Genomic DNA, 224,751 nt, shown 5'->3' with positions numbered 1-224,751 from the left:
TACCGTGAGCAGTTAGGCGCGCTGAAGCGTGGTGCCCAAGTGGTAGTGGGCACGCCGGGCCGCGTGATTGACCACCTGGATCGTGGCAGCCTGAAGTTAGATGGCCTATCTGCGCTGGTGCTGGACGAAGCCGACGAAATGCTGCGCATGGGCTTTATCGATGACGTAAAACGCGTGGTTGCCGATACCCCGAAAGATGCTCAGCGTGTGTTTTTCTCGGCGACCCTGCCGACGGAAATCGAGCGCATCGTCAACCGTTATTTGGTCAACCCGGTGAAGGTGGCGATCGAGTCGCGCACCACCACAGGTGAAAACATCGAGCAGCGCCTCGTGCGTGTCGACGGTGGTGCCAAGCTGGAAGCGCTGTCGCGTATTCTCGAAGTCGAGCCGGTCGACGCGGCGATCGTTTTCGTGCGCACCCGTGCTGCCTGTACCACGCTGGTCGAGCAGTTGACTGCTCGTGGCGTCAACGCCGCTGGCCTATCGGGTGATCTAGATCAGAGCCTGCGTGAGCGCACGATTACCCGCTTGAAGCGTGGCAAAGTGGACGTGCTGATTGCGACTGACGTTGCTGCCCGTGGTCTTGACGTTCCGCGTATTACGCACGTCATCAACTACGACCTGCCGCAAGATGCTGAAGCCTACACCCACCGTATCGGTCGTACTGGCCGTGCGGGCCGCAGCGGTATCGCGATCACCTTCGCGGGCTTCCGTGAAGGCCGCAAGGTAGGCTGGATGGAGCAGGCAACGGGTCAGAAAATGACCGAAATGCCGCTGCCTGACGAAGCCGCTATCCGTGCGCACCGTGATGAAGTATTCCACCATCGCGTCGTGGCAGCCCTGACCAAGGGTGCCGAAGAGCAGCGTGCGCTGGTCGAGCGTCTGGTGGAAGAAGGTCACGACGCCGTCGAGCTGGCCTGTGCCTTTGCTGCCATGGCACGCGCCGACGAAGCGCCGATTGGTCGTCTTCAGGCACCGCGCAAAGAGCGTGCCCCGCGCGATGGCGCACCGGGCAAGCCGGGTGGTGCCCGCCGCGATCGCTCCAGCGCGCCCAGCGAAGGCATGACCCGCTACCGTGTTTCCGTTGGCCATAAAGATGGTGTGAAGCCGGGTCAACTGGTCGGCGCGCTGGCGAACGAAGGTGGCATTGAAGGCGCGCGTATCGGTCGTATCGATATTCGCAACGCTTTCTCGGTGGTCGAGCTGCCCAGCGGCCTGCCGTCTACCATTCTGGCCAAGATGGCACGTGCCCGTGTGGCCGGTCGCCCGCTGGAAATCAGCGAAGACCGTGCGCCCGAGCGTGCACCGCGCCGTCGTCGTGACGATGGCGATGCGCCGGTTCGCCGTCGCGAACGTGCGTAAACGCCTGCCGGGCGACTGATGTCGCCCTGGCTACCATCCCCCCATGCCCTTGGCATGGGGGGATTTTTTTTTGGCTATCCTGAAAGTCGTCCTGGTGGCTCAGCGTCTGCTGGGCGCCAACCTCGAACCACCCGCAAGGAGGCCGCATGGGCGCCGCATTACACGATTGGAACCTGACTCCCCAGCAGGCCATCGCACTCCAGTCCCAGCTTGCCAAGCAATTGGAAGCCGACGACCGTATCGACCCTGTGACGCACATCGCGGGGGTCGATATCGGTTTCGAAGAAGAAGGAAGCATTACCCGGGCGGCGGTGGTCGTGCTGGCGTGGTCGCCGGAGCAGGCGCCGCAGCTGACGCCGCCACTGACTGTGGTTGAGCAGGTGATTCACCGGGAACCCACGCGCATGCCCTACATCCCGGGCCTGCTGTCGTTTCGGGAAATTCCGGCGGCGCTGGGAGCCTTTGCCAAATTGAAAACACGCCCGCAGCTGGTCATGGTGGATGGGCAGGGCATCGCTCACCCTCGGCGGCTGGGCGTGGCAGCGCATTTGGGGCTGTGGCTGGACCTGCCGACCATCGGGATTGCCAAGTCGCGCCTCACTGGGTGCCATGCCGACGTGGGGGAGGCCCGAGGCGATTGGGTGCCGCTCATGGCCGGGCAGGAAGTGATCGGTGCCGTGCTGCGCTCCCGTGCTCAGGTCAAGCCAGTGTTCGTGTCGCCGGGGCATCGGCTGTCGCTGGCGACCTCACTGGACTGGGTCATGCGCTGCTTGGGCAAGACCAAGCTGCCAGAGCCAACCCGCCTGGCCGACCGACTGGCATCGCGGCGCGATCAAAAGCGCACGACAGCATCGCAAACGCGCACTACAGCATCGCAATGAACCGGGTCAGCAGGCGCGTGGCGTCGGGGGTCTCCGCGACGCCTTGCAGCAGTTGATCCGGGTCTTCACCCTGGTCGCGCAAGGCCGCTCGCTGGCGTTCGATATAAGCGCGCATCACCGGCGGTGAAAACTCGGGATGGAACTGAACGCTCCACTGGCGTGGCCCATAGCGCAGCGCCTGGTGGGCATCGTGGCAATTGTGCGCCAGGATGCTGGTGTCGGGGGGAAGCTGCATGACCGCCTGGGCATGGGTCAAGTGAGCCACGAAACACTCCGGGAGTTGCCCGAACAGCGGGTCCTGGCGACCTGCCTGGGTCAGGCGCACGCTGCGCGTGCCGGATTCACGCCCCGCCGGGTGGTAATCACTCACACCGCCAAAAGCCGCGGCCATCAGCTGGTGGCCGTAGCATACGCCCAGCAGCGGCAGGTCGTCCGCAAGCGCCTGCTGTAACCAGGGCTTCAGCGCCTCGCTCCAGGGGAGCTGCTCACTGACCATGCTGTGGGAGCCGGTAATGATGGCTGCCACGATATCTTTCGGCGGCTGGCTGGTGAGGCGTGCATCCCATACGTCGAGGGTCAGGTGGTCGGGCAGGGCGTCCTGCACCTGGTCGATGAACAGCTGTTCGAAATCCCCGTGCTGATCCATCACTTCGGGGAAGGCATCGCCGGTTTTGATAATGACTACAGAGGCCATGGTGTTCTCGCTAGCGTGTCGCGATGGATGAGGGATAGCCGAATCAGGGAGTTCCACGGTAAGCTGGTCCACTGATCGTCATTCCCCTTTTACCATACATTAGGAGCTTGATATGCAACAGATTACTCGTGCAGGGCAGCCGATAGATGTAGCAGGTACTCTACCTGTCGTTGGGCAAACTGCCCCAGCGATGACGCTGACCAACAGCGACCTGGAAGATGTCACGCTGGACACCTACCAAGGCAAACGTAAAGTGTTGAACATTATACCCAGTGTGGACACGCCCACCTGTGCGATGTCTACCCGGCGGTTTAATGAGCTGGCCTCCAGCCTGCAAGATACCGTTGTACTGGTAGTCTCGGCTGACCTGCCGTTCGCCGCCAAGCGCTTCTGCGGAGCCGAAGGGCTGGATAACGTTGAGATGCTCTCCACCTTCCGCCATCGGGAATTCCAGGAAGCCTGGGGCGTGGCGCTGTGTAACAACAGCATGGAAGGGCTGTGTGCCCGCGCGGTCGTTGTACTGGATGCGGACAACCGCGTGCTGCACAGCGAGCTGGTCAGCGAGTTGAAGAACGAGCCTGATTACGACGCGGCATTGGCTGCACTGAAAGGCTAGCGGGGCGCCGTGGCCGCCTTCACCAGCGCACGTATCAAGCGCTGCTGGGGGCGGTTGAAGATTAGCCATTCGGGATGCCACTGCACGCCAATCAGAAAGTCGTGGGCTTCGGACTCAATCCCCTGCACTAGCCCATCTCTGTCTCTCGCGACGATTTTAATGCCTTTTCCCGCCTGGTTAACGGCCTGGTGATGCAGGCTGTTCACCCGACACCAAGTGACGCCCAGCAGTTGATACAGTTGGCTGCCGCCGACGATATCGACCGTTTTACGGGGCAGCACGGTACGACGCCGCTTCAAGCCTTCATGGGTGGTATAGATATCGGGATCCAGCGTGCCGCCCAGATGCACGTTGATCAGCTGCGCACCTCGGCAGATGCCCAGTACTGGCGTATGGCGAGGTATGAAGCGCTTCAGCAGGTCGAGTTCCAGCTCGTCACGAGCCGGGTCCAAGCGCACGTCCAGCTGCACTTCGCCGCCGTACAGGTGGGCTTGAATGTCGTCCCCGCCGCCAATGATCAGGCCGTCCAGATGCTCTGGCAAGGGGCGGGAAGGGGAAAGCCGCAGCGGCCTGCCGCCGTGACGCCAGACGGCAAACCAGTCGAAGCACCAGGCAAGCTGGCTTTTGTAATCCGAGGTCGTGATGCCGATCAGGGGTCTAGACATGGCCAAACAGTCTGCGCTTGAGGCGCTGCCACCAGGGCTGGCGCTGTTCGGCCATGTACTCCTGGCAGCGGGCGTGAAGGTTGTCCTGATCGTGGGCCAGCTTCTCTACCTCCACCCAGCGGTTCCACTCCATCACGCTGCCCCAGCCCGGCTGCGACAGCTGCGCATTGGGCAACCGATAATGGAAGGTGGGCCGTGGCTTGGTCAACTGGCCGTGCAGTAGCGGATGAGGGTGTTCCGGGCGCAGGTGGGCAAACAGCGGCAGCAGGTCCAGCTCGCGGTTACGGGTAGGGTTATCGGCCAGGTAGTCGTCGATGAAGGTGTCGAGGTCTGGCTGGTAACGCAGATCCAGCACCTTGCGGGCGTACTCCTTGGGAAACGGGTTGGCGTGCGGCAGCATCTCTCGGGTGATATCCACCTTGATTTCCTGGCGTAGCCAACTGGCCAGCAGCAAATAGGCGCGTAGCATGGCGAGCAGGTAATCGACCTCGCCGCGCTCGATCTCAGGGTTCAGGTGCAGGCCGAAGCCGTACAGCAGGCTGGCATCGGTGCCTTTGGCGCCTTTTTCCCGCAAGGTGTCGAACAGAGTGTCCAGCGCTTCGAGCTCTTCCCAGGGGATGGGAGGGCAGACGATTTCGGTGGGCACCAGGCCGGTCACCATGTCACCGATCAGTTCACGGGTCTTTTGGTGAAATTCCAGCCGTCGCTGATGCTGTTGGCGAGCCCACTCGCTGTCACTGTCCTGCTGTGCGTCCAACAACGTCTGGTCTGGATGGGCGTATTGAGTATCCAGTTCGATCTCGAACGCTCCCCAGCGTGTGTCGGCCACCTGTAGCCGATGGGGGCTGACCACGTTAAGCTCACCACCAAACAGTGCCTGCACCACCTCGGCCGTCTCGCGAGGGGGGAGCCCGGCAAACTCGATTTCGACGCCTACGCGTCGGGTCTGGCCGTCCGGGTTCAAGCGTTGGGGAGGAGCCTGCAGCGTCATCTCGATGTCCTGGAGGTGAACGTTTGTACGTTTAGCCTATCATAATCACACGCTTAGGCTGAGCAAGAGAAGAGAAGAGACACGATTCAACAGTCACTTTCCACGGGAGTCACGCGTGCGACAGCACTGGATAACCAGCATCGTTCTAGGGGCGCTACTCAGCCTGATGATCAGCGTCACCGCAAACGCCCAGAGCGTCTCGCTTCCCACGCTGGGGGGCAGTAGTGACAGCGAAGAGCAGCCGGACGTCACCAGCGAAAATTTCCAGCGCTCCCTGAGCGACGTCATTGGCATGCTCGAAAGCGAGGATCAGCGCCGTGCGCTGCTGGACTCGCTGCGCGAGCTGCAGCTGAGTACCGAGGCCGTGGAAGACGAAGGCGTGGTGCGCCAGGGGTTGCTGGGCGCCCTGGCCGATACGCTTTCCGACATCGGTGAGCATGCCCAAGCCGGAGATTCGCCCATCGACGAGTGGTCACGGCAGCTGGTCCAGGGCGTCGAGGATCTGCGCGCCCTGAATGCCGGGGCTGACCAGGGCGACGCCATCCGGGCCGTGGCGGAAGGGGCCTTGCTGGCCGTGATCTGGAGCGGCCTGCTGGTCACGATGATTGCCTTTGGGCGGGTGGTGGCCACCCGCCGCGATTGGCCGCTGGACCTGCCTCGGGACCCCAAGGCCTGGCTGCTGGCGGTTCACTTCTTGCGGCGCATGCTTCCCTGGATACTGGCCTTCGTCATTACCTTGGGCGTTGGCCAACTGCTGCCCTACAGTCCTGGCCGTGCCCTGGTGCTGGTGGTGGCCTATATCTGCCTGTGTGGCCGAGCGTTGTCGGTGGTGTTCGAAACGGTGGTGGCGTTCTTTAGTCGCGGGCACCGTTTTACCGCCGTGCAAGTATTACAGCACAAGGCGTTGCGGGGACTGTTCGTCATCGGCGCGCTGATTGCCTTGGGAGATGCCGTCAACTCTACCCGCCTGATGGAGCTGCTGGGGACCGAGCTGTCGGGGCTGGTGTCGGTGCTGGCCAACATGCTGGCGGCGCTGCTGTCGGCGCGTTTCATCTTCAAATTCCAGCGCCCCATTCGTCATCTCATCTGTAACCGGCCTTACAAGCAGCGCCGCGATGCCAGTACGGCCGTGGAAATGATCCGTGCGCTGGGTGGGCTATGGCACATTCCTGCCCTGCTGATGGTGGGCGGCTCGCTGCTGGCCATTTTCATTACCGTCGGGGATGTGGGCACGGCGCTGGCTCGCTCGATCATTTCCGCCAGTCTGCTGGTGCTGACCCTGGTGATTACCGGGCTGCTGCGTCGCCAGGAAGAGCGCTTGGGCAAGCGGCGCCATCGCCGCCGCTTTAGCCAATATCGCAAGCGACTCGAGCGGTTCGGCTTCGTACTGGCGCACCTGAGCGCCTGGATGATTTTTGCCGAGCTTTCCATGCAGGTATGGGGAGGCTCGCTGTTTGGGCTTGGCCAGCAGGCCGTGGCCAGTGCGCGTATTGGCCAGGCGTTGGTCAGCCTGGGGGCCACCGTGCTGTTGGCATGGCTGGTGTGGATTTTTGCCGATACCGCCATTCAACGGGCGCTGACTTCCTCCGCGCGTTCACGGGGGCGGCGCGTCAACCAGGCTCGCGCACAAACCATCACGCCGATGATCCGTAACGTGATTTTCGTCACCATCCTGATCATTGCGGTGATTGCTGGCTTGGCCAACCTTGGGGTCAACGTCACGCCGCTGCTGGCCGGTGCCGGTGTGATCGGCCTGGCGGTGGGGTTTGGCGCGCAAACCTTGGTGCAGGATTTGATCACCGGCATCTTCATCCTCATCGAGGACTCCTTGGCGGTGGATGACTTCGTCACCATCAATACGCACATGGGTACCGTCGAAGGGCTGACGTTGCGGACGGTCAGGCTGCGTGACCTGGACGGCGTGCTGCACATCATCACCTTCAGTCGTATCGAATCGATCCACAACATGTCGCGCCAGTTCGGTATTGCCTTGATGCGGATTCGCATTCCTTATGACATGAAAATCGATGACGCCATCACGCTGATGCAGGAAACGGCTCAGGAATTGCGCAAGGACCCGATGATGCGTCACTACATCTGGTCGCCGCTGGAGATGCAGGGGGTACAGGCCTTCGAAGATGGCTGCCCGATATTACGGATGCGCTTCCGCACCGCTCCTGAAATGCAGTGGGACGTGTCACGCGCCTTCAATCTGCTGCTGAAGCAGCGCATGGAAGCCCAGGAAATCGACTTGGGTGTACCGCGGCTCAGCGTGCGCATGGAGGCTCGCTCCGAGGCCCGTGGTGACGAGCCCCATGGTACCGACATGACGCTGCAGCACCGCCAGCAGGGCGACCTGGATGCGCCGCAGCATACCCCTGAGCCCCCTAAACCAGCGCCCAGGCCCACCGAGGCCGAAATCCGCCGTGACGAGCGGCAGCGCCCTGAAGGCTCAACGACTGCGCCGCCGCTATCTCGATCCCAGCCCAAGCCCCAGACTTAGGGCAATGCCAATGGCCAGCCCCAGGCCTGTGCCCAGCGCAAATAGCGTGACCAGCAGCCAGGGGCCACGCAGCCCTCGCCAACGGTTATATAGCGAGACGGCGTGGCTGACTCGGTCGACCAGTTCGTCATGGCGTGAAATGGCGTGGTCAGGGGGCAGCGAGAAATCATTGGCCACGTCACCTTGCCAGTGTGCTCCGTGGGTCAATCCAAGGCGCGCGCGCAGGCGGCCGATGTCGCTCAAGGTGCCGTGCAGCGCATCGTAGGTTTCACGGTGCGGGGTCACCGTCAGCACCGAGGTGGCGTCCTGGCGCAGGGCGCTGTTGGGGCAGCGCGCCACGGCGGTGTCGATCTGCTGCTCATTGGCATTGGGGGGCAGGCTCAGGCGTTGATAAAGGTCGCGCATAATCCGGCGTCGGTCTCGTCACAATGGACACAGTGGAAGGTCGTGGTTTCAGCATGGCGGGCAGCATACGTCGCTGCCCCGTGACGCTTAGTAAGTTTGCATCAGATAATCATACGCGTTTTTGATGCGCTGAAAACGTGCCGAGGCCAGCGCCACCTGATGTTCGCTTTCCGAATAGAACCGGTCGGGGTGATGCAGTTGCGCCATGCGCCGGTAGGCCTTGCGCACTTCTGTCTTGCTGGCGCCTGGCATCAGCCCCAGCACGGCCAGCGCTCGGGTGGTGCGGTCGGGCGGTGGCGGAGGATTGGTCGCGCGCTGGTAACGCTCGCGGCGTGCCTGTTCTGCCCGGGCCTGCTCCTGCTGTCGGCGGGCGTGCTCACGACGCGCCTGTTCGGCGCGAGCCTGCTCCTGGCGCTGCTGCTCTGCACGTGCGTGCTCCTGGGCTTGCTCGGCACGCTGCTTGGCCTGACGCGCCTCCTCCTTGCGCTGCTGTTTTTGCTGTTGGCGCTGGGCGCGCGCGTGCTGCTTGTCGGCCTTGGCACGCTGCTGCTGTTCTGCCTGCGCCTGGGCGGCCTGTTCTCGCTCGGCGGCTTGGGCCTCCTGCTCGGCCTTGTGGGTGTAATACGCCGGGTCGTGCACCTGCCAGTAGGCATCGCGGCTGGGGTCTTCCGGGGCTCGCAGCGGCTTGCCGGTCAGTTCCTGAAACAGGGTGTTCAAGGTGGCGGGCACCACGTTCAGCAGGTCGGCCAGAAAGCGCAGGATATAGTGATTGGCCAGCGACAGCTCGCCATCGTCGGTGGCCACCGTGATGGCTTGATGCATCACGCTGAGGCTGCGCTCCCTGGAGCACTCCTTGCGCACGACTTCGGCGGCCAGTTGAATGGCGTGAAGGTCCTGGCTATGGGCAATGCTCATGACCGGGCCCAGCTCGTGCCCATGGCGAAACTGCGCGCTGACCTGGGCCAGCCGGCGTCGGCGTTGCCCCTCGGAAACGTGCTGGCGATGCACGAGCACCCAGCCAAGCAGCAATAGCGTGGCCGTATCCACTTGGCTACGGCTTTTTAGCAGCAGCAGCTCAAAGGGTGAAAAACGGGCGATGGGCATCCCTGGGCTCCAAGGCGAAGAAGTAAAGCGCTGATCCATGCCATGCGCTTCATGGCGCGGTCTTCACGGCACAGTCCTCATGGTACAGTCCTCATGGCGCAGTCTTGATGGTATGGCTCTGTGGTATCAAGGTGCGCTGGCAGACGACGCTCTGCCAGCCGTACTCGCGAGCTCACCATGGTATATCATCGAGTCTGGCATGAAAGCAGGAGATAAGTGAGGGTGATCAACGTTGAACGTAAAAATAGCTTCCAACTGCGCCTGTCTCGACGGCTGAAGGAAGAGACCTCACATACGCTGGATGTGTACTTGTTCGTGCCTCAGGAGCTGGGGCTGAGTACGCACATCATCTCCGAAGAAGCATTTTATCACGCTGCCATCAACGTCTCGCGCACTTACTACAGCGACGAGTACCATCTGCCGCTGGTGCATAGCCGCCTGGCCAGCCGTAACCAGCTGGGCAGCGACTCCTACCGCTTGAGCCTCAGTCTCTACGCCTACCAGTACGTAGTGGCCCTGGAGCGAACCACCCAGGGCATGCTCTCCACGGCCCGTAAACTGCGTCGCCTGCAGGGTGAGGAGAAGAGCAGCACCCACGACAAGGCGAGCGAGCTTTACGATCAGCTGGTCGAGATGAGCGACCTGAGTGACGGCATTCTCAAGCGCTTGCGGCGTAACCCGCCCACCGATGAACGGCTCTATAAATACTTTGCCAACATCGACAACTATCTTTCCTGGTTCACCGAGCAGCAGCTGTTGGCGCTGGTGGCCCACATGCCCAAGGGTGGGGAGTTCAGCGAGGTCAAACGACGCCTGGTGACCATCTGCCACCGCGAAGGCGAGTACCGTGAGCAGCAGGAGTACAACGCCGAGCGCGTACGCGATGACCCCACCCGCATGTCCAACAAGATGCGCCTGCTGCGTCGGCTGATCGAGTACCCGATCACGCTGAAGCAGCGTGCGCTGGAGCTGGGTAGCGGCGAACAGAAAGCCGTCAAGGCCCTGGCCACCGCGGTGGTCATGGCCTTCGTGTCGCTGGGGGTACTGCACCTGCGCGACGTGATTGGCGACATCACCGCACTGTTCGTGCTGGCCATGGCGCTGCTCTACGCCATGCGCGAAGTGTTCAAGGACGACCTGCGCAATACCCTATGGCGATGGCTGAGAAGAGGCCGGCCCAAGTGGCGGCGACAATACATCGACCCTACCCGCAATGCGCTGGTCGGACGGCAGCTCGAATGGTTCGACTACAAGCGCTATACCGCCCTCGACCAGGACATACAGCAGATGCGACGGCGCACGGTGGCCCAGCGTGAAGAGGTGGTCATGCACTATCGCTCCAGCTCGCGCATGTCCCCCACACGCTTCTTGAGTGGTTATGAGCATACCCGCGAAACCCTGAGCATTGACCTCTCCATGCTGACCCGCCTGATGAGCAAGGATAAGCACCATATCTATCGCCTGAAAGAGGGGCAGGCGGTGCGGGAAAGCGTCGAGCGCCGCCACCTGTTCAACCTGGTGGTGCGCGAAACGGGCAGCGAAGATGCCCCTTACCTGGCGCGCTGGAAAGTCGTGGTCAGCCGCTCGGGCATCGTGGATGTCGAGCGCGTCGCCGAGAATCGCCCCGACGAAGCCCCGGTCTGAACAGCAATAGAACCTGACGCCAGCGCGTAGGTGGTGTTCGACTAAAATCCAATAAGTAAACGTTTACTCTTTTTAAGTAAACGTTTACTTTTTTCCTCAGCGCTCACACCCGTGAGCAAGTACCTCTCAACGCTGAGGAGAACCACATGACACTCCGAGTCACCGTGTGGGGCGAAAACGTCCACGAACAAACCAACGACGTAGTAGCGCGTATTTACCCTACCGGCATGCACCAGTGCATCGCCGATGGGTTGAATGAAGCGGAAGCGCTAACGGCCACGGCGGTCACGCTGCAAGACCCGGCGCAGGGGCTTGACGAAGAGACGCTGGAGAATACCGACGTGCTGCTGTGGTGGAGCCACGCCGCCCACGGCGACGTGCTGGAAGAGACCGTCGACCGCGTGCAAAAGCGCGTGCTGCAGGGAATGGGCTTGATCGTGCTGCACTCCGGCCACTACTCGAAAATCTTCAAACGCTTGATGGGCACTACCTGCTCACTGAAATGGCGGGAAGCCGGTGAGCGTGAGCGGCTCTGGGTAGTGAATCCTGGCCACCCCATCGTGCAAGGGCTCGGCGATTACATCGAACTGCCCCATACCGAAATGTACGGCGAACCCTTTGCGGTACCCAACCCGGACGAAGTGATTTTCATCAGTGCCTTTGAAGGCGGCGAAGTGTTCCGCTCCGGCCTGACCTACAAGCGTGGCAACGGCAAGATTTTCTACTTCCGCCCCGGCCACGAAACCTACCCGATCTACTACGACGAGCAGGTAAGGCGGGTGCTCAAGAACGCCGTGGTCTGGGCGCAGCCGGAAGGCTCCCGGTGGATCGATAGCTGCCCCAACGTCCCCGCCGACCAGGCGCCCAACCCGGTCGAGATCAAGGGCGAAAGCCTGCACAAACCCGGTGAGGAGGGCTTCAAATGATCCGTATCGCGATTATTGGCGCGGGCAGCATGGCGGGGGAGCACGCCAAGCACTATGGCCGACTCGAAGGCGTCGAAGTGGTTGCCGTATGCGACCGCGATTACCCCAAGGCGCAGGCCTTCGCCGAGCGCCATGGCATTGCCGATGTCTACCAGTCGCTGGACGACATGCTGGCCCGGGACGATATCCACGCGGTGAGCAATGTCACTCCGGATGGCGTGCACAAGGCCACGTCGCTGGCGGCCATCGCGGCGGGTAAACACATCCTGTGTGAAAAGCCCTTGGCCACCAATGCCGAGGATGCCCATGAGATGGCCGCCGCCGCCCAGGCCGCCAACGTCATCAACATGGTCAACTTGAGCTACCGGGACACCCCTGCCATTCAGCACGCCCGCGCGCTGATTACCGGCGGCGCGATTGGCACCGTGCGCCATGTGGACGCCAGCTACCGCCAAAGCTGGCTGGTTAGCAACGCCTGGGGCCGCTGGGACCAGGATAGCCAGTGGCTATGGCGGCTCTCTGAAGCCCACGGCAGCAAAGGCGTGCTGGGCGATGTGGGCGTGCATATCGTCGATTTCGCCAGCTTCCCGGTGGGCGATATCACTCGCGTCAACTGCGAACTCACCTGCTTCGACAAAGCCCCGGACAACCGCATTGGCGACTACGTGCTGGATGCCAACGACACGGCGCTGATGCGCGTGCGCTTTGCCAACGGCGCCATGGGAACGATTCAGGCGACCCGCTGGGCCACCGGCCACCACAACTCGCTGACGCTGAGCGTTCACGGCGACAAGGGTGCGATTCGTGTGGATCTGGATGTCTCTAAAGACGACGTACAGGTATGCCTGAACGATGACGTGCATCCTGCCCGCTGGAGCACCGTTAAAGCGCCGCCCACGCCCAGCATTTACCAACGCTTTATCGAGAGCATTCGCACGGGCGAGAACGACCAGCCCGACTTTGCCCGCGGTGCGGCCATTCAAACCGTGCTGGACGCCTGTTTCGTTTCCAGCCTGGAGGACCGCAGCCTGGCAATTGCCAGTTGATCAGCAGATTTCATCGAGCATCTCTGACCGCAAGACACCCAATAACAAGATGAGGATTCCACGATGCGCTCAACATTGAAAACACCGTTGCTGCTGATGACGTTACTGCCTGTGGCACTGCCTGCTCTGGCCGCCGAGATCACCGTGGCCTGTGGCGATGGCGGGGCGGCGGATTTCTGCCCGGCGCTTGCCCAGCGCTGGGCAGAAGCCAACGGCCATCAGGTCAATATCGTCACCACGCCAGCCTCACCTACGGAAAAGCTTTCGCTGTATCAACAGCTGCTGGGCAGCCAATCCCAAGATGTCGACGTGCTGATGGTGGATATCGTCTGGCCGGGCCTGCTGGCAGAGCACTTGGTGGATTTGCACGATTACCTGCCGGAAGGCGCAGCAGCAGGATTTATTCCCTCGCTGATGGAGAACAACACCGTGCAGGAAAAACTGGTCGCGCTGCCCTGGTTTACCGATGCCGGGCTGCTCTACTACCGCCACGACCTGCTGGAGCAGTACGGTGAAGAGGTGCCGCAGACGTGGCAAGCGCTGACCGACACCGCCCGACGCATTCAAAACGCCGAACGGGAAGCGGGCAACGAGCGCATGCATGGTTTCGTCTTTCAAGGGCGCGCTTACGAAGGGCTGACCACTAACGCGCTGGAGTGGGTGGCCAGCTACGGCGGTGGTACGTTCGTGGATGCCGAGGGGCAGGTGACGGTTAACAACCCCCAGGCGGTGGAAGCCCTGGCGCTAGCGGCCTCTTGGGTGGGGGATATCAGTCCAGAAGGTGTGCGTAACTACATGGAGGAGCAGGCTCGCGGCGTTTTCCAGGCGGGCAACGCGGTGTTTATGCGCAACTGGCCCTACGTGTGGTCACTGGGGCAAGCGGACGGCACGCCGATCCAGAACAAGTTTAGCGTAGCGCCGCTGCCCAGCGGGCCAGAAGGGCAGTCGGTGGCAACGCTGGGCGGTTGGAACTGGGCGGTGTCCCGTTACTCGGATGAGCCGCAGGCGGCCGCTGATCTGGTGGCTTATCTCACCGCCGAAGCCCAGCAAAAAGCCCACGCCATTGAGTTTGGCCGTAACCCCACGCGCCCAGCGCTCTATGAGGACGAAGACGTGCTGGCCGCGCAGCCGTTTATCGGCGAGCTATATGAGACGGTGATGAACGGCGTGCCGCGCCCGGCCAGCATTACCGGCGATGCCTATCCGCGGGTCTCCAACGCGATCTTCAACCGCGTGCACGATGCGCTGTCCGGCAGTATCACGCCGGAGCAGGCGGTGCAGCAGTTGGATAGCGAGCTGGCGCGACTGGGGCGGCGTGGCTGGTAGCGCTGATTGCTCGGCAGCCTGTGTATTCAGCGCTTTTCGGCCCCGCTTTTTGTACAATCAGGGCCCGACTGGCTGAGGCATGGCATGAAACAGAACAAACCGAGCGCGCAAACCGCCACCATTCGTGAAATTGCCCGGCGTGCCGAGGTCTCGATTGCCTCGGTAAGCCGGGCGCTGAACGGCAAGCCGGGGATCAGCGACGCGCTGCGCGACAAGATTCTCACCATCAGCCGCGAAGTGGCCTATCAGCCCAGCGCAGCGGCCCGGCAGCTCATCAGCGGCAAAGCCGCCGTCGTAGGAATCTCCCTTGGGCGGCAAGATATCGAGCTGCGCCCTTACTATATTCTGCTCTACCAGCACCTGACCGTCGCGCTGCACCAGCAGGGCATGGTGCCGATCTTTTTCCACCACGACCAAACCCATGAGCTGCCAGAACGGGCGGGCGCGGCGATTTTGCTAGGGGAAACGGGTGAAGACGAGCGCCCAGGCGTACTGCGCGCGGCGGGCATACCGTTTGTACGCATTGGGCGTGCGGGGGAAGGCTTTTCGGTGGCTCCGGACGATGTCTCCGGGCTATACCAGATCACTCAGCATCTGATTCAACAAGGGCGAACGCGGATTGCCTTTGTGGGCGGAGAGTTGGACGTACCGCGCCCCCACAGCCGCCTTTCCGGTTACCAGCAAGCGATGGCAGAAGCAGCGCTTAGCGAGCAGCTACTCAGCCTGCCCTATCGGTTTACGTCCGACTCGCTCACTAGCTACCGCTACCTTAACCGTATTCTCAACCATGACGACCCACTATCGTTCGATGCGCTGGTCTGCGCTACCGACGAGCTGGCGCTCGGCTGTGTCGCCGCGCTGGAAGATCGCGATATTCGTGTGCCCGAAGACGTGGCCGTTACCGGCTTTGACGACCTGCCTACCTTAGCTACAGGCTTAACCACCGTGCGCCAGGATATTGCGGCCATTGCGGCGATGAGTGTCGAGCTATTGAGCGAAGCACTGGCGGGAAAAGCGCCCCGGCACGTGTCGCTGCCGGTGGCGCTGGTGCTGCGAGAAACGAGCTAAGAAGACCCCGATTTACTATTACGCTTGTCCATACTGCGTTGAAATTAACCTCAAAATGCTCATTTACTATCTGTAAACTCCGCTTTTTCGGTTAATTTCGCCTTGTCTGGCCTGCGCTCATAACGTAAATCATGGCCTTCTAACGCCCCGGCAGCTGCTCCGGCCCAAAGGCATCGGGCAGCAGGCTGTCCATGGTGTAGGTTTTCAACACCTCACCCTGCTTGGAGAGCACCATGATCTGCGTGCTGGGGGTGGCGAACTCGCGAATGCGCTGGCGGCAGTCGCCGCAGGGCGTGCAGAGATGCTCGCCGGGGCCCATGACGTATACCTTGGCTAGCTTGCGCTGACCAGCGGTGACCATCGCGGAAATGGCCGAGGCTTCGGCGCATAGCCCTTTGTAGTGGGCCACTTCCACGTTACTACCGGCGAACTGCTGGCCGTCTGGGCACTCCATCACCGCCGCAACCGGGTGGTTGGAGTAGGGCGCGTAGGCGTTGCCCAGGGTGGTCAGCAGCGTGTCGACCAAGGCCGGATCCGCTCGATTCATGCTGTTATCCTCTCAGTGGGCGCTTGATTCCAAGCGATTAAGCGTTGGCAGCGTCGTCGCGTAAAACGGTGTCGAGCGCAATCACCATCATGTCGTTGAAGGTGGTTTGACGGTCGGCGCTGGAGAGCGAGTCGCCTTTCAGAATGTGGTCAGACACGGTGCAGATGGTCAGTGCGCGGGCACCGAACTCAGCTGCCACGCCGTACAGGCCTGCGGCTTCCATCTCGACGCCGAGGATGCCGTAGCGCTTCATCAGCTCGGCCATGTCGGTTTGCGGGTTGTAGAACAGGTCCGCCGAGAAGATGTTGCCGACTTTCACGGCGACGTTCTGCGCTTTGGCGGCCGCCACGGCGTGGCTGGCCAGCTCGAAGTCGGCAATGGCGGCCAGGTCGTGGTCATTGAAGCGCATGCGGTTCACTTTGGAGTCGGTGCTGGCACCCAGCCCGATCACCACGTCGCGCACGTTGACATCGTCACGTACCGCGCCGCAGGAGCCCACGCGGATGATCGACTTCACGCCGTAATCGGTAATCAGCTCTTTGGCATAGATCGACACGGAAGGAATACCCATGCCGTGGCCCATGACGGAAATCTCGCGGCCTTTGTAGGTGCCGGTGTAGCCGAACATATTGCGCACGTCATTCACCTGGCGCACGTTCTCCAGGTAAGTATCCGCGATGTACTTGGCGCGCAGCGGGTCGCCGGGCATCAGGACGGTATCGGCGAAATCGCCCATTTCGGCGTTGATATGCGGGGTAGCCATGAAACTCTCCTCTCTGAACAGGGAGCCTGAACCCCGCCCTGCGGGGTTCAGGCCGTGCACGTTGACGTGCCAGTGATGCGTTATCGGCGCTTAGGCCGCGTCAGGTAAAAAGCTCTCGCCATCGGCCATGGCGTCTACGGCGAAGAACGCCGCAAGGGTTTGGCCAATGTCGGCGAAGGTGCCGCGCTCGCCCAGCGGGCCGGGGGCGAAACCTGCGCCGCGTACCATGATCGGCACGTATTCGCGGGTGTGCTCGGTGCCTTCCCAGCTGGGGTCGCAGCCGTGGTCGGCGGTGAGTAGCAGCAGGTCGTCGTCGTTGAGGGCGGCGAGCAGCTCCGGCAGGCGGGAGTCAAAGTGCTCAAGGGCCGCAGCGTAGCCCGGCACATCCCGGCGGTGGCCATAGACCGAATCGAAATCCACGAAGTTGGTCATGATCATGGTCGGGCGGTCGCTGGTCTCTTTAGCGGTGCGTGCTACTTCGGCCAGGGTGGCTTCCATTAGCGCGTCGTGGCCGCTGGCTTTGACCTTGTGGGTAATGCCGCAGTGGGCGTAGATGTCGGCGATCTTGCCAATCGACACCACTTCGCCACCGGCGTCGGCAAGCTTTTGCAGCACGGTGGGGCTGGGCGGCTCAACGCTGTAGTCGCGGCGATTGCCGGTGCGGGCAAAGCTTTCACGGTCCTCGCCGATAAACGGGCGGGCGATTACACGGCCAATGTTGTAGGGCTCCAGCAGCTCGCGCACGGTTTCGCACAGGGCATAGAGACGCTCTAGGCCAAAGTGCTCTTCGTGGGCGGCAATCTGGAACACGGAGTCCGCAGAGGTATACACAATCGGTTTGCCGGTGGCGATATGCTCTTCGCCCAGGCGGGCAATAATCTCGGTGCCTGAGGCGTGGCAGTTGCCGATCACGCCCGTTAAATCCGCCTCTTGAACGATGGCATCCAGCAGCTCCAGGGGGAAACTGTTGGTTTTGTCGAGAAAGTAGCCCCAGTCAAAGCGCACCGGCACACCGGCAATTTCCCAGTGGCCGGAAGGGGTGTCTTTCCCGCTGGAGATCTCTTTGGCGTGGGCGTAAGCGCCGTTCAACTGCTCGGGCAGGCTGACGCCTTCCGCGACGTTGCCGGTGGCATCCCGGTGGGCGTGGAACAGGCCGAGCGCGGCCATGTTAGGCAGCTTCAACGGGCCGGAGCGCTCGGCGGTATCCGCTTCGCCACGGGCGCAAGCAGCGGCGATGTGGCCCAGGGTGTCGGCACCTTGGTCGCCAAAGGTAGCGGCGTCCGGCGCGCTACCGATTCCAAAAGAGTCCAGAACTAAGACAACGGCACGACGCATTAGGCTTCTCCTCGGAAGGTCTCTTGCAGCAGGGTGTCGGCGGTGGCTTCAGCGTCACCGATGGTGACCGCCGCACGTAGCTGGGCGGCGGCGCGGGCGGCGGCCTCTTCGGTGCGGGCGTGGACGACAGCCAGCGGGCGCTGGCTATCCACACGGTCGCCGATTTCGACGATATCGCTAAAGCCGACGCTGTGATCGATGCTGGCGTCGTTACGCAGGCGACCGCCGCCCAGTTCCACCACGCTCATGCCCACGGCGCGGGTATCGAAGCGCTGGACGATGCCGCTCTGCTCGGGATACACCGCTTGAGTCACCGGGGCGGTGGCCAGGTAGCTGTCCGAGCGCTCCATAAAGTCGGCAGGGCCGCCCAGCTCGCACACCATGCGGGCGAAGATTTCTGCGGCCGCGCCGGAGGTGAGCGCTTTGTCCAGCTTGGTAAGGGCTTCTTCGCGGTTAGCCACCAGTTTGCCCGCCATCAGCATCTCAACGGCCAGTTCGCGGGTGACCTGCATCACGCGGCTGTTGGCGCGCTCGCCGCGCAGCAGCGCCAGGGTTTCGACGATTTCTACCGCGTTACCGGCACATGGAGCCAGTGGCTGGCTCATATCGGTGAGCAGGGCGGTGGTGGGTGTGCCTGCCTGGGTGGCCACGTTGGCGATACTTTTCGCCAGCTCGCGGGATTTTTCCGGGGTGGGCATAAACGCGCCGCTGCCGACTTTGACGTCCATCACCAGGGCATCCAGGCCAGAGGCCAGCTTCTTGCCCAAAATAGACGCGGTGATCAGCGGAATAGATTCCACGGTGGCGGTCACGTCGCGCACGCCGTAGATGCGCTTATCCGCCGGGGCGAGGTTGCCGGTTTGGCCGATAATCGCCACACCGGTGGATTTTACGACATCGCTGAAGCGCTCGGGCGCGGGGTAGGGGTCGTAGCCGGGGATTGATTCCAGCTTATCCAGCGTGCCGCCGGTGTGGCCCAGGCCACGGCCAGAAATCATCGGCACGAACGCGCCGCAGGCAGCGACCCAGGGGCCGAGCACCAGCGATACCAGGTCACCCACGCCGCCGGTGGAGTGCTTGTCCACAATGGGGCCGGGCAGGTTGAGGGAATCCCACTGCATGACGTGGCCAGAATCGCGCGTCGCGGTGGTCAATGCCACGACTTCTTCGCGGCTCATGCCATTCAGAAAGACCGACATGGTGAAGGCGCCGATCTGCGCATCGCTGATGCGGTCATCGGCGATGCCTTGCACGAACGCCTTGATCTCTTCAGCGGGCAGCGGCTGGCCGTCGCGCTTCAAGCGAATCAGTTCTTGGGGAAGCAGGGCGTGGTGAGATGCGTTTGACGACATTTAGTAGCCTCCATTGGTCGCGGCATCGGCATTGCCGTTGAGCGTGTTCAGTAGGTTCTTCAGTAGGCTGGACGCACCGAACCGGAAGTGCTCGGGCGTCACCCACTGCGGGCCCATGATGTCGGCAGCCAGCGCCAGATACTGGGCCGCTTCTTCGGCGGTGCGAACGCCTCCAGCGGCTTTAAAACCGACATTTTTACCGCTGGCCTTGATGGCTTTGAGCATGATCTCGGCGGCTTCCAGCGTGGCATTGACCGGCACTTTTCCGGTCGAGGTCTTGATGAAATCTGCGCCGCCTTCGATGGCCAGCTCACTGGCACGTTGAATCAGCGCAGGCTCTTTGAGTTCGCCGGATTCGATGATGACTTTCAGCAATGCCTGGCCACCACAGGCGGCCTTGCACATTTCCACCAGCTCGCGGCCAGTCTCTTCATCGCCTGCCATCAAGGCGCGGTAGGGAAACACCACGTCGACTTCGTGAGCACCAGACGCCACGGCTTCGCGGGTTTCACGGGCAGCGCCCATGATGTCGTCGCTTCCATGGGGGAAGTTGGTGACCGTGGCGATCTTGACCTGATCATCCAGCTTGTGGGCGCCCAGCGCGCGGGCTGCCGTGACGATGAACGAGGGGTAAACGCACACCGCTGCCGGGTGGCCGTAGGGGGTCTTGACCTGCTGACACAGCGCTTCGATCACGCTGTCGGTGTCGCTGTCGTTCAGGCTGGTGAGGTCCATTAACGTCAGGGCGTGACGGGCGGCCTGGATAAGCTGGGGGGGAGCGGTGGCAGTCATGAAGTTCTCATCAATCGGTAAAAGACAAAACGGGCACTGCGTACTAAAGCAGCGCCCGTTGCGTTATCGCGTACTCGCTGCGTCAGGCGGTGAGGCTGCTCAACGCCAGGAAGAAACCGGCAATCGAGGCAGACATCAGGTTGGAGAGCGTGCCTGCCAGCACGGCTTTCACACCAAACCGGGCAATCTCCTTGCGGCGGGTCGGGGCAATGCTGCCCAGGCCACCGAGCAGAATGGCAATCGACGACAGGTTGGCAAAACCACACAAGGCAAATGACAGGATGGCCATGGTGTGAGGCGTCATCAATTGACCCGTGGCAGCCACCACCTGTTCCCCTTCAATGTAGGGAGCCAGGTTGATAAAGGCCACGAATTCGTTGACCACCAGCTTCTGGCCGATGAACGAGCCCGCCAGGGTGGCTTCTTCCCAGGGCACGCCCAGCAGGAAGGCCAGCGGGGCAAACAGCCAACCCAGAATCAGCTCCAGGCTCAATGCCTCGAAACCGAACCAGCCGCCCACGCCGCCCAGAATACCGTTGACCAGCGCGATCAAGCCGATGAAGGCCAGCAGCATGGCACCCACGTTGGCTGCCAGCATCAGGCCGGAAGTCGCGCCAGAAGCCGCTGCATCCAGCACGTTGGCGGGCTTGTCGTCCTGCTCTTTCAGCTCTTCATCGACCTTGGAAACGCTGTCGCTATCTTCCACGTTCTGGGTTTCCGGCATGATCAGCTTGGCGAACAGCAGGCCGCCAGGCGCCGCCATGAACGAGGCCGCCACCAGATACTCCATGGGAATGCCCAGCGCTGCGTAGCCCGCCAGAACGGAACCGGCTACCGATGCTAAGCCGCCACACATCACCGCAAATAGCTGCGAAGGGGTCATGCGGGCAATGAACGGACGTACCACCAGCGGTGCCTCGGTCTGGCCCACGAAGATGTTGGCCGTGGCCGAAAGCGACTCGGTGCGCGAGGTGCCCAGTGCTTTCTGCAATGCGCCACCCAGAATTCGGATGACCCACTGCATGATGCCGACATAGTAGAGCACGGCAATCAGCGAGGAGAAAAAGATGATGACCGGCAGGACTTTGATGGCGAAGACGAAGCCGACATTGTCCACGTCAGCCAGCCCGCCAAACAAAAAGCCGATACCGTCATTGGCGTAGACCAGCACCTGGCTGACGCCTGCCGAAATGGCCTGCAGAACGGCCTGGCCAAACGGTACGTAGAGCACGAACGCACCGATACCCGCCTGGATCGCGAAGGCACCCAGCACGGTACGCAGCCGAATCGCCTTGCGGTCATAGGAGAAAACAAGCGCAATGGCCACCAGAGTGACCATGCCAACCAGGCTCATGATGAGGGTCATGGGAGTACCTTCGGAGCGTGAGAAGTGGGAGCGATTACAGCAAGTTTAGCTTGACTGAGTAAATCATCGCGTTCTGATAGGCGTCGGGTGTACCCAGCTTGTTCTCTGAGTAGCGATACTGCACGCCGGTGGTGATCAAGTCAGACGGGTGCCACCAAAGGCTCAATGCGCCGTTGGTCCCCACGCTCCCTGCGGTACCGTTGACGTAGTTCTGGGAAAGGTAGTCGCTGTCGCGACCGAAGGTCTGCTCGTGCCAGTTGGTCACACTGAAGTTCTGGTCCAGCGCGGTGAAGTCATAGCCCGCGACCCAGCCAGCCATGTAGCCGTTCATGCCCGTGTAGCCATCACTCTGAACCCTGGCGGCACCGATGAAGGGCTTGAACCACAGGCCGTTGGCGAACGTCGTGCGGTAGCCCAGGCCGAGAATCTGGTCCTGCTCGCGGCCATTGAAGCCGTAGTCGCGGAAATCGTACAGGTGGGCGTAAATCGACAGCGGGCTGTCGCCCAGGTAGATGTGCGACGTCACTTTACCGGCGGTGCGGAAATTGTCTTTACCACCGCTGGCTTGGTCGAACTGGTCGTTGGTGGGGTTCTCGAAATCGAAGAAGCCGTAGAACTCGCCCCAACTAAAGCCGACGCCGCCTTCGATTTCAACAAACGTGAAGTCGCTTTTCGCGGCATTGCTAGCCGTGCGCGCTTCGGTGCCGTTGGACCAGTCCAGGTAGTTCAGGGAAACGTTGGCAAATGACCAGTGCGGGGTCATTGGGCCACTCGCTGCGTCATTGGCAACGGCCGGGGCTGCGGCCAGCGCACCAGCCAGGAAAACGCCAGCGCCAAGCGTGACGAGCGAAGAAACGTAAGAGGGGGATAAAGCGGTCATGAAAGCCTCAACAAAGGTTATTACGGTGCCACGAGAGGTGGCATACCGACGTTGTGGGTCGTGCGGGCTGGCGTTGATGTTAAAATTATAACATCGAGTGTTATTTTTTTAACGTTGATTTGCAAGTATTGTCACATCAACGCTGCCAGGGTGTTTCATGCGCCTCATGGCGGCACACAGAGTGTCGGGGGAGTGGAAATTCGCGGGGCGCTGGCTCAGCATAAGCGTTACCTGAGCGCTGAAACCCGATAACAAGATGAATCACAAGGAGATGCCTGTGAATGACCGGAGTGCCCAGCGCCTGGCCATGCTGCAAGAAGCCCTGGCAAGCGGGGGAACCTTGCACCTGCGCGATGCCGCCGAGCTGTGCGGAGTGTCGGAAATGACCATTCGCCGAGACCTCGCCACGCAGCCATCTCCCTTGAGCCTGCTGGGGGGACGGCTGGTGATGGCCAGCTACCCCGGCGTGACGCCGGTCTACGACCTCACCGAGCAGCAGGCCAGCCACTACCATGTCAAACATCGCCTGTGCCAGCGTGCCGCCAGTTTCATCGACGAAGGCGACACGCTGTTCATCGACTGTGGCTCCACGCTGATTCCCCTGCTGAGCCAGCTCAGCCACTTCCGCGAGCTGACCGTGGTGACCTACGCGCTGAACGTGGCCAACACGGTCGCCGCGTTGCCCAACGTGCGGCTGGTGCTGCTGGGGGGGCTGTTTCACGCCTCGTCGCAATCCTTCGGCAGCGACGGCATGCGGGACGCCATCGAACGCCTGGGCATCAACAAGGCGCTGATTTCAGCGGCAGGGGTAGACTGCGAACGTGGAGTGAGCTGTTTTCACTTCCATGAAGTAGCCCCGAAGCAAGCGGCGATTGCTACCGCCATGCAGCGGTTGCTGGTGGTCGATGCCAGCAAGTTCGGCATCGTGCGGCCCGCCTATTTTGCCTCGCTGGCCGATTTCGACGTGGTGATCACCGACGACGAACGCGCCCCTGGCCTGCTGGAAAACCATCCCGCCAGCTCCCTCAGCATCAGCGTTGCCTAACACATTTGGCCGCACCTGGGGTGCGGCAAAGCGCCTCTTTCTGATTGACGGAGATCAATAGAAAATACTTTAGTCTTAATTTATACACGCAACGTGTGGTTAAGACTCGCTACCTACCCCTCCCGGTAGCGCATACCTTTCCCGGAGCATGTCAACCCTCGACGGTTTTGGGAAATGTATGGGGTAATAGTTAGCTTGCTACTTAGCTGGCTAGTTAGCCAGCCAGCAGCAGGCTGTATCAGCCACTCTCTCACGAGACTACACCCATGCAATTACCTACCCTTTGGCGCAGACGAGGCATTCTTGTGCTCGTTGTGCTGTGCCTGCTGTTGGCGGGCTGCAGTTCTGCATTGCTGGACCCAAAGGGGCAGATTGGCGTCGAGCAGCGCTCGCTGATTCTGACCTCCTTTGGGCTGATGCTGATTGTGGTGATCCCGGTGATCGTCATGACGCTGCTGTTTGGCTGGCGTTACCGGCGCAGCAACAGCGTTGCCAAGTACCTGCCTGACTGGGCCCACTCCAATGCCATCGAGGCAGCGGTGTGGAGCGTGCCTTGCGTGATCATCGCCGTTCTCGCCTTTCTTACCTGGAAAACCTCGCACTCCCTTGACCCCCATAAACCCATCGAAAGCAGCGTAGCGCCCATGGAAATACAGGCGGTGGCGCTGGACTGGAAATGGCTGTTCATCTACCCCGAGCAGGGCATTGCCAGTGTCAATGAAGTGGCTTTCCCGGTGGATACGCCGGTGCGCTTCAGGGTCAGCTCTGGTTCGGTGATGAATGCGTTCTTCATTCCCCACCTGGGTAGCCAGATTTACGCCATGGCGGGCATGGACAACGACGTGCACCTGATCGCCGATGAAGTGGGCGTCTACCCAGGCCGTTCCACCAATTACAGCGGAGCCGGTTTCTCCGGCATGACCTTCGACGCCCACGTGACCTCGCCAGCCGACTTCGATGCCTGGGTGGCCAACGTGCGTGAAGCAGGTCAGACCCTGACCTACCCCGAGGGCTACAACGCCCTGGCGGCCCCCAGTGAATACCACCCGGTCGAACACTACTCGGCAGTGGCACCCGCCCTGTACGAAACGATTCTGACCAGCTTCCACGGGGGTGGTGAAGGCCACGGCGGCCATGGTGGCCACAGTGACCATGCGGCACATAGCGACGCCGTAGGTGAAGCCCACGACAGCCATGGCGAAAGCGGTGAACTCGAGAGTGCCCAGGTGGCCTCCCATCACGCTGCCTATGGCCACGTTACCAATCAGCACGCTAGCGATGAGCACGCCATGGGCGGCCATCCTGACAGCGTAGAAGCCGGGGGTTGAACATGTTTGGAAAATTGACGCTCGACGCCATTCCGTATCACGAACCGATCATCATGGTCGTGGCGGCGTTCATGGCGATTGGCGGTGCGGCGCTGCTTGGCGCGCTCACCTATTACCGCAAGTGGGGCTGGCTGTGGAACGAGTGGTTTACCTCCGTCGACCACAAGAAGCTCGGTATCATGTATTTTGTGGTGGCCCTGGTCATGCTGCTGCGTGGCTTTGCCGATGCCATCATGATGCGTACCCAACTGGCCATGGCGGCCGGGGGTGCCGCAGGTTATCTCCCTCCTGAACATTACGATCAGATCTTTACCGCCCACGGCGTGATCATGATCTTCTTCGTTGCGATGCCCATGGTCATCGGCCTGATGAACCTGGTGGTGCCACTCCAGATCGGCGCCCGCGACGTGGCTTTTCCGTTTCTCAACAACTTGAGCTTCTGGCTGTTTGCGGTCTCTGCGGTGCTGGTGAACATCTCACTGGTGGTGGGGGAGTTCGCCAAGACCGGCTGGCTCGCGTATGCGCCTTTATCGGGGATAGAGTTCAGCCCTGGGGTGGGGGTCGATTACTGGATATGGGCCTTGCAGATATCAGGGATAGGCACGACGCTCACCGGTATCAACTTCTTCGTCACGATCCTGAAAATGCGCACCAAAGGCATGACGCTGTTCCGCATGCCGATCTTCACCTGGACATCTCTGTGCGCCAATATCCTGATCATTGCCTCGTTTCCCATTTTGACCGCGACCATTGCCCTGCTGACGCTGGATCGCTACTTCGGCATGCACTTCTTCACCAATGACTTTGGCGGCAACATGATGATGTACGTCAACCTCATCTGGGCCTGGGGCCACCCGGAAGTGTACATTCTGATCCTGCCCGCCTTTGGCGTGTTCTCGGAAGTCATCGCGACCTTCGCCCGTAAGCGCCTGTTCGGTTACAAGACCATGGTGTGGGCCACCGTGGCCATCACGCTGCTGTCGTTCATCGTCTGGTTGCACCACTTCTTCACCATGGGTGCCGGAGCCAACGTCAACGCCTTCTTCGGCATCATGACCATGGTCATCGCCATCCCCACCGGGGTGAAAGTGTTCAACTGGCTGTTCACCATCTTCCGTGGCAGCCTGGAGCTGACCTCGCCGGTGCTATGGACCCTGGGGTTCATCATCACCTTTACCCTGGGCGGCATGACCGGCGTGATGCTGGCGCTGCCAGCAGCCAACTTCGTCCTGCACAACAGCCTGTTCGTGATTGCTCACTTCCACAACGTCATCATCGGCGGCGTGGTGTTCGGCATGATGGCAGGCCTGACCTACTGGTTCCCCAAAGCGTTCGGCTTCACGCTGAGCGAAAAGTGGGGCAAGCGTTCGTTCTGGTGCTGGTTCATCGGTTTCTACGTCGCCTTCATGCCGCTTTACGTGCTGAGCTTCTTCGGTGCCGTGCGTCGCATGCAGTCCTACGCCAACCCCGAATGGCAGCCCTGGATGATTCTGGCCTGGGTGGGTGCCGTGATCATCATGATGGGCATTGCCTGTACCGTGATTCAGTTCTGGGTCAGCGTGCGCGACCGCAAGCTCAATGCCGACCTGACCGGCGACCCCTGGGATGGCCGTACGCTGGAGTGGTCCACGTCTTCCCCCGCGCCGTTCTACAACTTTGCCCGTTTGCCGGAAGTGGGCGACATCGACAGCTTCTGGTCGCAAAAACAGCGCAGTAACGAACAGCTCGAAGACGCGCCCTACACCGATATCCACATGCCCCGTAATACCGTGGCCGGTCCGGTGATCAGCCTCTTCGCACTGGTGCTGGGTTTTGCGCTGGTGTGGCACATCTGGTGGCTGGCGGGCGTCGGTGCGCTGGGCGTGGTGGTGAGTTTCCTCGCCCGTGTGTTCAACGATGACATCGACTACTACGTGCCCGCTGCCGAAGTGGAGCGTATCGAGCGTGAACATCAGCGCCGCAAAACCTCGGCACCCAGCAGCGCTGTCGATAGCGAACAAACCAACTATGTGGAGGCGCGAGCGTAATGGCCACGGATACCTTGCATCACGGGGCCACTGCAGAGCCCCACGAACACCACGATGCCGCAGGCACCAAGGTCTTCGGCTTCTGGGTCTACCTGATGAGCGATCTGGTGATCTTCGGGTCACTGTTTGCCACTTATGCCGTGCTCATGAAGGGCACGGCGGCGGGGCCTACGGCTGCCGATATTTTCGAGCTGCCGTTCGTGCTGGTCGAAACCTTTCTGCTGCTGTTCAGCAGTTTCACTTTTGGCATGGGCGTTTTGGCCATGAATGCCGAGCGGGTGGGGCAGGTCAAGGCGTGGCTGGCGGTCACCTTTGCCCTGGGGGCTGCCTTCGTCGGCATGGAAGTGTATGAGTTTCATCACCTGATTCATCAAGGGTATGGGCCAGACCAGAGCGCGTTTCTGTCGTCTTTCTTTACCCTGGTGGGCACCCATGGCCTGCACGTCACGGTGGGGCTGGTATGGATTCTGGTGATGCTGGTGCAGCTTTCCACCAAGGGCCTGACGCCCATGACGCGCCCGCGTATCCTGTGTCTCAGCCTGTTCTGGCACTTCCTGGATATCGTGTGGATCTGTGTGTTCTCGTTCGTCTACCTGATGGGGGTGCTTTGACATGAGCCAATCGTCATCACATTCAGCAGCGCATTCAACGACTTCCCATGGAAGCGTTAAATCGTATGTTGTCGGGCTTCTGCTATCTTTAGTGCTAACCGTGATTCCGTTTGCGGTTGTCATGAGCGGTGCGCTAAGCACCGCCGCGACGGTGGTGGTCATCGCTGTAACAGCCGTGCTGCAGATTCTGGTCCAGCTGGTCATGTTTATGCATATGAATACCAAAGCCGACGAGGGGTGGAATCTGATGTCCTTCGTTTTCACACTGACGATACTCGTCCTGGTGGTAGGGGGCTCTTTATGGATCATGCAGCATCTGCATCTCAGCATGATGATCGGCTGAACGTGGCACCGAGCCGCTGGCGAGACCTGCTGGCGCTCACCAAGCCGGGCATCATTGGTGGTAACTTGATCGCCACGCTGGGGGGCTATTTTCTGGCCGCCCACGGCACCTTCGATGTCGTCACGTTTGCCTCGGTGATGCTGGGCATTGCGCTGGTGATTGCCTCGGGCTGTGCCTGCAACAACGTCATCGACCGGGATATCGATGCACTGATGGCGCGTACGCGCCATCGCCCGCTCGCCAAGGGGCGTATCTCGATTACTCAGGCACTGGGTATTTCGGCGCTGCTGGGCGTGGCGGGGGTCGTGTGCCTGGCATTGGGCACCAATGGCTTGACGGTGGCGCTGGCGGTGATTGGCTGGGGCGTGTATGTCGGGGTCTACAGCCTCTACATGAAGCGCCACTCCGAGTACGGCACGCTGGTGGGCAGCCTTTCCGGGGCCATGCCCCCGGTGGTGGGCTACTGTGCCGTCACGGGGCAGTTCGATAGCGGTGCGCTGATGCTACTGGTGATTTTCTGCCTGTGGCAGATGCCGCACTCCTATGCCATTGCGATTTTCCGCTATGCGGATTATCAGCGGGCATCAATCCCGGTACTGCCGGTGGTGCACGGAATCAAAATGGCCAAGCATCACATCCTGGGTTACATCGTGGCGTTCATTCCCGCCTCGCTGGCGCTGGTCCTGGCCAGTCAGGCGGGGATGGGGTATCTGTGTGTGGCGCTGGTCATGGGCGGCTACTGGCTCTACCTGGCACTACGCGGCTATCGGTTAGATGACGATGTTCGCTGGGCCAGGAAAGTGTTTGGGGTCTCCATTCTGACGATCACCGCGATGAGTTTGGTGATGGTGCTGGAAGCCATGGTGCCCATGTGGGTGTAATGCCTCCCAACGATTGAACCTGACGCAAAACCTGAAACGCCCCGAACAGTGAACTGTTCGGGGCGTTCTTTTTAGTGTGGCTTTCAGCGGATACGTATACAGGGCTCGGCGAGTGCCTAGCTTTCCCGCTGGCTGGCCTGGATTGCGGTGAGGGCGATGGTGTAGACGATGTCATCCACCAGGGCACCGCGGGACAGGTCGTTCACCGGCTTGTTCAAACCTTGCAGCATCGGGCCAACGCTGACTACCCGGGCGCTACGCTGAACGGCCTTGTAGGTCGTGTTGCCGGTATTGAGGTCGGGGAACACGAACACGGTGGCCTTGCCCGCCACGGGGGAGTCGGGGGCTTTCTGTTTGCCCACGCTTTCGATGGCGGCGGCGTCGTACTGCAGCGGGCCGTCGATGGCCAGGTGCGGTGCGCGCTCCTTGGCGATGCGGGTCGCTTCGCGGACTTTATCCACGTCGGCGCCGGTGCCGGAGTCGCCGGTGGAGTAGCTGATCATCGCCACCCGGGGCTCGATACCGAAGGCCTCGGCAGAGCGCGCGCTCTGCAGGGCGATTTCCGCCAGGGTTTCGGCATCCGGGTCCGGGTTCACCGCGCAGTCGCCGTACACCACCACCTGCTCGGGCAGCAGCATGAAGAAGATCGACGAGACCTGATTGTACTCCGGGGCCGTCTTGATCAGCTGAAACGCCGGGCGAACCGTGTTGGCTGTGGTATGTACTGCGCCCGACACCAGGCCGTCCACCTCATCCAGCTGCAGCATCATGGTGCCCAGCACCACGTTGTCCTGAAGCTGCGCTTCGGCGGTCAGCTCGTTGAGCTTGCCTCGGCGGCGTTCGACCATGGGGTCGATGTAGCTGGCGCGGGTGCTTTCCGGGTCGATGATGGTCAGCGTATCCGGCAGCGTCAGGCCACGGTGATGGGCCACGCTTTCGATATCTTCCCGCTTGCCCAGCAGGACGCAGTCGGCAATGCCACGGCGCTGGCAGATGATGGCGGCTTCGATGGTGCGCGGCTCGTCGCCTTCCGGCAGCACGATGCGCTTTTTGGCCTGTTGGGCCAGCTTCACCAACTGATGGCGGAACGCCGACGGCGAGAGGCGTCGGGTATAGCCACGGCTCAGCTTGGCTTTCAGCCACTCCAGGTCCATGTGTGCCGCTACGTAGCGTGCCACCTGCTCGGCGCGCTCGAAGTCGTCCATGGGAATTTCGCTGCTGAGCTGGCTGAGGTTCTGGGCCGTGGTCAGGCTGTCGGTTTCCACCGCCAGCACCGGCAGGCCGGTCTTCAGCGCCGGGCGGCACATCTCGATCATGCCGTCGTTGGGAATGAACCCGTTGGTGAGCAGCACGCCCGCCAGCTGGGTGCCGTTCATGGTGGCCAGTGCCGAGGCCAGCACCACGTCGTCACGGTCGCCGGAGGCCACCACCAGGCTGCCGGGCGTGAAAATATGCAGCGCGTTGGCGGCGCTGCGGGCACACAGGCTGGTCGACAGCACGCGGCGCTGTGCGGCGTCCCCTTCGTTGAGCACCTTGGCGTTCAGTGCCCGCGCGACGTCCAGCGTGCGCGGGGCGCTCAGGGTCTTGCTGTAGGGCACCACGCCAATCAGGTGGAAGCTGTCGGTGGCCAGCGCCGGGGAGTAGCGGCGCAGCTCGTTGAGTACCGGCTCTTCCAACTGCGGCTTGATGGTGCCGGGGGCGGCGGAAAGGTCGTCCTCCTGCCCATAGGGCAGGTTTTTCATGCGCATCAGAATGCCGCCCAGGGTGCGGCTGGAGCTGACGCCGCCAAAGCTGCGGGCGTGCATGTCCAGCTCTTCCGCCAGGTGTTGGGGCTCGTTCAAGTCGCCGGTGCCCACCAGGATGATGCGGGCGTTCAGGGCATGCGCCAACTGCGCGTTGGTCTGGGTCGCGTAGGTAGTGTGCTGAGTCGGCACGACGCCTTCCACCACCACCAGGTCCAGAGCGCTGCCGTCACGGTACGCCTGCTGGGTGACCTGCTCGTAAAGCTCGACGACGTTTTCCATCAGCTCGTCGGTCTGGTCGTCGCGTAGCAGCCGCTCCAGGCGTGCCTGGGAAATAGGCGAGGGCGGGCGCTGGTTCAGCGTCCGCGAGACCAGCGCCGTCGAGCGGTCAAGGCCAGGGCCGTTCAGCTCGTTCTGCATGAACGGCTTCAGAAAGCCGGCTTTCAGGCCAATGGTGTCCAGCGCCTGAATCAGGCCCAGACAGGCCGAGGTCAAGCCTGCCCCCATGCTGGTGGGGACAAGCAGAATGGCTTGGGGTTGCTCGGAAGAGCTGTTCATTCAAGGGGTCTCCACGCAGTAGCGGGTTTCCATGGCAATGCGGCCCTCTTCATCGGTGGGGATCACCCACACTTCAGGGCCGTTATGGCTCGCGGTGTCCAATTTGCCTTCCTTGCCGCGAATGGTCGCTTCGTTGGCGGCTTCGTCCATGCTGAAACCGAAGTGGGGCAGCAGCGCCAGCACTTCACGACGTACGATAGGCGAGTTTTCGCCAATACCGCCAGTGAAGATCACGCCGTCTAACTTAGGTAATGCACAGGACAGCGCCGCCAGCGACTTGGCGATGCGGTAGCAGAACACGTCCAGCGCCAGCTTGGCACCGGGGTGGCCAGCCACGGCCTGGTCTTCCACTTCACGCATGTCGTTGGTCAGGCCGGAAAGGCCCAGCAGGCCGCTTTGCTTGTTCAGGACGTTATCGATCTCTTCCACCGACCAGCCCAGTTGGCGATGCAGGTGGGCATGCAGGCCGGGGTCGACGTCACCGCTGCGGGTGCCCATCACCAGGCCTTCCAGCGGGGTAAGGCCCATGCTGGTATCCAGGCTCTGGTTGTTCCACACGGCGCTGGTGGAGCAGCCGTTGCCCAGGTGGGCGGTCAGCCAGCCGCCTGCACCACGGCTGCTCAGTTCCCCGGCGCGCTGGCTGACGAACGCATGGCTGGTGCCGTGAAAGCCGTAGCGGCGAATGCCATGTTCGGTGTACAGCGCTTCCGGCAGCGCGTAGCGGTAAGCACGGGGCGGCAGTGTCTGATGGAAGGCGGTGTCGAAGACGGCCACCTGGGGCAGCTCGGGAAACACCTTGCGCGTGGCGGCAATACCCGCCAGATTGGCAGGGTTGTGCAACGGGGCCAGGGCTGCGGTGGTTTCGATGGCGGCAATCACGCTGTCGTCGATCAGCGCCGCCTGGGTGAAGTGCTCTCCTCCATGCACGATACGGTGGCCCACGGCACCGGGAACGCGGCCTTCCAGGCGCTCCAGAATGGCGTTTAGCGCTTCGGCGTGGTCGGCGCCGGGCAACGGCTGGGTGAAGCTCTCACCGGCGCTGTTCTTGCCTTTCAGGCGAGCGTCGCTGCTGCCCAGGCGTTCTGCCAAACCGGCTAGACGCGGTGCCTGAGGGTCTGAATCAATCAAAGCGTATTTAATGGAAGAAGAGCCACAGTTGATAACCAGCACCGGTGCGTTCATAACAACCTTTGTAAAGTAGTCAGGAGGAAAGGGGGATAGACTTTAGTTTAACATGCGGAGACTGAGAAAATCAGCGAAGAATTTAGTTAGCCTTCTATGTAAAATGTCGTCATCCTGTTCCTTATATAACCTAACGTGAGCCGTTTTGTTCCTATGTCGTCGATTTCCAGCCCCGCGCTTTTGCCCCGTCATCTCGCCATTCTGCTGATGATGTGTGTGGCCACCATGTTCGCCGCCAACCACGTGTCGGCGCGGCTGGCCTTCGATAACGGTACGGGGCTGCTGCTGGCGGTATTGATGCGTTCAGGGGTGGCCTGCGTCATCCTGCTGAGCCTGTTCGTGCTGCAGAAAAAGCGCTTCTGGCTGCCGCCCGGTGCCTGGCGCTGGCAGCTGGTGGTGGGGCTGTTGATCACCCTGCAAAGCGTCAGCCTCTATTCCGCCGTGGCTCGCCTGCCGGTGGTCATTGCCCTGCTGCTGGTCAACACCTTTCCCATTCAACTGGCGCTGCTTAGCTGGGCGCTGGGTGGCCCCAGGCCTTCGCTGCGCAGCTGCCTGATCATGGGCACCATACTGATTGGACTGCTGGTGGTGCTGGATATTCCCAGCTGGTTGGCCAACGCCGATGCCATGGGCCCCGAGTGGTTGGCAGGCATTGGCTTTGGGCTGCTGGCGGCGTTTGCGTTTGCCTGTGCGCTGTGGATCACTGAGCACCGCCTGGCAGGCGTAGGCAGTACCCTGCGTAGCCTGCTCACCATGCAGACCGTATTCGTGGCCATGATTCTTGGCGGGCTACTGGGGGCAGTGCCTGGCGGCATGAGCCTGCCCGACAACAGTAGTGGCTGGGCAGGGCTCATCATGCTGGCACTGCTTTACGGCAGTGCGTTTTCGGTGCTGTTCATCTTCGTGCCCCGCCTGGACATGGCGCGCAACGCCCCCGTGATGAACTTCGAGCCGGTGGCTTCGCTGCTGATCGGTTACCTGGTGCTGGGACAAATGCTCAGCCCCAGCCAGCTGCTGGGCGGCGCGGTGGTGGTGGGGGGCATCGTGGTGCTCAGCCTGTCGAAAGGCCGCTAGCCCACGCCACCGGGCGCCGAAAAAAGGAAATTATATGCAAAGCGTGGGGCGGCATTTGCGTTCTCTCGGGGGTTGAGCCACACTTGCTCAGCGTAAGGAAACGCTGTTTCTTAACTGAGGTGAACCCCATGAAAACGTCCGTTCTTTCCCTTGCCTCTGCGGCACTGCTGGTAGGCGCCGGTACTTTTGCGGCATCAGCTCAGGCCCAACAATCTTTCCAATACCCACAAGGATACGTGGGTGGCGATGCCATGTTCTGGAGCCTGGACCCCGACCGCGGCTCATCCCGCGACGACGTGGGCCTGCGCCTGCGCGGTGGTGCTCAGTTCAACGAGTTTTTCGCCCTGGAAGGCCACCTGGGCACAGGCGGCTCTGATGGCAACGTAGAGCTCGATTACCTGGCCGGTGTTTACGCCAAGGGTATCCTGCCCGTCTCGCCGGATGTACGCCTCTACGGCCTGGCCGGTGTCACCGAGGTCGATTTCGACCGTGACCGTGAAAGCGGCTTCTCCTATGGCGCTGGCGCGGAAGTGGACATTGCCGACAACCTGGCACTGGGCGCCGACTACATGCGCTACCTGGACAAATCCGCGTATGACTTCGATGCCGCCAGCATCGGCCTACGCTATCGTTTCTGACGCTACGGCTGCTGGCATCACCATGTACAGGTAACGACCCGACAAACTCGTATCAAGGGAACCCCGCCCCGCTGATCTGCCGACACAGGCAGACAGCGGGGCTTTTTATTGGTGGGTAGGCACTTTGCTGAGTATGGGCACAGTTTTTCAGAGTTTCGGCCAAATGCTGCACCTGCGTAAATGATAAGGTCAAAATAAAGACAACAACGAAAATGGCCAGCGAACAAACCCATAACGCTCCATTGCAGAGGAAAAATCATGAATAAAATCAGTAAATTGGCTTTGGTCGTAGGCCTTAACGCAGGGTTGGTGATGACGGCCGGAGCGGCCGAGATGAACTGGCGAATGGCGACCCCATGGAGTGGTGGCCCTTGGCTCGAACGCGACGCCCAGATGTTTGCAGATCGCGTCAGTGAGCTTTCCAACGGCGAGATCGCCATCGAAGTGTATCCTGGCGGTACCCTGGGAAGCGCCTTGCGCGTCACCAATACGGTCAAGTCCGGCGTGGCTCAAATTAGCCATAACTACATCAACTATGACTACGGCACTGACCCCACGACGGCGCTGTTGGCCGGACACTCCAGTGGCCTGACGCCGGAAGAGTTCATGCTGTGGATGTATGAAGGGGGCGGGGTAGAGCTTTACGAAGAGTACCGTAGAGACGTGTTCGATGTAGTGGCCTTCCCCTGCGCCATCCTGGGTACCGAAATTTTCCTTCACTCGAACAAGCCTGTGCGTACCCTCGAAGATTTCCAGGGCCTACGCCTGAGAACCTCTGGCGCCTGGGCCGAGATCGCCTCCAGGCTGGGGGCTTCCACGGTGGTCATGGCCGGTAGCGATATCTACAGCTCCCTGGAGCGTGGCGTGATCGATGCTGCCGAGTGGGGGAGCCCGGAGATGAACCGGCCGACGGGTTTCCAGGAAGTTGCCCAGTACGTGGTCATTCCTGGCGTTCATCAGTCGGGAGGCTTCCTGGAGTGCCAGGTAAACAGCAATACCTGGGAAAGCTTGAGCGAGCAGCAGCAACAGATGCTGCGGCTGGCGGGCAAGATGTCCGTGTTCGAAACATGGTTGGCCAGCTCTTTTGCTGACCTGGATGCCTACCAGGAACTGGTCGATGGGCCGAACGAAATCATCGAGCTGGATCAATCGTTCATCGATGCCATCTATGCCGAAACAGAGCTTTGGGAAGATGAATACGCCGCCGCAAACGAATGGTTTGCCCGTGTTCTCGAATCCCAGCGCGACTTCAAGAATGACATGAACAACTGGTCCCAGTATCGCCTGCCAATTGGTGTGATGGGCCGCTGATCCCTTGGCACATGCATGAAACAAGGAGGCCTGACCAGGCCTCCCTTTTCGTTTGGCTGCCTATACGCTGAGAGTTGGTCATGAAACTGATTAAAGCAATCGAAGCGCTGACCCGCCTGTCGGGATGGTTGGGCGCATTACTGGTGTTTCCTCTTATCGGTGCCCTGATCGTGGAAGTGTTCAGCCGATATGTGGCCGGCAGGCCCACGCTCTGGGCATTCGAGGTTAGTTACATGGTCATGGGGGCCATGTTCATGCTGGGCATGGCCAATGCCCTGAGAATTGGCCAACACGTCAGTGTCGATATCATGGCACTGAAGCTGAGCCCCAAGGCCAATGCGGCAATACGTGCGGTTGGCTACGTCATGTTCTTGCCCGTGCTGGTGTGGCTGGTATGGGAGCTATCGAAATACGCGCTGGGTGCGTTTGAAAGCAACGAGCGCTCAGGCCGTTCGGCCTGGAACCCGGTGGTATGGCCAATCTTCACCGTCTGGTTCATTGGCTTTGCCATCCTGGCCCTGCAAGTGGTTGCCGAGTTTCTGAAATCCGTCTGCTTGATCAGTGGCAAGGCACCCGTGGAGGGCGGCAACCATGAGTAGTTATCTCGCGCTGCTAATGTTTCCGGCGCTGATGGCGCTGATTATCTCGGGTTTTCCCATTGCCTTTTCCATGATTCTGGTAGCCACCGGGTTCGGGATCGTTCAGTTTGGTGATGTGGCGGCCTACCAGCTGTTGACCAAAATCGAAGATACCGCCTCGAACTCCATTCTGGCGGCGGTGCCTCTGTTCATCTTCATGGGCGCCATGCTGGAAAGGTCGGGAATCGCCGAGCGGCTGTTCGAAGCCATTCACATGTGGACCCGGCGGCTGCCCGGCGGGCTGGGCGTCGGTGCCATCATCATGGGCACCCTGTTTGCCGCATCGAGCGGTGTGGTCGGCGCCACGGAAGCCGTCATCGGCATGCTGGCCATTCCCGTCATGCTCAAGCATCACTACAGTAAAAGCCTCATATCGGGCACCATTTGTGCCAGTGGCTCCCTGGGAACGGCGATTCCGCCATCCATCACCGTGGTCGTGCTGGGCCCCGTGGCAGGCGTATCGGTGGGGTCGCTGTTCAGTGGCCTGTTGATTCCCGGCTTCTTGATGGCGGTGATGTTCCTGGTCTACATCGTCGGGGTGGCCTATCTGAAGCCTGACATGGCCCCCAGGGTGCAAGAGCAGGAGCCTGACGTGGCTTGGGGGGAAAAGATCAAGGTCACCCTGGTGGCGTTGGTGCCGACCATGCTGCTGATCTTCATCGTGCTGGGCACCATCCTGATGGGGCTGGCAACGCCCACGGAAGCCGCTGCATGCGGGGCGCTGGGGTCCATCGTGCTGGCGGCGGCGTATCGCAACCTGACGCTGGAAGTGCTGTGGAACTCCGCAATCAAGACGGTCAATATCTCGGCCATGATTCTCCTGATCGTTCTGGGGGGAAGCATGTTCGCAGGCGTGTTCTTCGCTTCTGGGGGGATGGCGACCGTACAAGCCTTGCTGATGGACACGGGACTCAGCCCATGGATGATTTTGGGCCTGATTCTGCTTATCGCGTTCATCGCCGGTTTCGTTCTCGACCTGATTTCCGTGGTGCTCATCATCATTCCCGTGGCCATGCCGATCGTGCGGATGCTTGGGTTCGATGAAATATGGTTCTGCGTTGCGTTCCTGGTCGTGTTGCAGACCAGCTACCTGACGCCACCGCTGGCGCCTGCCATCTTTTACTTGAGAGCCATTACGCCGCCGGAGGTCACCCTCAGGCACATGTACATAGGGGTCGTGCCATTCATTCTGGCGCAACTGGTCGTGTTGGCGCTGGTGTTGGCCTTCCCGCAGCTGGCGCTATGGCTGCCGGATGTCATGGGTGGACCCTCCTGGCGCTGAACGTTTGGCGCTGACCAAGCCACCTGCCATTGACTGCCGCCGTAAGGCGGCAGTGTCGTTGTGGGGCACCTGTATTCTGCCCGCATAGCTGTGTTGTTAGCCTGCTAATTATTTTGTTAGACTAAAGTATTCCTTCTGATGCTTTCCTTGGGGCTTCCCGAGGGGCAGTGAGTGAGTACGCCAATGACTCCTGATCAACGTTTCAGCCGCTGGGTACGTATTGCGCTGGCGGCGTTTGCGGTGCTGTTCGTCTATTTTCTGGTGGCTGACAGCTTCATGCCGATGACCCCAGAGGCACGGGTAATGCGGCCGGTGACCCAGATAGCCCCGGAACTGGGGGCGCCCGTGGAGGCGGTGCTGGTGAACGACCACCAGCGGGTAGCCGCAGGGGACGTGCTGTTCCGGCTGGAGCCCGCGCCGTTCGAGCTGGCCCGGCAGCAGGCCTTGCTGAACCGCGAGCAGGCCGAGCAAGAGAACGCGCGGCTGCGGGCAGAGCTGGCGGCGGCCAGGGCATCGCTGGTGTCTGCCCAGGCGACTCTGGAGGAGCGTAGCGGTGAGCGTCGCCGCGCCGAGGCGCTGCTGGGGCGGCAGGGCATCTCCCGCCAGCAGTACGACCAGCAGGTGGCCGCCGAGCATACCGCCCAGGCGGCCGTGACCTCTGCCCAAGCACAAATCGATAGCCTGGAGGTGCAGTTGGGAGAGGTGGGCGAGGCCAATCTTCGCCTGCGCCAGGCCAACAATGCGCTGGCCCGCGCCGAGCTGGATCTGGAAAGAACCCAGGTACGCGCCCGCGAGGCGGGCGTGGTGGCCAACCTGCAGCTTCAGCCGGGAGATTATGTGCCAGCGGGGCAGCCGGTGATTGCGCTGGTGGCCGACCGAGCAGAGATCGTCGCGGACTTTCGTGAAAAGAGCCTGCGCCATGTGAACGTGGGCGACGAGGCCCAGGTCGTGTTCGATGCCTTGCCAGGGCACATTGCCAAGGGCCGCGTTACCGCCCTGGAGGCGGGCGTGCGCGAAGGGCAGCTGGCAGCCGATGGTCAGTTGACCAGCATTCCTACCTCCGACCGCTGGGTAAGAGACGCCCAGCGCATGCGCCTGCACATCGCGCTGGACGATCCCTTGACCACTGCCCTGGCCTCACTACCCCCCAGCGGAGCACGGGCCACGGTGCAGCTATGGCCGGGCCAGCATGCCCTGGCGGCGCCCTTCGCCTGGCTGCAAGCGCACCTGGTGAGCTGGCTGCACTATGTCTACTGATATGTCTACTGACATGTCTACTGATACGCCTAGGGGCAGGTCTATGGATCGGTTTACCAAACGGCTGACTCACCGATTCAAACAGCGTTTCCGTCATCCGCCCAAGGCGCGGCCCGCGAGCCGCCTGGACCAGAACGGCTTGCGCCAGTGCGTGCGCGTGGCTGGGGGCGGGCTGCTGGGGTTCGTGGTCAGCCAGTTGATGGGCTGGAACTACGGGGTGTTTTTCACCGTGTTCCCGATGTTCCTGCTGGGCATGGTGCCTGTATTGAATGCTGGCATCATCCGTCAGTTTCTGGCCAATGGCAGCCTCAACGCGCTGGAGGTCAGTGTGGTGGTGGGGCTGTTGAAGCACATGCCGGTGGTGATGACGCTGGTGGTGCTGGGGCTGTTTCTGCTGCGCTTCTCCTTGATGGCCAGAGGGCCGCTGTTTCTGTTCGGTGCCAACGGCGTCTTGACGCTGAGCATACTGCTGCACTTTGCCAGCTACCCCAGCGTAGACCTGGGCGATTTGCTGGCCAGCAACCTGATGGCCAGCGTGCTGGCCGTGTTCATCGCCATGCTGATGCATACCCTGTTCCCCGATACCGAGCCCCGCCAGCCGCCGCCCAGGGTGGCCAAGCCGCTTGCCCAGGTGCGCCATGAAACCCTGCTGGGCGGGATCACGGCCACGCTCTCGTTCGTGGTGTTCCAGGTGTTCGACTTGCAGGGGTCGCTGTCGGCGCAAATGGCCACCATCCTGATTCTGTTCACGCTGGGGTATCAGGGCGCTCGGGTGTCGGCGGCCAAGCGCGCCGTGGGCACCTTGCTGGGATGCAACCTGGCGCTGGCCATGCAGCTCGTCCTCTATACCCAAAGCCACCATTTCCTGCTGGTGGTACTGCTCTATTGGCTGGGCCTGATGCTGTTCGCCCGCGAGCACATTCTGGAAGGCGGCGGCTCTGGCATCGGGTTTGGCGGCTTGACCACGCTGGGCATTCTGTTCGGGCAGTCGCTGGGGCCTCAGCAGGACCTGGTGTACAGCGCGCTGTACCGCTTCTCTTCCATGAGCGTGGCGCTGGTGGCAACGCTGGTGGTGATGGCGTGCGTGCAGCGGGTGCTGAACCGCTTTGCGGCCACTCGGCTTGCTTGAAGGCCGCTTGAACAGGCACCAGGCCTTTGCAAAAAAGAAAATGGGCAACTTTGGCAATACCCGCTACGCTGATAACAGGCCGCACGGTCAGGTAGACCCGCAGTACAGCGGCCGCTTCCCTACTAACGGATTAGAGGTGTTCGTCATGGCAGGTACTTCAGATAAAGCAAAAGGCACAGCCAACAAGGCAGCAGGCAAAGTGAAAGAGGCGGCTGGCAAGGCGACGGGTAGCACCAAAACCGAAGCCAAAGGCAAAGCGCAGCAGGCCAAGGGCGAACTGCAAAAAGGCAAGGGAGAAGCCAAGGACAAGCTCAAGAAGTAATACGACAGCCACCGAGTATGTATTCGTTGCCGGATGGCTAGCCCCAGGGCCAACCGTTCAGGTTATCGATCCGGCGGCCAATACTCTTTCAAAAACAACACCGGAGCCCTTGGGCTCCGGTGTTGTTTTGTGCGAGCCGTCAAAGGGGCCAGCAGGCTTAGGCTTTGTACGAAAACTGCCTACGCTCGCCCATACGGCGTTAAAAATCGGCTCAAAGTACTCATTTACACCTTGTAAACTCCGTCTTTTCGCCGATTTTTGCCTTGTCTGGCCATCGCTCGCCGACCTTTCGTACAAAGCCTAGTGCCCGTGAGAGACGCCGGTGCCGCCCACCGCGACGATATTGAACGGCTTGCCTTCCAGGGCCATCTCATCGACCTTTTCGAAGGTTTCCGCACTGACGAAGTGCAGCGTTTCGGTAGCAGGGTCGGTGACCACGATATGCTCACCCGCCACGGCAATGCGTGGGCGCGGGTCGTTCCAGTGGCCATCCATGGAGTAGGGCTCGGTCAGGCGCAGCGATTGGGTCAGCTCGCCGTTCAGCACATCCAGTTGATGCAGCTGGCCATCTTCGGTGAACACATAGGCGTAGCGGGCGCGAATCGGGTCCACCGCAAAGTGCACGCGACGGGTAGGCAGTTGCACCAGCTGGAAGCCTTCTTCACCTTCGGTGGGGTCGACCAGCAGCACGCGGTCTGGCCCGTAGTTACCCAGGAAGTACTGTAGCCCGGTGCCGCCCAGCAGGGTGGAAGCACTGCCTTCCGGCAGGGAACTCGGGTAGGGCAGATGGGTGATCTGGGGCGTGCCGTCTTCCGTGGCGATCAGCAGCAGGCCGGTGTGGCAAGCCAACGCATAGAGGCTGCCAGAGCCCGCCGAGCCGTGCAGCCCAGGGCAGGCCACTTCGTCGCCGACCAGGTGGCCATCGCTATCCAGCACCTTCGCACCGACCGGGCGTTGAGACGCATCTTCCGGGTTGACCACCGTCACCACCGCATGCTGGTGGAAAGGCACGGCCACTCCGTGGTGCGCCGCCTCCACCGGCACCGTACGGACCTCTGGGGAGTCTGCCAACAGGCTGCTTTCGGTGAACAGACGGGCTTCGTCTTCACCATCGAACCACTGGGCAATGTAGCCCTGGCGCTCGACGAAGTGGGCGGGGCGCTCTCCTTCCAGAACCGTGCTCAGCAGCGCCGGGTCGGCCACCTCGATATCGGCGTGGTCGCCGTGGTCATGGAAAGCGATGCCGGTATTGATCACCGACACCGTGTTTGCCGCTCCTTGTACGGCAAATACCGCCTCGCCGCTACGGGTGCGATGCAGCGCCGCCGGGCCTTCCAGCTCGAAGGTGTCCAGCAACGACTTCTCCGTGGCGTCGATGACGTGGACCACGGCATCCTGCTGGTCGGCGACCACCAGCCGCCAGGCCGTGACGTTTTCATCGTCGCCATGGCTGTGGCTATGGCTATGGGAGTGGTCGTGGGCCTGCACGGCGGCACTGCCTACCGCGAAAGCGAGCGCGGTCAACGCTTTGCCTACAAACATCGGGGTCATCGTTTCTCTCTCCTTGAGCCCAGAAGGGGCGTGGTTAATCACCTGGGTGGCTACTGCAGTGCCGTGACCAGGGTGTCGACGTTATGGCGCATCATGTCGAGGTAGCTGGCCGCCGGGCCATCCTCCCGCGACAGCGCGTCCGAGTAGAGGGTGCCGCTGAGCGACAGGCCGGCCTCCTGAGCGATTTGCTCGACCAGCCGAGGGTTGGAAATGTTTTCGGCAAATACCGCCACGGCGCTCTGCTGCTCGATGGCATCGATCAGCTTCGCCACATGGGCGGCGGTGGCTTCGGATTCGGTGGAGACCCCCTGCGGGGCCAGAAAGCGCACGCCGTAGGCCTCTTCGAAGTAGCGAAAGGCATGGTGAGCCACCACCACGGTACGCCGGGATTCGGGAATCGTGGCGATGCGCGCGTGGATTTCCTGCTCCAGCGCTTCCAGGTCCTGTTCGTAGCGCTGCTGGTTGGTGCGGTAGGTATCGCAGCCTTCCGGGTCCGCCTCGCAGAAGGCGTCGGCAATGCGCGCGACATATGCCTTGGCATTGGGCACCGACTGCCACGCGTGGGGGTCATAGGGCGCTTCATGGAACACCGCCCGGTCGCCATAAAAGTGGTAGTGCCTGCCCATGGGGTCTTCGAGATGCACCGCGTGCTCCGAGACGGTGACCACGCTGGCTTCGGTACCACTGGCCTCGATCAGACGGGTAAGAAAGCCCTCGAACATTAGGCCATTGATGAGCACCACGTCTGCCTGCGCCACCTGGCGAACGTCGGCGGGGGTGGGCTCGTAAACGTGGGCGTCGTCGTTGGCGCCCACGATGCTGGTCAGCGCGATGCGTTCACCACCGACCTGGCGGGCCAGGTCTTCGATGATCGAGAACGAGGCCACCACGTTCAGGGCGGGCTCATCGGCCATGGCGTTCAGGCTGCCCAGCGCCATCATGCCCGCCGCCAGCAGAGAAGGTACGCGTTTCAACAGACCCACGGTGAGGCTCCTTGATTGAATGTATATGTTATAACATAACAACAAAGGGGCCGAACATGAAAGAGGTCGAACATCCAGTGGGTTGCTCCCCCCGCCCGCAGGCGGGGGGAGAGCGGTCACACCTCCTGGTACAGCTCGCTGCCTTCCCGGCGGAATTTCTCCGCCTGCTCCTGCATGCCGCGCTTCACCGCCTCGGCGTCGCTTTCGCTGGCGTTTTCCGGGGTGCGGTCGCGGTAGGTGTCGCGCACTTCCTGGCTGATCTTCATCGAGCAGAACTTCGGCCCGCACATGGAGCAGAAGTGGGCCACCTTGGCGGAATCCTTCGGCAGGGTTTCATCGTGGAATTCCCGGGCGGTGTCCGGGTCCAGGCCCAGGTTGAACTGGTCTTCCCAGCGGAACTCGAAGCGCGCCTTGGAGAGCGCGTTATCGCGCCGCTGCGCCGCCGGGTGGCCCTTGGCCAAATCCGCCGCGTGGGCGGCAATCTTGTAGGTGATGATGCCGGTTTTCACGTCATCCTTGTTGGGCAGGCCCAGGTGCTCTTTCGGCGTTACGTAGCAGAGCATGGCGCAGCCAAACCAGCCAATCATCGCCGCCCCAATGCCAGAGGTAATGTGGTCGTAGCCGGGGGCGATATCCGTCACCAGCGGGCCGAGGGTATAGAAGGGCGCTTCGTCGCAGTACTCCAGCTGCTTGTCCATGTTCTCCTTCACCAGGTGCATGGGCACGTGGCCGGGGCCTTCGATCATCACCTGCACGTCGTGTTTCCAGGCAATGTGGGTGAGTTCGCCCAGGGTTTTCAGCTCCGCCATTTGCGCTTCGTCGTTGGCATCGGCAATGGAGCCGGGGCGCAGGCCGTCGCCCAGCGAGAACGCCACATCGTACTGCTTGCAGATCTCGCAGATCTCCTCGAAATGGGTGTACAGGAAGCTCTCCTGATGGTGATACAAGCACCACTTCGCCATGATGGAACCGCCACGGCTGACGATGCCGGTGACGCGGTTGGCGGTGAGCGGCACGTAGCGCAGCAGTACCCCGGCGTGGATAGTGAAGTAATCCACCCCCTGTTCCGCCTGCTCGATCAGCGTATCGCGGAAGATCTCCCAGGTGAGGTTCTCGGCAATGCCGTTGACCTTCTCCAGCGCCTGATAGATGGGCACCGTGCCAATCGGCACCGGCGAGTTGCGGATGATCCACTCGCGGGTTTCATGGATGTTCTGGCCGGTGGAGAGATCCATGATGGTATCCGCGCCCCAGCGGATGCCCCAGGTCATCTTGTCCACTTCCTCTTCGATGGAAGAGGTGACCGCCGAGTTGCCCAGGTTGCCGTTGATCTTCACCAGGAAGTTGCGGCCAATGATCATCGGCTCGCTTTCCGGGTGGTTGATGTTGTTGGGAATGATCGCCCGGCCACGGGCCACCTCATCGCGCACGAACTCCGGCGTGATCTCCTTGGGCAAGCTGGCGCCGAAGCTCTGGCCCGCATGCTGATGGCCCAGAATGCGCTCTACTTCTGCCGTTCCCAACGCCTGGCGGCGCTGGTTTTCCCGCAGGGCGATAAATTCCATTTCCGGCGTGATGATGCCCTGGCGGGCGTAGTGCAGCTGGGTCACGTTCTTGCCCGCTTTCGCCCGGCGGGGTGTGCGGGTCAAATCAAAGCGCAGCTGGGCAAGGGTAGGGTCGTTGGCGCGGCGCTGGCCATACTGGCTGGTGGGGCCATCCAAAAACTCGGTGTCATTGCGCTCTTCGATCCAGGCCCGGCGCAGCTCCGGCAGGCCCTGGCGCAAATCGATGCAGGCGTTGGGGTCGGTGTAGGGGCCGGAAGTGTCGTACACCAGCAGCGGCGGGTTCTGCTCATCCACGCCGCTGGTTTTGGTGGGCGAGAGGGTAATTTCCCGAAACGGCACGCGAATATCCGGCCGTGAGCCTTCCACGTACACCTTGCGCGAGCCGGGCAGTGGGGCCACGGCGGCGGCATCGACCTGGGCGGTTTCGGCTAAAAAGTGCGCGGTTCTGCTTTTGACGGTCTTGGTCATGACGGTTGCTCTGTGTTGTAGGAGGTTATTCAGAAAGGTCTAAACCCATCTGCCAGAAGTCGATTTCCAGGCGGGTGGCATCGCGGAAGATCTTGCTCAGCTCAGCAAAACGGGCAGGGGTGACATCCGCCAGGCGGGCATCGAGCCACGCAAGCTCGGCCTGCATGGCGGCCTGGAACTCCTCGCCTTCGTACATGGCGATCCAGGCATCGAAAGGATTCTGCTCGCCGCGCAGCGTAGAGGGCTGCGCGTTCAGCCAGTTGGCGATTTCGCCGTAGCCCACCAGGCACGGGGCCAGCGCCACGTGCAAATCGAGCAGGTCGCCGCGGTTGCCGGTGTCCAGCACATAGCGGGTGTAGGCCAGCGTAGCGCGGGCTTCGGGAAGTTCGGCAAGCTCCTGCTCGCTGATGCCCCACTCCTGGCAAAAGCCCACGTGCAGGCCCAGCTCCACATCCACGATGGCTTTCAGGCCCTCGTGGGCTTGGCGCAAATCCGCCAAGGTAGGGCTTTTGTAAGTGGCCAGCGCGTAGGCGCGGGCGAAGTGGATCAAGAACAGGTAATCCTGCTTCAGGTAGTGGCGAAACGACGCCTCAGGCAGCGTGGCGTTGCCCAGCTGACGCACGAAATCGTGCTCGATGTAAGCGCGCCAATCGTTCTGGCAAGCGGTGGTGAGATCGGTAAAGCGGTAGCCCATATTGAATGCCTCCGGTGGTACAGCGAACCGGCGCACGGGCGAAAGGAGAGTGAGTTGGGGCAAGGTATCAGGTGAACACGGCGCACCCCAACCACCGCTTGATTCCTACGCCGGTACTAGCCGGATCAGGTTCAACGGGCCCCGCCGTGACGACTTGCTGTAGCAGCCAGCCGTATAGCGATCTCAGCCGGTTCCACCGGCACCCCGTCAAGCAGTATTCAGCGCAGTGTAGGAGGCGGGTGGGGGAGATGCAAGGGGGCGTATTTTATTGGGCGCACAGAGGTGGTCTGCCGTGAGAGCAATAAACGACAAGAAAAAGGCGATGGCGTTGAGTGCTTGACCCCCATGGTTACCTTGACGCGTTCCATCAGTTTCATGAGGAAATGGCTCCATATTGCTGTTTATAAAAACAGTAATATTGAGGTGAGTAAAACGCGCAAGCCCGAGAATTTTGGCTACATCGCCAAAATTCTCTTTGCACGCTGTAGAATCAATGAGGTAGATTCAATTTGGTGGCTATGAAACCTCAGTCATTGTGATGTCACGTTCATTGAGGTTTCATGGCAGGACGTATAATCACTGTTAGGTGCGCGAGTATCAAAGTATGAGATGTTGTAGCAGAGAACTCAAAAATCCAGACATCGTTGACGGAACTGCATACTTTGTTTGCCCTGAATGCGGTGGTGTTCGAGAAGTTGAAAACTATCGAGTTTACACGCACGAAGAAGCTCTTAGTTACTTCAAGGAAAAATATGGATTCACACTACCTAAAGAGTATGTGAAATTCTCCGAATCAGAAGAAACTAAGGTAGTTAAACTCCCGTCTTGTGAAAACGAAACTCTACAATACTATTTTGGTGAAGGCTTTTACGAAATTGGCACGTTTGCAAGCGTAGATCCTAATTCGGAATACTCAATATATAGCTCCATAAGCTCTGGCAGAGAGTGGGGCCTTCCGGAAACATATGTGCCGCTAGAAGGTGATGGCCATACATGGTTGGCCCTAGACTATGGAGATTCTTTTACTGAACCCAAGGTTATTGTCACAGAGACGGATGAAGGCAATAGTCTAGTTGTGGCAAATACTTTTAATGAGTTTGTATCAAATCTCCTTCAATATGAAGAGGTTTATGATTTAAATGGTAATGTAATCTACAGTGAATAAAGCACCTAACAAGTCAAAGCACGCGGACTTGGTAAAGCTGTCACCTTTTTCGCTTGCGCAAAAAAGCCGCCAACTTCACTAATCCGGTGTTTGAGGCGTTAGCACTACAACCCAAAGGAGAGAGAATGGACACTTTTAAAGCATCAGTACAATACAATGACATGAAAGGTAGCGCAGCTGCCGACCGCGCGGATAAAGAGAATGCAGCAAAGTGGCTCAAAGACAATGACTTGATCAGCGACGAAGAGTTTGTTGTAGGCGTCAAAATGTGGGCTGGAGAGAATCATGGCACCCATAAGGATCCAGTTTACGTTACGTTCTTCGTGACCGACCTGAAGGGGCACCCTGATCTTCCTTCTTTGCTTGCTGCTAGTGGTGATGTAATAGAAGCAAGGCGCGTACGCGTGGATATGAACCTCGTTGACTTCTTCGGTCTGTTCAAACGACTGGAAATTACTTTGTCGAATGGCGGCATGCTAGAAGGAAAGTCTTATCCGTATGAATAGGCAGTGTGCTAACAAACGCGTTAAAGGCGACGCTCGTACCTCGCGCGCTTTACGCGGGCGTTAACACTCAAGGAGAGACTGTGCCTCTATACAAGTATTTGACACCTGAGAATACGTTGAGGGTTTTGGATGGGAGTGTCAGATTTACTCAACCTGGGGCTTTCAATGACCCGTTTGAAATGGTTCCAGAATTACATGTTCCGGAGGATTTCGAACCCAAAGATATCTCTATCAGCTTTGACGTACTTGCACCAAGAAGGCAGCCAAGTGTTGGAGAATTACCAATTGACTTTGAGTCTGACCATTGCAATGACATCAACTCCAGAAAGATTTTAAGCTCTCTGAATCAGTCCGTTGGTATTCTATGTTTATCTAAAAATGAGTCATCTCTGCTAATGTGGTCACATTATGCAGATGAGTACTCAGGAGCTGTTATTGAGTTTGACGAAGAACATGAATTTTTTACGGGCCTATTTAATATAGAGTATCGAGAGCAAAGACCTAAAAAGGACATTAGTGCTTATTTAAGTGGTGAATCTCCAATTCCTATAGCCGAGCTTTGTGTAAAGCCCAAAGATTGGGAATATGAGCAAGAATATAGAATTGTTAGAAATCTCTCTGATTGCAAGAAGGTTGGTGATTATAAGGGCTTTCCAGTTTATGTAATGAATGTCCCAATGGATGCGATAAAGTCCATCACTCTTGGTGAAAGAATGCCTCTAGAGCGCCAAAGAGAGATTTGGAACAAAATCAAGAATACAAAGATTGCATTGAATCTGGCTGCTATCGCCAACTGGGGTTACGAGTTTAGAAAAGAATCAATTAAGTATAATCTTCCTGCTTCTGAAATGAACCCTTTGATAAGTCCGAGAACAGCCCATGTATTTTCTGAACTTGAAAATGAGTTTGGTGAAATAGCTCGATGGATGATAAAAGAGCATAAGTTGAGCGATGTTGCTAACCATACATTGTAAAGTGTTAACAAACGCAAGCAGTCGGAAAATTTACTCGCTAGCGCTCCTAAATTTCCGCTGTTGCGGGCGTTAAATACCAAGGAGAGTGTAGGTGTACGAGTCAAATTTTTTAGATGCGCTGGAACGAACAACACGCTTTGGCCTGAACGCTCCGGGCGTTGAATTAAGTGATACCCGTTTTCTGACCCAAGAGGCCTTAAGCTGCCTTCCAATTGCGATACGAGACATTATGGGCGAGTTGAGCGAAGAGGATGTCGTGGCTCAGTGTCTCTCGCTTCATATGAGGCTAAAACCGGTTATCGAAAAAATTCTGCGTTGTGACGCCTACTACACCATCGGTTGGGTGAGCCTTGAAAAAAGCGAAATGTTCAAGCAGACAGAGGAAAGCTTGTCCGAGATGCTCAAGCGCGGTATCAACGGCCCTAGTATAAATATCCATGCGTGGCTGACCCTTCCCTCACTGGAGATATTGGACTTCTCTCTTCCAACGACTTACGCAAAGATTCATGGTCTTGAGGACGGCAAAGGTGCGGTAGTCTCAAAACATCCATCAGAGCTCACCGGTGGCATGATGTATCAGCCGATGTTAGTTGGTGAGGAGTTCCTATCGAAATCGGGCGCCATGAGGTTCTTCGCCACGTATAGTATTTAACAAGCGCATGTTGCCGGACTGGTTTTTCGCTGCGCTCCAAAGCAGCCGCAAATGCGAACGTTATGCCTCAGGAGACTAATCACCGATGGATCAAGATTGGATTCTTCAAAAGAAGAAGACCCGTCGTACATTTTCTAAATCGACTTGGGTACCTTTGCGAGCTTCTGTAGAGAACGAGAACGGCAACGTTAAAAACATAGGTTATAGCAACGAGTTCTTTGGATGTGGGTCCGTTGCGTTCTCGCCAGAAAACCGTGAAATAGCTGAGAAATTAAGCTGGGGGGACATCGGGCTTAGCAGAACGATTGCCCCTTATGCATACGAGGATGGCTTCTACTCGACTATTTATGAGTATCAATATAACGACAAAGAACCGATAGGCGTTCACTTAGTCCTGGAGTTACCTTTACCAGTTGTAGGAGGAAGGCAATGGATATTAAACCCGGACCTTGTTGCAGCCCTTCGCCTCATTAAAGAAGGGGATAATTGGGTTCGGCCTGAAGAGAATTTTGTGGTTGTCGCTCGTGAGACTCTCGACGAGAACGGTGAGCAGCGCCTCATAGAAATCAAGAGAGAATACTTACTTGATTACTTGGCCGCTAGGAACTTAGCGTTACGGCTCTCTTACTACCGTCAAAGAGTTGAAAATGTATCCTCTCTTGAAACTAGCGACTACGCAGGCATAGAAGGCCATCAAGAAGAGCGAGATGGCGGTCGATATGAGCTACTGGTTCGCGACATCAACGACGTTTTTGGCGGAAGCTGGGCAATGTTTCGCACTTGGCGAACTGACGTAGATGAAGAAGATGATGCACCCGTGATGGGACCAGAAACCAACGAAAACACTGATTATGAAAGCTCCCAAGGACAAAAAGGTGGCTATAAAGGTGTTCGAGTGGAGGGGGAGTTCTGGCGGGACGAATGGATAGATCACCAAGGGACTAGCACTCGCGTAAGAGGGGACGCAGATAACAACCTACCTCAGTTCATAGTGGAAACTGATGGTACTCGTTTGCCGTCTGCCGAATTAAATAGTGAAGACATTGGAAGATGGCTTTGGTTTCGTACCAGTATTATTAATGAGCTTCTTGAGCTGCGTGGATTTTCGCTCGGGTGGTATACAGCAGAAACTGGCGGAATCAAATCAACTTCCGGGTATTCGATTCACTTTGGGATAAACTCTTCAGATTTAATCACCGTCTACGCTGATGACATTGCTCGCCTTCCTGCATGGGAGCAGCATATCTGGGCGGCACATAATGTCGTTCCAGATGGGAAGGTATCAAGTGAGTTGTTGGAATCCCAAGTGAAGGCTCAACCGGCATCTACGCATGCCGTGGAGGATCTTTTCTTTGAGGTAATGGCTATGCTTGAAAACGGATTTCGTCACACCTTCGGCGTTCCGCTCTTCACACATGACATTAACCGCTCAGAAGTTTTGAAGCACATATCTCGTTTTGCCAGCAAGGATCAGGCATCTCTTCTTCGGCTCGCAAAAGAACTTGTTCGTGTATTTTCTGACAGATTGGATGTGTGTGAGCTTCGTAAACTTTCAACACATTCAAATAAAGACAAATTGGGTTCAAATAAACTACTAGAGGATGTGCTGGCTCAAAAAGTAGGGCCTGAAAAAGCTCGTAAAATATTTGGCCCAATCGCAGGGGCATACGATATGCGAGTAGGTGATGCTCATCCTACCAGTTCGAAGATCGGGGATGCGTTAAAGCTCGCGGGGATTGACGACAGCAGCTCATATTTGCGACAAGGAGAGCAGTTAATATCCAATTTTGGCCAATCAATTTGGTGGATTGGAAAGTTACTATTCGGAAAACCATAAAGTGAAATACGCGGGACATTGGCATAACAAGGCGCTGCTGCCGGACAAATTTTACGCTGCGCTCCAAATTTGCCGCAGAGCGCGGCGTTAGGCTCTATCATGGAACTCGTACAAGCATCTACACATCTACTTGATAGCAGCCCTCTAAAAGGAATTTCTAGGGGGCTAATTTATTACGTTCATACGGGAAGGAATGCTTGGCATAGTACATGGGTAACTCAGTATGCAAACGGCTGCATGCACACTACTTTCGAATCCGCTAAAGAATACGCAGAGAAGAGAAGAACTAGAGGAACTGTATTTTATATCAAGCAATTACCCTGCTTAATATTTCGTAGTCAAAACACCTGTGTATTGGTAACTGAAATCAACAACAGAAATCCTCTGTCCGGTTATTCTCCTGATGCAACAACCGATGACGTAGCCTACGGCCTTAATAAAATAGAGGGAGCGCTTAATAACTATTTGAAAATTGGTGCCCCAATCAATGGTGTAGTAATGTCGTTTCTTCCAAATAGTCGGTTTTGGAATGTGAGACCAAGCCCAAGAGATTCAGTAATTATTCTAGCGTCCAATAACCCAGCTATGCCAGTAGAAAAAGTTCCCAGTGATAGCTTATTGGCATATAAATCATACTCAATTGGCGGTAATTATTATCTTGGCTGGTCTGGCATAGAATCAGAAATAAAGAGGCTGGCAGTATTGCAGCTATATCGAAAAGCTAAGCCTAAAAAATCAAGTAAGAAGGACGCGCAAAAAACGCGCGCCTCTTCTTGAGGCTTTGTTAAATTTTTTGCCTACCCTCGCAGACTATGCTGTAATACATTGTAGTCACCCAGTATGAGGGGCATAATCATGAGCGTCACCACGGTTCGCCTTCAGGCAGAAGTTGAACAGCGTTTGGAAGCAATCGCCAGCAGGCTGCACCGTAGCAAAAGCTGGGTGATCAACCAGGCATTGTCGGAATACATAGAAAAGCAGCAGCTTGAGCAAGAGCGTTGGAAACAAACGCTAGATGCAATGGAGTCTGCTGCCCAAGGCAAGGTCGTTGATGCCAGCGAGGTTCACAATTGGCTTAATAGCTGGGGAACCGAAAACGAGCAGGATGCGCCGAGGTCAGGTAAGTGAAGCTGGTTTACACGGATGAAGCCATTGATGATTTGAAACGCCTCAGGGAGTTCGTTGCTGTGCACAACCCGTCGGCGGCAGCCAGGATTGCTACCGAGCTGGTTGGCAAAATCGAATTACTTCCCGACTTCCCCAGAATGGGCACACCAGTTGAAATGGCACCGGTGCCTGACTCTGTTCGAGATATGGTTTTCGGAAAATACGTTGTTCGATATTCAGTTCATGCCAGTGCCATCATTATTCTCCGGGTGTGGCATGGCCTTGAGGGCGAACGATAGCAATTTAACCAAACGCGGCACTTGGACGCCCTTGTCTCCGCTTCGCTACGTCCTGGTCACGGGGGCACTTTGGGGTTAGCCCATCACATTGAGGGTTGTGTTCACGTGATATTGCGCATCGCTGTTGGTTTCTTGATCCTGTTCTCGGCATCTGGCTTGGCGAGCGAGCCGCATGCCCCGGCGCAGCCCAGTGAACCGGATGTTCGTTTGGAAACCGCCACCGGCACCCTTTTTGGTTCTTTGCTCCTGCCGCCCTCTACCGGGCCACATCCGCTTGTGTTGCTGCATGCCGGTTCCGGTCCCACGGATCGCAATGGCAACAGTGCTATTTTACCGGGGGCAAACGATAGCCTGAAGCTGCTTGCCGAGGCGCTTGCTGTGCGGGGGATCGCCTCGGTCCGCTATGACAAGCGGGGAGTGGCGGCCAGTGCAGCCGCTGCACCTTTGGAGGATGAGCTACGCTTCGACACCTACGTAGAGGATGCCGCCGCATGGGTTCGTCAGCTTCGGACGGATTCTCGCTTTGGCACGATCACCATGCTCGGGCACAGTGAGGGGGCACTGATCGGTATGCTCGCAGCAAGGCAAGCGCGTGCAGATGCCTTCATTTCGGTTGCTGCACCGGCACGTTCCGCGCCAGAGATTATCCGCGATCAGTTGCGCCCGCAGCTTTCGGATGAGCTGTGGCAGGACAGTGAGCGCATTCTCTCCGAGCTGGAGCAAGGTCGCACGACAGAGGGCGTGCCGCCAGCGTTGGCCTCGTTGTTCCGTTCTAGCGTGCAACCTTACCTGATCTCTTGGTTTCGGTACGTGCCGACCCAGAAAATCCAGCATGCCCCCGGCGAGGTGCTGATCATCCACGGCACCACGGACGTACAGGTCAGTCCGAGCGAAGCGGAGGCGCTCAAGCAAGTGCGTCCAGATGCAGAACTGTTGCTCGTGGAGGGAATGAACCACGTGCTCAAGATGGTTTCGACCAATCCGGCGCAGCAAAGCGCTTCGTACTCAGACGCATCGCTGCCTGTAGCCCCACTGTTGGTGGAGCGCATCGTCGAATTCACCGACCGTGTGCAGCGTCTACCTTAGAAGCCCAACCAGCCTTATCGCCATTAAGGCGCTCCTGCCCTGGGCCGCTGGGGGCTGATATGTTAGGCCTTAAGTGGCTTATCCTAACAGCATCTGTTTGAAAAACTGGTTGGTGATCTTGCGAGGGCCTATCCACATTGAGGGAAAGCTCAGCGTTAAATCAGTAGTGATACCGCAGTTGGGCAATAAGCAAAGCGTCGTCCGTGACCTTGTAAACGATGCGGTGTTCTTCGTTGATTCGCCGAGACCAGTAACCCGCGAGGCTGTGTTTAAGGGGTTCTGGCTTGCCGACTCCTTCAAATGGCTCTCGCTTGATTTCTTTGATTAGCTTGTTGATTCGGTTGAGAATCTTTTTGTCAGTTTTCTGCCAGTACAAATAGTCTTCCCAGGCGTTCTCGGAAAAGATGAGCTTCATTCAAGAAGCTCCTTTTCCTGACCGCCCCCTTGCTCCAACTCGGCAACGGATTCCAGTAAACGGCGGGCGTTTTTGGGCGCGCGCAGGAGGTAGGCTGTCTCTTGCAGTGCTTCATAGTCTTCGAGAGAGATCATGACCACGGATTGCGCCTTATTGCGGGTGATGATCACAGGAGAGTGGTCTTCACAGACCTGCTCCATGGTTTTTGCTAGGTTGGTTCTAGCGGCGGTGTAGCTGATGGCATCCATAAAGGGTACTCCTGTACGCGATCTTGTTAATGTACAGAATAGCGTACAGGGTTGGGTTTGCCAATTGGCTTCGCCGCGTTCGGTTTTCTCCACTTTAAAACAGCGGTTGAGCCGGTGATACCCACGAATCGTATCCCACGCTAAGCCGTTGATAGGCGATTGCTCACACCATCATTAAGCTCTGCTTGCGTGTTGGCGGCGGATAGGCGGCATCCAGCTGTGCCAGGTCCTCGTCATCGAGCCGGACCTTATCTGCATCAGCGTTCTGTTTGAGGTGGTCCAGGCTCACGGCTTTCGGAATCGCGATCACGCCGGGGTGGCGCAGTGCCCAGGCAAGCGCGATTTGCGCAGAGGTGGCGCTGTGTTTGTCGGCGATGCGTTGCAGGGTGCCGTCTCGAAGTAGCGCGCCGCCTTGCCCAATGGGGCAGTAGGCCATAAGCGGCATGTTTTGCTGGGCTTGCCAGGGCAGCAGGTCGTATTCGATGCCCCGTGCTTCGGGGTTGTAGAGGACTTGGTTAGTGGCGCACGCGGGCGCTTTTAGCTCTTCCAGGTCGTCAACGTCGAAGTTCGATACGCCCCAGCGCAGGATCTTGCCTTGCTCGCGTAGCCGCTCAAACGCTTCCACGGTTTCGCTCAGCGGGTATTGGCCGCGCCAGTGCAGCAGGTAGAGATCAATCGTATCGGTGCCCAATCGGCGCAGGCTGCGTTCGCAGGCGGCTTGAACACCTTCGGTGCTGGCATTGTGGGGATAAACCTTGCTGACCAGATACGCCTGCTCGCGCCGCCCACGAATGGCTTCACCCACGATTTCTTCAGCGCCGCCCTCGGCATACATCTCGGCGGTATCGATCAGCGTCATCCCCAAATCCAGGCCTTCACGCAGCGCCCTGACCTCAGCCTGCCGCTGCCTGGTATCCTCGCCCATGTGCCAGGTCCCCTGACCAATACGGGGTACGCTCACGCCGCCTAGCTCAATCGTCTGCATATCTTGCTCTCCTGATGGCATTTCTGTTGCGATGTGGTTCTGACTGCCCGAGGCCATCGCCGTTCATGCACCCAGCGTAGACTATCCGTGCCTCGAAAATTTTCTATTTTGTCTCTTCAAGGATACGTTGCTATAGTCTATTGAAGTAACAGGCGTTAGAGATACCATGCCGGAAATTGATGCGTTGCTAGGCCTTTCTTTTTGCTTGTATTTTTTTGATAACAAGCAACATAAGCTACCCCACCTTCATGTGAAGTATGGTAGCTACGAACTGATCATTGCGATTGAAACGGGTGAGTGCCTGGAGGGGTATCTACCTAACAAGCAGCGTAAGAGAGCGGAGAGCCATATTTTCGAGCACCGTGAACAGTTGATGGTGATGTGGCACAAAGCAGTGAATGGCGAAAACCCGGGTAAGCTAGGTGATGTATGCTAAAAATCGTGGATGTTGATGTCATTTCAGGTCATGCCTTGGCGCTAACGTTCAGCGATGGCTACCTCGGCCGCGCTGATCTGACAGCTTACTTCAGTAAGCCTCCCTTTTCTGAGATCAAGGATTTCAAGCGTTTTTCCTTAACACCAGAAGGATCCCTCAATTGGAGTGGCAACGAGCTTTCTGCGGCAACACTGCGTGCTATTACCAAAGGTGAGCAAAAATCCGCAGACGTTTTTGTTAACGTTCAAGAAATGGAAGCCGTCATTAAGCAGGCTTCCTGGGAATCGATGAAAGAGGGACGCGCCGATATTTTGCAAGCCGCCATTCGCTCTTATGTGGAACAATTTGGTCACAGTCAAGTGATTGCCAAAGCAGGTATCAAAAGTCGCACCAGTGCTTATCGTTCCTTAAAACCTGAAACCAGGCCCAATTTTGATACGTTGGTTCAACTGGGGCACGCAGTGATTGAGCTCGCGCAAGAGCGTGCTGTCAGTATCAACGAGTCTTCCATTTAAGCTGTATTCTGCGTTTACGCATTGAAGGTATTCGCACCCAGCGATTGAGCTAAAGGAACCCCCATGGCCGAATACACCGCTTCCATTCACTGGGCCCGTGGGGCCGATGAAGCCTTTATAGATCAGCGCTATAGTCGTGGGCACGAGTGGGTGTTCGATGGGGGCGTCCGCGTGGCGGCGTCGTCATCGCCCCATGTGGTGCCGTTGCCCTACTCGGTGGAGGCCAACGTCGACCCGGAAGAGGCGTTCGTGGCCTCGCTTTCCAGCTGCCATATGCTGTTCTTCCTGGCCCTTGCCGCTCAGCAGGGCTTGGTGGTGGAAAGCTACGTGGACCACGCCGTGGGGGTGATGGAGAAGGGCAGCGACGGGAAAATTGCCATGACCAGGGTGACCCTACGGCCCAAAGCGCTGTTTGCAGCGGAAACACCTTCAGTCGAGACGCTCGAACAGCTCCATCACGCCGCCCATGAAAAGTGCTTTATCGCCAACTCCGTCAAGACCGAGGTCGTGACCGAGATTCAGCGTTGAAGCGGGGCTGTAGGGGCTGCGCAGGATGGCAAAACGTCCTGGCAGCGGTTAGCCTAAGCGGTTGATGGATACTCTCGTTAAGCGGATGGGCACTGCCATGGAACACTCCTCTAACGTCACGTTGGCGCTGGCCGACGCTTCGACATTCGATGCATTCAAGCAAGAACTCAAGGCCTCGTTCAGCGTGGCCGTGGAAGAGGCCTTTGGTGCGGTAGAGCCGGGACTGATTCCATCGGATGACGATATCGACCAATCCCTGACCGCCCCCGATGCCGTGGTGCATCACATCCTTCTGGATGGTGAGAAAGTGGGCGGTGCGATTGTCACCCTGGAGGCATCGACCCAGCGCAATACTCTGGATCTGTTCTACCTCTTGCCCAACTCCCTCGGGCGTGGGGTGGGCTACCGTGCCTGGCAGGCTATCGAGCAGGCGTACCCCGCCACGCGGGTATGGGTGACCCACACGCCGTACTTCGAAAAGCGCAACATCCACTTTTATGTCAACAAGTGTGGTTTCAAGATCGTCTCTTTTTACCACCGCGACTACCCCGCCCCAGGCGACGAGGCGCGGGGCAGCAAGGCACACAGGCTAGAGTTTTTTGGTTTTGAAAAAGTCATGATGTAAGCCCGCAAGAAAAGGATTTTAAAGTGACCGTAAGAGCAGCAGAAAGAAGCGATATTGCCGCCATGGCTGATGTGTATCAGGCCTGTTTCCCCCGCGAGAAGAACCATGTCCAGTGGATCGAGGCATCGTTTAACGCCTACCCGCGGGGCGTGTACTACGTGGTAGAAGTAGCGGGCGTGGTGCGTGGCTATATCCTGTGGTGCGTAAAGAACGGCTTTCGGGAAAAAAGCATCATCGAGCTGGAGCAGATCGGCATTCATCCCGACGCGGCGGGCCAGGGGCTGGGTAAGCGGCTCATCGTGGAGTCATTGGCTCCGTTCAAGGCCCACGTGCGTGGCCTGGGCTGCGGTGTCGGGGCGGTGATGGTAACCACCTCGGAAGGCAACTTCGCGGAAAAACTGTATCAATCGACCCTGGGGGTTTCCCGCGCGGCGGTGGTCAGCGGTTATGGTGCCGGGGATGAGGTGATTCTGTATAACCCCAGCATGGCGTAGCCAGCGATGGCGTGCGGAGAATTTTCAAGGAGCAGCACATGAAAGGCGAGTGCCTGTGTGGGGAAGTGGCGTTCACGATCGAGGGTGAGCTGCCTCACCTGTACCAGTGCCACTGTTCGTTATGTCGCAAGGCCACCGGCGCGGCGGCCAATGCGGCCACCTTCGTCCCGGGGGAGCAGTTTCAGTGGCGCTCGGGGCAGGAGAATGTCCGCTCGTATCAGCGGGAAAGCGGCTATCGCAGCGACTTTTGCGCCACCTGCGGTAGTCCAGTGCCGAATCAACTGCGCGGCAGCGACTGGATGTGGGTGCCTGCCGGGCTGTTGGAAGGCGAGACCGATGCCAGGGTGGCGGTGCATTTGCACGTGGCCTCGGCAGCTACCTGGGAGCAAGAAACCAACCACTGCCAGCGTATCCAGGGCTCTCCCGAGAGCCTTCAGGCACTTCACGCTCTGCTTCAGTAGGCGTGCGGATGAGTGGCCAGTGTCCTGGCTATCATCGTACCTTGCAAAAGTCGCGCTACACTCATGTTGTCTATTTTCCCTCACGGCCAGGAAGGTTACCCATGAATCACCGCCAACCACGCTGGATGCGTGCTGCGCTGTCGGCGTGCGTGCTGTTTGCTTCGTCTGTTGCGATGGCGCAAGACGATCCCATCAGCGCTGAGCTGGCGCGTATCGAACAGGCGCTGGACGCGCGCATTGGCTTTGCGGCGCATGATCTGGCCACGGGCAAGCGCTGGGAGGTGAACGCGGACGAGCGCTTTGCCATGTCCAGCACGTTCAAAACGCTGGCGTGTGGCGCGCTGCTGGAGCAAGTGGATGAAGGGCAGCTAGCGCTGGATACCGAGGTCAGTTTCGATGAGTCGGCGCTGGTGACTTACTCGCCGGTGACCGAGCAGTATGCTGGCCACCGGCCAATGACGCTGTTCGAGCTGTGCGATGCCACCATGACCACCAGCGACAACACGGCGGCCAACCTGATACTGGAAGCCCTGGACGGGCCGGAAGCCATCACGGCTTTTGCACGCCGCCTGGACGATTCCGTCACGCGGCTCGACCGTTTCGAAACCGAGCTGAACGAAGCCACGCCTGGGGACGAGCGCGACACCACCACGCCCAATGCGATGTTGGCCACGCTGGAAACGCTGGTGCTGGGCGATGTGCTCACCCCGGAATCTCGGCAGCAGTTGCAAGACTGGATGAAGGGCAACGCCGTGGCCGATGGGCTGTTTCGTGCCGCCATGCCTTTCGATTGGGTGATCGCCGATAGAACCGGTGCAGGTGGCTATGGCTCTCGTTCCATCACGGCCATCATCTGGCCTCCTGAGCAGGCGCCCACCGTGGCCGTGTTCTACCTCACCGAAACAGACGCAACGTTCGAAGCGCGCAACGAAGCCATTGCGTCGTTGGGGGAAGTGGTGCAAGCGTATCTGGATGAGCGCTGAACATCGCTCCTGAGCACCCGCAGGGTGGCTCATGGCTACCCTGCGGGTGATGTACATGAGGCTACGCAGGTTACAGTGCCTGTAGCATACTGGTAACGCCACCGCCGGTATGCTCTATCAGTACCATCACCCCAATCCCGATCAATACCACCCCGCCCATCAGCTCTGCCCAGTGGCCCACGTAGCGCCCCAGTTTGTGGCCGAGCAAGGTGCCCATCGAGGCCATGACGGTGGTCGCCAGGCCGATGGCCAAGCTGGTGGTAATGATATCCACGTCGATAAACGCCAAGCTGGCGCCGACGGCCATGGCATCCAGGCTGGTGGCAATGGCGGTCAGTACCAGTAGCCAGAGCGTTTGCTTGCGGTGGGCTACCTGCTCTTCTTTTTTTAGCCCTTCGTACATCATGTGCAGGCCAATGGCGGTCAGCAGTACAAACGCGACCCAGTGGTCCCAGGCTTCCACGTACTGTTGAGAAGCCTTGCCTGCTACCCAGCCCAGCACTGGGGTGATCGCTTCGATGGTGCCGAATATCAGGCCAATGCCCAGGGCATGTCGCCAGCGTGGTTTGGTCAGTTCGGCCCCTTTGCTGAGTGACGCAGCAAAGGCATCCGCCGACATGGAAACCGCTAAAAAGAGCAGGGCTACAGGTGTCATCGCAAACGGCTCACGTTATCTGAAGAACCAGTGAATACCTATACCCGAGTATGTGGGTCGGGTATTTGAATGGACGGAATCCTATCAGGTTTTAGAGTGATAACAAGCGCGTGATTAAAAAATAAAGTTTTCGTTAAGTAATAAATATAGCCTTGGCTAAGAATATGAATGTCAGCTTATTTTGTTGGTGTTTATTAATCTTGCAGGCAGGTTGAAACGAAGAAAAGGCCAAGCACGATGAACAGTCCGCTCTCATCGTGCTTGGTTCAGGGCTGAGCTTGTCAGATTAGCCCGCTAACCCCCACTCAATGGTGGGAAGTGCAGAGGCAAAGAAGGGGCGATCACCTTTTATCGTCACTCGCTCACCGCGACGTGCTTGCCCAGCGTAGTCGAAAATAGCGCGGTGCTGAGTGCAACGATTATCCCAGATGGCCAGGCTGTTGGGTGTCCAGTTCAAACGCACGGTCCATTCGGGGGCCTCTTGATGCTGGTAGAGAAACGCCAGCAAGGCTTGGCTTTCGGCATGGCCAAGCTCCACGATTTCCCGGGTGAAGCCACGGTTGACGAACAGGCTTTTGCGGCCTGTTTCCGGGTGTGTGCGTACCACGGGGTGAATGGCCTCCGGGTAGGTGGCCCCATTGTTGAAGCCAAACTGGCTGCGGTCTTTGGCCGCTTGATTGCCATAGTGCAGGCGGTAGGTTGCCTCTCCTGAGTGAACAGCGGTGAGGCCCTCCAGAAAACGCTGCAGGGCGGGAGAAAGCGCTTCGTAAGCAGCATAGCCACTGCTGAACAGAGTGTCTCCACCTCGTGCGGGAACTTCGCGCAGGTATAACAAACTGCCCAGCGGCGGCTCTTCGTCGCAGGAAACATCCGAGTGCCAGTGCCCGCCGTTGACAGCACGCTTGCCGCTTCGAATGGCTTTGGGGTCATTCGAGGAGTTGGCATCGGCTTCGATGGGGAATATCTCCGGGTATCCCTCGGGAGCCTTGGCCATGGGGTGAATATGCAACTCGCCAAAGCGCTTGCCCAAGGCAATATGCTGGTCTCGGGTAAGCACTTGATTGCGCAGTATCAAGACCTGGTACTCCAGAAACAGCGCTTTGAGTGTGGAAAATCCCTCTTGGTCGAGGTGTGCTGCGTCGAGCCCTTCGACTTCTGCGCCAATATGACCACTGAGTGGGCGTACCGACAGGCCAGTGTTTTTATTTCGATTAGTCAGCATGTGGTTAGTCTCCTGGCGTAGGTGGCCGAGCCTTTTTTTGAAAAGCATCGTTTTGAAAAGCGTCGTTTTGAAAAGAGTTGCGTTGCTGTCGTGACACTATTGAAGACCCTTGAAGAGATTTCCAAATAACAAAATCGGCTAACGTTTTTATACGATGCACATGGCGTTTTTTTGAATAACGTTTTCAGCCAGGGAGTGATAAGCGTGCTTAAAAGAGTCATTTCTGATGATGCCAGCCGCTCGTTAAGGTGGTGCCATCCATCACTTGGCTTGGAGCACTTTCATGAAACAACGACTGTTTTCTGCCGTTGGCGTATCAGGCACCCTATTGGCCGCCTCCTTGGCAACGGCGTCTCCGGTGTTTGCCGCCGAACCGCTGCGTATTGCCGAGCAGTTCGGCATTACCTATCTCTTGCTGCATGTTGCCCGTGACCAGTCGCTGATCGAAAAATACGCTGCCGAGCGAGGGGTAGACGTAGACGTTGAGTGGCTGCAGCTGTCAGGGGGTGCAGCGGTCAACGATGCGCTGTTGTCGGGCAGTATCGATATTGCCGGGGCGGGCGTTGGGCCGCTGTTGACCGTGTGGGACCGAACCCATGGCAATCAGAATGTGAAAGGCGTGGCGTCGCTGGGCGAGTTTCCCAATTTCCTGATCACCAACAACCCTGAGATACGCACGCTGGCCGACATTAGCGAGCGAGACCGCATTGCCGTGCCTGCCGTCGGCGTATCGGTGCAGTCACGTTTTTTGCAAAAGGCGGTGGCGGATGCCTTCGGCAATGATCAGTTCGATCGGTTGGAAGGCAACACCGTAGCGTTACCCAATCCCGATGCCACGGCTGCCTTGATCAGCGGTGGCACTGAAATCAACACCCACTTCTCAGCGATCCCTTTCCAGTATCAAGCGCTCGAACATGAAGGCGTGCACAAGATCACCGATTCGTACGAGATCATGGGCGGGCCGATTTCACCTACCGTTCTGTATGCCACGGAGGCATTCCGCGCTGACAACCCTGAGGTCTACGCAGCGTTTCTGGAGGCCCTGGAAGAGGCCAGAACCTTCATAGAAGAAGACCCTCGCGAAGCGGCTCACATCTATCAGCGCTTGAGCGGCACGCAGCTGGATATCGACTTTCTGGAATCGATCATTACCGATGAGCAAGTGAGTTTCTCGCTGGTGCCCCACAACACCTTCCCTCTGGCAGAGTTTCTGTTTGAGGTCGGCGCGATACGTAATGAGCCCACCTCATGGCAGGACTACTTCTTCGATGATATTCACGCTTGGGAGGGGAGCTGATGTCGATTGCACTGCGTAAACGCCATGTGCTGGGTGAGGCCTCGCTGGATCGTGAGGCTTACTCCCCAACGAAAACACCCGTTGCCGCTGCAGCCCCCAGGCTGGAAGTCGACAACGTCACTTTGGAATACCGCACGCGTCAGCATGTCGTGAAAGCCACGCAGCAGGTGAGCTTCAACGTGCAGGAAGGTGACCGGTTCGTACTGCTGGGGCCTTCGGGCTGTGGCAAGTCTACGCTGCTCAAGGCCATCGCGGGCTTTCTTACCCCTGTGGAGGGCAGTATTCGCCTGGATGGTCATACCTTGCATGGCCCTGGCCCCGACCGCATCGTGGTGTTTCAGGAGTTTGATCAGCTACCGCCCTGGAAGACTGTCAAACAGAACGTCATGTTCCCACTGCTGGCCTCTCGCACGTTGGGCCGCAAGGCGGCGGAGTCACGTGCGCTGGAAACACTGGATAAAGTCGGACTGAGGCAGTTTGCCGATGCCTACCCGCACACGCTTTCCGGTGGCATGAAACAGCGCGTGGCCATTGCCCGAGCGCTGGCCATGCGGCCACGGATATTGCTGATGGATGAACCCTTTGCAGCGCTCGATGCGCTCACTCGGCGCAAGATGCAGGAAGAGTTGCTGGCCCTGTGGGAGCAAGAGGGCTTTACGCTGCTGTTCGTGACCCACTCCATCGAAGAGGCACAGGTCATTGGCAACCGAGTGTTGCTGTTGTCGCCCCATCCCGGACGAGTGCGCGCCGAGCTGGGCTGCGCTGACGATAGCTTGCACAGCCTGGGCAGCGAAGCCACGAAAGCGCGCACGCAAACCATTCATCGGCTGCTATTCGAACATGAGGTGGCGCCATGAGTGTGTTAGCCAATCCTGTGGAAGAGACCCAGGTCACGTCTTCCACGACCACGCGTTACAGCTATGTGGAAGGGCTTTATTGCCCGCGCTGCGCGGCCGAGTACGCCCATCAGCACGTTCAACAGCTTTGCCAGTGTGGCTCGCCGCTACTGGTGCGCTATGACCTCGAGGCGCTTGGGCGTTCATGGTCGAAGGAGGCGCTTGCCCTGCGCCCCTGGAACCTGTGGCGTTATCACGAGCTGCTGCCCGTGACGACACCAAGTGCCATCGTCAGTTTGGGGGAAGTGGTCACACCGCTGATCGAGTTGCCTTCACTGGGTGCCGACATGCGCCTGCATAATCTGGTCATGAAAGACGAAGGCCTGTTACCCACGGGGTCGTTCAAGGCGCGCGGGGCGGCGGTGGGCATTTCCCGCGCCAAAGAATTGGGGGTGACGCACCTGGCCATGCCAACCAATGGCAATGCGGGTGCCGCGTGGTCGTTATATGCCGCTCGGGCAGGCATCAAGGCCACCATCAGCATGCCGCTGGATGCCCCCTTTATTACGCGCCAGGAGTGCGCTGCAGCAGGCGCCCGTCTAACGCTGGTCGATGGCGTGATCAGTGATTCGGGCAAACAAATTGCGGAGTGGGTAAACGCCACCGGTCATTACGATGCTTCCACTCTCAAAGAGCCATATCGCATCGAGGGCAAGAAAACCATGGGCCTGGAGTTGGCCGAGCAGCTCGGTTGGCAACTGCCCGATGTGATTCTGTACCCCACGGGCGGTGGCGTTGGGCTCATCGGTATTTATAAAGCCTTGCAGGAGCTTCAAGCACTGGGTTGGGTGACCGGCAAGCTGCCGCGCTTGATTGCCGTGCAAGCCAGTGGCTGTGCGCCCATCGTCAAGGCGTGGCAAGAAGGCGCTCGGGTATCCGAGTTTTGGGAGCGCAGCCATACCCATGCGTTTGGTATCAACGTACCGAAGGCGTTGGGGGATTTTCTGGTGTTGGATGCCCTGTATGCCACTGGTGGGCGTGCCATTGCGGTGAGTGAAACAGCCATTCGCTGGGAGCAAACCCGAGCAGCCCAATTAGAGGGCACCTTCGTATGTCCAGAGGGCGCCGCTGTGCTTGCCGCTGCCAGGGAGTTGAGCACGCTCGGCGAAATCGGCACTCATGAACGCGTGGTGGCGCTGAATACGGGCGCGGGCATCAAATACCCCGATAGCCAATCGTTTCAAGTCGACGTACTGGGTAAAGAAAGTGCTATTCCCGTTCTGGGAGAGACGACGGCCTCAGGAGATTCACATGAGCGTACATGACCTGCGTAGTTCCATCGACCCACGTGCTGATCGCTTCTTTGACTTGCCGCCTGTCGATGAACGCGATTTGAAAGTCACGCGCAGCGCTGGTCAACGACTATGGGATCAGAGTGTGGTGCGTAAAACCGTCATTCTGCTGTTGTTGGTGGCCGCTTGGGAGGTGGTGGCCAGGGTGCAGAACAATCCGCTGATGCTTCCCAGTGCCATGGAAACCGCGAGTGCCCTTTGGCATGGATTGGCATCAGGCGTGTTGCTGGCAAGGGTGGGGGCATCGCTGAGCGTACTGCTGAAAGGCTTTGCGCTAGGCGCATTTTTGGCCTTGGCGTTGACGACATTGGCGGTGTCCACCCGTATTGGTCGCGACTTGCTGACCACCTTGACGTCCATGTTTAGCCCGCTGCCCGCCATTGCCCTGTTGCCGCTGGCGCTGCTGTGGTTCGGCCTGGGCGAGGCCAGCTTGATTTTCGTGTTGGTGCACTCGGTGCTGTGGGCCATGGCGATCAATATTCACGCAGGCTTTCAAGGTGTGTCAGAAACGCTACGCATGGCCGGGCGCAATTATGGTCTCAAGGGATTGCGCTATGTGGCGTTCATTCTGATTCCCGCGGCGCTGCCTGCCTTGCTGGCGGGGTTGAAAATTGGCTGGGCGTTTGCCTGGCGTACCCTGATCGCCGCCGAGCTGGTGTTTGGTGCGTCGTCAGGCAAAGCTGGCCTTGGCTGGTACATTTTCCAGAACCGTAACGAGCTTTACACCGATAACGTCTTCGCAGGTTTGGTCGTCGTCATTGTGATTGGCCTGCTGGTGGAAAACATCTTCTTCGATAACGTCGAGCGCCTGACGGTGAAGCGCTGGGGCATGGTGCGCTGACATGTCTACCTAGCGAGCTGTTGGCTCTCCATGTCCCTTCAACGGCTGCCTTGAGCTATTGTATGTTTGGCCATTTCCATCAGGCGACATATATGAAAGACAGCAGCAACAGCATGACATCGCGCGGTGAGAGCTTCGTATTGACGCTTCGCGAGTTCAGTGGCGCCTTGGGGGACATGGGAACGCTGCTGCCGCTGATGTTGGGTGCGATTGCAATTGCGGGCATGGCCCCTGGGCCAGTGCTGCTGGGCTTTGCTCTCTTTTACCTGTTCACTGCCGGTTATTATCGGCTTCCTATCCCTGTTCAGCCCATGAAAGCAGTGGCGGCGGCCCTGTTGACGGCAGGCTTGGCGCCGTCCAGCCTGGCGGCTGCCGGTGTCATCATGGGCATCACGCTATTGGTGTTAGGGTTGACGGGCTGGATCAGCAAAGTGGCTCGCCTGGTGCCTCAATCTGTGTTGGCGGGTTTGCAGCTGGGCCTTGGGATCATGTTGGGCACGATGAGTCTGGGCTTGATGGCGTCAGCACCCTGGGTGGCTGGGGCCACGCTAGTGTTACTCGTCGGGCTGATGACGTTCACCCGTTGGCCAGCCGTGTTCATCGCGCTTTTGGCCGCTACGGGGTTGGCATACTTGCTGGGGGAATCGGGAGTCATGATCGAGCCTGATGGCATGGGTTGGGTGGCTGTACCTTCACTGCCTTCCATGTCGGAGTTGCACGAAGCGCTCTTTAGCCTCGTACTGCCGCAGCTATCCCTGACGTTTACAAATGCCATTCTGTTGACGGCCTTGTTGGCTAGCGATCATTTTGGTGATCGTGCTGCTCATGTGACCCCTGCACGTTTGTCGGTGACCAGTGGGTTGGCCAATACACTGTTGACGCCACTGGGTGCTTTTCCCATGTGCCACGGTGCCGGCGGCGTAACTGCGCATTACCGTTTTGGGGCGCGCAGTGGGGGAGCGCCATTGATGCTTGGTTTGCTGCTGTTGGGGTTGGTGGTGCTGCCGGGCAATGTGGGCCTGACATTACTGTCCTCCATACCGATGGCAGGTTTGGGGGCATTGCTGCTGGTGACTGCCTGGCAGTTGGCCATCACAAAGCGTTTGTTTGACTGTAGAGCGTCGTGTGTGCCGGTCATCGTGGTGACGGCTGCACTGACGGTGTGGGTCAATCCTTTCTGGGGGCTGCTTGCGGGGGGAGTGACGGAGTGGGGGCGCAAAATGGTGCTTCGTCGCTTGAGCGAACGCACAGCCTGACGCCGTTATGGCCCATCGATCCAGTCCATGATGTCCCGTGGACCGAACCATGATGCACGCGGTGGCTTGGGAGGCCGCGAGTGGGCTGACACGCGAAGTGTCGTTCGCGGGGGCTTGAGCCACCCGCGAACGCACTGATGTGCCAGGCGCTTAACCGTTTGAAACACGTTCATCAGGCAGGAACACGCGGCTGTAAGTAGGACGGATCCAGGCATCGCCCCCCTGTTGAAGGCCCAGCGAGCGGTAGCGGTGTTTGCTGAGTTCGGCATGTACGAGGGTTTCGCTGTTATCCGTGCGTAGTTCAAGCCGCACGGTGGGCCCCACGACCGATACCAGTTCTATCTTGGCATGCAGGGCGTCTGCATGTTCCGATCCCGCGAACACCTCGATTTCGTGAGGCCGAACGTAGGCTTGCCCCTGCTCGTTTTTGTACCCTTCGAACTCTGGAGCGGGCAGGTGTACCTCCCCGATCTTGGCGATGCCATCATGCACACGTGCATGGAACAAGTTGACGTTGCCCAAGAACTGATAGACGAACGGATTGGCCGGGTGGTCGTACACGTCTTCTGGTGAACCATCCTGCTCTACGCGGCCTTTGTTCATTACAACAACCCGGTCTGAGACTTCCAGCGCCTCTTCCTGGTCATGGGTCACGAACACGCTGGTCACGTGGATATCGTCGTGTAATCGACGCAGCCAGCGGCGCAGCTCGGCACGCACTTTGGCATCCAGGGCGCCAAACGGTTCATCGAGTAGCAGTACTTTAGGCTCTACCGCCAGAGCACGCGCCAGTGCAATCCGCTGGCGCTGGCCACCCGAGAGCTGATGAGGATAGCGGTGTGCCGTCCAATCGAGCTGTACCAGCTCAAGCAACCGCATGACTTTCTGTTTGATCTCGGCTTTGTTGGGTCGCGTTTTCCGAGGGCGTACCGTCAAGCCATAGGCAACGTTTTGAAACACGGTCATGTGCTTGAACAGGGCGTAGTGCTGGAAAACAAAGCCTACGCCTCGTTCACTGACGTGCAGGTCTGTGGTGTCTTCGCCGTGAAAGCGGATTCTGCCGGTGTCTGGCTGCTCCAGTCCTGCAATGATCCGCAGCAGGGTGGTCTTGCCCGAACCCGAAGGGCCCAGCAGGGCGGTCAGCTCACCATCGCGAAAGGTCAGGCTGACGTTGTCTACGGCCACGAAGTCGCGAAAGTGCTTGTTGACGTGATCGATCTCTATGCTCATGTGTCGTCTCTTGTAACGTAAGCGTTCGTGGTTCAGGCGGCGGCAAGCCGCTGCCGACGTTCTTCTTGCCACTCCACCACGCTCTTGATCGCAATGGTGACCAGGGCCAGGCCCGTGAGCAGAGAAGAGACGGCAAAGGCCGCGGTGAACATGTATTCGTTGTAAAGCACTTCGATATGCAGCGGCATGGTGTTGGTTTCACCACGGATGCGTCCCGACACCACCGCGACAGCGCCAAATTCGCCCATGGCGCGTGCATTACACAGAATCACGCCATAAATAAGGCCCCATTTGATATTGGGCAGTGTCACGTGCCAGAAGGTTTGCCAACCGTTGGCTCCCAGCGTCAGGGAGGCTTCTTCTTCCTCTTTTCCCTGCTGTTGCATGAGCGGAATCAGCTCGCGTGCGATGAAGGGCAGGGTGCCAAAGGCAATCACGATCACGATGCCGGGGACGGCAAAGATGATGCGCAGGTCATGGGCTGACAGCCACGGCCCCAGCCAGCCCTGTGAACCAAACAGGATGACGAAGATCAACCCGACCACCACGGGCGAAATGGCAAAAGGCATATCGATCAGCGAGATCAGGATGGGCTTGCCTCTGAACTCGAATTTGGCAATGGCCCAAGCGGCCGCCACGCCAAACAGCGTATTGAGGGGCACCACGATCGCGACGATCAACAGGGTCAGGCGGATGGCTGACATGGCATCGGGATCGCGAATGGCGTCGTACCACACGCTGATGCCTCGCTCGAAGGCGCCATAAAGCACGACCGAGAGAGGCAGCAACAGAAATAGCGCCACGAAGATCAGCGAGATCGTGATCAAGGTGACACGTATCCAGGCAGGCTCTTCGGTGGCTCTGCGCCAGCGTTTGGCTATGGTGTCGTTGGTATCTATTACAGTGCTTGATGTGGCCACGTCGTAGGCTCCTTTATCCATGGCGTCGGCTTGTCCACCACTGCAGGCCGTTGATGACCAGCAGCATCAGAAAAGCGGCCACCAGCATTACCGTGCCGATGGCAGCAGCGCCGTGGTAGTCGTACTGTTCGGTTTTCGCGACGATGAGAAGCGGTGTGATTTCAGTGCGAAAGGGGATGTTCCCCGAAATGAACACGACGGAACCGTACTCTCCCAAGGCGCGTGCAAACGCCAGCGCGTAGCCGGTCAACAGGGCTGGAAACAGCGCGGGGAAGATCACGCGACGAATCGTGGTGAGCCGGTCGGCCCCCAGGCTCGCTGATGCTTCTTCCAACTCGGCTTCCAGGTCCTCCAGCACGGGCTGCACCGTACGCACCACGAAGGGCAAGCCGATATAGGTCAATGCAATGATGACCCCCAGCTGCGTGTAGGCAACGCGAATACCGAACACGTCCAGGTATTGGCCCACCCAGCCGGTACTGGCATAGAGGGTGACGAGTGCGATGCCTGCAACCGCCGTCGGCAGAGCGAAAGGCAGGTCGACCAGGGCATCGATGAGCCGTTTGCCTGGAAAGCGGTAGCGTACCAATACCCAGGCAAGAAGCGCCCCGAAGACCAGATTGATGGTCGCGGCAATGAGTGATCCACCAAACGAAAGTTTGTAGGAGGCCACGACCTGGCGCTGGGTAATGGCGCTCCAGAAGGTGTCCCAGCTCATGGTCGTGGTGTAAAGAAGAAACGCGCCCACGGGAATGAAAAACACCAGCCCCATGTATAACAGCGTGAAGCCCATGGTGAGCCCAAAGCCGGGTATTACCCGTCGTTTGACCAGCGTAGCCGCCATAATCCCCCCTTGATGTAACGCCAGCAAGGAGCCACCGTGGGCTCCTTGCCAAAGGCCAGAACGAAAGATCAACGCGCGTTGATGTCTTCCAGAATACGGTCAAAAATGCCGCCATCGTTGAAGTGGGTTTCCTGGGCGTGCTGCCATCCCCCCAACGCTTCATCGATGGTGAAGAGCGTCAGTTCAGGGAAGCTATCGCTGTACTCAGCCAAAATGTCCGGATTGCTGGGACGATAGTAGTGCTTGGCTGCCAGATGCTGAGCGTCATCGGTGTAGAGAAACTCCAGGTAGGCTTCTGCCACCTCTCGGGTGCCTTTACGATCCACGTTCGCATCCACGACGGTGACCGGGGGTTCTGCCAGGATACTCTGGGAAGGCACGATGATTTCATATTCGCCTTGCCCCAACTGCTCCACCGATAGGAAAGCTTCGTTTTCCCAGGCAATGAAAACGTCCCCGATGCGACGCTGTACAAAGGTGTTCGTTGCACCGCGCGCTGCTGGGTCCAGAACGGGGACGTTTTCGTATACTTGACGAACGAATTCGTAGGTTTGCTCTTCATCGCCGTCAAACTTGTCCAGTCCATAGCCCCACAGTGCCAGGTAGTTCCAGCGGGCGCCTCCAGACGTTTTGGGGTTTGGCGTAATCACTTCTACGTCGTCACGTACCAGGTCATCCCAGTCTTGAATATTCTTGGGGTTACCGTCACGCACCAGCAGCACGATGGTAGACGTATAAGGAGAGCTGTTGTTGGGAAGGCGTGATTGCCAGTCTTCCGGGATCAGCTCACCGCGCTGGTGGAGAGCATCGACATCGTAGGCCAATGCCAGCGTCACCACATCGGCATCCAGGCCATCGATCACCGCACGACCTTGCGAACCTGAGCCGCCATGAGATTGGCGAACGTTGACCGCCTGGCCATGCTCGGCTTGCCAATGCTCAGCGAAAATCGTGTTGTACTCGCGGTAAAACTCGCGGGTAGGGTCATAAGAGACGTTGAGCAGCTCGACGCGGTCGCTTTGCGCATGGCTGGGGCTGCTGACCATCACGCCGGCGACCACTGCACTGCTGAACAGTACAGCGGCGGCCAGTTTGGTCAGCGGGTGTGCGTTGGAAAGCGTTTGACGGAATGACAAGATTGGCATGTTTGCGGCTCCCAGGATGATCATGATGATCGTTTGTTGTGTCGATCAATGGTGTTGATGAACACAGCGTAAGGGAGAGTCGTTATGCAAATTAACCAATAAAAAACGGATTGCTTATATTTTTTTGTGATTAAAGGGGCCGCCCTGCCAACACGCGCTGAACCGTCTCTTCGTCCAGGTTTTCGCGGCAGAGTTTCAAGAACTGATAGGCATATCCACGCAGGAAGTGGCCGCGGCGCAGGGCAAGATAGGTGGTGTTGCGAGGGAAGAGGGCGCTTGCATCCAGGAGTTTCAATCCTTGATCGCGCTGCTCGTGGTACGCCATGGAGGCAATGAGCCCAACGCCCATTCCCAGCTCTACGTAAGTTTTGATGACGTCTGCATCCAGCGCGGTAAGCACGATGTCCGGGTACACATCCGCGGCAGAAAAGGCGGTATCAATGCGTGCTCGGCCAGTGAAGCCTTCGTGGTAGGTCACGATCGGGTGCTCGGTAATGCGTGCCAGGGTGAGCGGCAGGCCATCGTTGAGGGGGTGTTCCTCAGGCACCACGACTCCATGGTACCAATGGTAGAACGGGAAACAGGCAAACAGCTGCCCCTCCTCGTGCAGTGCCTCTGTGGCGATACCGATATCCACCTTGCCCGCTTTGAGCAGCGAGACGATCTCTTCCGGACTGCACTGATGAAGCTCGAGATGCACTTTGGGAAAGGCCTGTTTGAAACGGGCAATGATCGGTGGCAACGCATAGCGTGCCTGGGTGTGGGTCGTGGCAATGGCCAGGCTGCCCTGGTCTTCGTGGGTGAGCTGATGGGCCGAGCGCTTGAGGTTTTCGACATCGAGCAGGATACGCTCGATGAAGTCCATCAGCGTACTGCCGGCAATGGTAAGCCCAAGAATGCGTTTGCCACGGCGCTCGAAAAGCTCGACGCCGAGCTCTTCTTCCAGATCCCGAATATGTTTACTGGCACCAGATTGCGAGGTGAAAAGGGCGTTGGAAGCCTCGGTCAGGTTGAAATGCTGGCGTACCGTCTCACGCACGATGCGCAGTTGCTGTAAGTTCATAGCGAGCGTTACCCAGTCCATATGTGATTTGATATTCGTGAAAAGAATATTAAATCAATGCTCTTATTCCATAATTATATTTTGCGATATCTTTATCGCTCGCAGCGGAATGGCGCCGCAGGGCAATCAGCCCGTGGTCGTGCGGCGCCGTTGATACAGCCACCATACGTCTACCCCAAAGGAGTAAGCCAGGCTGAGCAGGGCTCCCAGGGCCAGCAGGCTGGCGTAAAGGGGGGAGGTGAAGGGAGTCAGTGCCAACAGGAGTGCCGTGACCTGCCAGACACAGATCAGTTTGCGGCGGAAGCTGTCGTACAACGGCGCCTCTAGCCAGGGCAGCAGCCATCCTGCTGCCACGAAGCCATAGCGCATTGCGCCAATCAGCAATACCCAGGGCCCCAGGGCTTCTGCGCGCATCAGGGCCAGGCATAATAGCAGGATCAGCAGGGCATCCAGCTCCATGTCAAAGCGTGCGCCAAAGGGCGAGTGGCTGTGGGTGCGGCGGGCAATCCAGCCGTCCACGCCGTCCAGTAGCAGGGCAATCACGGCGACACCCAGCCATAGCCCAATGGCCTGTTGAAAGGCGCCGCCCACCAGGGCGCCAGCCACCAGTGCCACCAGTACACCACGCCCGAGGGTGACTCTATTCGCCCAGCCCAGCGCACCGTAGGGCCAAAACAACAGCACTAGCGCGCTCATCACGGCATATAAGCCGACGGCTAACCACCAGTTGGCGGCACTCGCCATGAGCGGACCCATGAGCCATCCCAGACCGCCCAGTAACAGGCCCCCCAGCAGCAGCTCCAGGCCGCTATGAAGCCGATTGAAGCGTGGCGATTCCGAAGTGTGTGAGGCTGGGGGCATGAAGGCTCTCGAAGCGGCATCGTCATCCGCAGTTGAAATTAGTGGTGCAATAATTTATCAATGTATCATTGTTGTATAGATATGGCGCGCTGCTTGTGCTTTCGTGGTCAGCTGTCGAGCCGCGTCACGAAGGTTAATAAACGTTAATAGACCGTTTTCTTTTCTAAGCTAAGCTATAGGTTAGCCCTTGAAAAGTCGCCAACTCTTGCAAAGGCTTGGGTCAACGCAGGGAACTTGCGCTTCAACGATAAGGAAATGTCATGTCAGTGCCTGATACCGCTCAGGCCTTTTGGGTCACCCGCCCAGGCCACGGTGCAATCCAGTCCGAATCTCTCCCTGCCATGGGCCAAGACGATGTGCGTGTGCGTGCGCTTTACAGCGGCGTCAGTCGAGGCACCGAGTCGCTGGTGTTTCATGGCCGTGTGCCGAGCAGCGAGACCCAGCGTATGCGCGCGCCCTTTCAGGTGGGGGAGTTCCCTGGCCCTGTCAAATATGGTTATTGCAGCGTAGGCCGCGTGACCCATGGCCCTCAGGCGCTGGTCGACCAGACCGTATTTTGTCTTCACCCCCACCAGGACCGCTATATCGTCCCGGCCACCATGGTGGTGCCGGTGCCCGCTGACGTACCGGCTTACCGGGCGGTGCTGGCCGCCAACATGGAAACCGCCATCAACGGCGTGTGGGATGCCAACCCCATGCTCGGTGAACGGGTATGTGTCGTGGGCGGCGGCGTCGTGGGTGCGCTGGTGGCTTACCTGTGCGCGCGTATTGCTGGGGTGCAGGTGCAGCTCATCGATATCAATGGCGAGCGTGAGGCGTTGGCCGATGCCCTGGGGGTGCCGTTTGCCCTGCCGGAGCAGGCCCCTGCGGATCAGGATTGCGTGATTCATGCCAGCGGTCATCCTGAGGGCCTTCGCCTGGCCATGTCATTGGTGGGCCAGGAAGGGCGCGTGATCGAAATGAGCTGGTTCGGGGAGGGTGACGTGGCGCTGCCCCTGGGCGGCGCGTTCCATTCCCAACGTTTGACCCTGCGCGCCAGCCAGGTGGGCCAGCTGCCTGCCAAGCTGCAACCTCGCTGGAACTACCAGCGTCGCCTGGCCCTGGCGTTGCGCCTGCTGGCCGATCCGACGCTGGATGTCTTGATCAGCGGTGAGAGCAATTTCATGGACTTGCCTGCCTTGGCGCCGGCGTTGTTTGGCCCGGGCAGCAAGGCATTGTGCCATCGCATTCGTTACCCCGTTCAGGATGAACCTGAATAACCCAAGGAGTTGCCATGTACCGTCTATGTGTTCGTGACCATTTCATGATTGCCCATAGCTTCAAAGGGGATATCTTCGGCCCTGCGCAGCGTACCCATGGGGCAACGTATGTGGTGGATGTCATCTTTCAGCGCCCTGCGCTGGATGAGGATGGGCTGGTCATCGATATCGGGCTGGCCAGTGAAACCGTCAAGGAAGTGTTGGCGGGATACAACTACCGCAACCTGGACGAGGTGAGCGAGTTTACCGGCCAGAACACCACCACCGAATTCATGGCCAAGGTGATTTTCGATCAGCTGGCCGAAGCGATTCGTGGCGGCAGGATGGGAGAGACTGCCAAGGGGCTGACCCGCATGGAAATCAAGCTGCATGAATCCCATGTGGCCTGGGCAAGCTACGAAGGCGAGCTATGAGCCAACGATTTAACCTGATCGTGGCCGGCGACCCTGGCCAGCGTACCGGCGGTTATCTTTATGATGCCCGCATCGTGGAGGCGCTGCGCGAGCAGGGCCACCAGGTGACGGTGGTGGGCCTGGAAGGGCGCTTCCCGCTGGCCGATGAGGTCGCGGCGAGCGCCCTGGCCCACGCGCTGGAGCAGCAGGCGTCAGGCGCCCGAGTGATTCTCGATGGCCTGGCCGTGGGCGCGCTGCCCGACGTGGTCGCACGACATGCCGACAGGCTGGACCTGACCGCGCTGCTGCATCACCCGCTGGGGGATGAGCAGGGGCTGTCCAGCGATGAGCAGCAGCATCTGCACCGCAGTGAGCTGACGGGGCTTGGCTGCGTGGCGCGTATCATCGTGACCAGCCGTTTCACCGCGCGGCGCTTGAAGGCGCTGGCCGAGCAGTACGCCGTGCCGCTCACTGCGCCGATCAGCGTGGTGGAGCCTGGCGTGGCGCATGCCCCTATCAGCCCGGCGCCGCGTGAGGGTGAACCCCTGCGCTTGCTGTGCGTTGCCACCCTGACGCCGCGCAAAGGGCAGGACGTGCTGGTGAAGGCGCTGGCAGGGCTGACCCATCTGCCCTGGCAGTGTGACTGCTATGGTGCCGAGCGAGACGCCGAGTTCAGCGCCAGCGTCCGCCAGCGCTTGGAAGAGCACCACCTGGGCGAGCGCATCGCGCTGCACGGTGAGTGTGATGCCGCCACCCTGGAAGCTGCCTATCACCGGGCTCACGCGCTGGTACTGCCTTCCTGGTACGAAGGTTACGGCATGGTGGTGACCGAAGCTTTGGCCCATGGCCTGCCCGTGATCACCACCACCGGTGGCGCCCTGAGCGATACGCTACCCGAAGGCGCTGGCTTGAGCGTTGCGCCTGGCGATGTGCCCGCATTGCAGGCGGCGCTGGAGCAGTTCTGCAGTGACCAGGCCCTACGCACGGCGCTGCGGGCAGGCGCTGCGGTCGCACGCGGAGAGCTCAATGACTGGCAGGCGGCGGGTGCCCAGTTTGCCAGCGCGCTGAACATGGGGGCCGCGCCGAACATGCCTGCAGGCAGCCAGTTTGCGGCCAGTTGGCTCAGCCAGCGCGAGCGCGTGGATAGCCAGTCGCGCAGCAGCGCGCTGTTGGCAGGTTTGAATGCCTGGCTGGCCAACCGTGACAGCGTCACCCTGGCAGATTTGGGCTGTGGGCGGGGCAGCAACGTACAGTTTTTGGTGCCCCGGCTGAGCGTTCCTCAGCGCTGGGCGTTGTTCGACCACGACCCTGAATTGCTCAAGGAAGCCCGTGGCCGTGCCATGCAGCTCCACGATGCCCGTGGCCAGCCCGTCCAGGTGGCAACCCACTGCACCTCGCTGGCGACGCTGGCGCACCCTGCCTTGCTGGAAGCCAATGTGGTCAGTGCCTCGGCGCTCATCGATCTGGTCTCCCAGCCGTGGATCGATGCGCTGGCCGCCCAGTGCGCCGAGCAGCGGCAGGCGCTGCTGGTCAGTCTCAGCGTGACGGGGGAGTGGTGCTTCATCGATGCGGAGCACCAGCCACTCGACCACCCCGAAGATCGCTTCGTACGGGGCCTGTTCAATGCCCACCAGCAGCGTGACAAGGGGCTGGGCGAGGCGCTGGGAGGCCACGCCCATGCTGCGCTCGCGGAGGCGCTCAAGCGCCGGGGGTATAGCCTTGAAGAGGCTGCCACGCCCTGGCAACTGGACGCAGGAGACACCACCCATGAGCCGCTGATTCGCTCGCTGATAGAGGGCTGGGCCGCCGCCGCCACGGAGCAGGCGCCGGAAGCGGCCACGCGTATTGCCGAATGGCGCACGGCCAGGCTGGACGCCGTGGAGCGTGGCCAATGGGGCGTGTGGGTAGGCCATCACGATCTGCTGGCGCTGCCAGCGGTGGCGGGGTAGCAAGGTGTTCGCGCGCGGCTGGCGTGCGCCCTGGGTACGACGTTGCCTGGTCAGTGGCATGCTGCTGCTGGCAGTTGCCTTGTGGGTCGAACCTGCCGATATCATGGCCGAAGTGCAGCGCTTCTCGCTGGGCTGGATGGTTCTGGCGCTGGCCATCAGCGTGCTGCAGGTCATGCTCAGTGCGTGGCGCTGGCAGCTTACGGCGGGGCTGATCGGCGTGCCGCTGCGTTTTGGCTACGCCCTGCGTGAATACTACCTGGCGTTGTTGGTCAATCAGCTGCTGCCAGGCGGGGTGCTGGGAGATGCCGGGCGCGCGCATCGCCATGCGGGCCAGACCACTTCCCGTGGCAGCGCCTGGCGAGCGGTGGTGATCGAGCGCGCGTCTGGTCAGGTGGCCGTGGCGCTGCTCACGCTGGCAGCACTGCTGGCATCGCCAACGTGGCACGCTGCGCTGGGGCCTGTGGTGTTGATGTCATTGGCGGCTGGTGCCCTGCTGGGCATGGCAGGGCTTGCGCTATTGATACATTGGGTGCGTCGCCAACGGCTGGCACTACCGCGCTGGTGCCAAAGCCTGGGGCGCGACCTGCGTCGTGGGCTGTTTCAGCGTCGCGTATGGCCCCTGCAACTGAGCTCGTCGCTGACCATCGTGATCAGCTATGGCGTGGTCATGCTGTGCGCGGCCAGGGCCATTGGTAGCCCAATACCTGCCTTTGAACTGCTGGCGTTGGCACCGGTGCTGCTGCTTTCCATGCTGGTGCCGCTCTCGGTAGCCGGGTGGGGCGTACGCGAAGGCGCCGCAGCAGGTTTATGGATGCTGGTGGGCATGCCGCCTGCGCAGGGCGTGGCCATTTCGCTGGCGTATGGCGTGCTGGTGCTGCTGTCCAGCCTGCCGGGTATTCCCGTGGCACTGGCTCGGCGCGGCCAAGCGAGCCCGGCAAGCTCCCCGGCCTCTTCGAGTGAAGGGGCCATGGGGGCTGCCGCGTCAGGAGCGGCGCAGCTCGACGTCGAACAGCGTGTCGGCGCCGCATCGGAACGAGCGCATCGTGGGGCGCAGCGCCTGCTCCAGGGTGTCGATGGGGGTCATCACCAGCCCGGGCCGCCCCGAACCAATCAACAGCGGGGCCACCAGCAGGTGCAGGCGATCCACGGCCTGGGCTTCGATGAACTGGGAAATGGTGATGCCGCCACCTTCCGCCAGAACGCGGTGCAATCCGCGCTCTGCCAGCAGCGCAATGACATCGTGGGGCTGAAATTGACCATGGGCATTCAGCGGCAGGCAGCACTGCTCGGCAGCGCTGTTCAGCGGGGCTACCTGAGGCCCGGTGATGTGCAGCGTCGCCACGTCGCCTGGTTGAAACAGCGCCAAGGTGGTGGGCACGCGACCGCGCGGGTCCAGCACCACGCGAACCGGGTTGGGCCCATCGACATGGCGCACGGTGAGCTGGGGGTTGTCGGCCGCAGCGGTGCCGGCGCCCACCACCACGGCATCGGCCAGGGCGCGCAGCCGGTGCAGGTGCACCAGGCTTTCAGGGCCGTTGATGTAATGGGAATGGCCGCTTTCCGTGGCGATACGCCCATCCAGGCTCTGGCCCAGCTGCGCGACCACCCATTGTGGGCTGGCGGCCAGCGGGGTCAGGCAATCGAGCCACTGCTGAACGTCCGGCCCAGCGGCCTGTGGCGTCTGGGCCTCAGGGGGAAGAGTAGACGCCTCGGTCATGCGCCGTGCCGTGGCACTCAACGCGATCAACCATTCCCAGGCCGCCTCATCATCGAGGGCCGGGGAGTATCGAGCAGAAGAACTGGAGTCGGGCATAACACTTCCCTATTGGATACACCCATTGATCATGCGGGGCCAGGTAGCGCAACGCAAGTGACCTTTGTTCAGACGACTAGGCAATCCGGAGGCCTACATGTATCACATTGAACGCGCCATTTTTGATATTCGCCGTGGTTTACCTGTCGTGATTCGCAGTGGTGAGCAGCGCTTGCTGGTGCAAGCGCTGGAGGGTAGCCGCTCGGTGGCGGCGCTGGCGGCGCTATCGGGCTCACGTCCGGCCATGGTGTTGACCCGCCATCGGCTGGAGGCCATGGGGTTGTCGCTCAAGGCCGACGCTGCCTGCCTGCCACTGGCCGAACAGATCGGCGAGCATGAGCTGCACCAGCTGGCCCTGGCGCCTGGTCAGGCGCGTTCGAGCGCGCTGCTGAGCGGCTTGAAACCCGCAGGCGCGGCCGAGCGCGGTGCCGTCACCCTGATGCGCCGGGCGCTGCTGGTGCCTGCAGCCCTCACCGCTGACGTGAGCGAGCAGGCCAGCCATGCCGTGGCCGAGCAGGTGCGCCAGGGGCAGCTGCTGGAAGTCAGTGCCGAAGAAGCCCTGCAGTGCCTAGCCGGTGCGCCCGGCATGCTCAAGCGGGTCAGTGAAGCCAGCATACCGCTGGAAGACGCGCCGCATAGCCGCTTCGTGCTGTTTCGCGAGCCCGATGGCCTGCGCGAGCACGTGGCAGTGGTGATCGGCCAGCCCGAAGCCCAGCAAGGCCCCGTGCCGCTACGCATGCACTCTGCCTGTTTGACCGGTGACCTGTTCGGTAGCTTGCGCTGTGACTGCGGTGAGCAGTTGCGTAATGCCGTGGCCGATATCCAGGGGATGGGCGGTGGCGTGCTGCTGTATCTGGCCCAGGAAGGGCGGGGTATCGGCCTGGCCAACAAGCTGCGCGCCTATACCCTGCAAGACAGTGGCCTGGATACCGTGGACGCCGACCAGGTGTTGGGATTTGGCGATGATGAGCGGCAATACGCGGTGGCGGTGGATATGCTCAATGCGTTGTCGATTCATCAGGTACAGCTATTGACCAACAACCCGCTGAAAATGGCGGCCTTGCGGGAAGGGGGGATCGAGGTAGTCTCGCGTCAGGCCCTGTATGGCAGCGTGACCGATCACAACCATCGCTACCTGAGTGCCAAGGCCAACCGGGCCGGACATTTTCTGGACGACGTGCTGGAGAGCCGTGGCCACTGAAGCATCAGGCGTCAACCGCTGAACACTTAATCGTTGCCGCTGAGCCAGCACCCGGCCAGCGGCATTTTATGGTCAAGAGAGTCAGTTCAGGGCGGGCAGTCGAGCGGTTTCTTCCACCACGCGGGCCAGCAGGCCCGCATAGTGGCGCACCAATCGTTCGCCCAGGTCGGCGCTGGCGCCACGGGCATCGCCCGCCACTCCGTGGGGGCTCAGGTCTTCTGCCAACCAGGCATAGGCCGCGCTGCCTTCGGCGCCCAGCAGGCCACCTTCGGGAGGCGTGGCGGGGGGCGTGGGCGTATACCCTTCGGTGTCTACCCATTGGGGGGCCAGGTGCAGCATCATCGAGGTCTCCAGCAGCCCTCCGTGCAGCCCATGGCGCAGCTCATCGGCGGCCAGGGCACCTTCCAGCGGCGGCAGCCGAGTATAGGTCGCCTTGACCACGCGCATGGCGTGGCGCTGGCGCAGAGTCAGGGCCGCCAGGTCCATCACGGCCTTGTTGCCGCCATGGCTGTTGATCATCACCAGCTTGTGGATGCCCGCCCGGGCAATGCTGTCGCCGTAGGCTTCCAACGTCTCGATGGCCAGCCTGGCGGGCAGGCTCAGGGTGCCTGAAAAGCTGGCGTGCTCATCGCTGGCTCCGATGGCCATGGGGGGCAGACAAAGCACCTCGATGTCGTCGGGGAGCTGCGCCAGCATGGCCGCCTGCAGGCCCTCGCCGATCATCAGGTCGGTGCCCAGGGGCAGGTGGGTGCCGTGCTGCTCGATGGCGCCCAGCGTGATGAGGGCGATGGGCTGATGCTGGGCCAGGGCCTGAAGTTTGGGTGCGGTCAGGTGTTGCCATTCATGAACCATAACAGTCTCTTCAAGGTGATCGGTACGGCTGAGTGCTAGGCGTCGGTGAGTATCGGATGGTCGTGGCGGCAGGCGTAGATATCCCCCGACGCCAACTGTCCCGCTCCTTGGGCGAGCCATTGTTGCATGGCCTCTGGGGTTAACCACTGCTCGAAGAGGAATCGGCGGCGCTCGCCTGCAATGGCGTTGAAGCGATACTCCCCCAGCCGCTGTATCTCTTCCAGGCAGGCGTGGCTGACCTCCAGCATGCCCGCCACGAACTCCACGGAGAGGGCCGCAACGGGGTGATGGAGCCCCTGCAGTACCTCGGCCTCGAAGCCTTCCACGTCGATCTTGATAAAGCGCGGAGTGCCATAACGTTCGATCAGTGCGTCCAGAGTGGTCATGTCGACCTGGAGAGTCTGCTCCCAGCGCACGTGATGAAAGCCGGGGTTGCGCTCGCCTACCTGATGGCGCCAGTCGTTGGCCAGCGTGGACAGGGTGGGGTTGCCTTCGCTGATGGCAATCTCGGCGACGCCGAGCTGAGGCCCCACGGCCAGCGGCAGCAGGGTGATGTCAGGGCGTTTCAGCAAGCGCTGAAACCACTTGGCTAGCGCTGGCTGGGGTTCCAGAGCAATGACCCTGGCCCCCAGGGCTTGAAATGCCGCGCTGCGATCTCCCAGGTGTGCACCCACATCGAAGGCAATGTCGCCAGGCGCGATGAAGGGGCGATAAAGGCGTTGCAGGCTGCGCTGCCGCCCCGGCCGCCAGTAAATGAACAGCGAGCGAGCCATGCCGCCTGCGCGGCGCAGCGGTGCCAGGGTCAATGAAGGCATTTAATGAGGCTCCTTGGCACGGGAAGCGGCGTTTCGGCGCGAGGACAAGGCCTTCAACGGTTGGCTGGGCATGTCACCGAACTGCTCCCGTGGCGGCTGGTTGGGGGTGGCCGAGCCACTGACGATCAGACTTTGGGAGTGACGTGCGCACAGGTCGGCGAAGTCTTGCAGCAGGGGTGGGGTCGGGCAGCCGGTGGGGATATGCAGCAACCCCAGCCGTTGGCTGGCCACCCCGCCCCAGGTGCCGCTGCTGGAGTACTTTACCAGCGGAGCTGCCGCGACCAGGCCAAGCCAGGCAGGTGTCAGCCAGCCAAAGGCCGAGGGTGAAAAAAGGATCATCAAGCCTGCCCAGAGGCTGCCGCACAGCGTCATCCAGCCAGTGTGCCGCCAGCTTTCCCGCCAGCTCAGCGAGCGCTCGCCCCGATGCTGGGTCTGCCAATCGATGGCGCGCCCGATCAACACATTGATGATGAACAGGCTATGCCACGCCATCATCAACGGTGCGATCAGGGCGGCGAAGAGCATTTCCAGCAGCGTGCTGGTGATGAGAGCCAGGCGGCCATTGAAGGCGCGGGGGGCTTGCCACAGCGCCAGCACAAGGCCGAGTATCTTGGGCGCCAGCAGCATGCCGAGCGTCACGCTGAGCAGGCCAAGGGAGAGACTGTGCGGCAAGAGCGGAGGCGCGCCGTTGTCGATGGCCTGATAACCCACCATGAAGCTGGTGCACAGCAAGAGCCCAAGCCATACCAGCGATGAGAGATAAGCGAAGGCACCAAACAGAAAGTGCAATCGGCTAATCGGGTGAAACCCGGCACCGGTCAGCAGCCGAAGGTGCTGGAGGTTGCCCTGCAGCCAGCGCCGATCACGCTTGGCAAAATCCAGCAGGTTGCTGGGCATCGCTTCGAGGCTGTGATTGCCTGCCAAGGGCAGGGGCGAGGCGGCGGAGGCCGTGGCCGAGGTATCCAGCAGCACTTGCCAGCCGCCCCGCTTGAGGAGGGCGGCCTCGACAAAGTCGTGGCTCAATAATTCACCGCCCAACGGGGGTTTGCCAGGCAGGGTCGGCAACCCGGCATGGGCCATGAAGGCATGGGTGCGGATAATGGCGTTGTGCCCCCAGTAGTTGGCGGCGTCGCCCTGCCAGAAACTTTGACCTGCCGCCAGCATGGGGCTGTACAGCGCCGACGCAAACTGAATGAAGCGGCCGAACAGGGTGCGCTGACCTACCGGCAAGGGGACGGTCTGGATCAGCCCTACGCCCGCGTAGCGCTGCATCTGATGCACCAGATGCAGCAAGGTGGTGCCGCTCATCAGGCTGTCGGCATCCAGCACGATCATGTAGTCGTAGCGCCGCCCCCAGCGACGGCAAAACTCGGCAATATTGCCCGCCTTGCGGCCGCGATTGTCCGGCCGCCGCCGATAGTGCACGGCCACCTGGCCAGCCAGCCGCTGCTGCAAGGCGGCCACATGGGCGGCCTCTTCGGCGGCCTGGTCAGCCTGCTGCGTGTCGCTGAGGATGAACACCTCGAAATGCGCTTGTAACGGGGTGGCTGCATAGTGAGGGTTGCTGCTCATTTCCTGGAGCAACGAGCGACAGGTGGCTTCGAGACCGGCCAGAGTGGGGATGGGGGGCTCGGCATAAATCGGCATGATCAAGGCCGTTTTGCTGGATAGCGCATTGAGGGCTGGCCTATGAGACTGACGTTTCAAGGTCAGAGGGTCCAGCCGCAGGCTGCACAAGATGAAGCCGCATACCGCTCCCCAGAAGGCCAGGGCGATCCAGCTGAAGGTCAGCCCAAACAGCACCAGCATGACGATGCGCCAGCCGAGCGCCAGGTTGGCGACCACGTTGGCCATGACCAGGCAGCCAACCACGCTGGTGCCGATGACCAGCGTGGCCAGCAGCGTACGGCGGGCATTCAGCCAGGGAATGAGGGGGCCAAGAGACGTCGAACTAGGCATCGGGATACCATACGTAGTTCCAGCTCTCGGTCAGTGGCTCCCCGTCGTGGGTCAGGCGCAGGCGTATATCGCTGGGGCGATCGGAGGGCAAACGGAAGGTGGCCCGCCAGCCATGGTCGGGTAGCCGCTTCACCTGGGGAAGCTGGGCTTCGCCGTCCAGTACGCTGATGTCCAGCTCCGGTACGACATCCTCGGCCAGCGTTTCCAGGGGGCCGCCCATGAAGTCGACCACCAGCTGGCGCTGGTCGGCAGACGCAGAATCGGCTTCTCCAGGGACGGCAGCACTGCCTTGGCGCGTGCGAATCACGCGGCCCAGAGCGTGCTGCTCGGGCTGAGTGTTCAGCGTATAGGTGCGGTAGTGAAGCCTGCGTGAATCACCCGCCTTCAGTGGCGCATCGGCTACCCAGTAGGCAACGATATTGTCGTGGGTTTCATCCGGCGTGGGGATCTCGACCAGCTCGACATGGCCCTCCCCCCAGTCGCCAATCGGTTCGACCCATTGGCTGGGGCGACGATGATAGTGAGCTTCCAGATCCAGATAACGATCGAAGTGGCGCTCTCGCTGCATCAGGCCAAACCCCTGTGGATCATGGTCCATGAACGCGGAGATACGCAGGGCCGAGGGGTTTTGCAGCGGGCGCCATATCCACTCATCCTGGCCGGTGTGAACCAGCAGCCCATCCGAGTCGTGTACCTGAGGGCGAAAGTCGTCGGGTCGTTGAGCCGTTGCCTCCCCAAAAGTGAACATGCTGGTCAGTGGGGCAACCCCCAGTTTGGCCACGTCGCTGCGAGCAAACAGCTCGGCTTCCACCTCGGCTTCGGTCTGTTCACCGGGTGTCAGCGTGATGCGATAGGCGCCGCTCAGCGATGGGCTATCCAGTAGCGCCATGAGCGTAACACTCTCGTCCTCCTGCCCGGGCTTGACCAGCCAGAATTCACGAAACGCCGGAAACTCCTCCCCCCGCTCGGAGGCGGTATCGATGGCCAGGCCCCGTGTGGAGAGCCCATACGCTTGCCCCTGGCCTACCAGCCTGAAGTAGCTGGCGCCCAGAAACACCGCAAATTCGTCCGCGTAGTCCGGGTCGTTGATAGGGTAGTGGAGCCTGAAGCCGGCATGACCGCTGCCGCTCAGGTCATGCTCCAGCAGTTCGCTGGCCGCACCGTCGTAGGTGAAGTCCTGTTTGGTGAATGCCAAGGGAGACAACGTCTCGCCATCCAGCACATTCAGCGTGATCGGCGTTTGAAACAGAAAGCCGCTGTGAAAAAGCTGCAGGCTGAACGGGCTTTCGTCTTTCCAGTAGGCGCGCTCCGGATCGAAGCGAATCTGCCGATAACCGTCATAGTCCAGCGATTGCAGCGCCTCCGGCAGGGTGGCTTCGGGTGCCTGATAGGGCGCTTCGGCCAACTGCTGGGCCTGCGCTATGATAGAGTCGAAAAGTACTTGTTCCTGGCTGGCCATGGCAGAGACAGAACACAACCAGCCCAGCGACATGATCCAGCTTGCAGCGGTACGACAGCCCATTATCGAGTTCCTTTCGTGGTCAACTCAAAGACGACAGCACAATGTGGTATGAAATAATTAAACAAAAGCTATACGCTTAACAAGTCATGTTTAGCAATGGGGTGTGACGGAGTGCGAGAATCCGTTGAGTGGGCCAAGTCCTACTGCCTCCATCCATTGATCGACCTTTCTTTAAACTGGCCATGAGGTATCAATGCTGCGTCTCCTGTTAGCTATCTGCGTGGTCAATACATTACTGGTCATGCCACTGTGGTGGCGCTTTGGCACTTGGGGGGCGCCACTGCTGGCCTGGGAAGCCTGGGTGCTCGTACCCGCCCTGTGGTTGCTTCCTGTTCGACGCTGGCGACGTGCCGCTGGCGTGACGGTCGTCAGCGCCTTGGCCCTGTTCACGCTCATCAATCTTGGGGATGCTGCTACCCACACCGCTTTTGGTCGTTCGTTGAACCTGTATCTCGACGTGCCGCTGGTGCGTTCCGTTTACCACCTGCTTGTAGGTAATGTAGGCCAACTTGCGGCTATTTGCTTGATGCTACTGGCATTGGTGGTGCTATTGGTGGGCGTGTGGGGGTTGCTGCGCTTGTTGCTGCCCAGAGTGCCGCTTTCGCTGGCGCGCGGTCAGGGCAAGCTTGCCCTGGGCGTTCTGGTGGTGGCTGCGGGCTTGTTGCTGCTGGAGGCAAACCGCTACCGCTGGGTGCCCCATTCTACGCTGCCAGTAGTGCATACGGCACGTTTTCAGTGGCAGCAGGTGATCTCGACCCATCAGGCAAGGTTGGCCTTCAGCGAACAGCTGCAGGCTTCGCCCATGGCCACCCAGGCGTTGCCTGGGCTGGAAGGGCGCGATGTGCTGCTGACCTTCATCGAGTCCTACGGCGTCACGGCGCTGGATGACCCGCGCTACAACCGTCAGATTCTGGCTACTCTGGCCGAGATCGAGACGCGCCTGGCACAACGCGGGCTATCGGTGGTGTCCGGATTGATGGATGCGCCGATTCGTGGCGGGCAGTCGTGGCTGGCCCACGCCACCACGCTCAGCGGCCGCTGGATCGACAACCAGCTGTGGTATCGGCTGATGCTCAATAGCGGCCACCCTACGTTGATCGATGACTTTCGCGCCACGGGCCAGCACACGCTGACCGTGATGCCTGCCATCACCCTGGCCTGGCCCGAAGGCGAAGCCTACGGTTTCGACCAGATCGTCGCTGCCAGGGACATGCCTTACGCCGGGCCTCCACTCAACTGGGTCACCATGCCCGACCAGTTCACGCTGGACTATACCCAGCGCCACTTGCTGGGGGGCTCCCCGGTGTTTGCCCAGATTGCGTTGATCTCCAGCCATGCCCCCTGGACGCCCATCCTGCCCGTGCTGGAGAACTGGTCGATGGTGGGGGATGGGTCGATTTTTGCCCCGTGGGAGAACGCGGCCGACCCGCCCGATGTGATCTGGCGCGATATCGAGCGTATTCGTGACCACTATGCCTGGTCTGTGGACTACGCTGTGAAAGTCACCGGGCGCTGGGCAGAGCGGGTGGCCGATGAGCAAACCCTGCTGATTGCCTTGGGCGACCACCAGGCGGCGCCTTTGATTACCGGAGAAAACGCCAGCGCGGCGGTGCCGGTGCATATCGTCAGCGGCGACCCTGAACTGTTGGCCCCTTTCATGGCGCGTGGCTTCGTGAACGGCATGCTGCCTGACCTGTCAGCCACCTTCGATGCCCCACCCATGAGCCAGTTACGCCACTGGCTGCAAGAAGATTTTGGCGCAGCGGAACCGTTACCAGGTACGACACCGGGGACGACACCAAGGACGACACCATGATTCAACCCGTCATTCTCAGCGGCGGTAGCGGTACACGGCTGTGGCCGCTTTCCCGGGAACAGATGCCCAAGCAGTTTTTGCGCCTGACCGGCGAGCAAAGCCTGTTACAGCAGACACTGGCTCGGCTTGCGGACATCACCGCACAGCCCGCCATGTTGATGGGCCATCATGCGCATCGCTTTTTGATGGCCGAGCAGCTTCGCGAAGCTGGCCAGCAGGGGCAGGTAGTGCTGGAACCGGAAGGGCGCAATACGGCCCCGGCCATCGCCTGTGCCGCGCTGCTGGCACGCCAGACGGGGGACGACCCGCTTTTGCTGGTGCTGCCCGCCGACCATGTGATTGGCGATGTGGCCGCGTTCACCGACAGCGTGCGGCGGGCCACGCCGTTGGCTGAGCAAGGTTATCTGGTGACCTTTGGCGTCGTGCCGACTCATCCGGAAACCGGTTACGGTTACATTGCTTGCGGCGCGGCGTTGGGAGATGGCCACCATCTGGACGCCTTCATCGAAAAGCCCCCTCTTGAAAAAGCCAAGGCCCTGCTGGCCGAAGGCAATACGCTGTGGAACAGCGGCATGTTCCTGCTGCGGACCTCGGATTATCTCGCCGAGCTGGCACGGCTACAGCCCGACATGCTGGCGGCCTGTCAGGCAGCGGTAGACGAGGCGCACCACGATCTCGATTTCCTGCGCTTGCACGAGGCCTCCTTCAAGCGCTGTCCCAGCGAGTCCATCGACTATGCGGTGATGGAGCACTGTGCCAGGGCCGCCGTCGTGCCGCTGGACGCGCGATGGAGCGACATCGGTAGCTTCGATGCGCTGATGGCCACGCACACCCCTGATGCGGCGGGCAACGTGGTGACCGGTGACGGCGTATTGCGGGATACCCAGCGCTCGCTGGTGGTGGCCAATCATCGCCTGGTGGCAACCCTGGGCGTCGAAGACCTGGTAGTAGTGGAAACGTCGGACAGCGTGCTGGTGGCTCGCCGCGATCATGCGCAGGGGGTCAAGCAACTGGTGGCGGCCTTGAGCGCGGCAGGACGGCGCGAGCCCTGCTCGTCACCGCTGGTGCACCGCCCCTGGGGCAGTTTTCAGGCCATGGACAGCGGCCAGCGCTATCAGGTCAAGCACATTACCGTGCGCCCCGGTGCACGGCTGTCGTTGCAGCGCCATCATCATCGCGCCGAGCACTGGGTGGTGGTGAGCGGCACTGCCAAGGTCACCGTGGAGGAGCGCACCTTTCTGGTCAGCGAGAACCAATCGACCTACATCCCGATAGGGGCGCTGCATCGCCTGGAGAACCCGGGCAAGATCCCGCTGGAGCTGATCGAGGTGCAGTCCGGCAGCTACCTGGGCGAAGATGACATCGAACGGCTGGACGATGTTTACGCGCGCCACAGCGACGACTGAGCCCGCCGTTACTTCTTCAACACAGCCAGATGCTTCTTCACCACAGCCAGCTGCCAGGCCTTGCCGGGGGCTGGCCCTTGCGTACCGCCAGCCAGCCAAGCGTGCAGCGCACGCCCAGCCAAAGGGCCAGCAGCGGCCACAGCAGCGCGCCGAGAAACAGCAGGGTCAAGGTGAACGTGACCAGGAAATAGAGGCTGCCGATCCAGAACGTGCGGATCAGGTAGCGGTAGTGGGCCTGCAGCCAGGGCGCTGCCTCGCGACGGTACACATACGCTACGATCACACCTATCAGCAGGGTGATGTTGGCGGTGACCAGCCCGGCCAGATACAGCGCATAGACGATCTGCGGCGGGCGCGTATCCTGTGGCGGGTTAGGCGGGTGGGGGGAAGATTCGGTCATGCCACTCTCGTTCAATAAAGGCGGAAATCGTTGGCGTTGGCGAGCCCTTGCTGCTCCTCCACGACCTTGCGGTAGCGCTTGTATTCCCATTGGTACTGGGGTGGGTCCAGGGCAATCGAAGCTTCCACGCTGGCGTTGACGCCGGTGGCTGACAGCGTGTCGTCCTCGCTGTAGACCCGTTCGTCGGCATCCAGAAAGTGAATCTCGAACCCCTTGCCGGGAATACGTCGTGCCACTCCCGTGACCACGCGAGCCTGGGTCCGAGCGACCAGCTTGGGTAGCAAGGTGGCCGTGTAGGCCTCGTGCCCGTAGAACGGCGCGAATACGCCACTGCCCCAGGCGGGTTCCTGGTCGGGCAGGATGCCGATGGCTTCGCTGCGCTTTAAGGCTTTCAGCAGGGCGGCGACGCCACGTGGGTTGGTCGGCACCAGCTGTGCGCCCATGCGCTCCCGGCCGTGGCGCGTAATGGCTTCCAGGTCAGCGATCTTGGGCGGTTCGTACATGGCCGTGAACGGGAAGTGGCTGGAGAGCCAGAAGTTGAGCACTTCCCAGTTGCCAAAGTGGGGCGCCAGTACGATGACGCCGCGCCCTTCGGCCCGTGCGCTGTCCAGCTTGTCGCGCCCGTGCACGGCCAGAATGCTGGCTTCCACCTTCTCGGGAGGCGCCATCCAGGCGTGGCCCAGCTCCAGCATGGTGGCCGTGGAGTGCTGCAGGCTCTGAATCGCAAACGCCTTGCGCTGCTGAGCGGACTGGTCTGGAAAAACCCGCGCCAGGTTCAGCTCGGTCACGCGTCGCTCACGCTTGCTGAAGCGGTAGATCTGAGGCCCCATGAAGGCTGCAATGCGCCATAGCCGAGTGACGGGCCAGCGGGAGAGCATGCGCCAAAGCCCGGCGATGGCACGGGCCTGATACTGCGCCCGGCGAGTGTGTAACGGTTCACTCATGGATCACAGCAACCAACTGTCGACGTTGGAGGGCGCGCGCTTCTCTTGCAGCCCTTTGAAGCCTTTGACGCAGCGCACGATAAACCACACGGCAAAGGCCAGCAGCAGCGGGAAGCCGATGAGGATGAGCGTCAGCAGCGTGGCGATGCTGCCGTACAGTAGCCCGATCCAGAACGTACGAATTTGATAACGGTAGTGTTCGTCCAGCCAGACAGGGCCCTTGCCACGATACACGTAGGCAATGATCACTCCGATGACCGAGGTGAAGCCCACCACGAAGCTGGCCAGATAAAGGGCATAGATCACCATGGCCATGGTGGTGTCGGGGGCCGGTGAGGGCATTTCAGGCGTGTCGGTGCGGTTGACCACTTCACCTTCGATGGGGGTGTCGTCACGCATGGGCGTTCCTTCTTTTCGATTCGACGATAGCATCCAGCGGATACCCTGTTAGCCCGCCATGATAGCGTGGGCAGGGCGACTTATCACCCGTCGACCCGCCCAGCATGGCGGTCTGGCTCAGGGCTGGCGTGCTGCTGGGCGACAGATTTCGAGCAGGTTGCCGTCGGGGTCGCGCAGGTAGAGGGATTCGATGGGGCCGTTGGCTCCCTGGCGGGCGACCGGACCCAGCTCCACATCGACTTCGAGCGCGTCCAGGTGCTGCTTGAACTCATCCAGCGGCAGCTGGCAGCGCAGGCACAAGTCCAGGCTGCCAGGCGTTGGGGTGGCCGACACCGGGGCAATGTCAGTGTCGGTTTGATGCAGGCGCAGGGCCGTATCACCCAGCAACAGGTCGACCCGTTGGGCATCCCGATAACGCACATCCAGACCCAGCACACGGGAATAAAAATCCACAGCGCGACCCATATCGGTCACGGTTACAACAAGATGGTCCAGACCTGAAAGCATGCCTCTTTCCTTAAATACAAACGTAAAACCAGAGAATACGATGATGCGACGCTGCCCGCCATGTCGGCGGCAGTCGCACGACCATCGCGCAGTCGCAAGGCCATGACTGGGTCATCGACAATGTCATCAGTTTGCCACGGTTGCATGGCTATGTGGGGTTTAAGGGACACATGGGTCGCGCGATGGGCGCCGGGCAGCTATTTTGGGAAGGGCACCAAACGTCATTCAATGGCTTGGAGCAGATGAATTTCCTGCCAAGGAAGCATTCAGTTATCAAAAACACCAGACTGCTGGGCATGGGGCTGAAAAAGCATTGACTTTATGCCACTGGCAGCAATAATTGCGCGCCCGTTTTCTGCCTGCCGGTGCGATAGGCGTACAAACGGCCATCGATTCATACTCAATGCAATGTGAGGTACGCATGTCGCGGCAACTGCTGGCCATGGCGCTGGCGCCCCTACTCGGGCTGTTCATTCTGGGCATTGGCAACGGTTTTCTCGCCACCTTGATCACCATTCGACTGGACGCTGCGGGCGAGTCGGCCACGGTGATCGGTATCGTGTCGTCTGCCTATTTCATTGGCCTGGCCTTGGGGGCCATGTTCAATGATCGCCTGTTGCTGCGCATTGGCCATATTCGTGCTTACGGCAGTTTTGCATCGCTGGTGGCCGTCACCGTGCTGTTGCAGGGGTTGTTCTTCGACCCTTGGGCGTGGTTTGCCCTGCGCCTGGTGGGCGGTTGGGCCACGGTAGGGGTCTATCTGGTCATCGAGAGCTGGCTGTTGACTGCGGGCGACCAGAAAGTGCGTGGCCGCCTGCTGGCACTGTACATGATCGCGCTCTATGCCGCGGGCGTACTGGGCCAGCTGATGCTGGGCGTGACCAGCGCCATGGGTGACACCGCGCCCTTCATGGTGATCGGCCTGCTGGCGTCGCTGTCGGTACTGCCGATGGCCATGATTCCCCGCGTATCGCCGCTCATAGAACACGCCGAGCCGCTACCCCCGCACCGGCTGATCACCATGACCCCGACCGGTGTGATGGGCAGCCTGGGGTCGGGCATGGTGGTGGCGGCGGCTTATACGCTGCTGCCGCTCTATCTCCAGCGTATCGGCATGAGTGTCAATCAGGTGGGGCAACTGATGGCGGTGGTGATTCTTGGCGCCATGCTGCTGCAATACCCCATTGGCCGCTGGTCGGACCGCCACGACCGCCAGATGGTGCTGATCGGCATCAGCGCGTTCTGCGTGGTGATCTCGGCAGCCATGCTCTGGCTACCGCTCTCTACTCCTTTGTTGGTCGCGCTGCTGTTCCTGCTGGGTGGGGGCGTATTTGCGCTTTACCCGGTGGCCGTGAGCCACGCCGCCGACCGTGCACCCGCAGGGGCGCTGGTGCGCATGAGCCAGGGCCTGTTGCTGATCAACTCCATCGGGGCCACCATCAGCCCGCTGATGATTTCGCCGGTGATGACCGCCATGGGCGATGCCGGACTGTTCTGGGCCTTTGGCTCGCTCAGCCTGTTCTTCGTGCTGTTCTTCACGTGGCGCCGCAGCGTGCGCCCGGCCCCGGTCCCCGTGGCGCCGTTTACCGCTACGACGCCCATGACCGCTGCCGGTGCTGAATTGGTGGTCACCGAAGAGCTAGTGCAGGGGGCGCTTGAGCATGAGCATCTGGAAGACCTTTCCGATGTGGTGCCGGAAGTAGAGGTCGCCGAGCCGGTAGTGGGGCCACCCCAGGAAGACGAAAGCCACATCACTTATTACGACGACGTAGAAACCGAGGTGCGCAAATAAGCCGCTGAAGCGGCTATCAGGTGAGACCTTGGGCTAATGGTGCGCTGGAAGTAGTGAAACTACTATCGACGATAGTGTTTTTACTATTTCTCCGTATTTGTCCGAGGTTTTGCCATGAATTACTACGCCGCGCCGGTCCGCGATCTGCGCTTTGTGCTGGAAGAGATGCTGGCGCACCGCTCCTTGGCGCTGCCTGGGTTTGAAGAAGCCACGCCGGATCTCGTTGAAGCCGTACTGGAAGAAGCTGCGAAGCTGGCAGGTGACGTCTGGGGGCCGCTCAATAGTACGGGAGACCGTCAGGGAGCCCAGCGTCACACCGATGGCAGCGTCACCACCCCCGAAGGCTTCGCGGCGGCTTACCTGGCGTATGTGGAGGGTGGTTGGAACGGCATTGGCGTGTCTGAAGCACTGGGCGGTCAGAACCTGCCCGAAGTAGTGGCCAGTGCGGTGCAGGAGATGCTCCACGGCGCGAACATGGCGTTAGGGCTGTGCCCGATGCTCACCGCCGGTGCCATCGAGGCGCTGGCCCATCACGGCAGCGATGCCTTAAAAGCGACCTACCTGCCCAAACTGGTCGAGGGCTCCTGGACCGGCACCATGAACCTCACCGAACCCCAGGCGGGGTCGGACCTTTCCAAGGTGCGTACCAAAGCCGTTCCAGAAGGCGATCACTACCGCATCAGCGGTCAAAAGATCTACATCACCTGGGGCGAGCACGACGCTGCCGAAAACATCATTCACCTCGTTCTTGCCCGTAAGCCCGATGCCCCGGAAGGCAATAAGGGTATCTCACTCTTTTTAGTGCCTAAGTTCCTGGTCAATGACGACGGCTCGCTGGGCGAGCGTAACGATGTCACCTGCGCCTCCATCGAGCACAAGCTCGGCATTCACGGGTCGCCCACCTGTACTCTCAGCTTTGGTGAAAACGGCGGCGCCGTGGGCTATCTGGTGGGGGAGGAGGGGCGCGGGCTCAACCACATGTTCACCATGATGAACGAGGCGCGTCATAAGGTCGGTATTCAGGGCATTGGTGTGGCCGAGCGCGCCTGCCTGCACGCGTTTGCCTACGCCAATGACCGCACCCAGGGGCGTTCACCCAAGCAGCGTGGCGGCAGCGACTGCACCATCAGCGACCACTTCGATGTGCGCCGTATGCTGCTGTCCATGCGTGCCCGTACCGATGCGCTGCGTGCGCTGGCCCTCTACTGCGCTGGCCAGCTGGATGTTGCCCGTCATGCGGCCGATGACGCCGAGCGCCAGTCGGCCCAGGCCTGTGTAGATGTACTGATTCCTATCGTCAAGAGTTTCTCTACCGACCAGGCCGTGGACATTGCTTCCATGGGGGTTCAGGTGCACGGCGGCATGGGCTATGTGGAAGAGACCGGTGCTGCCCAGCTGCTCCGAGATGCCCGCATCGCGCCCATCTATGAAGGCACCAACGGCATCCAGGCGCTGGACCTGGCAGGCCGCAAACTGCAGCGCGATGGTGGTGCCGCCTTGCTGGCCTTGTTGGCCGAGGTACGCAACACCGCTGACGACCTGGGCAAGAGTACGCGGCTGAATGCCATGGGGCCGCTGCTGAGCGATGCCGCTGACGACCTGCAGGCCGCCATGGAGATCGTGCTGGAGCAGGGTAGCCACCCTGAACAGGGGCCGGATGCCGTGCAAGCCTACGCCACGCCTCTCTTGAACCTGGCGGGCCATGTGCTGTGCGCTTGGCAGATGGGCCAGGCGGCGCTGCACGCCCAGCAAGCCATTACTCAAGGCAACGACGACCCGTTCTATCGCACCAAGCTGTGCAGCGCCGAATTCGTCATCCACCAGTGGCTGCCGGTCGGGCGTGCCCAGCGCGTGGTGATCGAGGCCGGCATGCAGTGTTTGAGCGACTTCGATAGTCAGCAGTGACGTTGACGCTTTGCTATCTACTTCCATGGCAACTTCGCCGACCGTTAAGGTCGGCGTTTAACTTTTAATAACAATGAAACGGTCGTTTTGATTTTCACTGAAAATCAATGCTTCATTCCGGCCTTGCATCTTAAAAATTAACAATATTTATAACCAAGGAGTTTTTATGCAGTTGAAACATCGCCAACATGGAGAAGAGCAGCCCTACTGGCCTTTAGGGCCATTTAAAGTCCGCCTACCATTTGTTCATTACCGATGGGAAATGGCTGAAATGATCCAAGGGCTAATAATGTTTGTGGTTAGCCTTGCCATGATACCGTTGCTGGAGCAGTACCTGGGCCTGCCTTACGATATAGCGTTAGCCTTCGTGGTGGTTTGTGGTATTGGATTTATGCTGCCAGCATTACTTGGGGTGCCTATGGTGCCAGGTTGGATTACCCCCGCAGTGCCGGTGGTGCTGGTCTTTTTAGGTGACTTTGAACCGGGTGATGAAGCCATTCAGGCTCTGTTTGCGCTACAGTTTTTAGTGTTTTTGATTTTCTTCTTTTTAGGTGTTACTGGGCTCGGGCGAAAGCTGGTGCACCTGGTGCCTAACTCACTACAGGCCGGGATCATTATCGGGGCTGGTATTGCAGCAATTACAGGCGAGATACAGCAAGGTGGGCGCTTGGCAGAAACGCCAGTTTCTTTGATTGCAGGTATGCTGATTGCTATTTTTATGCTGTTTTCCGTAGCGTTTAAACGCTGGGTTGCCGACCACCTGGTCGTACGCAGGATTGCTAATTATGGAATGGTGCCCGGCATGGTGGTCGCTATTTTGATTGCTTGGGCAATAGGCGAGTATCCACGTCCAAGCATTGAGTGGGGGGTGACGCAACCCAACTTTTCAGATATGTGGGCCTACCTGCCCTTTAGTGTCGGCTTTCCAGGCATTGATGTGTTTATGCTGGCGCTGCCTACCGCGGTGATTGCTTATGTCATTGCTTTTGGTGACATCGTCGTGGGTCGTACGCTGATGTCTCGTGTTGACCATATACGCACGGATGAAAAAATCGATTACAGCACGGATCGCATTCACCATGTCACTGCTATTCGTAATGGTATACATGCTTTCTTTGCTCCCTATCCTGGGTTGGCAGGCCCCATCTGGACAGCGGTGACAGCCACAATGGCTGAGCGTTACAAAAATGGTCGCAATGCCATGGAGTCGATTTACAGCGGAGGAGGTACTTTCTGGATTACGGGGTTCATTGCGCTCTTTACTCTACCGTTAGTAAGTATGTTTCAACCCGTGCTGCCGATAGCTTTATCTTTAACGTTACTGCTCACTGGGTATATTTGCTTGATGGTTGGTATAGAGCAAACTAAAAATACGGCAGAGCGCGGCGTGGCGGGCACTATGGCAGTTGTGCTTGCTGTGTATGGGGCAGGGTGGGGGTTGGCTGCTGGTGTCGTGCTTTATGTGCTTGTACAAAAGCAGAACATGTTCGGACGCGAGCCTCGTTCTGATAGCGACCTTGAACGTCATGACAACCACTAACAATAGGCCTTTTCAGGTTTTCGTTAATTAATGAGGTAATGTATGAGTCTTTCAATTTTCGAGCAGGACTTACCCCCCACACCGGCCAATCACGTGGCGCTTTCCCCTCTAACGTTCATCGAGCGTTCGGCGGCGGTGTATCCCGATTACCCGGCCGTGGTGCATGGCCAGACGCGCCGCACCTGGGCAGAGACCTGGGCACGCTGCCGTAGGCTCGCATCCGCGCTGGAAAAACGCGGTATTCAGCCGGGCCAGACAGTGGCGGCCATGCTGCCCAATGTACCCGCAATGTTCGAGGCCCACTTCGGTGTGCCGCTGGCGGGCTGCGTGCTGAATACCCTGAATATCCGCCTCGATGCCGATGCCATCCGCTATATGCTGGCCCATGGCGAAGCCAAGGCGATTCTGGTGGATCCTGAGTTTGCCGAGGTGATTCAAGCGGCGGTGGCCACGTTGGAGAGCAAGCCGCTGATCATCGACGTGGCCGACCCGGAGTTTTTGGGTGAGACCCAAGGCATTGGCGAGCTGGAGTACGAGGCGCTGCTGGTCGAGGGCGACCCGGAGTACGCTTACCAACTGCCCAGCGACGAGTGGCAGGCGATTTCATTGAATTACACGTCGGGGACTACGGGCAAACCCAAAGGGGTGGTATATCACCATCGCGGTGCCTACCTGAACGCGGTGAGCAATATTCTCGAGTGGGCCATGCCGCACCATCCTGTCTACCTGTGGACGCTACCGATGTTCCACTGCAATGGCTGGTGCTTCCCCTGGACCATTGCCGCCAATGCAGGCGTCAGCGTTTGCTTACGCAAGGTAGACCCCAAACGCATTACTGACCTGATCGCTGAAGAGGGCGTCACTCACTTTAGCGGTGCGCCGATCGTGCTCAATGGGTTGGTGAACCTGCCCGCCGAACAGAAGCGGGTGTTCGATCATCCGGTGAAGGTGACCACCGCCGGTGCCGCGCCGCCTGCCTCGGTGATTGCAGGGGTGGAAAAGCTGGGCATCGAAGTGACCCACGTTTACGGGCTTACCGAGGTGTACGGCCCGGTCACGGTATGTGCTTGGCGCGAGGCGTGGAACGAGCTGCCGCTGGAGTCGCGGGCCAAACTCAAGTCACGCCAAGGCGTGCGCTACCACATGCTGGAAGCGCTCTGCGTCGCCGATCCAGTCACGCTGGAACCCATTGCCAAGGATGGCCAAACCATCGGCGAAATCCTGATGCGCGGCAACAACGTGATGAAGGGATATCTCAAAAACGCCGAGGCGACGGAAAAAGCGCTGGAGGGCGGCTGGTACCACACGGGCGACTTGGCGGTATGGCACGCCGACGGCTATATCGAGATTAAAGACCGCTCGAAAGATATCATCATCTCGGGCGGTGAAAACATCTCCACCATTGAAGTCGAAGATGCCATTTACAGCCATCCAGCGGTGGAAGAGGCCGCCGTGGTCGCGAAGCCGGATGAAAAGTGGGGCGAAACGCCCTGCGCGTTCGTCAAACTGAAAATAGGCTACGGCGAAGTCACCGAGGCGGATATCATTGCCCACTGCCGTAAGCATCTTGCGAGCTTTAAAGTGCCGAAAACGGTGGTTTTTAGCGAACTGCCCAAAACGTCCACGGGCAAAATTCAAAAATTCGTGCTGCGTGAAGAAGCCAGACAGCACCAGTCAGGGGAACAGCGATGAGCGAACAGCGGATTGGCGTGGTAGGCGCAGGCACCATGGGGCAGGGGATTGCTCAAGTGGTGGCCGCGAGTGGCTTTAACGTGAGGCTCTACGATGTCGCCGATGAGCAGCTCACCCGCGCCAAAAATGCGATCGATAAAGGGCTCGAGAAGCTCGTTGCCAAAGAGAAGATGACGGCAGAGGACAAGCAGGAAGCGCTGGCTCGGCTTTCGACCACCACGGCGCTGGATGCGCTCAGCGACTGCAGCGTGATCATCGAGGCTGCCCCCGAGCAGCCCGCATTGAAAGAGAAGCTGTTTCGGGATCTCAGCCATTTGAGCAGCGACGCTATTCTGGCGTCGAACACGTCGTCTCTATCACTGACTCGGCTGGCGGCGGTCTGTGAGCGCCCTGAGCGGGTGGTAGGCATGCACTTCTTCAACCCGGTGCCGGTACTCAAGCTGGTCGAGGTGATCCGCGCCGAGCAGACCTCGGATGCCACCGTAGAGCGCATCGAAGCGCTGACCAAGGCGCTGGGCAAAACCGCAGTGCCGGTGGGCGATGCGCCAGGCTTTGCCGTGAACCGTTTGCTGGTGCCGATGATCAACGAGGCCGCGTTTATCGTGCAGGAAGGCACCGCCACGCCGGAAGCCATCGATGACGCCATGAAGCTGGGTGCCGCCCATCCCATGGGGCCGCTGGCGCTGGCGGATTTGATTGGCCTGGATGTGTGCTTGGCGATCATGGAAGTGCTGCAGGAAGGTTTTGGCGATCCCAAGTACCGCCCCTGCCCGCTGCTCAAGCGCATGGTGGCCGCAGGCTATCTGGGCCGCAAGAGTGGGCGTGGGTTCTATATCTACGAATAGCAGGCTGCGAGCTTAAGGGGCGACAAAAGAAGTGATTGCCACCCAACCAAGCGTTCGCTAGGGTTGAGTGGTAACCACTTCTACGCGCGATAACAATTAAGGAGCCGCCATGAGCGATGCAGTGATCGAGAAGGTTGATAACGATGGCGTGGTACGCCTGACCATTAATCGTCCCAAAGCCTTGAACGCGCTGAACAGCGAAGTGCTCAGCGCTTTGGAAACGCACCTGGTCGAGTTGGAAGCTCACCCCAGCCTGCGGGCGGTATTGATTACGGGGGCCGGAGAAAAATCTTTCGTGGCCGGGGCAGACATCACCGAGATGCGTGATAAAACCCCGGAAGAAGCGCGCGCCTTTGCCAGCCAGGCACTGCGCACCATCAAACGCCTGGAAACCTTGCCCGTGCCGGTGGTCGCGCTGGTCAACGGGTTTTGCCTTGGCGGCGGCTGCGAACTGGCGCTGGCCTGCGACTGGGCCGTCGCCAGCGACAACGCCATCTTCGGCCAGCCGGAAGTCCTGCTAGGCGTCATTCCCGGCTTTGGCGGCACCCAGCGTTTGCCGCGCCGAGTCGGTCCCGCCATGGCCATCGACCTGGTGACGACCGGGCGCAAGATCGATGCCCAGGAAGCGCTGCGCATCGGCCTCGTCAACCGGGTAATGCCCCAGGCCGAACTTGAGAGCTATGTTGAAGAGCTTACCAAGCAGCTGAAGGGGAACGGGCCGCAGTCGGTACGCGGCGCCAAGCAGGCTGTGCATGACGGCATGGATCAGGACCTCGATAGCGCCTTGGCCCTGGAAACCAGCCTGTTTGCCTTCTGCTTTGCAGGCCAGGAGCAGAAAGAGGGCATGAGCGCGTTTGTCGAGAAGCGTAAACCCAACTTCTAGGGTTTATTTTTAGTTCATCGCATTCTGGCGTGGCAGCGAAGCAATTCCCGGCCAGGTGCGATGAACCTTGTTTATCGCGGGCTAAAGCCCCCTCCCACAGTACCATTGCCCAGCCGCCATTGGCCCACTGAATCCCCCAGCCCTCCTGTGGGAGGCCAATTCCATTGGGCGACTGCCTGGGGAGGCACTTGTGCCTGAATCATCGCGGGCTAAAGACCCTTCCCACAGTCCCATTGCCCAGCCGCCGCTGGCCCACTGAATCCCCCAGGCTTACCTATGGGAGGCCAATGGATCCACGTCAGTCTGCGTAGAATCTCATTTTTCGAGTTTTACTTATTCAAGGGGTGGCGCATGCGTCGCCCCTTATTTTATTCTCAGGCTTACTATTTTTCAGAGAAAGGAGTCACCGCGATGCAGTGGGCCGCTTTTGTGGTTGCCGCGCTGGGGTTTGCCTACTTGCCTGGGCCTGCGATGCTGTATACCGCTGCGCAAACCCTGGGGCGTGGCCGACGCGCAGGCTGGCTGGCGGTGGCGGGAGTGCATCTAGGCTGCTACGTGCATGTAATAGCGGCCGCGCTTGGCCTGGCCCTGCTGTTTGCCGCCATTCCGCCTGCGTATCTCGCCATGAAGATCATCGGTGGGCTCTATCTGCTCTGGATGGGGGTGCGCTTGTGGCGGCAGGGCATTCGCACGATTGGCGATGAGCTGCCGTTGGCCACCACCCGGCGGGTGCTGCGCGATAGTTTCCTGGTAGAAGTGCTCAACCCCAAAACGGCGCTGTTCTTCGTGGCGTTCCTGCCCCAGTTCGTGCAGCCCGACAGCGCTCTGCCGGTGGCATGGCAACTGCTGTGGCTGGGGGTAGCCACCAACGTACTGTTTTCGTCGGCGGACGTGGTCGTGGTGTTGCTGGCCAGCCCGCTGCGCGCTTGGCTGCAAACGTCCAATAGCTCCACCCGTTGGGTACAGCGGATGGGCGGCGGCGTACTGATGGGGCTGGGCGGAAATACGCTGGTTCAGGCGGCACGCTAAAACGATCACTCGCAAGGCTATCAATCGCTAAAGCGATCAATGACGTGTTCACCACAAGGAGCGCACCATGTTTGATCTGTATATCGCCAACAAGAACTACTCTTCCTGGTCGCTGCGCCCTTGGGTGCTGCTGAAAACGCTGGAGATCCCCTTCAACGAGCATCTGATGCCGTTCGAAGGGGGCTTTGGCGAGAGCCTCGCGACCTTCAAGCGTTTTTCTCCTTCGGGGCTGGTGCCGTGCCTGGTCGATCGCGAACACGAGGTGGCCGTGTGGGACTCGCTGGCGATTGTCGAGTACGTGGCCGAAGCGCATCCTGACGTATGGCCACAGCAGCTTGCCGCACGGGCCTGGGCACGCTCCGCCAGTGCCGAGATGCATAGCGGCTTTGCAGCGCTGCGCGATGAGTGTTCGATGAACTGTGGTGTACGGGTAACGATGAACGCGATGTCCCCTGGGCTGAAAAGCAACCTGGCCCGGCTGGATGCGCTATGGCAGGAGGGGCTTGAGCGTTTTGGTGGCCCTTTTCTGGCGGGTGAGCACTTTACCGCCGTGGACGCGTTTTATGCCCCAGTGGCGTTTCGCGTGCAAACCTTTGGCCTTCCGCTGGGCGATGCCTCGCTGGCCTACGTGCAGCGCCTGTTGGCTCTGCCTGCCATGCAGGCGTGGTATGCGGCGGCGCTGAAAGAGACCTGGCGGGAGCCCATGCATGAACAAGAGACCCTGAAGCAGGCAACGCTGCTGAGCGACGAGCGGGCGACCGCATAGTACTTTAAAGAAAGTACTGTACAGAAAGTACTGTGCAGGAAGTTCCGGGCTAGAGGGGGGACGGCGCGGAGAGGGCGTAAATCCGCTACACTGACGCCTCTAATATTTCGCAACACGATTGAGAGTCATCAGATGGCGCTAAGTGCTACCCCCTACAAAGTGGATGTGAACCTGACCGACCTGGACCGCAACGTCTACGAAACGCTGCGGTTCACGGTGGCGCGCCACCCTTCCGAAACCGAAGAGCGCCTGTGCACACGGCTGATCGCTTACCTGCTGTGGTACAGCGAAGCGCTGGCCTTTGGACGCGGGCTCTCGGACGTGGACGAGCCAGCCTTGTGGGAGAAGAGCCTGGACGGGCGAGTGCTACACTGGATTGAAGTAGGGCTTCCCGATGCCGAACGCATGACCTGGTGTTCTCGGCGTGCCGAGCGGGTTTCCCTGCTGGCCTATGGCCGTGTCGACCTGTGGGAGAGCAAAGTGCTGCCTGCGGTCGCATCGCTGAAGAACGTTCACGTGGCCGGGTTACCCGCCGATGCGCTGTCTACGGTGGCGACGAACTTGCCCAGGGCCATCAACTGGGCCGTGATGATCAGTGATGGTGCGCTGTTCATTACCGATGAGAACGGCCAGCACGAAATCACCCCTGAATGGCTGCTGCGCGAACGCTGATCGAGGGTATTGGCGGTGAGGGATGACCGCCAGACTCCGCGCAAGTGGAAACAGCGTTGAGCGAGCCATAGGCGACTATAAAAGTAGCTTGCTATCTTTTTGCAAGATTACATACAATCAGCAATGTTTGTTACTCAAGGAACGAGCCATGAAACCCTTTGCTGTATTACGTGCCCTAGTATTGCCGTTTAGCCTGCTGCCTGCGCTAGCCATGGCCAGCGACAGCGCCTTGACCCTCAAGCTCGAAAACGATGGCCTGGCCAGCAGTGATGACGGCCACTTCACCAGTGGCTTCGAGCTGAACTGGATGACGACGCCCTCCGAACAGAACTGGCTGCAGCGGCTTGCCGTGGCGTTGCCAACGGGGTTGATGGGGCAGGCTGACCGGGTGGCGTATCGCTTCGTGCACCAGATTTATACGCCCGATAACATCGAACGGCGCTCCCTGATCGAAGATGACCGCCCCTATGCAGGGCTGGTATACGGCGGTGTGTCGCTATATGAAGATGTGCCGGTGGGGCAGTGGCAGCGGGCCACCGATCTGCACCTCGATGTGGGCTTGGTAGGGCCCTCTTCCTTGGCTGACAGTATCCAGCGTGAGGTACACCGCGTCACCAATAGCGACCGCCCGCGGGGCTGGCGTAATCAGCTGGGTGACGAAGCGCTGATCAATCTGACGCTGCGCCGCCAGTGGTGGCATGACACTCCGCTGGCGGGCAAACAGTTTGCTCACGGCCCCAGTGTCGGCGCGGCGTTGGGCAACCTGTACACCTACGCCAGCGCTGGCTACAGCGTGCGCTGGGGAGACGACGCTCAAGGCATTCCTACCCTGACCCCCAACCCCGGTACGCGCCATCTGATGAGCGAGAGCCGTGGCTGGCAGTGGTATCTGTTTGCCAGCGTCGAAGGCTATTACATGGCCCATAATCTGACCCTGGACGGTAATACCGTGCGCGATAGCCATTCGGTAGACCGCAAGGAGTGGGTCGCCGATGCCTCCACGGGCTTGGCGCTGGCCTGGGAAGACTGGCAGGTGACCTACGCCGTCGTACAGCGCACCCGCGAGTTCGAAGGGCAGGATGAGCAGGATGTGTTTGGCGCCATGACGCTGACCAAGCGTTTCTAGTGCAGTAGGCCGACGCGCAAACGACCGAGAGGGGCAGCATGAGCAGCAAGTACCCACAGACACCGGATGGACGCTACTTCGTTGCCAAGAACCGGCTGTGGCGCTGCACCGATCCGCGTCTCTCGGAAGACACCCGGCGTCTTAATGTCAAAGCGTTGATGAAGGCGCGGCGTGCGGTGCGCAGTGCCCAACAGCATGACGATGAGCACGCGCTTCGCCAGGCACGTCAGGCCGTGCAGGAAGCCAAGGAAGCACTGGGTGAGCGGGGGCCTGTCTGGTGGCAGGATGGAGCACCGGACGAAGGCGGTCTCGCTCCCCACAACAGCTCCTATGCCGACTGGTGGGCTTCGCGCTCCTGAATCCCGGCGTGTGGTAATCTGCACACCACTCTTACTGCATCGATAGGCACCCTGTGACCATCAAAGCCAATCTGTCCATTCTGGATATCGTGGGCCACCTGCTGGTGTGGCTGTTACTGACGATTTTTACGCTGGGGATCGCGCTGTTTTTCTTTCCGTACTCCTTTGCTCGCTTTGTCATCAATCGTACTAGCGTGGTCGACCATGCCAGTGGGGTAGAGCGAAAAATGGTCTGCGATATCAATATCTTCAGCAATATCGGCCATATCATCCTGTGGATGGTGATTTCGTTTATCACCTTGGGGATTGGCTATATCTTCTACTTTTACCGCGTTTGGAACTACGCGTTGAACAACTCACGCGTGCTGTAGTTCTGCCGGTTCCTCCGCCCGCTGCCTGTCAGCGGGCACCCCCTTTCACAGGTTCACGTTGGCAGCCATAGGTTCACGTTGACAACCCAACGTTCGGATTCTATATTTTGCGCGAATAAAAATTACTCTCATTAATATTACTATTCGCTCTGGGATCCAAGATGAACCATCTACCTACCTTTCGGCTGCGCACTTTAGGCGTGGCCGTTGCGCTGGCGGCGGTCACCACGTCGCTGCAGGCGCAAGAGAACCCCGTTGGCAATGTGAATCTGGAAACGGTGGAAGTCACCGCAGAGACGGCGGGCCGCTTCGGTTATATCGAAGCCGAACGCCAGCCTGGCGTCGGCAAGCTGGACGTGCCGATGGCCGAGCAACCCTTTTCGATGTCGGTGATCGACCAGGAATTCATTCAGGACAGCGGTGCGAAGAATATTCAGGACACGCTGCTCTACACCCCGGGCGTCTATGCGGGGAATTTCGGCTTCGATACCCGTGGTGACAGTGCCAAGGTGCGAGGGTTGGACGCAGGCCGCTATCTGGACGGGTTACGCCAGATCTATGGTTCATACAACACCGTGCGCACCAATGTCTATGCACTGGAGAGCGTCGAGGTTCTGCGCGGGCCCTCGTCGATGCTGTACGGGCAGGCAGATCTGGGTGGCATCATCAACGGTGTTTCCAAGTTTCCCCAGGAAGAGCGCAGCGGTGAGATATGGGCACAATACGGCACCTTCGATCGCAAGCAGCTGGCCTTTGATTTTACCGGGGCCGCCGACGAGGAGGGCGTATTTCTCTACCGGATTGTGGCACTCGTGCGTGACAGTGACACCCAAGTCGACCACGTCAGGGATGACGGGTATGTCCTGGCGCCTTCGTTTACCTGGCGCCCCAGTGACGATACCCGCGTGACGCTGCTGCTGAATCGCCAGGAGGACAGAAGCCAGGTATCTGCGCAGTTCCTGCCGCAGGTGGGCACTTTGCAGCCGGGCTCCTTGGGATTCATTGGCTCAGAGCGTTTCGTGGGTGAGCCCGGCTGGGACCGTTACGATAGCGAGAAAACCGAGACCACGCTGTTCGTTGATCAGCAGCTCAACGATGCATGGGCCTTCTCGGCCACGGCGCGCTACACCAACTCCAGCACCGAGACACGCGAGCACTGGGTCGATATTCCCAGCGTTCCGGATGCCAACGGTGAGGTCAACCGGACGATCTTCACGGCCGATGCCGACACCCGCATTTTGAACCTGGACGCTCGGCTTGCCGGTGAATTTGCCCTGGGGGCGACAGAACACACCCTGGTGGCAGGGATCGATCGTCAGGATGCCCGTTGGGCACAAGACAACTACAGCTCCGTGACGGGGGGGGGCGGTCGCTTCAACGTCTACCAGCCACGTTACGGTAATCTGCAATTGGATTCGCTGACGCCAACCGATCGGCCCGATAACCGGATCGAGCAGGTGGGAGTCTATCTGGCCGATCACATTGAAGTGGGGCCGGTGGTGATCTCTGCGGGCCTGCGTCGTGACTGGGCCGAGAACCGCACGCTGGCGCTGTCGGGGCCCGATACGGTCAGCGACGAAGCGCAGACGACAGGGCGTATCGGGCTGATGTATCGCTTTGATAACGGCTTTTCACCTTACGTCAGCTACTCCGAAGCGTTCTCGATGAACCTGGGCAGTGACGGGACGGCAAATCCGAGCCCGCTCAAGCCTACCACGGGTGACCAGGAAGAGATTGGCTTCAAGTATGTGTCGCCTGATCAGTCGTTGGCGGTCAGTGCGGCGTATTTCGACATTACCCAGCAGAACCGGATCAGCGATGGTGCCACGCCCGGTGGCGTCGAGCAGGTGGGTGCCGTGGTGGATGGTTGGGAGCTGCAGGTCAACAAGCGTTGGCAGCAGTTCGAGACGCAGCTGGCTTATACCAATCTCAATGCCACCAATGATGCTACCGGCGCGAGGCTGCCCTACGTGGCTGAAGAGCAGGTCTCCTGGTGGAATCGTTTGTACGTGGGCAACCACTGGCGCGTGGGCGCAGGCGTGCGCTATGTGGGTGATAACGTGGGCGCTGCCGAAGCACCGCTGGTGCCTTCCAGCACGTTGTACGATGCGATGGTGGGTTACACCCTGGGCGAGTGGGATTTCTCGGTCGACCTGAAAAACGCCACCGACGAAGAGTACATCTCCTGGTGCCGCTATGACGGAGGCGACTGTGGCTACGGTGATCGCCGCAGCGTCACGGCCAACGTGCGCTATCAGTTTTGATATACATGCCGCGTGAGATACGGTGGCATACCGCCACATGAACTCGCTACATGAACAACGGGGCCTGCGATGAGCAGGCCCTGTTGCCTTCCTGGGTCTCTTCGTGAGTCGATGCTTAGCGTGGCTGTTTGATCAGCAGCTTCACCAGCCGTCGCACGATAGGGGAGACCAGATTGATCACCGGCAGCGCGACGGCAAAGGCAAACAGCCACGCTTTGAGCCAAATCATCACGATCCCATCCACGAGTCCCACGTTATATAGCGTAATCACCAGTGACATGATGCATGACATGAACAGCGCCATGAGGCATGAAAATATCAGCTGGGCGTATTTCGGATCGAACATCGTACGTTTTCCTGATACGCGAATTAACGCTTGTCTTCGGTTTTTTCAGTGAAGTCGCTGGCATCGTGGCGTTCATGAAGCTGCTCATGGGGGTCACCCCAGGTGCGGTTGACCATGCGGCCTCGTTGCACGGCGGGACGGGCATCGATCTCTTCGGTCCAGCGCAGTACGTGGGTGTAGGTGTGGGCTTCCAGAAATTCGGCTGCCTCATACACACGGTTCTTGACCAGTGCGCCATACCAGGGGTGGATCGCCATGTCGGCAATCGTGTATTCGTCGCCCGCCATATAACGGTTGTCTGCCAGGTGGCGGTCGAGTACGTCCAGTTGGCGCTTCACTTCCATGGTGTAGCGGTCGATGGGGTACTGATACTTTTCCGGCGCATAGGCATAAAAATGCCCAAAGCCGCCGCCCAGCATCGGTGCGCTGCCCATCTGCCAGAACAGCCAGGAAAGGCATTCGGTACGCTTGGCGGGGTCGCTGGGCAGAAAGGCACCAAATTTTTCGGCCAGATAGAGCAGGATGGCCCCTGACTCGAAGACCCGCTGGGGTGGCTGAACGCTATGGTCCATCAGTGCCGGGATCTTCGAATTGGGGTTCACCTCCACGAACCCGCTGCCAAACTGGTCGCCTTCACCGATCTGAATCAGGTGGGCATCGTATTCGGCGTCGGTGATGCCTTTTTCCAGCAGCTCTTCGAGCATCACGGTGACCTTGACGCCGTTAGGCGTGGCCAGCGAGTAAAGCTGCAGCGGATGCTTGCCGACGGGTAGGTGTTTATCGTGGGTGGCACCTGCGACGGGGCGGTTGATATTGGCAAATTTGCCACCGTTGCCGGGTTCCCATTGCCATACCTTGGGCGGCGTATAGGTTGGATCGCTCATGAGGTCCTCGCGTTTAGCGGTCATGCGTTGTCGTAGTGAATCTATTGGGGCGCTTGAGCCTGGCTACAAGGGTATGTCGTTAGCGAGTTAATTAAATGGCAAGGGCAGAACAAAGGCAACGCTGGGAGAAGGGGGGCAGGCTGCCTCTGACCTGCGAGAGACAGGCCAGAGGCGTTTCAAGCATTTACACCAATGTCAGAGTGACGTCGATGTTGCCACGGGTGGCATTGGAGTAAGGGCACACGATGTGGGCTTTATCGACCAGCGACTGCGCAACATCTTTTTCCAGGCCCGGCAGGCTGATCTTGAGCTCCACTTCGATGCCAAACCCGGTAGGAATGGCACCAATACCCACGCTGCCATCGATCTGTGTGTCTGCAGGCAGCTTTACCTTCTCCTGGCTGGCAACGTGCTTCAAGGCACCCAGGAAGCAGGCGGAGTAGCCTGCGGCAAACAGCTGTTCCGGGTTGGTGCCAGCACCGCCAGCGCCCCCCAGTTCCTTCGGCGTGCTCAGCTTGACATCCAGAGCGCCGTCAGAAGACTTGGCGTGGCCTTCGCGGCCGCCAGTAGCGTGGGCATGGGCGCGATAAGCAATGGTTTCGATAGACATGGGCGTCTCCAAGGGTATGAGCGAGTTTGGAAAAAGAGATTTTAATTTAGCGCCATTTTAATTTGCACACAAGATAAATATGGAGTCACTCAAAAGACAGTGTCATTCGCGTTTACTGGTCCGACTGCAGGCGCTGACGAAGCGCAATCAAGTCGTCTTTCAGCTCACGCAAGGCGTCGGCAGAGTGTTCGCTGGCCTTGATGATGCAGCCCGGAATATGCTGCGCCTGGGCGCGTAGCGCGCGGCCCTTGTCGGTCAGCAACAGCTCGACCACACGCTCATCCTGGGTGCTGCGCTGGCGTTTGATCAACGCCTCGTTTTCCAGCCGTTTGAGCAGCGGAGTGAGCGAACCCGGATCGGTAAGCAAGCGCTTGCTCAATGTACCTACGGTAATCCCATCGTTTTCCCAGAGCACCAGCATGGCCAGGTATTGCGGGTAAGTGAGCCCTAGCTCCTTGAGCAGTGGCTTGTAGGTTTTGGTCATCATCAGCGACGTTGAGTACAGCGCGAAGCAGAGCTGCTGGTCCAGCTCCAGTTCGTTGCAGGGCTCAAGTTCTGTCATGTCTTCTCCGAGGTGTTGACGTGAAAGGTAATGTATCGTGCCCAGCGTCTACTTACTATCTGACTTTTTAGACAAACCCTAGACGTTGGTCGCAAATCACCATATTTGTTTTGACACGCTCAGAGGCCGCCGCTAGCCTTCATACACTCGATGTTACCGGTAACAAACAGCCTCTGGCCCGACACACGTTATCGGCAAGCCATCGAGCTACCGCATCGCTCGGCAGCCTGGTCATTCAAGCACTGGTCCTTCAAAAACTGGCCATGCACAACCCGGCCACTAACAACAATTCTGCGTGGAGAAACAACGATGACAACGATTTGGCGTAGCACATTGACCCTTTTGGGCGCCACCACTCTGACCTTTGGCATGGCGCATGCACAAGGCCCGGAGCTTTCCGCGCCGCCCGCCATCGAGGGCGAGGTTCTGGCAGACCATGGTAGCCATACGCTGCGCATGGGTATCGGGTTGTCCGAAACCTCCCCGCAGTTCTTGTCCAGCCAATATTTCGGCGAAATTCTGGCGCAGCGTACCGATGGTCGGATTACCGTCAATGTCTTCCCCAATAGCCAATTGGGGGATGACGTGCAGATGATGGAGATGCTGCAGACCGGAACGCTGGATATGACTTACCCTTCCAGCTCGGCCACGACCGGCTACGTGCAGGCGCTGTCGGTGTTCGATTTGCCGTTCCTGTTGCCCAGCCGTGAAGCCGCCATTGCCGTCATGCAGAGCGATGCGGCCCAGAACATGCTGGATGCTTTTGAAGGCACTGGCTTGAAAGCGCTGACGTTTTCCGAGAATGGCTACCGCCAGCTGTCGAACAGCGCCCGCCCGGTCGCGACCCCTGACGACGTGGCGGGCCTCAACGTGCGCGGCTTGAGCGTGCGCACCATGCAGAACCCGGTGCATCTGGCCATCTGGGAAGCGCTGGGCGCCAACCCGACGCCCATGGCCTTTGGTGAACTGTTCTCGGCGCTGGAGCAGGGCGTCGTGGATGGCCAGGAGAATCCCTGGAGCACCATCCTGACCTCGAACTTCAACGAAGTGCAGGATTACGGTACGGAAACGCGCCACGTCTATACGCCATTCATCATGATGCTCTCCGAGCGCACCTGGAACCGCATGGCGCCGGAGTATCAGGCACTGGTGCTGGAAGCTGCCCGCCAGTCTGCCGAGTATGAAATTCAGCTCTCTGCCGAATACGACGACTGGTCTCGTGAGCAGTTGGAAGCGCGTGGCATGCAGATCACTCGGTTGGACGATGAGCAGCTGGCCGCTTTCCAGGAAGCCGTTCAGCCCGTCTACACCCAGTGGGCACCGCGTATCGGGGAAGACCTGATTGCTGAAATTCAGCAGATCGTGGCAGACCATACGTCTCAGTAAGCCATTGCCGTGGGTTTTCGGGCAGGCCAGTGGCCTGCCCGATTCGATAGTGCCCCAGGAGCTTTTATGACATCCCCCTCGCATACTCCCCAAGCCGAGCCTGTGCTGGCAACGCCTGACCCGACAGACCCCTCTACCTATCTGGACGACCCTAACCGACGGTGCCTGGAAATCGACACCGATGCGGCTCAGGGGCCCGCCCTGTTTCGCTGGATCACGCTGGGCATGGAGTATCTGATCGGCGCCATTCTGGTTGCGCTGATCGTCTCGGTATCCAGCAACGTGGTGGGGCGCTCGCTGTTCAATCACTCGCTTCCCTGGGTCGATGAGCTGGCGCGCATGCTGTTCATCTGGCTGGTCTTCATTGGTGCGGCGGCGGCCTTTGCGCGCTATGAGCATATTGCGGTGGATGCATTGGTGCGCCGCCTGCCGCTGCGCCTGGCGCATCTGCTGTATGCGCTTCAGCACCTGATCATCACGGGGCTCATGCTGGTGATGGTGTGGGGCGGGTATCAGGTGCTGTCTCGCTCCAGTGGTCGTTCTGCCATTCTGGGCGTGCCGCTCAGTTGGGTCAGCCTGTCTCTGGTGCTGTGCGTGATCTTCATTGCCGCGGTGTCGCTGTGGCGGCTATGGGTCAGTTTGCGCCTGGTGCTCGCGCCGCGCGACCCATCCACCAATTCTGTGGGGGAGTAACCACTATGTTATGGATTTTTCTGGCGATCCTGTTCGCATCCATCGTGATGGGCCTGCCTATTGCCTTTGGGCTGGGAGTGGCGGCACTGGTCATGGCCATACTGTCGGACATTCCGCTGTCGATCATGATCGAGCAGTCCATCCGGGGCGTGAACAGCTTTCCCCTGCTGGCCATTCCGTTCTTCATTCTGGTGGGCGAAGTGATGAGCCAGGGAGGCATCGCGCGGCGCCTGATGGAGTTGGCAGGGGCGCTCGTCGGCTTCATGCGTGGTGGGCTGGGCCAGGTGGCCATCACCGGCTCGATGTTCTTCGGCGGAATCAGTGGCTCGGCGGTGGCGGACACGGCGGCGACCGGCTCCATGATGATTCCTTCCATGAAGCAGCAGGGCTACAGCGCAGCGGATGCCACGGCGATCAATACGGTCTCGTCGGTGATCGGGATCATCATCCCGCCCTCCATTCCTTTGATTCTCTACGGTATCGTCACGGAAACCTCGATCAGTCGCCTGTTCATTTCCGGTATCGTCCCGGGGCTGCTGATTGGCGGTGCGCTGATGGTGACGACGTTCCTGCTGGCCTCTCGGCAGGGCGGTGGCGTGCGCCAGTTCCGCTGGGACGTGCTGTGGCAGGCGTTCAAGGCGGCCTGGCTGGCACTGGTGCTGCCGGTGATCGTGATTGGCGGCATCATTGGCGGCGTCTTTACGGCCACGGAAGCGGCCGTGGCAGCGCTGCTCTATTCGCTGGCCATCTCCCTGCTGGTCTATCGGGAGTTCAAGCTGGCAGCGCTTGGCGGCATGCTGATTCGCACTGCCCGATTGACCGGCATGGTCATGATGTTGCTGGCGTTTGCCACCGTGATTGCGTGGTTCCTGACCATCAACATGGTGCCCCAGACGCTGGTGCGTCAGGTTCAGGCGATTACCCAGGAGCCTTTCCTGCTGCTGCTGATCGTGGCGGCGCTGCTGTTGCTGGTCGGGTTCGTCATGGATCTCACGCCCGCCATGGTGATCATGGCACCGATGCTGGCGCCCATCGTGACCTCGGTGGGGGTGGACGCGGCTTACTTTGGCGTTCTGATGGCCTTCGTTCTGGGTATCGGGTTGCTGACACCGCCGGTAGGCACCTGCCTGTACGTGGGGTGTGGCGTGGGCAAGGTGTCGATGGAATCGCTGGTCAAGGCCATGTTGCCGTATTACGCGGCGCTGCTGGTGGTGCTGGTGCTGTTGATTGCCTTCCCCGGGATCGTGACATGGTTACCCAACTTGACCGCCGTGCGCGGCAACTGACAGGAGAGCAGTGTGACGAGCACTTCACAGCGTATTCTTGTCATGGGGGTTTCGGGCTCCGGCAAGACTCATATTGGCCAGCAGTTGGCGTCTTCGCTGGGGGCCACGTTCATCGATGGAGATGACCATCACAGTGCCGCGAACGTGGCCAAGATGGCCAGCGGTACGCCGCTGAACGACGACGACCGCCAGGCGTGGCTGGCAACGCTATCGGCCCTGCTGCAAAGCTATCGCACTCGGGATGCCTCGGTAGTGGTTGCCTGTTCCGGGCTCAAACGGCGTTATCGCGACCGCTTGCGGCAGGGCGATGGTGACCTCTGTATCCTCTACCTGGAGGGGACGCCCGATGTGCTGCGCGAGCGGCTGGCCACTCGTGCCGGCCACTTCTTCAAGGGGGATGACATGCTGGCCAGCCAGCTGGCGGACCTGGAGCCGCCGCTGGCCGATGAGGCCGTCACGCTGTCGATTGAGCTGCCGCCTCGCGTGATTGTCGAGCGCTTTTGTGCCACGCTATCCTCGCAGCCGCAGCGCTCGTCAAGCTAAAGGAAGGGATAGGCGACGGGTCGCAGGATTCGTTATGGTAAGACCCGTGCCCATCCACGATATCAGGCAGTGACGCCATTGAAGAAAAAACGCCCCACCTTGCAAGACATCGCCGACCGCGTCGGCGCCACCAAAATGACCGTGAGCCGCTGCCTGCGCGACCCGGAAGCGGTCTCGGAAGGGCTGCGCGAGCGTATCTTCAGTGCCGCGGAACAGATTGGCTACATTCCCAACCGGGCGCCGGATCTGCTGTCGCGGGCCACGAGCCACTCCATTGGCGTGCTGGTTCCTTCCTTGACCAATCAGGTATTTGCCGATGTGATCGTGGGCATCGAAGCGTATACCGAGCCTGCGGGCTATCATCTGATGCTTTCCCACTACGGCTACAGCCCCGAGCTCGAAGAGCGTAGCCTGGCCTCGCTGCTCTCTTATAATGTCGATGGCGTGATTCTCTCGGATCGAGACCATACGCCGCGCAGCTTGCGCATGCTGGAAACCGCGGGTATTCCTATCGTGGAGATCATGGATACCCATCGCCCCCCGCTTCAGCAGGCCGTCGGGTACGACAACGTGAGTGCCGCCTACGAAATGGTCAGCGAGATGATCAGGCGTGGCCGCCGCCACATTCTCTATCTGGCCGTGCGTCTCGATGAGCGGACGCGCCAGCGTGAGCAAGGCTATCGACAGGCCATGCAGGCGCATGGGCTATCACCCGTCACCTTGCAGCGTAGCCAGCGCTCCTCTTACACCGTGGGCGCTGCATTGATGCAGCAGATTCAGCAGGATTACCCTCAGGCGGATGGGGTGTTCTGCACCAATGATGACGTGGCGGTGGGGGCGTACTTCGAGTGCCTGCGCCAAGGAGTTGCCGTCCCCCAACAGATGGCCATTGCCGGTTTTCACGGTCATGATGTGGGGCAGGCCATGACGCCGCGTCTGGCCAGCGTCGTGACTCCCCGCGAAGCCATCGGCGAAAGGGCGGCTCAGGCCTTGCTGGCACGTATCCGTGGCGAAGGAGTGGACCAGCCCGTCATTGACCTGGGCTACCGTATCGAAGCAGGCGATACGCTATAGCTAGTCTGTGTGAGCTAATCTGTGTGAGGTAGTCTGTATGAGGTGGTCTGTGTCTAGTCACCGCTGTTTTTTTATTCTTCAAATGAGGCTGCCGTGAACATTACTCAACTGACGGTCTATCCGGTCAAGTCGCTCAAGGGGATCGACCTGCAACAGAGCGAGCTCTACACCCACGGGTTGGCCTGTGATCGGCGCTGGATGCTGGTCGATGCGCAGCAGCGTTTCGTCACTCAGCGTCAGCTGCCCGCCCTGGCCACCATAGGCGTGGCTCTCGATGAGCGCTCGCTGGTGCTCTCGCATCCGTCACTGGCGCCTATCGCCATTTCACTGGATGAGCCCGAGGGGGAGCTACGCCAGGTGACCGTCTGGAAAGATCACTGCCAGGCCTATCCGGAAGGTGCAGAGGTGTCACGATGGCTGGAGGCTGCCTTGGGGGATACGGCCCGGGGCTTGAGTCTGGTGCGCTTTGCCAGCGACTTTCCACGGCCCGTGGAAGCGGACTTCCTGGCGGGCGACAGCGCGGATACTTTCTTCTCGGACGGCTACCCTTTCCTGGTTACCACCACCGGTTCGCTGGATGCGCTCAATCAGGCGCTGGTGGCTGCTGGGCAATCTCCCATCCCCATGAACCGGTTTCGGCCCAACATCGTGGTGGAGTGTGCCACCGCTTGGGCGGAAGACCGCTGGGCCGGGCTGCGAGTACCCACTGGTGGTATCGAACTCACCCTGCGCAAGCCTTGCCAGCGCTGCAAGATCACCACTGTGGATCAACAGACCGGTGCGGTCCCTGCCCAAGGCGAGCCACTCAAGACGCTGCTGTCACTCAATACCCAGCCGCATCTGAAAGGCGCTTTTTTTGGCCAGAATGCCACGCTGACCAAGGGGCAGGGCGCGACTATTCGTGTGGGGGACGCCGTAGAGGCATTACCACGCGAGGTTTGAAGCGCAGTAGCCCCGTGGCCACGGCGGTGCCCATCAATGTAATCACCATGCCGAGCACTACCTGCAGCGAGAGCGTTTCTTCCAGCAGCAGATAGCCCCACAGCAGCGCGCTCACCGGCACCAGAAAGGTGACCGTGGATGTGGCGGTGGCCCCGGCGCTGGCCAGCAGTCCGAAATAAAGTAGAAAGGCCACGGCGGTGCTCAGCACCGCCAGGGCCAAGGCGTTACCCCAGGCCAGCGTGCTGATGGGCTCGCTGGGCCATAGCAGCAGGCCGGGGATCAGCAGCACGAGCGCCGACATGGCGCTGCTGCCCGCGGCCAGTACCCGCGTGGGTAAATGGCCTAGCCGGGTTTTCGAATAATTGCCTGCGACCCCATAGCAGAGGGTGGCTCCCAGCACGGCCACGATGAACCAGCCGTCTCCCCCCAAACTGAAGTCCAGACGATGTGCCGACAGCACATAAACTCCCACCAGCGCCAACGTCAGCCCCAGGTATTGCTGACGTTTCACGGGCGTGGCAAAAAAAGCCGCCCCCAGCAGCGCGGTAAAAATAGGCGTGGTGGCGTTGAGCAGCGAGGTAAATCCCGCTTCCAGGCGCGTGGTTGCCAGTGCCAGCAGGGAAAAGGGCAGCACATGGCTGACCACGCCCAGCAGAAGTAGCGGCCCTTTGTGCTGCCAGATCAGCCGGGCGTAGTGCAGGCTCAGCAACAGTGGCACGAGCAGCAGGGCGCCAATAGTCATGCGTATCCACACCAAGGGGACAGAGCCGAATTCCGGTGCCGCCACGCGCATGAAAATAAACGAAAGCCCCCATAACGAAGAGAGCAATATTAAGCGCAGCGCGTCGGCTGTGGACATGGCAGTTCCTTGGAGTAAACACCGGTATAGAGAGCAACCGCTCAGCATAACCATAATATGAGCACATGCGAATACGTCTTAAGGGTTAGCAGTTTCATTTGTCAATAATGGTTACATCATGGTTTTGGTGTTGACGCTTGGGGGTTTGGTCTCTACTGTCTCAGAGAACGTTGGTGGCTAATATTGACACACTGAGGATACACCGTGGATCTCGCGACGCTGATTGGTCTTGTAGGTGCTGCTGTACTGGTAGGAGCTTCTGTGATGCTGGGCACCTCGCCCGAGGTATTCCTGAATCTTACTGGGCTACTGCTGGTCGTGGGGGGAAGCTTGTTCGTGGTGCTGGCCAAGTTCAGCATTACCCAGTTCAAGTTCGCGCTCAAGGCGGCGGCTCGGGCGTTCAAGTTTCAGCTACCCAGTACTCAAGACAGCATCGACGAACTCGTTGAGTTAGCCAAAGTGGCACGTCGCGAGGGCATGATCGCGCTGGAAAGCCGTGAAGTCAGCTCGCCTTTTCTCCAGCAGGGGTTGCAGATGCTGGCGGATGGCTTCAGCGCCGACATGATCAAGGAGATGATGGAAAAAGAGCGCCTGCTGACGCTGGAGCGCAACGAGGCCGGAGGCCAAGTGTTTTCCGCGCTAGGGGAAGTATCTCCGGCCATGGGCATGATTGGCACCCTGGTAGGACTGGTGCAGATGCTCGCCAATATGAACGACCCGTCACTGATTGGGCCCGCCATGGCCGTGGCGCTACTGACCACCATGTATGGCGCCATGATTGCCACCATGTTTGCCAACCCCATTGCTGAAAAGCTATGGGTACGCATGAATCAGGAAGCCAAGATGCAGGAGCTGTGGATCGACGCGCTGCTGGCCATCAAGGGCGACAAGAACCCCCGTGTACTGGAGCAAATGCTGGCCCTCTATTTGCCGCCAGAGCGTCGTGTAGAGTCCGACGAACGTAAGACAGCGAGCGAGCGGGGATAAGTCGGTGGCAAGAAGAAAGAGCAATATCCCAGCGTGGATGGTGACCTATGCGGACTTGATGTCACTGCTGCTGTGCTTTTTTGTGCTGCTGCTCTCCTTTGCTGAAATCGATGCGCAAAAATTTCGGCGCGTGGCCGAGTCGTTGTCTGAGGCCTTCGGTGTACAGCGGGATATCGAAGCGATGCAGATACCCATGGGCACCAGTGCGGCCATGCAGCACTTTTCGCCAGCGACGCCCGACCGTACCTTGATCGAGGAAGTGCGCCAGCGGACGCAACAGCCGCAACCCCAGTTGGAAACCATGCGCACCGTGCTGGAAAACCAGCAGCGTCAACGTACTCTGCAAATAGCTAACAGTATCGAAAAGTTGTTGGCTACTGCGTTATCTGAAGGGGGCGTGGAGATTGAAGTGGAAGAGGCGCGGATTATCATCCGAGTCGCCGAAAACGGCACTTTTGGTTCAGGCACCGCCACGGTGACGCCTGCGTTTGCCTCACTGCTGGTAGAACTTTCCAGTCTCCTCAGTGGTTTGAGTGGCACGCTATCAGTGCATGGGCATACCGATAACGTGCCTATCCGCACGGCGCAGTTTCGCAGCAATTGGGATCTTTCCGCCATGCGTGCTGCGTCCGTGGCTAATGTGCTGATCGAAGACGGCAATATGGCGCCTGAGCGTCTGATCATCCAAGGGTTTGCCGAAACACGGCCGGTGGCCAGTAACACCACCTCCGATGGCAGGGCGGCCAATCGGCGCGTCGAACTGCTCATCGATGCCAGTGCACCCGTCGAGTTGGCGGCGATGAGCAGCGAGTCCTCAGGTGATATCACGCCGTGACATTCGGCAAGCCCCGGAGAAATCAGCTACCCTGAAAAGGCTGAACGCTCTCTTGCGCTCAGTTCGCCATTAGCGAACTACCCTGGGAAAGGAGAACAGAATGGATAGCAAAGCAAGCGCACGTTGGGAAGGTGGTTTGAAGGACGGCCAAGGGCATGTATCCACCGAAAGTGGAGCGCTGGACGCCAACTACTCGTTCAAGCAGCGCTTCGAAGGCGCGCCGGGCACCAATCCAGAAGAGCTGATCGGTGCTGCCCATGCGGGCTGTTTCTCCATGGCGCTCTCCATGATTCTTGGCGAAAAAGGCTACACTGCGGAGTCCATCGATACACAGGCCAGCGTAACGCTGTCACAGGGCTCGAATGGTTTCGATATTTCGAAAATTCATCTTGAAGTAGAAGCCAGCGTGAGCGGAGCGGATGAAGCCGCTTTTAAAGAAGCCGCAGAGACGGCAAAAGAGAACTGCCCTGTTTCAAAAGTGTTGAATGCCGAGATTACCATGACCGCGAAGTTAAAAGGTTGATTTAATAACTTGTGTTATGGAAAAGGCGTCAAGTGCTTCTTTTGACTTTTGGTCGAGTTGGTTTTAAAGCTTAATGGAAGTGTTGCTTGGCGCCTTGCAGAGTGGCAAGGCTTTAGATGTCGCCTGAACGTATTGCTGTCTAGATGCTAAAAGGCCTTGGCAATTGCCAAGGCCTTTTTTAACGCTTACCGCTATCAGCGTTTAGTCACGCTCATACTCTTCGGCAGCTTCCAGTGCATCCTGTGATGCATTGACGCGAATCACATAGTCATCGCCGTCATCATCTTTCGTCAGTTCCAAAGAGTCCCATTCGACGGCAACGTCTTTTTCGCCCATGCCGAGGAACCCACCGATACCCATGACGACAGCCTGGATCTGACCATCTTCATCGATGACCAGGTCAGAAATGGTACCGATATCCTCATCTTCTTCTACGGTGCTTTTCACGTTGTTGCCGATCAGCGAATCAGCATGGAACGTGTTTTCAGGCTGCGTGGTGAGGTAGGTAGCTTCAGCTGCCACGGTTTCCTGAGCGCTGACCGAGCCAGCGGCAAACATGAAAGCAGGCACCATCAACGTACCGAGGAAAGCAGGTTTAATCATTTTCATGGCTATTGCTCCTTGCGCTTGCATTAGGACAGGGTGTGGTTGCACCGGTGTCTAAACAAATTAACGGTCATGGCTCATCAAACAGTGTGATTTGATAAAGGCAGTGTTTAATTGCCTAGCGCTATTCCTATAGCGTCCACCATTCACGTTACTCCTGAGGCGATTCCTCTCATGCCAACGATTCTATCAATAACCCGTATTACGGGTGGGCTGACAGAAACTGGTATTAAGGGAAAGCAACGTCTTGTCTTGCGCGTCACTGCGTCAAGACACTTATCAAGGTAGACGCTCTATAATGTTTTGCAAGATGAATGGCCATCTTTTTGTCATGGATTGAACTCAAGTGTCGGTGTTAAAGAGGTGAGAACGCCTGCCCATGCGACAGTCTGTCGGATTGACCCACCGCTAGCCAGTCGGCATATTAGCTGTAAAAAAGGAGAACCCATGACGACCATGACGCATTATCCTGCCAGCAGACGGCTCAAGCGCTCCTGTTTAGGCAGTCTGGCGGTCAGCGCCTGGCTGCTGGCGACCAGCGCGTTGGCCAATGCCAGCGAGCTTCCCAAAGGGCACTTTTTGCTGCCCGAAACAGGCAACATGATTGGCGAGATCTACACGGTCACGGCCAGCAATGAAGATACGCTGCTGGATATCGCCCAGGCACACAACGTGGGCTACGAGGAAATTCGCATGGCCAACCCGGATGTCAGTATCTGGGTGCCTGGCGAAGGTACCGAGGTGACCATTCCCGGCCAGTTCATTCTGCCTGACGAGCCGCGTACCGGCATCGTGATCAACGTCGCTGAACTGCGCCTCTACTACTATCCCGAGGCAGCGGCTGGCGAGCCTGCCGTGGTCGAGACCTACCCCATCGGCATTGGGCGCGATGCCTACAATACGCCTCTGGGGATTACCAAGACCACCATGCGGCTCGAAAATCCTGCCTGGTATCCGCCGGCGTCCATTCGTCGTGAGGCCGCCGAGCGGGGCGACCCGCCACCGGCTGTCGTGCCTCCGGGCCCTGATAACCCGCTGGGGCAGTTCGCCATTCTGCTCGATATACCGGGCTACTTGATTCACGGGACCAACCAGCCGGACGGCATCGGTATGCGCGCTAGCCGAGGCTGTATCCGGATGCACGGGGACGATATCGAGTCGATCTTCTGGCGCGTGCCTGTCGGCACTCAGGTCAATATCATCGATGCCCCCATCAAGCTGGGCTGGAGCGAGCAGGGCAATGCCTATATTCAGGCATTTTCCTCTACCGACGAGAAGGCTTTCGGCATGGACACCCTGCTGAATGTGATTGGCCTGATCGAAGAGCATAACGGCCAGGGCAGTGCCAACTACGAGCAGGTTGGCCGCGTGCTCGAAGAGGCCAATGGTCAAATCGTCCCCCTCAGCTAATGCTCAGGGCGGTAGCGCGGCCACCAGGCCCAGCGCTACCGCCTGACGTACCCAGTCTGCCACATTGCCCGCCTGCATCGTTTTCATGGCCCTCAGCCGATAGACTTCCACGGTTTTAGGGCTCACCTCCATGTGTTCGGCAATTTCCCGGTTGGTCAACCCGCGAGCCACATGGGTCATGATCTGCTGCTCCTTCGGCTTGAGCGACCTGTAGCGCGCCTTCAGGCTAGCCACTTGCGCCTGTGCCTGATGCCGTTGGCGAGCGTGTTCCAGGGCTCGCTGCACGATTTCGATGATCTGCTGGTGGTTGAAGGGCTTCTCGATGAACTCGAACGCCCCGGCTTTCAGGGCGGCCACCGCCATGGGAACATCGCCGTGGCCGGTCATCATGATGATCGGCAGGGTGTCCTGCTGATCCAACAGCGCCTGCTGTACCTGGAGGCCGCTGAGGCCGGGCATGCGCACATCCAGCAGCAGGACGGCTATGTGATCGCGCTGGGCCGCCAGAAACGCGTTTCCGCTGGCAAAGGGCTGGGCAGTCAGGCCGACCGACGACAGCAGCCATACCAGCGATTCGCGCAGGTCGGTGTCGTCATCGACCACGGCAATGGTGGAAAGGGGAGGTTCCATCAAACGTCTGTCTCCGTACGTAGCAGTACTTCAAAACAAGCCCCCTGGGGGCAGTCGCGAAGCGTCAGGGCACCGCCCATGCTTTCCAGCAAGGTTCGGCTGATGGCCAGACCCATGCCCAGCCCATCGTCCCGAGTGGTGTAGAAGGCATCGAAGATGTGTGGGCGCTGGGTATCGGGCACGCCTGGCCCTTGGTCTTCAACGCTCAGCGTTAGCTGGCGATGCCCGCTGGGTCGAACCGTGATGACCACGGCGGGGCGGTCGGGCATCTCACGGCTGGCGGCCAGTGCATTCAGTAGCAGGTTGACCAGCACCTGCTCCAGCGCGATGGGGTCGCCATAGACCCTGGGGAGTTCGTCGGGTAGCTGGCGCTGCAAAGGAATGGCAGCCTGCTGATACTGCCACTCGCAGAGCTGGCAGGCCGCTTCGATCACCGGAGCCAGCGCGACCGGATGCACGCGATGGCTGCGTTTGCGTACGAAGCTGCGCAGATGTCGCAAACGTTGCGCCAGGCGTTCGACCTGCTGGTTGATACGTTCCAGCGGCAGGCGCAGTTCTTCGGCAGAGGGGGCAGGTTGCTGCTGGCACTGCATCAGCGCGCCGCTGGCGTAGTTGGCGATGGCGCCCAGCGGTTGGTTCAATTCGTGGGCAATGTTGGACGCCAGCTCACCCGCGGCCGCCAGTCGGTTGGCATGGGCAATGTGCTCCTGATGGCGGCGCGCCTGCGCTTCGGCCTGCTTGCGCGCGCTGATATCGCGGTTGATGAGCGCGAAGTGGCCGGGTTCGGCGCCCTGAGCACGGTGGGCCAACACGACGCTGAGCACGGGTAGCAGGGCATCTGGTGCGCGTATCTCCAGCTCGCCGCTCCATGAACCGTAACGCTCGACGGCAGGAAAAACCACCTGCCGGAGCAGCCGCAGCGACTCGCAGGAGTATACGGTCTCCAGGGGGGCTTGCAGGGCCTCGTCGGGCAGTGCCAGGCAGCGCCGAGCGGCTTCGTTGGCGCTGAATACCCGCTGGTCGGGCCCCAGAAACAGCACGTAGTCGGTGGTGGATTCGACCACCTTTGCCAGGCGCTCCCGGGTGGCTTCGGCTTCGATGCGCCTCCCCACATCCCGTGAGACACAGAGAATGTCCAGCAGCTCCCCCGTGTTGGCGTCTCGTCGGGTCCGGCTGGTGGTTTCAAACCACACGTAATGGCCCGCCTTGGCGCGAAAGCGATAGGTCTGCTGGTAGAACCCATCATGGTAATAAACCCGTGGTGACTTGTTGAGCAGCGCGCTCAGGTCGGCGGGATGAAAGAGCTGATAAGCCGAGACGCCAATCAACTCCTCGGGCGCGTACCCCAGCAGGTCGCGGGCGGCTTGGGAGGCATACAAAAACGTGCCGTCGCGGGCATGCCGAGAGATCAGGTCGGTGGTGCTTTCCGCCAGCCACTGGTAGTGGCGCTTCGCCTCTTCCAGGGCGGCATTGCGCGCCTGTAACGAGGCGATTTCTGCTTGCAGGCGGGCTTCCAGTGGCGTGGTCATGGCATTATCGCGCGGGGTCCAGTACGCCCCCCAGCGAGGCATTGCGGCGGAACCAGCCAGCAATGCTGGTGCGCGGCAGGCGCGTGGGCAGTACTTCGTGGGGAATGGTTTCCGATAAAAAGCAGGCGAACGTTCCTGCTTCGGGCACGACCCGGGCCACTTCCCGGCTGGGGTTATCGGGGTCGTAGATGACCATTTCGCCTCCACCATCGGCGGGCCAGTCGGGGGTGAGGTAGCCGACGGTCGAGATGACGCGATTGGCCCGCCCGCGAAAGCTGTCCAGATGGCGTTGGTAAAACGCCCCGGCAGGGTAGTGGGCAAAATGCGCCTCGTACTCGAACAGGCCAAGAAACAGCGCCTGATTCAACGAGCGCTGCAGCTCGGCCATGGCATCGAGATAGTGCCGCTGGGCTTCGCTTTCACGGTCCAGCCAGTGGATGGCGTCGCCGCGAATATCCTTGCGCAGCAGGTGCTGCTGACCGCGCCCAATACCTGCTTCATCGAGCGCATCGTGGGCCGCCAGATGCAGCAGCTCGCCTTGCAGCGCCTGGCACAGGGCCGGGTCGATGACCCCCCGGCCCACGTACCAGCCCTGTTCCACCAGGGCGTCGACCAGAGCCACGTGGGCCTCTGGGGCAAGGGCATGGGGGCGGGTGTCCATGGAAGCGATCATTTGGTGTGTCTCGTGACTGGCTTGTCGTTGCGATTGACGGCGGCTGGGCGCTGAGGAGAGCGCCTTTCGGGGTAGTGGCGCAAGGCGCCGGCCGGACGGCGGTAAAGGTCGATGTCCATGCCGAACCCTTCGGCCAGCAGCTCCACCAGCATCATGGCCGAGAGCCCCCAGATCACGTGGCTGTCTACTTGGTAGCTGGGCACGTAGTGAGCGACGCCATCCACGGTGATGACATCGGTATGGGTGCGCTGGTCCTCCAGAAAGTGGCTGAGCGGCACTTCGAAAATGGCATCCAGCTCCGCCGGGTCTGCCACCAGTGGCAGGTCGGGGGGGATCAGGCCTACCCAGGGGGTGACCCGTATCCCGTGCAGCGAAATCACATCGGACAGGCGCCCCAGCGGCTGCACTGCCTGCGGTGCTAGCGCAATCTCTTCCTGAGCCTCCCGCAGTGCGGTGGCGTAGAGGTCTGCATCGGTGGCTTCACGCTTGCCGCCGGGGAAAGCGACCTGGCCGCTGTGGGTAGTCAAGTGGCCCGCGCGGCGGGTAAACAGCAGCGTCGGCGATGGCCGCTCGACGATGGGCATCAAGACGGCGGCCTCTGGCAGAGTAACGTGGTCCAGCCGTTGAGGCGTATGCAGTTGCAGCTGTTTGCGCAGTTTCTCTAACATAGGGGATTCCCGTGACTTTGTTCTCTTTTACCCAGCCATGACGATCAGCGTCAAGCGCGTTGATAGCTCGCCCTTCCAGCCATAGAGAAAACGCGATGAACTTTTGTAGTCAGTGTGGTGAAAAAGTCCGCTTTGCGGTGCCTGAAGGAGATGACCGCCCCCGCTACTTGTGCGATGCCTGCGGTACCATTCACTACCAGAATCCGCGCATTGTGGCGGGTACGCTGCCGGTGAGCGGCTCGAAGGTCTTGCTGTGCAAACGCGCCATTGCGCCGCGCAAAGGGTACTGGACGCTGCCGGCAGGCTATATGGAAAACGCCGAAACCACGCAGCAGGCCGCATCCCGGGAGACCTGGGAAGAGGCCTTCGCCGACGTCGCGCTGGGAGACCTGTACACCTTGATCGACCTGCCGCACATCAATCAAGTCTACATGATTTTTCGTGCCGACCTGGTGGGTGGCTTCAGTGCCGGACCAGAAAGCCTGGAGGTGGCGCTTTTCGAAGAGCACGAAATCCCCTGGGACGCGCTGGCCTTCCCCACCATCGAGCGGACCCTGCGGCACTACTTCGAAGATCGCCAGCAGGCGGAATTTTCGCTGCACATCAGCAAGATCACCCCCGAAGACCGCGAGCGCTACTTCGGCAGTGCCTGATGGGGCAGGGGGGGGAACGCCTACAGGTTGGCCAGCTGCCACACGTCGTAGGCCACTTCCTCGTAGGGGTGGGCCAGCTTGAGGGCGGCAATGGCCGCCTGGATGTGCGCGTCGTCACAGACCAGCTCCACCTTGAACTCTTCCACCCGCTCCAGGGTGCCTACCTGGCCGATATGCGGTTCGGCGCCCTCCATCGGCCGAAACTGGCCGGTGCCGCGGGTCTGGAAACAGACGTGCTCATAATCACCGATACGCCCCGCACCCGCGTCGAACACGGCGCGCTTGACGCTCTCGACATGGTCGACAGGAACAAAAAAAGCGAGTTTATACATGACAATAAGCCTCTATTCGGGGAGCCTGACAAGGTGCCCATGTTAGCGGATAGGACACTACTGGTCTTGTCTTGAGCTTTGTATGATGGCGTTTTTTGAGCATGAGGTGGCGAGCATTCCATGGATAAATTCGAGGTGAAGCTCGACCAGGCCGCCAGGGCGGCCTGGATGTCTTACGTCGGCGGCATGACCCAGGACGACATTGCCATCCAGTTGGGAGTCTCCAGGCCAGGCGTGCAGCGCTTGTTGGCGTTGGCTCGCCAGGAAGGGCTGGTGAAAGTGCATATCGATCACCCCATTTCGACCTGTATGGCCTTGGGCAGTGCGTTGCGATCACGGTTTGGCCTGACCTACTGTGATGTCGTGCCGGCCGATGCGCAGGCACCGGAAGGGGCTGCCTATTACCTGGCCGTGGCAGGCGCAGAGCGCATCGCGCGGTTGGTCGAGCGCAGCGAACCGCTGACACTCTCGTTGGGCACGGGCCGTTCGGTGCGGGCGGCGGTGGAGGCGCTGAGTCGTGTGGAGCGTCCTCAGCACCGTTTCGTCTCGCTGGTGGGCAACGTCGCGCGTGATGGCTCGGCAAACCGCTATGACGCGGTCATGGTGCTGGCGGACAAAACCGGCGGCGAGCGTTTTCTACTGCCCGCCCCGGTCGTGGCGGAGTCGTTGGCCGAGAAAGAGGCCATGCTGTCCCAGCGGCTGTTCAGGGCCATTGCCGACGTGGCCCGGGAGTCGGAAGCGGCCTTCATCGGGATCGGGCGCATCGACCGGCAAGCTACCTTGTTCCAGGACCACTTCATCAGCGAGAGCGAGCTGGACGAGCTGCTGGGACGTGAAGCCGTGGGTGAGCTGCTGGGCTGGCCCCTGGACCGCGACGGGCAGGTGATCGACTGCTCCATCACACGGCGGGTGACCAGCCTGCCTCTGGAACGGTTCGGCAAGCACCTGATGGTGGGCATTGCCGGTGGCCAGGACAAGGCGCCTGCCATTCTGGCGGCGCTGCGGGGCGGCTGGCTGAAGGGGCTGATCACCGATGAGCGTGCCGCCAGGCACATCCTTGCGGTATCCGATGCTGGCTGAGTGTGCAGGTGCAACATGCAAGCCATTGAATGAATTAGCGTAAAGTCTAAGAGGTCAGGCTTTGCTTTTTTTTGGCCTGCGTACGATCATTTGTTCGGTCGATGATCAATATGATCAAGGTAACAATAATGCCAATACCTGCCACAAGGAGAACCTCATGCGTCTTGCGCGACACTTGCCCATCACGACCCTGGCAGCCGCTATCGCGGTAGCGGGGCACGCCCATGCTCAGACAACGCTCACCGTGGCGACGGTGAACAATAACGACATGGTCATCATGCAGAGCCTGACCAGTGCCTTCGAGGAGGCGCATCCGGATATCTCTCTGGACTGGGTGGTGCTGGAGGAGAACGTGCTGCGCCAGCGCATGACGACGGATATTGCCACTGGTGGCGGGCAGTTCGACGTGATGACCATTGGCACCTATGAAGTGCCGATCTGGGCAGAGCGGGGCTGGCTCGAACCCCTGGTGGACCTGCCCGACGACTACCACGAAGACGATTTGCTGGCATCGGTGCGCGATGGCCTGAGCCTGGACGGCACGCTGCATGCGCTGCCGTTCTATGCCGAAAGCTCGATGATGTACTACCGCACCGACCTGTTCGAACAAGCCGGTATCGAGATGCCCGAGCAGCCCACCTGGGAGCAGGTGCACGACTGGGCCGAGCAACTGCACGGCAGCGAGCCGGGGTTGGCGGGCATCTGCCTGCGTGGCAAGCCGGGCTGGGGTGAAAACATGGCCTTCGTCTCGACGCTGGTGAACACCTTCGGTGGCCGCTGGTTCGATGAGCAGTGGAACCCTGAAATCAATTCCGAAGCCTGGAACGACGCCGTCGCGTTTTATGTCGACCTGCTGGGCAATTACGGGCCGCCTGGCGCCAGCTCCAACGGCTTCAACGAAAATCTGGCGCTCTTCTCCCGGGGCAGCTGTGCCATGTGGGTCGATGCCACTTCGGCTGCTGGCAAGCTCTATGACGCGAACGAATCAGACGTCGCCGACGTGCTGGGTTTTGCCCCTGCGCCCATTGCCGAAACGCCCAAAGGCTCGCATTGGCTGTGGTCCTGGGCACTGGCTATTCCTGCCTCTTCCGAGCACAAGGAGGCGGCGCAGTCGTTCATCACCTGGGCCACGTCACAAGAGTACATAGCGCTGGTGGGTGAGACCAACGGCTGGACCAACGTGCCCCCGGGTACCCGTGAGTCCACCTACGCCAATGCGCAGTACATCGAGGCGGCTCCCTTTGCGGACTTCGTGGTGAATGCCATCAAGGACGCCGACCCCACCGACTCCAGCCTGGAGCCCAACCCCTATATTGGCGTCCAGTTCGTCGGCATTCCCGAGTTCCAGTCGATTGGTACTCAGGTGGGTCAGACCATCGCGTCAGCGCTCACCGGCGGAACCTCCGTGGCGCAAGCCCTCGATAACGCTCAGCGGACTACCGAGCGCGCCATGCAGCGCGCGGGCTATATCCAACGCTGAGCCCTGAAGGTGGCAGCGCTTGCCCCGCCAGGGGGAGGCGCTGCCCAGGCTCCTGGCGGGACCGTTTTTTGCAGGTATTGTCATGAATAGAACACGTGCTTCTGGCCGAACGGTCGGCGGGCTGAGGACGCTATCGCTTCAGGCGCCCGCAGTGACTCTTCTGCTGCTCTGGATGATCGTGCCCTTGGGCATGACGGTCTGGTTCTCTTTTCAGCGCTACAACCTGTTGATGCCGGAAATGACCGGCTTCGCGGGGCTGGAAAACTATGAGTATCTGCTCACCGACCCCGCGCTGTGGAAAGCCATGGCCAACACGCTGCTGCTGGTGGGCTGGGTACTAGCCATCACAGTGGTGGGCGGCACGCTGTTGGCGGTGCTGTTCCAGCAAGAGTTTGCCGGGCGGGGCATCGCCCGGGTGCTGGCGATTTCTCCTTTCTTCGTCATGCCCACGGTCAGTGCCCTGGTCTGGAAAAACATGATGATGCACCCCTCCAATGGGGTGTTGGCCTGGCTGTCGCAATCGCTGGGGCTTCCCGTCGTGGACTGGTTCTCGGCGCTACCGCTGACGTCCATCATCATCATCGTCTCATGGCAGTGGCTGCCGTTTGCGCTGCTGATTCTGCTGACCGCCATGCAGTCGCTGGACGAAGATCAGGTGGAAGCCGCACGCATGGACGGAGCGGGGCCGCTGGCGATTTTCTTCTTCATCACGCTGCCGCACCTCAAGCGTGCCATCAGCGTGGTGATCATGATCGAGATGATCTTCCTGCTGACGATTTTTGCCGAGATCTTTGTCACTACCTCGGGTGGGCCGGGACTTGCTACCACCAACCTGGCGTATTTGATCTACATCCAGGCGCTGTTGGATTTCGATGTGGGCATGGCCTCGGCGGGTGGGGTGATCGCCATCATTCTCGCCAATATCGTCGCCATCTTCCTCGTCCGAATGGTTGCCAGAAACCTGGAAGATTAACGTCGGCTCTTTGGGCCTTGGGAGTCTCTGTATGACCCTGCATCGTAACGCCTCCGCCAACGCACGTTCGTTACCGCTGCGGCAGCTACTGCTGACCCTGCTGGGCTGGTCCGTGGCCTTGGTGATCTTTTTTCCCATCCTGTGGATGGTGCTGACCGGATTCAAAACCGAAACGGCGGCGATCGCCGACCCCAGCTTTATTTTTTCGCCTACGCTCGAAAGTTACCAGGCCGTTCAGGCCCGCTCGGGCTATGCCCGCTTTGCCTTGAACAGCGTGGCCGTCGCGTTTGGCTCCACGTTTTTAGCCTTGCTGATTGCCATTCCCTCGGCTTACGCCATGGCCTTCTTGCCCACCCAACGTACCAAAGGCACGCTGCTGTGGATGCTCTCTACCAAGATGCTACCTCCGGTGGGGGTTCTGGTACCTATCTACCTGATTTTCCGCGATGTCGGACTGCTGGATACCCGTACCGGGCTGATCATCATCTACACCCTGATGAACCTGCCCATCGTGGTGTGGATGCTTTACACCTTCTTCAAGGACATGCCCAAGGACATCCTCGAAGCGGGCCGTATGGACGGCGCCTCTACCCTTCAAGAGGTATTTTTCCTGCTGCTGCCGCTTACCTTGCCGGGCATCGCTTCTACCGGGCTGCTGTCGGTGATCCTGAGCTGGAACGAGGCGTTCTGGAGTCTCAATCTCACCTCGTCGAAAGCGGCACCGTTGACCGCTTACATTGCCTCCTTCTCGAGCCCTGAAGGGTTGTTCTGGGCCAAGCTGTCGGCGGCGTCCACCATGGCCATTGCGCCCATCCTGATGCTCGGCTGGATGACCCAAAAACAGATGGTGCGCGGCCTGACCTTTGGTGCCGTCAAGTAAAGGAATTTTCCATGGCAACCTTGCAACTGAAAAACATCACCAAGCAGTTTGGCGACACCCAGGTCATCAAGGGCATCGACCTCGATGTCAATGATCGTGAGTTCGTCGTGTTCGTGGGGCCTTCCGGCTGCGGCAAATCCACGCTGATGCGCATGATCGCCGGGCTGGAAAGCGCCAGTGACGGCGATATTCTCATCGATGGCCAGCGCATGAACGAGGTGGGCCCCGCCGACCGAGGGTTGGCCATGGTGTTTCAAAGCTATGCGCTTTACCCGCACATGACCGTCGAGGGCAACATGGGCTTCAGCATGCGCCTGGCCGGGGTACCCAAAGAGGAGCGCCGCGCCAAGGTGCTGGAAGCCGCTCGGATCCTGCAGCTCGAACCGCTGCTGGACCGCAAGCCCAAAGCGCTCTCGGGCGGCCAGCGCCAGCGGGTCGCCATTGGTCGCGCCATCGTGCGCAATCCCAGCATCTTCCTGTTCGACGAGCCGCTCTCCAATCTGGATGCGGCGCTGCGGGTGCAGATGCGTATCGAGCTGGCGCGGCTGCACGAAGAGCTGGACGCGACGATGATTTACGTCACCCACGACCAGATAGAGGCCATGACCATGGCCGATAAAATCGTCGTGCTCCACGATGGCGTGGTAGAGCAGGTAGGCTCGCCCATGGCGCTCTACCACCACCCGCGTAACCGGTTCGTGGCAGGTTTCATTGGTTCGCCCAAGATGAATTTCTTCAGCGTCGAGCAGCGCTCCCTTGGCGATGATGGTGTCACCGTGCGCCTGCCTGGTGGGAGACTCTGCACCATTCCCGTAGCAGGTGAACGGCTCGCCAGCGACGAAGCGCTGGAGCTGGGCATTCGCCCGGAGCATCTGCAGTTGGATGAAAACGGCCCTTTGAGTGGCCAAATCAAGGTGCTGGAGCGGCTGGGTGGGCAAACCTCGCTGTACGTGCAAATGGGCGAGCTGCTGATCACGATCATGGCCGACGGTGACGTGGCCTACCGTGTGAACGATACCGTGACGTTCGGTTTCGATGCGCAGCGCGCGCATCTCTTCGACGCCCAAGGCCTGGCACTGGAGAGCCTTTCTCGCCATCCGTTGGCCAGCCTGACACGCCAGGACAACCGTGCCGCCAGCGAGCCAGAGCTACCCGGAGGGCACGCATGAAGACACTGATCTTTGATTGTGACGGTGTTCTGGTGGACAGCGAGTTTCTCGCCGAGCAGACCCTGGAAACCTACCTGACCCACTGGCTGCCAGACCTGGATATACCGACGCTGCTGGGGCAAGCCCTGGGCATGACGACGGCCGATATTCTGCACCATCTCGAGCAGCAGAGCCGCCATGCGCTGCCAGCGGATGCATCTGAGCAGGTGGATGAAGCCATCGAGTCGCGGCTGCTGCGTGAGCTGACCGCCATCGAGGGTGTGCACCGAGCGGTAAGTGGCATCAGTCTGCCCAAGGCCATCGTTTCCAACAGCCGTCGTCGCCGTGTGGAGGCCTCCCTGGCGACCACGCGATTGGCCGACGTATTGGGAGACGTGCCCATCTTCACCGCCGAGCAGGTCGACCACCCGAAACCAGACCCGGCCATTTATCACCTGGCCGCGAGCAGGCTTGGCTGCCCTCCTGAGCAGTGCCTGGTGGTGGAGGATAGCGTGGCCGGAGTGACGGCTGCCCGGGCGGCAGGCATGCAGGTGATTGGCTTTGTCGGTGCCAGCCATGTGGATGACCGCCAACATGCGCGACTGCTGGCCGCTGGCGCCTGGCGAATCCTGCTGCACATGCGTGGGCTGCACGCCTTGGTCGATGAGTGGCAACTCTACCTGCAAGGACACGATCACAATGAAACTACGCGATAAACGGGCCGTGATTACCGGCGGCGCTCGGGGGATCGGGCTGGCCATCGCTCGGCGCTATCTTCTGGAAGGAGCCAGCGTCGTGGTGGCCGACATCGATGCCCGGGCCGTCGACGAAGCGCTCATCACGCTCCAGCAGGATACCGACGCCGAACGGGTGATGGGCGTGGTGCTGAACGTATGCGATCAGGCGTCCATCGACGCCATGGTGAGCAAGGTCTTCGAGCGCTTTGGCGGTATCGACATTCTGGTCAACAACGCCGCGGTCTTCGACATGGCGCCCGTGCTGGAGGTCACCGAAGCCAGCTTCGACAAACAGTTCGCGGTGAACACCAAAGGCATGTTTTTCACCTTGCAGGCCGTGGCTCGCGCCATGGTGGCCCAGGGGCAGGGTGGAAAGATCATCAACATGGCCTCGCAGGCGGGCAGACGAGGCGAGCCCCTGGTGAGCGTTTACTGCGCCAGCAAAGCCGCCGTGATCAGCCTGACCCAATCCTGCGGGCTCGATTTGATCAAACATCGCATCAACGTCAATGGCATAGCCCCTGGCGTGGTGGATACGCCGATGTGGCAAGAGGTCGATGCGCTGTTTGCCCGCTACGAGCACCGCCCGCTGGGAGAGAAGAAACGGTTGGTGGGTGAAGCCGTGCCCTATGGCCGCATGGGAGTGCCGGAAGACCACACGGGAGCCGCTGTTTTCCTGGCTAGCCAAGATAGCGATTACGTTGTCGCCCAGACGCTCAACGTCGATGGCGGCAACTGGATGAGTTGAGATGCCAATGAGCCCTGATGTTGTTTCGTTGAGCCACCAGCTGCTGGATGCCGCGCAAGGCCAAGCGCGCTATATGGTTGCCCTGGCCGGGCCACCTGGTGCTGGCAAGTCTTATGGGAGTGTCCTGCTGTGCGATGCGCTCAATCAGCGCCAGCCAGGGGTGGCAGCGGTCGTGCCCATGGATGGCTATCACTTCGATAACGCTGTCCTGGGGGAAGAGCAGCTCCCGCTCAAGGGAGCGCCGCATACGTTCGACGTGGACGGCCTTCGCCACGACCTGGCACGTATTCGTCGCGCTGACCGTCCGGTGGCCGTGCCCATTTTCGATCGCCCGCTGGACCTGGCGAGGGCCGGGGGGCGCTTGATCACGCCCGACCATCGCATCGTGATCGTGGAGGGCAATTATCTGCTGCTCGACCAGGAGCCCTGGCGAGCGCTGCGTTCTCTGTTCGACTGGACGCTGTTCATCGACGTGGAGGATGCCGTGCTGGCCGAGCGGCTGATACAGCGCTGGCTGTGCATGGGGCAGGACCTCGCGGGTGCCATGGAGCGAACCCACCAGAAAGACATGCTCAACGCGGCTCTGGTGAAAACGCGCAGCGTGTCACCTGACCAGCGCTGGCGACCATCCCTGTCCACCTTCTCGGAGAGTGACCATGACCTCGTTGAATAACCATACGCTGGCGGCCTTCGGCCAGGCCGTACAGAGACCTGCTTACGACCGACAGGCACTGACCCCCGGCATCGTGCATATCGGGGTCGGGGGCTTTCATCGTGCTCATCAGGCGATGTACGTGGATGCTCTGATGAACCAGGGCGAAGCGCTGGAGTGGGGGATCGTGGGGGTCGGGGTCATGCCCGGCGACAAGCGCATGCAGCAGGTGCTGGCAGCTCAGGATTTCCTCTACACCCTGGTGGTGAAATACCCCGATGGCGAGTATCGGCCCCGGGTGATTGGCAGCATGGTGGATTACCTGTTTGCCCCGGAGGACCCCGACGCGGTGATCGAAACAATGGCGGACCCCGCCATCAGAATCGTGTCGCTCACGGTCACGGAGGGTGGCTACAACTTTCATCCGGTCAGCGGAGAGTTCAACCTGGACGCCCCCCAGGTGCGCGACGATCTCGCCCATCCAGAGCGCCCCTCCACCAGCTTTGGCCTTGTGGTGGAAGCCTTGGTGCGCCGCCGGGCACGGGGCATTGCGCCGTTTACGGTGATGTCCTGCGACAACATTCAGGGCAACGGCGACGTGGCCAAACGCATGTTCAGCGCCTACGCCCGCGCCCGCAGTGCAGAGCTGGGTGACTGGCTGGCTGCCGAGGTGGCGTTTCCCAACGCCATGGTGGACCGTATCACGCCGGTGACCGCGCCTACGGATATCGAAGAGCTCGCCCAGCGCTTTGGCGTTGAAGACGCCTGGCCCGTGGTGTGCGAGCCCTTTACCCAATGGGTGCTGGAAGACCACTTTCCCTTGGGTCGCCCGGCGTTCGAGAACGTTGGTGTTCAGGTCGTCGATGATGTCGAGCCCTACGAACTGATGAAACTGCGCCTGCTCAACGCCAGCCATCAGGCGCTCACTTATTTTGGTTATTTGGCGGGCTATCGCTACGCCCATGAGGTGTGCCAGGACCCGCTGTTCGTGGAGTTCTTGCTGGGGTACATGCGCGAAGAGGGCACGCCGACGCTGGCCCCCGTGCCGGGGGTGGACCTTGCAAGCTATCAGTTGACGCTGATCGAGCGCTTTGCCAATCCTCAAATCAGAGACACCCTGGCGCGGCTGTGCGCGGAAAGCTCGGATCGTATTCCTAAGTGGTTGGTGCCGGTGATTCGCCAGCAGCTTGCCCAGAGCGGCGAGATCCAGCGCAGCGCTGCCGTGGTGGCCAGCTGGGCACGCTATGCCGAAGGGGTCGACGAGCAGGGCAACCCCATCGAGATCGTGGACCGCTTGCGAGAGCCGTTGATGGCCATTGCCGCCAATAACCGCACCCACCCGGCGGCCTTCGTGGAAAACCGCGAGCTGTTTGGCGACCTGGCAGAGCAGCCCCGCTTCCTTGATGCCTACCTGGAGGCGCTGAAGTCGCTGCATGAGCGGGGCGCACGGGCTACCCTTGAAGCTCTGGTCGCGTCGAAAGGAACCGTGTGATGTATATCGGGGTGGATTGCGGTACGCAGAGTACCAAGGTCGTGGTGGTGGATGTGGAGCGTGGCGTCATCCTGGGGGAAGGCAGCCGCCCGCACCGCCTGGACGAAGGCGAACACGGCCGCCGCGAGCAGTCGCCCGCCGAGTGGTTGGCGGCGCTCAAGGGGGCGTTTTCCGAGGCCATTCAGCGGTCGGGCATCGATGCCCGACAGGTACGCGGCATTGGCGTTTCCGGTCAACAGCATGGCATGGTGGCTCTCGATGCCGACGGCGTGCCGGTGTATCCCGCCAAGCTGTGGTGTGATACCGAAACCAGCGCGCAAAACAGTGCGCTGGTCGAAGCGTTGGGCGGTGAAGCGGGCTGCCTGGCGAAGCTTGGCCTGGTGCTGCAAACCGGTTATACCGCCTCGAAAGTGGCTTGGCTTCGCGAGCACCACCCGGACGCCTATCAGCGTATCGCCACGCTGCTGCTGCCCCATGACTACCTGAATTTCTGGCTGACCGGTGAGCGGGTCACCGAGGCAGGCGATGCCTCGGGCACTGGTTATTTCGACACCCGTACCCAGCGCTGGCAAAAAGAGGTGTTCGCCGCCATTGCGCCAGAACTCGACCCTGAGCGCGTGCTGCCACGCCTCATCGAGCCCCGAGAGCCCGTTGGTCGAGTCCGCCCATTGGTAGCGCAAGAGCTGGGGCTGAGCGATAGCGTGATCGTCTCTTCCGGCGGTGGCGACAACATGATGGGGGCGATTGGCACCGGCAATATTACCCGTGGCTTGATTACCTTGAGCCTGGGAACCTCCGGCACGGTATGTGCCTACTCGCCCGAGCCCGTGGTCTGCGACAGCGCCATGGTGGCCAACTTCTGCGCCAGCCACGGTGGCTGGCTGCCGCTGATCTGTACCATGAACGTCACGTCGGCAACGACCCGTGTGCGAGAGTTGTTCGGGCTGGATCTGGCGGCCTTTGGCGAGCGGGTGGCCAGCGCCCCGATTGGCGCCGAAGGCGTGACGGTACTGCCGTTCTTCAACGGGGAACGGGTGCCCATGTTGCCGGATGCCTCTGGCGACTTTCTGGGCTTGACCAGCGTGAACATGACCCAGGCCAACCTGTGTCGTGGGGTGATGGAAGGCGCTACCTTTGGCCTGCGCTACGGGCTGGAGCTGTTGGGAGAACTGGCCGCGGGTACCCGCCAGATTCGGCTGATCGGCGGCGGTGCGAACAGCCCCGTGTGGCGGCAAATGGTGGCCGACATGACCAATACCCAAGTGATCTGCCCCGAGATCACCGATGCCGCCGCTCTGGGCGCCGCCATTCAGGCAGCCTGGTGCGACCTGGGCCCCGAGGGCGTGAGCCTGGCCTCGCTCTGCGAGCGGTTGGTGCACCTGGACGCTGCCTCACTGGCAGAGCCGGAACCCCAGCGTGTGGCCGCGTACCATGAGGCGTATCAGCGCTACTTGGCGCTGTTGGCGCAGCGTCACTCGCTTTAATACCCATTGCTGCAAATGCCGCTCACTCCATGCACCATAACGTCAGCGCCTGTCTCATCGACAGGCGCTGACGTGGCTGCAGGGCGGGGTGGCCCCAGGCGGCTTACCAGGATTTATAAGGCAGGAACTTGCCGTTCAGGGTGAGCAGCACGCGGTCGCCCTTGGGGTCTTCGATCTTTTCCATTTCCATGGTGAAGTCGATGGCGCTCATGATGCCGTCGCCAAACTTCTCCTGCACGACATCCTTGAGGGTTTCACCGTAAACGCCGACCACTTCGTACAGGCGGTAGATGAAGGGGTCCTGGGGAATGGCCTCATCCCACGCCTTGGTGGGGAAGGCGGTCAGCGCGGTGGCCACGTCGCCATCGACTTCCAGCACGTCGCACAGTTTATGGGCGACATCGGCACTGGCACTGTTCATGCCGTAGCAGGCTGACGCCACCCAGACCGGCGACATGCCGACCGCGCTGGCAATCTCGTCCCAGCTCATTTGCTTGCGTGCCTTGGCGGCAAGAAGGGTGTGACGCATTTCAAGCTTATCCATGACGGATCTCCTTGGGAGTAAATGTGACCAGCTTTTCTTGGGGCGGCACCGTCGTCGGTGCCGGAGTAGAGACGGGCGTGGCGCTACCTTCTGCCAGGGTCACGGGGTTGACCGGTGTGGGGTAGCGCAGGCCCTTGCCGTCGAATTCCTGGGTACGTAGCTCACTGGAGCGGTTTACCAGGAAGTCGACGAGGTAGTTGCGAATCGTATAAAAGTGGGGATGCTTGACGATCTCCGCCCGCTGGCGCGGCCGTGGCAGGTCGATTTCGACCGCTTCGGCAATCCGCGCCTGGGGGCCGTTGGTCATCAGGAAGATACGGTCGGCCAGCAGAATGGCTTCGTCCACGTCGTGGGTGATCATGAACACGGTCTGCTGGTCCTGGCTCCAGATCTTGACCAGTTCGTCCTGGATGACGCCACGGGTGAGGGCATCCAGGGCCCCAAAGGGCTCATCCAGCAGCAGCAACTTGGGCTTGGTGGCAAACGCACGCGCGATGCTGACCCGCTGGCGCATGCCGCCAGAAAGCTGGGCGGGCTTGCGGCCGACCACTTCTTTCAAACCCACCAAGGTCAGGTATTTCATGCTGTGTTCGGTGATCTCGTGCTCGCTCCAGGCGGGCCAGCGGGCACGTACGCCAAAGCGCACGTTGTCCAGCGCGGTGAGCCAGGGCAACAGGCTGTAGTTTTGAAACACCACGCCACGTTCGAGACTCGGCCCATGGATCTCCTTGCCATCCATGACCATGGAGCCTTCGGAGAACTGATCCAGCCCGGCCAGCGCATTCATGATGGTGGATTTGCCACAGCCGGAGTGGCCGATGATGCAGACGAACTCGCCCTTCTTGAGCTGAAAGCTGATGTCTTCGAAGACCGTGAGCGGTGCAGCGTCCTTGCCAGCGCCGGGGAAGCGTTTGGCGGCCTTCTGCACCTCTACAAAGGCATGACTCATGACAGGCTCCTTATTCGGCGTAGGTGACGAAACGGGCGACATAGCCCAGCGACATATCCAGCAGCATGCCGACGACGCCAATCATCAGGATGGAAAAGATCACGCTGGTCAGGTCCAGGTTGTTCCACTCGTTCCAGACGTAGTAGCCGATGCCGGTACCACCCACGAGCATTTCTGCGGCGACGATGACCAGCCAGGCAATACCGATGGAGATGCGCATGCCGGTCAGAATGGTCGGGGCCGCGGCGGGCAAAATGACCTTGAAGGCCGTTTGCAGCGGCGACAGTTCATGGGTGCGTGCCACGTTCACCCAGTCGCTGCGCACGCCAGCCACGCCAAAGGCGGTATTGAGCAGCATCGGCCAAATGGAACAGATAAAGATCACGAAGATGGCCGAGGCTTCGGCATCCCGAATGATGAACAGCGCCAGAGGCATCCAGGCCAAGGGAGAAATCGGCCGCAAGACCTGAATGAACGGGTTGAGCGCTTTATACGCCAGCGGTGACATGCCAATCAGAAAGCCGATGGGGATGGCCACCACGGCGGCCATGAGATAGCCGCTGAGCACGCGGTAGAGGGAGTAACCCAGTTGAATGCCGATCCCCTTGTCGTTGGGGCCTGCATCATAAAAAGGGTTGGAAAGCTGCTCCCAGGCCCGCTCGAAAATCGCCGACGGCGGGGGGACACGGGCCGTTTCATCGGCCCCGCCCAGCAGCAGCTCGTATTCGCTCAGCTCTTCCGTGCCGCCCAGCAGCGGCGAGCGGTCGAGTCCTTCCCACAGCCCCAGCAGTACGGCGAGCAGGACGAAGGCCAACAAGGCAGCCCGTGCATTCAGGCTGATGTTCCAGTCGGTGGTGGTACGGTCCATGATTAGCTCCTGCGGATATCAAAGCTGGCCAGATACCCTTCGGGGTCGGTGTAGTCGAAGGTCTTGCCCATGATCTGGTAGTTGCGCGAGGTCTCTTCGGGGGCGTCGTAGCCCAGCTCGTTCATCACCGTGCGTGCTTCGCTGGCCAAAAAGACATCCCGGGCAATCTGCTGATAATCGACGCTGCCCTCGATGTAGCCCCAGCGCTTCATCTGGGTCAGGATCCAGACGGCCATGGATTGCCAGGGGAAGGGGTCGAAGTCGATCCGGTCCGGCACGTTCTGAACATTGCCCAGGCCATCGGCAAAGCGCCCTGTCAGCACCTGCTCGATCACCGTGACCGGCTGGTTCAGGTAGTTGGTCGGGGCAATGGCCTCGGCGATTTCCGAACGGTTGGCCGGGTCGGAGGAGTATTGGGTGGCATCGATGATCGCCCGCAGCAGCGCGCCGTAGGTGTTGGGGTTTTGCTGGGCAAAGCGAGCGCTAGTGGCAAAGGCGCAGCACGGGTGGCCGTCCCAGATCTCCTTGGTGAGCAGATGAATGAAGCCGATGCGCTCGAACACGGCGCGCTGATTGAACGGGTCGGGGGAGAGAAACCCATCGATGTTGCCCGCGCGCAGGTTGGCGACCATTTCGGGGGGCGGAATGACGCGAATCTGAATGTCCTGATCCGGGTCCAGGCCATGCTCGGCCACGTAGTAGCGCAGCAGGAAGTTGTGCATGGAGTATTCGAAGGGCACGCCGAAGGTGAAGCCTTTCCACTGCTGCGGGTCACGCTTGTCCTGGTGGTCGTTGTGCAGCACGATGGCTTGCCCATTGACGTTCTCGATGGCAGGCGTCACGAAGGCCCGCTGGGTCGAGCCTGCCCCCAGGCTCATGGCCAGCGGCATGGGGGAGAGCATGTGGGCGGCATCGTACCGGTCGTTCAGCGAGTTATCGCGAATCAGCGCCCAGCCCGCGGTCTTGATCACATTGACGTTCAGGCCGTAACGCTCATAGAACCCCATGGGGTGGGCCATGATGATGGGCGTGGCGCAGGTGATCGGAATGAAGCCGATGTCCAGCTCGGTTTTCTCCAGCGGGCCCAAGCTCTCCTTGACCGCCGCCTTGATCGACTCCATGGGCAGCAATGTGGCCAGGGCTGCCGCCGCGGTGCCGCCACCCACCAGCTTCATGAATTGCCGGCGGTGCATGTCGCTATGGCCAAAGATGCCACGAACCAGCGCGCTCTCCACGACTCGGTCCATGATCTGTTCGGCATTGCTGGGCGGCGCTTCGCCACTGGCCAAGGTGGCCTGATGGGAAGATACGCTGGGGCGGGCAGGGTGGCACTGGTGGCAATCACACTGGCGGCCATGGATCAGCGATTGACGGTGATCGAAAGGGTTGCCGAGACTGCTGTGGTCATTGTTCTCTTTCATGGGCGTTCACCTCTCAGGAGCAAATGGGCTTCTAGCTGCGCCGTCTTGGTGCGAAACAGAGCGTTGCGGCACTGTTTTGATAGTGCGACTTGTGTGCCACAACCGTCCGTTTTGTTTAAAGATTCATAAATTCAATGAGTTGTGGTGTTTGGTGGAATCTTGGAGGCCATGCTTGAAAACAACGATTTTTCGTTAATAACGATATTTCGTTGTTTAAATGACGAAATATCGTTATTGGCCCGCTGTTTGTATGGGTAGTGGGTATGTCGCCGCCATCGCCAGGAGATGCAGATGCCCCCCATGCCCATGACGACCGAGCTGTTGATGAGCGAGCCGTCGCTCAAGCTCATGGCCAGCCATGCCCCGCTGGCCATGCTGGTGATCGACCCGCTGGCCGATGAGCTGGTGGCTGCCAATGCGGCGGCCTGCCAACTGTTGATGCTGGAAGAGGGCGATTGGCGGGCGTCTCCATTCAGCCATCGGTTGAGTGCCTCCTTGCCGCTGTGGGTCAGCTTTACCGATGAGGTATTGACTACCGGGCAGGCGTGGTCGGATGACCTGGTGGTGCTGGACAGCGTGCGTCAGCCACGCCGGGTAGAAGTCTTCGGTGAGCGTTTGCCGGACACCCCGCGACTGTTGTTGACCCTGATCGACCGGCAGAAGGCCGAGCAGCGGCGCGCCCGGGCCGAGCTGGGGCGTCAGCATCGCCAGGGGGATGTAGGGTGGCAGCGCGTCGAGCAGGTGTTCGAGCGAATCGAAAGGCAGAACCAGCTGATTCTCAGCGCTGCCGGAGAGGGCATCTACGGGCTGGATGCGCAGGGCAGAACCACTTTCGTCAATCCAGCGGCCGAGCGCATTCTGGGCTGGAGCACCGAGGATATGGTGGGCCACGATGCGCATTTGATGTTTCACCATACCCATGCCGATGGCTCGCATTTCCCGGTGCAGCAGTGCCCCATTCATGCCTCGTTCAGCGATGGCCAGGTGCACCACGTCGACGATGAAGTGTTCTGGCACAAGAACGGTGAGGCGATTCCCGTCGAGTATACGAGCACCCCCATTTTCGAAATGGGGCGGCTGGTGGGGGCCGTGGTGCTGTTTCGCGATATCCGCGAACGCAAACGGGCAGAGCAGCAGCTGCGCGATGCCCTGGAGGAGGTCGAGTCGCTGAAGCGGCGGCTGGAGCTAGAGAACGAATACCTACAGGAGGAGATCAAGGCAGAGGTCAATCACCGCAATATCGTGGGCAACAGCCCGGCGGTGGCCAAATTGATCCAGCAGATTGCCATGGTGGCGCCGACCGGGGCCAACGTCTTGATCAGCGGTGAGTCCGGCACGGGCAAGGAGCTGATCGCCAGGGCCATTCATGCCGGGAGTGGGCGCAGCGACCGGCCGCTGATTCGGGTCAACTGTGCCGCCATACCGCGAGATCTGTTCGAAAGTGAGTTCTTTGGCCATGTCAAAGGGGCCTTTACCGGGGCGATGCAGGATCGTCCGGGGCGTTTCGAGCTGGCCCACGGCGGCACGCTGTTTCTTGACGAGGTAGGAGAAATTCCGCTGGAGCTGCAGAGCAAGCTGCTGCGCGTATTGCAGGATCAGCAGTTCGAGCGAGTGGGGGACAACCGCACCCGCGAGGTGGACGTGCGCGTGATTGCGGCCACTAACCGTGATTTGAAAGAGATGATCGACGCCGGGCATTTCCGAGAGGATCTCTATTTCCGGCTCAACGTGTTTCCCATCGATTCAGTGCCGCTGCGCAAGCGCATCGAGGACGTGCCCTTGCTGGCGCGACATTTTCTGCACCGCGCCTGCTTGAAGTTCAACAAGCCGGGCGTGCGTATTCCTCCCGCCCAATTGGAGCTGCTGACCCGCTATCCATGGCCTGGCAATATCCGCGAGCTCGAAAACGTCATCGAACGACAGGTGATCGTGACCCAGGACCGCCGGCTCTGCTTCGACGACCTGTTGCCGCCGGAGCCCAGTGTGCCGGGGCAGGTCATGGAGGAGCGTGACAAGGGCGCCGAGCCTCTTGCCGAGACACCGATGACCGAACAGGCGCTACAGCAGCACCAGCGGGACAACGTGCTGAAGGCGCTGGCAGCGACACAGGGCAAGATCTCTGGCGCGGGCGGGGCGGCGGAGCTATTGGGCGTCAAACCGACGACGCTGGCCTCCCGGCTGCAAAAGTGGGGCATCGACCCGCGTCGATTCAGGCGTCGTGAATGTAAAAAGCCCCCTGCCAACGGTGCATTGGACTAAGGTAAAAGGTGCTGGGCTGGGCAGGCACTTTGTACACACAAATTCGCCAAGTTCAAGGCTAGCATACATACATGAATGTAACTATAATGCCCACTCTTTCAGACTGGCGCTGCGCGTCTTCCAACGTTGACACCTAGAGGCAATCCCATGCGACTAGCACACTGGGCAGTCAATGCCCCTTTACGCCCCTTGCTACTGGCCGTGCTGACCTCCTCCTTCATTCTGCCTGCCCAAGCGGCCGACCTGGTCACCATCACCCGCGATGCGTTGAACAACAACGCTGCCCTTGCCTCGGCACGCGCCGAATTTTCTGGCGTGGAAGCGGGCCGGGACGTGGCGCGCGGCGGCTTGCTGCCTCAGGTGAATGCCTCCGGTAGTGTCGTGCACAACCAGCAGTACGAAAGCCAGGGTTCTGCGCGGGGGGCGGGCGTCGGCGTGGGTGCCGACCAGGCCGCGGTGGGGGTCAGCGATGACCGTTACAACACCGCATCGCTGTCGTTGGAAGCGACCCAGGCGCTGTTCAATGCCGTGACGCGCCAGGAGCTCAACCAGGCCGAGCGCCAGATCGATCAGCAGGTCTACCTTTTGGCCGCGACGGAACAGCAGCTGCTCATCGACGTGGTCAGCGCCTACTTCGATATTCTGCGTGCCCATGAGGTTCTGGAAGCGCGTCAGGCGCAAGAGCGCGCCATTGGCCGCCAACTGGAACAGGCCCGCGAGCAGTTCGAGGTCGGGCTGATTGCGATTACCGAAGTGGAAGAGGCGCGGGCCAGCTTCGACCAGTCTCGGGCCGACCGCATTGCCGCCGAGAGCAGCCTGCAAGTGGCGTTCGAAGCGCTGGAGCAGTTGACCGGGCAGCGTTACGCCAACATCGATGCCTTGGGTGACGCCATGCCGATTGCGCTCCCTGCGCCCACCGACCGTGACTATTGGGTCGACCAGGCACTGGAGCGCAACCCGCAGGTACTGGCCCAGCGGGCAGGTATCGAACTGTCTCGGGCCGGTGTGGAAATCGCCCGGGCAGGGCGTCTACCCACCGTGCAGGCGTTCGCCAACTATCAATACTCGGAAAGCGACAGCGATGTGGTCAGTGGCTACAACTCTTCTAGCCAGGTAGGCGTTTCCGCCAACCTGCCGATTTACACCGGTGGCAGCACCAGTGCGCGTATTCGCCAGGGCACCTTCCAGCTCGAAAGTAGCCAGTACGACTTCGAGTCCCAGCGCCGCACCACGATTCAACAGGTGCGCTCGCTGTACACCCAGGTCAGCAATAACGTGGAAACCGTGGATGCTCGCCGCCAGGCCATCGTGTCTACCCGCAGCGCTCTGGAAGCGACGCGCGCAGGCTACGAGGTGGGTACCCGCAATATCGTCGATGTGCTGAATGCCGAGCAGAACCTCTATAACGCCATCGCCAGCTACGCCGAAGCGCGCTACGACTACGTGGTGAATCTGATGTCGCTGCGCCAGCAGTCGGGCATGCTGGACGTGGCGGCCATCGAGGAAGTCAATGCCTGGCTGACCGGTGACAGCGTCAACTTCACCCTGCCTGAAAGCAACGCGCCTGATACTTACCAGCGCGCGATGGACATTGGTGCTCCTCCTACCCCAGGCGCCTGAGCGCGGCCAATGGGGGCACGCCTGCGATCCGTCAACGTACAGAAAAAATGAATGGGAATTCGACGCATGAAAAGAGTGATGCACTCCACCCGGGCGAGCCTGGTGACGCTGATCGCCGTGCTGGCGCTGACCGCTTGTGGCCAGGAACAGCCGTCCCAGGAGCAGCAGGGCCAGCAGCAGGAAGCGCCACCCCACGCGGTGGAAGTCGCTGAAGTAAGCCGTCAGGACATTCCGCTCAACAAATCCTATCCTTCGCTGCTGCGTAGCGACAGTGAAGTCACGCTGGTGGCGCGGGTCAACGGCTTTCTGGAAGAGCGACATTTCGAACCCGGGCAAATGGTCGAGGAGGGAGATCGCCTCTACACCATCGAGCCGGACTTGTACCAGGCCACGGTGAACCAGCGTGAAGCAGACCTGCAGAGCGCCCGGGCAGAGCTGGCACGCGCCCAGCGGGATGCGCAGCGTTTCGAGCAGCTGCTGAGCCAGAACTCGGTCAGCCGCCAGCAGTACGACCAGGCGCTGGCAGAGCAGCGGGTTGCGCAGGCCAGCGTGGCACAGGCGGAAGCCGCACTCACCAGTGCCAATCTGGACCTGGGCTACTCCAACGTCACCGCGCCCGTTTCGGGCATGATCAGCTTGAGCCAGATCAACGTGGGCAACCTGGTCACGTCAGGCACTGAGCTGGCCACCATCACGCCCCTGGACCCGCTGGAAGTGCGCTTTCAGCTACCCCAGCGTGATGCCTTTGAGCTGCGTCGTCAGTTGGCCGACAGCGCCGGTGACATGTCCTCCATTACCGCCCATCTCAGCGTGCCCGGGTTAGCGGGTAGCGCTGGTGGTGAGCTGGCGGGCCGCCTGAATTTCCTCGGTTCCCGTGTGGATACCGGCACCAGTACGGTGCAAGCATCGGCCACGTTCGACAATCCTGACGGGGAAGTACTGCCGGGCCAGTTCGTGCGCGTACGCCTTGAAGGCCTGAAGCGCTTCGACGTCATGGCGGTGCCTGAAATTGCCGTTACCCAAGGGTTGATGGGCCCTCGTGTCTTCGTGCTGGACGACGAAAGCAAGGCGCGTGAGCGGACGGTTCAACTGGGCGATGTGGCTGGCCCCTGGCAGATCATCCTGGATGGCCTGGAGCCTGGCGAGCGCGTTGTGGTAGGTGACCCGGCGGGTATCGAGCCGGGCATGGAGATCGACCCGGTGCGTTTCGATGGCGATGCAGAACAGCTGGTCGATGACGTGGAAGAAGCCGAAGCGCAGGAGCAGCAGGAGCAGGCCGAAGCGGCTGCCGAGATGTCCGAAGGCGCCGGTGATGCGCCCGCGGAAGGGGAAGAGGGTGCTCAATAATGAATTTCTCTAACTTCTTTATCAGTCGTCCGATATTCGCCACGGTGCTGGCGATTATCCTGACGCTGGTAGGCGCGATGGCGATGCGGATACTGCCCATCGAGCAGTATCCCAGCGTGGTGCCGCCCACGGTCTCGGTACAGGCGCAGTTCCCTGGTGCCGATGCGGAGACCGTGGCACAGACCGTGGCCGCGCCCCTGGCGGAAGCCATCAACGGCGTGGAAGACATGCTGTACATGACCTCCAACAGCGCCGACAACGGCCTGATGAGCCTGAGCGTGGCGTTCAACATCGGCACCGATGGTGATATCAACACCATCAACGTCAACAACCGCGTGCAGGGGGCCTTGTCCCAGTTGCCAGAGGCCGTTCAGTCTCAGGGTGTCACCGTGGAGCTGCGTTCCGACTCCATTCTGATGCTGGTCGCGCTGACCTCGCCCAGCGGTGACTACAACAACGTTTACATGCAGAACTATGCCACCCTCAACATTCTCGATGAGCTGCGCCAGGTGCCTGGCGTGGGCAACGCCGAGGTGCTGGGGGGCGGCGAGTTTGCCATGCGGATCTGGATGGATCCCGACAAGCTGGCCCAGTACGACCTGACCCCGAGCGAAGTGGCCAGTGCCATTCGCGCTCAGAACACCGAAATTCCGGCCGGTAATCTTGCCGCGACGCCCCAGAGCGAGCCGCGTGCCTATACCTACACCATTACCGCTGGCGGGCGTCTTTCCAGCCCGGATGATTTCCGTAACATCTTCCTGCGCACCAATGCCGATGGCTCTTCGCTGCGCCTGGAAGACGTGGCACGGATCGAGCTGGGTGCCTCTTTCTACGGCGTGGATGCGCGGTTGAACGGCGCGACCATGACACCCATCATCATCAACCAGCAGCCGGGCGCCAACGCGCTGGAGACGGCCAACTCGGTTCGGGCGACCATGGAAGATCTGGCTGAACGCTTCCCGCCAGGGCTCGAGTACGTGACGCCTTACGATACGACGCTGTTCATCGATGCGTCCGTCGAGACGGTGCTCAAGACGTTCATCGAAGCGTTCCTGATCGTTATCGTGATTCTGTTCATCTTCCTGCAGAACTGGCGCTTTACGGTCATCGCCATGTCGGTGGTGCCGGTCTCGGTGATTGGTACCTTTGCCGGCTTCTACCTGTTCGACTTTTCGATCAACCTGTTGACGCTGTTCGCGCTGGTGCTGTCGATCGGTATCGTGGTGGATGACGCGATTCTGGTGGTGGAGAACGTCGAGCGGGTGCTCAGCGAAGAGGACGATATCAGCGTTCGCGATGCCACCATTCGCGCCATGAAAGAGGTCGGCGGGCCGGTCATCGCCACGTCGCTGATCATGGCGGCGGTGTTCGTGCCGGTGGCCTTCATGGGCGGCTTCACGGGCCAGATCTACCAGCAGTTCGCGATTACCGTGGCGATCTCGGTGGCGTTGTCGGCGCTGATGGCACTGACCTTCACCCCGGCGCTGTCCGCGATCTTCATCAAGCACAACCTGCACAAGACCCGTCAGTCCGCTTTCAAGCGAGCCATTACCACGCCGCTGCGCCTGTTCGATCGTTTCTTTGCAGGCTTCACGGCGCTATACATGTGGTTCGTGAAGAAGCTGGTGCGCTTCTGGGTGCTGGCGCTGGCGCTGACCGTGGCTGTCGGGGCGGGCTCTTACTGGCTGTATGCCAATACGCCCTCCACGCTGGTGCCCGAAACGGACCAGGGGATCGTGCTGGTCAGCGTGTCGCTGCCGGACGCCGCCTCGCTGGATCGTACCCAGAACTACATGGCCGAGCTAAGTGCTGCCATTGAAGATATCCCTGGCGTGCAGTACTCCTCGGCGGTGGCAGGGTATGACATTCTGTCCAGCGCGGTGAACACCGCACGCGGGATCATGTTCGTCAACATGCAGCCCTGGTCGGAGCGCGACCTGACCGCCAACGAGCTGGTGGGCCGTATCATGCAGCTGGGTGCCAGCATTGACGGTGGTTCGGCCATGGCCTTCAACGTACCGCCCATCATGGGGCTGTCGACCACTGGGGGCTTTACCGGCTACCTGCAATCCTTCGACGGCGCATCGCCCCGTGAGCTGTATGAGGCATCGCTGCAGATCATGGGGGCGGCGAACCAGCACCCTGCGCTGAATCAAGTATTCTCCACGTTCAACGTGAACGTTCCCTCGTTCCGGGCGGAGATCGACCAGCAGAAAGCGTTGAGCTACGGGGTGGCCCTGGAGAATATCTCTTCGGCACTTTCCAATACCTTTGGTAATGGCTTCGTCAACTTCTTCAGCTACCAGAACCGTAACTTCCAGGTGTATCTGCAGAACGAGGACGAGTTCCGCAAGACCCCCGAAGACATCAACAATGTCTACGTGCGGGGCGGCAACGGTGAGCGCATTCCGTTATCCGAGTTCGTGACGCTGGAGCGCCAGGTAGGGCCTTCGGTAGTGTCACGCTTCGGGGTGTACACCGGGGCGCAGTTCCAGGGCGGGGCGGCTCCGGGCTACAGCTCGGCACAAGCCATCGCGGCCATGGAAGAAGTCGTGCTGGAAACGCTGGGGCCGAACTGGGGCATGGGCTGGACTGGTACCGCGTATCAGGAGGCCAATCTGGGCAATACCGCCATGCTGGCCATCGTGTTCGGTATCCTGATGGTGTTCCTGATCCTGGCAGCCCAGTACGAGAGCTGGTCCTTGCCGCTGGCAGTCTTGACGGCCACTCCGTTTGCCTTCCTCGGGGGGATTGGCGGTATCGTGCTGCGCGGGCTGGATACCAGTGTCTACGTGCAAATCGGTATGCTGGTGGTCGTGGGGCTGGCGGCCAAGAACGCGATCCTGATCGTCGAGTTTGCCGAGCTGCAGCGTAAAGAGCAGGGCAAGACGATTCGTGAAGCCGCGATCACGGCGGCCGAGCTGCGCTTCCGGCCCATCGTCATGACCTCGCTGGCGTTCATCTTTGGTACGCTGCCGCTGGCCTTGGCCACCGGGGCCAGTGATGTCAGTAGCCACCATATCGGCACCACGGTGGCCGTGGGCATGGCGTCCGTCGCTATTCTGGGCAGCCTGTTCATTCCCAGCTTCTACGCCATGATTGCCACTGTTTCTGACTGGCTCTACCGCAAGCGTCATCCTGAGCGCAAGGAGGATGAGCAGGCGGCGCTGGGTCACGATCAGACCTGACCTGATCGCCAGCGATCCACCAGACGGGCACCCCACGGGGTGCCCGTTTTTTGTGGGCGTCGGGCCAAAGGCTGACACGGGTCAATGCCCGAGCTACTGACATGGCTAAGATGAGCTAAGCTGAAAGTGACCATCGTTTTAGCCTGAGTAGCACAATAATGGTCGACAATAGGCTCAGGCGAGAACAAGACCGGGCAACTTGCCCGGAGGAGAACACGCCATGCAAACCTTCATGTCTGCTGCTCTGCAGTTTCCTACCATCGTCTTTGCCCTGCTGCTGATACTGGGCATTCTCTATTGGCTCCTGGTGTTGTTGCGACTGGCGCCGTTGGAGCTGTTCGAACGCGATAGCCTGCGCGATGACCACATGGCGAGCACGCTCGTCTCGCTGGGCTTTGCGGGTGTGCCCGCCTCACTGGCGCTGAGCCTGCTCGTTCTATTGGCAGGCGCCATCTCGCTGGCCGTCGAGCTGCTGGTGCTGCGCTGGCTACCGCTGGGCATGCTGAGAGTGCCCGTGGGCGTGCTGGTGCTGTGGGCTTCCTTTGCCGTTGCTTCGCCGCTGGCGGCTGCCGTGTGTCACGCCCTGCAGCGTGGGCTGCATCGCTACCCGCCGTTCCAGCGCCGTTGCCTGCTTGGCGCCACGGCGGTAGTGGCCGAGCGCGACCAGCAGGGCGGTGCCACTGCTCGGCTGCTCAATGAGCCAAACAGCGTGGTGCGCCTGCATTGCAAGGCGGGGGATTGCCCCCAGCCGGGTGAGCATCGGGTCTTGGTCAAATATCTGGCCAGTGAAGGGGCCTACCGCAGTGTCATGGAGCAGGACTACCTGGATACGCGGGTACGCCTCAACAAGCTGCGCTTGCAGCACAAGCACCACCCCAACGGCTACCCGACGTAACCAGCCCTATCTACCGCCTCTCAGGTAGCGCCACACATCTGCCAGCCACTGGCTGAACGTGCCAGTTGGCTGGGCAGGTGTTGCCGTGGAAGAGGCGGATAACGGGGTCGTCAGAAAGTGCTGTATGGGCTTGACCTGCTGGGCGTCATTGAGCATCGGCGCGTGCCCGCAGCCCGGCACGGTCATGGTCACCAACGACGGCTGTGACTCGGCCATTTTGGGCAGCGTTTCGGCGGCCAGCAGGGTAGAGGTTTCACCGCGAATGACCATGAGCGGGCAGCGTATCTTCGCCCAGTCGGCCCAGGTATCCCGTGGTGTATCGTGAATAAACTGCTCGCCTATGCGTGGGTCGAAGTGGTAGGTCCAACTGCCATCGGGCAGGCGTCGTGCGCTATTGAGCGCCAGCTCGCGCCACTCCGCTTCGCTGGTGATGCCGAAGCTGGCATAGTGCTTGACCAGCTCTGCCTGCAGGTTGGCAAAGTTGTTGAAACGGTGGGTGACGCCAAAGTAGCTCGACAGCGCAATCAGCCCTTCCTTGTCGAGCTCAGGCCCAACGTCATTGAGGACCAGACGAGCAATGCGCGCTGCGTGTTGCTCGTCGGCGGCGATCAGCATACCAAGCAGCCCTCCCATGGAGGTGCCCAGCCAGTCCACCTGTTCCAACTGGTAGTGATCCAGCAGCGCGATGGCAACGGTGACATAGTGGCTGTAAAGGTAGTCATGGGCGGGAAACAGCGACCAGCTCGATAGGCCGCGCCCTGGGGTGTCCGGGGCCAGTACGCGCCATTCGCTACCGAGCTCGCGGGCCAGGGCGGCAAAATCACCGCCATGGCGAGCCAGCCCGTGCCAGGCAATCAGGGTTCGTTTGGCGTCAGGGTTCCAGATGCGAACCGCAATCTCCAGCTCACGTACGCGTACAAACTCCAAGGCATCCATACACGGCTCCTGTCATGTGGTGCCTGTAGTATAGATGCAATGCTGCGGTGCAGTAGCGCGTTACTTGCGCATCATGCGGATCAGCGTATCGATGATTTCTGCGCCGCGCTCGGAGACAGAAAAAGCATCCGGCGTGCGCAGCCAATCATGAAACAGGCCGCCGAGCGCGCACTGCATCAGGCGGGTGGCCGTTTCCGGGCTGATATCTTCGCGCATATCCTGCTGTTGCTGGGCCAGTTGGAACACCGGCAGCATTTCGTCGAAGCACTCTTCGCCGATTTCATCCTGCATGGCAATGGGGTTGATATCGCTGAAGAATTCACAGCGATGGAGCAGGATCGACAGAATACGCTGATGGGAAGGTTGTTCGATACGCTGCAAGCCCGCGTGGCAGGCCAGGCGAATGGCTTCCAGCGGTGAAACGTGTGGGTCGGCGTTATTGACTTCATCGATCAATGACTGGAAGGGCATGCGCACCCGCTCCACCAGCGCCATGAACAGATCGCCCTTGTTCTTGAAGTGCCAATAGACGGCACCGCGGGTCAGCCCCGCATGGCGGGCAATCTGCTCAAGCGAGGTGCGAGCAACGCCTTTTTCGAAAAACACCTCTTCAGCCGCATCCAGCAGCGCTTCGCGCGTTGCCGCAGCCTCCGCTTTGGTTTTTCTTGCCATGGAACCTCACCTCACTCTCGACACGTATGCGGCGTATTTTATATGAACTCGCCGGTTTTTTACATTCAAAAGTGTATGGTTAATCAGAGAACTTCATAGCGTGCGTTAACAAAGATGTCGGATAATGCTAAATAGAGTTTTCAGACATCAGGTTTTCCAACCTTTTAGCTACTGCACGATGCTTGATCGAGGAGTTGTCATGGCGCGAGCGCCTTTTACGCTAGCCGGGCATACCGTACTGCCCGGCCAACGGTTACAGATCGATGTGCCGGTGGCACGCCTCTACACCCACACACCGCTGCATATTCCCGTTGAGGTGGTGCATGGTCGCAAAGAGGGGCCGGTCATGCTGGTCTGTGGCGGTATCCATGGGGATGAAATCAACGGCGTGGAAATCGTGCGGCGCGTGCTGCGCTCGAAGTCCATCAACAGCCTGCGCGGAACGCTGATTGCCGTGCCGGTGGTCAATGTGTTCGGTTTCTTGCAGCAAACCCGCTACCTGCCCGACCGCCGCGACTTGAACCGCTGCTTTCCAGGCAGCGAAAAGGGCTCGCTGGGGGGGCGTATTGCCGCGCTGTTCAGAGATGAGATCGTCGATCATGCGACGCATATCATCGACCTGCACACGGGGGCGATTCATCGCACCAACCTGCCGCAAATTCGTGCGCAGTTGACCCCTGGCAGCGAAACAGAGCGCATGGCCGATGCCTTTGGAGCCCCGGTCATTCTGAATGCCGAACTGCGGGAAGGCAGCCTTCGCCACTATGCCCAGAACCTGGGCATTCCCGTGCTGACCTATGAAGCCGGTGAGGCACTGCGTTTCGACGAGTGGGCGATTGCGCCTGGCGTCAAGGGCATTCTCAGGGTCATGCGCCGCCTGGGCATGCTGAGTGGCGAGCAGCGCCGCCGTACCCCCGCACCCGCCGAGCTGGCCAATGGCTCCAGTTGGGCGCGTGCGCCTATCGATGGCATTTTGCGCCCCCAGGTGCGCCTGGGGGCGCGCGTGGCCAAGGGCGAAGTGCTGGGCAAGGTAGCGGACCCCTTCGGCAATGATGAGGGCGAGGTGCTGGCCATGGCCGATGGCATCGTGATTGGCATGAGCCGCCTGCCGCTGGCCAATGAAGGCGAAGCGCTGTATCACATCGCTCGCTTCGATGAGATAGAAGAAGCCGAGACGGCCATCGAAAGCTTTCAATCCAGCCTGGAACCGCCTCCCGACTCGCTGTATTGAGCTTTTTTGATAGCAAATATTGATCGCTTCAATAGCCAACGTTAAGGCGCCATGGATGGCGATATGCCTGCTTGTTGACTATACCTGTGGGGGAGCCAGCCAGCGCAAAGGCGAAATGCCTCGTGCGCTGTGGGCCATTTCCAACGACGCAACGGCGTCTGGTCGAATGTGACAAGGAGGAAGCGCCATGAGTAGCCACCAGCACCCCACCACCAATGAAGCCGGTATTCCGGTTGCCAGCGACGAGCACTCGCTTTCGGTAGGGGCCGATGGTCCCATCGTCATGCATGACCACTATCTGATGGAGCAGATGGCGGCTTTCAACCGTGAAATGATTCCTGACCGTCAGCCCCATGCCAAAGGCAGCGGGGCGTTTGGTCATTTTGAAGTGACTCAGGATGTCAGCCAGTACACCAAGGCCGGCTTTCTACAGCCGGGCAAGAAGACCGATGTGCTGATCCGCTTCTCGACCGTGGCAGGCGAGAGCGGAAGCCCAGACACTTGGCGGGACCCCCGCGGGTTTTCCATCAAGTTCTACACCGAGGAAGGCAACTTCGACATGGTGGGTAACAACACCCCCGTGTTTTTCGTTCGCGACCCGATGAAGTTTCAGCACTTCATTCACTCCCAGAAACGCCGGGCTGACAACGGCCTGCGAGACCACGACATGCAGTGGGATTTCTGGACGCTGGTGCCCGAGTCGGCCCACCAGGTGGCATGGCTGATGGGGGACCGGGGCGTGCCTGCCACGTGGCGGCACATGAACGGCTATTCCAGCCATACCTATATGTGGGTCAATGAGGCAGGCGAGCGGTTTTGGGTGAAGTATCACTTCAAGACCGACCAGGGCATCAAGTGCATGACCCAGGAGCAGGCCGACCAGATGGCCGGTAGCGATGCCGACTACCACCGTCGTGACCTCTTCGAAGCCATTCAGCGGGGGGATCACCCTACCTGGACTTTGAAGATGCAGATCATGCCCTTCGAAGATGCCAAAACCTACCGCATCAACCCTTTCGACCTGACCAAGATCTGGCCCCATGACGACTACCCGCTGATCGAGGTGGGCAAGCTGACGCTGGACAGGAACCCCACTGATTTCCACAGTGAAATCGAGCAGGCCGCTTTTGAGCCCAACAGCATGGTGCCGGGGACGGGGCTGTCGCCGGACAAGATGCTGCTGGCAAGGGCGATCTCCTATGCCGACGCGCACCGTGCTCGGCTGGGGGTGAACTACAAGCACATTCCGGTCAATACGCCCAAATGCCCGGTGCACAGCTATGGCCAAGGGGGCGCAATGCGTATTCGTCACGCCACCGACCCTACTTATGCACCCAACAGCAAGGGTGGCCCCAAGGCAGATGGGCAGCGCTTCCCGGAAGACGCCGTGTGGTCGACCGACGGCCAGTTCATACGGACGGCCTACACGCTCAGAAAAGATGACGATGACTGGGGCCAGGCTCACGCGCTGGTGCGCGACGTGATGGACGATGCTCAGCGCGAGCGGCTGGTATCCAATGTGGTCGGGCATCTCTCGGGAGGCGTCTCTGAGCCGGTATTGGCCCGGGCGTTCGAGTACTGGCGCAATATCGATCAGGAGGTGGGGGAGCGCATCGAGCAAGGCGTTCGCGAACAGTAGCCTCTTGAACGAAAACGCCCAGCGATTGACTCGCTGGGAGTTTGCTTTGAGCAGCCCGTTGGCCGTCAGGCCACGGGCTGTTTTGTTGCTTGCTCTTCCACTGGCGGTGTATCGGTATCCGGCTCGCTCACCAGGCCGAGCGCGTCATCGAACAAGCGTAACCCCGCACCCTCTTTATGGGCGTGTTCCGACAGGTGACGGCGGAACCGGCGCCCGCCCGGGCAGCCCTGGAACAGCCCCAGCAAATGCCGCGTAATATGATTCAGCTTGGCGCCCTCATCCAGGCGCTGCTGGATATAGGGGCGGAAGGCCGTGGCCGCTTCCAGGCGCGTGCGGGCCGGGCCGGGCTCACCAAACAGCTGCTCATCGACACCGGCCAGTAGCCATGGGTTCTGGTACGCCTCACGGCCTACCATCACGCTGTCCACGTGCTCCAGCTGCGCCTGGCACTCGGCCAGGGTTTTAATCCCGCCGTTGATGCCAATGTGCAGCTCGGGGTGGCTCTGCTTCAAGCGATGCACCCGAGGGTAGTTCAGCGGTGGAATGTCACGGTTCTCTTTCGGGGATAACCCCTGTAGCCAGGCTTTGCGGGCGTGAACGGTAAACACGCTGCAGCCTGCCGAAGCCACGATATCAATGAACCGCGCCAAATCGGCGTCTTCATCCTGGTCATCGATACCAATACGGCATTTCACCGTCACCGGAATCGACACCGCCGCCTGCATGGCCTTGACTGCGGCGGCCACTTTTTCGGGGTGGCCCATCAGGCAGGCGCCAATCATGTTGTTCTGCACGCGGTCACTGGGGCAGCCCACGTTCAGGTTGACCTCGTCATACCCCCACGCCTCAGCAATCGCAGCACACTCCGCCAACTCTCCCGCATCGCTACCCCCCAACTGCAGGGCAATCGGATGCTCCACCTCGCTGTACCCCAAAAAGCGCTCACGCGGGGAGCCGTGCAGCACCGCACCGGTGGTCACCATCTCGGTATACAGCAGCGCACGCTTGGTCAAGGTGCGAGCAAACGCACGGTAGTCTCTTGTGGTCCAGTCCATCATGGGGGCGACGGAGAAAGTTCTATCCAGCGCTGGGCGGGCGGTGCCAGACTTCATGCGGGTTTGAGCGTTTGTGGTATCATTCATAACTGTTCATATTTACAGTGGTTAAGCGGCGTTTTACATGGTTCGTTGGTACATATCTGGTACTTGAGCCGCTTTGAATTTGGTACATCGAGGGGGGCAAGTATGGCAACGATTCGCAAGCGCCGTAAGAAGGACGGCAGTTTCTCATATCTGGTGCAAATTCGCATTGCCCGCCGTGGGCAACCAGACTACTCAGAGTCGAAAACATTCCCCAGAAAGGCAATGGCTGAGGAGTGGGCGAAGCGCCGGGAGTTGGAGCTGGCCGCGCCTGGTGGCGTGCTTACCGCCAAGTGGAAAGGCGTTACTTTACACGATGCCATCGAGCGCTACCTGCATGAATTTGCCGACGGCGCAGGCCGTAGCAAGCGAGCTACCATCGAGCAGCTGCAGCGTTTCCCCATTGCCCGCGTCAAGATCACCGAGCTCAGCAGCGAGCAGATCATCGACCACGCCCAGATGCGGCGGCGCAGTGGCATAAAGCCTTCGACCACCGCGCAAGATATCACCTGGCTGGGCATCATCTTAAAAACGGCAGTCGCTGCCTGGCGCATGCCGGTGGACCTGAACGAGTTCGAATCGGCCAAGCTGCTGCTGCGTAGCAAGGGGCTGATAACTCGGCCAGCTTCGCGGGATCGTCGGCCAACGTTGGAGGAGATCGAGCAGCTTCGCGCCTACTTCCAGCGTTCGCAGAAGATCCGGCCGAGCGCGATCATTCCCATGGAAGACATCATGGACTTTGCGATTGCCTCTTCACGCCGCCAGGAGGAGATTACCCGACTCACTTGGGATGACCTGGATGAAGTGGCCATGACCTGCTGGGTGCGTGACGCCAAGCACCCACGCCAGAAGTGGGGCAACCATAAACGCTTCAAGCTCACTCATGAGGCGATGGCCATCATTCAGCGGCAGCCAAGGGCCAAAAGCGAGCCGCGTATTTTCCCCTATGCCCCTAAATCGATAGGCACTCGCTTTCGGGCCGCGACGGCCGCCAAAGGCATCGAGGATCTGCGCTTTCACGACTTGCGCCACGAGGCTACGTCGCGGCTGTTCGAGGCGGGCTATGAGATCGTGGAGGTGCAGCAATTCACGCTCCACGAGAGCTGGGATGTGCTGAAGCGGTATACGCATTTGAGGCCGGAAAGGCTGCAGCTACGGTAGTTTATACCGTTAATTTAATCGTTGCTAAAACCTCCCCAAAGGGAGGAAAAGTGGCTATTGATGTGAGATGGATGGGGTTTGCTGACTGCTTTCCCAGAGCTCAAGCGGCTCAGTAGGGATGCCCAGAGCATTATTCACTTGGCGAAGAGCGCAATGGAGGTTGAATCGCTCACGCGGGTGGTCACAGCGGGCCAGCTCTCTAGCGAGGGTGCGGCTTTGCTCTTGGAGAATCAGCAGATAGCGTAACTTGGGGGTGTCCTTGATGCGCTTGCGCACCTGCTCGATGGGCTGAACCTCGGTAGCCTGCTGCTGTAACAACTCAATTGCCTGGCGTTCGCGCTGGATGAAGTAGCGTCTAACGCGCCGACCCATGGCGTTGTTTTCGATCATGGCCAGCTCTTTGGCCATATCGAGAGTTAGGTGGTACTCAATGCGTCCCTGTTGGCCGAAGTTTTCAGCGTAAGTTATTGATTCTAGGGCTTCCCCGTTTTGGGAGGCGGTTTTATGACCTATTCCAGGCTGCATGTTATGCGATATGAAGTCTAAACCTTCTTCAAATTCATACTGTTCGATGCGTTCTTTAATCCAGGTCGTGAAGCGTCGGCCCACTTCCAGGAAGGCATGCAGGTCGCGGGCGTTGCAAAGCATCTGCTGATTATTGGCTTGGAAAACGGGGATAAGGCTCTGGTCCATGGTTGGCTCTGTAGTGAGATAGGGATGAAGGGAAATTAAGGAAATGGTGCAGGCAGGCGGGGCAGAGGTAAAGGCCAGCCGACTACAGGTTTAGCCGGCGCAACCCTCAATCATTCACTAGCTTCCACTGTTCCCTTGCCTCGGCCCGTTTCTTATCGATGTACTGCGCTAGGTCGATTGCACTCACCAGCCACGGGCTTTTCTGTGAATCCCCCGCACGGTACGCCGGTACGGGCAGGGCTTGGGCTCCGGCGCGGAAGGCGGCGGTGCGGGGGCTGATACCGAAGAAACGCGGGGCGACTTCCTCCAGCGGTAGCTCGGTGCGGCCGTTGAACTCCGCCATCAAGCCAAAGTAGGTGTTCATTGTTCTCTCCCTGAGCGCTGCTTCCACACCTGGAAGCGGTGGCGAATGTGGCGGAACGTGGCCGCCGCGGTAACGTGGTGATCCAGCTCCGCTCGGCTTTGGATCTGGCAGGCGGCGCAGAGCCAGTCGCGGGCGTCTTCGGTGTTGTGGGTGCCGTCGGGCAGTTGGCTCTCGGTCATGCCGTGCTTGGCGCGTCGGCGGCGGTCGAGGTAGAGCTGAAACTGCGCGTCCTGGCACAGCATGGCGGCTTGCCGGGCCAGCTTGCCGCCTTTGGAGCCGTTAGCACTCATTGGAGTGTGGCTCCTGTTTTGCTGCAGCGGGCTCTCCACAGAACGGGCAGTACTTAGCCTGGATGCTGGTCTTGATCTTTTGTCGTTTGAAGCCGTTGCCGCTCTTTTTAGGTACCTGGACGTCACCCTCATAGGGAATGGTCAAGCGCGTTTGCATCGGGTTAGTGAAGGTGAGGACGTAACCTGCTATCGATGCACTGAAGCCAGAAAAGCCCTCAGGTAGATCTTTTTGAATGGCTTCTGCCACCTTGCTTTCTAGCGTCTCTTTGCATTGGCACTGCATAACGATCTCCTAAAATTTGATGTGGTGCTGGCCGCCCCTGGTACCGTTAGCGGCCATAGCGCCCCCTTTGTTCGCGGATGCTTTGGCACTCGATGCACGTAGCCACCCAGGGCAGGGCATCGCGGCGGGCCTGGGGGATCTCGTGGCCACAGTCCTCGCACTCTGGGTCCGGGTTGGGAATGCGCAGGGAGAGGCGGCTGCTGAGGGCGGCTTGCATGCGGCGCTCCATCAGATCGGCGGCGATGTCGGCGTTGTCGGCCATGGTTACTGCTCCTTCTGTTGCTCGATGGCGGCAAAGCGCTGCATTACTTGCTCACCGTTGTTCAGGTAGGTGTGGGGCTCATCGAAGGCGTAGATACTCCATTCGATCAGCGTGAGCGCCGCTGCCTGCAAGTCGCGGTCAATCACTCGCAGGCGCGTGGGATCGAGTGGCCAAGCGGTGCCGTTGTAAACAGAGAGCAGTACACGGCGGCAGTGGTGGCTTTGGCCGGAATCTCCATCGGCGACCTGCACAAGCCGCTGCAGGGCGTCTGGCCCTTGCTCATCGAGGCGGGCGCTCGTTTTATTGGCTTCTTCTTCGGCGGCGATCATGGCCTCCAGCGCTTTACGGTTGCGTTCGCGCAGGCGCTGGGTCACCAGGGGCATACTTGATTGAGTGGTCATCACAGGCTCCTTCATGCTTGAAACACCCAGCACTTCACGCTGCCGCCGTTGAGGCGGACGCGGGAGTTCACGGTGCGGTTGGAATCGACAAACTTGCGGGTCTTGCTGGTCTTCAAATAGCGCTTCAGCTCGCGCAGTTCGGGGGTGCGCAGCTTGTACTCGGCGCAGGTGCGCTCGAAGTCCTTGAGGTTCACCGCGATGTGCTCGCTGCCCTTGCCGTAGTGGTTGAGCTGCGGGTCGTCGCGCAGGCCCTCGATGTAGTCGAAGGCTTCCCAGAACTCGGCCACCAGGGGGTGGTCGGCGTTGATGGATTGCTGCCGTTCGCGGGCCATCTTCTCCACCATGCCGCTGGCCATATCGATGATTTGCTGGTCGAACAGCCCCAGGCCTTCCGGCCCCAGGCACTCCACCAACGCCATCAACTGGCCGTGGCATTTGGCGATGCGCAGCACCTTGATCTCCGGATCGTCCGCCAGGCGGTCGGCGTAGTAGCGGGCGCGCTGGGTGATGGTGGCCAGCAGCGCGGCTTCCCGCTGGGCCACCGTCAGGGCGAACTGGCTGACGTGCTCGATCTCGGTACGTTCCAGCGCCTCGGCCAGTGCTTTGGTGCTTTTGTTCTGGCCTTCCCGGGTGAAGTGCAGGTGGCAGATACGGGTTTGAATCGCTTCGCCCGCCTGCACGGGGGCGTTCTGGCTAATCACGATGCTGCCGCGAAAGGGCGGCTCGTAGGTGTCGTTGCCGCTGTTTTTCACGCCACGGGCGCGGATCGAGCGGCCGTTGAAGGCGGTTTTCAGCTCGTCCCAATCGAACTGCTTCTGCTTGGCGCCGCCTTCCTGCTCGCGGTCGGATTCGATCAGCACCACCGGCAGATTGCTCACCTGGGCAAAGTTACGGCTACGGGCGGGCATGGTGGCCTTGCTGGGGTCGAAGCCCTCGTAGTCGCGGCGGCCGCACAGCTTCCAGAGGAACTCGATCAGCGTGGATTTACCCGCGCCCGCTTCGCCGACGATCTCCAGAAATGGGAAGCTGCCCATCTCGGCGCGGATCTGCTCGGCCAGCAGGCTGCCCATCCAGTAGGCCAGGGCCACCACGCCTCGGGAGCCAAATGCGCCCAGGAGCTGCTGTGTCCACTCGGTGCTGAACGCCTTGCGGTCGGGGTTGATGTGCAGCGCCACGGACTGGCTCAGGGTTTTCAGCTGACGGCGGGGGCCGAGCTCGAAAAAGTCCTCGCTGTTGATCGGCACCACCTTGCCACCGGCCACGGCCAGGTCGCCGAACACATAGGCGCCGTGCTCCTTGCTGTAACCGATGAAGTCGATGGTCTCGACGGTTTTGATGTTGCCGATCTGGTCCTGCAGCAGGCTATCGAGCTGCTGGCTGGTGCCCGTCCATACCGCACCAGGGGCCACGCCCAGCAGGCGCTTCTTGTACTCAGAGGCCGAGGCCAACTGGCCGCCGCTGAAGGTGTTCTTGATGGGCGGGCGGCCGTCGGGAAACTCCACGCGGTAGTAGTACCAGCTCTCATCGGTGACCGCGTTGGCCTGGTAGTACAGCGCCGTGGGGAAACAGGTGCAGATGCGCTTCACGCTGCCGGATTGCTCCAGGGCGGCATCGCGCAGGGCGGGGTCGATCTGCCGCTGGTCTTCGCCATCCAGCCCATCGGCGCGCAGGGCGCGGTCAAAGGCGTCCATGTCCAGCTTCCACCACCAGAGCTGGCGTTTGAACTCGAACCAGAACTCCCGCTGCTCACGGCGCTTGTACATCAGCAGCGCCTTCGCCATGGCCGTGGGGGCCAGCAGCAGGTCGCCGTGGTAACGGTAGGTTTCCTGGTGGCGTTCGGTCAGCTCGCCGCGCTGGTGGGCGTCGTTCCAGTCGTGGCCACCGTGGGGGATCTGCGCCGCGTGGCATTCCCAGCCCGCTGCCCGGGCACGCTTGACGTGCTTGTGGGTGGCGTTGTGGCCAGCGCGGTTGTTATCCAGCGCCCACACCAGGGCGGGGCGGCAGGTGCCCGCTTGATGGGCGGCATCGGAAAGGGCGTTCAACGCCTTATCCGGGTAGTTGCCGCAGCTCATGGCGGAAACGGCCGCAATGCCGTGGTGGTACAGAGCGATGGCATCGAAGATACCTTCTACCACCCACACTTCCCCCGCCGCGACCAGGTCGCTTGGGGTGAGGGCAGGCGGGCACCACCACTGGCCTTTGTAGCGGCCAACGAAATTGGCTTTCTGCTTGCCAAAGCGCTCCGGGTTATCCAGCAGGCGCTCCCAGTAAGCGCCGCCGGGCAGGGCGAAGCGCACGGTGGCGGTGCCGCCGATCTCCGGCTTCCAGTAGCTCTCCTGGGTGTACCAGCCCTGAACGCGGGAAAGCTCGAAGCCCCGGCCATCGCGCAGGTAGCCATCGGCCACTGGCGTGGTGGAGCTGGGCGTTTCGTTTGCTTTCGGGCTGTAGCGTTCGCTCCAGGAGCGGAACAGCTCCGGGAACAGCGCTTTGATGTGGATTTGCGCGCCACAGTTGTTTTCCCGCCCGCATTTCAGCATCCACGGCGCGTCGGCGTTGATGTACGCCTCGCGCTTACCGCACTCCGGGCAGCGCACCCGTTGCAGGTAGGGGCCGCGCTCGATGGCCTCGAATTCGCTGATCAAGCGCGCAACAATGTCCTGGCGCAGCGATGAATTCACGCTCGCCTCCTTTTTCAACAGTGGAGTGGGCTGGGCTTGGGGTTAGGTCACGGCCCCAACAGGGCCGTGAGACCCCCCTTTCGGCCGGGCATGGAACCCAGGCCGAAAGGGGCGTTGTGGCCGTGGTGGCCGTGGTGGCCGGGGGGGATGAGCGTCTTTCTGCATCGTCTTAACCCTCATAACATTCGTCGTTGGCGGCTGGGCGGGTGATGTCCAACTGCATCTGCTGAATCAAGCGTGGGGCGTAGGGCAGGTGTACCCGCACGTTCGGGATATCGCTGGGGGTCAGGGTGTTGGTGACCTCGATACCCGCTTTGCCCCGAAAGCCACACTCCACGTTGCGGCACTCCACGATGGCTTCGCGGTACACCGGTGTAAGCCCCTGGCTTTTGCGGATGCGCATGCTGTGGCCGCAGTGAGGGCAGGGCATACGGTGCTTGGAAGCGCTCGACATCAATGGTTTCTCCCTACCGGGTACAAGGCACGGCCGCGGCCGGTGAGCCCTTGGGTGCCCTTGCGTAAGCGCCGTCGCAGTAGCCATTCGGCGGCTTCGTCCAGGCTGGTTAATTCCTGCTGTTCGCACACCTGCTGCAGCACGGCCTCTAGCTGGGCGTTCAGCGGGAGGCGTTCGCTGCGTGCCGGTTGGTCAGCCATACTTCAATGCTCCTTGAGGGCCTCAAAAAGCCCTGCCTTTACGACGCCTGCTGGGGCACAGTGCGGGTAGAGAGTTCCGCAACGCCCAGCGTCTCCAGTGCTTCCTTCAGCACCAGTTGGCGCAGCAGCGATGCCCGTTCGATGCCGGTGTAATCCACTAGCGCGTCGATCAGCCGGGCCTCGTACTGATCCAGATTGAGAGCGGCGTAGCGGGTGCGCACACGTTTGGGGTCCTGGTACATGGCAAACATCCTTATGCAGGCAGGGTCATTCGGCATTCAGCGTGTCTTGGTCATATTCGGCGATGCCGCGCAGCATGAGCATGCGCGCGGTGGCCGAGAGCGAGCGCATTTCCAGCTCGGCAATGCGCTCCAGGTCGGCGCGCTCGTCTTCGGTCATGCGCGTGAGCACGGTGCTGGTGCAGCCCTTGGGGGCATAAATTGGCTTTGGGGCAATAGCGTTGGGCGAAGGCATGGGTTAGGCTTCCGTATCAGAGTGAATAACTTGGGCCGTAGCGGTTTAGCGCTCGTACAAGCGCACCAGCTTGCGCTGCAGGAAGTGCTCATCCATGTGGGTGCGCAGTTCGCACAGGGCGTCTTCTACCTGATCGCTCGAGGCGTTATGGGCCAGCATCGTGGCAGCGAGCTGGCCGACGGCCTGGGCAGTGGCGCGTTCTTCCAGCGCTTCGAGATCGGCCAGCGGGTTGGGCTTATCCGTGCCCTGGGTCAATGCCATTTCAATGGCATCGCGGGTATGTGGCGAACAGCGGTCCAGCTCTACCTCTACCCCGCGAAACAGGGTGGTGGCGGAAGGCGGTACGAAGATCGTGGCAATGATGGTGACCATGGCAGTGGTTCCTTTTGCATGTGTATCGAAGTGAAAGACATGAATAGAATGGTTCACAAAAATGAACCTGTCAATAAGGATGGTTCATAAAAATGAGCATTGGCGAGCGCCTTAGAGAAGAACGTGAGCGGATTGGGTTGAGTCAAACGGCCCTTGCGCAGATTGGGGGTGTAGGAAAAACCACCCAGATCAAATATGAAAAAGGTGCCAGCAGCCCTGATTCTTCCTATCTTTCCGCCGTTTCTGATGAGGGCGTAGATGTCTTTTACGTGCTCAAAGGCCAACGTTCAGGAACTGCCACTGCTCAACCTCTTGGGGTTGCGTTAAGTGAACCATCGGCAGAGCTTTCACCCATCAAGATGTACGACATCGAAGCTGCTGCGGGCGCTGGTCGTAGTTTCGAGGGTGAGCCGATCAAAACCACCCTTCATTTTCCTAGCAGCGAGCTGGCCGAGCAGGGGCTCGACCCTGCCCAGGTGGTGGGCATCAAAGTGCGCGGCGATTCGATGGACGGCACCCTGGCTGATGGCGATTGGGTGCTGGTGAACCGGGCGGCCCGCGATCCGAAGCAGGAAGGGGTATTCCTGCTGTTGGTGAGCGGTGAGCGGCGCATCAAGCGGGTGCAGCGCTTGGCGGGCGGGGCGCTGTATTTGATTAGCGATAACGACCACTACCAGCCGGAGATGATTAAGCCTCAGGATATGCACGATGTGGAGATCTTGGGGCGGTGTGAGATTCGGATTGGGCGGGTGGTTTAGTTTTTTAATTTTTTAGTAGGAATGAGACTATGGCTGATACTCCAAAAGGTAAAAGAAAAACTTTACCTTTGAACTTGTTGAAGTTTGACCCAAAAAATCCTCGATTTGCTAGATATTTCGGTGATCAAAATCAGCCAGAAGAAGAAATTGTTGATCGAATGATTCGCCGTGAAAATATCTTGGAGTTAATGGGCTCTATTTCTGAGCAAGGATATTTTGACGGCGAACAACTTTTGGTTACTCCCGATGTAGATGGTAGCTTTTTAGTTGTAGAAGGTAATAGAAGGCTTTCGGCGCTGAAAATACTTAATGGTGATATTTCAGCAAAAAAGAATAAGGCGTCAATAGAAGAGGTGATTCGAGAGGCTAAGCATCGGCCTACAGAGGTTCCTTGCCTTATTTTTAAAGAAAGGCGAGATATTCTAAGATACTTGGGCTACAGGCATATAACTGGCGCCAAGCGTTGGGATCCTCTCTCTAAAGCAATGTATGTTAAAGAGCTGAGGGATACTTTTTATAATGATTTTGAAATCCAAGATCAATGTAGATTGATTGCTAAGGAAATTGGTAGCAGGCCTGACTATGTTGCGCAAATATTAACTAGTTTAAGAATTTTGAATGTGGCGCAAGATGAGGAGTTTTTTGGCCTTTCTGGGCTCCATAACGATGATGTCGACTTTGGGGTTTTAACTACGTCTATTTCTTATAAAGGTATTGCTGAGTATTTGGGATTGGCAAGCAGGTTAGATGTTGAAGCTAAAGAGTTAAACAAGAGTAATTTAAAGAGTCTTTTGTCATGGATGTTTGTTCAGAACCAGCTTGGTGAAACCATTTTGGGTGAGTCCAGGAATCTGAGAAAGCTTGCAGCTATAACCGCGCATGGTGGTGATGCTATCGAGGTTTTAAATAAAGAGAAAGACATCGACTTAGCGTTTATTCATACGGAAGGTCCATCGCAAGTATTAAAGGATCTTTTGGAAGGGGCGCTAAAAAATATAGATCAAGCTTTTGATATTATTTCAAATGTGGAGGAAATAGATAAAGATCATAGTTTCTTGATCGGCTCTATAGACGAAAAAACCGCAGCATTAGCCTTCACAGTCTCACGTAGGAAAAAGGTTATTAAGGGAGTTGAGTAAATGGCTAATGACTTACACGATTTGATAGTCGGTTATACTGAGGTACCCAGCCATGCACATACCTATTTGTGGGCAGACTATGTTGAGCTACTATGTGTTATAAGTCAGGATAAATCTTATAGCATAGGCCAGCATGATGATATTTCAAGTGAGTTTGAAGATGTTAGAGTGGATCTTGATTTTGGATCTGCTGGTGGTAATTTAAATTTTGATGATAAGATAAGTGTAAAGTGGGCCGATATAAGCAAGGTCTTGAAAATTAGAGAAAAGCAGATTCCTGACTTTTGGCCATTTTCATTTGAGGATGGCTTTTTAGAATTAGCGTTAGAGCGAGGTAACAAAGGGCATTATTTGTATCTTTTTTTATTGGTTTGTTCTGCGTTGAAATATTGTGCAGGGGGAAGAAGAAATGATGTGACAGGTGCCTTTGAGGAGCTAGGTTTTTTAGCTTTGCAAAAAATATTGCCAGGATGGGAGGTTAGGCCTTTTGGTGCTCATCAACAAACTGGTTTAGGCTACGTTGGTTCGCTAGGTAATAAGATGCAATCATTAGCCAAAGATATTAACCCAAGGTATGTTGCACCTTTATCTGATTTTGATCCGCAAGATACAGGTGATGGCGGCTTGGATGTGGTTGCTTTTATGCCTCTTGGTGATTCTTTGGGTCATATCCCTGTTGTATTTGCTCAGTGCGGTTGTTCTCCCAAAGATTGGGATAAAAAACAGTTAGAGGCCAGCCCCGCTTCTATGAATAGTATGATTACCCCTCAACACCCTGCGGCTAATTTTTATTTTATGCCGCATGATATGAGAAATATAAATGGTAAATGGAATAAAGGGGTTAGAATAGGGGACGTTATTTTAATTGATAGAAAAAGAATTCTTAGGCTTCTATCTGGTGTCATTGATGATATCGATATTCCAGAAGCAAGTAGAATAGCAGAAGAAGTCTCTAATATGCAGGTATCCTATTTTGGATAATTAGTTCCAGATATCTGGTAACGCACGAGCCACTGCCTCAAATAGAGGCGGTGGTACAGCATTGCCCACAACCTTATAGCGCATACTCATGCTATCTGACTTATGTTCCGGAAACTCTAGGCCCACAAATCCTTGCAGCCTCGCTGCCTCGCGATAACTAAAACGGCGAGCAGGTCCATCATGCGTGAAACGCCATACGTTGTGCTCGAGCTTCTCCAACGGGGGGCTCATCGGGTGCAGGGGCATGTGGCGTGGATTGGCGACGATCGTTTTTGACTGCTCCTTCCAGCCGTTCCGGCGATTTCTGGAGAGGTAGTACCAGTGAAAATCGAGATCGTAAAACTCACCTTCCGGCCACTCAGGCATACCGCCAATGGCGTCTTCTATGGTGGCTTTAGCTGGCCCGCCCAAGATGCCATGAGTCGGTTGGGGGAACTCGTATTCGATCCCAAAATCGTCACGAATCCCGACGATGAAAATTCTCTTGCGTTCCTGAGCAACGCCGAAATCTGACGAGTTAAGTATTTGAAATGAAACGTTATAGCCAGCTTCAGTGAACACGCGAAGCTGATCCTGCAGCAGGTGAGCGTAATTTTTACGCACCATACCCGATACATTTTCAACGATGAATGCTTTGGGCCTGATTTGGTTCAGGGCACGGGCAAACTCGAGATAGAGGGTATTGATTTGGCGGCCAGCATCACGCACGCCGCCTTGGCTAAACCCTTGGCATGGGTAGCAGCCCACCAGTAACTCTGCATCAGGGAAATGTTCTATTTTGCTTATGCTTCCAGGGCGGTAGTCAGTCTCTGGGTGGTTGTGCTCATAAACTGCCTTTGCATAGGCCAACACATCGTTGGCCATCAGCACATCAAAGCCAGCATTGATGATGCCAGCGTCGGAGCCCCCGCAACCTGAGAAAAGTGACACTGCTGTTGGCATGACGTCGTCCTAAACCTTAGCTCCCTCTCGGGATGGTGATATTCGAGAAGGTGGGATTCTAACGCTCCCTGATGGCGTTGGCACACCCCTTGTGCGTTATTTCTTCATTGCGTTCTTGCGTCATAGCGTTATTTCACGCCATTTGAGTGCCTCACCAATGATGTGGTCAGCGCTCTTTTCACCGCCCCTTCATCCGTATACGCCTTCGTCAGACCATCCCAGTGCGCCGTGGCTAGGGCTCGCACAGCGGAGCTGCCAGGAGTCTTTGTTTCCGGTAGGCCCAAGTGTGCCGTGCCTTACCTTGTCTTTTACTATCTGCCCGAGCAGTGCATCCATGGTGCCCACATCTTATTGGCTGAAAGTGCCTTTCCATAACCCTTGTTAAATACTGGCTTCTTATACAGTATAAGGCATTAGGGGCGTGACGTGCCAATGCCATGGTACGTCGCCAAATGTGGAGCTAGCACAGGGCAACAGCATGCGAGTGACCTACTTGGGGCCTGCCGTGGTGGGTGTGGAGCACCCGGCGGTAGCGGAGATGGACCGGCGAAAATTCCCGCCGACCTGTTTTCTGGTGGAGATCAGCGATGAGGTGCACCCCGGTGGGCCATGGATGGAAGGCGACGTGCTGGTGGTGGATGAAGCGCGCTCGTATGGCCACGCGGATCTGGTGGTGGCGGAGGTAGAGGGCGAGTACCGGCTCTTCAGAACCCACCGCGTGGGCAGTCGCTGCCGCCTATTGCCCCCCTTGGGTGGCGAAGGGTGCTTCATCACCGCGACGCAGTTTCGTGGGGTGGTGGTGAGGCAGGCGCGGTGCTGGGCGTTGTAGGCAATTTCTTACACACGAATCAGCGATGGCTTACAGCCGCCCGCGTGATTTTTTGAGACCATAAATCAGTCGCTTGGAAGCACGCGGGACGGATTCCGCCTCGCCAGAAGGTTGCGGCACTGATACCCCCGGCCATGGAATGGCTGGGGGTTTTTGTTATGATCCATTCAATATTCTTTATTGACGAGAAAAGCTATGGAAGTTACCTCTTTAGGTAAAAAAGTGTTCAATGCTTCACTAGCCATTTTTATTTATCTTCAGTTTGCAGCATTGCTTAGCTTCTATACTTACTGGAGGACAATAGGAGTTGATCCTTCAGGATACTTCTCAATTCAAGATATATTAGTGCTATCAATGGCCATCAGTTTGCCACTTTTTTTATTGTTTGTGGCGATGATTTTTGGTTTCTTTGTTTTTAAAGAAGATGGCGATTACATGAGATTTGAAGGTAGTCCATTAAAAGGATTTTGTATTCTTTTTGCCATTTTTTCTTTGAGTATTTTTTCCGCTAGTGCGTTGCCTGCTTCTTGGGATGTGGCATTTTTAGTGGTTTTTGTTAATTGTTGTCATTTCACAAAATATGGAATTGGCTATCTCTTGTCTCCCTTAAGATTAGATGAGGTATTTGGAACCAAGAAAAGTGCGTTTGTTTATTCTTCGATCGTATTGCTTGGATTGTTGATGGCTTTGCCGGGTTCTCAGTTTTTCGCAAGAGGAGATCTTGAGAGTGAATATAGAGATGCAGCTGTTTTTCTAGTAGGAGATGACGTTGAATATGGACTTTTAGGTAAGATTGGCGATTATCATGTTATCGATACCGGAAGTGATAAAGTTATTGTGGTTCCAAATAGTAGGATCGATAAAATTGTTTATAGCCGCTAATGCCTTTAACCCTTCACCTCACACCGTACCACCGTCCCCAACCCTTCATCATTCAGCGAGTGTGTGACCTCGCTCATCAGCCAGGCAGTGGCGTCGATCTGAGGCTTGAAGCCCGTTAGCGTGAGCGGGGTTTCGGGCAGCAGGTCGGGGCGGCCGAGGGCGAGGGTGAGTTCGAACTCTGCCAGGCCGCGTTGGATGCGTTGCCATTCGGCGCGGGCGGCGGCCAGGGCGTCGTCTTCGGTGGCGTAGGTGGGGCGCAGCTGTTTGGCGTTCTCTTCTGTGCCTGCCAGTACGGTGTGGCGCTCTGCGCCTCGTGTGTCGTTCCAGTAGGCCTTTACGCCGCTGTAGGCGTCGCGGTCGGTCACGCTGTAGCGGTGTTGGTCGCCGTCGCGGCGGGTGAGGGTGATGGCGGGCATGGCACGGCCGCTGGCGGTGAGCCCTTGGCCTGCCACCGTGAACAGCATGCGCCCGGCTTTGATGGCGGCAATGGCGTCGTACCGTTCGCCCAGGCGGGTGAGAAAGTTGAGGTCGGATTCGTCGGTTTGGTCGATGTGGCCAATGCGGATGCCGTTGAGCGCGGCAGCCACCACCGGCTCTAAGCTATTGCGGCCTGCGATGGTGGTGACGATCTCGCCCAGCGTGACATCGTGCCAGCCTTGGGTGCGCTTGCCGGGCAGTTGCCCGCGCATATCCGCCGAGCGGGCGCGGATGGTGAGCTGATCCGGCGTGCCGGTGTGCTGCACTTCATCCACCGTAAAGCGGCCCTTATCCACCAGCCCTTCCTCCTGCCAGCCAAACGCCACTTGCAACTCTGCCCCGCGTGGGGGAATGGCGAGCTGGCCGTCGTGGTCTGCCAGGGTGATATCCAACTGGTCCGCCTCCAGCCCGCGCTGCTCGCGCAGGGTGAGGCTCACCAGCCGGCCGTTGATGCGCGGGGTGATGTCGGTGCCGTCCAGTGTGATGCGGTAGCTCGCTTTAGGGTAGGCGTTCATACGAAGCCTCCGGCTAGCCGTGCCATGGCGGGCAGCACCAGGCGGCCTATCAGGTCGGTGCGTTCATCGTCGACGTGCTCGAGGGTGAGGATGAACTCGATTTTCTCTGCGGCACCGTCGCGGAAGAAGTGGGTGCTGGTTTCTTCCACGCGGGTGACGACCCAAAGGCCGTACTGGCGGCCGGTACCTTCGACCAGCGGCCAGGCGTTGCCCTGGTTGGCCATCTCGCGGATCTCATCCAGGCTAAAGCGGCCGCCGGTGAAGGTGGGTAGCAGGGTGCCGGAAAGATTAATGGTATCAATCCCTTGGCCGATGTACTGATACGCAGGGCGTTCACCCACGCGAGATTGGCTCGCGTGACGCCACTCAGTGATGCGTTTCAGTTCTTGGTAAGGAACTGAGCGGATTTCAAACACAAACATACCTAGGGCCATTAACATGAGTAAACCTTTATCAGTAGCACATTATGGTGGATTAGCTGTATTTGGACTTGTCTTCGTTTTGTGGCTCGTATCTTTAATAAGTGTGAGCAAGACGCTTTCAATGGATATCATTATTGAATCGGAACTAGGCGGACTATTTCTATTTGTTGGTGCTGTAATAGGCGTTACGAGTAGGGGGCAGCCTTTCAAACATCGCTATGCTCAAATGTCACTTCTTGCTGGTTTGGGAATGGCCATAATCGATTTCTTCCTTACTGGAATGAAAGACTCTTTGCTGGCTCATGAGCTTCTTGTTTGGTTGGGGAACTCCGCTGCCCTGATGTTCTACGGTCTAATGATTCTGCTAGTTTGCGGTACATATCTGGCATTTAGCCTCCCTGATCAGGATTAATCGTTATCACGTAACGACGAACGCTGCCGTGCCTGGGCGTCGCGCTGGGCATTGGTGAGGGCGCGCTGCACTTCCTGCGCCACGTACTGGGCGAGTTGCTGTTCGTTCATTCCAGGGGCGGGAGTGACGTTGATGTTGATATCGCCCATCGTGAAACCGCTGGCCTGGTTACTGGCAGCAGTGAGCGGCGGTCGGGTATCGAACTGAATGGGCGTTTGCTGCTCGATGCTGGGCATTGCTGCCGCTGGCAAGGTGGCGGCGCTTAACGCCAGCCCGGCACCGGCGCGGGTGACGCGTCGGGCGATCTCTTGCACACGGCGGGCAGGTTCGTCGCGTTGAGCGTCCAGGCCCTGGTTCAGGCCATCCACCGTGTAGCCGCCCAGTTGGGTGAACACGCGGGAGGGGCTGTTGATGTCCAGGACGTTGGCGAACCAGCTGCGCACGTTGCCTGCCATGCCCACCACGCTTTCGCGTAGCTCGCCGAGCTTGCCGGAGAGCCCACTCATCAGGCCATCCACGATGGCGCTGCCCAGCGAGCGGAATTGCTCGGGGATCTCCACGCCCAGGGCGGTGAGCGCGGTGGTGATGCCCCGGTACAGCAGGCCCAGCGGCGACCAGTTGGCCAGCAGTTGGGCGACGGCGCCGATGCCTTCGCCAAAGGCGGTGTTTACCTGCTGCCACAGGCCCTGGAAGAAGGCTTTGATGGGTTCCCAGTAGCGGTAGATGAGGTAGGCGGCGGTGGCGATGGCGGTGATGGCCAGACCGATGGGGTTGGCCACCAGGAACAGCGTGAGCGCCCGAAACACGCCGCCCAGCCAGAGCAGGGCTTTGCCTGCCATCAGCACTTGTGGCCCTACCATGGCCATGCCGAAGCGCACCATGGCGATGGGGCCGAGGATGGAGGCCAGCATGAGCGTGAGGGCGCCGCCTGCGGTGACCAGCACGGCCAGCGTGGCGCCGATTCTGGCCAGGGTGCCTGCCAGGCGGGGGTTGGCGTTGATCCATTGGCCGATGCCACGGGTGAGGGTGGTCACGCTCTGGATGAGTTCACGCAGGGGGCCGTCGTTGGTGTCGGTGATGGAAATGCCGACCTCTTCCCAGGCGCTGCGCAGGGATTTGAGGTCGCCGCCGATGTTGTCGGCCATGGTGCTGGCCATGCGGGCGTTTTCCCCCATGTTGTCGCCCAGGGCATCGAGGATCTGGCTGAGCTGGCCGCTGCCCATGGCATCGACCAATTCGGACATGCCGGAGCCTGCCTCGACCCCGAAGATGTCCTGCATGATGGCCTTGCGCTCCACGTTGCCTAGCTCGGCCGTGGCCTGGGCGATGTCGCGGAGGATCTCGGGCATGGCGCGCAGGTTGCCATTGGCATCGGCGACTTCCAGGCCCATGCCTTCAATGGCGGCGGCCCCTTTGTTGGCGGGGTTGGTGAGCCTGTTCATCATGGCGCGCATGGTGGTGCCCGCTTGGCTGCCTTGAATGCCGATGTTGCCGAGCACACCTGCCATGGCGGCGGCTTGTTCCATGGTCAACTTGAGGTCTTCGGCGCCACCGAGGTATTTCATGGTTTCGCCGAGCATTTCGAGGTTGACGTTGGCGCGGCTGGCGGTGCCGGAGAGGATGTCCGCCACCCTTGCCATGCTGCCATCGGCTTCCATATCGACTTTGAACGCCCCGGCGATGTTGGAGGCGATATCCGCAGCGCGGCCCAGCTCGGTGTTATTGGCCAGGGCCAGGTCGAGCACATCGCGCATGGAGGCGCGAATGGCCTCGCTGCTCATGCCTGCCCGCAACAGGAACTCTTGCCCGCTGCCTACTTCGGTCGCGCTGAAGGCGGTGCTGCCGCCCAGCTCGCGGGATTGCTGGCGTAGGGCCTGGTAGCGTTCGTCGTCGGCGGTGAAGCGGCCCACGGCTTGCAGGGTGCTCATCTGTTCTGCCCAGGAGACGCCGGGGGCCATGAGGCGCGCTCCGGCGTACAGGGCGCTGCCGCCGCTGGCGACCATGCCTGCGCCGGTACCGGCCATGCTGTTGCGCAGGTTCATGGTGCGGTCGTATTGGCCACGGGCGCGGGCGGTGTTGCGCTGCTGTTCGGCTAGCCGTTTGAGGCGGTTGCGCTGCTCGTCCACGGCGGTGTTGGCCCGCTGGATGTCGCTGGCCAACCGCCGTTGGTCGCGGGCCAGGTGGGCGGTGCTGATGCCGTTGTTGCTGAGCGTGGTGCGCAGCCGCTGTAGCTGCTGGCGTTCTTCGTCCACGCGGCGGGTAAGGGTGCGCGCCTGGGTGATGGCGCGCTGGCGTTCGGCTCGTAGAGCGGCGCTGTCGCCCTGCTGGGAGCGCATTTGCTGCGAGAGGCGGCGAATGTGCGCCTGCTGTTCCCGCAGGGCGGTGGCGGTTTGGGAGGATTGCCGGGTGAGGTTGCGAAAGGAGCTGATGTCTTTCTGGGTGGCCTGCAACTGCCTTAGCCGTTCGCGGTTGTCGCGGATGGCTTGCGAGGCGCCCTGGGAGGCGCGCTCGATGGCCCGCAGCGGGCGGGTGGCTCTATCAACGGCGTTCAGTATGACCTGTAGCCTGAGGTTGTTACCTGCCACGCTGGCTCCCGGTGTCTGTGGTGGTGCTGCGTTTGCGCGCTCGTTCTCGCCAGGCCATGAGTTCGCGCAGGGTGAAGTCGGCGCAGTCTTGCGGGGTCCAGTGGAAGACGATGGCGAGGTCCGCCATCGCGTCTTCTACCTGGTGGGGGAGGTTTATTCGGTCTCGCCCTTGGCCCGCTTCGTCAGCAAAAAACCGGCGATTTCACCGCCGCACTGAACGAGATCCGCCGGGTCCATCTGGCGCACCTCGGTGGCGGTGAGCGAGGGGTTGGAGAGGCGCGGGATCAGGGTGATCAGGGCATCGGTTTGCATCTGCAACACATCGGCCAGCGAGACGCCGCGCAGCTCGCCCGCCGTGGGCTTGCGCAGGCGTAGCTCGGTGATTTCGGTCTCGCCCCGGGTGAGCGGGGTATCCAGGGTGATGGATGCAGCGATAGCTTGGGTTACGGCAGCTTTGGTCATGGGGGTGTTCCTGGTGTGACGTTAAGGGAAAAGGGGCGCTGGCGTGGGTTAAATGCCCAGGCGTTGGCGGCGGCCTGCCAGGCGGTCGACGCCGTTGACCTTGAACACGCCGTTCACCAGGTCGATCTCGATTTTCTCGGTGCCGTCGATGGTGAGCTTGTAGTAGCTGAGCGTGCTGGTGACCTGGTGTTCGGTGTTCTCGCCGGTTTGGGCGTCGCCCATGTCGATCTCGGTGTGGCGGCCGCGCATGACCACCTCGACCGAGGAGGCGTCCTCGATGTCGTCGCGCTCATAGCTGCCGGTCATGCGCAGCATGTCGGCATCGATGCGGGCGGTGCCGAAGTTGTCGAACAGGCTTTCTACCAGCCCGCCGACCGTCCATTGCACGGTGAGCAGGCCGTCCTGGCCCATGTCGATGCCTACGGCGCCATCCATGCCGCCGCCGCGCCACTCTTCGATCTTGCGGGTGAGGGTGGGCAGGGTGATCGACTGGACGATGCCCTGCCAGCTTTCGCCGTTGCTGAACAGGTTGAGGTCTTTGAGCTTTTTGGGGAGTGCCATGGGGGTCTCTCGCTAATCCATTCAGGCGGTGGCTGCGACGCGCTCGGCGAAGTCGGCCAGGTAGGAATCGGTGATGCGCTGCTGAAAACCGAGGTCTTCGAGCGGCGGTACCGGCGTGTAGTCGTAGTCGATGCGCAGCTTGCCGCCCTTGAGGGAGGTCTGGGTGTTGAGCTCTTCGTTCAGCCAGGCGCTGCCATCGACGATCAGCCCCAGGGTTTTCAGCTCGCGGAACTTGGCGTTCAGGCCTTCGATGATGTCTCGCGCTAATGAGGCGTGCAGGGGCAAGTCCACCGCCCACAGGTGCGCTTCGGCCACGGTGTCGGCGAGGATCTGGGCGGTGCGGGTGTAGTTTTCGAAGGGGAAGAGGCTTTCAGGCCCGGCGCAGGTGCGCGAGCCCCAGAAGCGGTAGCCGTTCTGGTTGACCAGGGTGGTGACATCGGCGGCGTTGAGCAGTCCGGCATCGGTGGCGGGGCTTTGCAGATCCCAGAACACGTCTTTGCTGATGCCGGTGACGCCGTTCACGGCCACGTTACTCAGGGTTTTGTGCCAGCCCACGGTTTGGTCGAGCTTGGCGCGCAGGCCCAGGGCGATGGCCACGGGGCTGATATCGCGGATTTGGGCATCGTCGGTATCGAACGCTTGCCATTGGGGCCAGATCACCATCAGCTCGCGGGCGCCGAACTGATCGCGGTAGGCCAGCACGTCGGTGAGGGTCTCGCAGCCGTGGGCGTACACGTAGCCGAAGGCGCGCAGCTGCTGCAGCACCGAGACCATGGCGGTGGCCACCGGCTGGGTATCCAGGTGCGGCGCGCCGATGATGCGCGGCGTGACGCCCAGCTTCTGCTTGGCGGTGAGCAGCGCCTGCAGGCCGGTGCGCTGGCCTTGTTCGTTGGTGGTGCCGACCACGTTGGCGGTGGTTTCTTCGGCATCGTCGCCTTCTGCTACTCGCACCACCACGATGATGGGCTTGGCCTGCTGGCCAATGGCGGTGAGGGTGTCTTTCAGCGTGCCTTGGGTGCCCGCTTTGCCAATGGCGGTGTCTACATTGGTGACGAGGGCAGGCTGGTTGAGGGGGAAGGCGGTGGCGTCCGCATCCGGTGCGGTGCAGACCACGCCAATCACCGCCGTGGAGGCGGTGCGAATGGTGCGGGTGCCGTCGTTGACTTCGGCCACGCGCACGCCGTGGTGGTATTGATCGAGTGCCATGGTGGCTCCTGCGCAGGTTCACTGTTCGGGTCACGAAAAGGGTGAATTCACGCAGGTATCGTGCGGGGGCTGGAGGGAGGGTGGTAGCGGGGCTGGGTGTGAGTGGGGTGGTTTACACTGTGGGTATGGTAAGGTGCGGAAAAGTGACTGTTAAGGGAATGTTGGGATGATTGAGTGGATGTACAATTTTGCACATTTATACATAGACCTTCTTAAGGGAGTTGCGTGGCCTTTAAGCGTTGTTTTCGTTGTTTTTCTTTTGAAAAGCCGCATTGCAAGTGTTTTTTTAAAGCACAATGGGACTGAGGTCGAGTTGAAGACTTTGGATAAATTACATGAAGAACTAAACGCAAGCTTGAGGCCTGTAAGTGATAAAATGCCCAGTGTGGCACAAAAACTTCAAAAACAGATTGATGACTTATATAGTCAAGCTAAGATCGCTGTCAGTGCATCAGGTAAAGAAATTGAAAGAGGTAGTAATAGTTTTGGTAGTTATGTGATTTATAGTAATGGGGTTGTTGTGCAGAGTTTTTTTATTAAGCCGAGAGCATTGAAAGATAAGGCCTATTATCACTTTCCTATACAGTTAAGTGAGGTTTTTTCTGTTTTATTTGTTGGTGAGGAAGTGCCTGTTATAGTTGATTTGAATAATCAGTGGGTTGTATTGAAGGTTAGTGGAGAGAATGAGGGCTCAATTAAAGTTATCATTGGAGGTGTTAGATAGATGAATAAGCCCGCCGACTGGGAAGGCTTACTCATTCAAAGTGATTACTTATCCCTCCGGCGGCCGATACCGATTCAACTGCTCAATCGCCTCCTTGGCCGCTGCCTCCGCCGCTTCGATCGTCTCCGCCTGACGCACCGCCGCTTTGCCGCCCAGCCGTAGCTGGCGGATCTCGCGCAATGCGGTTTCCCACGCCTCGGCTGTGGCGACGATCTCGGTGGCGGCGGCTTCGGCGCCTACCTCAAACATGGCCATGTGGTCGCTGACGCTGGAGGGGATGGCGTTGGCGTTTTTGCCGTTGTCTAGCCAGGCCTGAGCCTCTTCCTTGGCGAGCAGGTACTCCTGATCGATGTAGCTGCCTGGGCTGACGAACGCGGCGCGGGCGTTACCGGCGGCATTATCAATATCGCGGCTGACTTTTTGGAAAACCGCTTCTTTAATAATCGTTTCAGGTATGCCGAGCTCCTGCGCCTGATCAGCATTGATATTTGAATAATTGTTACCTGAGTAGTTGATGTTGAGCATGGTGATATCCTTTATAGAGCCGATTTTTCTACGTTCGTGAGCACGTTGCTGGCATCGACGTTAATAGGAAGTAAGTCTCTGAACTTAAGCCCTCCGCTTAGCGTGACGGCTAATGAAGAGAGTCGGAGCTGTAGCGCGGTGGAATTTGCTCGGTTGTAAACCAGTTGTCCTTGCCCATTTTGATTGCCATTCCTTGCCACGGTCACCATGTTGAGGTGCAAGTCGGTCGAGTCGTACCCTGCGTAGCCTGTTACCAGCGGGGCACTGTTTAACGTTACATTGCACTCCCTCAGAAAAATGTCCATTTTTCCTAGGCTTGATTGAAACATGCCTGCTGATGAGCGTAATGGTTTGCCGTTATCAGCATTTGCAATGTCCAGGTCTACGCGTACTACTGTAATGTTGCCTTGGGAAAGGTTGACTAAGCTGCCCGTATTGAAGTCATTGGCAGGGTCATATACGGGACGCCACTTCAGGATGGGGCGATTACTCGTTGAGGCGCCCAATCGAGAAAAACGAATCAATGAGTTGACAGAGCTGATAGCGTCTCCATGTACTTCATGAATTTGGTTTTCTCTCAAAAAGATGGAGACCGATGTTCCAGGCACTATTTTTCCGTTCAGCGCTGCGATAGTTCTCACGGAGTTTGAGATGGAGGTGCCAGTTCTGTTGTCATCACCCGACACAGCATCGACATAAAAGGATTGAGCCGCGAGGGAACGTATGGCCTCCGGAATAGCCTGTGTTGCTGCATTTACCTTCTGATCGATCTGGTTCATCTTCCCAGCCACTTGGCTGGTGAGGCTGTTGGCGGCGCTGACGAGCGCGGCGACTTGGCTTTCTAAGCTCATGGTGTCTCCTGGGTGGCGTTTTGGATGTTGGCCGCGCCTTGGGTGAAGGCGTCGGTGAGCGCGGTGAGTGCCTCGCTGAGTTCAGCCTCAAGCGCCGCGTGTTGGGTTTTGGTGGCCTTGGTGCCGAGCTGCTCGGTGATGGTGGCGGCGAAGTTGGGGTTGTTGCCCAGCGCTTCGGCAATCTCGGCCAGGGTGTCTAGGGTTTCGGGCGCGGCACCGATCAGCGTTTGAATGCGCTGGTCGACCTGTTCCGGCGTCATCACGTCGGCTTTGTTGGCTTTGTTGCGCAGCTTGCCGTCGATCACCCCGAGTGTGTGGGTCACGGCTTGGCGTAGCGCGGCGAGGTTGTCGTCAAAACTCATGGGGTGTCGTCCTCCTGGGCACTGATGCTGCCGCCGTAGTAGGTAAATTCCTGGGTGAGCGCGGCCATCATGCTGCCGAGCTGTTGGGTGGCGTGGCGGGCCTCGCTGACCTGCTGCAGGATCTCCGCCGAGAGCTTGCCGGGCGGCCCCTGCAAGCCGTGGCTAATCACTTGAAAGCGCGGCGATGCGGGCAAGCGCACGGTGACGCTGCGGGCGGGCATGGTGAGGGTCAGGCGCGTGGCTTTAGCCATGGATCACCCCCGGCTGTAGCTGAAAGCGCCCTTGCAGCAGGCTGAATACATCACCGTTGGGGAAGGTAATGCGCAGCTCGTAGCGGGCACCTGCCCAGCGCTGGGCCACGGGGCCAGCGGTTTGTTCGGGTCGAAGGTGCAGGTGGATTCCGCCGTCTTCCGGTACCAGGTCGATGCCGTTCCCTGTCTCGCAGATGAGCAGCGTCTCTCCCTGAAAGCTGACTACCGCGAACATCGCTTCGCAGCCAGTGAGGTCGATTGGCGTGGCGTTGTCGTCATCGCTGGCCCAGATCGCGCTAAAGCGGTACGTGGTACCGGCCACCAGGCTGATCGTGGGGGCTTGGGTGCTCATGGGCGTTTCTCTAGGGCTTGAACGCGGTAGAGGAGATCCACCTGGCGGGCCATGTTGTCGACGATGGCCGCCGCGTTGGCGAGGTACTGCTCGCCCCAGGCGGCTAGCGAGAGATTGGCCCCAGTGGTGACGACCGTGACGGCATCCGCCGGTAGCGCCTCCAGGCGTAAATCGAAGGCCAGCAGCAGCGGCACATTGTTGGAGACGTACGCCAGCGGCTGGGTACTCGACCAGATGGCCAGTAGCGTGCCGTCTTCCAGCTCAAAGCCGACTTCCCGCACCCAGAACTCCGGGCCATCGCCATCCACCACGCCGGTGACGTGAAGCTGTCGCTCGGCGGTCTTTTCGCCATCGGCAATGGGGATACGGCGGCGCTGGTTGCCGAGTGAGGTGTGCGAAGGGCTGGGCGTGCGGCCCTGATCGCCCAGCACGATGTGGGTGATGCGGGCTTGCAGGCCATCGCCTTGGGCATTGAACACGGCGTTGAGCCCGGCGAGGGTGAGCGTGGGAACCAGGGCCGTCATGCGGGGGCCTCCATGGGGTAACGGGCGACTGCCGTGGCGTGGAAGGTGCAGGCCACGGCAAGCGGGGTGGATAATGTGGGCGTTTGGGTAGCGGTGGCCGCCCAGCGGGAGACCGCCGCCGTGCGCTGCACGGCCGCCGCGCCGAGGGAGCTTTGGGCGTTCAGCGGGGGCGTGATAGCGTTGGCGATATCGCGCCGAACGGCGGCGCTTTTGACGGCGCTGGCGGCCCCCAGGCCCGCTGCGTAGCGGGCACCCACCTGGAAGGTGTAGTGGCTGCGCTTGTTCTTGGCGTTGTCGATGGCCTGGCGTAGCTGGGTGTAGAGCGTGTCGCTGAGCAGCGCAGGGGCCTCGGGCGTGAGGTTTTCGTTCACGTAGAGCACGGCGCGGAAGGTGCCCCGTGGCAGGTTGGGGGTGGCCTCGAACCATTCGGTGAGCTCGACCTCGACCCCCAAGGACTCCATGGCGAGTTCCACCGCTGGGCGGGTGCCTTTGATGCGGTGAAGCTCGGCGCTGTTGGCGATGACGCGGCGCTTGATGCTCTCCGGCCAGGATTCGTGCCACTGGTCGACTGAGAACGCCCAGGCCAGAAACGGCAGGCAGTGCGCCGGGCAGGTGGCCGGGTTCCAGAGTGTGCGCAGCGGTACCGGCAGCGCGAGCGGGTGCGATGCAGCCAGGCGCGCTTCCAGCGACGTGCGATTGGGGGGCAGCAGGTCGTTCATACGCCCTCCGTGTGCAGGGTGATGCCGGTGCAGTGTGGCGCCTGGTGCTGGGCGGCGATGATCTCGCTAAAGCCTTCCAGCGTAATGCGCTCGACGCCTTCCACGGTGAGCGCGGCGTGAACGCCTGAGCGGGTGATCCACGCCCCTAGGCGGTGGCGTGTTTCCACGTATGCCGTGAGCTGTTGGCGTGCCTGCTCACGAATCACGGCGGGGTCGGGGCCGGTGCGCAGGGCCAGCACCGCCGTGATGCTGAATGGCAGTAGGGTGGCGGCTTGCACGGTGACGCGATCCGTCAATGGGCGGCGTTCATCCACTCGTTTTCGCACGGCTTCCAGCACCGTTGGGCTGGGCTGGCCATCAGCTTCGCGGGAGAGAACGGTAAGGACGACCTCCACGGGTTCCGGGCTGGCCACCGAGACATCCAGCACGCTGGGGTGGGCGCTGATGGCCTGGTACTCGTAGGCCCCGCTTGGCCCCGCCACCGATAACCCTTCAAAGGCGAGCTGAATACGGGCGCGGTAGTCGCGGTTTTTTTCCAGGGTGGGCGATACCGGCGGAATGGCCGTGGGGTCGCCTGCATCCAGCACCAGGCGTTTCACGTTGAGGTTGGCCCCAAGCTGGTCGAGATCCTCATCGTTGGCGAAGGCGATCATCACGGCACGGGCGGCTTCATTGATGCGCTGGCGTAACAGTAGCTCGCGGTAGGCGTTTTCTTCCAGCAGCTTGACCAGGGGTTCAGATTCCAGCGCAAGTAGCTCGGTGACGGCTTCCCGCTCCTCTTCGGGGTGCAGCGCGATAAGCCGCGCCTTGCGCTCGGCCAGCAGGGTTTCATAGTCCAGCGGCTCGATGACGTTGGGTGCGGGGAGTTGGGAGAGGTCGATGGGGCTGTTCATGGGTTCCCCCTGAGCGGTACCGCCAGGCTGACGCGCTCGCCGTTATCCACGCGCTGAGCAGTAATGATGAGATCGAAGCGGCCGGGGCGTTCGGTAGAGACTTGCCGAGTGACTTGTTGCACGCGAATGCGCGGTTCCCACTTCATCAGGGCCACCACCGTGGCGGCATAGGCGCGCAGGGCGGTGGGGCCGTTCAAAGGCTGGTCGATCAGCTCTGGCAGCAGCGAGCCGTACTCCCGACGCATGACACGGGAGCCGAGGGGCGTGGTGAGAATGTCCGCCACTGATTGCTGGATATGGGCCAGCGAATCCAACGGGCGGCCTGTGTGTGCGTTCATGCCTGCCATTAGATAGGCCCTTGAGTGTTGGCGGGGCCGGGCTGGATGCCGCTATGGGCGTGGTCGTGCCCCACGTTTTTGCCGTTGTGGGTGAGGCCGCCGCCTTGCTGCTGGTAGCTGCCTTCCCGGTTGAGCTCGCCGGTGTGCTGGATGTTGCCTTGCCAGGTGGTGCCGCCGGGGGCGCTGATTTCAATGGCACCGGGCAGGCGGATGCGCAGCACGCTGTTGGCGTGGTCGTACTCGAACAGCCCTTCATCGGGGAAGAGCCTGCGCCACAGCGTGGCGACCTCCGCCGGGGCGGGGTGCGCGTTTGAGCACAGCCCGCACAGCACCACCCCGTTGGCAGGGTCGCCGCCGGGTGAAAACAGGATGACTTGTTCGCCTTGGGTGGGCGGGTCCCAGTCTCGCGTGGTGCCTGCGCGGCCTTCCAACCAGGGCAGCCAGTCGGTGAGCAGCTCGCCGGTTTTGACGCGTACGCGGGCAGCGCGGTGGTCCACCTCGGCGATGGTGCCGAGGCGGATCAGGTTGTGCAGCAGGCGGAGGAGTTCGGGAATGTTCATAGCCGCTATCCTGCGGCGGCGCTGGGTGTAGGCGAAGCGGCGGCGGGTGTAAGTGGCGGGATATACACCGAGCGGCTTAGCCGGGGCTGAGGTGCTTCAGCACGGAATCCATAATGTCTTCGCGGTCTTGTGCGGTGAAACCCAGCAGCTCCCGCTGGGCGTACTCGACGCGGGGGCCGTCGCGGGTGACGCGATCTTTGAGGCCGCGCTGGTGGGTGGTGGCAATGCGGGCGACGTTGCCCAGGAAGCCGACCACGGCGGTGTCGCCTTGGGCGGTGGCCTTGAGCCATTTGGCGGTGGAGAGTTTGCTGAACATGGCGCGGCGTTTGATGCTGCCTTGCTGGGCGCGCAGCCGCTGTTCCTTACGCGGGGCGTAGGGCGTGCCATCCGGGTTGGTTTGAGCGCGAATGCGGTCACGCTGTCGGCGGCGAAGATCCCGGGCCACGTTGCGGGCCAATGCCCGGCGCTGTTTAACATCCAACTTGGCGAGCAGCGGGCCGACCCACTCCTCTAGTGCTTCCATGTTATCCGCCATTTGGGCCGTCCCACTCTGCCACCAGGGTGTAATCGTTTTGGGCCTCGCTATCGCGGATCAGTAGCTGCCAGCGGGTATCCGGGCAGTCGGTTGAATCAAACCGGGGCAGGGCGCGGTCGACCTTAATGTGCCCGGTCGCGCATTCCACCTTGGCGAGCACCCGTTCGCTAAGCGTTACCCGCAGGGCCACATCCACGGATTGGTGGCTGAGGATCTCGGCTTCGAAGCGGATGGCCTCGGCGGGGTCGGCGTCAGGCTGGTATTCGGCCAGCCACTGCAGCAGCGGCACGATGATGGTGTCCAGGTTTGCGCTGAAGTCGGTGAGCACGAGCTGGGCGGTGAACTGGTATTCGTGGGTGAGGTTGGGGCCACGGCGAAAGGCGATGCTGCCTTCTTCCACGAAGGTGAGCAGCCGTTCGGGGTCTTTCGCCAGGGCGGGTACCGCGTTAATCAAGTGTGCGCGTAGCAGGTGAAGTTTCTGCATGGTGGGCCTCTTGGCAGGCGATGACGGCATCGACTTCGGCGGCGCACTGTGCCCAGGCGGCTTCGGTGCGTTCTAACTGCAGGTCGAGTTCGCCGTTGGTTTCGGGATTACTCGCGGGGAGCGTGCAGGGGCTGGGGGTCGCGCACTGATTGATGATAAGCGTCGGCACCGGTGACGGCGGGGCGGCGGCGCATCCGGATAACAGCATCAGGCAGGCGAGCGTTCGCCCAAGCGCGAAGTTCTGCATTTTCACGGTGTAGCTCCTCAATGGTGGCCAGGCGGTTGGCCGCTGTTCGGGTGAGTGTGGCCTGCTGCTGAGCGAGGGCGCGGCGCTGGCTCTCTAGGCGCATGGCGTTTTCCCAGAGTGCATCGATCACCACTTTGCTTTCTGCTTCCCGCTGCTGTGATTGGGCGAGCTGCTGTTCGGCGAGCTCGGCGCGGGCTTCGGCAGCGTGGGTACGCTGCCAAAGTGCCCAGGTGACCAGCAGCACGAGCACCAGAATGGCAAGGGCGGCGAGTAGGCGGGTCATGGCGTGGCCTCCTGTGCTAAGCCTGCCAAACAGATCTCTTTCTCAGTGGCGCGGCGGCTAACCAGCCCGTTGAGCCGTTTTCCCCCGGCGTAAACCCAGCGGCTGAGCTCGTGGCAGGCGCCGCGCAGGTCGCCCTGGTTGAGTTTGCGCAGCAGCGTGGAGCGGGCGAAGTTGCCTTCCCCCACGTTGTACACGAACGAGGCGAGCGCGGCGCGGGTGGCGGGCGGCAGTTCGACCTGGGCGCGGCGGTCGACCACGGCGAAGGCGTGGCCGAGATCCTGCTGCAGCAGGGCGGTGCATTCGGCCTGGCTGAGGGTTTGCCCCATGCGTGCCGTGGCGGTGTGGCCGTAGCAGATGGTGGGAATGCCCACGGGGTCGCGGTAGGCGCTGGGCTTGTAGCCTTCGTAGTAGGAGACGACGGCGGTGGCGATGCTGATGGCCCCGGCGGCCAGGCTGACGCCGATCTTGGTTTTAAGCCCCATGGCGGGATCTCCAGTAGTCGCGTAGGCGTTTGAGGTAGCGCGGCACGAGCAGGCCGATTTGCAGCGCGAGGTACAGCAGGGTCAGTACCGTGACCCAATCGGCGGGGGTCATGCCGCCCACGTGCAGTAGCGAGACGATGGCGGGCGGCGCGGCTTTGGCGCTTTCGGTGGTGATTTCGACGGGGTGGCTCATGCGGGCCTCGAAGGTGGCCTGGCGAAGGGCGCAGGCGGGGTTAGTCCCACAGGTTGACCGTGGGGGCGCGTGGGGTGGCGGCGGGCTGCTCGGGCAGCATGACGGGGGTGCCATGGGGCAGCACCGGCCCCTGTTCTGCCAGCCCGGGATTGGCGGCCAGCACCTGCTCGGTGACGCCTCGGGTGGTGCCATAAGCGCGGTAGCAAATGGCATCCAGGGTGTCGTGCTGCTGGGCGTGCACGGTGGTGGATGGAGAGCGGTTCATATCAGCTCGACCGTGCTGTGTGGCCGCCCTTCGATTTCGCTGATCGCCCAGGCGGCGTCGCGGCGGTAGCCATCGGCAGGGGCTTGGAGCTGTTCGCCGCGCTCCCGAGCGCTGTTGGTGGCGTCATAATCGGCGTAGTGCTCCAGCAGGCTGGCGTGGGCGGTGGAGTACACGGCGCGCAGGTAGAGCATGGTGTACACCTCGGGCGTCTGCCATACGGGAATGGGCAGCGAGGCCAGGGTGGGGTGGCCTGCTTCGACCTTGGCCTGCTGCCAGTGGCGCAGCACGCGGTTGACCGTGGCCATGGCGGCCTTCAAGGCGCTTTCGATGCGCGGCGGGGTGATGGTGCTGTCCAGCCGGTGGGTGGCGCGAAAGTCGCTGGGCTGGATGTCTGGCCAGAAGCCGTTGTTTTCGAGCAGGCTGTCCAGCGGCTGCTCGGTGGTGTTGCTTTTGGGTGTGCCAGCCGAGATAAAGCTGCTCATCGTGCCTCCTGGTAGCGGGTAAACGTTTTTCGCGCGGGGTCGGGCGCGATGAATCAAAAAGGGGGTGGGCGGCGTTCGAGCATGGGCGTTAAAACGCCTGGCTCTTACGTCGCGCCCCCTGACGTCGGCGGTCGACTCGGTTGGCCGCTAGCCCGTGGGCGTAGCGGCAGCGTTCTGTTTGCGTTCTCGTTCCAGGCGTTCGAGGTCTTTCTTCACGCCAATGCGGTCGTTGAGCGCGAGGGCGCGTTCCAGGTGGTGCTGGGCATCGTCTAGCTGGCCGGTGGCTCGGCAGGCGTAGCCCAGCGCTTTGTGCAGCTTGGCCCGGATCTGGTCGTGCATATCCGCATCCCGGGTGAGGGCTTCCACATCCACCAGGTGCACGAGCAGGGCGGTGGTGTCTGCGCCTTCTTCATCCAGCTGCTTCAGCGCCTGATCGGCGACTTCCTCGGCGATGATGGCGGGGGTGCCGCGCTCGAATTGATCCGGCGGGGTAAGGCCGTGCTTGGTGGCGTACTTGGCGATGGCAATGGCCCCGGCGAGGTCACCGGCATCAATACGCCAGAGCATCACGCGCATCAGCACGTCGTCTTGGGCGCCCTGGCCCGCTTCCAGCACGCCGGACACGTACTCGGCGTACTTGGGCAGGATCTCGCGCTTGATCTCGGCTTTGCGCTCCATGGACTGGGTGGACTTGAGCAGGCGGTAGTCTTCGAACAGCGCGGCTTGCATCAGCTCGTAGGCTTCGCCTTGCATGGGGGCTTCCCCTGCGTCAGCGGCTGCCATGGCAGCGCTGACGCGCTCGAAGTGGCGGCGAATAGAACTCGTCATGCGTTATTCCCCTGCCGGTTCTTCGGTGGGGGCGTTTTCACGCGTGATGTCCTCAATCAGGCAGCCAAAACCATAGTCTTCAATGACGTAGGCATCGTTCGAGGATTCGTAGTTTTCGACGCGTTTGCGCTCTGGCTTATCCTTGAGATAGCGGCGTCGTGAGCCTTCCTGCCAATAGATCGACAGGTTCTCGAAGGAGGTGATGAAGATGCCTTTTTCCAGCATGAAGGGAGCTTGATAGCTGTTTAAGCCGCCGATTCGTTTTGCCGCCATGATCATGTCCAGCGCACGGCTTTCCGTCGGCTGCTCATATTTATTGACCTTGGGTAGGTACTCTTCGGTCATGAGTGTCCGGCCAACGATCGCTACCAGGTCTGTTGAGTCGCGGTGCCAGGGATCGATCATGGAGTTCACGGCCTCCAAGACGAGAGCGTCCAGGTTTTGAAACTCTTGGCCTTTACCGATCTTGTGCCCTTTGGTTACGCGAGCAGGAGAGTGGTTGCGGTACTTCTGCAGCCAGCCGATGTTCACGTCTTGCAGTAGCGGGTTGGCGGTTCGGTCCGTCTGTTTTGCGGCACTAGTGCCGTTAAAGCCCATCATCAGGCGGTCCAGTGCTTGCTGCTTGATAATGGCGTTACGAATGCGAGACTGAAAATCTGGGAACTTGGCCCAGGCGTCCAGCTTTGCCCAAGTCAGGTAAGTGTCATATTCGGTGGATTCGCAGCGGTACTCATGGTTATCCAGGGTCGTTGGGTCGATGGGGTTCCGATCACGCTGCGTGACGTCCGTTCGTGCGGCAATTGGGCCATTGATTCCGAGCCCAAGCTTTTGCCCGACCAGGTCTCGCACCCCAATCATGTTGATACGGCTGAGAAAGTCGCTGGAGTCCTGAATTTTAGTTTCCAACGTTTGCTGCACACTCGGCTCGATATCGAACGAGGAGTAAGCATTCTCAGCCCCATTGAGGCGTGCCAGGCGCTGGCCGTATTTGTTGAAGAGCTTGCGAGTTTCTGTACGCATAATGAGGGGCGTCTCTTAGCAGTCGGTTTCGATGTCGGTATCGCCGCCGGTGGCGTGCGTGCGAGCCGGGCGGTTGGGGGTGTTGTCGAGCTGGGTGTAGAGCGCGTCGAACTCTTTTTTCAGGGTCTCGTGGGCGCTTTTGAGCTCATTGAAGGCGGCTTGGGTGGGGCGCTTTTTCAGGGTGTCGCTGAGTGCCTGGTGTTTTTCCACGAACAGGCCAAGGGTTTCTTCCAGCTCGGTGCGGAAGGCTTCGAAGCCCGCGGCGCTTTTGGCGTCCTGCTTTTTGAACAGCGCTTTGACGCGCTCGGCCAGCGAGGGGCCTTGCTCGTGCGGTTCATCGCTAAATGAAAGGTCGGTTTCCAGCGCTTCGGAGAAGAGGTTCTCCGGGCGCTGTTTGCGGGCGGCCAGCGGGGAGTTTTTGCCTTCGGAGGCGCTGAACTTGAGCATGGAGGTGCCGAGGGAGGCGGGAGAATCAGTGACCGCCAAGCCGACCAGGTAGGCTTCGCCGGTGTCGGCAAAGTCGAGATCGATCTCCATGGAGGTGTAGACCTTCTGGCGTTTTTCGACCATGGCCTTGAGTTCGTCGGTGGGGTCGATCTCGGCAAACAGGCCGAGCTTGCCGTCGTCGTCTTCCTCGGTTTTGAGCGCGGTCACGTCGCCGTAGGCTTTGAAGGGGCCGTCGGGCAGCAGGCCTTTGATGTGTTCCATGTTGACCCGGCAGCCGTACTTGGCGGGGTCGAAATTGGCGGCCATTTGGGTGAGCCATTCGGCGCTGATGGTGCGGCCATCGGTGGTTGCGCCTTCTTTTGCGATACGGTGCCAGGGCATGGTCGGGCCTCGGTGAGTGGGTGGGGCGTTTGGCTGCGGTCAGGTTCCCCGCACTGGGGGCTGGGCTCAATGAGGGCTCGGTGTAAGTAGCGCGTCTTACACCGAGCAGGGCACTCTTGGGCGCGCCTGCGCGGGTACGCTGGCGGCATGACAGCCCAAGCCCTCATCGACGACGACCAGCACCGCCTTTCTGCCCGCCATCTCTATTGGATGGGGTGGCGAATTGCGCGTATTGCTGAATTTCTGGACCTGCCCAGGGCCACCGTGGATTCGTGGAAGAAACGCGATGCCTGGGACGAGGCCACGCCAACGCAGCGAGTGGAGGGGGCGCTGGAAGCGCGCCTGGTGCAGCTGATTTGGAAGGAGCAAAAAGAGGGCAAGGACTTTAAGGAGATCGATCTGCTGGGCCGCCAGATCGAGCGGCTGGCCCGGGTGCATAAGTACCAGGGCAGCGGGAAGGAAGCCGACCTGAACCCCAACATCGAGCGCCGCAACGAGGGGCCGAAGAAGAAGCCCGCCCGTAACGATGTGGGCGATGAGGGGGTGATCCAGATCGTCGAGGCGTTCGAGGCGTCTCTGTTCGATTATCAGCGCGGCTGGTACCGAGCGGGGCAGCATGAGCGCATTCGAAACCTGCTCAAGTCGAGGCAGATCGGGGCGACCTGGTACTTTGCCCGCGAGGCGATTGCCGATGCCATGGAGACCGGCAAAAACAAGATCTTCATGAGCGCGAGCAAGGCCCAAGCGCACATCTTCCGCCACTACATCGTGCAGTTCGTGAAGGAAGTGACCGGGGTGGAGCTCAAGGGCGACCCGATCATTCTCGCCAACGGCGCAGAGCTGCATTTTCTGGGTACCAATGCGAAAACCGCCCAGGGCTACCACGGCGATACCTACCTGGACGAATACTTCTGGATTCATGGCTTCGAGACGTTCCGCAAGGTGACGTCGGGCATGGCCATGCACAAGAAGTGGAAACAGACCTACTTCAGCACGCCTTCTTCAGTGGCCCATGAGGCGTACCCGTTCTGGACTGGTGACCGATTCAACAAACGCCAGAAGAAAGCCGACCGGGTGAAGATGGACGTGAGCCACGCGGCGCTGAAAAACGGGGCGCGGGGGCCGGATGGCCAGTGGCGGCAGATCGTGACCATTGAGGATGCGATTGCCGGGGGCTGTGACCTATTCGATATCGACCAGCTGCGCCTTGAGTACAGCGACGATGAGTTTGCGAACCTGTTGATGTGCGAGTTCGTGGACGATACGCAGAGCGCTTTCCCATTGGCGATGATGCAGCGCTGCATGGTGGATAGCTGGGATGCCTGGCGGGATTTGAAGCCCTTCGCGCCTCGGCCGTATGGCGAGCATCCGGTATGGATTGGCTATGACCCAGCGGGGGATGGTGAGGACGGCGATGGGGCGGGCTTGGTGGTAGTGGCGCCGCCTAAAACCGCCGACAGCAAGCACCGCATTCTGGAGCGCCACCGCATCAAGGGCCGCGATTATGAGGCGCAGGCGGAGTTCATCCGCAGCGTGACTCGCCGCTACAACGTGACCTTCATCGGCATCGATACCTCGGGCCTGGGGGAGGCCGTGGCCCAACTGGTGGCGAAGTTCTTCCCCACCGTCACCCGTTACCGCTATACGCCTGAAATGAAGGCGCGCCTGGTGATGCAGGCGCAGCAGATCATCAACAAGGGGCGGCTTGAATTCGACGCTGGCTGGGTGGATCTCGCCCAGTCGTTCATGGCGATCCGCCGGGAGCTGACGGCTTCCGGCCGCCAGATGACCTATACCGCTGGTCGCAATAACCAGACCGGCCACGCTGACCTGGCGTGGGCGACCATGCACGCTTTACACAATGAGCCCCTCGATGGCCCCGCCGACCATGGCACGGGCCGTTCCCTGATGGAGATGTACGGATGAGCAACGCGGCAGCAAAGCCACGGGTGCGTGTGCCCGCCTACGTGAAAGACACCGACACCGCCGCCGAGCCTGCCAAAGCGGAGGCGTTCAGCTTCGGTGAGCCGACGCCGGTGATTGATGGGTACGATTTTTTCTATACCGGCTGCTGGATGCTGGGCAACGAGTGGTATGAGCCGCCGGTGGATTTTCCGGCGCTGGCCCAGACCTACCGCGCCACGGCGCACCACGGCTCGGCCATCCAGGTGAAGCGCAATATCCTGGTGCGTTCGTTCATTCCCCACCGGCTGTTGAGCCGCCAGGCCTTCAGCGCGCTGGCCACCGACTACCTGGTGTTTGGCAACTGCTACCTGGAGCGGATCTTCGGCCGCTTGGGCAGACTGCTGGCCTTGAAGCCTGCGCGGGCGAAGTACGTTCGCCGTGGGGCAGATCTCAAACGTTACTTCTGGGTGCCCAACTGGTCAGAGCGCAGCGAGTTCGAGGAGGGCAGCATCATCCACCTGCTGGAACCGGATATTAACCAGGAGGTGTATGGTGTGCCGGATTACCTGGGCGCGCTGCAGTCGATCTTCCTGAACGAAAATGCCACGCTGTTTCGGCGCAAGTATTACCTGAACGGCTCCCACGCGGGATTCGTAATGTACGTTTCCGACGCCGCCCACAACCAGGAGGACATCGACGCCATGCGCACCGCGCTGAAGGAGTCGAAAGGCGTGGGCAACTTCCGCAACCTGTTCCTGTACAGCCCCAACGGCAAGAAGGACGGTATCCAGATCATCCCGATCAGCGAGGTCGCCGCCAAGGACGACTTCGCCGCGATCAAGAACATCACACGCGACGACCAGCTAGCTGGCCACCGCATTCCCCCGCAGCTCATGGGCATTATCCCCAACAATACCGGTGGATTTGGTGACGTGGAGAAAGCCGCGAAGGTGTTCGTCACCAATGAGCTGGAACCAGTGCAGGCGGTGTTCAGTGAGATCAACGATGTGCTGGGGGAGGAGGTGATTCGGTTTCGGGAGTATTCGTTGGAAGTAAGCGCTGTGTAGGGGCTATCCTGATTATAGGTAGATTGAATAACAATTTGGAGCAGTCGTGGCCACACAAAACAATACTGATAATTACGTGACATGCCCCGAGTGCAAAGCTCGGGTAAAAGCCCATAGGTTGAAGAAGCATCGCCGTAAGCAACACGACAAAAAACAAGCAAATCTTCAACGGCCGCTTCTGAAGGATATGACGCCAGCCCAGAGGAAAAGATATCTTGATTCCCTAGACAAGCCTGAGCGAGAGTGGAGCTCCGATGTAATGGATCGCGGCATGGTAAGCCTGGGAGGAGGGTACGGACTAGGTCGTAGCCGCAAACATTAATAGCCGCCTCACTGGCGGCTGATCAGCCAGGAAGAGTACCTCACGCAACGCGATATCGACCCTCGCCACCTGACCGATATCCAGCGGGCGGCACGCTTCTTCTACCTGCAAAAAGCTCGCCTTCGGCGGCAAGGTGAGTGGCCAGACATTTGGCACCTCTGCCGTCTCCCCACCACGTATGAACCTGCTACGCATTGAGGAAGATCTCAGCGCCGCCCACCTGCGCCTGGCTCGCACAGTGGTCGAGCACCTGGACTGGGCTGAGTGCATCAAACGCTATGATCGGGAAGGTACGCTGTTCTATCTCGACCCTCCGTATTGGGGAACAGCGGGCTACGGTCGCGACTTCCCGCTGGAGGAGTACTACCGCATGGGCGAGCTGGCCCGAACAGGGCAGGGCCAGTTCGTGATCAGCGTCAACGATATGCCCGAGATGCGTGATGCGTTCAAAGGGCTAACCATCCAGACAACCGAAATTCGATACACTGTAGGGCAGAAGGCGACTGAGCCGCGGGGAGAGCTGATCATCAGCAACCGCTAGGCTGGAAGCCAAGGCCTCAACCAAACCGCCCTATGTGGGCGGTTTCTTCTGTGGAGAGTTAGGTGATCACATTCAGCTTCCCTGGTATTTTCATTCCAGTTAAATCTGAAAATTACAATCAATTGATAAATGCGTATGGCAAGTATCGTGATGCAACCGATGATTTGGTTCTGAAGTTTGACGTAGAGAGCGCCTACTGGCATTGCTATAAAAAAAGGGCATCTGCAGAGCTAATCGATAAGCTGGCCAAGTTAGAATGGGGCCCTTTTAGAGCCTGGGATGTATTTGGGAAGTCCAGTTCAGCGCTACTCCAATATGACTACGTCACTGGCCAAGTCAAAGAAGGCTGGGGATATCGATACCCCAAAAGCTGGATTGCCTTTTCAACGATTGGTCAGCCAGTTCTGTATTTCTGTTCTGTCTTTTTGATGTTTTTCGGCTGTGTTCTTGCCTGGGGGCTTCTCTCTACATGGGGCCAGCTTGAGGTGAAAAACCTCGTAAGTTTTCCGGGGGAGGCAGCTCTACTGTTTATATTCTTCGCTTTCAGTCCTGGCACCTTTGTAGCCGGAGCCTCCGGCTTGTACGTCTGGTTTTTATCTTCTCGTGCATCTGCTTTTGACGCTCAAGTCTATAAATTGAAACAGCTGCTTGATGAGCAGCAGCAGGCTAACTAACCAACACGCCACCCCACGGCGCGCCGTCGACTCCCCGCCCCGCCTGCGCGCTAAACCTGTGTGTTTTTATGCACCCATGCACATGCCATAAGGCCGCGCCGTAACTGGGGCGCACGGCCAAATTGAGTGTGCCCATTTTCATGCGGAATCATGCAAATTTCTTCACACAGCAGGTGGATTAACACAGCCATAGGTGGGGGGACTAAGAAGCATGGGGGGTGTCGGGAAAAGGTAACCTAGGTGATCTGGCTCTTTTTTGTCCGTAACCATATGATTTTAAATAATTTATAGATTACCTCTAAAAGGTAATAAAAGGTGATGCAAAAGGTAATTTTTACTCAAGTGATTGATATTGAATGCTTTTTTAAAATGTTCAATTCACCTTTTCAAAAGGTAATGTGGTTACCTATTGATCACCTTTTTATTACCTTTTGAACGACTGTTTTAATTTTATTATTTTCAGTGGCTTAGATCGTATTTCTGAGATTGGTTACCTTTATTACCTTTTTCCGAGACCCCCAAACATTCTGGCGTAGCCTTCACACATGATGCGCACGCACACGCGTCACACGGATATCTGTAAGCAGTAGGCGAGTAGAGCAAAAGCGCTATTTTGTTGGCACAAATTTGGTACTTGTTCTGAACGGGAGGCTTAACGGCGGGGTTTTGGTCTAATCCATCATGGGGGCCACAGAAAACAACCTACCCCTGTCGGCACTGCTGTTGCTAATAAAATCAGTCATTTAATAAATTCTGTAACTGTATGAATATACACATATGTTGCCACCTGATACCGTTAAAAACCGCCCTCAGTGTACCGCCAGTGTACCTAGTGGCGGAGAACGCCCACTATCCAAAAATCCTGGTACACCAATAGCGAGTTTTCAGAAGCGGCAAGGGGAATGGCGGACTATTGTACGGAAGAAAGGCCATCCCTCACAGAGTAAAACGTGCAGCAACAACGCTCGGGCTCAGAAGTGGCCGCGCCCGGATAGAGCGTCGACCCGAGTACGTAAAGTCAGAGCGAGGCAAAAAATACAACCTCAACGACTCGCCCGATACGTGAGATGCATATCGAGTCTTAACTCATCTCACTGCTGGAATTCGATACGTTGTAGGACAGAAGGCAACGGAGCTACGAGGAGAGCTGATCATCAGCAACCGCTAGGCTGAAAGATAAGACATCAACCAAACTGCTCCGATGAGGGCGGTTTCTACTGTGTGTAATCAAAAGGAGCAAGACCATGCTGAAGTAACTTCTCAACTTGGTTTCTCAGTTTTTCAATTGCCATCGTAATCTCGATGGTCTGTGCGATTCATTGGAAAATATCAGGAAGACAAAGATAGCCCTGCCATGCAACTGAGATTTGAGGCAGCTTTCTTCAAAGCTTTCCAACAGATTGATTGGCTAAATTAACTGACCGTTTGTCGCGTAGTGACTGGGGACCTAGTGAGGCGCTCACTGTCTTTGGCCGTACCTCGCCAGTTTTCAGGTGTGGCTTTGAGACCTACAACTTAACCCATGGCCGTTGGACTGATTTATCCCGAGCTAAAAGATCGACTATTTAGTTAGTTATTGGATTGCCAGCACTGGTTGTCGGTGTGGCATCTTTTATGGCAGGGGTGTATCTTCTTCTGAATTTATTATTTGGCGTATACGCAACGAGTGTGGCAGAGATATCAAGTGGTGAGATGGGTGGGGTCTTGAATGTGTTTATGGTTGCAGTGTTGGGAATTACTGCCATAATTTTTTGGCATGTTGTTTGTCATATGCTGTGTGGTACTGATTGCCACCCTGGATAGCTAAGAAAAGGCCCTGCAACTATACAGGCAGCTCAACCCTGGCCCCTGATGTCACTCTCGGCAAGCCGTCGACTCACTGCCTGCGGCGCTAGACCTGTGTGATTTTGTGCACCCATGCACATGCCGCTAGGCTGCTCTGTTGCTAGGCTGTACGATCAAGTTGACTGCGTCTTTGTCATGCGAAATCACGCAAGTTTCTTCGCATAGATGGTGGCGAAGACCTCGCTATGAAGTGCACCCTATCGGTCATGAACTTGTCTGTGAGCGATGAGGATTTAATCGAAATTATGAGCAGTATTCTGTGTTATTTTAGGAGAAAGTTGAATGAATGACATCTCTGGTAGCATCGTACCTAGTGATTACTCCAGCCTTGAACCATTGCTGAGCTCATGGGTCACGACGGTGAAAAAGTACTGTGAGCTTCATAAACAGTTTGAGCTAACTGAAAATTGCTGGTGGCATAATGAGCGAGCGTCCATAAGCATTCTGGCCGGCGCCGCATGGCGAATACCTCCTAGTGAGGATCAATGGGTCGCAATAGAGGAGTTCGCTACGGATAAGCGAGGGATAATTGATGGAAGCCAAAATGATGGTGACTCTCGCTATGGTCGGTGCGATATGTACGTTACTAATTCTGAAGTTTCATACGCGATAGAAGCGAAGCAGGTATGGCAGTCGATTGGTGATCGAAGCGCAGGCGAAGTGAACGTGAAAGCCGGACTCGATGCAGCTTGGAAAGATGCTGGTAATTTACACAGTTACGAAGCTGACTGGCGAATGGCTGTCACTTTCATTGTACCTTACATACCTTTGAGTGAAGTTAGAAGTGAAGGGAAGATTGACCTTGATAAGACTCAGGCAAGGGTAAAAGCATGGCTTGGCAGGATGGGGGATTTTGAACGCGTCAAAGGTAAGCCCACAGCTTATGCATACAATTTTCCTTATGAATGCTCAGATTATAGCAACGATCTAAATGGACGGCTTTTCCCTGGTGTGGTCGTAGTGCTAGAGCGTCGAATGAGAGGGAATTGAGCTTCTATCCGCAATACTGTTGCTACATCGAACAGTTAAAACGCACAATCATGGGCTTCAGTTCCAATCCATCATGAGTGCAATAGAAAAGCGGCGTTCTATATTTTTGGGGCCTATTTTGATGATATCAATTTCTTGCGTTACGCCGGTCTTGTATGAGTGTCATTGGGCATATCCTCGATAGCGGCTGGACACCATGGTCATGTACTACATGGGCAGCGGCAGTGGCATGTAGGCCTATGATAGAAAGGCGAGAGTACCACCGCAGCACAGCAGCGTCTTAAGAGGGGATAAACGCAAGAAAAGTGGATCCGCACAAAACTGCCAACGTCAAAACCAAAGGGCACGCGCTAAAGCTGCGTTGGATGCTACGGGAAGAGTATAGAAGCCTGCGCTAAAGCCTGGTCTGATATTGGGTAAATGCTTGCATCACTTTGCGTTTTTTGTGGTCAAAGGCGGTATGGTAGGTATCCGCCAATAACAAGGGGAAGACGTGGTGATGGGGAAAGCGCTAGGTTACGCAGGAGCCGCTCTGCTGGGTGCGTTGATGTTGCAGGGTTGCAGTGGTCCTGAAGAGGAGGCGCCGGCAGAGGCGGTGCAGGTGGAAGAGACCGCCGCGGCCGAGCCAGTGGCGGAAGCCGAGCCTATCGAGCCGCTGGAGGTGGAGGTGTCGACCTCTGCTCAACTACTCTCTGACCGCCGATTGATGATTGCGGGCCAGACCAACTTGCCGGACGGAGCCCAGGTACAGGTCGTGGTCGAGCGTGAGCTGAGCCGCGTGCGCTGGCAGGCGCGTACCCAAGTCAGGGAAGGGCAGTTCGAAGTCGGGCCGCTGGGTACGGGGAGTGGGTTGCCGGATGGCGGTTACGTGGTGCGAGTACAGCTTTCCGAAGCCGCTGTTCAGCCAGCCAGCGTGCGGGCACGCATTGGTGATCTGGGTGAGCATTTGGCGGGAGAGCTGGTCAGCCAGTCCCGCCATGGGTTGGGTCAGGTGGCCACCTACTCGCGGCGTCTCTTGATAGGCAGTGAACCAAGACGAACGCGCGACCAGGTGGACGTGTTTGAGGACAATTAGGGACGGGGAGGTAAAGATGCTTTAGGCAGCACACCAGTGGGCAAGCAGAACGGCATGGATCGAGGTGCTATTGGGCGCTTTTGTGTAGTGCTCAATGACGTATTGATCATCCCGTTGTACCAGGTAGTGCCCGGCCTTGTGGAACACGTGTGTCGGGCCGAGGAGCAGCAGGTCTCCCGCCGACGCTGGTGAAAAATCTGCTTCCTTGGCAGGGGTCACCATCACGCAAGGTGCTTTCCAGTCGATCTTCAACGGCAGGTGATGCGGCACGGTGATAGCAGTGGCCTGAACCTGTTCCCAGGGGAGGGGACCAGTATGGTTCAGGGTGAGCAGTTGTGGCGCGCTGTCTCCTTCCAATAGGGTAGCTAGCGAGCAATCCAGTGCGTCCGCGAGCGCCACCAGGCGTTCATGGCCGATCTGTTTGATTGCCCCAGATTCCCAATAAGAAATGGTGACATCCGACACGCCAACTTTACGTGCTAGGGCAGCTTTGTTGAGCTTGGCCCTAAGCCTCAGTTGCTTGATACGTGAGCCTAGCGATTCCATTTCATCTTCCTATCGATGAGCTAAATCAGCTCGTTAAGTGTACTTCCACCTATTCGGTGGCGCTCAGAACACGCTGTAAACGATGAGAATCGTTCGCATGCATGAACACGAATCATGGGTACTACACCATACTAAGCGATTGTGCTTTAACGCGCATCTTCCACACCGTGGACATTGAGCTTTGCTTATGACGCTTTTAAAGGAAACTCGTTCCCCTGAGGGTGCTGTTGGATATAGCTGGGGCGCGTATAATGTGGCGATGCATTTACCGCCACAAGGATAGATTGATGACCGTACGTACTCGTATTGCGCCTTCCCCGACTGGGGACCCGCACGTAGGCACGGCCTATATTGCGCTGTTCAACCTCTGCTTTGCCCGTCAGCACGGCGGTCAGTTCATCTTGCGCATTGAAGATACCGATCGGGTGCGTTCTACCCCTGAATCAGAACAGATGATTCTCGACTCGTTACGGTGGCTGGGGCTCGAATGGGACGAAGGCCCTGATGTAGGCGGCCCGCATGGCCCTTACCGTCAAAGCGAGCGCGGCGAGATCTACGCCCAGTATGCGCAGCAGCTTTTGGATGCAGGCCATGCCTTCAAGTGCTACCGCACCAGTGAAGAGCTGGACGAGCTGCGTGAATCCCGCAAGGAAGCAGGCCTGCACCTGGCCCTGAAACCTGCAGACCTGGCGCTGGACGCCGCCGAGCAGGCGCGTCGTGAGCATGAAAGCTGGCCGTATGTCATCCGCATGAACGTGCCCAGTGAAGGCGTCTGCGTGGTCAGCGACATGCTGCGCGGCAGAATCGAGGTGGAGTGGGCGCAGGTGGACGCGCAAATCCTGATGAAGTCCGATGGCATGCCCACCTATCACCTGGCCAACGTGGTCGATGACCATTTGATGGGCATCACCCACGTGCTGCGTGGCGAAGAGTGGATCAACTCGGCACCCAAGCACCAGCTGCTCTACGACTACTTCGGTTGGGAAATGCCCCAGCTCTGCCACATGCCGCTGCTGCGCAACCCGGACAAGTCGAAGCTTTCCAAGCGCAAGAACCCGACCTCGATCAACTATTATCGTCGCATGGGTTTCCTGCCCCAGGCCGTCACCAACTATCTGGGTCGGATGGGGTGGTCGATGCCGGATGAGCGCGAAAAGTTCAGCCTGAGCGAAATGATGGCTGAGTTCGACATTCAGCGGGTATCGCTGGGTGGGCCGGTATTCGATCTGGAGAAGCTGACCTGGCTGAACGGCGTTTATATTCGTGAAGACCTGGATGACGATGCGTTGCTGCTGGCGCTGCGCGAGTGGGCGTTCAACGATGCCTATGTCAAACAGATCCTGCCCCAGGTTCGCCCGCGGGTAGAGACGCTCTCGCAGGTGGTTCCGCTGGCGGGCCATTTCTTCTCTGGGCTGCCCTCGTTGGAAAAGCAGGATTTCGATGCTATCAAGCTGGAAGACGAAGAGCTGGTGAAGCTGCTGCAATTCCTGGTATGGCGCTTCGAAGCCGTCAATGCCTGGCAAAAGGAAGCGCTGCTGACGGAAGTCAAACACCTGGCGGAACACTTCGAGCTCAAGATGAAGGCGTTTCTGGCGCCGGTGTTCATTGCCATTACGGGCAGTGCTTCCAGCACGTCCGTCATGGACGCCATGGCGATTCTCGGGTCGGACGTGACGCGGGCTCGCTTGCGCCACGCCATCGAGGTATTGGGTGGCGTATCGAAAAAGCAGGCGAAACGCTTCGAAAAAGAGTTCCGCGACCTGTAAACACTCGACCTGTACAGAGGGGCAGGGAGCGTCAGATGAGCGGCGAGCGAGATATTTGACGCTTCTTGCGAAAACAGGGTTGACGAAGGCGAGCGTAATCAGTAATATACGCTCCGTCTTCACGACACGTGGGGCCTTAGCTCAGCTGGGAGAGCGCAACACTGGCAGTGTTGAGGTCAGCGGTTCGATCCCGCTAGGCTCCACCATCATTAGCCCATGCTAACGATGTACCATGATGTAAAAAGGTAGATACGTCCCATTCGTCTAGTGGTCCAGGACACCGCCCTTTCACGGCGGGAACAGGGGTTCGAACCCCCTATGGGACGCCACCTTCTTCTGGTTTTTTGTATTTTCCCCCTTCAAAAAGTCTCGATAGCAACCCAATGTCGCGTTGCCTTTTCGGCTGCTTCCTATTTGGCGTTTTAGCCAATTTATCGCTTTTTTTGTCAATATTGTGCTTGACTTGTCCACTTTTGCTCGTCTGGGTAAAGGGTTGTGCACAGCCTCGTGAATATGACATAAAAAATCAGCGTCTTAGCTTAATCTCTTTTAAATCAACGGCTTATGAGAGGTTAAAAAATGACCAATTTAAGGCTGGGTCACTGTTCATGGCGATTACGGGACGTTTTGTAGTGGTTGTGAACAGGGTTATCCACAGATAGTGTGGAAAACCCTGGTCCGGCTGTCAGTGTCAAAATGTCAAGCGCTATTCGCCTTTGCGGAGACGCTTCAACAGCGAAGAGGTGTCCCATCGGCCACCCTGCATACGCTGGACGTCGGCATAGAACTGATCCACCAGTGCGGTGACGGGTAGCGTGGCGTCCAGTCTGCGCGCTTGCTCCAGGCAGATGCCCAGATCCTTGCGCATCCAGTCGACGGCAAAGCCGTGCTGATACTCATCGGCGATCATGGTCTTGTGGCGGTTTTCCATCTGCCAGGATCCAGCGGCACCTTTCGAAATCACCTCGATCACTTGATGCTGATCCAGTCCTGCCTGTTCGGCAAAGTGCAGCCCCTCTGCCAACCCTTGTACCAGGCCGGCGATGCAGATCTGGTTGACCATTTTGGTGAGCTGGCCGCTGCTGGCGGGGCCCATGAGCGTGACAGCGCGAGCATAGTGGTCAAGCACGGGGGCAACGGCATCGAAAGGGGTCTGTTCACCGCCGCACATGATGGTCAGCGCGCCGTTTTCTGCGCCCTGCTGGCCGCCAGATACCGGGGCATCGATAAAGTGAATGCTCTTCTGGCGACAGGTGGCATCCAGCTCCAGTGCCAGGTCGGCTGAGGCCGTGGTGTGGTCCACCAGATAGCTGCCTGGGGCCATGGACTGCAGCACGCCGTGTTCGCCGGTGGTGACCTGACGCACGTCGTCGTCATTGCCCACGCACACCAGCACCAGATCGGCGCCCTGGGCCGCCTCGGCGGGCGTGGCGTGGGCCGTGCCGCCGAACTGATCGGCCCATGCCTGGGCTTTGGCGGCCGTGCGGTTATAAACGCGGGTGGTCAGGCCCTGCTTGGCCAGGTGTCCTGCCATGGGATAGCCCATGACGCCCAGGCCGATAAAGGCAACGGTAGTGATAGAAGACATAAGGCACCTTTGTTGTTGATGGGGGAGTGGTGTCATGAAGGGGGTAGGCTGCACGCAAAAGGCCACCCGTGGGTGGCCTTTGTGTCGTTCAGTCATCGCCGTACACGCCGCCGATTACTTCTTGGGGTAGTCACGCTGGTCATGACCAATGTAAAGCTGGCGCGGACGACCGATCTTGTAGCTTTCGCTGAGCATTTCGTGCCAATGGGAGATCCAGCCAATGGTACGGGATACCGCGAAAATCACGGTAAACATGTTGGTCGGAATGCCCATGGCCTTGAGGATGATGCCGGAGTAGAAGTCGACGTTCGGGTACAGCTTGCGCTCGATGAAGTATTCGTCTTCGAGAGCGATCTGCTCCAGGCGCTTGGCGATCTTCAGCTGCGGGTCATCGGCCAGGCCCAGCTCGGCCAGTACTTCGTCGCAGGTCTCTTTCATGACCTTGGCGCGCGGGTCGAAGTTGCGGTAAACGCGGTGGCCGAAGCCCATCAGCTTGAACGGGTCGTTCTTGTCTTTTGCCTTGTCCACGAAGCGCTGAATGTTCTCTTCGGAATCGTCGCCGATTTCGTCGAGCATGTTCAGCACGGCTTCGTTGGCGCCGCCGTGTGCCGGGCCCCAGAGTGCCGCGATGCCCGCACTGATACAGGCAAACGGGTTGGCGCCGGTAGAGCCTGCCAGGCGTACGGTGGAGGTGGAGGCGTTCTGCTCATGGTCTGCATGCAGCATGAAGATGCGGTCCATGGCTTTGGCGTACACCGGGTTGATCTTGTACTCCTCGCAAGGGTTGCTGAACATCATGTAGAGGAAGTTCTCTGCATAGCTCAGGTCGTTGCGCGGGTAGTTGAAGGGTTGGCCAACGTTGTACTTGTGCGACATGGCGGCCAGGGTAGGCATTTTGGCAATCAGGCGAATCGCGCTGATGACGCGGTCTTCTTCCTGAGTGATGTCCATGTGGTCATGGTAGAACGCTGCCAGACCACCGACCACGCCACACAGGATCGACATCGGGTGTGCGTCGCGACGGAAGCCCTTGAAGAAGTTGTTGATCTGGTCATGCACCATGGTGTGATTGCGAATGCGCGATTCGAAATCGGTGTACTGCTCTTTTGTGGGCAGTTCACCAAACAGCAGGGTGTAGCACACTTCGACGAAGTTGGATTCTTTTGCCAGTTGGTCGATGGGGTAGCCGCGGTGCAGCAGTACGCCCTTGCCGCCATCGATGTAGGTGATTGCGGACTGGCAGGAAGAGGTGGCCATGAAGCCGGGGTCGTAGGTAAACAGGCCTTCGGCGCCCAGGCCGCGTACGTCGATGACGTCGGGGCCAAGTGTGCCGGAATACATGGGTAGTTCGATCGTCTTGTCGAGACCGTCTACCGTCAATGTCGCTTTCCTGTCAGCCATGATGACCTCCTTTCGAGTTCGGTTTGGGACGTAAAGTCGTTGTTTCGCATGCCGCGCCGGCGAAAAGGCTTGCCCACTATAGAAGTGTGCGACATTTTGTCAATTAGCCGTAATGCTAGACATGCTTATACAGGATGTGTTGTTTTAGATAATAATTGTATATGATTAACTGGGATCTATAGTACCGAAGTGACAGAGGGTTGACGATACGTTAACAGGCTTATCAAACCGTCCATCTAATGTCACTATAACCATGCTGCATCGCAAAATCGACTCAGACCATTGGCTATTTTCTTGCACCATGGTCGAGTTAAGTCTGAGATCGGTTTGTCAGCAGGGGCTAAGGTTCTTATAATCCACGGCGCGCGACCGGCAGGTAGGTGGTCGTGCCCGACTTGGCAACGGCCGAGCCCCTTCCAGCAACCACCGCCCGCTCGGGTTATGCCCGACCGTCGCTGAGCGGGCCAAGAGAGTGTGTATAACGCCGTGAATAGCAAACGACCCGTAAACCTAGACCTGACTACGATACATTTCCCACTGCCAGCGCTGACGTCGATTACGCACCGTATCACCGGCGTGATCCTGTTCGTCGGCCTGATTTTCGCTTTCTGGGCGCTGGGCAAATCCCTGTCATCTCCGGCTGGCTTTGACGCTGTCAGCAACGCCCTGGCGAACAACGTCTTCGCCAAGTTCGTTGCTTGGGGCCTGCTGTCTGCCCTGGCATTCCACTTCGTGGCAGGCATCAAGCACCTGCTCATGGATGCCAATATTGGCGTGACCCTGGAGGGTGGCGTGAAAAAAGCACAGGCTACGGTCGTAGTCAGTGCGGTTCTGATTATTCTGGCAGGAGTTTGGGTATGGTAACCAACATCACGAGTTTTGGCCGTAGCGGTCTGTCCGATTGGTTGATGCAGCGAGTATCTGCGGTCATCCTGGCCCTTTACACGGTTTTCATCGTCGCCTACCTGCTGTTTAACCCGAACCTGGATTACTACACCTGGAGCGGGCTGTTCGAGCAAACCTGGATGCGTATTTTCTCGCTGCTGGCCTTCATTTCCATTGCAGCGCACGCCTGGATCGGTTTGTGGACAGTCACTACCGATTACCTCAAGTCCACTCGCCTGCGCGTGGGTGCCCAGACGCTGATCATTCTGGCCATCTTCGTATACCTGGTGTGGGGCATCCAAATCCTGTGGGGAGCTTGATCTATGTCTAACCTTCGTAGCCTGACGTTTGACGCCATCATTGTGGGTGGCGGTGGCTCTGGCCTGCGTGCCGCTCTTGAACTGGCCAAGTCCGGTAAAAAGACAGCGGTACTGTCCAAAGTGTTCCCGACACGCTCCCACACGGTTTCTGCTCAGGGCGGTATCACCTGTGCGATTGCCTCCGCCGACCCGAACGACGACTGGCGCTGGCACATGTATGACACCGTCAAGGGCGGCGACTATATCGCTGACCAGGACGCTGCCGAGTACATGTGTTCGGAGGGCCCCAAGGCCGTCTTCGAACTCGAGCACATGGGCCTGCCATTCTCGCGTTTCGACAATGGCCGCATCTATCAGCGTCCGTTCGGTGGTCAGTCCAAGAACTTTGGTGAAGGTGGTCAGGCAGCACGTACCTGCGCCGCCGCCGACCGTACCGGTCACGCGCTGCTGCACACCCTGTACCAGAACAACCTGAAGAACAACACCACGTTCCTGAACGAGTGGTACGCGGTGGATCTGGTCAAGAACGCCAACGGTGACGTGGTGGGCTGTATCGCCATGTGTATCGAAACCGGCGAAGTGGTGCACGTCAAGTCGAAAGCCACCGTGCTGGCGACCGGCGGTGCCGGACGCATCTACGCGTCGACCACCAACGCCTTGATCAACACGGGTGACGGCATCGGCATGGCGCTGCGCGCTGGTTTCCCGATGCAGGACATGGAAATGTGGCAGTTCCACCCGACCGGTATCTACGGTGCGGGCACGCTGGTCACCGAAGGTTGCCGTGGTGAAGGTGGCTACCTGGTCAACAAGGATGGCGAGCGTTTCATGGAGCGCTATGCGCCCAACGCCAAAGACCTGGCGGGCCGTGATGTCGTGGCGCGTTCCATGGTCATGGAAATCCTCGAAGGCCGCGGCTGTGGCGAGAAGGGCGACCACGTGTTCCTGAAGCTGGATCACCTGGGCGAAGAAGTACTTGGCAAGCGTCTGCCCGGCATCGTCGAGCTCTCCAAGACCTTCGCTCACGTCGACCCGGCCAAGGACCCGATTCCGGTCGTACCGACCTGCCACTACATGATGGGCGGTATCCCGACCAACATTCATGGTCAGGCGATCACCCAGGACGAGAGCGGCAACGACAAGATCGTCAACGGTCTGTTCGCGTGTGGCGAAGCTGCCTGTGTATCGGTACACGGTGCCAACCGTCTGGGCGGCAACTCGCTGCTGGATCTGGTGGTCTTCGGTCGCGCTGCGGGCATGTTCATCGAAGGCGCGCTGAACGAAGGTATCGAATACCTGGATGCCTCCGAGTCGGACATCGAAACCGCCATGAAGCGCATCACTCGCTGGAACGAATCTGAAGGCGGTGAAAGCATTCCTGAGCTCAAGGCCGAGCTGCAAAGCATCATGCAGAACTCTTTCGGTGTATTCCGTGAAGAGAAAAACATGCAGGAAGGTGTCAAACAGCTGGCGGAACTGCGTGGCCGCATCGACAATGCGCACCTGCCGGACAAGTCCAACGCCTTCAACACTGCCCGTGTCGAAGCGCTGGAGCTGGACAACCTGATGGAAGTGGCAGAAGCAACGGCGATTGCTGCCCTTGAGCGTAAAGAGAGCCGTGGTGCCCACTCGCGCTACGACTACCCCGACCGTGATGATGTCAACTGGCTGAAACACTCGCTCTACTTCCCGGCTAGCAAAGAGCTGAAGAAGCGCGACGTCAACTTCAAGCCGAAAACAGTCGATACGTTCGAGCCGAAGGTTCGCACCTACTAATCTCCGCACCGACGAGAGGGAGACACCATGTCAAATCTTCAGGTATCCGTGTATCGCTACAACCCGGAAACCGACTCCGCGCCCTACATGCAGGAGTTCCAGGTCGATACCAAAGGTCGCGATCTGATGGTGCTGGATGTACTGCACCTGATGAAAGAGCAGGACAGTGGCCTGGCCTATCGCCGCAGCTGCCGTGAAGGCGTGTGCGGCTCCGATGGCATGAACATGAACGGCAAGAACGGCCTGGCGTGCATCACGCCGCTGTCGGACGTCGTGAAAAACAACAAGCTGACTCTGCGTCCGTTGCCTGGCCTGCCGGTCATCCGTGATATGGTCGTGGACATGGGCTTGTTCTACAAGCAGTACGAGCGCATCCAGCCGTATCTGCAAAACGACACGCCAGCGCCCGCCATCGAGCGTCTGCAGTCGCCAGAAGAGCGCGACAAGCTGGACGGCCTGTACGAGTGTATCCTGTGTGCCTGCTGCTCCACGTCCTGCCCGTCGTTCTGGTGGAACCCGGACAAGTTCGTGGGCCCGGCGGGTCTGCTGCAGTCATACCGCTTCCTGGCCGACAGTCGCGATACCGCCACGCGTGAGCGTCTGACCAGCCTGGAAGACCCGTTCTCGGTATTCCGTTGCCGCGGCATCATGAACTGCGTGGCGGTATGCCCGAAAGGTCTGAATCCGACTCGTGCAATTGGTAAAATTCGTGAAATGTTGCTCGCAGATGCGACGTAACTCATTAATCCTGTGAAAAAAAAGCGACTACCACGTAAGTTGCATCACAAAGCTACTTAAATCGTGGCGCTTCGCTTGTTATCATAGGGGCTGTCATGGTGCGGCGACGCGCCGCACCATGGATCAGCCAAGTTTAAAAGCCGGTGCGACGAGTACCGGCTTTTGAGCATGAACTGGTAATGAAACGCGTCATCATACGTGTATGAACAAGGGCTACCGGCCTCAGGTCGGCGCCGCCGGCAAACGTCCCGCCCCGCCGGCAGGGCAATAGCGATGTCGTTGCACGCATGCAGCGATGCCGATACCACCCCATCAGTGCAGGGTGACCGAGAGATGCAACAAGGCATAATGGAGTTGATGTGGCGTTCCTCTCACGTTAGTGGTGGCAATGTCCACTACGTGGAAGCGCTTTACGAGCAGTACCTCGCCGATCCTGATTCTGTCTCAGACGAGTGGCGCAGCTATTTCGATCAGTTGCCGCGTGCTGAAGGCAGTGCCTCCCACGATGTTCCACTAAGCCCCATTCGTGATCAGTTCTACCAGCTTGGCCGTGAAAGTCGCCCAGGCCGGGTAGTCGCCGCGTCCGACAGCGGTGAAAACAAAAAGCAGGTCAAAGTCCTGCAGCTGATCAACGCGTATCGCTTCCGTGGCCATCAAAAGGCCAATATCGACCCGCTTGGTCTGCGTAATCCCACCCCCGTCCCCGACCTCGACCTGTCATTCCATCAGCTGTCCAAAGCTGATCTTGATACCGAGTTCCAGACAGGTTCTTTCTTCCTGGGTATTGATAAAGCACCGCTGCGCGAGATCGTCGACGCGCTGGAGCAGACCTACTGCCGCTCCATCGGCTGCGAAATCATGCACATCGTGGATACCGAAGAGAAGCGCTGGCTGCAGCGTCGTTTCGAATCGGTACGCAGCGCGCCCAAGTTCAGCGATGACGTGCGCAAGCACGTATTGGAGCGCCTGACGGCTGCGGAAGGTCTGGAAAACTACCTGGCCTCCAAGTACCCGGGTACCAAGCGCTTCGGCCTGGAAGGTGGCGAGTCGTTCGTACCGATGATGGACGAACTGATTCAGCGCGCCGGTGGCTACGGCACCAAGGAAGTCGTGATCGGCATGGCCCACCGTGGCCGCTTGAATCTGCTGGTCAACATCCTGGGCAAGAACCCTGCGGATCTGATCGACGAATTCGATGGCAAGAAAGTCATCGAGCGTGGTTCTGGTGACGTGAAATACCACCAGGGCTTCAGCTCCAACGTCATGTCGCCTGGTGGCGAAGTCCACCTGGCCATGTCGTTCAACCCGTCGCATCTCGAAATCGTCGCGCCGGTGGTGGAAGGCTCGGTTCGTGCCCGCCAGGATCGCCGCAACGACGCTGACGGAAGCAAAGTGCTGCCGATCAACGTTCATGGCGATGCTGCCTTCGCGGGGCAGGGTGTGGTCATGGAAACATTCCAGATGTCCCAGACCCGCGCCTACAAGACCGGTGGTACGGTACACATCGTCATCAACAACCAGGTGGGGTTCACGACCTCCAACCCGGCCGATGCACGCTCCACCGAATACTGTACTGACATTGCCAAGATGGTTCAGGCGCCGATTTTCCACGTCAACGGCGATGATCCGGACGCGGTCATTCACGCCACCCAAGTGGCCCTGGACTACCGTCAGCAGTTCAAGAAAGACGTCGTCATCGACCTGGTGTGCTACCGCCGTCGCGGCCATAACGAAGCCGACGAGCCATCGGGCACCCAGCCGCTGATGTACGCCAAGATCAAGGACCACCCCTCCTCACGCACGCTGTATGCGCAGCGTCTGATCGAGCAGGGCGTGCTGTCCGAAGACGACGCCAAAGCCATGGTGGAAACCTACCGCGATGATCTCGTGGCAGGCAATCACGTGGCCAACGCGCTGGTTCAGGAACCCAACAAGTCGCTGTTCGTCGACTGGGCTCCCTACCTGGGCCATGAGTGGACCGGCAATGCCGACACCACCTTCGACATGAAACGCCTGCAACAGCTGGCAGCGAAGATGTGTGAGATCCCCGACGGTGTCGAAGTACAGCGTCAGGTCGCCAAGATCTATGAAGACCGCCGCAAGATGCAGGCGGGCGGCATGGGGCTCAACTGGGGCTTCGCCGAAACGCTGGCCTATGCCACGCTGCTGGATCAAGGCCACCCGATCCGGATTACCGGTCAGGACGTTGGCCGTGGCACGTTCTCGCATCGTCATGCGGTGGTGCACAACCAGAAAGACGCGACGACCTACGTGCCGCTGCAGAACATGGCCGATGGTCAGCCCCGCTTCACCATCCACGACTCCTTCCTGTCGGAAGAAGCCGTGCTGGCGTTCGAGTATGGCTACTCCACCACGGCTCCCAACGATCTGGTGATCTGGGAAGCGCAGTTCGGTGACTTCTTCAACGGTGCCCAGGTCGTGGTCGACCAGTTCATTTCCTCTGGTGAGACCAAGTGGGGTCGCCTGTGCGGCTTGACCATGTTGCTACCCCATGGTTATGAAGGCCAGGGCCCCGAGCACTCTTCGGCACGCCTTGAGCGCTTCTTGCAGCTGTGCGCCGAGCACAACATGCAAGTGTGCGTACCGACGACGCCTTCACAGATTTACCATCTGCTGCGCCGTCAGGTGATTCGCCCGCTGCGCAAGCCGCTGGTGGTCATGTCGCCCAAGTCGCTGCTGCGCCACAAGGAAGCCGTGTCCAGTCTCGAAGATCTGGCCCATGGCAAGTTCCACATGGTGCTGCCCGACCAGGGCAACCCGGATGTCGAGAAGGTCACTCGTGTGATCATGTGCGCTGGCAAGGTCTACTATGATCTGGCCAACTGGCGTGCTGAGAGCGAGCGTGACGATACGGTCATCCTTCGTCTTGAGCAGCTCTACCCCTTCCCGAAAGAAGAGCTTCTGGAAGTGCTCCAGGCATATGCCAATGTGGAAGATATCGTCTGGTGTCAGGAAGAGCCGCTGAATCAGGGCGCCTGGTACTCCAGTCAGCACCACATGCGTGCCGTGGCCGACCTGTTGAAAGACGGCCTGGGTCGTGAGTTGAAATTCGCAGGGCGTCCTGCCTCGGCTGCTCCGGCAGCGGGCTACATGTCCGTCCACACTGAACAGCAGCGCCAGCTGGTGGAAGACGCTTTTAATATTTAAGCGTCCGCCAGGCTTAGAGAACATATAAGGGAAACGACATGGCTACTGATATCAAAGCGCCAACCTTTCCGGAATCCGTTGCCGAAGGCACCGTGGCCGCGTGGCACAAGAAGCCGGGTGACAGCGTCGAACGCGACGAGCTGATCGTTGAAATCGAGACCGATAAAGTGGTGCTTGAAGTCGTCGCACCGGAAGCGGGAACCCTGACCGACGTGATGGCCGAAGAAGGTGATACCGTCGAGTCCGAGCAGGTATTGGGCAAGATCGGCGAAGCGAGCGGTGCTGGCAGTAAGAAAGAGAGTGCCGCCAGCGATGACAGCGCCGAGAAGGCCGAGTCCAAAGAAGCCGCTAAGCCAGCCGGTGGCAAGCAGCACGACGTGAAGGCGCCCAGCTTCCCTGAGTCCATTCAGGAAGGCACCGTGGCGACCTGGCACAAGAAAGTAGGCGAAGCAGTCAAGCGTGACGAAGTGCTGGCCGACATCGAAACCGACAAGGTCGTGTTGGAAGTCGTGGCGCCTGCCGATGGTGCCCTGGCGGAAATCAAGGCAGAAGAGGGCAGCCAGGTTGAGTCCGAAGCGGTTCTGGCAACTTTCGTAGAAGGCGGTGGCAGTGACCAGGCCAGCGCTTCTTCTTCCAGCGACGCTGACGATGAAGGCGCCGATGAGAAGGTGGGTGACAAAGTGCTGGCACCGGCTGCTCGCAAGATGGTTGCCGAGCACGATCTGGACGTTTCCAAAATTGAAGGCACCGGCAAAGGCGGTCGCATTCTGAAAGAAGACGTTCAGAAAGCCATCAAGGATGGTTCGGCCAAGAAAGCTGCCAAGTCTTCTGCACCGGCAAAAGCGGCGGCAGCGCCTGCGGTAGAGGGCGAGCGCGCCGAGAAGCGTGTACCGATGAGCCGCCTGCGCCAAACCATTGCTAAGCGCTTGGTTCAGGCCCAGCAAACAGCCGCCATGCTGACCACTTACAACGAAGTGGACATGGGTGCGGTCATGTCGCTGCGTGCGCAGTACAAAGATACCTTCCTGAAGGCTCACGACACCAAGCTCGGCTTTATGGGCTTCTTTGTTAAGGCAGCCTCCGAGGCGCTCAAGCGCTTCCCGGACGTCAATGCCTCCATCGACGGTACCGACATTGTTTACCATGGCTACCAGGATATCGGTGTAGCAGTATCTACCGACCGTGGCCTTGTGGTACCGGTTCTGCGTGATACCGACAGCATGAAAATTGCTGACGTCGAGAAGACCATTGTCGACTTCGGCAAGCGTGCACGCGACGGTAAGCTCGGCATCGACGAAATGCAGGGCGGCACTTTCACCATCACTAACGGCGGTATTTTTGGCTCGCTGATGTCGACGCCGATCATCAACCCGCCGCAGACCGCTATCCTGGGCATGCACAAGATTCAGGATCGCCCCATGGCGGTGAATGGCAAGGTCGAGATTCGCCCGATGATGTATCTGGCGCTCTCCTACGACCACCGCATGATCGATGGTAAAGATGCGGTAAGATTCCTGGTGACTATCAAAGAGCTGCTGGAAGACCCGGCTCGCTTGCTGCTGGACGTATAACGAAGCGCGTTGATCCGCCTTCGCTGTTGATGAAACGTTCTCTGCAATCGCACTTTGCCTCCTGCCCGGTTTAGATCAACTCGGGAGGGGGCAACCAAGCTAAAGGAGCCAACATGGCTGACAAGTTTGATGTGATCGTTATCGGTGCTGGCCCTGGTGGCTACGTAGCGGCTATCCGCGCTGCGCAGCTGGGCCTGAAAACCGCCTGTGTTGAAAAATGGATTGGCAAGGAAGGCAAGGTCGTCCACGGCGGCACCTGCTTGAACGTAGGCTGTATCCCGTCCAAAGCGTTGCTTGAAGCGTCGCACAAGTTCGTCGAAGCCAAGCACGATTTCGACGACATGGGTATCGAAGCCGGTGACGTCACCATGGACGTCAAGAAAATGATGGCCCGCAAGGACAAGATCGTTAAGAACTTGACCGGCGGCATCTCTGGCCTGTTCAAGGCCAACGGTGTGACCGCCATCGAAGGTACCGGCAAGGTCGTATCTGGCAAGCAGGTCGAAGTCACCGATCTGGACGGCAACACTACCGCCTACGACGCCGACAGCATCGTCATCGCGGCAGGCTCCGTGCCAGTGGAAATTCCGCCCACGCCGCTGACCGAAGGCCTGATCGTCGACTCTACCGGCGCACTGGAATTCCAGGAAACGCCCAAGCGCCTTGGCGTGATCGGCGCTGGTGTCATCGGCCTGGAGCTGGGTAGCGTCTGGAACCGTCTGGGTTCAGAAGTCACCGTGCTGGAAGCGATGGACTCCTTCCTGCCAATGGTCGATACCACGATTGCCAAAGAGACTCAGAAACTGCTCAAGAAGCAGGGCCTGGATATCAAACTGGGCGCCCGTGTGACCGGCTCCGAGACCAATGGTGATGAAGTCATCGTCAAGTACACCGATGCTGACGGCGAGCAGGAAATCACCTTCGACAAGCTGATCGTATGTGTCGGCCGTCGTCCTTACACCAAAGGCGTTGTGGCCGATGGCGTGGGCGTCGAGCTGGACGAGCGTGGCTTCATCTTCGTGGACGACCAGTGCCGTACCAACGTGCCGGGCGTTTACGCGATTGGCGACTGTGTACGCGGCCCGATGCTGGCCCACAAGGCCTCTGAAGAGGGCATCATGGTGGCGGATATCATCGCCGGTCACAAGGCCGAGATGAACTACGACACCATCCCCAGCGTCATCTATACCTTCCCGGAAGTGGCCTGGGTCGGCATGACCGAGCAGGACGCCAAGGCCAAAGGTATCGAAATCAAGACCGGTAGCTTCCCCTTCGCAGCCAGCGGCCGTGCCATGGCCAACAACGCCACCGAAGGCAGCGCCAAGATTATTGCCGATGCGGAAACCGACCGTATTCTCGGTATGCACATCGTGGGTCAGCACGCCGGTGAGATGATCGCCCAGGGCGTGATCGCCATGGAATTCGGCTCCAGCGCCGAAGACCTGGCATTGACCTGCTACGCGCACCCGACCATGTCGGAAGCCGTACACGAAGCTGCTCTGGCGGTAGAAGGTCATGCCATTCACATGGCCAACCGCAAGAAGCGCAAGTAATTCGCTAAGCAACAACCAAGCGCCACCGTCAGGTGGCGCACCACTTTCATGGCGGCGTGGCAACTCGCCGTCATGAAAGTACGGGGATGACCAGTACCTGCAAGATGTTCTTCAGGGCGACTGATCATCGTTCGAGTCACATGCAACCAATGGCATGAATCGATGAACCTTCACGAGTATCAAGGTAAACAGCTGTTTGCCGATTATGGTCTGCCAGTGTCCAAAGGCTTTGCCGTGGACACTCCCGAAGAAGCAGTAGAAGCGTGCAAAAAAATCGGCGGCGACATGTGGGTCGTCAAAGCCCAGGTTCACGCTGGCGGCCGCGGTAAAGCGGGCGGCGTCAAGCTGATCAAGGACCCGGCAGAAGCCAAAACCTTCGCCGAGCAGTGGCTGGGCAAGAACCTGGTTACTTACCAGACTGACGAAAAAGGTCAGCCGGTTGCCAAGATTCTGGTAGAGACCTGCACCAACATCGCCGACGAGCTGTACCTGGGCGCGGTCGTTGACCGTACCACTCGTCGCGTCGTGTTCATGGCCTCCACCGAAGGCGGTGTCGAGATCGAAACCGTCGCCGAAGAGACGCCGGAAAAGATCCTCAAGGCCGAAATCGATCCGCTGGTCGGCGCACAGCCCTACCAGGCGCGTGAGCTGGCGTTCGCGCTGGGTCTGGAAGGCGATCAGGTGAAGCAGTTCACCAAGATCTTCCTGGGTCTCTCCAAGCTGTTCCACGACAAGGATCTGGCGCTGCTCGAGATCAACCCGTTGGTGATCACCGACGAAGGCAACCTGCACTGCCTGGACGCCAAACTGGGCCTCGACAGCAACGCCCTGTACCGTCACCCGGACCTGCAGGCGATGCGCGATCCTTCCCAGGAAGATCAGCGTGAAGCCGACGCCGCGAAGTGGGAGCTGAACTACGTGGCCCTCGACGGTAACATCGGTTGCATGGTCAACGGCGCTGGCCTGGCCATGGGCACCATGGATATCGTCAACCTGAGCGGCGGTAAGCCGGCCAACTTCCTGGACGTTGGCGGCGGCGCGACCAAAGAGCGCGTAGCCGAAGCGTTCAAGATCATCCTGTCTGACGACAACGTCAAAGCCGTTCTGGTGAACATCTTCGGCGGTATCGTTCGTTGCGACATGATTGCCGAAGGCATCATCGGTGCCGTTGAGCAAGTCGGCGTCAACGTGCCGGTCGTCGTTCGCCTGGAAGGTAACAACGCTGAATTGGGCGCTGAGAAGCTGGCGTCCAGCGGTCTGAACATCATCGCTGCTACCAGTCTGACCGACGCGGCTCAGCAGGTTGTCAAAGCAGCGGAGGGCAAGTAATGAGTATCCTGATCGATAAGAACACCAAGGTCATCTGCCAAGGGTTCACCGGTGGCCAGGGCACGTTCCACTCCGAACAGGCGATTGCCTATGGCACGCAAATGGTCGGCGGTGTTACGCCGGGCAAAGGTGGCCAGACGCACCTGGGCCTGCCCGTGTTCAACACCGTGAAAGAAGCGGTCGAGAAAACCGGCGCAGAAGCCAGCGTGATCTACGTACCAGCAGCGTTCTGCAAAGACTCGATCCTTGAAGCGGCCAACGCTGGCATCAAGCTGATCGTGTGCATCACCGAAGGCATCGCGACCCTCGACATGCTCGAAGCGAAAGTAAAATGCGACGAGCTGGGCGTGCGTCTGATCGGCCCGAACTGCCCCGGCGTGATCACCCCGGGCGAATGTAAAATCGGCATCATGCCGGGTCACATTCACCAGCCGGGTAAAGTGGGCATCGTATCGCGTTCCGGTACTCTGACCTACGAAGCGGTCAAGCAGACCACTGACCACGGTTTCGGCCAGTCTACCTGTGTCGGCATCGGTGGTGACCCGATTCCGGGCTCCAACTTCATCGACATCCTGGAGATGTTCGAGAAGGACCCGAAAACCGAAGCGATCGTGATGATCGGTGAAATCGGCGGCACCGCTGAAGAAGAAGCCGCGGCCTACATCAAGGCCAACGTTTCCAAGCCGGTGGTTTCCTACATTGCCGGTGTGACAGCACCTCCTGGCAAGCGTATGGGCCATGCAGGCGCCATCATCTCTGGCGGTAAAGGTACTGCCGACGAGAAATTTGCGGCCCTCGAAGACGCCGGTGTCAAAACCGTACGCTCCTTGGCGCAAATTGGCGATGCACTGAAAGAAGTGACCGGCTGGTAAGCCGCGTACTTTTTCAGAGCGCTAAAAAAGGGCACCTTCGGGTGCCCTTTTTGCGTTTTATGAAGGCTGTCGGAGTATTGGAGTGGGTCAACCCTGGCGCAATAGGCGAGTGCTGTAGAGCAGTAGCAGCGGTGCTCCGGCAGCAAGATAAAGGTGGTAGCTGATGAGCCGCCACACCAATACGGCGGCCGCGGCCTGCTCACGTTCCATCAAGGGTAGCAGCAGGCTTCCCACCCCCACTTCAGCAGCCCCGGCACCGCCAGGAAGAAAGCTGAACTGGCTGGCAGCCATGGCCAGCATCTGGGTTAGAAAGGTCCAAAGCCAATCGGCATGCCCGCCGATGCCAATCACCGCCAGATAGAGCAAGCTGTAGCGCAGCAGCCAGTGCATGGCCGTCAGCACCAGCATGGCTGCCAGCGTGGCGTTAGGTAGTGCCAGTGTGATACGCAGCGCGTAGCGGCAGCGCAACAGTCGCCGGACCAGCCAGCGCCTGCGGCCAGGGCGGAGCCATGCCAACAGTCCGATCAGCCATTGACGACGAGTCCGCAGCAACTTGGGTAGGTAGCTCATCATCAGCGAGACACCTACCGCTAACAGCACGAGTCCTAGTAGCGAAAGCTGAATCAACCCTTGGTGCGGCCATTGGGCGTTACCGAAAACTGATATTGCCACCAAGCCACTGAGCATCACCAGAAAGAACAACAGGTCGCACCCCTGGTCGATGAGGAACACCGCTGCGCCTTTTGAGGGAGAAAATCCCCGCTGGGCAAGTAGCAGCAGCAAGGTGGCCGGGCCGCCGCTGCCGCCGGGCGTTGCGCATAGTGCGCACTTGGCAGCCAGTTCAATGCCCAGCGCACCACGCTGACCAAGCTGACCAGCACGGCCGTTGAGCATCAGGCGCAGACGGGTGGCGTTCAAATTCCAGCATAGCGCCGCCATGGCGAACATGAGCAGCAGCAGGCCCAGAGGGAACTGCGCTACGTGTTCGAATGCCTGTCTGCCTCCTGCAAGCGACGTCAGTACCAGCGGTGCCACCAGAGCCGCTAGCAGTAGCACACCGTGAAGCGAGCGAAAGCGCAGCAGTCGTTGAGGTTTAGCGACGGAGGGCGAGGGCATGGGGCTGTTCGAGTCCACAGAGGTCGACATAGTGTGTGAGCAGCGAGCCAATCACGCTATCCCAGCTGAACTGACGCTCCACATAGTGGCGTGCGAAGCGTCCGCTGGCGACAATGTCATTGCGAAACAGCGCGGAACAGGCGTCCGCCATCGCGGCTGGGTCAAGTGGCTGGCAGAGCACCCCGGCTCCAAGCGGTACGTTTTCCATCAGTGCGCCCGCCCGGGCGCCAATCACTGGTATGCCACTGGCCATTGCTTCCTGTGCCACCAGTCCAAAGGTTTCCCGAGTCCCCGCATGCAGCATCGCATCGCTGCTGGCAAGCGCCCTGGCGACCTCATGGCTTCCGCAGCAACGGTTCACCACCGTGACATTCCTTGGCACTTGGGTGGGCATTCCAGGGCCCATCAACAGCAGATGGTAGTCGCTGCCAAGTGCTCGCATGGTGGCTAGCAGCACATCGATATTTTTTTCCCGAGAGAAGCGGCCAACAAAAATCAGCAGCTTCTTATTCTCAGGAATGCTCATGGCTGCTCGAAAGTCGGGGTCGCGTCGAGAGGGATGGAACTGCTCCAGATCGACCCCTAGTGACTGCACGCGTACGTTGGGAACACCCCATTCAGTCAGGCGTTCAGCCATGGCGTGGCACGGCGCCAGCACGCTATCAAAACGCTGGTAAAGGTCCACCACATAGCGAACCAGCCGCTGACGAACATGGCGGCCAAATCGGTCACCCATCAAGTGAGGTAAGTCAGAGTGGTAGAACCCCACGACTGGCACGCCCAAGTGTTGGCCAGCTTCCAGCGCTGCCCAGGCGGTGACGTAAGGGTCGCCTGCTTCGATCAACGTGGGGGAGAGATTGATCAGCGCATCTTGCCAAGGGCGACGGCGGACTGGAAATCGATAGCCTTGGCCAAGAGGTAGATGCAGCGCTGGCAACGTATGGTGATCCCCTAAGCTATCACGCTCAGCTCCAGGCACCAGCAGGCTTGTGCGCAGGCCTGCTGTTCGGGAGAGCACGCGATGCTTGGCCTGCAAGTAGGTGCGAACCCCGCCACTTGCTGGGGCGTGGAACATGGTCACATCGGTGATATGCAAGGTAACCTCCGAGCCACATAAGGGTCAAAGAATCACCTTAGGGAAGAAATACGTCAATTCTGCGACAATATCCTGGCGCGGTAGAAATAAAAACGCCACGGACGAACCGTGGCGTTAGCAGACGCTGGGCTGCAAATGAGTGATTAAACAGCGGGTTTCGCCACCAGCGAGCGGGTCTCTTCACGGGCTTCCGTGAGCGAGACACGCAGGCTGTCGCCCAGTTTGAAGCGCTCTTCGCCTTCGATCTGAATGCGGCCCTCTTTATCGTCGATCACCACCTTGTCGCGGTCGCTATGCATCAAGGGGGCTGGCACGAAGGCCGTGGCGCCGTTTTCGATCAGACGCACCCGCATGCCGCCACGATTGATGGCCATGATTTCGGCCTCGAAGGTATCCTGGTTCTGTGCTGCCGGGGTCAGGTAGCGAACGTAGAGCCAATCTTTCACGTCACGCTCGGCCATACGGTTCAGGCGGCGGCGTTCGGTGAGCTGCTCGGTGAGCTGCTGGCTGGCCTCTGCCGGGGCCTGTTCACCCTTGAGCACGCGCTTGATCAAGCGGTGGTTGACCATATCGCCATACTTGCGGATCGGCGAGGTCCACGTGGCGTAGGCGGGCAGCCCCAGGCCGAAATGCGGGCCAGGCTGGGCCGACATGCTGGTGAAGCCCTGGAAACGGCGCAGGCGGGCATCCAGCCAGGCGTCGTCACGGCTTTCCAGTGCGCGCTTGAGTTCTTTGTAGTGCGCCAGCTCGGTCAGTGCTTCCTGGGCCACGTCGATCTCCTGACTGGCGAGGAACTCCTGAGCCGCTTCGGCTTTTTCGGGCTCGAAGGCGCGGTGCACGTTGAAGATGCCGTGGCCGATATGGCTGGCTAGGAAGTCTGCACAGCAGGCGTTGGCCGCAATCATCGACTCTTCGATCATGCGGTTGGCGATGCGCCGGTCTTCGGTACGCACGCCCAGCACGTTGCCTGCTTCGTCCAGATCGAACACGTAATCCGGACGGTCCTTGAACACCAGCGCGTGCTCGTTGCGCCAGGCGGTGCGGGCTTCCGTCATGGCCTGCAGCGCTTTGAGCTGCTCGGCAATCTCTTCGGCCGGTGCCCAGTCGCCCTGGCCTTCGATCCAGTCAGAGACGCGCTCGTACACCAGCTTGGCGTGGGAGGTCACGTTGGCGGCAAAGAATCGGTAGTCGCCCAGGCTGCCGTCGGCGTTGATGTCCAGCGTACACGCCAGGGCCGGGCGCTCCTGGCCTTCCCACAGCGAGCACAGGTCATCGGCCAGCTGCTCCGGCAGCATGGTGACGTTCTGGCCCGGCAGGTAAACCGTGAAGGCACGCACACGCGCTTCCAGGTCGGCCGCGTGCTCCTCATCCACATACGCCGTGGGGTCGGCAATGGCCACGCTCAGCTGCCAGCCGCCTTCCGGACGCGCCACCACGTGCAGGGCATCGTCCATATCGCGGGTCTTCTCACCATCGATGGTGAAGAAGGGGCGTTGCGTCAGGTCTTCCCGAGTCAGGCCCTCATCGCGCAGCGGCCAGTCGCTACCGGCATCCGGGCACTCCTGCTCCAGCGCGTGGCGCGCCAGGGTGACACGCCACGGCACGGCGGGGTTGTCGACCTTGGCGACCAGCTCGTCGATTTGGGCAAAGAAGCCGCGATCGTTCTCCTTGAGCGGGTGACGCACCAGACGCGCCACGACCCAGTCGCCGTCGCCAATGCTGTCTTCGTCCAGGCTGTTCTTGATGCGGGCTTTCAGCACATTGCGAATCGAGGGGTGATCGGGCACCACTGCCAGGCGGCCTTCGCGCTTTTGCACGCGGGCGATGAAGCGGTCCAGGCCCGCTTCGATCAGCTTCTCCGGCTCGACGGATTTTTTGTCGCCGTTCTCATGAATCACGGCTTCGACGCGGTCGCCGTGGAGCACCTGCTTCATGGCAGGCGGCGGCACGAAATAGGATTCGCCGCTGTCGGTTTCAAGAAACCCGAAGCCTTTTTCGGTGGCTTTGATCACCCCTTCGGCGCGGGGAGTGGTTTCACGGATCTGTTGCTTGAGCTGGGCAAGCAGGGAGTTATTTTGAAGCATGTGTTCGATCAGTTGGCGAGAGTAGGGTGCCACTATACGGATTCCCGTTGGCTGCGCCAATCGTTGCCCTTGGGTAAGTCACGCCCGCTCAGGCGGGTCAATGACTTACCCGCTTGCGGATGAATCGGTTAAGCTGAGGCTCACTTCATGCGCCACGCCCAAGGAGCCTGTATGACCCCACGCCTGATTGTTTCCGACCTGGACGGTACGCTGCTGGGTAGCGACCACCGGTTACACGACAGCACGGTAGACGTACTGCGCGCCCTGGTGCAACAGGGTCACCATGTGGCGCTGGCCTCGGGCCGTCATTACCACGACATGCGGGTGTTTCGTGAGGAACTGGCGATTCCGGCCCATTTGATCAGCACCAACGGTGCTTACACCCACGCCCCGGATGACCGCTTGATCAGCGCGTCTCACCTGGCACCTGAACATGCACACACCTTGATTCATCTGCCCCGGCCCCCGCAGGTGCGCCTGAGCCTGTATCGCGATGATGGCTGGCATGTCGATGCCGAAGCGCCGCACCTGCTGTCGCTGCATGCCTCCACCGGGTTCACCTATGACGTGGTGCCACCCGAACAGATGGACCGCCACGGGGTGGGCAAGGTGCTCTATCTGGGTGACCCTCAGGCGCTGGCCGAACTGGAGGCCCAGGCCCACGCGGCACACGGTGAGGGGCTGCACATCACCTACTCCACGGTGGACTCACTGGAGATCATGGCGGGTGGGGTGAACAAGGGTGTTGCGCTGGCGGCGCTGCTGGAGTCATTGGGCCTCACCGCCGCCGACTGCCTCGCCTTTGGCGACAACCTCAACGACACCGAGATGCTGACCCTGGCCGGGGAGGCGCAGGTCATGGCCAACGCCCACCCGGCGCTGTTCGACCGTGTACCCGATGCCCGGCGCATTGGCCATCACGGGGAAGCGGCGGTGGCCCAGTGGTTGGCTGAGCGTTTCGGGCTGTCGGGTTAGCTCTGCCACCTTAGTCGAGAGCCGCTTGCGGTAGCGACAGCGCTCCACCATCATCTAGCCCCTAAAACGATAACAACCCAGGGGCGCTTTCCACGATGACAACCACGCCTGCGACCTTGATGGTGGTCGATGATGACCCGGAAATCCGCGAGCTGCTGGCGGATTATCTGGGGCGCCACGGTTATCGGGTGTTCACGGCCGAAGGAGCGCAGGCGCTCTATCAGCAGCTTGCCGAGCAGACGCCGGATTTACTGATCGTCGATGTCATGATGCCGGGGGATGATGGCTTTACCATCTGTCGCGAGCTGCGCAAGCACAGCGACCTGCCGATCATCATGCTCACCGCCAGTGCGGACGATACCGACCGTATTCTGGGGCTGGAACTAGGCGCCGACGACTATCTTGGCAAGCCCTTCAACCCCCGAGAGCTGCTGGCGCGTATCAAGGCCGTGCTGCGTCGAAGCCGCACGGCAGTGGGCCCTCAGGAGGCTCGCTGGGTGCGCTTTGGCGAGTGGCAGCTGGACCGCATGACCCGCGAGCTGGTGGACCAGGCGGGCGAGCGTACGGCTCTGTCAGGTGCCGACTTCCAGCTGCTTCAGGTGTTTCTGGAACGTCCCGCTCAAGTCATTACCCGTGACGACCTGTACGCCTTGACCCGGGGCCGAGACGCCCCGCCTCTGGACCGTTCCATCGACGTGCACGTGTGTCGGCTACGCCAGCGGCTGGGTGAAGATGCCCAGCACTCGCAGCTGATTCGTACGGTGCGCGGGGCGGGCTACGTGTTGACCGCTCAGGTAGATACCGCCCTGTGAAGCGCTGGCGACGCTGGCTGCCAGCCAGCCTGCGCGGCCGTTTCGTGATCATCATGATTGCAGGGGTACTGGCCGCCCAGGTGGCCAGCTACGCGATCTGGACCTCGCAAATGCGCGCTAGCCAGCTGGAGCAGCTCGATGAGCTCTCCAGCAACATGGCCTTCAGCATTGCGTCCACCATGCGCTTTTTTCGTTCGCTGCCGGTGGACTATCGCCATATCGTGCTCGACCAGCTGCGCAACATGGGAGGCACGCGCTTTTTTGTCAGCGTCAACCAGCGGCGCATCCCCGTGGAGGACATTGGCAGCGGTCCCGAAAAAGCGGTGGTGGTGAACAATGTTCACACGATCCTCACCCAGCAACTGTCGATCGACGATGTCGTGGTGGAGTTCTCCCGCCCCGAGACCCTGCGGGTATTCAATAATGAAGTGCTGCTCTACGACCTGCCGCCGCGCTGGGGCCAGCACAGCCTGCTGATGGAGCCGCTGTCGCCGCCCATTCTGGTGGTGCAACTGGAGCTGGCCCCGGATACCTGGCTCTACGTGGCGACCCTGCTGGGCGTACCGGACATTTTCAGCGGATACCGCTGGCTCTCTGAAGAGCGTCTGCTGGCGGGGCTGGTGGTACTGCTGACCGTGCTGGCGCTGTCGCTGTTGGGCATCACCAGCGTGACCCGACCATTGGCACGGCTGTCGCGTGCAGCCCGTCGGCTGGGCGATGATCTGGACAGCCCGCCGCTGAGAGAGAGCGGCCCCAGAGAGGTGGCGGCCACCGCTGTTGCCTTCAACCGCATGCAGCGGCGTATTCGTGAGCAGGTAGAAGAGCGCGAACGGCTCTTTTCGGCGATTTCCCACGACCTTAAAACGCCCATCACCCGGCTGCGCTTGCGGGCCGAGATGCTCGATGACCCGCAGCAGCGAGAGCGCTTCTGCGCCTCACTGGATGAACTGGCGGAGCTGGTCAAGGGCGCGCTGGCCTCCGTGAAAGGGCTGGACCTCCACGAAGAGCCCGAACCCACTGACATGACGGCGCTTCTCGAGGCGTTGGCAGACGAGCTGCGTGTGCAGGGGAGCGACGTGCGGATCAGCGGTCAGGTGCCGCCGCTGATCGTCAAGCCGCTGGCCATGAAGCGGTGCCTGGCGAACCTGCTGGAGAATGCCGTGTTCTACGGCCAGCACGCCAACGTGGTATTGGAGGAGCAGGCGGGTGAGGTCAAGGTTCAGATTCATGATCGTGGCCCCGGTATCCCGGCGGAACAGAGGGAGCGGGTGTTCTCCCCCTTCGTACGCCTGGAAGCTTCGCGCAGCCGCCATACCGGGGGCAGTGGGCTGGGCCTGGGCATTGCGCGGCACATTGCTCGTGCCCATGGCGGCGACATTCGCTTGGCCAACCACCCCGCAGGGGGCCTCGTGGCCACCTTGACCCTGCCGCGCCAACCCACCGTGACAACCCTGTAAGCCTGACTATTACAAGGTTGTAATACTATGCAGGATTCGGTAACTCCCGTTGTGACGTAGGGTGACGTACTCTGCCATGAGCCGCTGCCTGCCAGTTGGGTTGTGCAGGTAGCGCGGCACTCTGTGTTCTTCATGACACCTCATAACAACAACAGCAGGAGCTATCTCATGCGTATTCTCTCACCCGTCTTCAAAAAATCTGCCCTCGCGCTGGCCCTGGCGGCTGGAACGGCCATGGCAAGTACTGCCCAGGCCAGCGAGGTGGAAGTGCTGCACTGGTGGACCTCCGGCGGTGAAGCTCGCGCCGCCAACGTGCTCAAGGAGCTGCTCGAAGCCGAAGGCTATGGCTGGCAGGATTTCGCCGTGGCCGGGGGCGGTGGTGAAACCGCCATGACGGTGCTGAAGTCTCGGGCCATGTCGGGCAATCCGCCCTCGGCTGCACAAATCAAAGGGCCGGAAATTCAAGAGTGGGGCGAGCTTGGCCTGCTGGGTGACTTGAACGACGTTGCTGAGGCCGAAGGCTGGAACGACCTGCTGCCGGGCATCGTGGCCGATATCATGCGTTACGACGGCCAGTACGTGGCCGTCCCCGCCAACGTGCATCGGGTCAACTGGCTGTGGGCCAACCCGGACGTGCTGGAGGCCGCAGGTGTCGAGATGCCCACCACGCTGGAAGAACTGTTTGCTGCCGGAGAAGCAATCCGTGAAGCGGGCTTCGTGCCGCTGGCCCATGGCGGCCAGGCGTGGCAGGACGCCACCGTGTTCGAAAGCGTAGTGCTGGGCAGCCAGGGCACCGAGTTTTATCAGCAGGCGCTGGTGGAGCTGGACCCGGAAGCCCTGGGGGGCGAGCAGATGGTTGCCGCACTGGAAGATTTCAAACGCCTGCGTAGCCTGATGGATGAAGGCATGCCGGGGCGCGACTGGAACATTGCCACGGCCATGGTGATCGAGGGAGCCGCCGGTTTTCAGCTGATGGGCGATTGGGCGAAAGGCGAGTTCACCGCAGCGGGCCTGACGGCGGGAGAAGATTACCTGTGTGCTGCCGCCCCGGGTAGCGAAGACGCCTTTACCTTCAATATCGACAGCCTGGCCATGTTCCGCGTCACCGATGACGAGGAGCGGGATGCCCAGCACACGCTGGCCCGGCTGGTGCTGGAACCCACCTTCCAGGAAGCCTTCAACCTGGCCAAGGGGTCCATCCCCGCGCGGCCTGACCTGGACATGAGCGATTTCGACAGCTGCGCACAGCAGTCGCTGGCAGATTTCCAGCGTACTGCCGAGCAGGGCGGGCTGGTGCCCAGCATGGCCCATGGCATGGCCGTGCGTGCGGATGTGCAGGGCGCCATCTTCGATGTGGTGACCAACTACTTCAATGACGCCAACATGCCCGCCGAACAAGCCGCCCAGCGGATGGTCAGCGCCGCCCAGGCAGCGGCCTTTTGATCACGTCACCCTGACGCGAAGCGCCAAACGCGCTTGACCTTGGTGATCGGCGCCGCCGCAATGGCGGCGCCGACGGATGACGGGTGAGGAATTCCCATGACGAAACCTACTACGCGTGCCGCGTTGCCGCCCACGGCGTCCGGTCGGCTGCAGGCGTGGCTGCCGAAGCTGGTGCTGGCGCCCTCTGTCGCAGTGTCGCTGTTCTTTGTCTATGGCTTCATGCTATGGACGTTCGTGCTGTCGCTGACCAACTCACGCATGCTGCCCAGCTACCAGTTCGTCGGATTTGGCCAGTATGCCCGGCTGATGGCCAACGAGCGCTGGTGGGTCGCTTCCACCAACCTGATGGTATTTGGCGCGCTGTTCATACTGATCTGCCTGGTGCTGGGAGCGCTGCTGGCCATTCTGCTGGACCAGAAGATTCGCCAGGAAGGCGCGCTGCGCACGGTCTATCTCTACCCCATGGCGCTGTCGTTCATCGTCACGGGGGTGGTGTGGAAGTGGCTGCTCAACCCGCAGCTGGGCATTCAAGCCATGGTGCGCAGTTGGGGCTTCGAGTCGTTTCGCTTTGACTGGATCGTGGACCCCAATATGGCCATTTACACCCTGGTGATTGCCGCCGTCTGGCAGGCCTCCGGGTTCGTGATGGCGCTGTTTCTGGCGGGGCTGCGTGGTATCGACGACAGCATCGTCAAGGCCGCCCAGCTCGATGGGGCCAGCCTGCCGCGCATCTACTGGCGGGTGGTGATGCCCTGTCTGCGTCCGGTGTTGTTCAGCGCGGTGATGATTCTGGCGCATATCGCCATCAAGAGTTTTGACCTGGTGGTGGCGCTCACCGGCGGTGGCCCGGGCTATGCAACGGACCTGCCGGCCACGTTCATGTATACCCATGCGTTCAACCGGGCGCAGATCGGGCTGGGGTCGGCCAGCGCCATGCTGATGCTGGGGGGCGTGCTGGCCATCCTGATTCCGTACCTCTACTCCGAATTGAGGAGCCGCAAACATGGCTAACGTGATTCGTCGCCAAACGCTGGGCGCGCGGCTGCTGCGCGGGGTGCTTTATGGCGTGCTGGCATTGGCCGCCCTGTTTTACATTCTGCCGCTGGTGGTCATGCTGATGACCTCCATCAAGCCACTCAGCGAAATCAGCGCAGGCACCTTGCTGTCGCTGCCGCAAAACCCGACGCTCGAACCCTGGGCCAAAGCCTGGGGCGAGGCGTGTACCGGCATGCGCTGCGAGGGCGTGGGTGGCTACTTCTGGAACTCCTTTGCCATAGTCATCCCCGCCGTGCTGATCTCCACCGCCGTGGGTGCGCTGAACGGCTATGCGTTGACCAAATGGCGCTTCAAGGGCTCTGAACTTGTCTTCGCGCTGATGCTGTTTGGCTGCTTCATTCCGTTTCAGGTGGTGCTGCTGCCCATGGCGCAAACCCTGGGCTGGCTGGGGCTTTCCAGCTCGCGGGCGGGCTTGATCCTGGTGCATGTGGTATTCGGTATCGCCTTTACCACGCTGTTTTTCCGCAACTTCTACGTGGGCATTCCCAACGAGCTGGTGTCTGCGGCCAAGCTGGACGGGGCTGGGTTCTTTCGTATTTTCTGGCGCATTCTGCTGCCGGTGTCGGCGCCGATCATCGTGGTGTCGGTGATCTGGCAGTTCACCCAGATCTGGAACGACTTCCTGTTCGGTGTGGCGTTCTCTTCCCATAACACCCAGCCGGTCACCGTGGCCTTGAACAATCTGGTCAACACCTCCACAGGCGTACGTGAATACAACGTCGACATGGCCGCCGCCATGATTGCCGCGCTACCGACGCTGGTGGTCTACGTGCTGGCGGGCAAATACTTCGTGCGTGGGCTCACGGCAGGCTCCGTAAAGGGCTAATAACAATAGGATTTTGATCATGGCAGCGTTAGAAATTCACAACGTACGTAAAGAGTTTGGCAGCGAACGGGTGCTGAAGGATGTCAGCATCTCCATCGACTCCGGCGAGTTTTTGATTCTGGTGGGGCCGTCCGGGTGTGGTAAATCCACCCTGATGAACGCCATTGCCGGGCTCGAACCCGTCACCAGCGGCAATATCTATATCGACGGCGAGGACGTCACCTGGCGGACCCCCGCCGAGCGCGATATTGCCATGGTGTTCCAATCCTACGCCCTCTACCCCAGCATGACCGTGCGCCAGAACATCAGCTTTGGCCTGGAGATGCGCAAGGTGCCCAAGGCCGAACGGGAAGCCGCCGTGGAGCGGGTGGCCGACCTGCTGCAGATTTCCCACCTGCTGGATCGCAAGCCCGCCCAGCTGTCCGGTGGCCAACGCCAGCGGGTGGCCATGGGGCGCGCGCTGGCGCGGGAGCCCAAGGTCTATCTGTTCGACGAGCCGCTCTCGAACCTGGACGCCAAGCTGCGGGTAGATATGCGGACCGAGATCAAGAAGCTGCACCAGCGTTTGGGCACCACCATCGTGTACGTCACCCACGACCAGGTAGAGGCCATGACCCTGGCCGACTGCATCGCGGTGATGCGCGATGGGCATATCTTGCAGTTGGGTAGCCCCGACGAGGTCTATAACAACCCCGTGGACATGTTCGTGGCGGGCTTCATGGGCTCGCCGTCGATGAATTTCATCCGTGCCACGCTGGTGGCGGCCGGGGAGGGCTACGCCCTGCGCATTGCCACGCCGGGGGAGGCTGATCTGCTGCTGCCGTGGCCTGCCTCTCGCCATTCGCCAGGGCTGGTCGAGCGGCTGGAGAAATCGGTCATTCTGGGCCTGCGCCCGGAGCATTTCAGCGAAGAGGACCTGCGGCTCGCCGAGCAGGCGGAAGGCACCTTGCTGGAGGCCACGGTGAGCGTGGTAGAACCTACCGGGGCAGACATTCTGCTGCGTCTGCCGTTGGGCGAGCAGGAGATCACCGTGCGGGTCGGCCCCAAGTGCCCGGTCGCACCCGGCGAGCGTTTGGCACTGCGGGTGGATATGTCCCGGGCGGTACTGTTCGATGCCGACACCGAGCAGCGGCTGGCCTGAACCGCTGCCTGACGCGCTGTGACAGGCTTACTCCTACTCCTACTCCTACTCCTACTCCTACTCCTTGTGCCGCGTGGCGGCAGGGGCGGGCTCTTTGTCCAGCCGTTTGAGCTGTCGCCAGAGATCCTGACGCAGGTCGGCCAGCCGCGGCTGCTCTTCCGGGCTGAAAGCCACCGGCCGACACAGGCGCTGGGCGCGCAGCCCCAGGCGGGCGCTCAGCAGCCCCGTGGCCAGCCCCTGGCCTGCGCGTGCCGACAAGCGCCCTGCCAAATCCAGCGAGAGCATGTTGACGCTGGCATCGGTGGCCAGTTCGCTGGCTCCGGCAAAGGCCATGTTGTGCAACACATGGCGAAACAGCCGTAAGCGGCTGGCGTAGCCGAGTTCCAGCCCGTACAGGCGGCTGAGCCTGTCCACCATGGCCAGGCTGCGCCAGGCCACCAGGGCCATATCCACCAGCGTCAGCGGGCTGACCGCCACCATGATGGCGGTTTCACCCGACATGCGGGTAATCAAACGCTGGGCTTCCCGGTCTCGAGGGGCCAACAGGTGGTAGCGCAGCAGCGTATGGATCTCTTCCCCGCTATGGTGGGGCTGGCAGGCGCGCTGAAAGGCCAGCCAGTGAGGGTCATCGTTGCCGAGCTTCAACTGCTGGCGGAGCTGTTCGGCCATGGCCAACGCCTGTTTGCCGGAGCGCTGGGGCAGTTCGGCCAGGTTGGCCCGCAGCCGGTCATGGCGCTTGAGCCGCCCTAGGCGGCCGATTTCCTTCAGCAGCGAGACACCGCCCAGGCCAATCAGGCTGATGCCGAAGAGCTGCCAGGCCATGGTCAGCCACTGGGATTGCGCGAGCGCATCGGGGATGCCGGTGACCAGTTCCACGGTGCCAAGAGTAGCACCGCCTGCCAGCGCAAACATCAGCCCCCAGCGGCGCTTGCGGGGAGCGCCCAGGGTTTCTTCCGGCAGGGCTTTCAGCTCGGCCTGGGTGGCCAGCGGCTGGTGGGTGTCCGTGGCGGCAAAGCGCTCGTGCTGACGCAGGGTTTCTGCGGCGGGCTCGGGGGGCGCTTCGCTATGAAAGTCGCGGCGGGGCTGAGGGTTGCTCATGACAGTTTATCTCCAATCAGCCAGTCGATCGCGGCGTCCATACGGATGTGGGGCAGCGCCTCGCCGTTGGCGGGCATCGGGCGGAAACTCGGGAAATCGAACCCCTGCTGCTGCCAGAAATCGGCCCTGGGCAAGCGGCTGGGCACGTCGCCTGGGTAGACCAGCACCTCTTCGTCTTCCAGGGTGGTGCCTTTGAGGGCCGGGCTGCGCTGGCCGTCGTGGAGCACTTCCCTGGCCTCGGTGGCGCGGATGGCGGCCAGCGACAGCGCTTTGACGGGAATGTCCGCGTAGCGCAGATCCTTGAGCGGCTCCGCCAGCAGCGCTTCCAGCAGGGTCACCACATGGGGGTGCTGGTCGGGGGTGACATGGTCGGCTTTGGTGGCGGCAATCGCCAGCCGGTCGATTTTGGGCGCGAACAGCCGGGTCAACAGGCTGCGCTTGCCGTAATCGAAGCTCTGCATCAGCTGATGCAGCGCTTTGGAAAGGTCCTCGAAACGCTCCGGCCCCGCGTTGAGCGCGCCGAGCACATCCACCAGCACGATCTGTCGGTCAAAGCGCCGGAAGTGGTCGCGGTAGAAGGGCCGCACCACTTGCTGTTGATAGTAACGAAAGCGCGATGCCAGCGTGGCGTAGAGGCTCGTGGCCGGAAGCGCGTCGAGGCGCTCCTGGGGAGTCTCCAGTCCAGGCAAGGGAAAGAACTGCAGCACCGGCGCACCGTCCAGCTCGCCCGGCAGCAGGAAGCGGCCCGGCTGCAGGTCGGAAAAGCCCGCCTGCTTAGCACGACGCAGCCCCAGCGCATAGGCCTCTGCCAGGCGTGCCAGGTGCGCTTCATCCGCCTCGGCGCTGGGGTCCAACTGCTCGGCCTCGGCCAGCCACTCACTGAACAGCGCCCGGCGGTGCGGCCCCAGATGCTGGGTCTGCTGCTGGCTCCAGCTGTAAAAGTCATGCTGCAGCAGGGGAAGATCGAGCAGCCACTCGCCGGGATAATCGAACAGGTCCAAGGTCAGGTGGGCGATCTCGGGGGTGAGCCAGCCCGGCCTTGCAGGGCGATAACGCAGCTGCAGGCGCAGCTCGCTGATGCCTCGGGTCGGCTCCGGCCAGCGCGGCGGGGTGTCGTTCAGCGCGCTCATGCCCGGGTCGTAGGGGAAGCGCGGCACGCCCAGGTCAGGCTGGCTCAGCCGCTGGGCGCCCAGCAGCCTGCCTTCCCGGGCCACGGGCAGCAAGTCAAGCTGTGCTTCCACGCCTGCGTGGCGTAGCTGATTGACCAGTGAGGTCAGAAAGGCCGTCTTGCCCGCCTGGGAAAGGCCGGTGACGGCCAGCCGCAGCTGGCGATCCCGGCTGCGTTCCAACAGGTTGCCTAGTTCACGACTCAACGGCTGGCGCATAACGACTCTCTCGCAGGCAGGGCATGGGAAGCATGGCAGGGCGGCATCAGTAGCGTAGCATCAGCGTCAGCTGATAGAACATCGGCATCGTGGCAATCTGAAAGCCGATGACGGCAATCACATAGCCTGGCCACTTGCGCGACATTTTTTGTGCCAGCGTCAGCCCCACGATACACACCACCATACCCACAAGATTGAACGCGATGGTCGCGGCCTCAAGCATATCTTGAGGGTTCATAGTAGCTCCTTACTCGATGGCAGACAGGCCTACCTTACCAAGGGCTGGATGAATCCAGCATTAACCGCGACTTAATGTCGTACCCAGCAGGTGCTGGGCGCCGGGCACCAGCCATACGGGGTCCAGGCGCGTATTGGCCGCCTCTACGCAGACGAAATGGCGGCCTGCCTCGGCGGGGGTGTCGCTGGGCAGGTCGCTGTCGGGATGCCATACCACCGTCGAGTCGCTGGTCTGCTTGGCGATGCGCAGGGTGCGTACACCGTCGTTGAGCAGGACGGCTTCGTTGGTGTGGTAGATGCGGTCGACGGCGCCCCGGATGGCCAGCGTGCCTTGCTGCTGTGCTTCGCTGAAGTCGCGCAGCTTGTCCAGGTAGCGGGCGCCGGAAAGCCCTTCCAGGCGGCACTGATGCACGTCATCGACAGCCAGGTAGGTATGCAGGGCGCCGCTGGTCTTGACCGGCGCCTCGCCGATGTTTTCGGTAATCAGCTCGACATTGAGGCGCTGGGCGTTGGCTTGAACCACCAGCCGAGCGGTCAGTTGGCTGTGCAGGGGCTGGGTGGGTGACATGTGCACCTCGATGCCTTCCGCATGATCGTCCACAGCGTCGAGGCGCCACAGGGCGTGGCGAGCCAGACCGTGGAAGGGGCCGTTGCGCTCGGGGCTTTCGTCGGCATAACGCTCGTCGGCAAACCAGGGCCAGCACAGTGGGATGCCGCCACGAATCGTTCCCGGCATCGCCTGGGGCGTGGGCGTCACCCATAGCCAGGCCTGCTCGTTGCGCGGTTGAAAGTGCAGCACCTGGGCACCCTGCAGGCTGATCACCATGCTGCCCCAGTCCATGTTGAACAGCGCGACGTCGCGCCCTTGCCAGGTAGCCGGTTGGTGGCCATCGACATCGGCAAGCAGCTGTGTGAGGGAG

General features: G+C 59.7%; 229 protein-coding genes, 2 tRNA genes, 1 pseudogene and 1 riboswitch (2 of these 233 running past the window's edge). Of the genes and pseudogenes, 125 read left to right on the top strand and 107 right to left on the bottom strand.

Translation table 11 applies throughout. The features are described from left to right. Positions 1-1,362 carry the 3' portion of a DEAD/DEAH box helicase gene (locus IE061_RS02005; protein WP_193460829.1) on the top strand. It extends 351 nt beyond the left edge of the window, so only the last 1,362 of its 1,713 coding nucleotides appear in the window; its start codon lies off the left edge, out of view; the stop codon is at positions 1,360-1,362. A 146-nt stretch (positions 1,363-1,508) separates the two neighbouring features. Continuing rightward, entirely contained in the window at positions 1,509-2,243 is a 735-nt protein-coding gene (gene nfi / locus IE061_RS02000) for a deoxyribonuclease V (protein ID WP_193460828.1), read from the top strand. Here nfi and IE061_RS01995 read toward each other — a convergent pair. After that, a complete protein-coding gene (locus tag IE061_RS01995; protein WP_193460827.1) occupies positions 2,227-2,937 on the bottom strand; it encodes a glutamine amidotransferase in 711 nt (236 codons plus the stop codon). The two genes, nfi and IE061_RS01995, sit on opposite strands and share 17 nt — an antisense overlap. A gap of 112 nt (positions 2,938-3,049) precedes the next feature. Between IE061_RS01995 and tpx the strand changes: the two genes are divergently transcribed. Beyond that, positions 3,050-3,553 (top strand): thiol peroxidase, encoded by a 504-nt coding sequence (gene tpx, locus IE061_RS01990; RefSeq protein WP_193460826.1) that lies wholly within the window; start codon positions 3,050-3,052, stop codon positions 3,551-3,553. Here the strand turns inward: tpx and IE061_RS01985 are convergent. Continuing rightward, positions 3,550-4,218, bottom strand: a complete 669-nt coding sequence (locus tag IE061_RS01985; protein ID WP_193460825.1) for a gamma-glutamyl-gamma-aminobutyrate hydrolase family protein — start codon at positions 4,216-4,218, stop codon at positions 3,550-3,552. The genes tpx and IE061_RS01985 overlap by 4 nt on opposite strands. Continuing rightward, on the bottom strand, positions 4,211-5,209 hold the full coding sequence (locus IE061_RS01980; protein ID WP_193460824.1) for an amidoligase family protein: 999 nt from the start codon (positions 5,207-5,209) through the stop codon (positions 4,211-4,213). The genes IE061_RS01985 and IE061_RS01980 overlap by 8 nt, the downstream gene beginning before the upstream one ends. A gap of 115 nt (positions 5,210-5,324) precedes the next feature. On the opposite strand from IE061_RS01980, the gene IE061_RS01975 reads away from it, so the two are divergent. Continuing rightward, on the top strand, positions 5,325-7,712 hold the full coding sequence (locus IE061_RS01975) for a mechanosensitive ion channel family protein (RefSeq protein WP_039176764.1): 2,388 nt from the start codon (positions 5,325-5,327) through the stop codon (positions 7,710-7,712). On the opposite strand, the gene IE061_RS01970 is transcribed toward IE061_RS01975, so the two are convergent. Together IE061_RS01970 and IE061_RS01965 are read right to left on the bottom strand one after the other, a co-directional pair. Continuing rightward, positions 7,680-8,117 (bottom strand): hypothetical protein, encoded by a 438-nt coding sequence (locus IE061_RS01970; RefSeq protein WP_039176761.1) that lies wholly within the window; start codon positions 8,115-8,117, stop codon positions 7,680-7,682. The genes IE061_RS01975 and IE061_RS01970 overlap by 33 nt on opposite strands. Positions 8,118-8,204: 87 nt before the next feature. Next, entirely contained in the window at positions 8,205-9,221 is a 1,017-nt protein-coding gene (locus IE061_RS01965; RefSeq protein ID WP_144981888.1) for a J domain-containing protein, read from the bottom strand. A 222-nt stretch (positions 9,222-9,443) separates the two neighbouring features. Here IE061_RS01965 and IE061_RS01960 point away from each other — a divergent pair, with 222 nt between their 5' ends. The 5 genes from IE061_RS01960 to IE061_RS01940 all read left to right on the top strand — a co-directional run bounded on the left by IE061_RS01960 (position 9,444) and on the right by IE061_RS01940 (position 15,231). Then, on the top strand, positions 9,444-10,865 hold the full coding sequence (locus IE061_RS01960) for a hypothetical protein (protein ID WP_039176754.1): 1,422 nt from the start codon (positions 9,444-9,446) through the stop codon (positions 10,863-10,865). Between the two features lie 146 nt (positions 10,866-11,011). After that, on the top strand, positions 11,012-11,791 hold the full coding sequence (locus IE061_RS01955; protein WP_193460823.1) for a ThuA domain-containing protein: 780 nt from the start codon (positions 11,012-11,014) through the stop codon (positions 11,789-11,791). Next, entirely contained in the window at positions 11,788-12,837 is a 1,050-nt protein-coding gene (locus IE061_RS01950) for a Gfo/Idh/MocA family protein (RefSeq protein WP_193460822.1), read from the top strand. Before IE061_RS01955 ends, IE061_RS01950 begins: the two co-directional genes overlap by 4 nt. 63 nt (positions 12,838-12,900) lie before the next feature. Continuing rightward, a complete protein-coding gene (locus tag IE061_RS01945) occupies positions 12,901-14,163 on the top strand; it encodes an ABC transporter substrate-binding protein (protein ID WP_193460821.1) in 1,263 nt (420 codons plus the stop codon). Between the two features lie 84 nt (positions 14,164-14,247). Beyond that, entirely contained in the window at positions 14,248-15,231 is a 984-nt protein-coding gene (locus IE061_RS01940) for a LacI family DNA-binding transcriptional regulator (protein ID WP_193460820.1), read from the top strand. A gap of 139 nt (positions 15,232-15,370) precedes the next feature. Here IE061_RS01940 and cdd read toward each other — a convergent pair whose 3' ends face one another. The 7 genes from cdd to IE061_RS01905 all read right to left on the bottom strand — a co-directional run bounded on the left by cdd (position 15,371) and on the right by IE061_RS01905 (position 22,266). Continuing rightward, positions 15,371-15,778 (bottom strand): cytidine deaminase, encoded by a 408-nt coding sequence (gene cdd, locus IE061_RS01935; RefSeq protein ID WP_193460819.1) that lies wholly within the window; start codon positions 15,776-15,778, stop codon positions 15,371-15,373. A 37-nt stretch (positions 15,779-15,815) separates the two neighbouring features. Then, complete coding sequence (gene deoD / locus IE061_RS01930; RefSeq protein WP_193460818.1) at positions 15,816-16,541, bottom strand: purine-nucleoside phosphorylase; 726 nt, start codon at positions 16,539-16,541, stop codon at positions 15,816-15,818. A gap of 90 nt (positions 16,542-16,631) precedes the next feature. Next, entirely contained in the window at positions 16,632-17,876 is a 1,245-nt protein-coding gene (locus IE061_RS01925; protein ID WP_193460817.1) for a phosphopentomutase, read from the bottom strand. Continuing rightward, a complete protein-coding gene (gene deoA / locus IE061_RS01920; protein ID WP_193460816.1) occupies positions 17,876-19,228 on the bottom strand; it encodes a thymidine phosphorylase in 1,353 nt (450 codons plus the stop codon). Before deoA ends, IE061_RS01925 begins: the two co-directional genes overlap by 1 nt. Further along, positions 19,229-20,020, bottom strand: coding sequence for a deoxyribose-phosphate aldolase (gene deoC, locus IE061_RS01915; RefSeq protein ID WP_193460815.1), 792 nt, complete (start codon positions 20,018-20,020; stop codon positions 19,229-19,231). 82 nt (positions 20,021-20,102) lie between these two features. Then, the gene (locus IE061_RS01910; RefSeq protein WP_039176713.1) at positions 20,103-21,386 is read right to left on the bottom strand and encodes a NupC/NupG family nucleoside CNT transporter; all 1,284 of its coding nucleotides are present in this window, start codon (positions 21,384-21,386) and stop codon (positions 20,103-20,105) included. 34 nt (positions 21,387-21,420) lie between these two features. Continuing rightward, positions 21,421-22,266 carry an outer membrane protein OmpK gene (locus IE061_RS01905; protein WP_193460814.1) on the bottom strand — a complete coding sequence of 282 codons (846 nt, stop codon included), beginning with the start codon at positions 22,264-22,266 and terminating at the stop codon, positions 21,421-21,423. Between the two features lie 277 nt (positions 22,267-22,543). On the opposite strand from IE061_RS01905, the gene IE061_RS01900 reads away from it, so the two are divergent. From IE061_RS01900 to cyoE, 6 genes are all read left to right on the top strand, one after another. Then, positions 22,544-23,311, top strand: a complete 768-nt coding sequence (locus tag IE061_RS01900; protein ID WP_039176710.1) for a DeoR/GlpR family DNA-binding transcription regulator — start codon at positions 22,544-22,546, stop codon at positions 23,309-23,311. A 266-nt stretch (positions 23,312-23,577) separates the two neighbouring features. Further along, a complete protein-coding gene (gene cyoA, locus IE061_RS01895; RefSeq protein ID WP_039176709.1) occupies positions 23,578-24,639 on the top strand; it encodes a ubiquinol oxidase subunit II in 1,062 nt (353 codons plus the stop codon). A 2-nt stretch (positions 24,640-24,641) separates the two neighbouring features. Continuing rightward, positions 24,642-26,666: a cytochrome o ubiquinol oxidase subunit I gene (cyoB, locus tag IE061_RS01890; RefSeq protein WP_039176706.1), complete on the top strand. Its 2,025-nt coding sequence runs from the start codon at positions 24,642-24,644 to the stop codon at positions 26,664-26,666. Next, on the top strand, positions 26,666-27,277 hold the full coding sequence (cyoC, locus tag IE061_RS01885) for a cytochrome o ubiquinol oxidase subunit III (RefSeq protein ID WP_039176704.1): 612 nt from the start codon (positions 26,666-26,668) through the stop codon (positions 27,275-27,277). Before cyoB ends, cyoC begins: the two co-directional genes overlap by 1 nt. 1 nt (position 27,278) lies before the next feature. After that, the gene (cyoD, locus tag IE061_RS01880; RefSeq protein ID WP_193460813.1) at positions 27,279-27,620 is read left to right on the top strand and encodes a cytochrome o ubiquinol oxidase subunit IV; all 342 of its coding nucleotides are present in this window, start codon (positions 27,279-27,281) and stop codon (positions 27,618-27,620) included. Then, positions 27,578-28,501, top strand: a complete 924-nt coding sequence (gene cyoE / locus IE061_RS01875; RefSeq protein ID WP_026001798.1) for a heme o synthase — start codon at positions 27,578-27,580, stop codon at positions 28,499-28,501. The genes cyoD and cyoE overlap by 43 nt, the downstream gene beginning before the upstream one ends. Positions 28,502-28,617: 116 nt before the next feature. On the opposite strand, the gene pta is transcribed toward cyoE, so the two are convergent. Further along, a complete protein-coding gene (pta, locus tag IE061_RS01870; RefSeq protein WP_193460812.1) occupies positions 28,618-30,801 on the bottom strand; it encodes a phosphate acetyltransferase in 2,184 nt (727 codons plus the stop codon). After that, positions 30,802-31,983: an acetate/propionate family kinase gene (locus IE061_RS01865; RefSeq protein WP_193460811.1), complete on the bottom strand. Its 1,182-nt coding sequence runs from the start codon at positions 31,981-31,983 to the stop codon at positions 30,802-30,804. A gap of 153 nt (positions 31,984-32,136) precedes the next feature. On the opposite strand from IE061_RS01865, the gene IE061_RS01860 reads away from it, so the two are divergent. From IE061_RS01860 to IE061_RS18275, 8 genes are all read left to right on the top strand, one after another. Further along, the gene (locus tag IE061_RS01860; RefSeq protein ID WP_016914665.1) at positions 32,137-33,057 is read left to right on the top strand and encodes an EamA family transporter; all 921 of its coding nucleotides are present in this window, start codon (positions 32,137-32,139) and stop codon (positions 33,055-33,057) included. Between the two features lie 128 nt (positions 33,058-33,185). Beyond that, positions 33,186-33,695 carry a porin family protein gene (locus tag IE061_RS01855; RefSeq protein ID WP_039176693.1) on the top strand — a complete coding sequence of 170 codons (510 nt, stop codon included), beginning with the start codon at positions 33,186-33,188 and terminating at the stop codon, positions 33,693-33,695. A gap of 258 nt (positions 33,696-33,953) precedes the next feature. After that, positions 33,954-35,006, top strand: a complete 1,053-nt coding sequence (gene dctP, locus IE061_RS01850) for a TRAP transporter substrate-binding protein DctP (protein ID WP_193460810.1) — start codon at positions 33,954-33,956, stop codon at positions 35,004-35,006. A gap of 80 nt (positions 35,007-35,086) precedes the next feature. Next, positions 35,087-35,605, top strand: coding sequence for a TRAP transporter small permease subunit (locus IE061_RS01845; protein WP_193460809.1), 519 nt, complete (start codon positions 35,087-35,089; stop codon positions 35,603-35,605). After that, positions 35,598-36,926 (top strand): TRAP transporter large permease, encoded by a 1,329-nt coding sequence (locus IE061_RS01840; RefSeq protein WP_144981853.1) that lies wholly within the window; start codon positions 35,598-35,600, stop codon positions 36,924-36,926. Before IE061_RS01845 ends, IE061_RS01840 begins: the two co-directional genes overlap by 8 nt. 183 nt (positions 36,927-37,109) lie before the next feature. Beyond that, complete coding sequence (locus IE061_RS01835; RefSeq protein WP_144981850.1) at positions 37,110-38,183, top strand: HlyD family secretion protein; 1,074 nt, start codon at positions 37,110-37,112, stop codon at positions 38,181-38,183. Between the two features lie 43 nt (positions 38,184-38,226). Further along, positions 38,227-39,312: a DUF2955 domain-containing protein gene (locus IE061_RS01830; protein WP_144981848.1), complete on the top strand. Its 1,086-nt coding sequence runs from the start codon at positions 38,227-38,229 to the stop codon at positions 39,310-39,312. A 7-nt stretch (positions 39,313-39,319) separates the two neighbouring features. Beyond that, positions 39,320-39,634: a CsbD family protein gene (locus IE061_RS18275; RefSeq protein ID WP_373294923.1), complete on the top strand. Its 315-nt coding sequence runs from the start codon at positions 39,320-39,322 to the stop codon at positions 39,632-39,634. 300 nt (positions 39,635-39,934) lie between these two features. On the opposite strand, the gene aztD is transcribed toward IE061_RS18275, so the two are convergent. From aztD to tenA, 4 genes are all read right to left on the bottom strand, one after another. Continuing rightward, on the bottom strand, positions 39,935-41,185 hold the full coding sequence (gene aztD / locus IE061_RS01820) for a zinc metallochaperone AztD (protein WP_193460808.1): 1,251 nt from the start codon (positions 41,183-41,185) through the stop codon (positions 39,935-39,937). A gap of 50 nt (positions 41,186-41,235) precedes the next feature. Next, a complete protein-coding gene (gene aztC, locus IE061_RS01815) occupies positions 41,236-42,168 on the bottom strand; it encodes a zinc ABC transporter substrate-binding protein AztC (RefSeq protein ID WP_193460807.1) in 933 nt (310 codons plus the stop codon). A 116-nt stretch (positions 42,169-42,284) separates the two neighbouring features. After that, positions 42,285-44,201 (bottom strand): phosphomethylpyrimidine synthase ThiC, encoded by a 1,917-nt coding sequence (gene thiC / locus IE061_RS01810; protein WP_230478345.1) that lies wholly within the window; start codon positions 44,199-44,201, stop codon positions 42,285-42,287. A gap of 25 nt (positions 44,202-44,226) precedes the next feature. After that, positions 44,227-44,895 (bottom strand): thiaminase II, encoded by a 669-nt coding sequence (gene tenA, locus IE061_RS01805; protein ID WP_193460806.1) that lies wholly within the window; start codon positions 44,893-44,895, stop codon positions 44,227-44,229. Positions 44,896-44,980: 85 nt separating this feature from the next. Then, positions 44,981-45,112: riboswitch (TPP riboswitch) on the bottom strand. A 387-nt stretch (positions 45,113-45,499) separates the two neighbouring features. Between tenA and IE061_RS01800 the strand changes: the two genes are divergently transcribed. The 9 genes from IE061_RS01800 to IE061_RS01760 all read left to right on the top strand — a co-directional run bounded on the left by IE061_RS01800 (position 45,500) and on the right by IE061_RS01760 (position 52,521). Beyond that, a complete protein-coding gene (locus IE061_RS01800; RefSeq protein WP_139525297.1) occupies positions 45,500-46,060 on the top strand; it encodes an SMI1/KNR4 family protein in 561 nt (186 codons plus the stop codon). 125 nt (positions 46,061-46,185) lie between these two features. After that, complete coding sequence (locus IE061_RS01795; protein ID WP_139525298.1) at positions 46,186-46,566, top strand: hypothetical protein; 381 nt, start codon at positions 46,186-46,188, stop codon at positions 46,564-46,566. Positions 46,567-46,646: 80 nt separating this feature from the next. Then, the gene (locus IE061_RS01790) at positions 46,647-47,540 is read left to right on the top strand and encodes a DUF2971 domain-containing protein (protein ID WP_193460805.1); all 894 of its coding nucleotides are present in this window, start codon (positions 46,647-46,649) and stop codon (positions 47,538-47,540) included. Positions 47,541-47,631: 91 nt separating this feature from the next. After that, the gene (locus tag IE061_RS01785) at positions 47,632-48,192 is read left to right on the top strand and encodes a hypothetical protein (protein WP_193460804.1); all 561 of its coding nucleotides are present in this window, start codon (positions 47,632-47,634) and stop codon (positions 48,190-48,192) included. An 85-nt stretch (positions 48,193-48,277) separates the two neighbouring features. Continuing rightward, a complete protein-coding gene (locus IE061_RS01780) occupies positions 48,278-50,029 on the top strand; it encodes a hypothetical protein (RefSeq protein ID WP_193460803.1) in 1,752 nt (583 codons plus the stop codon). Between the two features lie 99 nt (positions 50,030-50,128). Next, entirely contained in the window at positions 50,129-50,806 is a 678-nt protein-coding gene (locus IE061_RS01775) for a hypothetical protein (protein WP_139525302.1), read from the top strand. Between the two features lie 78 nt (positions 50,807-50,884). Next, complete coding sequence (locus tag IE061_RS01770) at positions 50,885-51,157, top strand: CopG family ribbon-helix-helix protein (protein ID WP_139525303.1); 273 nt, start codon at positions 50,885-50,887, stop codon at positions 51,155-51,157. After that, on the top strand, positions 51,154-51,435 hold the full coding sequence (locus IE061_RS01765) for a type II toxin-antitoxin system RelE/ParE family toxin (RefSeq protein ID WP_139525304.1): 282 nt from the start codon (positions 51,154-51,156) through the stop codon (positions 51,433-51,435). The genes IE061_RS01770 and IE061_RS01765 overlap by 4 nt, the downstream gene beginning before the upstream one ends. 105 nt (positions 51,436-51,540) lie before the next feature. After that, on the top strand, positions 51,541-52,521 hold the full coding sequence (locus tag IE061_RS01760; protein ID WP_193460802.1) for an alpha/beta hydrolase: 981 nt from the start codon (positions 51,541-51,543) through the stop codon (positions 52,519-52,521). Between the two features lie 160 nt (positions 52,522-52,681). Here the strand turns inward: IE061_RS01760 and IE061_RS01755 are convergent, their stop codons facing one another. The 3 genes from IE061_RS01755 to IE061_RS01745 form a co-directional block, all read right to left on the bottom strand. After that, a complete protein-coding gene (locus IE061_RS01755; protein WP_117618974.1) occupies positions 52,682-52,936 on the bottom strand; it encodes a Txe/YoeB family addiction module toxin in 255 nt (84 codons plus the stop codon). After that, entirely contained in the window at positions 52,933-53,184 is a 252-nt protein-coding gene (locus IE061_RS01750) for a type II toxin-antitoxin system Phd/YefM family antitoxin (protein WP_039176654.1), read from the bottom strand. Before IE061_RS01750 ends, IE061_RS01755 begins: the two co-directional genes overlap by 4 nt. Before the next feature lie 163 nt (positions 53,185-53,347). Next, positions 53,348-54,169, bottom strand: a complete 822-nt coding sequence (locus IE061_RS01745) for an aldo/keto reductase (protein ID WP_193460801.1) — start codon at positions 54,167-54,169, stop codon at positions 53,348-53,350. 166 nt (positions 54,170-54,335) lie between these two features. On the opposite strand from IE061_RS01745, the gene dhiT reads away from it, so the two are divergent. From dhiT to bla, 7 genes are all read left to right on the top strand, one after another. Continuing rightward, positions 54,336-54,605 carry a type II toxin-antitoxin system toxin DhiT gene (gene dhiT, locus IE061_RS01740; RefSeq protein WP_189463936.1) on the top strand — a complete coding sequence of 90 codons (270 nt, stop codon included), beginning with the start codon at positions 54,336-54,338 and terminating at the stop codon, positions 54,603-54,605. Then, complete coding sequence (dhiA, locus tag IE061_RS01735; protein ID WP_189463935.1) at positions 54,599-55,120, top strand: type II toxin-antitoxin system antitoxin DhiA; 522 nt, start codon at positions 54,599-54,601, stop codon at positions 55,118-55,120. The genes dhiT and dhiA overlap by 7 nt, the downstream gene beginning before the upstream one ends. A gap of 63 nt (positions 55,121-55,183) precedes the next feature. After that, on the top strand, positions 55,184-55,648 hold the full coding sequence (locus tag IE061_RS01730) for an OsmC family protein (RefSeq protein ID WP_193460800.1): 465 nt from the start codon (positions 55,184-55,186) through the stop codon (positions 55,646-55,648). Between the two features lie 97 nt (positions 55,649-55,745). Next, entirely contained in the window at positions 55,746-56,273 is a 528-nt protein-coding gene (locus tag IE061_RS01725; protein WP_096922491.1) for a GNAT family N-acetyltransferase, read from the top strand. Between the two features lie 23 nt (positions 56,274-56,296). Then, positions 56,297-56,767, top strand: a complete 471-nt coding sequence (locus IE061_RS01720; RefSeq protein ID WP_193460799.1) for a GNAT family N-acetyltransferase — start codon at positions 56,297-56,299, stop codon at positions 56,765-56,767. Positions 56,768-56,805: 38 nt separating this feature from the next. Beyond that, the gene (locus IE061_RS01715; RefSeq protein WP_189463932.1) at positions 56,806-57,228 is read left to right on the top strand and encodes a GFA family protein; all 423 of its coding nucleotides are present in this window, start codon (positions 56,806-56,808) and stop codon (positions 57,226-57,228) included. 101 nt (positions 57,229-57,329) lie between these two features. Beyond that, positions 57,330-58,211: a class A beta-lactamase gene (gene bla, locus IE061_RS01710; protein ID WP_193460798.1), complete on the top strand. Its 882-nt coding sequence runs from the start codon at positions 57,330-57,332 to the stop codon at positions 58,209-58,211. Positions 58,212-58,281: 70 nt separating this feature from the next. On the opposite strand, the gene IE061_RS01705 is transcribed toward bla, so the two are convergent. Together IE061_RS01705 and IE061_RS01700 are read right to left on the bottom strand one after the other, a co-directional pair. Further along, entirely contained in the window at positions 58,282-58,866 is a 585-nt protein-coding gene (locus tag IE061_RS01705; protein ID WP_039176623.1) for a manganese efflux pump MntP, read from the bottom strand. 286 nt (positions 58,867-59,152) lie between these two features. Continuing rightward, a complete protein-coding gene (locus IE061_RS01700; RefSeq protein WP_144981809.1) occupies positions 59,153-60,088 on the bottom strand; it encodes a TauD/TfdA dioxygenase family protein in 936 nt (311 codons plus the stop codon). Between the two features lie 283 nt (positions 60,089-60,371). On the opposite strand from IE061_RS01700, the gene IE061_RS01695 reads away from it, so the two are divergent. From IE061_RS01695 to IE061_RS01675, 5 genes are all read left to right on the top strand, one after another. Then, positions 60,372-61,385, top strand: a complete 1,014-nt coding sequence (locus IE061_RS01695) for an ABC transporter substrate-binding protein (protein WP_039176618.1) — start codon at positions 60,372-60,374, stop codon at positions 61,383-61,385. Next, the gene (locus tag IE061_RS01690) at positions 61,385-62,242 is read left to right on the top strand and encodes an ABC transporter ATP-binding protein (protein WP_193460797.1); all 858 of its coding nucleotides are present in this window, start codon (positions 61,385-61,387) and stop codon (positions 62,240-62,242) included. The genes IE061_RS01695 and IE061_RS01690 overlap by 1 nt, the downstream gene beginning before the upstream one ends. Continuing rightward, positions 62,239-63,546, top strand: a complete 1,308-nt coding sequence (locus tag IE061_RS01685; protein ID WP_193460796.1) for a threonine synthase — start codon at positions 62,239-62,241, stop codon at positions 63,544-63,546. The genes IE061_RS01690 and IE061_RS01685 overlap by 4 nt, the downstream gene beginning before the upstream one ends. After that, positions 63,533-64,414, top strand: a complete 882-nt coding sequence (locus IE061_RS01680) for an ABC transporter permease (protein ID WP_193460795.1) — start codon at positions 63,533-63,535, stop codon at positions 64,412-64,414. The genes IE061_RS01685 and IE061_RS01680 overlap by 14 nt, the downstream gene beginning before the upstream one ends. Positions 64,415-64,527: 113 nt before the next feature. Then, the gene (locus IE061_RS01675; protein WP_193460794.1) at positions 64,528-65,670 is read left to right on the top strand and encodes a molybdate transporter family protein; all 1,143 of its coding nucleotides are present in this window, start codon (positions 64,528-64,530) and stop codon (positions 65,668-65,670) included. A gap of 150 nt (positions 65,671-65,820) precedes the next feature. Here the strand turns inward: IE061_RS01675 and IE061_RS01670 are convergent, their stop codons facing one another. From IE061_RS01670 to IE061_RS01645, 6 genes are all read right to left on the bottom strand, one after another. Next, the gene (locus tag IE061_RS01670) at positions 65,821-66,900 is read right to left on the bottom strand and encodes a sulfate/molybdate ABC transporter ATP-binding protein (RefSeq protein ID WP_039176615.1); all 1,080 of its coding nucleotides are present in this window, start codon (positions 66,898-66,900) and stop codon (positions 65,821-65,823) included. 32 nt (positions 66,901-66,932) lie between these two features. Next, the gene (gene cysW, locus IE061_RS01665) at positions 66,933-67,820 is read right to left on the bottom strand and encodes a sulfate ABC transporter permease subunit CysW (protein WP_016914621.1); all 888 of its coding nucleotides are present in this window, start codon (positions 67,818-67,820) and stop codon (positions 66,933-66,935) included. Positions 67,821-67,833: 13 nt separating this feature from the next. Then, positions 67,834-68,664 carry a sulfate ABC transporter permease subunit CysT gene (gene cysT, locus IE061_RS01660; RefSeq protein WP_096922510.1) on the bottom strand — a complete coding sequence of 277 codons (831 nt, stop codon included), beginning with the start codon at positions 68,662-68,664 and terminating at the stop codon, positions 67,834-67,836. A 68-nt stretch (positions 68,665-68,732) separates the two neighbouring features. Continuing rightward, positions 68,733-69,809 (bottom strand): sulfate ABC transporter substrate-binding protein, encoded by a 1,077-nt coding sequence (locus IE061_RS01655; protein ID WP_308429476.1) that lies wholly within the window; start codon positions 69,807-69,809, stop codon positions 68,733-68,735. Positions 69,810-69,939: 130 nt separating this feature from the next. Further along, complete coding sequence (locus tag IE061_RS01650) at positions 69,940-70,872, bottom strand: CysB family HTH-type transcriptional regulator (RefSeq protein ID WP_016914618.1); 933 nt, start codon at positions 70,870-70,872, stop codon at positions 69,940-69,942. A gap of 126 nt (positions 70,873-70,998) precedes the next feature. Continuing rightward, a complete protein-coding gene (locus tag IE061_RS01645) occupies positions 70,999-71,733 on the bottom strand; it encodes a CDP-alcohol phosphatidyltransferase family protein (RefSeq protein ID WP_193460792.1) in 735 nt (244 codons plus the stop codon). 260 nt (positions 71,734-71,993) lie between these two features. Between IE061_RS01645 and IE061_RS01640 the strand changes: the two genes are divergently transcribed. The 4 genes and pseudogenes from IE061_RS01640 to IE061_RS01625 all read left to right on the top strand — a co-directional run. Further along, positions 71,994-72,992 carry a zinc-dependent alcohol dehydrogenase gene (locus tag IE061_RS01640; RefSeq protein ID WP_193460791.1) on the top strand — a complete coding sequence of 333 codons (999 nt, stop codon included), beginning with the start codon at positions 71,994-71,996 and terminating at the stop codon, positions 72,990-72,992. Between the two features lie 14 nt (positions 72,993-73,006). Next, on the top strand, positions 73,007-73,405 hold the full coding sequence (locus tag IE061_RS01635; RefSeq protein ID WP_039176600.1) for a 6-pyruvoyl trahydropterin synthase family protein: 399 nt from the start codon (positions 73,007-73,009) through the stop codon (positions 73,403-73,405). Next, positions 73,402-75,333: a glycosyltransferase family 4 protein gene (locus tag IE061_RS01630; RefSeq protein WP_193460790.1), complete on the top strand. Its 1,932-nt coding sequence runs from the start codon at positions 73,402-73,404 to the stop codon at positions 75,331-75,333. Before IE061_RS01635 ends, IE061_RS01630 begins: the two co-directional genes overlap by 4 nt. A 58-nt stretch (positions 75,334-75,391) precedes the next feature. After that, a pseudogene (locus IE061_RS01625) lies at positions 75,392-76,204 on the top strand (lysylphosphatidylglycerol synthase transmembrane domain-containing protein); the annotation flags it as partial. A 111-nt stretch (positions 76,205-76,315) separates the two neighbouring features. Here IE061_RS01625 and IE061_RS01620 read toward each other — a convergent pair. Continuing rightward, positions 76,316-77,050, bottom strand: a complete 735-nt coding sequence (locus tag IE061_RS01620) for a RibD family protein (RefSeq protein WP_230478363.1) — start codon at positions 77,048-77,050, stop codon at positions 76,316-76,318. 193 nt (positions 77,051-77,243) lie between these two features. On the opposite strand from IE061_RS01620, the gene ribA reads away from it, so the two are divergent. Then, positions 77,244-78,347 (top strand): GTP cyclohydrolase II RibA, encoded by a 1,104-nt coding sequence (gene ribA, locus IE061_RS01615; RefSeq protein WP_039176589.1) that lies wholly within the window; start codon positions 77,244-77,246, stop codon positions 78,345-78,347. Positions 78,348-78,428: 81 nt separating this feature from the next. Here ribA and IE061_RS01610 read toward each other — a convergent pair whose 3' ends face one another. Genes IE061_RS01610 through IE061_RS01595 form a run of 4 tightly spaced genes read right to left on the bottom strand, consistent with a single transcriptional unit; the run spans position 78,429 to position 83,495 of the window. Continuing rightward, complete coding sequence (locus tag IE061_RS01610) at positions 78,429-79,199, bottom strand: creatininase family protein (RefSeq protein ID WP_193460789.1); 771 nt, start codon at positions 79,197-79,199, stop codon at positions 78,429-78,431. Between the two features lie 35 nt (positions 79,200-79,234). Beyond that, positions 79,235-80,014 (bottom strand): FkbM family methyltransferase, encoded by a 780-nt coding sequence (locus tag IE061_RS01605; protein ID WP_039176583.1) that lies wholly within the window; start codon positions 80,012-80,014, stop codon positions 79,235-79,237. Continuing rightward, positions 80,015-81,973, bottom strand: a complete 1,959-nt coding sequence (gene mdoH, locus IE061_RS01600) for a glucans biosynthesis glucosyltransferase MdoH (protein ID WP_193460788.1) — start codon at positions 81,971-81,973, stop codon at positions 80,015-80,017. Continuing rightward, the gene (locus IE061_RS01595) at positions 81,966-83,495 is read right to left on the bottom strand and encodes an OpgD/OpgG family glucan biosynthesis protein (protein WP_193460787.1); all 1,530 of its coding nucleotides are present in this window, start codon (positions 83,493-83,495) and stop codon (positions 81,966-81,968) included. The genes mdoH and IE061_RS01595 overlap by 8 nt, the downstream gene beginning before the upstream one ends. A gap of 193 nt (positions 83,496-83,688) precedes the next feature. Between IE061_RS01595 and IE061_RS01590 the strand changes: the two genes are divergently transcribed. Then, a complete protein-coding gene (locus IE061_RS01590; RefSeq protein ID WP_193460786.1) occupies positions 83,689-85,311 on the top strand; it encodes an alkaline phosphatase family protein in 1,623 nt (540 codons plus the stop codon). Next, positions 85,308-86,717 carry a mannose-1-phosphate guanylyltransferase/mannose-6-phosphate isomerase gene (locus tag IE061_RS01585; protein WP_193460785.1) on the top strand — a complete coding sequence of 470 codons (1,410 nt, stop codon included), beginning with the start codon at positions 85,308-85,310 and terminating at the stop codon, positions 86,715-86,717. Before IE061_RS01590 ends, IE061_RS01585 begins: the two co-directional genes overlap by 4 nt. 37 nt (positions 86,718-86,754) lie before the next feature. Here the strand turns inward: IE061_RS01585 and IE061_RS01580 are convergent, their stop codons facing one another. The 4 genes from IE061_RS01580 to IE061_RS01565 form a co-directional block, all read right to left on the bottom strand. Next, the gene (locus IE061_RS01580) at positions 86,755-87,117 is read right to left on the bottom strand and encodes a DUF4870 family protein (RefSeq protein ID WP_039176564.1); all 363 of its coding nucleotides are present in this window, start codon (positions 87,115-87,117) and stop codon (positions 86,755-86,757) included. Positions 87,118-87,128: 11 nt separating this feature from the next. After that, positions 87,129-88,061, bottom strand: coding sequence for a lysophospholipid acyltransferase family protein (locus tag IE061_RS01575; RefSeq protein WP_039176560.1), 933 nt, complete (start codon positions 88,059-88,061; stop codon positions 87,129-87,131). Between the two features lie 3 nt (positions 88,062-88,064). Further along, a complete protein-coding gene (locus IE061_RS01570; protein WP_039176557.1) occupies positions 88,065-88,460 on the bottom strand; it encodes a DUF4870 family protein in 396 nt (131 codons plus the stop codon). A gap of 117 nt (positions 88,461-88,577) precedes the next feature. Beyond that, on the bottom strand, positions 88,578-88,967 hold the full coding sequence (locus IE061_RS01565) for a VOC family protein (RefSeq protein ID WP_016914602.1): 390 nt from the start codon (positions 88,965-88,967) through the stop codon (positions 88,578-88,580). A 421-nt stretch (positions 88,968-89,388) separates the two neighbouring features. Between IE061_RS01565 and IE061_RS01560 the strand changes: the two genes are divergently transcribed. The 13 genes from IE061_RS01560 (at position 89,389) to IE061_RS01500 (ending at position 104,211) form a co-directional block, all read left to right on the top strand. Continuing rightward, positions 89,389-90,759, top strand: a complete 1,371-nt coding sequence (locus tag IE061_RS01560; RefSeq protein WP_100731634.1) for an MFS transporter — start codon at positions 89,389-89,391, stop codon at positions 90,757-90,759. A 114-nt stretch (positions 90,760-90,873) separates the two neighbouring features. After that, complete coding sequence (locus tag IE061_RS01555) at positions 90,874-92,664, top strand: acyl-CoA dehydrogenase (RefSeq protein WP_193460784.1); 1,791 nt, start codon at positions 90,874-90,876, stop codon at positions 92,662-92,664. A 166-nt stretch (positions 92,665-92,830) separates the two neighbouring features. Next, positions 92,831-94,204, top strand: coding sequence for a solute carrier family 23 protein (locus IE061_RS01550; protein ID WP_193460783.1), 1,374 nt, complete (start codon positions 92,831-92,833; stop codon positions 94,202-94,204). 42 nt (positions 94,205-94,246) lie between these two features. Further along, positions 94,247-95,896, top strand: a complete 1,650-nt coding sequence (locus IE061_RS01545; RefSeq protein ID WP_193460782.1) for an acyl-CoA synthetase — start codon at positions 94,247-94,249, stop codon at positions 95,894-95,896. After that, on the top strand, positions 95,893-96,741 hold the full coding sequence (locus IE061_RS01540; RefSeq protein ID WP_144981758.1) for a 3-hydroxybutyryl-CoA dehydrogenase: 849 nt from the start codon (positions 95,893-95,895) through the stop codon (positions 96,739-96,741). Before IE061_RS01545 ends, IE061_RS01540 begins: the two co-directional genes overlap by 4 nt. A gap of 109 nt (positions 96,742-96,850) precedes the next feature. Then, positions 96,851-97,624 carry an enoyl-CoA hydratase/isomerase family protein gene (locus tag IE061_RS01535; RefSeq protein WP_039176543.1) on the top strand — a complete coding sequence of 258 codons (774 nt, stop codon included), beginning with the start codon at positions 96,851-96,853 and terminating at the stop codon, positions 97,622-97,624. Between the two features lie 411 nt (positions 97,625-98,035). Then, a complete protein-coding gene (locus tag IE061_RS01530) occupies positions 98,036-98,653 on the top strand; it encodes a LysE family translocator (RefSeq protein ID WP_189463916.1) in 618 nt (205 codons plus the stop codon). Between the two features lie 67 nt (positions 98,654-98,720). Continuing rightward, on the top strand, positions 98,721-99,419 hold the full coding sequence (locus IE061_RS01525; RefSeq protein ID WP_193460781.1) for a glutathione S-transferase family protein: 699 nt from the start codon (positions 98,721-98,723) through the stop codon (positions 99,417-99,419). A gap of 132 nt (positions 99,420-99,551) precedes the next feature. Next, positions 99,552-100,091, top strand: coding sequence for a YaeQ family protein (locus tag IE061_RS01520; protein WP_039176533.1), 540 nt, complete (start codon positions 99,552-99,554; stop codon positions 100,089-100,091). A gap of 148 nt (positions 100,092-100,239) precedes the next feature. Next, entirely contained in the window at positions 100,240-101,217 is a 978-nt protein-coding gene (locus IE061_RS01515; RefSeq protein WP_144981748.1) for a lipid A deacylase LpxR family protein, read from the top strand. A 38-nt stretch (positions 101,218-101,255) separates the two neighbouring features. Further along, positions 101,256-101,576 carry a hypothetical protein gene (locus IE061_RS01510; protein WP_193460780.1) on the top strand — a complete coding sequence of 107 codons (321 nt, stop codon included), beginning with the start codon at positions 101,256-101,258 and terminating at the stop codon, positions 101,574-101,576. A gap of 53 nt (positions 101,577-101,629) precedes the next feature. After that, positions 101,630-101,947, top strand: a complete 318-nt coding sequence (locus IE061_RS01505; protein ID WP_039176527.1) for a DUF6693 family protein — start codon at positions 101,630-101,632, stop codon at positions 101,945-101,947. A gap of 161 nt (positions 101,948-102,108) precedes the next feature. Continuing rightward, positions 102,109-104,211 carry a TonB-dependent siderophore receptor gene (locus tag IE061_RS01500; protein ID WP_193460779.1) on the top strand — a complete coding sequence of 701 codons (2,103 nt, stop codon included), beginning with the start codon at positions 102,109-102,111 and terminating at the stop codon, positions 104,209-104,211. 115 nt (positions 104,212-104,326) lie between these two features. Here the strand turns inward: IE061_RS01500 and IE061_RS01495 are convergent, their stop codons facing one another. From IE061_RS01495 to IE061_RS01480, 4 genes are all read right to left on the bottom strand, one after another. Then, positions 104,327-104,557 carry a DUF2798 domain-containing protein gene (locus IE061_RS01495; RefSeq protein WP_016914587.1) on the bottom strand — a complete coding sequence of 77 codons (231 nt, stop codon included), beginning with the start codon at positions 104,555-104,557 and terminating at the stop codon, positions 104,327-104,329. Positions 104,558-104,580: 23 nt separating this feature from the next. Further along, positions 104,581-105,441: a glutathione-dependent disulfide-bond oxidoreductase gene (yghU, locus tag IE061_RS01490; protein WP_039176519.1), complete on the bottom strand. Its 861-nt coding sequence runs from the start codon at positions 105,439-105,441 to the stop codon at positions 104,581-104,583. 184 nt (positions 105,442-105,625) lie between these two features. Continuing rightward, positions 105,626-106,051, bottom strand: a complete 426-nt coding sequence (locus IE061_RS01485) for an organic hydroperoxide resistance protein (RefSeq protein ID WP_039176517.1) — start codon at positions 106,049-106,051, stop codon at positions 105,626-105,628. A gap of 112 nt (positions 106,052-106,163) precedes the next feature. Beyond that, on the bottom strand, positions 106,164-106,613 hold the full coding sequence (locus IE061_RS01480; protein WP_039176513.1) for a MarR family winged helix-turn-helix transcriptional regulator: 450 nt from the start codon (positions 106,611-106,613) through the stop codon (positions 106,164-106,166). A 309-nt stretch (positions 106,614-106,922) separates the two neighbouring features. Between IE061_RS01480 and IE061_RS01475 the strand changes: the two genes are divergently transcribed. The 6 genes from IE061_RS01475 (at position 106,923) to IE061_RS01450 (ending at position 112,537) form a co-directional block, all read left to right on the top strand. Beyond that, the gene (locus tag IE061_RS01475; protein ID WP_081139102.1) at positions 106,923-107,999 is read left to right on the top strand and encodes a TRAP transporter substrate-binding protein; all 1,077 of its coding nucleotides are present in this window, start codon (positions 106,923-106,925) and stop codon (positions 107,997-107,999) included. A gap of 66 nt (positions 108,000-108,065) precedes the next feature. Next, positions 108,066-108,692 (top strand): TRAP transporter small permease, encoded by a 627-nt coding sequence (locus IE061_RS01470; RefSeq protein ID WP_039176506.1) that lies wholly within the window; start codon positions 108,066-108,068, stop codon positions 108,690-108,692. A 5-nt stretch (positions 108,693-108,697) separates the two neighbouring features. Continuing rightward, positions 108,698-109,978 carry a TRAP transporter large permease gene (locus IE061_RS01465; protein ID WP_039176503.1) on the top strand — a complete coding sequence of 427 codons (1,281 nt, stop codon included), beginning with the start codon at positions 108,698-108,700 and terminating at the stop codon, positions 109,976-109,978. Between the two features lie 12 nt (positions 109,979-109,990). Further along, complete coding sequence (locus IE061_RS01460) at positions 109,991-110,521, top strand: gluconokinase (RefSeq protein ID WP_039176496.1); 531 nt, start codon at positions 109,991-109,993, stop codon at positions 110,519-110,521. 78 nt (positions 110,522-110,599) lie between these two features. Beyond that, positions 110,600-111,595, top strand: coding sequence for a gluconate operon transcriptional repressor GntR (gene gntR, locus IE061_RS01455; RefSeq protein ID WP_016914579.1), 996 nt, complete (start codon positions 110,600-110,602; stop codon positions 111,593-111,595). A gap of 93 nt (positions 111,596-111,688) precedes the next feature. After that, positions 111,689-112,537, top strand: a complete 849-nt coding sequence (locus IE061_RS01450; RefSeq protein ID WP_081139109.1) for an MOSC domain-containing protein — start codon at positions 111,689-111,691, stop codon at positions 112,535-112,537. Here the strand turns inward: IE061_RS01450 and IE061_RS01445 are convergent. After that, complete coding sequence (locus tag IE061_RS01445; protein ID WP_081139111.1) at positions 112,491-113,396, bottom strand: DMT family transporter; 906 nt, start codon at positions 113,394-113,396, stop codon at positions 112,491-112,493. The two genes, IE061_RS01450 and IE061_RS01445, sit on opposite strands and share 47 nt — an antisense overlap. A gap of 204 nt (positions 113,397-113,600) precedes the next feature. Here IE061_RS01445 and IE061_RS01440 point away from each other — a divergent pair, with 204 nt between their 5' ends. The 3 genes from IE061_RS01440 (at position 113,601) to IE061_RS01430 (ending at position 115,741) form a co-directional block, all read left to right on the top strand. Next, positions 113,601-114,383 (top strand): MotA/TolQ/ExbB proton channel family protein, encoded by a 783-nt coding sequence (locus tag IE061_RS01440; protein WP_081139112.1) that lies wholly within the window; start codon positions 113,601-113,603, stop codon positions 114,381-114,383. A 4-nt stretch (positions 114,384-114,387) separates the two neighbouring features. Further along, the gene (locus tag IE061_RS01435; RefSeq protein WP_230478344.1) at positions 114,388-115,218 is read left to right on the top strand and encodes a flagellar motor protein MotB; all 831 of its coding nucleotides are present in this window, start codon (positions 114,388-114,390) and stop codon (positions 115,216-115,218) included. A 100-nt stretch (positions 115,219-115,318) separates the two neighbouring features. Further along, the gene (locus IE061_RS01430; protein WP_100731618.1) at positions 115,319-115,741 is read left to right on the top strand and encodes an OsmC family protein; all 423 of its coding nucleotides are present in this window, start codon (positions 115,319-115,321) and stop codon (positions 115,739-115,741) included. 201 nt (positions 115,742-115,942) lie between these two features. Here the strand turns inward: IE061_RS01430 and IE061_RS01425 are convergent, their stop codons facing one another. Further along, positions 115,943-116,350, bottom strand: coding sequence for a PRC-barrel domain-containing protein (locus IE061_RS01425; protein ID WP_016914573.1), 408 nt, complete (start codon positions 116,348-116,350; stop codon positions 115,943-115,945). A 453-nt stretch (positions 116,351-116,803) separates the two neighbouring features. On the opposite strand from IE061_RS01425, the gene IE061_RS01420 reads away from it, so the two are divergent. Continuing rightward, entirely contained in the window at positions 116,804-117,757 is a 954-nt protein-coding gene (locus tag IE061_RS01420) for a L,D-transpeptidase family protein (RefSeq protein ID WP_373294927.1), read from the top strand. 3 nt (positions 117,758-117,760) lie between these two features. Here IE061_RS01420 and IE061_RS01415 read toward each other — a convergent pair whose 3' ends face one another. The 4 genes from IE061_RS01415 to IE061_RS01400 are packed head-to-tail and all read right to left on the bottom strand — an operon-like array spanning position 117,761 to position 121,257. Further along, entirely contained in the window at positions 117,761-118,387 is a 627-nt protein-coding gene (locus tag IE061_RS01415; RefSeq protein WP_081195557.1) for a response regulator transcription factor, read from the bottom strand. After that, the gene (locus IE061_RS01410; RefSeq protein WP_230478343.1) at positions 118,387-119,916 is read right to left on the bottom strand and encodes a PAS domain-containing sensor histidine kinase; all 1,530 of its coding nucleotides are present in this window, start codon (positions 119,914-119,916) and stop codon (positions 118,387-118,389) included. The genes IE061_RS01415 and IE061_RS01410 overlap by 1 nt, the downstream gene beginning before the upstream one ends. Positions 119,917-119,920: 4 nt before the next feature. Next, on the bottom strand, positions 119,921-120,589 hold the full coding sequence (locus IE061_RS01405; protein ID WP_193460777.1) for a 2OG-Fe(II) oxygenase: 669 nt from the start codon (positions 120,587-120,589) through the stop codon (positions 119,921-119,923). Then, positions 120,586-121,257 (bottom strand): CoA pyrophosphatase, encoded by a 672-nt coding sequence (locus tag IE061_RS01400; protein WP_193460776.1) that lies wholly within the window; start codon positions 121,255-121,257, stop codon positions 120,586-120,588. The genes IE061_RS01405 and IE061_RS01400 overlap by 4 nt, the downstream gene beginning before the upstream one ends. Before the next feature lie 95 nt (positions 121,258-121,352). Here IE061_RS01400 and IE061_RS01395 point away from each other — a divergent pair, with 95 nt between their 5' ends. Next, positions 121,353-121,910 carry an NUDIX hydrolase gene (locus IE061_RS01395; protein WP_193460775.1) on the top strand — a complete coding sequence of 186 codons (558 nt, stop codon included), beginning with the start codon at positions 121,353-121,355 and terminating at the stop codon, positions 121,908-121,910. A gap of 20 nt (positions 121,911-121,930) precedes the next feature. Here IE061_RS01395 and IE061_RS01390 read toward each other — a convergent pair whose 3' ends face one another. Further along, entirely contained in the window at positions 121,931-122,242 is a 312-nt protein-coding gene (locus IE061_RS01390) for a YqfO family protein (RefSeq protein ID WP_016914566.1), read from the bottom strand. A 120-nt stretch (positions 122,243-122,362) separates the two neighbouring features. Between IE061_RS01390 and IE061_RS01385 the strand changes: the two genes are divergently transcribed. The 10 genes from IE061_RS01385 to xylB all read left to right on the top strand — a co-directional run bounded on the left by IE061_RS01385 (position 122,363) and on the right by xylB (position 132,916). After that, the gene (locus IE061_RS01385) at positions 122,363-123,322 is read left to right on the top strand and encodes a sugar-binding transcriptional regulator (RefSeq protein ID WP_193460774.1); all 960 of its coding nucleotides are present in this window, start codon (positions 122,363-122,365) and stop codon (positions 123,320-123,322) included. 157 nt (positions 123,323-123,479) lie between these two features. Next, positions 123,480-124,802 carry an ABC transporter substrate-binding protein gene (locus tag IE061_RS01380; RefSeq protein ID WP_193460773.1) on the top strand — a complete coding sequence of 441 codons (1,323 nt, stop codon included), beginning with the start codon at positions 123,480-123,482 and terminating at the stop codon, positions 124,800-124,802. Between the two features lie 82 nt (positions 124,803-124,884). Further along, positions 124,885-125,775: a carbohydrate ABC transporter permease gene (locus IE061_RS01375; RefSeq protein WP_193460772.1), complete on the top strand. Its 891-nt coding sequence runs from the start codon at positions 124,885-124,887 to the stop codon at positions 125,773-125,775. A 31-nt stretch (positions 125,776-125,806) separates the two neighbouring features. Beyond that, a complete protein-coding gene (locus IE061_RS01370; RefSeq protein ID WP_193460771.1) occupies positions 125,807-126,655 on the top strand; it encodes a carbohydrate ABC transporter permease in 849 nt (282 codons plus the stop codon). Positions 126,656-126,666: 11 nt separating this feature from the next. Continuing rightward, a complete protein-coding gene (locus IE061_RS01365) occupies positions 126,667-127,824 on the top strand; it encodes an ABC transporter ATP-binding protein (protein ID WP_039176445.1) in 1,158 nt (385 codons plus the stop codon). Further along, positions 127,821-128,519, top strand: a complete 699-nt coding sequence (locus tag IE061_RS01360; protein ID WP_039176442.1) for an HAD family hydrolase — start codon at positions 127,821-127,823, stop codon at positions 128,517-128,519. Before IE061_RS01365 ends, IE061_RS01360 begins: the two co-directional genes overlap by 4 nt. Further along, on the top strand, positions 128,503-129,288 hold the full coding sequence (locus IE061_RS01355) for an L-iditol 2-dehydrogenase (RefSeq protein WP_193460770.1): 786 nt from the start codon (positions 128,503-128,505) through the stop codon (positions 129,286-129,288). The genes IE061_RS01360 and IE061_RS01355 overlap by 17 nt, the downstream gene beginning before the upstream one ends. A gap of 7 nt (positions 129,289-129,295) precedes the next feature. Then, positions 129,296-129,961: a nucleoside/nucleotide kinase family protein gene (locus IE061_RS01350; RefSeq protein WP_052196356.1), complete on the top strand. Its 666-nt coding sequence runs from the start codon at positions 129,296-129,298 to the stop codon at positions 129,959-129,961. Next, positions 129,945-131,432, top strand: a complete 1,488-nt coding sequence (locus tag IE061_RS01345; RefSeq protein ID WP_193460769.1) for a mannitol dehydrogenase family protein — start codon at positions 129,945-129,947, stop codon at positions 131,430-131,432. Before IE061_RS01350 ends, IE061_RS01345 begins: the two co-directional genes overlap by 17 nt. Beyond that, positions 131,432-132,916 (top strand): xylulokinase, encoded by a 1,485-nt coding sequence (gene xylB, locus IE061_RS01340; protein ID WP_193460768.1) that lies wholly within the window; start codon positions 131,432-131,434, stop codon positions 132,914-132,916. The genes IE061_RS01345 and xylB overlap by 1 nt, the downstream gene beginning before the upstream one ends. 103 nt (positions 132,917-133,019) lie before the next feature. Here the strand turns inward: xylB and cynS are convergent, their stop codons facing one another. The 4 genes from cynS to IE061_RS01320 are packed head-to-tail and all read right to left on the bottom strand — an operon-like array spanning position 133,020 to position 136,698. After that, positions 133,020-133,460 carry a cyanase gene (cynS, locus tag IE061_RS01335; RefSeq protein ID WP_039176430.1) on the bottom strand — a complete coding sequence of 147 codons (441 nt, stop codon included), beginning with the start codon at positions 133,458-133,460 and terminating at the stop codon, positions 133,020-133,022. Further along, positions 133,453-134,409: an ABC transporter ATP-binding protein gene (locus IE061_RS01330; protein WP_096922562.1), complete on the bottom strand. Its 957-nt coding sequence runs from the start codon at positions 134,407-134,409 to the stop codon at positions 133,453-133,455. The genes cynS and IE061_RS01330 overlap by 8 nt, the downstream gene beginning before the upstream one ends. Positions 134,410-134,419: 10 nt before the next feature. Further along, entirely contained in the window at positions 134,420-135,277 is an 858-nt protein-coding gene (ntrB, locus tag IE061_RS01325) for a nitrate ABC transporter permease (RefSeq protein WP_039176425.1), read from the bottom strand. Between the two features lie 2 nt (positions 135,278-135,279). Beyond that, positions 135,280-136,698, bottom strand: a complete 1,419-nt coding sequence (locus IE061_RS01320; protein ID WP_016914562.1) for a CmpA/NrtA family ABC transporter substrate-binding protein — start codon at positions 136,696-136,698, stop codon at positions 135,280-135,282. 300 nt (positions 136,699-136,998) lie between these two features. Here IE061_RS01320 and IE061_RS01315 point away from each other — a divergent pair, with 300 nt between their 5' ends. The 5 genes from IE061_RS01315 to IE061_RS01295 all read left to right on the top strand — a co-directional run bounded on the left by IE061_RS01315 (position 136,999) and on the right by IE061_RS01295 (position 146,007). Beyond that, positions 136,999-138,957: a sigma 54-interacting transcriptional regulator gene (locus IE061_RS01315; RefSeq protein ID WP_373294926.1), complete on the top strand. Its 1,959-nt coding sequence runs from the start codon at positions 136,999-137,001 to the stop codon at positions 138,955-138,957. Positions 138,958-139,104: 147 nt separating this feature from the next. Beyond that, on the top strand, positions 139,105-140,577 hold the full coding sequence (locus IE061_RS01310) for a TolC family outer membrane protein (protein WP_039176419.1): 1,473 nt from the start codon (positions 139,105-139,107) through the stop codon (positions 140,575-140,577). Positions 140,578-140,643: 66 nt separating this feature from the next. Then, positions 140,644-141,924: an efflux RND transporter periplasmic adaptor subunit gene (locus tag IE061_RS01305; RefSeq protein ID WP_039176416.1), complete on the top strand. Its 1,281-nt coding sequence runs from the start codon at positions 140,644-140,646 to the stop codon at positions 141,922-141,924. Beyond that, complete coding sequence (locus tag IE061_RS01300; protein WP_193460767.1) at positions 141,924-145,112, top strand: efflux RND transporter permease subunit; 3,189 nt, start codon at positions 141,924-141,926, stop codon at positions 145,110-145,112. Before IE061_RS01305 ends, IE061_RS01300 begins: the two co-directional genes overlap by 1 nt. 220 nt (positions 145,113-145,332) lie before the next feature. Further along, the gene (locus IE061_RS01295; protein ID WP_039176410.1) at positions 145,333-146,007 is read left to right on the top strand and encodes a hypothetical protein; all 675 of its coding nucleotides are present in this window, start codon (positions 145,333-145,335) and stop codon (positions 146,005-146,007) included. A 6-nt stretch (positions 146,008-146,013) separates the two neighbouring features. Here the strand turns inward: IE061_RS01295 and IE061_RS01290 are convergent, their stop codons facing one another. Both IE061_RS01290 and IE061_RS01285 read right to left on the bottom strand, forming a co-directional pair. Then, positions 146,014-146,943, bottom strand: coding sequence for an alpha/beta fold hydrolase (locus tag IE061_RS01290; protein ID WP_189464185.1), 930 nt, complete (start codon positions 146,941-146,943; stop codon positions 146,014-146,016). Positions 146,944-147,003: 60 nt separating this feature from the next. Then, entirely contained in the window at positions 147,004-147,615 is a 612-nt protein-coding gene (locus IE061_RS01285) for a TetR family transcriptional regulator (RefSeq protein WP_039176404.1), read from the bottom strand. A gap of 199 nt (positions 147,616-147,814) precedes the next feature. On the opposite strand from IE061_RS01285, the gene IE061_RS01280 reads away from it, so the two are divergent. Together IE061_RS01280 and IE061_RS01275 are read left to right on the top strand one after the other, a co-directional pair. Further along, positions 147,815-148,846: a succinylglutamate desuccinylase/aspartoacylase family protein gene (locus IE061_RS01280; RefSeq protein WP_039176399.1), complete on the top strand. Its 1,032-nt coding sequence runs from the start codon at positions 147,815-147,817 to the stop codon at positions 148,844-148,846. A 187-nt stretch (positions 148,847-149,033) separates the two neighbouring features. After that, positions 149,034-150,485, top strand: a complete 1,452-nt coding sequence (locus IE061_RS01275) for a catalase (protein WP_193460766.1) — start codon at positions 149,034-149,036, stop codon at positions 150,483-150,485. A gap of 65 nt (positions 150,486-150,550) precedes the next feature. Here the strand turns inward: IE061_RS01275 and dusA are convergent, their stop codons facing one another. Next, a complete protein-coding gene (gene dusA / locus IE061_RS01270) occupies positions 150,551-151,597 on the bottom strand; it encodes a tRNA dihydrouridine(20/20a) synthase DusA (RefSeq protein WP_193460981.1) in 1,047 nt (348 codons plus the stop codon). Between the two features lie 132 nt (positions 151,598-151,729). Here dusA and IE061_RS01265 point away from each other — a divergent pair, with 132 nt between their 5' ends. Beyond that, on the top strand, positions 151,730-152,785 hold the full coding sequence (locus IE061_RS01265) for a tyrosine-type recombinase/integrase (protein WP_193460765.1): 1,056 nt from the start codon (positions 151,730-151,732) through the stop codon (positions 152,783-152,785). A 54-nt stretch (positions 152,786-152,839) separates the two neighbouring features. Here the strand turns inward: IE061_RS01265 and IE061_RS01260 are convergent, their stop codons facing one another. The 12 genes from IE061_RS01260 to IE061_RS01205 form a co-directional block, all read right to left on the bottom strand. Beyond that, the gene (locus IE061_RS01260; RefSeq protein WP_193460764.1) at positions 152,840-153,478 is read right to left on the bottom strand and encodes an antA/AntB antirepressor family protein; all 639 of its coding nucleotides are present in this window, start codon (positions 153,476-153,478) and stop codon (positions 152,840-152,842) included. A gap of 106 nt (positions 153,479-153,584) precedes the next feature. Beyond that, the gene (locus tag IE061_RS01255; RefSeq protein WP_193460763.1) at positions 153,585-153,842 is read right to left on the bottom strand and encodes a pyocin activator PrtN family protein; all 258 of its coding nucleotides are present in this window, start codon (positions 153,840-153,842) and stop codon (positions 153,585-153,587) included. After that, entirely contained in the window at positions 153,839-154,132 is a 294-nt protein-coding gene (locus IE061_RS01250) for a hypothetical protein (protein ID WP_193460762.1), read from the bottom strand. The genes IE061_RS01255 and IE061_RS01250 overlap by 4 nt, the downstream gene beginning before the upstream one ends. After that, entirely contained in the window at positions 154,122-154,415 is a 294-nt protein-coding gene (locus IE061_RS01245; protein ID WP_193460761.1) for a hypothetical protein, read from the bottom strand. Before IE061_RS01245 ends, IE061_RS01250 begins: the two co-directional genes overlap by 11 nt. A 46-nt stretch (positions 154,416-154,461) precedes the next feature. Next, positions 154,462-154,677 (bottom strand): TraR/DksA family transcriptional regulator, encoded by a 216-nt coding sequence (locus IE061_RS01240; RefSeq protein WP_193460760.1) that lies wholly within the window; start codon positions 154,675-154,677, stop codon positions 154,462-154,464. Between the two features lie 2 nt (positions 154,678-154,679). Next, positions 154,680-155,078, bottom strand: coding sequence for a DUF7673 family protein (locus IE061_RS01235; RefSeq protein WP_193460759.1), 399 nt, complete (start codon positions 155,076-155,078; stop codon positions 154,680-154,682). Between the two features lie 11 nt (positions 155,079-155,089). Continuing rightward, positions 155,090-157,756 carry a toprim domain-containing protein gene (locus IE061_RS01230; protein WP_193460758.1) on the bottom strand — a complete coding sequence of 889 codons (2,667 nt, stop codon included), beginning with the start codon at positions 157,754-157,756 and terminating at the stop codon, positions 155,090-155,092. A 169-nt stretch (positions 157,757-157,925) separates the two neighbouring features. Continuing rightward, positions 157,926-158,210, bottom strand: coding sequence for an Ogr/Delta-like zinc finger protein (locus IE061_RS01225; RefSeq protein ID WP_193460757.1), 285 nt, complete (start codon positions 158,208-158,210; stop codon positions 157,926-157,928). Further along, the gene (locus IE061_RS01220) at positions 158,210-158,410 is read right to left on the bottom strand and encodes a hypothetical protein (RefSeq protein ID WP_193460756.1); all 201 of its coding nucleotides are present in this window, start codon (positions 158,408-158,410) and stop codon (positions 158,210-158,212) included. The genes IE061_RS01225 and IE061_RS01220 overlap by 1 nt, the downstream gene beginning before the upstream one ends. A gap of 38 nt (positions 158,411-158,448) precedes the next feature. Next, positions 158,449-158,652: a hypothetical protein gene (locus IE061_RS01215; RefSeq protein WP_193460755.1), complete on the bottom strand. Its 204-nt coding sequence runs from the start codon at positions 158,650-158,652 to the stop codon at positions 158,449-158,451. A gap of 25 nt (positions 158,653-158,677) precedes the next feature. Beyond that, on the bottom strand, positions 158,678-158,884 hold the full coding sequence (locus IE061_RS01210; protein ID WP_193460754.1) for a hypothetical protein: 207 nt from the start codon (positions 158,882-158,884) through the stop codon (positions 158,678-158,680). A 45-nt stretch (positions 158,885-158,929) separates the two neighbouring features. Next, positions 158,930-159,256 carry a hypothetical protein gene (locus IE061_RS01205; protein WP_193460753.1) on the bottom strand — a complete coding sequence of 109 codons (327 nt, stop codon included), beginning with the start codon at positions 159,254-159,256 and terminating at the stop codon, positions 158,930-158,932. 92 nt (positions 159,257-159,348) lie between these two features. Here IE061_RS01205 and IE061_RS01200 point away from each other — a divergent pair, with 92 nt between their 5' ends. The 3 genes from IE061_RS01200 to IE061_RS01190 are packed head-to-tail and all read left to right on the top strand — an operon-like array spanning position 159,349 to position 162,134. Then, positions 159,349-160,014, top strand: coding sequence for an XRE family transcriptional regulator (locus IE061_RS01200; RefSeq protein WP_193460752.1), 666 nt, complete (start codon positions 159,349-159,351; stop codon positions 160,012-160,014). Between the two features lie 29 nt (positions 160,015-160,043). After that, positions 160,044-161,153 (top strand): ParB N-terminal domain-containing protein, encoded by a 1,110-nt coding sequence (locus IE061_RS01195; protein ID WP_193460751.1) that lies wholly within the window; start codon positions 160,044-160,046, stop codon positions 161,151-161,153. Then, on the top strand, positions 161,154-162,134 hold the full coding sequence (locus IE061_RS01190; protein ID WP_193460750.1) for a hypothetical protein: 981 nt from the start codon (positions 161,154-161,156) through the stop codon (positions 162,132-162,134). Here IE061_RS01190 and IE061_RS01185 read toward each other — a convergent pair whose 3' ends face one another. Further along, positions 162,135-163,076 (bottom strand): DNA cytosine methyltransferase, encoded by a 942-nt coding sequence (locus IE061_RS01185; RefSeq protein ID WP_193460749.1) that lies wholly within the window; start codon positions 163,074-163,076, stop codon positions 162,135-162,137. A gap of 478 nt (positions 163,077-163,554) precedes the next feature. On the opposite strand from IE061_RS01185, the gene IE061_RS01180 reads away from it, so the two are divergent. Together IE061_RS01180 and IE061_RS01175 are read left to right on the top strand one after the other, a co-directional pair. Continuing rightward, positions 163,555-163,905: a LexA family transcriptional regulator gene (locus tag IE061_RS01180; RefSeq protein WP_193460748.1), complete on the top strand. Its 351-nt coding sequence runs from the start codon at positions 163,555-163,557 to the stop codon at positions 163,903-163,905. A 195-nt stretch (positions 163,906-164,100) separates the two neighbouring features. Then, the gene (locus IE061_RS01175) at positions 164,101-164,787 is read left to right on the top strand and encodes a hypothetical protein (protein ID WP_193460747.1); all 687 of its coding nucleotides are present in this window, start codon (positions 164,101-164,103) and stop codon (positions 164,785-164,787) included. 5 nt (positions 164,788-164,792) lie between these two features. Here the strand turns inward: IE061_RS01175 and IE061_RS01170 are convergent, their stop codons facing one another. After that, positions 164,793-165,779, bottom strand: a complete 987-nt coding sequence (locus IE061_RS01170; protein WP_193460746.1) for a phage late control D family protein — start codon at positions 165,777-165,779, stop codon at positions 164,793-164,795. After that, positions 165,776-166,201 carry a phage tail protein gene (locus IE061_RS01165; protein WP_230478362.1) on the bottom strand — a complete coding sequence of 142 codons (426 nt, stop codon included), beginning with the start codon at positions 166,199-166,201 and terminating at the stop codon, positions 165,776-165,778. Before IE061_RS01165 ends, IE061_RS01170 begins: the two co-directional genes overlap by 4 nt. 16 nt (positions 166,202-166,217) lie before the next feature. Between IE061_RS01165 and IE061_RS01160 the strand changes: the two genes are divergently transcribed. Further along, positions 166,218-166,613: a hypothetical protein gene (locus IE061_RS01160; RefSeq protein ID WP_193460744.1), complete on the top strand. Its 396-nt coding sequence runs from the start codon at positions 166,218-166,220 to the stop codon at positions 166,611-166,613. Here the strand turns inward: IE061_RS01160 and IE061_RS01155 are convergent. The 5 genes from IE061_RS01155 to IE061_RS01135 are packed head-to-tail and all read right to left on the bottom strand — an operon-like array spanning position 166,610 to position 171,427. After that, on the bottom strand, positions 166,610-169,198 hold the full coding sequence (locus IE061_RS01155; protein ID WP_193460743.1) for a phage tail tape measure protein: 2,589 nt from the start codon (positions 169,196-169,198) through the stop codon (positions 166,610-166,612). The genes IE061_RS01160 and IE061_RS01155 overlap by 4 nt on opposite strands. Next, positions 169,188-169,325, bottom strand: coding sequence for a GpE family phage tail protein (locus tag IE061_RS01150; protein WP_193460742.1), 138 nt, complete (start codon positions 169,323-169,325; stop codon positions 169,188-169,190). The genes IE061_RS01155 and IE061_RS01150 overlap by 11 nt, the downstream gene beginning before the upstream one ends. Before the next feature lie 26 nt (positions 169,326-169,351). After that, positions 169,352-169,660, bottom strand: coding sequence for a phage tail assembly protein (locus IE061_RS01145; protein WP_193460741.1), 309 nt, complete (start codon positions 169,658-169,660; stop codon positions 169,352-169,354). A gap of 48 nt (positions 169,661-169,708) precedes the next feature. Continuing rightward, on the bottom strand, positions 169,709-170,221 hold the full coding sequence (locus tag IE061_RS01140) for a phage major tail tube protein (protein WP_193460740.1): 513 nt from the start codon (positions 170,219-170,221) through the stop codon (positions 169,709-169,711). 21 nt (positions 170,222-170,242) lie between these two features. After that, positions 170,243-171,427: a phage tail sheath protein gene (locus tag IE061_RS01135; RefSeq protein WP_193460739.1), complete on the bottom strand. Its 1,185-nt coding sequence runs from the start codon at positions 171,425-171,427 to the stop codon at positions 170,243-170,245. A gap of 166 nt (positions 171,428-171,593) precedes the next feature. On the opposite strand from IE061_RS01135, the gene IE061_RS01130 reads away from it, so the two are divergent. Continuing rightward, entirely contained in the window at positions 171,594-172,151 is a 558-nt protein-coding gene (locus IE061_RS01130) for a hypothetical protein (protein ID WP_193460738.1), read from the top strand. Between the two features lie 48 nt (positions 172,152-172,199). Here the strand turns inward: IE061_RS01130 and IE061_RS01125 are convergent, their stop codons facing one another. The 21 genes from IE061_RS01125 to IE061_RS01030 form a co-directional block, all read right to left on the bottom strand. Next, positions 172,200-172,676: a hypothetical protein gene (locus IE061_RS01125; protein ID WP_193460737.1), complete on the bottom strand. Its 477-nt coding sequence runs from the start codon at positions 172,674-172,676 to the stop codon at positions 172,200-172,202. Between the two features lie 11 nt (positions 172,677-172,687). Then, a complete protein-coding gene (locus IE061_RS01120; RefSeq protein ID WP_193460736.1) occupies positions 172,688-173,527 on the bottom strand; it encodes a hypothetical protein in 840 nt (279 codons plus the stop codon). Next, a complete protein-coding gene (locus tag IE061_RS01115) occupies positions 173,524-173,889 on the bottom strand; it encodes a hypothetical protein (RefSeq protein ID WP_193460735.1) in 366 nt (121 codons plus the stop codon). Before IE061_RS01115 ends, IE061_RS01120 begins: the two co-directional genes overlap by 4 nt. Continuing rightward, complete coding sequence (locus IE061_RS01110; RefSeq protein ID WP_193460734.1) at positions 173,886-174,140, bottom strand: hypothetical protein; 255 nt, start codon at positions 174,138-174,140, stop codon at positions 173,886-173,888. Before IE061_RS01110 ends, IE061_RS01115 begins: the two co-directional genes overlap by 4 nt. Further along, the gene (locus tag IE061_RS01105; protein WP_193460733.1) at positions 174,133-174,492 is read right to left on the bottom strand and encodes a hypothetical protein; all 360 of its coding nucleotides are present in this window, start codon (positions 174,490-174,492) and stop codon (positions 174,133-174,135) included. The genes IE061_RS01110 and IE061_RS01105 overlap by 8 nt, the downstream gene beginning before the upstream one ends. Continuing rightward, positions 174,489-175,016, bottom strand: a complete 528-nt coding sequence (locus tag IE061_RS01100; protein WP_193460732.1) for a phage tail-collar fiber domain-containing protein — start codon at positions 175,014-175,016, stop codon at positions 174,489-174,491. The genes IE061_RS01105 and IE061_RS01100 overlap by 4 nt, the downstream gene beginning before the upstream one ends. Then, positions 175,013-175,735, bottom strand: coding sequence for a phage tail protein I (locus IE061_RS01095; RefSeq protein WP_193460731.1), 723 nt, complete (start codon positions 175,733-175,735; stop codon positions 175,013-175,015). The genes IE061_RS01100 and IE061_RS01095 overlap by 4 nt, the downstream gene beginning before the upstream one ends. Further along, on the bottom strand, positions 175,732-176,628 hold the full coding sequence (locus IE061_RS01090; protein WP_193460730.1) for a baseplate assembly protein: 897 nt from the start codon (positions 176,626-176,628) through the stop codon (positions 175,732-175,734). The genes IE061_RS01095 and IE061_RS01090 overlap by 4 nt, the downstream gene beginning before the upstream one ends. Next, positions 176,625-176,966, bottom strand: a complete 342-nt coding sequence (locus IE061_RS01085) for a GPW/gp25 family protein (RefSeq protein WP_230478341.1) — start codon at positions 176,964-176,966, stop codon at positions 176,625-176,627. The genes IE061_RS01090 and IE061_RS01085 overlap by 4 nt, the downstream gene beginning before the upstream one ends. 8 nt (positions 176,967-176,974) lie before the next feature. Next, positions 176,975-177,526, bottom strand: a complete 552-nt coding sequence (locus tag IE061_RS01080; protein WP_230478340.1) for a phage baseplate assembly protein V — start codon at positions 177,524-177,526, stop codon at positions 176,975-176,977. Between the two features lie 76 nt (positions 177,527-177,602). Beyond that, positions 177,603-178,049, bottom strand: a complete 447-nt coding sequence (locus tag IE061_RS01075) for a phage virion morphogenesis protein (protein ID WP_230478339.1) — start codon at positions 178,047-178,049, stop codon at positions 177,603-177,605. 1 nt (position 178,050) lies between these two features. Beyond that, positions 178,051-178,545 carry a phage tail protein gene (locus IE061_RS01070; protein WP_193460727.1) on the bottom strand — a complete coding sequence of 165 codons (495 nt, stop codon included), beginning with the start codon at positions 178,543-178,545 and terminating at the stop codon, positions 178,051-178,053. After that, positions 178,508-178,753, bottom strand: a complete 246-nt coding sequence (lysC, locus tag IE061_RS18270) for an Rz1-like lysis system protein LysC (protein WP_373294915.1) — start codon at positions 178,751-178,753, stop codon at positions 178,508-178,510. Before lysC ends, IE061_RS01070 begins: the two co-directional genes overlap by 38 nt. After that, positions 178,653-179,075, bottom strand: a complete 423-nt coding sequence (gene lysB / locus IE061_RS01065; RefSeq protein WP_193460726.1) for an Rz-like lysis system protein LysB — start codon at positions 179,073-179,075, stop codon at positions 178,653-178,655. Before lysB ends, lysC begins: the two co-directional genes overlap by 101 nt. Beyond that, entirely contained in the window at positions 179,072-179,557 is a 486-nt protein-coding gene (locus IE061_RS01060; RefSeq protein ID WP_193460725.1) for a lysozyme, read from the bottom strand. Before IE061_RS01060 ends, lysB begins: the two co-directional genes overlap by 4 nt. Continuing rightward, a complete protein-coding gene (locus tag IE061_RS01055; protein WP_193460724.1) occupies positions 179,547-179,750 on the bottom strand; it encodes a hypothetical protein in 204 nt (67 codons plus the stop codon). Before IE061_RS01055 ends, IE061_RS01060 begins: the two co-directional genes overlap by 11 nt. 40 nt (positions 179,751-179,790) lie before the next feature. Then, positions 179,791-180,015, bottom strand: a complete 225-nt coding sequence (locus IE061_RS01050; protein ID WP_193460723.1) for a tail protein X — start codon at positions 180,013-180,015, stop codon at positions 179,791-179,793. Further along, positions 180,012-180,497, bottom strand: coding sequence for a head completion/stabilization protein (locus IE061_RS01045; protein WP_193460722.1), 486 nt, complete (start codon positions 180,495-180,497; stop codon positions 180,012-180,014). The genes IE061_RS01050 and IE061_RS01045 overlap by 4 nt, the downstream gene beginning before the upstream one ends. A gap of 147 nt (positions 180,498-180,644) precedes the next feature. After that, positions 180,645-181,325 carry a phage terminase small subunit gene (gene gpM, locus IE061_RS01040; RefSeq protein WP_193460721.1) on the bottom strand — a complete coding sequence of 227 codons (681 nt, stop codon included), beginning with the start codon at positions 181,323-181,325 and terminating at the stop codon, positions 180,645-180,647. A 3-nt stretch (positions 181,326-181,328) separates the two neighbouring features. Further along, positions 181,329-182,345 carry a phage major capsid protein, P2 family gene (locus IE061_RS01035; RefSeq protein ID WP_193460720.1) on the bottom strand — a complete coding sequence of 339 codons (1,017 nt, stop codon included), beginning with the start codon at positions 182,343-182,345 and terminating at the stop codon, positions 181,329-181,331. A gap of 15 nt (positions 182,346-182,360) precedes the next feature. After that, on the bottom strand, positions 182,361-183,173 hold the full coding sequence (locus IE061_RS01030; protein ID WP_193460719.1) for a GPO family capsid scaffolding protein: 813 nt from the start codon (positions 183,171-183,173) through the stop codon (positions 182,361-182,363). A gap of 147 nt (positions 183,174-183,320) precedes the next feature. Here IE061_RS01030 and IE061_RS01025 point away from each other — a divergent pair, with 147 nt between their 5' ends. The 6 genes from IE061_RS01025 to IE061_RS01000 all read left to right on the top strand — a co-directional run bounded on the left by IE061_RS01025 (position 183,321) and on the right by IE061_RS01000 (position 191,592). After that, on the top strand, positions 183,321-185,099 hold the full coding sequence (locus tag IE061_RS01025) for a terminase large subunit domain-containing protein (RefSeq protein WP_193460718.1): 1,779 nt from the start codon (positions 183,321-183,323) through the stop codon (positions 185,097-185,099). Then, positions 185,096-186,145, top strand: coding sequence for a phage portal protein (locus IE061_RS01020; protein WP_193460717.1), 1,050 nt, complete (start codon positions 185,096-185,098; stop codon positions 186,143-186,145). The genes IE061_RS01025 and IE061_RS01020 overlap by 4 nt, the downstream gene beginning before the upstream one ends. A gap of 455 nt (positions 186,146-186,600) precedes the next feature. Continuing rightward, a complete protein-coding gene (locus IE061_RS01015; RefSeq protein WP_230478338.1) occupies positions 186,601-187,008 on the top strand; it encodes a DNA adenine methylase in 408 nt (135 codons plus the stop codon). Between the two features lie 62 nt (positions 187,009-187,070). Further along, on the top strand, positions 187,071-187,682 hold the full coding sequence (locus IE061_RS01010) for a hypothetical protein (RefSeq protein ID WP_193460716.1): 612 nt from the start codon (positions 187,071-187,073) through the stop codon (positions 187,680-187,682). 2,127 nt (positions 187,683-189,809) lie between these two features. Next, entirely contained in the window at positions 189,810-190,517 is a 708-nt protein-coding gene (locus IE061_RS01005) for a hypothetical protein (RefSeq protein ID WP_193460715.1), read from the top strand. Between the two features lie 499 nt (positions 190,518-191,016). Then, positions 191,017-191,592: a hypothetical protein gene (locus IE061_RS01000; protein ID WP_193460714.1), complete on the top strand. Its 576-nt coding sequence runs from the start codon at positions 191,017-191,019 to the stop codon at positions 191,590-191,592. A 21-nt stretch (positions 191,593-191,613) separates the two neighbouring features. On the opposite strand, the gene IE061_RS00995 is transcribed toward IE061_RS01000, so the two are convergent. Next, complete coding sequence (locus IE061_RS00995; protein ID WP_016914537.1) at positions 191,614-192,138, bottom strand: helix-turn-helix domain-containing protein; 525 nt, start codon at positions 192,136-192,138, stop codon at positions 191,614-191,616. A 287-nt stretch (positions 192,139-192,425) separates the two neighbouring features. Between IE061_RS00995 and gltX the strand changes: the two genes are divergently transcribed. From gltX to IE061_RS00980, 3 genes are all read left to right on the top strand, one after another. Further along, entirely contained in the window at positions 192,426-193,904 is a 1,479-nt protein-coding gene (gene gltX / locus IE061_RS00990; protein WP_193460713.1) for a glutamate--tRNA ligase, read from the top strand. 130 nt (positions 193,905-194,034) lie between these two features. Beyond that, positions 194,035-194,110, top strand: a tRNA-Ala gene (locus tag IE061_RS00985). Between the two features lie 47 nt (positions 194,111-194,157). Continuing rightward, a tRNA-Glu gene (locus tag IE061_RS00980) sits at positions 194,158-194,233 on the top strand. A gap of 377 nt (positions 194,234-194,610) precedes the next feature. Here the strand turns inward: IE061_RS00980 and IE061_RS00975 are convergent. Next, positions 194,611-195,492, bottom strand: a complete 882-nt coding sequence (locus tag IE061_RS00975; RefSeq protein WP_193460712.1) for an NAD(P)-dependent oxidoreductase — start codon at positions 195,490-195,492, stop codon at positions 194,611-194,613. Between the two features lie 114 nt (positions 195,493-195,606). Beyond that, positions 195,607-196,893: a citrate synthase gene (gene gltA, locus IE061_RS00970; RefSeq protein WP_039176356.1), complete on the bottom strand. Its 1,287-nt coding sequence runs from the start codon at positions 196,891-196,893 to the stop codon at positions 195,607-195,609. A gap of 486 nt (positions 196,894-197,379) precedes the next feature. Between gltA and sdhC the strand changes: the two genes are divergently transcribed. The 9 genes from sdhC to sucD all read left to right on the top strand — a co-directional run bounded on the left by sdhC (position 197,380) and on the right by sucD (position 209,105). Beyond that, entirely contained in the window at positions 197,380-197,757 is a 378-nt protein-coding gene (sdhC, locus tag IE061_RS00965) for a succinate dehydrogenase, cytochrome b556 subunit (RefSeq protein WP_186299111.1), read from the top strand. After that, positions 197,751-198,098, top strand: a complete 348-nt coding sequence (sdhD, locus tag IE061_RS00960; RefSeq protein ID WP_016914532.1) for a succinate dehydrogenase, hydrophobic membrane anchor protein — start codon at positions 197,751-197,753, stop codon at positions 198,096-198,098. Before sdhC ends, sdhD begins: the two co-directional genes overlap by 7 nt. Positions 198,099-198,101: 3 nt before the next feature. Further along, complete coding sequence (sdhA, locus tag IE061_RS00955) at positions 198,102-199,874, top strand: succinate dehydrogenase flavoprotein subunit (protein WP_016914531.1); 1,773 nt, start codon at positions 198,102-198,104, stop codon at positions 199,872-199,874. A 27-nt stretch (positions 199,875-199,901) separates the two neighbouring features. Then, positions 199,902-200,612: a succinate dehydrogenase iron-sulfur subunit gene (locus tag IE061_RS00950; RefSeq protein ID WP_016914530.1), complete on the top strand. Its 711-nt coding sequence runs from the start codon at positions 199,902-199,904 to the stop codon at positions 200,610-200,612. A gap of 333 nt (positions 200,613-200,945) precedes the next feature. Next, the gene (locus IE061_RS00945) at positions 200,946-203,780 is read left to right on the top strand and encodes a 2-oxoglutarate dehydrogenase E1 component (protein ID WP_193460711.1); all 2,835 of its coding nucleotides are present in this window, start codon (positions 200,946-200,948) and stop codon (positions 203,778-203,780) included. A 38-nt stretch (positions 203,781-203,818) separates the two neighbouring features. Then, positions 203,819-205,351: a 2-oxoglutarate dehydrogenase complex dihydrolipoyllysine-residue succinyltransferase gene (odhB, locus tag IE061_RS00940; protein ID WP_193460710.1), complete on the top strand. Its 1,533-nt coding sequence runs from the start codon at positions 203,819-203,821 to the stop codon at positions 205,349-205,351. Positions 205,352-205,464: 113 nt separating this feature from the next. After that, positions 205,465-206,904 (top strand): dihydrolipoyl dehydrogenase, encoded by a 1,440-nt coding sequence (lpdA, locus tag IE061_RS00935; protein ID WP_193460709.1) that lies wholly within the window; start codon positions 205,465-205,467, stop codon positions 206,902-206,904. Between the two features lie 162 nt (positions 206,905-207,066). Continuing rightward, positions 207,067-208,233: an ADP-forming succinate--CoA ligase subunit beta gene (sucC, locus tag IE061_RS00930; protein ID WP_016914526.1), complete on the top strand. Its 1,167-nt coding sequence runs from the start codon at positions 207,067-207,069 to the stop codon at positions 208,231-208,233. Next, positions 208,233-209,105: a succinate--CoA ligase subunit alpha gene (gene sucD, locus IE061_RS00925; protein WP_016914525.1), complete on the top strand. Its 873-nt coding sequence runs from the start codon at positions 208,233-208,235 to the stop codon at positions 209,103-209,105. Before sucC ends, sucD begins: the two co-directional genes overlap by 1 nt. Before the next feature lie 87 nt (positions 209,106-209,192). On the opposite strand, the gene IE061_RS00920 is transcribed toward sucD, so the two are convergent. The 3 genes from IE061_RS00920 to IE061_RS00910 all read right to left on the bottom strand — a co-directional run bounded on the left by IE061_RS00920 (position 209,193) and on the right by IE061_RS00910 (position 213,401). Beyond that, entirely contained in the window at positions 209,193-210,221 is a 1,029-nt protein-coding gene (locus tag IE061_RS00920) for a lysylphosphatidylglycerol synthase transmembrane domain-containing protein (RefSeq protein ID WP_052196337.1), read from the bottom strand. Beyond that, a complete protein-coding gene (locus tag IE061_RS00915) occupies positions 210,199-211,317 on the bottom strand; it encodes a glycosyltransferase family 4 protein (RefSeq protein ID WP_039176340.1) in 1,119 nt (372 codons plus the stop codon). Before IE061_RS00915 ends, IE061_RS00920 begins: the two co-directional genes overlap by 23 nt. Before the next feature lie 143 nt (positions 211,318-211,460). Next, positions 211,461-213,401 (bottom strand): exoribonuclease II, encoded by a 1,941-nt coding sequence (locus IE061_RS00910; protein WP_039176939.1) that lies wholly within the window; start codon positions 213,399-213,401, stop codon positions 211,461-211,463. A 171-nt stretch (positions 213,402-213,572) separates the two neighbouring features. On the opposite strand from IE061_RS00910, the gene IE061_RS00905 reads away from it, so the two are divergent. The 7 genes from IE061_RS00905 (at position 213,573) to IE061_RS00875 (ending at position 221,111) form a co-directional block, all read left to right on the top strand. Continuing rightward, a complete protein-coding gene (locus IE061_RS00905) occupies positions 213,573-214,376 on the top strand; it encodes a Cof-type HAD-IIB family hydrolase (RefSeq protein WP_039176336.1) in 804 nt (267 codons plus the stop codon). Positions 214,377-214,471: 95 nt separating this feature from the next. Beyond that, positions 214,472-215,188, top strand: coding sequence for a response regulator (locus tag IE061_RS00900; RefSeq protein ID WP_016914522.1), 717 nt, complete (start codon positions 214,472-214,474; stop codon positions 215,186-215,188). Positions 215,189-215,241: 53 nt separating this feature from the next. Further along, positions 215,242-216,645 carry a sensor histidine kinase gene (locus tag IE061_RS00895; RefSeq protein ID WP_230478361.1) on the top strand — a complete coding sequence of 468 codons (1,404 nt, stop codon included), beginning with the start codon at positions 215,242-215,244 and terminating at the stop codon, positions 216,643-216,645. Between the two features lie 168 nt (positions 216,646-216,813). Continuing rightward, complete coding sequence (locus tag IE061_RS00890) at positions 216,814-218,088, top strand: ABC transporter substrate-binding protein (RefSeq protein WP_039176330.1); 1,275 nt, start codon at positions 216,814-216,816, stop codon at positions 218,086-218,088. 96 nt (positions 218,089-218,184) lie between these two features. Continuing rightward, the gene (locus tag IE061_RS00885) at positions 218,185-219,099 is read left to right on the top strand and encodes a carbohydrate ABC transporter permease (protein ID WP_193460708.1); all 915 of its coding nucleotides are present in this window, start codon (positions 218,185-218,187) and stop codon (positions 219,097-219,099) included. Next, on the top strand, positions 219,092-219,970 hold the full coding sequence (locus IE061_RS00880; protein ID WP_039176323.1) for a carbohydrate ABC transporter permease: 879 nt from the start codon (positions 219,092-219,094) through the stop codon (positions 219,968-219,970). Before IE061_RS00885 ends, IE061_RS00880 begins: the two co-directional genes overlap by 8 nt. A gap of 19 nt (positions 219,971-219,989) precedes the next feature. Beyond that, positions 219,990-221,111, top strand: coding sequence for an ABC transporter ATP-binding protein (locus IE061_RS00875; RefSeq protein ID WP_193460707.1), 1,122 nt, complete (start codon positions 219,990-219,992; stop codon positions 221,109-221,111). A gap of 57 nt (positions 221,112-221,168) precedes the next feature. Here IE061_RS00875 and IE061_RS00870 read toward each other — a convergent pair whose 3' ends face one another. The 4 genes in view from IE061_RS00870 to IE061_RS00855 are tightly spaced (at most 60 nt apart) and all read right to left on the bottom strand, a layout consistent with a single transcriptional unit that may run on beyond the window. Further along, positions 221,169-222,209, bottom strand: coding sequence for a YcjF family protein (locus IE061_RS00870; RefSeq protein WP_193460706.1), 1,041 nt, complete (start codon positions 222,207-222,209; stop codon positions 221,169-221,171). Beyond that, entirely contained in the window at positions 222,206-223,594 is a 1,389-nt protein-coding gene (locus IE061_RS00865) for a YcjX family GTP-binding protein (RefSeq protein ID WP_193460705.1), read from the bottom strand. Before IE061_RS00865 ends, IE061_RS00870 begins: the two co-directional genes overlap by 4 nt. A gap of 46 nt (positions 223,595-223,640) precedes the next feature. Beyond that, complete coding sequence (locus tag IE061_RS00860; RefSeq protein ID WP_016914514.1) at positions 223,641-223,832, bottom strand: hypothetical protein; 192 nt, start codon at positions 223,830-223,832, stop codon at positions 223,641-223,643. A gap of 60 nt (positions 223,833-223,892) precedes the next feature. Beyond that, positions 223,893-224,751 carry the 3' portion of a D-hexose-6-phosphate mutarotase gene (locus IE061_RS00855; protein ID WP_193460704.1) on the bottom strand. 11 nt of this gene lie beyond the right edge of the window, so only the last 859 of its 870 coding nucleotides appear in the window; its start codon lies beyond the right edge, outside the window — the gene reads right to left on this strand; the stop codon is at positions 223,893-223,895.

Origin of the sequence: Vreelandella hamiltonii, from assembly GCF_014651795.1 — a bacterium.
Taxonomy (GTDB): domain Bacteria; phylum Pseudomonadota; class Gammaproteobacteria; order Pseudomonadales; family Halomonadaceae; genus Vreelandella; species Vreelandella hamiltonii.
The sequence above is the reverse complement of the archived record's forward strand: the minus strand, read 5'-3'. Positions and strand labels throughout refer to the sequence as shown.

Bases quoted from the DNA above. Each gene is read 5' to 3' on its own strand.
- IE061_RS01245 (WP_193460761.1), bottom strand. From the start codon at position 154,415: ATGCAGTGCCAATGCAAAGAGACGCTAGAAAGCAAGGTGGCAGAAGCC.
- IE061_RS01640 (WP_193460791.1), top strand. From the start codon at position 71,994: ATGTCAGTGCCTGATACCGCTCAGGCCTTTTGGGTCACCCGCCCAGGC.
- IE061_RS01110 (WP_193460734.1), bottom strand. From the start codon at position 174,140: ATGGCTAAAGCCACGCGCCTGACCCTCACCATGCCCGCCCGCAGCGTC.
- IE061_RS01555 (WP_193460784.1), top strand. From the start codon at position 90,874: ATGAATTACTACGCCGCGCCGGTCCGCGATCTGCGCTTTGTGCTGGAA.
- IE061_RS01385 (WP_193460774.1), top strand. From the start codon at position 122,363: ATGGATAAATTCGAGGTGAAGCTCGACCAGGCCGCCAGGGCGGCCTGG.
- IE061_RS01265 (WP_193460765.1), top strand. From the start codon at position 151,730: ATGGCAACGATTCGCAAGCGCCGTAAGAAGGACGGCAGTTTCTCATAT.
- pta (WP_193460812.1), bottom strand. From the start codon at position 30,801: ATGAACAGCTCTTCCGAGCAACCCCAAGCCATTCTGCTTGTCCCCACC.
- IE061_RS01315 (WP_373294926.1), top strand. From the start codon at position 136,999: ATGCCCATGACGACCGAGCTGTTGATGAGCGAGCCGTCGCTCAAGCTC.
- IE061_RS01100 (WP_193460732.1), bottom strand. From the start codon at position 175,016: ATGACGGCCCTGGTTCCCACGCTCACCCTCGCCGGGCTCAACGCCGTG.
- IE061_RS01945 (WP_193460821.1), top strand. From the start codon at position 12,901: ATGCGCTCAACATTGAAAACACCGTTGCTGCTGATGACGTTACTGCCT.
- IE061_RS01865 (WP_193460811.1), bottom strand. From the start codon at position 31,983: ATGAACGCACCGGTGCTGGTTATCAACTGTGGCTCTTCTTCCATTAAA.
- IE061_RS01755 (WP_117618974.1), bottom strand. From the start codon at position 52,936: ATGAAGCTCATCTTTTCCGAGAACGCCTGGGAAGACTATTTGTACTGG.
- thiC (WP_230478345.1), bottom strand. From the start codon at position 44,201: ATGACCAAGACCGTCAAAAGCAGAACCGCGCACTTTTTAGCCGAAACC.
- IE061_RS01205 (WP_193460753.1), bottom strand. From the start codon at position 159,256: ATGGTCACCATCATTGCCACGATCTTCGTACCGCCTTCCGCCACCACC.
- IE061_RS01030 (WP_193460719.1), bottom strand. From the start codon at position 183,173: ATGCCCTGGCACCGTATCGCAAAAGAAGGCGCAACCACCGATGGCCGC.
- IE061_RS01080 (WP_230478340.1), bottom strand. From the start codon at position 177,526: ATGAACATTCCCGAACTCCTCCGCCTGCTGCACAACCTGATCCGCCTC.
- IE061_RS01470 (WP_039176506.1), top strand. From the start codon at position 108,066: ATGACATCCCCCTCGCATACTCCCCAAGCCGAGCCTGTGCTGGCAACG.
- IE061_RS01005 (WP_193460715.1), top strand. From the start codon at position 189,810: ATGAATGACATCTCTGGTAGCATCGTACCTAGTGATTACTCCAGCCTT.
- IE061_RS01020 (WP_193460717.1), top strand. From the start codon at position 185,096: ATGAGCAACGCGGCAGCAAAGCCACGGGTGCGTGTGCCCGCCTACGTG.
- cynS (WP_039176430.1), bottom strand. From the start codon at position 133,460: ATGGATAAGCTTGAAATGCGTCACACCCTTCTTGCCGCCAAGGCACGC.
- IE061_RS00885 (WP_193460708.1), top strand. From the start codon at position 218,185: ATGACGAAACCTACTACGCGTGCCGCGTTGCCGCCCACGGCGTCCGGT.
- IE061_RS00920 (WP_052196337.1), bottom strand. From the start codon at position 210,221: ATGCCCTCGCCCTCCGTCGCTAAACCTCAACGACTGCTGCGCTTTCGC.
- IE061_RS01970 (WP_039176761.1), bottom strand. From the start codon at position 8,117: ATGCGCGACCTTTATCAACGCCTGAGCCTGCCCCCCAATGCCAATGAG.
- IE061_RS01090 (WP_193460730.1), bottom strand. From the start codon at position 176,628: ATGAACAGCCCCATCGACCTCTCCCAACTCCCCGCACCCAACGTCATC.
- IE061_RS01390 (WP_016914566.1), bottom strand. From the start codon at position 122,242: ATGTATAAACTCGCTTTTTTTGTTCCTGTCGACCATGTCGAGAGCGTC.
- IE061_RS01000 (WP_193460714.1), top strand. From the start codon at position 191,017: ATGGGGAAAGCGCTAGGTTACGCAGGAGCCGCTCTGCTGGGTGCGTTG.
- IE061_RS01585 (WP_193460785.1), top strand. From the start codon at position 85,308: ATGATTCAACCCGTCATTCTCAGCGGCGGTAGCGGTACACGGCTGTGG.
- cyoE (WP_026001798.1), top strand. From the start codon at position 27,578: ATGGATCATGCAGCATCTGCATCTCAGCATGATGATCGGCTGAACGTG.
- IE061_RS01770 (WP_139525303.1), top strand. From the start codon at position 50,885: ATGAGCGTCACCACGGTTCGCCTTCAGGCAGAAGTTGAACAGCGTTTG.
- IE061_RS01130 (WP_193460738.1), top strand. From the start codon at position 171,594: ATGATTGAGTGGATGTACAATTTTGCACATTTATACATAGACCTTCTT.
- IE061_RS01095 (WP_193460731.1), bottom strand. From the start codon at position 175,735: ATGAACGACCTGCTGCCCCCCAATCGCACGTCGCTGGAAGCGCGCCTG.
- IE061_RS01730 (WP_193460800.1), top strand. From the start codon at position 55,184: ATGGCCGAATACACCGCTTCCATTCACTGGGCCCGTGGGGCCGATGAA.
- IE061_RS01025 (WP_193460718.1), top strand. From the start codon at position 183,321: ATGACAGCCCAAGCCCTCATCGACGACGACCAGCACCGCCTTTCTGCC.
- IE061_RS01860 (WP_016914665.1), top strand. From the start codon at position 32,137: ATGTCGTCGATTTCCAGCCCCGCGCTTTTGCCCCGTCATCTCGCCATT.
- IE061_RS01260 (WP_193460764.1), bottom strand. From the start codon at position 153,478: ATGGACCAGAGCCTTATCCCCGTTTTCCAAGCCAATAATCAGCAGATG.
- cyoC (WP_039176704.1), top strand. From the start codon at position 26,666: ATGGCCACGGATACCTTGCATCACGGGGCCACTGCAGAGCCCCACGAA.
- IE061_RS01145 (WP_193460741.1), bottom strand. From the start codon at position 169,660: ATGACCAAAGCTGCCGTAACCCAAGCTATCGCTGCATCCATCACCCTG.
- IE061_RS01965 (WP_144981888.1), bottom strand. From the start codon at position 9,221: ATGCCCATCGCCCGTTTTTCACCCTTTGAGCTGCTGCTGCTAAAAAGC.
- IE061_RS00870 (WP_193460706.1), bottom strand. From the start codon at position 222,209: ATGAGCAACCCTCAGCCCCGCCGCGACTTTCATAGCGAAGCGCCCCCC.
- cdd (WP_193460819.1), bottom strand. From the start codon at position 15,778: ATGAATCGAGCGGATCCGGCCTTGGTCGACACGCTGCTGACCACCCTG.
- gltX (WP_193460713.1), top strand. From the start codon at position 192,426: ATGACCGTACGTACTCGTATTGCGCCTTCCCCGACTGGGGACCCGCAC.
- IE061_RS01105 (WP_193460733.1), bottom strand. From the start codon at position 174,492: ATGAGCACCCAAGCCCCCACGATCAGCCTGGTGGCCGGTACCACGTAC.
- IE061_RS01955 (WP_193460823.1), top strand. From the start codon at position 11,012: ATGACACTCCGAGTCACCGTGTGGGGCGAAAACGTCCACGAACAAACC.
- IE061_RS01575 (WP_039176560.1), bottom strand. From the start codon at position 88,061: ATGAGTGAACCGTTACACACTCGCCGGGCGCAGTATCAGGCCCGTGCC.
- IE061_RS01300 (WP_193460767.1), top strand. From the start codon at position 141,924: ATGAATTTCTCTAACTTCTTTATCAGTCGTCCGATATTCGCCACGGTG.
- IE061_RS01940 (WP_193460820.1), top strand. From the start codon at position 14,248: ATGAAACAGAACAAACCGAGCGCGCAAACCGCCACCATTCGTGAAATT.
- deoC (WP_193460815.1), bottom strand. From the start codon at position 20,020: ATGACTGCCACCGCTCCCCCCCAGCTTATCCAGGCCGCCCGTCACGCC.
- cyoA (WP_039176709.1), top strand. From the start codon at position 23,578: ATGCAATTACCTACCCTTTGGCGCAGACGAGGCATTCTTGTGCTCGTT.
- IE061_RS01745 (WP_193460801.1), bottom strand. From the start codon at position 54,169: ATGCAGACGATTGAGCTAGGCGGCGTGAGCGTACCCCGTATTGGTCAG.
- IE061_RS01650 (WP_016914618.1), bottom strand. From the start codon at position 70,872: ATGAACTTACAGCAACTGCGCATCGTGCGTGAGACGGTACGCCAGCAT.
- IE061_RS01830 (WP_144981848.1), top strand. From the start codon at position 38,227: ATGGATCGGTTTACCAAACGGCTGACTCACCGATTCAAACAGCGTTTC.
- IE061_RS01280 (WP_039176399.1), top strand. From the start codon at position 147,815: ATGGCGCGAGCGCCTTTTACGCTAGCCGGGCATACCGTACTGCCCGGC.
- IE061_RS01305 (WP_039176416.1), top strand. From the start codon at position 140,644: ATGAAAAGAGTGATGCACTCCACCCGGGCGAGCCTGGTGACGCTGATC.
- IE061_RS01170 (WP_193460746.1), bottom strand. From the start codon at position 165,779: ATGAACGCCTACCCTAAAGCGAGCTACCGCATCACACTGGACGGCACC.
- IE061_RS01475 (WP_081139102.1), top strand. From the start codon at position 106,923: ATGACAACGATTTGGCGTAGCACATTGACCCTTTTGGGCGCCACCACT.
- IE061_RS01835 (WP_144981850.1), top strand. From the start codon at position 37,110: ATGACTCCTGATCAACGTTTCAGCCGCTGGGTACGTATTGCGCTGGCG.
- IE061_RS01690 (WP_193460797.1), top strand. From the start codon at position 61,385: ATGTCGATTGCACTGCGTAAACGCCATGTGCTGGGTGAGGCCTCGCTG.
- tenA (WP_193460806.1), bottom strand. From the start codon at position 44,895: ATGGGCTACCGCTTTACCGATCTCACCACCGCTTGCCAGAACGATTGG.
- IE061_RS01415 (WP_081195557.1), bottom strand. From the start codon at position 118,387: ATGGAACCTCCCCTTTCCACCATTGCCGTGGTCGATGACGACACCGAC.
- IE061_RS01165 (WP_230478362.1), bottom strand. From the start codon at position 166,201: ATGTTTGTGTTTGAAATCCGCTCAGTTCCTTACCAAGAACTGAAACGC.
- IE061_RS01525 (WP_193460781.1), top strand. From the start codon at position 98,721: ATGTTTGATCTGTATATCGCCAACAAGAACTACTCTTCCTGGTCGCTG.
- IE061_RS01085 (WP_230478341.1), bottom strand. From the start codon at position 176,966: ATGAACGCACACACAGGCCGCCCGTTGGATTCGCTGGCCCATATCCAG.
- IE061_RS01405 (WP_193460777.1), bottom strand. From the start codon at position 120,589: ATGATCGCTTCCATGGACACCCGCCCCCATGCCCTTGCCCCAGAGGCC.
- IE061_RS01680 (WP_193460795.1), top strand. From the start codon at position 63,533: ATGAGCGTACATGACCTGCGTAGTTCCATCGACCCACGTGCTGATCGC.
- IE061_RS01445 (WP_081139111.1), bottom strand. From the start codon at position 113,396: ATGTCCACAGCCGACGCGCTGCGCTTAATATTGCTCTCTTCGTTATGG.
- IE061_RS00860 (WP_016914514.1), bottom strand. From the start codon at position 223,832: ATGAACCCTCAAGATATGCTTGAGGCCGCGACCATCGCGTTCAATCTT.
- cyoB (WP_039176706.1), top strand. From the start codon at position 24,642: ATGTTTGGAAAATTGACGCTCGACGCCATTCCGTATCACGAACCGATC.
- IE061_RS01380 (WP_193460773.1), top strand. From the start codon at position 123,480: ATGCGTCTTGCGCGACACTTGCCCATCACGACCCTGGCAGCCGCTATC.
- IE061_RS01570 (WP_039176557.1), bottom strand. From the start codon at position 88,460: ATGCGTGACGACACCCCCATCGAAGGTGAAGTGGTCAACCGCACCGAC.
- IE061_RS01520 (WP_039176533.1), top strand. From the start codon at position 99,552: ATGGCGCTAAGTGCTACCCCCTACAAAGTGGATGTGAACCTGACCGAC.
- IE061_RS01620 (WP_230478363.1), bottom strand. From the start codon at position 77,050: ATGACCGAGGCGTCTACTCTTCCCCCTGAGGCCCAGACGCCACAGGCC.
- IE061_RS00945 (WP_193460711.1), top strand. From the start codon at position 200,946: ATGCAACAAGGCATAATGGAGTTGATGTGGCGTTCCTCTCACGTTAGT.
- IE061_RS01675 (WP_193460794.1), top strand. From the start codon at position 64,528: ATGACATCGCGCGGTGAGAGCTTCGTATTGACGCTTCGCGAGTTCAGT.
- IE061_RS01845 (WP_193460809.1), top strand. From the start codon at position 35,087: ATGAAACTGATTAAAGCAATCGAAGCGCTGACCCGCCTGTCGGGATGG.
- IE061_RS01075 (WP_230478339.1), bottom strand. From the start codon at position 178,049: ATGGAAGCACTAGAGGAGTGGGTCGGCCCGCTGCTCGCCAAGTTGGAT.
- tpx (WP_193460826.1), top strand. From the start codon at position 3,050: ATGCAACAGATTACTCGTGCAGGGCAGCCGATAGATGTAGCAGGTACT.
- bla (WP_193460798.1), top strand. From the start codon at position 57,330: ATGAATCACCGCCAACCACGCTGGATGCGTGCTGCGCTGTCGGCGTGC.
- IE061_RS01215 (WP_193460755.1), bottom strand. From the start codon at position 158,652: ATGTACCAGGACCCCAAACGTGTGCGCACCCGCTACGCCGCTCTCAAT.
- IE061_RS01350 (WP_052196356.1), top strand. From the start codon at position 129,296: ATGAGCCCTGATGTTGTTTCGTTGAGCCACCAGCTGCTGGATGCCGCG.
- IE061_RS01255 (WP_193460763.1), bottom strand. From the start codon at position 153,842: ATGAACACCTACTTTGGCTTGATGGCGGAGTTCAACGGCCGCACCGAG.
- sdhD (WP_016914532.1), top strand. From the start codon at position 197,751: ATGGTAACCAACATCACGAGTTTTGGCCGTAGCGGTCTGTCCGATTGG.
- IE061_RS01250 (WP_193460762.1), bottom strand. From the start codon at position 154,132: ATGAGTGCTAACGGCTCCAAAGGCGGCAAGCTGGCCCGGCAAGCCGCC.
- IE061_RS01605 (WP_039176583.1), bottom strand. From the start codon at position 80,014: ATGCCTTCATTGACCCTGGCACCGCTGCGCCGCGCAGGCGGCATGGCT.
- IE061_RS01495 (WP_016914587.1), bottom strand. From the start codon at position 104,557: ATGTTCGATCCGAAATACGCCCAGCTGATATTTTCATGCCTCATGGCG.
- IE061_RS01420 (WP_373294927.1), top strand. From the start codon at position 116,804: ATGACGCATTATCCTGCCAGCAGACGGCTCAAGCGCTCCTGTTTAGGC.
- lpdA (WP_193460709.1), top strand. From the start codon at position 205,465: ATGGCTGACAAGTTTGATGTGATCGTTATCGGTGCTGGCCCTGGTGGC.
- IE061_RS00890 (WP_039176330.1), top strand. From the start codon at position 216,814: ATGCGTATTCTCTCACCCGTCTTCAAAAAATCTGCCCTCGCGCTGGCC.
- IE061_RS01540 (WP_144981758.1), top strand. From the start codon at position 95,893: ATGAGCGAACAGCGGATTGGCGTGGTAGGCGCAGGCACCATGGGGCAG.
- ntrB (WP_039176425.1), bottom strand. From the start codon at position 135,277: ATGGACCGTACCACCACCGACTGGAACATCAGCCTGAATGCACGGGCT.
- IE061_RS01370 (WP_193460771.1), top strand. From the start codon at position 125,807: ATGACCCTGCATCGTAACGCCTCCGCCAACGCACGTTCGTTACCGCTG.
- IE061_RS01855 (WP_039176693.1), top strand. From the start codon at position 33,186: ATGAAAACGTCCGTTCTTTCCCTTGCCTCTGCGGCACTGCTGGTAGGC.
- IE061_RS01275 (WP_193460766.1), top strand. From the start codon at position 149,034: ATGAGTAGCCACCAGCACCCCACCACCAATGAAGCCGGTATTCCGGTT.
- IE061_RS01190 (WP_193460750.1), top strand. From the start codon at position 161,154: ATGGCTAATGACTTACACGATTTGATAGTCGGTTATACTGAGGTACCC.
- IE061_RS01135 (WP_193460739.1), bottom strand. From the start codon at position 171,427: ATGGCACTCGATCAATACCACCACGGCGTGCGCGTGGCCGAAGTCAAC.
- IE061_RS01610 (WP_193460789.1), bottom strand. From the start codon at position 79,199: ATGGTTCATGAATGGCAACACCTGACCGCACCCAAACTTCAGGCCCTG.
- gltA (WP_039176356.1), bottom strand. From the start codon at position 196,893: ATGGCTGACAGGAAAGCGACATTGACGGTAGACGGTCTCGACAAGACG.
- IE061_RS01035 (WP_193460720.1), bottom strand. From the start codon at position 182,345: ATGCGTACAGAAACTCGCAAGCTCTTCAACAAATACGGCCAGCGCCTG.
- odhB (WP_193460710.1), top strand. From the start codon at position 203,819: ATGGCTACTGATATCAAAGCGCCAACCTTTCCGGAATCCGTTGCCGAA.
- cyoD (WP_193460813.1), top strand. From the start codon at position 27,279: ATGAGCCAATCGTCATCACATTCAGCAGCGCATTCAACGACTTCCCAT.
- IE061_RS01180 (WP_193460748.1), top strand. From the start codon at position 163,555: ATGCGAGTGACCTACTTGGGGCCTGCCGTGGTGGGTGTGGAGCACCCG.
- IE061_RS01150 (WP_193460742.1), bottom strand. From the start codon at position 169,325: ATGGCGGACCTCGCCATCGTCTTCCACTGGACCCCGCAAGACTGCGCC.
- IE061_RS01320 (WP_016914562.1), bottom strand. From the start codon at position 136,698: ATGAAAGAGAACAATGACCACAGCAGTCTCGGCAACCCTTTCGATCAC.
- xylB (WP_193460768.1), top strand. From the start codon at position 131,432: ATGTATATCGGGGTGGATTGCGGTACGCAGAGTACCAAGGTCGTGGTG.
- sdhA (WP_016914531.1), top strand. From the start codon at position 198,102: ATGTCTAACCTTCGTAGCCTGACGTTTGACGCCATCATTGTGGGTGGC.
- IE061_RS01480 (WP_039176513.1), bottom strand. From the start codon at position 106,613: ATGACAGAACTTGAGCCCTGCAACGAACTGGAGCTGGACCAGCAGCTC.
- IE061_RS01290 (WP_189464185.1), bottom strand. From the start codon at position 146,943: ATGGATGCCTTGGAGTTTGTACGCGTACGTGAGCTGGAGATTGCGGTT.
- IE061_RS01185 (WP_193460749.1), bottom strand. From the start codon at position 163,076: ATGCCAACAGCAGTGTCACTTTTCTCAGGTTGCGGGGGCTCCGACGCT.
- gpM (WP_193460721.1), bottom strand. From the start codon at position 181,325: ATGACGAGTTCTATTCGCCGCCACTTCGAGCGCGTCAGCGCTGCCATG.
- IE061_RS01910 (WP_039176713.1), bottom strand. From the start codon at position 21,386: ATGACCCTCATCATGAGCCTGGTTGGCATGGTCACTCTGGTGGCCATT.
- IE061_RS01925 (WP_193460817.1), bottom strand. From the start codon at position 17,876: ATGCGTCGTGCCGTTGTCTTAGTTCTGGACTCTTTTGGAATCGGTAGC.
- ribA (WP_039176589.1), top strand. From the start codon at position 77,244: ATGTATCACATTGAACGCGCCATTTTTGATATTCGCCGTGGTTTACCT.
- yghU (WP_039176519.1), bottom strand. From the start codon at position 105,441: ATGAGCGATCCAACCTATACGCCGCCCAAGGTATGGCAATGGGAACCC.
- IE061_RS01775 (WP_139525302.1), top strand. From the start codon at position 50,129: ATGGAACTCGTACAAGCATCTACACATCTACTTGATAGCAGCCCTCTA.
- IE061_RS01545 (WP_193460782.1), top strand. From the start codon at position 94,247: ATGAGTCTTTCAATTTTCGAGCAGGACTTACCCCCCACACCGGCCAAT.
- sucD (WP_016914525.1), top strand. From the start codon at position 208,233: ATGAGTATCCTGATCGATAAGAACACCAAGGTCATCTGCCAAGGGTTC.
- IE061_RS00865 (WP_193460705.1), bottom strand. From the start codon at position 223,594: ATGCGCCAGCCGTTGAGTCGTGAACTAGGCAACCTGTTGGAACGCAGC.
- IE061_RS01140 (WP_193460740.1), bottom strand. From the start codon at position 170,221: ATGGCACTCCCCAAAAAGCTCAAAGACCTCAACCTGTTCAGCAACGGC.
- dhiA (WP_189463935.1), top strand. From the start codon at position 54,599: ATGCTAAAAATCGTGGATGTTGATGTCATTTCAGGTCATGCCTTGGCG.
- IE061_RS01800 (WP_139525297.1), top strand. From the start codon at position 45,500: ATGAGATGTTGTAGCAGAGAACTCAAAAATCCAGACATCGTTGACGGA.
- lysC (WP_373294915.1), bottom strand. From the start codon at position 178,753: ATGCTGTTATCCGGATGCGCCGCCGCCCCGCCGTCACCGGTGCCGACG.
- IE061_RS01700 (WP_144981809.1), bottom strand. From the start codon at position 60,088: ATGCTGACTAATCGAAATAAAAACACTGGCCTGTCGGTACGCCCACTC.
- mdoH (WP_193460788.1), bottom strand. From the start codon at position 81,973: ATGCCTAGTTCGACGTCTCTTGGCCCCCTCATTCCCTGGCTGAATGCC.
- IE061_RS01055 (WP_193460724.1), bottom strand. From the start codon at position 179,750: ATGAGCCACCCCGTCGAAATCACCACCGAAAGCGCCAAAGCCGCGCCG.
- IE061_RS01905 (WP_193460814.1), bottom strand. From the start codon at position 22,266: ATGACCGCTTTATCCCCCTCTTACGTTTCTTCGCTCGTCACGCTTGGC.
- IE061_RS01780 (WP_193460803.1), top strand. From the start codon at position 48,278: ATGGATCAAGATTGGATTCTTCAAAAGAAGAAGACCCGTCGTACATTT.
- IE061_RS01430 (WP_100731618.1), top strand. From the start codon at position 115,319: ATGGATAGCAAAGCAAGCGCACGTTGGGAAGGTGGTTTGAAGGACGGC.
- IE061_RS01565 (WP_016914602.1), bottom strand. From the start codon at position 88,967: ATGCTTTCAGGTCTGGACCATCTTGTTGTAACCGTGACCGATATGGGT.
- IE061_RS01220 (WP_193460756.1), bottom strand. From the start codon at position 158,410: ATGGCTGACCAACCGGCACGCAGCGAACGCCTCCCGCTGAACGCCCAG.
- IE061_RS01355 (WP_193460770.1), top strand. From the start codon at position 128,503: ATGAAACTACGCGATAAACGGGCCGTGATTACCGGCGGCGCTCGGGGG.
- IE061_RS01485 (WP_039176517.1), bottom strand. From the start codon at position 106,051: ATGTCTATCGAAACCATTGCTTATCGCGCCCATGCCCACGCTACTGGC.
- IE061_RS01060 (WP_193460725.1), bottom strand. From the start codon at position 179,557: ATGGGGCTTAAAACCAAGATCGGCGTCAGCCTGGCCGCCGGGGCCATC.
- IE061_RS01210 (WP_193460754.1), bottom strand. From the start codon at position 158,884: ATGCCTTCGCCCAACGCTATTGCCCCAAAGCCAATTTATGCCCCCAAG.
- IE061_RS00950 (WP_016914530.1), top strand. From the start codon at position 199,902: ATGTCAAATCTTCAGGTATCCGTGTATCGCTACAACCCGGAAACCGAC.
- IE061_RS01535 (WP_039176543.1), top strand. From the start codon at position 96,851: ATGAGCGATGCAGTGATCGAGAAGGTTGATAACGATGGCGTGGTACGC.
- IE061_RS01750 (WP_039176654.1), bottom strand. From the start codon at position 53,184: ATGGATGCCATCAGCTACACCGCCGCTAGAACCAACCTAGCAAAAACC.
- IE061_RS00975 (WP_193460712.1), bottom strand. From the start codon at position 195,492: ATGTCTTCTATCACTACCGTTGCCTTTATCGGCCTGGGCGTCATGGGC.
- lysB (WP_193460726.1), bottom strand. From the start codon at position 179,075: ATGACCCGCCTACTCGCCGCCCTTGCCATTCTGGTGCTCGTGCTGCTG.
- IE061_RS01985 (WP_193460825.1), bottom strand. From the start codon at position 4,218: ATGTCTAGACCCCTGATCGGCATCACGACCTCGGATTACAAAAGCCAG.
- IE061_RS01400 (WP_193460776.1), bottom strand. From the start codon at position 121,257: ATGTTAGAGAAACTGCGCAAACAGCTGCAACTGCATACGCCTCAACGG.
- IE061_RS01195 (WP_193460751.1), top strand. From the start codon at position 160,044: ATGGCTGATACTCCAAAAGGTAAAAGAAAAACTTTACCTTTGAACTTG.
- IE061_RS01500 (WP_193460779.1), top strand. From the start codon at position 102,109: ATGAACCATCTACCTACCTTTCGGCTGCGCACTTTAGGCGTGGCCGTT.
- IE061_RS01655 (WP_308429476.1), bottom strand. From the start codon at position 69,809: ATGCCAATCTTGTCATTCCGTCAAACGCTTTCCAACGCACACCCGCTG.
- IE061_RS00905 (WP_039176336.1), top strand. From the start codon at position 213,573: ATGACCCCACGCCTGATTGTTTCCGACCTGGACGGTACGCTGCTGGGT.
- IE061_RS01580 (WP_039176564.1), bottom strand. From the start codon at position 87,117: ATGACCGAATCTTCCCCCCACCCGCCTAACCCGCCACAGGATACGCGC.
- IE061_RS01550 (WP_193460783.1), top strand. From the start codon at position 92,831: ATGCAGTTGAAACATCGCCAACATGGAGAAGAGCAGCCCTACTGGCCT.
- IE061_RS01115 (WP_193460735.1), bottom strand. From the start codon at position 173,889: ATGAGTTTTGACGACAACCTCGCCGCGCTACGCCAAGCCGTGACCCAC.
- IE061_RS01995 (WP_193460827.1), bottom strand. From the start codon at position 2,937: ATGGCCTCTGTAGTCATTATCAAAACCGGCGATGCCTTCCCCGAAGTG.
- IE061_RS01225 (WP_193460757.1), bottom strand. From the start codon at position 158,210: ATGTCGAGCGCTTCCAAGCACCGTATGCCCTGCCCTCACTGCGGCCAC.
- IE061_RS01510 (WP_193460780.1), top strand. From the start codon at position 101,256: ATGAGCAGCAAGTACCCACAGACACCGGATGGACGCTACTTCGTTGCC.
- dusA (WP_193460981.1), bottom strand. From the start codon at position 151,597: ATGAAGTCTGGCACCGCCCGCCCAGCGCTGGATAGAACTTTCTCCGTC.
- IE061_RS01200 (WP_193460752.1), top strand. From the start codon at position 159,349: ATGAGCATTGGCGAGCGCCTTAGAGAAGAACGTGAGCGGATTGGGTTG.
- IE061_RS01465 (WP_039176503.1), top strand. From the start codon at position 108,698: ATGTTATGGATTTTTCTGGCGATCCTGTTCGCATCCATCGTGATGGGC.
- IE061_RS01840 (WP_144981853.1), top strand. From the start codon at position 35,598: ATGAGTAGTTATCTCGCGCTGCTAATGTTTCCGGCGCTGATGGCGCTG.
- deoD (WP_193460818.1), bottom strand. From the start codon at position 16,541: ATGGCTACCCCGCATATCAACGCCGAAATGGGCGATTTCGCCGATACC.
- IE061_RS01120 (WP_193460736.1), bottom strand. From the start codon at position 173,527: ATGAGCTTAGAAAGCCAAGTCGCCGCGCTCGTCAGCGCCGCCAACAGC.
- IE061_RS00880 (WP_039176323.1), top strand. From the start codon at position 219,092: ATGGCTAACGTGATTCGTCGCCAAACGCTGGGCGCGCGGCTGCTGCGC.
- IE061_RS01365 (WP_039176445.1), top strand. From the start codon at position 126,667: ATGGCAACCTTGCAACTGAAAAACATCACCAAGCAGTTTGGCGACACC.
- IE061_RS01980 (WP_193460824.1), bottom strand. From the start codon at position 5,209: ATGACGCTGCAGGCTCCTCCCCAACGCTTGAACCCGGACGGCCAGACC.
- IE061_RS01240 (WP_193460760.1), bottom strand. From the start codon at position 154,677: ATGGCCGACAACGCCGACATCGCCGCCGATCTGATGGAGCGCCGCATG.
- IE061_RS01235 (WP_193460759.1), bottom strand. From the start codon at position 155,078: ATGACCACTCAATCAAGTATGCCCCTGGTGACCCAGCGCCTGCGCGAA.
- IE061_RS01715 (WP_189463932.1), top strand. From the start codon at position 56,806: ATGAAAGGCGAGTGCCTGTGTGGGGAAGTGGCGTTCACGATCGAGGGT.
- IE061_RS01725 (WP_096922491.1), top strand. From the start codon at position 55,746: ATGGAACACTCCTCTAACGTCACGTTGGCGCTGGCCGACGCTTCGACA.
- IE061_RS01330 (WP_096922562.1), bottom strand. From the start codon at position 134,409: ATGAGTCATGCCTTTGTAGAGGTGCAGAAGGCCGCCAAACGCTTCCCC.
- IE061_RS01050 (WP_193460723.1), bottom strand. From the start codon at position 180,015: ATGAACCGCTCTCCATCCACCACCGTGCACGCCCAGCAGCACGACACC.
- IE061_RS01695 (WP_039176618.1), top strand. From the start codon at position 60,372: ATGAAACAACGACTGTTTTCTGCCGTTGGCGTATCAGGCACCCTATTG.
- IE061_RS01560 (WP_100731634.1), top strand. From the start codon at position 89,389: ATGTCGCGGCAACTGCTGGCCATGGCGCTGGCGCCCCTACTCGGGCTG.
- IE061_RS01345 (WP_193460769.1), top strand. From the start codon at position 129,945: ATGACCTCGTTGAATAACCATACGCTGGCGGCCTTCGGCCAGGCCGTA.
- IE061_RS01630 (WP_193460790.1), top strand. From the start codon at position 73,402: ATGAGCCAACGATTTAACCTGATCGTGGCCGGCGACCCTGGCCAGCGT.
- dhiT (WP_189463936.1), top strand. From the start codon at position 54,336: ATGCCGGAAATTGATGCGTTGCTAGGCCTTTCTTTTTGCTTGTATTTT.
- deoA (WP_193460816.1), bottom strand. From the start codon at position 19,228: ATGTCGTCAAACGCATCTCACCACGCCCTGCTTCCCCAAGAACTGATT.
- IE061_RS01045 (WP_193460722.1), bottom strand. From the start codon at position 180,497: ATGAGCAGCTTTATCTCGGCTGGCACACCCAAAAGCAACACCACCGAG.
- IE061_RS01635 (WP_039176600.1), top strand. From the start codon at position 73,007: ATGTACCGTCTATGTGTTCGTGACCATTTCATGATTGCCCATAGCTTC.
- IE061_RS01425 (WP_016914573.1), bottom strand. From the start codon at position 116,350: ATGAAAATGATTAAACCTGCTTTCCTCGGTACGTTGATGGTGCCTGCT.
- nfi (WP_193460828.1), top strand. From the start codon at position 1,509: ATGGGCGCCGCATTACACGATTGGAACCTGACTCCCCAGCAGGCCATC.
- IE061_RS01360 (WP_039176442.1), top strand. From the start codon at position 127,821: ATGAAGACACTGATCTTTGATTGTGACGGTGTTCTGGTGGACAGCGAG.
- IE061_RS00895 (WP_230478361.1), top strand. From the start codon at position 215,242: ATGATTGCAGGGGTACTGGCCGCCCAGGTGGCCAGCTACGCGATCTGG.
- IE061_RS00995 (WP_016914537.1), bottom strand. From the start codon at position 192,138: ATGGAATCGCTAGGCTCACGTATCAAGCAACTGAGGCTTAGGGCCAAG.
- dctP (WP_193460810.1), top strand. From the start codon at position 33,954: ATGAATAAAATCAGTAAATTGGCTTTGGTCGTAGGCCTTAACGCAGGG.
- IE061_RS01285 (WP_039176404.1), bottom strand. From the start codon at position 147,615: ATGGCAAGAAAAACCAAAGCGGAGGCTGCGGCAACGCGCGAAGCGCTG.
- IE061_RS01160 (WP_193460744.1), top strand. From the start codon at position 166,218: ATGAGTAAACCTTTATCAGTAGCACATTATGGTGGATTAGCTGTATTT.
- IE061_RS00875 (WP_193460707.1), top strand. From the start codon at position 219,990: ATGGCAGCGTTAGAAATTCACAACGTACGTAAAGAGTTTGGCAGCGAA.
- IE061_RS01670 (WP_039176615.1), bottom strand. From the start codon at position 66,900: ATGAGCATAGAGATCGATCACGTCAACAAGCACTTTCGCGACTTCGTG.
- IE061_RS01295 (WP_039176410.1), top strand. From the start codon at position 145,333: ATGCAAACCTTCATGTCTGCTGCTCTGCAGTTTCCTACCATCGTCTTT.
- IE061_RS01645 (WP_193460792.1), bottom strand. From the start codon at position 71,733: ATGCCCCCAGCCTCACACACTTCGGAATCGCCACGCTTCAATCGGCTT.
- IE061_RS01685 (WP_193460796.1), top strand. From the start codon at position 62,239: ATGAGTGTGTTAGCCAATCCTGTGGAAGAGACCCAGGTCACGTCTTCC.
- IE061_RS01515 (WP_144981748.1), top strand. From the start codon at position 100,240: ATGAAACCCTTTGCTGTATTACGTGCCCTAGTATTGCCGTTTAGCCTG.
- cysT (WP_096922510.1), bottom strand. From the start codon at position 68,664: ATGGCGGCTACGCTGGTCAAACGACGGGTAATACCCGGCTTTGGGCTC.
- IE061_RS01125 (WP_193460737.1), bottom strand. From the start codon at position 172,676: ATGCTCAACATCAACTACTCAGGTAACAATTATTCAAATATCAATGCT.
- aztD (WP_193460808.1), bottom strand. From the start codon at position 41,185: ATGACCCCGATGTTTGTAGGCAAAGCGTTGACCGCGCTCGCTTTCGCG.
- IE061_RS01410 (WP_230478343.1), bottom strand. From the start codon at position 119,916: ATGACCACGCCACTGGAAGCCCGCCTGCAAGCAGAAATCGCCTCGTTA.
- IE061_RS01950 (WP_193460822.1), top strand. From the start codon at position 11,788: ATGATCCGTATCGCGATTATTGGCGCGGGCAGCATGGCGGGGGAGCAC.
- IE061_RS01795 (WP_139525298.1), top strand. From the start codon at position 46,186: ATGGACACTTTTAAAGCATCAGTACAATACAATGACATGAAAGGTAGC.
- IE061_RS01310 (WP_039176419.1), top strand. From the start codon at position 139,105: ATGCGACTAGCACACTGGGCAGTCAATGCCCCTTTACGCCCCTTGCTA.
- IE061_RS01705 (WP_039176623.1), bottom strand. From the start codon at position 58,866: ATGACACCTGTAGCCCTGCTCTTTTTAGCGGTTTCCATGTCGGCGGAT.
- IE061_RS01070 (WP_193460727.1), bottom strand. From the start codon at position 178,545: ATGCAGAAACTTCACCTGCTACGCGCACACTTGATTAACGCGGTACCC.
- IE061_RS00910 (WP_039176939.1), bottom strand. From the start codon at position 213,401: ATGCTTCAAAATAACTCCCTGCTTGCCCAGCTCAAGCAACAGATCCGT.
- IE061_RS01530 (WP_189463916.1), top strand. From the start codon at position 98,036: ATGCAGTGGGCCGCTTTTGTGGTTGCCGCGCTGGGGTTTGCCTACTTG.
- IE061_RS01395 (WP_193460775.1), top strand. From the start codon at position 121,353: ATGAACTTTTGTAGTCAGTGTGGTGAAAAAGTCCGCTTTGCGGTGCCT.
- sucC (WP_016914526.1), top strand. From the start codon at position 207,067: ATGAACCTTCACGAGTATCAAGGTAAACAGCTGTTTGCCGATTATGGT.
- IE061_RS01375 (WP_193460772.1), top strand. From the start codon at position 124,885: ATGAATAGAACACGTGCTTCTGGCCGAACGGTCGGCGGGCTGAGGACG.
- IE061_RS01595 (WP_193460787.1), bottom strand. From the start codon at position 83,495: ATGGGCTGTCGTACCGCTGCAAGCTGGATCATGTCGCTGGGCTGGTTG.
- IE061_RS01590 (WP_193460786.1), top strand. From the start codon at position 83,689: ATGCTGCGTCTCCTGTTAGCTATCTGCGTGGTCAATACATTACTGGTC.
- IE061_RS00900 (WP_016914522.1), top strand. From the start codon at position 214,472: ATGACAACCACGCCTGCGACCTTGATGGTGGTCGATGATGACCCGGAA.
- IE061_RS01175 (WP_193460747.1), top strand. From the start codon at position 164,101: ATGGAAGTTACCTCTTTAGGTAAAAAAGTGTTCAATGCTTCACTAGCC.